The organism is Paraburkholderia sp. MM5482-R2 (genome assembly GCF_050436125.1).
GTDB classification, from domain to species: Bacteria; Pseudomonadota; Gammaproteobacteria; order Burkholderiales; family Burkholderiaceae; genus Paraburkholderia; species Paraburkholderia tuberum.
Map to the genome: position 1 here is coordinate 2,871,322 of NZ_JBNDLP010000003.1, position 209,142 is coordinate 3,080,463.

The window sequence follows — 209,142 nt, forward strand, 5'->3', positions numbered from 1 at the left end:
GCCATCGCACCCGTTTCGGCCGCGCCGATCTCGATGAACTCGGCCGTGCGCGCGTCCATGCGCTCGGCGGCGGCGAGCAGGCGTCTGCGTCGCTCGGTAGGCGTGAGCGCTGCCCATGCCGGGAACGCGCGCGCCGCCGCGGCGACGGCCGCATCGGCATCCTCGACGGTGGCCGCCGCGGCGCGGGTGGCAACCGCCCCCGTCGCGGGATTGATGCGCTCGAAGGTCTTGCCGTTCGACGCGGCACGTTTCGCGCCGCCAATCAACAGGTTCGTTTGATGCATGTGTTCGTCTCCTCGGTCGTCCTGCTGAAGTGCGCCGCTTAGCGCTTGTAGGTCTGCAAGCCCGGCTTGATGCTCTTGTCGTCGAGGAACTGCTTGAGGCCCTGTTCGCGGCCGCCTTCCGGATCGCGATAGTTCGCCTGGTCGAGCTTCGCGTACAGGTAGTCTTCGTTCTGCTCCCACGTGAGTTCGCGCGAACGCTTGAAGCCATGCTTCGCGTTGCGCAGCACGACCGGGTTCTTGTTCAGCAGCTTCGCCGCGAGAGCGATCGTTTCGTCGCGCAGTTGCGCAAGCGGCACGCTTTTGTTCACCAGACCCATCTTCGCGGCTTGCGGACCCGTGAAGGTGTCGCCCGTCATGATGTAGTACAGCGCTTCACGATGACCGACGGTATCGGCCATCGCCTTGCTCACGAGGTTGCCCGGCGGAATACCCCAGTTGATTTCGGACAGGCCGAACACGGCTTCGTCCGCGGCGATCGCGAGATCGCAGGCGACGAGCGGAGAGAAGCCGCCGCCGAAGCACCAGCCGTTGACCATGGCGATCGTCGGCTTCGAGTACATGCGCAGCAATTGCCATTGCCAGCGGCTCGCGTCGCGGCGAATCCGCTCCTGCAGCACGTCCGGGCCCGCGTCCACTTCGCGGAAATATTCCTTCAGGTCCATGCCGGCCGTCCATGCACTGCCTGCGCCGGTCAACACGAGAACCTGGGCTTCGGCGTCGAGTTCGAGCGTCTCGAGAACGTCGATCATTTCCTTGTTCAGCGTCGGGCTCATCGCGTTGCGCTTATCCGGACGATTGAACGTGACCCAGGCGATTCCGCCTTCGACCGCGACCTTGACCGTTTTCCAGCGTCCTTCGTAACTCATCTGCTTCTCCGTATCAATGCCGCCCTCGCGGCCTGAACTCAATTTAATATCAGGTGACCTGATAAGTAAAGTATAATATCGAAGTCTTGGTACAAACCCCTAACCGCCTATGCCGACGATCACGAGAAAGCCGTCAGGGTCTGAATCGACACCGCGCGCCACGGCGCGGCGCAACCTGCGCAACCTGCGCGATCGAAGGCACGCTGCCGCTCCGGTGCGTCTCAGCTACCTGGCCGGGCAGCTCGACAAGATTCTCACGCGGCAGCTTTCCGAAGCACTTGCCTCGCATGGTCTGACGTTGCCGCAATACACCGCGCTGTCGGTGCTGCGGGCTCGCGCACGTTCGTCGAACGCACAGCTCGCGCAGCGCTCGTTGATCACGCCGCAAGCGGCCAGCGCGGTCGTCAAATCGATGGAAGCGAATGGATGGGTGACGCGCGTGGCCGGTCCGCTCAACCGTCGCGTCGGGCTGCTGTCGCTGACGAAGGCCGGCGAAACATTGCTGTCTCAGTGCGACGGTGCCGCTGACAGGGTCGAGCAATCGATGCTCGGCGAAATCGATGAACACGATTCACAGATGCTGAAAAACCTGCTGTCGACGTGCGTGCGCAATCTTCGCGCAGCCTGACGCATCAGCTTTGATTACACATAGGAGACACCATTGAACATTGATCAACTGAAGGCCATCGACACCCACGTGCATGCCGAGGTGTCGTGCTGCCAACCACCGGACCTGTTTGCAAAAGAATTCGACGAAGCCGCCGACAAATACTTCGGCACCGTGCTCAAACAGGGGCGCCGCCCGACCATTCCCGAAACGATCGAGCACTATCGGGAGCGCAATATCGGCTTCGTGATGTTTACCGTCGACTGCGAAGCGAACATCGGGCGCCGTCGCATTTCGAACGAAGAGGTCGCGGAGTTCGCGCAGAACAACCGCGACATCATGATCGCGTTCGCCAGCATCGATCCGCACAAAGGCAAGTTCGGCGCGCGCGAAGCGCGGCGGCTCATCGAGGAGCACGGCGTGCGCGGTTTCAAGTTTCACCCCACGATGCAGGGTTTTTTCGCCAACGACCGCATGGCATACCCGCTCTACGAAGTGATTGCCGAGTACCAGCTGCCGGCGGTTTTTCACAGTGGACACTCGGGCATGGGCTCGGGCATGCGCGGCGGCGGCGGTTTGCGCCTCAAGTATTCGGAGCCGATCTACCTCGACGATGTCGCCGCCGACTTCCCCGACATGAAGATCGTGATCGCGCATCCCTCCTGGCCATGGCAGGAGCAGGCGCTGTCGATCGCGCTGCACAAGCCGAACGTGTATATCGATCTGTCGGGCTGGTCGCCGAAGTACTTTTCGCCCGAGCTGGTCAAATATGCGAACACGCTGTTGCGCAACAAGGTGCTGTTCGCATCCGACTTCCCACTGATCCGCCCGGACCGCTGGCTCGAAGACTTCGATACGCTCGACATCAAGCCCGAAGTAAAGCCGCTCGTTCTGAAGGAGAACGCCGTCAGATTGCTTGATCTGCGGGCCCGAGGCACGACGAATCACGAATGACACATGAAAAATGGCCCGGCGCGAAAACGCCGGGCCAGTTGGGTCCATCAACGAAGAGTTAGCGTTTCGCGGCGTTGGAGCGAATGACGAGCAATGCTGTAATCGCCGCGACGATCGTCACCGGCACGCTCGCGCCGATGACGAGCGCCGAGCTCTTTCCCATCGCAAGCAATTGCCCGGCGGCTACGGGGCCGACAATCGAGCCGACGCGTCCCACCGCCACCGCGGCGCCGACTCCCGTACCCCGCACGCTGGTCGGATAGCTGGCGGCGGACAGCGAATACAGCATCGACTGCGCACCGACGACGCCCATTCCGGCAAACAGCACGGCGACGGACAGTGTCTCGATGCTGGCGACTTGCGAAAGCGCGACCAATGCACCGACGATGCACGCGTAGATTGCCATGACTGACAGGCCTTGTCTGAAGCGGTCCATCAGCAGACCGATGCCGAGTACGCCGATCACACTGCCGACGTTGAAAAAGATCTGGGCAATCCCGGCCTGCGAACGGCTCATGCCGCGCCCCACGGTCAACGAAGGCAGCCAGTTCAGCAGGAAGTAAAGAACGATCAGCGTGCAGAAGAAGCTGATCCAGATACCGATCGTCGCGGCGGCACGCCCCTCGCCGAACAGGACTTCACGCGTCGAAAGGAGCGGCTTGTCCGCCGTCGTGAATTCCCGCGATTCGGTGGCGAATTCGCGCGACTCAGGCAGCAATGCCATCAGCAGCGGAATGATGATCAGCGGTCCGACTCCGCCCACGTAGAAGATATGACGCCACGCAGTAGCACCCGCGCTCAGTACGGCGATCAATGCGGCAAGCGCGCCGCCGAGCGGCATACCGCAATACATGACGCTAACCGCGGTGTTGCGGTGACGCGCATCGACCGCCTCGGACGACAACGCGATCAGGTTCGGCATCGCGCCGCCGAGCCCGATTCCCGTCAGCACGCGAGCAATCAGCAGACTTTCGAAACTCCAGACTTGCGCGGTCGCAATCGAGAAGATGCCGAAAATCGCCATCGAGATCATCAGAACGCGCTTGCGGCCGATCCGGTCGGCGAGTCTGCCACCGATCATCGCGCCCGGCAAAAGCCCCAACATGCCGGCGCTAAAAGCGAGCCCCAACTGGCTGACCGACAAGCCGAACTCGTGCGCCATTCGAGGCGCCGCAACGCCAGTGGACTGCAGGTCGATACCCTCCAGCACCGCGACGAGAAAGCACAATGCCAACGTTAGTGCAGTACTGGAGCCCACCGCACTCGACCGATTAGCAACACTTGACATGACGTCTCCTTCATCTTTGATTGAATTGCCAGAGACGAGCCACGCTTCGTTCTTCGACGAAGCGGCCATGGGAAGGAGAAGATTTCTGACAATGATCTCGCGCCACTTATCAGAATCCTTCCCACAGCGTCCCCGGAATTGATGATGAGTCTAGTATCAGGAGACCTGATATTGAAAGTAGAATATGATATGCCTGGTAGAAACACCTAAGGCAACCTGATAATGATCAAGACAATGGAGAAGCGGCGAACGCCCCTTGCCAAACAGGCCGGTTCAACGAAAACCGGTGCGCCACCTTCCCGCGTTTCCTATGTGGTCGGCCAACTCGACCGCCTGCTCAAACGCAGTTTGATCGATGTACTGGGTGAATTCGGGCTGACCTTGCCTCAGTTCACCGCGCTCTCCGTCATCAGCGCCAGCGGCGCGATGACCAATGCGAAACTCGCCGAACGCTCGTTCATTACGCCGCAGTCGGCCAACGAAGTTGTCAAGACGATGGAAGCCAACGGTTGGGTCGGACGCGTGGGGCATCCTACCCACGGTCGACTGATTCATCTGTTTCTGACCGACGAAGGGCGTCGGGTACTGCAGGAATGCGATTCGGCGATCGACGCGCTCGAAGCGTCCATGCTGGACGGAGTAACGGAAATCCCGGTCGATACGCTGCGCAAGGTGCTGCAGCGATGTGTGTCGAATCTGCGCGGTTGAATGGACGTTCCCAATGATAAAAGAGTCGCACTCGAATGGAGCGCGACTCTTTTTCTTTGCTCCACCTACCGCGATCGTCTGCCGCATTCGGGCTGAATTCCGTTCAGCTCAGTGAAATCCCTGGTCGGCATTTAGCCGCGTATTACCTGGCCCACTGCGTCGATCGCTATATTGCTTCTCAACGGCCGCCGCCTTCACACCGCGATAGCGCGTCCGCCTCGCCATTTCCCACCCCATTCGAGAGGAGACGAAGCATGTCAAAGCGAATTCTTATCATCGCCGGCGATTTCGTCGAAGATTATGAGCTGATGGTGCCGTTTCAGGCACTGGCGGCAGTCGGGCATTCGGTGGACGTCGTCGCGCCCGACAAGCGCGCGGGCGACGCGATTCGCACCGCAATCCACGACTTCGAAGGCGATCAGACCTACACCGAAAAGCGTGGCCATAACTTCACGCTGAACGCCGATTTCGCGTCGGTGAACCCCGCGCAATATGACGCGCTGCTCGTGCCCGGCGGCCGCGCCCCCGAATATCTGCGGCTCAACGACGAGGTGATCGGCTGGGTGCGCCAATTCGCCGAAGCGAAGAAGCCGATTGCCGCGGTCTGCCACGGCGCGCAACTGCTGGCTGCGGCAGGTGTGATCGAAGGCCGGCGCATCTCGGCGTATCCGGCCTGCGCGCCCGAAGTGAAGCTCGCGGGCGCGCAGTACGTGGCGCTCGACTGGCCTGATGCGATCACGGACGAGAACTTCGTCACCGCGCCCGCATGGACCTCGCACGTGAACTGGCTTGCGCAGTTCCTTGCGCTGCTGGGCACGCGCATCGCGCATTGAAGGAGCGCGCCTCGACCGAGGCGCGGCATCGCGGGCGACCAACCGTGTTACGCTCGATCACGACGGCATGAGCGCCCGCGCCGCGCGCTTCGCGTCCTGCGACGTCATCATTCGCGAGAAAGGCTGAACGTATGTGCAACGTCTATGTCAACGCTGATCCGATCCTCTACGAGTCGCGTACGCGCGCGCTGCGCATTCATGGCGTCGTGACCACGGTGAGGCTCGAAAATCTCTTCTGGGACGTGCTTCGGGAAATCGCCAACCGCGAGAACGTGACGACGACCCAGTTCGTCGTGAAGCTTCACGACGAACTGGTCGCCTTGCGCGGCGAAGAGCCGTTGAATTTCGCGTCTTTTTTGCGCGTGTGCTGTTTGCGCTATCTATCGACGAGCGCCGCCCGCAACGAGGCCGCTGGCGACGTGCCGCTCAACGCCCCGTTTCAACCCAGAGTCGTGAAGACGGCTGTTTGACGGATTCGGTCGCCTGGCGGTCGCCACAGTTGGCTAGCGCGGTGCGGTCCAGTCACGCGACGTACTGTCTCGACGCGTCAGTCAACCGACGCATCGCAGGCGCAATCAAGGGAAGCCGCCGTGGCCGGTCGTTCCAGTACAGCAAGCCGTTGCAGTGCCACGAGGCCCAGTAGCGCGAGTCCAAGTCCCAGCGTGAAGTCAGCGTGAACGCCCGCACGGTCGACAATGGTGCCCCCCACTGCCGAGCCCACCGCAATCGCCACCTGGATGATGCTAACGAACATGGCCGACCCCGCTTCGGGCAGGTCTGTCGTGCCGCGCTGAATCCACACGCTGAAGCAAAGCGGAAGCGCTCCGAACGCGATTCCCCACAGCAGCATCCCCGCGGTCTCGCCGATCGGCGAATGTTCGAGCAGCAACATCGACGACAACGCGCCCAATAGCAGCAGAACCATCGCGGCGACGGATTTCTTTAGATGGTCCGAAATCACCATCGATGTCAACGCATTGGAGAAGAAGCCGATCAGACCGAATCCGAACAGCAACAGCGTGATGGCGCTCAACGAGAAGTCGTGTTCGAGCAGCGGCGCAATATACGTGTAGGTCGAGAAATGCGCGCCGAAGACGAGCGCGACCATCACCATGCTCAACCTCGTATGAGGCCGGCCAAGCAGGGTTTTGAAATCTGCGATCCGCAACGCCGATGCCGACGGCAACGAAGGCACGAGGAACGCCTGCGCCAGTAAGGCGAGCGACACGAGGCCCGCGGTGGCGGCAAACGCCATGCGCCACGATGCAAACGATGCGATGAACGTCCCGAGCGGCACGCCGATCACGGTTGCGCAGGTCACGCCGGTCAGAATGGTCGCGGTCGCTTTGGCGGCATCCTTTGCTTGCACGAGTCGAGGAGCCGCCGCCGTCGCCAGAGTCCAGAAGCCACCCAGCGCGCCGCCAAGCAGAGCCCGTCCTACGAGCATGATCGCGAGGTTCGGTGCGATGGCACACACGACGTTCGCGATCAACAGTACCGCAGTGAGGAGCAGGAAAACGTACCGGCGGTCCATGCGGCCCGCGCTGACTATCAGCGTAGGCGCCGATATCGCGGCCATCACGCCGGGCGTGGTGACCATGAGGCCAGCGACACCGGTCGACACGCCGAGGTCGTGTGCGATTTGTGGCAACAGCCCGACAGGCAAAAACTCGGCCGTGACGAAGGCGAATGCGCTTACCGCTACCGCTATGACGGAGAGCCATTGACCCGCGGAGGTTGAATGTCCTTCCAACGATGCCGGGATTGCAGGTGTATCGATTTGCATGACGACCTTGATGCCAGATTGAAGTCTCGTACTTTAGGCTGGGCCTCGTGTGGGAAAAAGAGTCGTCCGATGAAAAGACTAGAAGGTGTGGCTGAACAATGCCTCTGCGGCGATATCTCGCTATGAGTCAGCTAGTCTCGCGAAACGACCCGTACGGCTCTTCCATATACGTCGGCACGGAAGCGTTCGCCATCAGCAAGGTGATGCGCATTGGCCAAACCATCGACTTCCAGTCCCCTGATTATCAGCGCGCCCTCCATGCGCTAGAAAAATCATATTTCGGGAAAGAGAACCGCCCCAATATGCCGATTGCATCTATAGGCGCCTCGTTGGGCGCGGAATTGCTCATCGAGTTCGATACGGTGGATGTCGTGACGGATCTACTCTGAACAGCAAGGGTGAGCGTCTTGTCGGGCCGCCGCCTTTCGCTAAACGGATAAAACACAGATTAATGAACGCGTCACACGCCAATTAATAAAGACCGCTCATCTCCCGCCAGGAAATTGCAAATTTCAGGCGTTCCCGTCCGAAATCGTCTTGTCTTGCAATCTGCGCTCAGTAACATATGCTCTTTTTCAGAGCGCTTTCCGGGTCCTTTTTCCGGGACCACGGTACGAAGGGTTGCGCACGGGTGCGAGGCGGCCCGGCAAACGCAAACAGTGCCGTCGGAGCGCGCCTGACGTTTCTCCATTCATCCCGGTCGAGGCTGCGCGGGCGCACACGGGCGACGTGCGCGACCTTGTTGGGTTTCCCGAGTTTTTGTCACCGACGCTTTTGTAACGTGCGCCGCTCACAAGTGGGTGAGCGGCAATGGTGCCGACCGCACGTGTGAATGTCGCGCCCATGCGGCTCGAGTCGGGCCACCTGAGGCGAGCGTCAATGTACAAGGAGTCCTGGCGATGAAAGCTCCTCAGCGTCCTCAGCGCATCGGGTTGATGGCGCCACTGTCGGGCGTACTGGTTCCTCTCGAGAGCGTGCCCGATCCGGTCTTCGCCCAGAAGATGGTCGGCGATGGCGTGTCGATCGATCCGACCTCGGATGAACTGCTGTCGCCGCTTACCGGCAAGGTCACGCAACTCCATAGCTCTGGCCACGCCACGACGATCACCGCCGACAACGGTCTGCAAGTGCTGCTGCACATCGGGCTCGACACCGTGCTGCTGCGCGGCGAGGGCTTCATGCCGTTGGTCAAGGAAGGCGACGCCGTCGCGACGGGCACGCCGCTGATCCGCTTCGACCCAATCGCGGTCGGCGCAAAAGCAACCAGCCTGCTCACGCAAATGGTGATCGCCAATGGCGATCTCGTCACGCGCTACGTTGCCGCGAAAGGGCTCGTCGTCGCCGGCACCGACGTCGCGCTGTACGTCGAGCTGGTCGGCAGCATGGAGGACAAGGACACGGCCAGCGCCACCGGCGCGATCTTCTCCGACGAGATCACGCTGCCGAATCCAGCGGGCCTGCATGCACGGCCCGCCGCGGTCGTCGCGGTCGAGGCGAAGAAATTCAAGTCCGAGATCCGGCAGCTGCGCGGCGATGCCAGCGCAAATGCCAAGTCCGTCGTCGCGATCATGGGGCTCGCAACGAAGTTCGGCGACAAGCTGCGCGTCGAGGCCCGCGGTCCCGACGCGGCGGAGGCGGCCAGCACCGTCGCGCGTCTGCTTGGCGAGGGATCGGGCGAAAAGCCCGGCGATGCGCCCACACCCGCGGCGGCTGTGAAAGTCGGCGTCATGATCGAAGTCCCCGCGGCCGCGCTGATCGCCGAGCCGCTCGCACGCGAAGTCGACTTCTTCTCGATCGGCACGAACGATCTCACGCAATACACGCTCGTGATGGACCGCGGCCATCCGCAACTCGCGAAGCAGGCCGACGCGCTGCACCCGGCGGTGTTGCGTCTGATCGGCATGACGGTCGACGGTGCGCACAAGCATGGCAAATGGGTCGGCATTTGCGGCGGTTGCGTGTCGAGCTATCGGACGCGTCGCGCATCGACGCGGCCGCATTGAAAGCGGCGGGCGTGGTCGCGACGCAAGCGTTGAAGAACGGCGCACTCGATCTGATCGTGGGCCTCGGCTCGGGCAACCTCGCAGGCGCAACGCGATAGCAGCAACGAGTATCGTCAGCAACTGCCGCGCGTCGAACGCGAGGCCAGCCGGTGGAAGCGCTCAGTCGCGTTGCTTTGTCCACCTATAGGAGGCGGCATGGAAGCAGCCAGAACTTTCCTCGAAACTCAGCCGCTGTTCGCGCTTTTTCTGACCATCGCGCTCGGCTACCTGGTCGGCGAAATCACTATCAAGGGCGTGGCTCTAGGCTCGGGGGCCGTGCTGTTCGTTGGACTGGCGCTCGGCGCGTTCGCGCCGAAATCCGCGCCGCCGGCGTTGCTGGGCACGCTCGGTCTGCTGCTGTTTCTGTATGGCATCGGCATTCAGTACGGCGCGCAGTTCTTCCGCGGACTCACGAGCCGGGAAGGCATGAAGGCCAACGCGGCCGCATGTCTGGGCGTGATCGTTTCGGGTCTGGTGGCGTGCGCCTTCATCCATTTCGGCATCACGCTCGCCGATGCGCTCGGCATGTTCGCCGGCAGCGGCACCAGCACGGCGAGCCTGCAGGTTGCCATCGCATCGATGAAAAGCAGCGATGCCGCCGTGGCTTATAGCGTCACCTATCCGTTCGGCGTGGCCGGGCCGATCCTATTCCTCTATGTGCTGAACTCGGTCCTGAAAGCCAAAATACCGAAACCGCCCGCGAAGTTGCTGGAGACCGCGGAAATCGCGCTGCGCAATGCCAGTCTGTTCGGTCTCAAGCTGTCGGAGCTCTCGACTCGCCTGCCTGCCGGCGTGGTGATCGCGGCCGTGCGGCGCGCGCATCACAATCAGCTGCCCAGCGACGACTTCACGCTGCGCGCCGACGACGTCCTCCTTGCCACCGCCACCGAGCGCCGCCCGCTCGACGAAGCAACGGCGCTCTGCGGCGAGCTACAGCCCGGGCGTATCTCGAGTCATCGGGAAGACCTGGACTATATGCGCGTGTTCGCGTCGAGTCCGTCGGTCGTCGGCACGGCGCTCGGCAATCTGCGCTTTCCGGATGGCGTGAACTGCGCGGTCGCGCACGTGCGGCGCGGCGACGCCGATCTACTGTCGACGCCAGAGCTCATTCTCGAAGCTGGCGACCGCGTCGGCCTGCTCGTCAGTAGCGCGCATCGCGCGAGGGTCCGCGCGTTTTTCGGCGATTCGATCAAGGGCACGGCCGACCTCAGTTTCATCTGTCTGGGCATCGGCGCGGCAGCGGGGCTGCTGGTCGGCGCGATCCCGCTGCGCGCGCCCGGTCTCGGCGTGTTCAGCCTGGGTCTCGCGGCGTTGCTACTGGTCGCGCTGTGCCTCGGCAAGGCGCGCCGCAGCGGACCGTTCGTGTGGGTGATGCCGCTCTCTGCAAATCTCGTGCTGCGCAATCTCGGGCTGACGATTTTTCTCGCGCAGGTGGGCCTGTCTTGCGGACCGAAGTTCGTCGCGACCGTCGGCACCGCCGGACCGCTGCTGCTGCTTTATGGCGTGATCACGCTGCTGGTGCTCGTCGGCGTCACGGCTGTGTGCTGCCTGTGGGTCTTCAGACTGTCTTTCGATACATCGGTCGGCGTGATCTGCGGGGCCACCGGCAATCCCGCGATTCTCGCCTTCGCCAACCGCATCGCGCCGACGGATCAGCCCGACGTCATGTACGCGATGATTTTTCCGTCGATGACCATCGTCAAGGTGCTTTTCGTGCAGATCGCCATCGCGATCGCAGCCGGCTAGGCGAGACCGTTATCGCGACCTGCCGCTGTTCGACCCTAAAGCTTCCGTCATCGTAGACAGCGGCGAACCGCGGAGCGGCGGACAGCCGCAGACTTCCGCGAATATCAGGAACGCCGCTTGCGCCACCTGGAGCCGCGCGACGTAGTCTGGGACCATGATGCGGACGGCTCGGCGATGGAGGCTAGATGAAAGGACGGGTGGCGAGTGCAGGCGTGGCCGTTGTTCTGGTTGCCCTCATGGCCGCATACGGCGGACCCACCGCGCATGCTGGGGAGCCCGCGCCGGTTGCCGTGACCGCGCCCTTCGCGGCCGGCAGCGATACCGCGGCCGCGGCGCGCGGCGCGAAGCTCGCGGCCGTTGGCAATTGCGTCGCGTGCCACACCGCGACGGGCGGCCTGCCGCTCGCGGGCGGACTGCCACTGCGAACACCCTTCGGCATCATTTACTCGACCAACATCACCCCGGACAACGAGACGGGTATCGGGGGCTGGTCGCTCGACGCGTTCGCGCGCGCGATGCGGCGCGGCGTGTCCAGCGACGGCCATCTGCTCTATCCCGCGTTCCCCTATCCGCACTTCACGCACATCAGCGATGCCGATATGGGCTCGCTGTATGCGTGGCTGATGAGCCGCGCTCCCGTCAAGGCGCCTGCGCCGCACAACGAGCTGATCTTCCCGCTCGGCTTCAGGCCCCTCATCGCCGTGTGGAATCTTTTTTACCTGCATACCGGTACCGAAGCAGCGCCGGCCCCGCCCGAAGCGCCGGACGTCGCACGCGGACGATACCTGGTCGAAAGCCTCGGTCATTGCGGTGCGTGCCACACGCCGCTCGACCGCCTCGGTGCCGAGCGCCGCGACCGCGCGCTGCAAGGCGGCACGATCGACGGATGGGATGCACCCGCGCTGACGGACCTCGCTTCACGCCCCACGCCCTGGACGCAGGCACAGCTCGTCAGCTATCTGCGCACGGGCCTCGCGAGCGCCCATGGGGCGGCGGCGGGTCCGATGCGCCCCGTCACGCGCATGCTCGCCGACGCGTCCGCCTCCGACGTAGAGGCGATTGCCGCGTATCTGCTGGCGTTGCCGTCCGGGGGCCCAGGCATGCCGGAGCATCCGGTCGCCTCGCCCTCCGCTTCCGCCGCGCCCGTGTCCACCGCGCCCGGCGGCGGCGCGAATCTATTCTCCGCGGCCTGCGCATCGTGCCATGCCGAAGGCGCGCCGATGTCGAGCGGGGGCGCTCGACCGTCGCTGTCCCTTTCCACGGCCGTCAACGCCGACAGCCCACGCAACATGGTCCGTATCATCCTCGATGGAATCGACTGGCACGAAAGCGATAGCGCGCCCTTCATGCCATCATTCGCCAACACATTCACGGATGCCCAGATAGCGGAGCTCGCCAACTACACGCGCGAACGCTTCACCGCACGCGACGCGTGGCCCTCGCTCGACGCCGGCGCGGTCGCGCATTTTCGCAAGGACGGCCTGCCACGATGATCACGCTCAACGTCAACGGAGTCAGTCATACGGTCGATGTCGACCCGTCAACGCCGCTGCTCTACGTGCTGCGCAACCAGTTGCAGCTCGATGGCGCGAAGTTCGGCTGCGGTCTCGGTCAATGCGGCGCATGCACGGTCAGCATCGGCGGCGAGCCGGTGTTCTCGTGCCTCATGCCGGTCGTGGCCGTTGGCGACCGGCCAGTGCGAACCGTCGAAGGACTTGGCAGCGCGGAACATCCGGGACCACTTCAGCAAGCCTTCATTGACGAGCAAGCCGCGCAATGCGGCTATTGCATCGCCGGTATGATCATGCGCGCGCACACGCTGCTGGAGCGAATCCCGCACCCAGGCGATGAACAGATCCGCCGCTACATGCAGCCGAACCTGTGCCGCTGCGGCACGCACATGCGCATTCTCGCGGCGATCCGGCAAGTCGCGACGGGTTCGCCGCGAACGGACGAGGGAGCGCAGTCGTGAGCGACGGCCGCCCGTCCTCCGTCGCTCACGGCAGCGGCCCCGATGACCCCGCACGGCGCCGCTTCCTCGTTGGCGGCTCGCTGATGGTGAGCTTCGCGATCGTGCCCGGCATGGCCGCGCTTGCGCAAACCACCACCGAAGCAGGCACCTTCAACGCGAGCGCCCCGAAGCTGCCGGGCAGTCTCAAGAGCACGCCGTTGCTCGATGCGTGGATCAAGGTCGCCCCTGACGGCCACGTGAGCGTATTCACGGGCAAGGCGGAGCTTGGCACGGGCATTCGCACCGCGCTGCTGCAGGTCGCCGCGGAAGAGCTGGATCTCGCGCCTCATGCGATCGAGCTGATCACCGCCGACACCGCCGCAACGCCGAACGAAGGCTACACCGCAGGCAGTCACACGATGGCGGACAGCGGCACCGCGATCCTCAACGCCGCCGCTCAGGTACGCGCGCTGCTGGTCGCGAGCGCGGCGTCGCAGTTGGGCGTCGACGCAGCGGTCCTGACGACGCGCGACGGCGCCGTCATTGCCGCCGACGGAAGACGCATGAGCTACGGCGAAGCCGTGCAATACGCGGACCTCCATCAGAACGCGCAGCCCGACGCGCCGAAAAAGCCGCCATCGGCCTACGCGCTGATTGGCCATATGCTGCCGCGCGTGGATATCCCGGGCAAGGTGACGGGCGGCGCGAGCTACGTCCAGGACCTGCGGCCGCACGGCATGCTGCATGCCCGCGTGGTGCGGCCGCCGTCTTATGGCGCGAGCCTCGTCGCAGTCGATAGCGGGCGCGTCGAAGCGCTGCCCGGCGTCATCAAGGTCGTGCGCAACGGCAACTACCTCGCGGTGGTCGCCGACGACGAATGGCGCGCGATCCTCGCGATGCGTGAGCTTGCGCTTGCCGCGCAATGGCAGGCCGGGCCGCCGCTGCCCGATCCGGCGAACGTTCACGCGCTGCTGATGAGTCTGCCTTCACAGGAAATCGCGGTGGCCGATCAGGGCGCAGCGACGGGCGCGGCCGCGCCTGTGGCAACGCTGCGGGCGCGCTATTCGAGGCCGTATCTGACGCATGGCTCGATTGGGCCATCGTGCGCTGTCGCGCAGCTCGACAACGATGTGATGACCGTGTGGACGCACACGCAAGGCGTCTATCCGCTGCGTGCGGGCATCGCCGAAATGCTCGCGATGCCACCCGACAAGGTGCGCTGCGTGCATGTGGAAGGTTCGGGCTGCTACGGACACAACGGCGCGGACGATGTCGCGGCCGACGCCGCCCTCGTTGCACGCGAGCTGCCTGGCCGCCCGGTGCGCGTGCAATTGATGCGCGAACAGGAACACATGTGGGAGCCGTTCGGCCCTGCCATGACAGTCGAGGCGAATGCAACGCTCGATTCGGCAGGCACGCTTGCCGACTGGCGTTACGAGCTATGGAGCAACACGCATAACAACCGCATCGAGAATGCGGGCCGCCTGTTGCCCGCGCAGCTCCTTGCGCAACCGTTCACCCCCGCGCCGCCGAAGCCGATTCCGATGCCGGAAGGCGGAGGCGACCGCAACAGCATTCCGCTTTACCGCGTGCCCAGCCTGCACGTACAGCATCATTTCGTGCCGACGATGCCGATACGCGTCTCTGCCATGCGCTCGCTCGGCGCGCACATGAACGTGTTCGCGATCGAGAGCTTCATCGACGAGCTCGCCAGAGCCGCGCACGCCGACCCCGTGGCGTTTCGCCTCAAACATCTCGATGATCCGCGCGCGCATGGCGTCATTAGCGCCGTAGTCGATCAATTCGGCTGGCGAGCCCGCAGCGCGCGAACGGGCGACTCGAGCCCGCGCTCGCACGGTACCGGCTTTGCGTTTGCCCAATACAAGAACCTGATGGCCTACCTTGCCGTCGCGATGGACGTGACGGTCATGCGCGATACCGGCGAGCTCAGCATCGAGCGTGTCGTAGCAGCCGTCGATTGCGGACAGATCGTCAATCCGGACGGCGTGCGCAATCAGATCGAAGGCGGCATTTTGCAAACCACGAGTTGGACGCTCTATGAAGAAACGCATTTCGACCCGCAACGCATCACGAGCTATGACTGGAGCACTTATCCGATCATGCGTTTCTCGTCCGTACCCAAACGCGTGGACGTGCTGTTGATCGACCGGCCGGGCCTGCCATTCCTCGGGGTCGGAGAAGCGGCGCAAGGCCCGGCCGCCGCGGCGCTCGCGAATGCGATCGACGACGCGACCGGTGTGCGGATCCGCGACTTGCCGTTGCTCGGGACGAAGGGGAAGAACGTGCTCAAGGCATGAGGCTTTCGTTCCGCAAAAGTACAGATACTGGCGTGTAAAAGCCAAATAAGCCTATGGCTGGGTCAAACGAACGCGACGCGCGCGACCTTCGGCGCGGCGTCGGGACCGCGCTCAGTGGGTGGACGGAAACGCGAACGTCGCACGCGCGCTGCCATTGCCGCGGACGTTCACGGTCTCCCTTCTGGTCACGCTGCCGTAAGTGGCGTTGACCGTATAGCGCCCTTGAGGCAGCCGCACGAGCATGTACGGCCCCTTCGACGTGGCCTCGAACACGGCCGCGCCGCCAGCCTTGGCAATCTTCACCTGGACGTCGGCCACATAGCTCGCCCCGGGACCGGTGAACTGCAGAGACAACGGCCACTGCCTTCGTGCCTGCCGCAGCGCAGTCGACTCGTCGCGACCGACTCCGCCGGTCACGAACGATATGTCGCCCTGCTGCTGCGTCTCTGGCATGCCGGTCCTATGCATCTCGCTGGCGCTCTGCGGAGCAGCCGTCTGCGACACCGCGACGCCTGCCTGAGCCAGTGTGAACGCCGCGGTGAGCATCATGGACGCGATCCGGGGAGCGTTTCGTTGCATTTTCATCTTGACTGCTCCTTACAGTATTGCCGACGGTTCGTCGGACGGAAGAACGCTTGCAATAGGTTGGAAACACATCGCGCGCCGGGTATCGGCCACGAGCGAGGGTGCCTGACGACTCGAGTAAGAATACCCGTCAATTCTGTTTGGCGTCTTCATGGACCGGAGTTGGGGGGCCGCCTGCCGTTGAGGTCCCGGCTTGGGCTGGAGGGACGCGTGGCATGCGGATACCCGCGTAGGCGATCGCCACCGTCAGCAGCGGACTTACCATGCAAAATACGGCATAGGGCGCATAGCTGAGCGTCGGCACGCCAAGGGTCACTGCCATAAACGCGCCGCAACTGTTCCAGGGGATCAGCGCGCCTGTGGTCGTGGCCGAATCACCAACGGAACGCGATAACACGATGGGCGCGTAGCCGCGTGCCGCGAATGCATTTCTGAACATCCGGGCCGGCAGCACGGCTGCGATGAACTGGTCTGCCGTAACGATGTTCGTCGCGATGGTCGCCAGGACCAGGGAGCCGACCAGCGCCCCACCGCTCCTGGCCCAACCGACTACCGGAGCAATGAGGCGTTCTATCGCACCGCACTTCTCGACCACCCCTCCGAATGCCAGTGCCGTGATGATCAGCCAGATAGTATTCAACATGCTGTCCATACCGCCGCGAGTGAGGAGCGTATCAAGCACTGGATTTCCAGTCGTGGACCTGTAGCCGCTCCCAAGCGCAAGCCATACGCCTTTGAGCATCGCAATCGGGATCGGCACGCCCTCTCGCGCGGCGGCAAATGCGAGGACTCGCGCTGGCTCGACGAAAACGGCAACCACGCTACCCGCCAATGCGCCAAGAAAGATGGTGGTAAATGGCGGAAGCCGGAACAGCGTCAGCACGACGACAAGAATGAGCGGCAGGAACAGCACGGGCGATATGTAGAATGCGCTCTGCATTGCAGCAACCTCCGCGCTCGCATCGAAGGCGCCCGGGCGGCGAAGCAGATAAAACACGGCCAGCGTGATGACAATCGCGACGAGTGATGTCAGCAGCGTCTCGCGCACGTGTTGATACAGATTGGCACCCGCGGCAGCGGCCGCAAGATTCGCGGTGTCCGAGAGCGGCGAAGATTTGTCGCCGAAATAAGCGCCGGAAATCACCGCACCGGCCGTTATGGCGGGGCTCAGGCCCATGCTCTGCGCAATGCCCATCAGGCCGATTCCGATCGTACCCGCGACAGTCCACGAGGTCCCAATGGCGAACGAGATCACCGCGCAGATTCCAGCCGCCGTGACGTAAAAGTAGTCCGGGCTCAGCAATTTCAGCCCGTAATAGACCATCGCGACGATCGTGCCGCTGAGCGCCCACGTGCCGATCAGCGCGCCGACTGCGAACAGGATGAGAATCGCGCCAATACCGGAACTGACACTGGCATTCGCGGCCTCGCCCAGCGAAGCGAGCGAATGACCGCGACGCCAACCGACAAATACGGCCAGCATGGTCGCCACGACGAGTGCCACCTGGTTCGGCCCGTTCGCACCACCATCGCCGAACAGGTAGAAGGACAGACTGACGAGAAAGACGAGGCCAGCGATCGGTATCAGTGCTTCGAGCATCGTGACCGGCTGGGGTGACTCGCTCCGCTTCATCGCCACGCTCCGTTCGTTTGCCGGGTAGCCCAAACGTTGCCATCCAGACCGCCCGGTAGCCGGTGAATCATCGAAACATGCGCGAACGGCTGCTTTGTTGATTCGATGTCACGGTGCAGACGTGCGGCCCCCCGGTCCTGCGACTCGGCAATGGCAGCTCCGGCGGGCTCGCCGTTGCTTAAATCATAGGAAAGAATCGTTGCCGCGTGAAGAATCGCAGGATTCGTGCCGAACATCCCAGTTGAGCGAAGCCCGTGCCGGGAGCCAGCGTCGCGGCGCTGGCAAGCAACGAAACTGTCAATGCAGTGTGTTTCGGACAGAATGGACAAGACCTCATGGGACACCCATATTTCGTTTGCGCAACCAAGGGTGAATAGCCTCGTATTCCAGGTCGAAAATTTCAATCCGGCACTGCGATCTCATTCAGATCGAATATCGAACCGATCACGCGATACTGTACAAACGTAGTTCCCTGCATTTACGTGCAAGGCCGGAGCGAATTCTTTTGCCGCAGAGTCGTGACCGGCCGCAGACATAAACGGTATTGCGGACTCCCTTCCGACTGCAAGTCCAAGGCTTGCCACCGCTACACAACCCAGCCGAGGTTTCAACTTTTCATAACCGATCGTGGTTATTCATGCCTTGCAAGGATTATGGTTTTTCGTTAATTAACTGTGCGATGATTGTGTGGGTCTACCTCGCGTAGACAGAACAACGACGGAAGAATCCGACACTAATTCGAGAAAAAACGACCGTTTTTTCACCAGGCAGAAGTGAATATCCATCGGGTAACCGCAAAATTCTAGGTCAGTGAAATCCCATTTTCAATGATCCGCGGCGGCAGAAAAACTCGAACTCGCCAATCGTTCCGACCAGTAACAACTGGCCGGTTTCAATGGCACGATTCATTTGGCATAAAGCGGCCTGATCGGGTTAATCGGCCGTCCCGCGAATTTTGTCGGCGGCGCATCCGCGTTCGCAGCGAGGAACTCCTGTGATCGCTGACATGACCCAAGCCGTCACCAAAACACCAAATCGATTAACTTTCAGACGGAAGTTTTATGATTATCCGGTTCAAGTCGATGACTCTCACCGGTCGACGTATCCAATATAGTCAACGGGGTGCGGCGGACTTGCGCTACTGCTTTGGTAAGAGCAAAGCGGGCGAGCGCAATGCCGCAACCATGTCGCCCGACCGCCCACGTGTTGGACGGAGACTGTAGTCGAACAGGCAGCGAGCGCTGCTAGGTATGCCGCTTGCGAGACCCAGTAGGATCCTTCCACCATGTCGTGTCATGTCCACCGTACTGCTCATCGACGATGACCTTGAAAACCGATGCGCGCTGCAACTGGCATTGGAGAGTCGCGGACACCGTGTTGTGCTCGCGGAGAACGGTTGGGACGCACTGCAGAAGGCCCACACGGATTTTCCGGAACTCGTTATCACCGATTTGGAGATGCCGGAAATGGACGGCAAGGAGCTTTGCCGGCGTCTGAAGTGTCAGGCGGTGTTTTCCGGCTTACCGGTGGTGCTGCTGTCGGCTATGCCGGAACCTACGGGAGAGTTTCGCTGCTGGACAGCGTTCCTGCGAAAGCCGGCCTCGATAGCGGCGTTGCTTGACACCGTCGACAGGTTCATTGCAGCGCGCCTGACCTATGCGCGGGCGCCACGCGACTCCGAGTACCCCGCCGCGGCGCGCTGGCGAGCCATCGATTCGCGATGCTGGCCCTAAGCCCAAGCTGTCGGCATGCCAAGCCACAGGTTACACACGCAGCCAGGCGGTGTTTGCTGGACGGCCGGTCCCGTTCTTAGCGGATGGCCTGCAAAGCGGCGAGATTGCTCAAACCCGGGTTGGGCCATCCACCTGGGTTTTCAGATTTGACTGGAATGATGCAACGGTCGTGACCCATCACATCGTCAGCAATGAGCCCGTACGGGAACCGTCGCTACAGAGCAGCGCCTACACGCTGACACAAGGTAAAAGATGGCAAGAGATTTCGATCCCCTTCTCGCGGGCGGCAACAGCGCACGCTTATTGTTCGCCACTTCCTCCGGGCATGCGTCATGCTGCACGCAGGTCAGAGATGGAAAAGCAGGTCCGAACGGGAGACGATCATGAAGTTGATAATGGCAGGAATCAGCGCAATTTCCATCATCGCTAGCGCTTGCGCATTTGCGCAGACCAACACCGGCAACGCTGCGCCAGCACACCGCGATACTCAAAACGCGCAGCCGGGTGCCGCTGGCCAGAGCATGGGCCGTGCTGCGGACGCCGGCAACAGCAAGCCCGCCAGTGGCACATTGATGCAGAAGCGTGAGCAGGCGATGTCGCCTCAAGGCGCGTCAAACTCGAACGCAACTGGCGCGATGAAACAATGATGGCGACGCGAGACCCCCATGGCGGCGACTGACACCTTGGTTCTTCCCGCTTCAGCCGTTGCGATCCTTGCTGCGCGGTCGGGCACTTCCAGGCCGAATGCCGTGAGCCGGAGTTCGTCCGCGCAACTCCATCCTGGTCTGATATGACGGCGAAGCGTGCACGCGCGCGTTTTCTCGATGAGATCTGACCGGGTTCTAATGATCGAGGCTGATCGCGCGCATGGAGCAGCACGAACCGAATAGGTAATCGGGGCGCGCACCCTTGCTATTGCCACGATGCCGCGGATTTGCTTCATGCAGTCGTGGTCGGTCTGTGAGGACCGGCGGTGGAATAGGCGCGTCTCGGCAGGTGTAAAACCACCAGCAGATCCCCCGCCCACATAATTCGTGGCATGCCCGTTACCAAGCCTGGCTCGCCTGCTACGCCCGGCGCGGCAGACGTACGGCGAATGCGGTCTCTTCTTTATCTGAGCGCGCCTCGATCGCGCCGTGATGCGCCTTGGCGATTTCGCTCGCGATATACAGCCCGAGCCCAAGGCTGCCTTGCGCGTCCTCGTTGATTTTTCGCTCGGGACCTCGCTGAAGAGGATCAAAGATGCGCTCCAGCAACAGTCCCTCGATGGCTGGTCCGCTATTGCAGACTTCGAAGCGCACCTCGGCCTCGTCGCCAGTCACCACGACGCGCACGGGCGCGTCTCGCGCGCCATATCTGAGCGCATTCAGAACGAGATTGCCGACCAGTTGCTGCAGACGCGGACCGTCCCAGACACCCTGAACGTCACCGTGCACCTCGAGCTCGATCTGCCGGTCTGGATGGACTGCGCGCAACTGGTCCAGCTCATCAGTGAACACGTTCGTCAGATCAACGGGAGCAGGTATGACGTTAATACCTAGCCCGAGCCTTGTTCGGTTGAAATCGCACAGATCATCCAGAAGTGCCTGCATCCGGGCGCCGCTGCGCACCAGACGGGCTGCAGCTTCTGAAACGCGCTCCCCCGCATTGAGCGCGGACAGATAGGAAGCTGTCACCTGGATCGTCTGCAGCGGGCTCCGCATGTCGTGTCCGAGCATCCCAAGCAACAGATTGCGAGCCTGATCGACTTGTGTGCTGAAAAACCCGAGTGATTCGGCCAGCGCCTGATCGATGGCCTCGTTGAAGCGGATGATGTCATCCAGATGAGGCGCATCGGGCTGACACTCATCCATCCACAAACGCAGCACGCTTGCACGCAAAGCGCGGTATTCCGCGGCCAGCTGGTTGATGTTGAAACCGCCTCGAGCGCGCAGGACCGCATGGGATTGCGCAGCTGTCTCCGGCGCATCCGTCAGCCGGGGTGCCCTCCCCAAGGATTTTTCGTGCTGCGCTTCCCTGCTCTGCGAAGTCTGCAAATCCGTCGCTACTGCTTCCAGAATCTGCTGCGCGTGGTCGCGCAACGCGAGGGTGCCCATGTTGCCAGCGGCTGGCAGCAGCGTGGCGGCAAACGCCTCCCACTGCGCCAGAATGGGCTCCATTTCCTGCACGATAAAATCGGACAGTCGCATGCCTACTCCGGCGAAGAAATTGAGGAGATTTTTAGCCGAACCGATATTACGCGTCAGTTCGTCGCGGGATCCATCGGGTTTACACCGTCTTGGACTACCTGGAGGTAGTCCATGAACTCGTAATGAACCGCCTGGATTTTCTGGACAGTGGTGAGCGTTCGTGTCCGGCCTTTCATGAAACGCCACAACGATTCGCCGCACGCCCCTGAGCGGGGAGAACTGGAGCGGCAGGTCGAATCGCTTCGACGCGATATCCGCCAATTGCAGCTTGAACACGACATCCTGGAGAAGACCAATCAATTGCTAAAAGAGACCTGGGCGTCAACCTGCAACTCCTGACCAACCGGGAGAAGGCGTCGCTGGCCGGGGTGGCTCTCACGTATGCGCGACGCGAAGCTGATTCGGTCGATGTCGCGCAAAGGGTGCTCGCCCGACAATGCTGCCCACGCAGTCTCCGACGGCTCTTTCTCTTTAGACCTGACGCTCAGGTGATCCGATGTCCGTATGGCCCCTGCTTTTCGAGTTCTACTCTCTAGGGTACTGTGGCCGTCAAGCGGAGGCACCGGTTTACCAGAACCGACGGGCAAGCGATTGGATCGAAACGCGTGACCAACATCCCGCTGCATCTTCCTCTGATCGCGAATGGCCGGTCTGCACGCCAATCCCTCTCTCGTTGCTTCCGTAGGTGAGACGTCTGTCACCCGAAGCGCGCGTGCAGCCAGTCCTGCGCCCAGTTCTTCGCATAGGCGATCGCGTCTTCGCGTGCGTCGAAGCCTGCCAGATCGCCACTCGAATGAATCTCGTACCCGGTGCCGTCGGCACGGCTGCCGCTGATGCGTGCGTGGGCCATGTACTCGCCGTCGGCCCGCCGGGGGGTCGGGTCGATAACGATCAGGGTGGAATTGAAGCGCATGGTATTCCTTTGGGGTTATCGCTCGATTGCGACTGTCGCAGAGGGGCGTCGAAAAGCGCGATCTAGGTGCTCAGCATGGCCATGATTTGTCCGGCCTCGCGATCCGAATCGCAGCTTTCCATGCCGCGTTCGCATAGAAGCGCACGAATCGACATGAACATCAGAAACGCGCCCGCATCGATCTCGTGACGGCGGTCATGGATGAGGCTATCCAGTTCGCCCTGCGCGCCGGGCGGCAGAAACCGATCGACGATGTCACCACCATCGCACCGAATCCATTTCAGCAGGTCGTTTCTTTCCATACCAAACTCCAATGATTGCAACGGCTCTGAGTCAACCACCAGCGGATGAAGTTCGAGCCCGCGGTAGAGACGGGGAACCGGTTGTGATCGGTACCTTTGAGGCCGTCTCATCGTGTAGCGGAAAAGACGGAGCGTAGCGACGTGGCCACTGCGTCCGCTCCCGTTCAGGAGGTCGGCCACGTTTCGGTTTTGGGTGAAAGCGGATCTCCGGTTCCGTCGGGTAAGCAGCTTGGCGACGCGAGGCCCGGTCGCAGGTCGAGTGACCATTTCATGCTACGCCCATTGATGGATTTGTACAGAAAAACCCGTGCTCCAGGCGCCGTCAGAGAAGCACAGGGAACATGCAAGTCAACCCGGCACTTACGTACCGCAGCGCCGGTAGGCGGCGGCGATCCGAAGATCCACATCGGGCTGCCTCTCTTCTCAGGCTCATCATGGGGCGACGCAAAATGCGCCTCTGACATGCGCGGCAAGCAGTCTCGACGTCAACAATTCAACCACGGTGAAACGAAGCGCGCGAAACTGCATTGCAGCCCCGTTCGCCCTTTTTGGCGGAAATCGATTCACCCTTTCGTCAGGTAATAAGGAGTTCCAGCGTTACCCGACCGCCTGCGAGGAGACCAATGCGGTGTTTGCGCCTCTGGCACGACGCGGACGCATCCGCGACCACGCGATTGCCGAGCGTGACATGCAACGGCTATCCGGACCGGCTTCATTTCGGGGGTACGTGTTCGTCGCGGAACAGTTGGGAACGCGTTGCCCGATTGGGCGACGAGACGGCGTGAGCCAGCGACGCCAATTGCTGCTCGACTTGCAGGTCTGCGGTAGGTTTTTGCAGCCGGCCACATCGAATCTTCGGGGAAGGCAACATCGCGAATCGTTCGGGAGGATGATCGCCGGCGAGCGTCCCGAGCAGCACGTCGATCGCAGCCCTGTCCCGCTATTGCGGCAGCCGCCTTTTATGTGGGAGCGACGATCAGATCGGCCATCAGGCACACAGCAATTCGTCGCACGATCGAGCACATCGACGGATGCTGTCCGTCAGCAGCGTTTTCATATGTCGACGACCGAAGCGCCGCTCACCTTTCCGTCGACGATGTCCTTTCCCTGCTGCCGGGCGGCTCGCCTTGCCGTACCGAAGTCAGAGAATGTATGCGTTTGGTTCAGCCTGAAGACCCGGCTTGCGGAGGGAATTGCTGTCGCCGCCGGACGACATATCCGTACTGCAATTTCGTAACCTTCCGCGTAACGGGAATGTCCGTCAAAGCGACTGAATGTGCGGGGAAAGACAAGGGGATGAAGTTCGTACCCCTTGTAGAGAAGAATCGGGTGTGTCGACATGTTGGTCACTCCACAGGGTATGGCTCACTATACGCTGGAACGGGTTACATCGGGCGGCGCAGACGCTGAGACTGTTACCAGAATTGTATTGACCGATAGTACTCTCGCGCGTACCTTGAAACGTGGGGTCGGCAAAGCGGGGCACTGCCCGGATTGTCATAGCGTTGGCTTAGATGGCCGGCGACGGCTGTCTGCCCGGTTCCACCTCTGCGCTTACGTTGCAAACTCTTCAAGAACACCACGATCAACAGCGTCTGCTTGCCACGCGCGATGAGGCTGGCCAAGGATACGGGAGCGACCCACTTCGTGAGTTCGGGACAGTGTGGTGCCCGATCGGACAAACGTGAGCGGAATGCCGGGTGAGGGAACGCTTGCGGATGTTAAGCACGAAGCTCGGGTATCCGCGTACCGGACAGCTAGCCAGGAAACTTCGTTCCGGTCGCCTCGTCGGTGTGGCTTGGGGGGCGTATCTCCTTCGGCCAAACCTGCACAACGATCAAAAACGTGCTGCTTGCTGCGGCCAAAAGGAGTGACCTGATGACAACCATTCGCCATTATCGCGGTCTCGATATTTCCCTACTCGTGTATCCGCATCGCACGACTCAACCAGGATATGGTCACAATTACGAGGAAGGATTCGATGCGTCGATTCGCATCAGCGACCCGGATTCCATGACGGACAACCCGCGAAGTCGCTTATTCCGTGTGCCCGGCAAGAGGCCCTTCGTGAATGCCGGCGACGCAAGGCGAGCGTCGGTGGCCTACGCCGAAATGCTGATTGATACTGACGGCTTTGATCGCACCATTCTGGAATCCCCTGAGCGCTAGAGCCAGAACCCGAGTCTATGCAGAAGGTACCCGTGTTCGCGCGCGCCAGCGGCACGCCATCAACAATGTGTGTGATAAAGAAGTTGACCTTCTGATCGTCAGTCGCCACATGCTCGGCAGGTTATGCCAGTGCGACCGCATTGCTGCCAGTTCCGGTCATCGCCTCCTCAGGCGTCGACCACGAAGTAGATACCTTCAAGCCCGAAGGGAAGCCATGTCCATTCCATCTCGGCCGCATAGTGACCGATGGGTGATTGCCGTCCGCCCGCGCCTGCGTTCACACTTCGACCCATTCTGAAAGCTCAAGAGCGTCGTCGACTTCCATGCCGTGCGTAGCATGCCGAAGACGTCGATAGAGAAACTCCAGAAGTTCGCACTGAGCGCGGCTCAAACCGAAAGGTAACCGATCGATCGCGCGCGCCTTATTGCATGCGTCCTGATGCCTGAGATGCGTTGAGCGTGCAGATCTGGGGCATCGCCGTTAACCGCGCGTGTCGACCCAGTTGCGTGCCCAGCGTGTCGAGTGCTGCAACGCCTGCTCCTCACTCGTGAAGTAATCGAGCGAATAGAACTGGTAGCGGCCGTCCGCGCGCTCGCTATCGGCGCGTTCTAGCAGCAGGTTGGAGGAAAAACTGCCGTCGGGCAAACGATGCGCCGAGGGCTGTACGGCATAGCCGTTGTATTGTTGAGTTTGTTTGTTCTGCATTTTAGTTTTAATAATGTCGAGTGCGCGCGTGCCTTGCGAAATGTGCACAGGTACGCCGATTCAAAGGCATCTCAGGCCGAATCTGAAGCAGTCGGAAAGCGAAGACGTGGCGCTAATGCCAGAGGGGAAAATGAGCGCAATGAGACGTATGGCGCTTGGCAAGCTGCCGGCGAAACCGATGCAGCCAGGAGCGAACACGCCACTTCAGGAAACAACGCTCCGTAAGGATGTCCCTGCAACCCGGCGTCCGTTGCGGAACGCCGGGCTCTTCAAACTTTACAGCGGCTTGATGTTAGCTGCCTGCAGACCCTTCGGGCCTTGCTTCGTTTCGAAGCTCACCTTCTGATTTTCAGCCAGCGTCTTGAAGCCGTCGCCGCTGATTTCGGAGAAGTGAGCGAAAAGGTCGTCACCGCCCTTGTCCGGGGTGATGAAGCCAAAACCTTTGCTATCGTTGAACCACTTAACGGTACCGGTATCCATGAAGAATCCTTGAGAAAAAACGGGAAAATGTGCTCCGTTGAAGAGCGTATGAAGCGTCAAGGAGGGAGAGGACAACGAATACCGCTGAGGAGCGAGCAATTGATGAACAGCAATCGAACTTCTTGAACTTCATGCGGCACCTTAACCGCCGAGTGGTACCAGCGTCAATACTTATCTTGTAACTGTTTCACGGGGCGGGGCCGTTTTGCAGACGAAGCGATCCAAAGACCGGGTGCGCTGCACGAAGCTGCGAACCGGCACGCCTCGATCGATTTACGGATTGGCATACGATTTCGCTGTGCCTAAATCTGCGAACGTCCCAAGCTGGACACAACGCATACACCTTCTGAATTTTTGAATTCGCGCAGTCACAGCTGCTACTGCGCCATCTGCAGATCCACGATCGCCGCGGCGAGAAACCGAGCTGCTTCGCCGCCCGTGACGACCCGATGGTCGAACGTCAGACTAAGCGGCAAGATCCGATGCACGGCCGGAACGCCACTTACCGCCACGACCTGCTCGTGAATGCGCCCCGCTCCGAGGATCGCGACAGTGGGCGGCACGACCACGGGAGCTGCGTATTTGCCGGCGATCATGCCGAAGTTCGACAACGTGATCGTATTGCCGCGCAGTTCCTCCGGTGGAATCTTGCGTGCCCGGATGTCGACACGCATCCGGTCGAGGCCGCCGCGCAGATCCGCTGCGTTGCGGTGCGCAACGTCGCGCAATACCGGTACAAAGAGGCCATCCGGTAGATCGACGGCGATGCCGAGGTCGATCTTTTCCAGTACGTGGCGCCGTCCCGCATGTCCGTCGAACCATGCGTTGAGCCCGGGTTCGGCGCTGCATCCTGCTACCAGCGCACGGATCAGGCGGATCGTCACATCGGTATGTGGCGGCCACTCATGAATGTCGGCGTCGTCGATGACGGTCGCGGCCGCCACTTCGCTCTGCGCGCGCGCCATGTTCTGCGCCATCGCGCGCCGCACGCCGCGCAGCACTTCGGGCGGACCGAGCTGAGCGAGTATCTTCGCGACGCGCTGCACGTCAGCCGCCGTGATGACACCCTCCGCCCCCGACGGTGTCACCATCGCAAGATCGACATCAAGCTTGCGCGCGAGCGCCCGCACCGCCGGGATCGCCTTGATTGTGCCGACACCCGTGCCCGGGCTGCCGCCGAGCGCCGCCGGTGCTTCGTGCACCACATGCTGGCCGACCTCCATATGACCGACCACGGTACCGGCATCGGCTTCGTCGGCCGCTCCTTCGAATGCGACGAGCGGCGCCCCCAGATGCACGATATCGCCGGGCTGGCCGAACAGCTTCGCGACTCGGCCGGATTGAGGCGACGGAATATCGACGATCGCCTTCGCCGTTTCCACCGACAGCAGCCGTTGATCCGCGCGAATGTCTTCGCCGCTCTTGACGTGCCACTCGACGATCTCCGCTTCCTGCAAACCTTCGCCGAGATCGGGCAGTTTGAAGATTTTCATGGCATCCCTACGCTTCCAGCGCCTGCCTGACCGCGCCAACGATGCGCTCAGTGCCTGGCATGTATTGATTCTCGAGTCTGTACAGCGGGCACCACCACGTCATAACCGGTGACGCGCTGCACCGGTGCGAGCAGCGAGTACAGTCCGCGCTCTGCGATGTTGGCGGCGATCTCCGCGCCGACCCCTCCGGCATGCGAGCCCTCGTGCACGATCACGCAGCGTCCGGTTTTCGCCACCGACGCGAGAATGGTGTTCATGTCGAGCGGCTTGAGCGTTGCCACGTCGATCACCTCGGCCATTACGCCTTCCTGCGCGAGCAGATCGGCCGCGGCCTGCACGTCTTGCAACGCGCCTCCCCAACTCACCAGTGTGACGTCTGCCCCATCGCGCAACGTAAAGCAACTGTCGAGTGGCAGCGCTTCGCCGTCATCCTCCACCGGCTGCCTGAAGAGCCGGTACAGCCGCGTCGGCTCGAAGAAGATCACCGGGTCCGGGTCCCGGATCGCCGCCAGCAGCAAGCCGTACGCGCGTGCTGGCGACGACGGCGTCACGACGCGCAGCCCTGGTATGTGGGTGAACAGCGCTTCAGGGCTTTCGGAATGGTGCTCCGGTGCGTGAATGCCTGCGCCGCATGGCGCACGGATCACCAGCGGACACGTCAGTCGTCCGCGCGTTCGATGCCGCAGACGCGACGCGTGATTCAGGATGTGATCGATGGTCGGGTAGACAAACCCGGCGAACTGGATCTCCACAACGGGCTTAACGCCCATCGCCGCCATGCCGATCGCGCAGCCGGCGAGGGCGGTTTCGGCCAGCGGCGTGTCGATCACCCGCTGAGCGCCAAAGCGCGTCTGCAACCCGACGGTCGCGCGAAATACGCCGCCGTTCACGCCAATGTCCTCTCCGAGCAGCACAACGGTAGGGTCGTGCGCCAGTTCATATGCGAGCGCCTGATTGAGGGCCTCGACCATGTTGAGGTCAGCCATCGCCGTGCCCCTTAGCCGGCGCGAAACGTTGCGCCATCGCCAGTTGCTCACGCATCGCTGCGGGCAACGCCTCATACAGGTGATCGAACATCGCGGATGGGCCCGCAGGCGGTGTCGCCAGGTACGCGTCGACGGCCTGCTCGACCTGCGCACGGCACGCCTTACCGAGTTCCTCGTCCTGCGCCTTGGTCCAGACGTTCACGTGCATCAGGTAGGTGCGCAAACGAAGCAGCGGTTCGTATTCCCATTGCTTGCCGATGACCTCGGCGTCGCGATAGCGCGTCGCGTCATCGGCCGTCGTGTGATCACCAAGGCGATAGCTGAGCGCCTCGATCAGCGTCGGGCCATCGCCGCGGCGAGCCTTGGCGAGCGCCGCGTGGACAACCTGATGCACGGCGATCACGTCGTTGCCGTCGACCTGCAGCCCCTCTATTCCTGCAGCGATCGCTTTTTGCGCGAGCGTTTGCGCAGCGCTCTGGTGGCTGCGTGGTACCGAAATGGCCCACTGGTTGTTATTGACGACGAGCACAAGCGGCGCCTGCCAGACACCGGCCATGTTCATCGCCTCGTAGAAATCGCCCTTGGATGTGCCGCCGTCGCCGAAGATCGTCACCGCAACGCGCGGCTCGTGACGCAGCAGGAACGCGTAGGCTGCGCCGGCCGCATGGCACACCTGTGTGCCGATCGGCACACAGTTCGGAAAATCGTTACGGGGCACGCTGAAATCGCTGCCGCGCTCGTCGCCGCCCCAATACAGGAGACTTTCCGTCATCGTGACGCCGCGCAGCAATTGCGCGGCGTGATCGCGATACGAAGGGAACAGCACGTCGTCGGGCTGCATCGCGCTGGCGACACCGACACCGATCGCCTCCTGGCCGACCGACGACGCAAAGGTGCCGAGCTTGCCGGTACGCTGCAGCGCGACCGCCTTCGTGTCGAACGCCCGTGTCAGCACCATCGCGCGATAGAGCGCAATCAGCGCCGCCGGGTCACGTGCGAAGGCTGGCAATGACTGGACAGGCTCGCCATCGGGGCCAAGGTATTGCGTATAGCCGATATGAAAGCTGACAGCCGTCGTCATGTCCGCCCCCCATGTTCTTTCAGATTTCAAATACGTGCCGGAGTTCGCGCGCGAGCGCTACCGCGTTTGTGCCGTCAAAGTTCGGCGCGTACCAACTTGAGTTTAGGCAAGGGAAACACGTACAGGGGGCCAATTCCTCGCCGCCTCAACCACACGCGGCACGGCAACCAGGAATACGAACGCCCGATTGTCGCAATGCAGCAGCGGGTGGCCGGTTGCGCGGCCCCGGAAGCAGACGGGAATTGGGCCGGCATCCCGCCGGCCGCGGCCGCTCCAGGCGAATATCGGCCGGGCAGAATCGGACGAAGACCGGAACGCGCTCGCTCAGAGCACCTTGCATCCAGCGAGGAAGATGCGGACCGCCTCACGCGCGATTCTGTTGCGCTCCGATGCGCCGGGGCGCCTCCTGGTGGCGCCAAGCAGCAGCCGCGCGCGGACTCCGCCGAGTACCAGGTGTAGAAACTGCTCGGTAGCCAGCGCAACGTCATCGAGTTGCAATGCGCCATCGGCGACTGCCGAACGAAGATAGTCCGAAAGCGGCTCCATGCCGCGTAGTTCACCCGCCTTGTTGTAATACCCGCTGATGAGTTCGGGAAAACGATAGGCCTCGGTCAGAAGCAGGCGATGCAATGCGATCATGTCAGGCCGCGTGCACACATCCAGCAGATGGAGCGCGACCTTCTCGAGGACATTTTCCGGACGGCGCGCATCGAGCACGATATCGCCGAGCTGCGTGATCCATGAACGACGCAGCGTCTCGACGATTGCGCTGAACAGGCCCGCCTTGCTGCCGAATCGATCGTACAGCGTTTTTTTTGCAATACCCGCCTCTCGCGCGATGCCTTCAAGGCTGGTCTCGCGATATCCAGCGGCAAGAAAATGGCGCTGCGCAACATCGAGCAGACGCTGCAGACGAATTTCGGACTCTCGCAGCGTAGGACGCCCGCCTGATCGGATAGGTTGAGTCTGTGTTTCGCGCGTCACGATCCAGGCCTATTGACAATGTCTACCGACGGCGGAAACTATACCGGCGCGTTTCCGTCAAGCTACCTGGGACTCGGGGCGAGGTCAATGGTCGATTTCTTTATCGAGCGTCCGATCTTCGCATCGTCGATCGCCATCATCATGGTGCTCGCGGGGCTCATCGCCTGGTTCAACCTGCCGGTGGAGCGGTTTCCGCAGATCACGCCGCCACAGGTTCTGGTCAAGTCGACCTATACGGGTGCGAGCGCGCAGGTCGTGGCGGACACCGTCACCGCGCCGCTCGAAGAGCAGATCAACGGCGTGCCGGGTATGAGCTACCTGTCGTCGGTGAGTGCCAACGATGGCACGTCCACGATCACCGTCACGTTCAACGTCGGCTACAACATCGACATCGGCGCGGTCGACGTGCAGAACCGCATCTCGCAGGCGACGGCGCAGCTTCCCAGCATCGTCAATCAGGCCGGCATCACCATCCAGAAGCAGAACCCGAACTTTGTTCTGGCGGTGAATCTCTATTCGCCAGACGGCTCGATCGATCCTGTCACCCTCAGCAACTACGCTTATCTCCAACTCGTCGACTCGCTCAAGCGCCTGCCCGGCGTGAGCGATGTCACGATCTTCGGCGAACGCCGCTACTCGATGCGCATCTGGCTCGACCCCAACAAGCTCGCCGCGCTCGGCATGACCGCCAGCGATGTCCAGCATGCGATCGCCGAACAGAATGTGCAGGTCGCCGCAGGCAAGTTCGGCGAGGCGCCAGCGCCGGCGGGCACGACGTTTCAATACCAGATCAACACCCACGGCCAGTTGGCGGACGCGCAGCAATTCGGCAATATCGTGCTGCGCGCCGGCACGGCGAGCGACGCAACTGTGTATCTGCGCGACGTGGCGCGCATCGATCTGGGCGCACTTCAGTACACCTCTAGCGCCTCCGTGAACGAACACCCGGCGGCGCTGCTCGCCGTCTTCCAGTTGCCGAGCGCTAATGCGCTCGACCTCGACCAGCGTGTCAAGGCCACGATGCAGACGCTTGCAAAGCGCTTCCCGAAAGGGATGGCGTGGGGCATCACCTACGACACCACCATGTTCGTGTCCGCCTCGATGGTCGAGGTGATGAAGACGCTTAGCTTTGCGCTGCTGCTGGTGCTGGGCGTCGTGTTCCTGTTCCTGCAGAGCTGGCGGACCACGTTCATTCCGATGATCGCCATTCCAGTGGCGCTCATCGGCACCCTCGCGATCATGCTGGTGCTCGGCTTTTCGCTGAACACGGTCAGCCTGCTCGGCATGGTCCTCGCTATCGGCCTCGTCGTCGACGATGCGATCGTCGTGGTCGAGAATGTCGAACGCCAACTCGAGAGCGGGCTTACGCCCATGGCTGCGGCCAAGGCGGCGATGCGGGAAGTGACGGGGCCGATCGTTGCCACCTCGGCAGTGCTCGGCGCCGTGTTCGTGCCGATCGCCTTCCTGCCGGGCGTGACGGGCCGTCTCTACAATCAGTTTGCGTTGACCATCGCCATTTCGGTGGCGCTCTCGGCGTTCAATTCCCTGACGCTCAGTCCGGCGCTCTGCGCGTTGCTGTTGCGACGGGACAGGCCGCCACGGTTCATCCTGTTTCGCAAGTTCAATCAAGGCTTTAACTGGGCGCGCAGCCACTACGCGAATTCGCTGCGCGGCTTGATCCGGCTGCGCTGGCTCGCGCTGGCGGTCTTCGCGTGTGGCCTGGGTGTGACCTGGCTGCTCCATTCGACGATCCCTTCCGCCTTTTTGCCGGTTGAAGATCCCGGCTATTTCTATGTGATTACGCGACTCCCGTATGGCGCTTCGCTGCAACGCACCGAGGCCGTAATGGAGCAGACCCGCGCGATCCTGAGGGCGACGCCCGGCGTGGCGAACGTGCTGTCCATCAGCGGTCTGAATTTCATCACTCGCAGCACGACGTCGAACAGTGCGGCCCAGTTTGTGATCCTGAAGCCGTGGGACGAGCGAGGTGCGAAGCAGAGCGTCGCCAACCTCATCGCCACGGTACAGCCGAAGCTCAATCAGATTCCGGAGGCGGTGGCGCTTGCACTGATTCCACCGACTATTGCCGGCCTCGGCACCTTCGGCGGCTTCGATTTCGAAATCGAGGACCTGAGCGGCCGGGGCAGTGCCGCACTCGGCGAGGCGACCCAGGCCTTTCTCGCCCAGGCGCGGCAACAGCCTGAACTCGAGCGGCGCACCCTGCTCACCAGCTACAACACGTCGACGCCGCAATACGATTTCAATCTCGACCGCGTGAAGGCGAAGCTGCTCGGGCTCAACCTGAGCGATGTGTTCAATACGATGCAGATCTATCTCGGCTCGCTGTACGTGAACAATGTGACGCTGTTCGGCCGCACCTTCGAGGTGTTGCTCGAGGCCGACGACAACGCCCGCGGGAACCGCAGCGACCTGTCGCGGCTCTACGTGCGCAACGCCGCGGGAAGCATGGTGCCGCTGGGCACGCTCGGCCGGCTCGAACCGACGGTGGGGCCGGACACGGTGCCTCATTACAACCTCTACGGTGCCGCGGAGATCACCGGCAGTGCGGCGCCGGGCTACAGTTCGGGCCAGGCGATCGCGGCGATGGAGCGCGCGGCGCGCGTTTTGCCGGCGGATTTCGGCTATGACTGGACGGGCATTACCTATCAGGAGCTGCAGGCCGGCTCGGTCGCGGGCCTGGTCTTCGCGCTCGCGCTGTCCTTCGTGTTCCTGTTCCTCGCCGCGCAATACGAGAGCTGGACGTTGCCGTTCACCATCATCCTCACGGTGCCGCTAGCCCTGTTCGGCGCACTGGGGCTGCTGTGGCTGCGCCACATGCAGGTCGACATCTATGCGCAGATTGGTTTCGTCCTGCTGATCGGGCTGGCGGCGAAGAACGCGATCCTGATCGTCGAATTTGCCAAGCGGCGCCGCGAAGCCGGCCTCGATATCGTCGCGGCGGTGACCGAGGCGGCGCGCCTGCGGCTGCGCCCGATCCTCATGACCGCGTTCGCGTTCATCTTTGGCGCCGTCCCATTGATGATCGCCTCCGGCGCGGGCGCCGCGAGCCGCCGGTCGATCGGGACGACGGTGGTCGGCGGCATGCTCGCCGCCACCCTGCTCAGCCTCGGATTCGTGCCGATCTTCTACACGGTGATCGAGCACTTGCGTGAGGCCGTGCTCAAACGTATCGGTCGCGCGCCTCGCGATGGCGGCGAGGCGGCGTCCGGGGATTGATCGGGGAGCAACGGCGCAATGAGAGTCGGCAAACTTCGCGTTGTAGCCACAGGCCTGGCGATCGCCGTAGTCGTCTGCGTCCTGTCGTTCACAGGTGGAGGAGCGCGACAGGCTACCGGCAGCCCGCCCGCGCCGGACCCAGCCGCCCCCACCGAGGTGCCCATAACCCAGGTGGTCGAGCAGACCGTGCCGGTTTACCTCGAATATGTCGGGACCACGGACGCGATCCGCACCGTCACGCTTCAGGCGCAGGTGACCGGCTACCTGGCGAAGCAGGGGGTGTCCGATGGCTCGGACGTGAGCAAGGGCACACTCCTGTATGAGATCGATCCGCGCAGCTATCAGGCGGCGCTCGATCAGGCGAGGGCTCAGGCGGCAAAAGATGCGGCGGCGCTCGAATATGCCATCGCCAGCCATCGCCGCAATACGCTGATGAGCGAGACGGGCGACGTGTCGATCGATACGCTGCAGCAGTCCGCGAGCACCGAGCATCAGGACCTGGCCGCGCTCGCGGCGGATCGTGCGCTGATCGAGACGGCGCTGCTCAATCTCGACTTTACGAAGATCCGCGCGCCGTTCTCCGGGCGTCTCAGCCTGAGTCAGGCGCATGAAGGTGCGCTCATCAGCAGCACGGGGACCCAGCTCAACACCCTCGTGCAGCTCGACCCGATCTATGCCACCTTCAATCCGCCGGACACCGATCTCGCCACTATCCAGCAGGATCAGGCGAAGGGGACCATCGCGGCCGAGGTCATCGTCGGTCAGGGCGCGAGCCCGCAGTACCGTGGCAGGCTCACGTTTCTCGACAACAACGTGGGGCGCAGCAGCGGCACCATCACCGCGCGCGCGACCGTCGAGAACCCGGATCACACGTTGCTGCCGGGGCAATTCATCCGCGTGCGCCTGCACGTCGCGGACGCACCCAACACGCTGCTGGTGCCACAAGTGGCCGTCGGCTCCAACCAGCTTGGCAAATACGTCTACGTCGTCGGCGCAGACAAGCGGGTCGAGCAGCGCTACGTGACCCTCGGCCCGGACTACGGGCCACTTGTTGCGGTCAGGAAGGGCGTCGTTCGGGACGATTCGGTCGTGGTCGGCAATCTCCTCAAGCTCAGCCCCGGCATGGCCGTGAAACCGGTTGCGGCGAAGCCTTCGTAAACGGCCCGTAACATGAGGAGCGCGCAGCAATGACATCGAACCCCGGCTTTGCGCGTCACCCCCGGGCAGCATGTTGCCGCAGCGCCGCCTGCGCGGCGCTTTCGGCGGCGACGCTGCTTGGCGGCTGCGAAGTCGGACCTGACTTCGCGCCACCCGGGCCGCCGCAGGTCAGCGGCTATACGCGGGAGCCGCTGCCGGAGCGAACCGTCGCGTCGGACGTCCACGGCGGCGAGGCGCAGCGCTTCGTGCAAGCTCTCGACATTCCGGGACAATGGTGGACGCTATTCCACTCGGCTGCGCTGAACGCACTCGTAGAACGTGCGCTTGAGGCCAACCCGAGCCTGCAGGCCGCGCAGGCCACCCTTCGCGAGGCCAACGAAGCGCTTTACGCAGCACAAGGGGCGCTGTTCCCGACGGTGAGTGCGGACATCTCGACTGCTCGCGAGAAGATTTCGGGCTCGCCGTTCGGGATCTCGACCGCGGTGCCGGTCTTCAGGCTCAACAACGCCTCGGTGAGCGTCACCTACCTGCTCGACATCTGGGGCGGTACGCGCCGGCAGATCGAATCGCTCGCCGCGCAAGCCGAGTACGAACGCTTCGAACTCGAGGCGAGCTATCTGAGCTTGACGTCGAACGTCGCCACGGCCGCCGTACAGGAGGCTTCGTTGCGGGCGCAGATTGCAGCCACAGAGGAGATCGTCGCCATCGAGACGCAGCAACTCGCGGGATTGAAACGACAATTCGCGATCGGCGCCGTCGCCAATGCGGCGGTACTCGCGCAGGCGGCCACGCTGGCGCAAACACGCGCGCAGTTGCCGCCGCTGCAAAAGCAACTGGCGCTGACCCGCAATCAGCTCACGGCCTATCTTGGCCGCTTCCCGAGTGACGAGCTGGTCGAGACGTTTGATCTCGCGTCGCTGCAGTTGCCCGACACGTTGCCGGTCAGCCTGCCGTCGACACTCGTCGAGCAGCGTCCGGACATTCGCGCGTCGAAAGCGCAACTGCACGCCGCAAGCGCAGAGATCGGCGTCGCCACCGCCAATATGTTGCCGCAACTCACGCTCAGCGCCGCCTATGGCAGCGAGACCAACGATGCGCTGTTTTCGCCGGGAAGCGCGATCTGGAACCTGGGAGCGGGACTCACGCAGCCCCTCTTCGAAGGTGGAACGTTGCTGCACCGGCGCCGCGCCGCAATTGACGCTTTCGATGCAGCAGCGGCGCAGTATCGCAACACCGTCATCTCGGCGTTTCAGAACGTGGCTGATGCGTTGCGAGCGCTGCAATCAGATGCGGACGCAGTGGTGGCCGAGGCAGCAGCCGAGCGGGCGGCGGCGGACAGCCTCGCTGTGTCCCAGCGCGAGTTCCACGTTGGCGCGATCAGCTATCTTGCGCTGCTCGACGCGCAGCGGACGTACCAGCAGGCCCGCATCAGCCTCGTCCAGACTCAGGCCACCCGGTATTCCGATACCGTCGCACTCTTTCAGGCTGTCGGCGGCGGATGGTGGAACCGCAGCGATGTGGTGCGTGAGCGCGGCTAATGATCCTCATCGCGGGCATGCCCTCCCGTCGCCCGGAACCATGCGGCACAGTCATGGTCCTGGCAAGCCATTCCGGACCGCTCGGATTGACATCCTGTCGGCCACGCAATGAGACCGTGGCAAATCTGGTTCGAGTGGTTCAGCGTGGCCGTAAGTGGCGGGTCGACCTTCTCTATAGCGGCCGTTCGCTGCCACGCAAGCCTGACGTTCTGCAACGGGGCGCCGGGTGCTTTCCAAGGCAGCGCCACCTCTCGGAAGACTGGACGCATCACCGCCGACAAAACGCAAATTGTGGCGCCCAGTGAAAGCCGAATCAGGAACGCCGTGCTCACCGCACGGCGATCCGGGAATCAACCCTCAATCGGCGTTTGTGCCATCAAACTCCACGAGTTCAACCCAGTTCGCGCCCTTGCCGACCGGATACTGTCCGATCGCACTCAGCTTGCCAGTCTTACGATCGATGCTGTAAACGCTAAGGCTCGTCGATAATTGCCCGACAGCCAGCAAGTACTTGCCGGACGGATCGATATTGAATCCACGCGGTTGCTTTTCGGTCTGGTATGTACCGATACGCGTCAGCTTGCCAGAGGCAGCGTTCACCTTGTACGCCGCGAGCGTGCTCGATGTGCGCTCCGATGCAAACAGGAATCGCCCGTCCGGGGTCAGGTGGAGATCGGCCCCCCATGGCTTGTCGCCGGAGAAATCGGGCGGCAGGATCGAGACTGTTTCGACCGGCTTGACGGTGTCGCGGGTGCTATCGAAGGCGAGTACGTGCAGCTTGCCGTCGAGTTCATCGATCAGGTACGTGAAGCGATGATCCGGCGAGAATACGAAGTGACGTGGTCCCGATTTCGGCGGCAACGAATAGGCGGGCGCGGCGTCCTCGGTCAACTGCCCATTCGAGGCGTCGAACTTGAGACGAAGCCAGGCATCCGCGCCGAGAACCGACGCGAATACGAAACGGTTGTCCGGAGCGTTGCGGATCGCATGAGCCATCGGGCCGGTCTTGACGGTCTGCTGTACGTTGCCGACCACACCATCCGCGCCGATCTGGTTCACCGCCAGAAGGTTGCCGCCATATGACGCGGAAAAGAGATAACGGCCGTTTGCGTCCGTCGAGATATACGCCATGCTATCCGCAAGCGGCGCCCTGCCGAGTTCGATCAGCCGGCCATCGAGCGGATTGACCGCAAAGCTCACCACGCGATAAGGCTTCGAGCGCAGTCCTGCGTAGAGCCGAAGGTGATCCGGCGAAAACGCCATCGGCATCACCGTTGCACCGACGGACACAGTCTCCACGGGCGCAAGCGAGCCGTTCGACTTGTCGAGACTGAAAACCGAGATATCCTGACTATCTGCATTCGATACATATGCATACGTCGCGGCCTGTGACACGCAGGAGAGGGAAGCACCGGCAATCAGAATTGCGGTGGCGCCCAGCACGCCTTTAACGTTCATGTTCATACCCCAGTTAGAAATGGTTTAGATTGTCTGAATCGACCAGCGCTTTGCGTCGGTCAATCGGAGCTTCTATTGCGCGGCGAGGCGGAATGCCGAGACTGCATTCGTCATTGACTGCGCCTGCTGTTCGAGCGCGCTCGCGGCAGCGGCGGCTTCTTCGACGAGTGCCGCATTCTGTTGAGTCACCTGGTCCATCTGCGTAACCGCCTGGCCGACCTGCTCGATGCCCGTGCTCTGCTCGATCGTTGCTGCCTTGATTTCATTCATGATGGTGGCCACGCCGCGCACGGCGCTAACAATCTCCTTCATCGACTGACCCGCCTGCGCGACCAGGTTATTGCCGTTAGCTACGTCCTCGACCGAGGCGCCGATCAAGGCCTTGATCTCTCGGGCGGCGTCCGCGCTGCGCAGAGCTAGACTGCGAACTTCGCTTGCGACCACGGCGAAGCCGCGTCCCTGCTCACCGGCCCGTGCCGATTCGACCGCCGCATTCAGCGCAAGGATATTGGTCTGAAACGCGATGCTGTCGATCATCCCGGTGATCTCGGCGATCCTACGCGAACTCTGGCTGATTGAATTCATTGTCTCGATGGCGCGCTCGACCACTTCGCCGCCCTGCTCGGCGACATCGGCTGCGCTCGAAGCCTGTGCACTTGCCTGCTGCGCGTTATCCGCGTTCTGTTTGACGGTGGACGTCAATTGCTCCATGCTGGCCGCGGTTTCTTCCAGTGCCGCTGATTGCTGCTCTGTGCGGCTCGACAGATCCACATTGCCCGCGGCAATCTCGCGCGCGCCGCCGTAAATGGCCTCGCAACTGTTGCGCACGTTCGCCACTGTCTGAGCCAAACCACGCTGCATCCGCTGCATCGCCGCGAATAGCTGACCGATCTCGTTGCCGCTCGCCTCGGGGATGCGCGCTGTCAGATCATTCGCCGCGATTCGATCGAGCAGATTGGCGGCGTCGTTCAGCGGAGTCGTCACGATGCGCCGCAGCGCGAAATGCGCAGCGACGATCAGGACCAGCGCCGCGCTCACTCCGAAAATGACCAGGCTGACGACCCACGTATATTCGCGATCGAGCTGCGCGATGGCATCGTTCGACAACGTGTTAGCGATGCTCTGGAATTTCTCGACATTCACCGAATACGCCACACCGGTTGACGTAATGTCGTGATCGTTGATAGCGGCGTAGGCGTTCGTATCGCCGGCACGCAGAGCATCGGAGGCTTTCTTCAGAATCGCGGCGAGGTTGACTGACGATTCGATCAACTGCTGCTTCAACCCGTCGTCCTGCCCACGAAAAACGGCGGCGCTTCGAAACGACTCGGTTTCCGCAGCCGCCCGGTTCATCGTCGTTTCGGCGCTCTTCAATGCCGAGTCTCGCGTCGTCTCGTCGTTGCGCTCCTTTAGAGCTGAGTAGGCTCGTGTCAACGCGGCTCGAGTGCGTGTGGAGTCCTTGTATGCGTCGTTGACGAGAATTTCCTGCGTCGCAATCTGATGAATGCGGTTGAGATTGGCATTCGCGCGGCTGAGCGTGGTGACACCGATCACGCCGCCCAGCAAAATCATCGCCGCAAAAATCAGGAAGACAGTCAGGAGACTATTTCGAACCGATACGTTTCTCATGCCGCTTTTCAACCCGGTGTTGTACGATGACCTCTTTATCGGCAGATTCCGCGATCTCTTTAGAAAATGGGCATGCAGATAGGCTTTATGCCGGGACATCAGACTTCTGGCGGGGCGCTTCAAGGGTCTTCGTTGCCCCCGTGCGGCGCTTTGACCAGCGGACCGATGACAGTGCGGCCCTCCGCGTGACACCTTGAAACCCGCTCGCCCGGGTATTGGGAGGATTGACAGGCTCAGACATGGGAAAACTTCTTCAGATACCGTCTTCGGCTAACGTATGCAGTTCGTGGGAAACTGCAATGGCGATAGTCAGATACTCGTTCTCTCGTACCTGCGCAATTGCTACGCCTGATTCGCCTCGCCAAATCGACGCGAAGGGTTGCCCTGCCAATACAGGTAGCTCGTAAGCCGAGATGCGCCGTATCCCTTCGCCACTCGGCCCGCTTTTCAGCCCACCATTTAGCGCTTATCGAATCAGGATTTCATAGCCGACATGCGAAACGCGCCATACATCAAAAGCCGATTGCTGATCGTCGCGGCGTTCGCATTGCCAGCGTTCGTGTTCACCAGCGGCTGTAAGTCCACGGTGACGCCGCCGTTGACAGCGCCGGGGAAGATCGCCGCTGACGACGCTGCGCTCGCCGCCCGGGTGAAGCAGGCGCTCGTCGCGAACCCGGAACTGAGATCCTTGCCGATGAGCGTCGCGACGTATCGAGGCGTCGTGCAGTTGTCAGGATACGTGGATTCGGAGGCACAGATTCAGAAAGCGCTTGCCGTGACGCGCGGCGTGCCGGGGGTGCAATCCGTGAGCAACGATCTGCACCTCAGGCCGCAATGACGCGCGTTTGCCGGAAAACAGACGAACCAGGCGCGGACGACCTGGACGAACATCGACAGATCGTTCGGATCGAGCGCGATATTTATCCAGGAAAGCTCAAACTTCCAGGTTATCGATCAGTCGCGTGTTTCCGAGGCCCGCAGCCGCGACGACAACGAGCTTGCCCGCATCCACCTCCTGTGCGGCTGGAGACCGCAAGTTGACCTGCTTGCGCCCCGCTCCCGTAGCCGACAGCGGGGAGTATACATAAATGAATGTCGTATACCAATATGAACGCGCAGGGACCAACAATGGCACGGCGCCTACGGGCGAAGCGCCCGCCCCGCTTCGTCTCAGAGCGGCGCTCCCCTCGACACGTCGAGAAATCCCGCGGTCTGGAGTTTCTCGAAGATCACCTCTACGGCCATTTCGGGAGAAACGGTCAGAGTGTTGATGTGGATCTCAGGATTCTGCGGCATCTCGTAGGGCGAATCGATGCCTGTGAAGTTCTTCAACTCGCCGCTACGCGCTTTCTTGTAAAGTCCTTTCGGATCGCGCTCCTCGGCCACTTCGAGTGGCGTGTCGATGAAGACCTCGATAAATTCACCCTCCTCCATCAGTTCGCGTGCCAGGGCGCGCTCCGCGCGAAACGGCGAAATGAATGCGGTAATGACGATCACGCCCGCATCTGCCATCAATTTCGCCACCTCGGCAATGCGTCGGATATTTTCCACCCGGTCTTCGGCCGTGAATCCGAGATCCTTGTTCAACCCGTGACGAACATTGTCTCCGTCGAGCAGATAGGTTCGCTTGCCCATCGCGTGCAAACGCTTCTCGAGCAGATTTGCAATTGTCGATTTTCCCGCACCTGAAAGCCCTGTCAGCCATACAACGCCGCTCTGGTGCCCGTTCAGCACCCGCCGCGCGCGTTTGTCGACCTCCAGCGTCTGCCAGCGAATATTGTTCGCACGGCGCAATGCGAAGCGCAGCATACCGGCACCGACCGTGCTGTTGGTCATACGGTCAATGACTATGAAACCGCCCGTCTCGTGGTTTTGCTCGTACGGATCGAAAGCAATCGCGCGATCAAACTCCAGTTCCGCGACACCGATCTCGTTCAAGGCGAGAGTCTCACTCGCCACGCGGTCAAGCGTATCGACATTCAGCTTGTATTTGAGCGGTAATATCGTTGCCGTGACGGTCCGGGTGCCAATTTTCAGCAAGTAACTGCGCCCCCGGAGCATGGGTTGGTCGCTCATCCACACGAGCGTTGCTTCGAACTGGTCGGCAACCTGCGCGGGCGAATCGGCCGTTGAAATCAGATCGCCACGACAGACATCCACTTCGTCGGCGAGCAGCAGCGTCACGGACTGTTCCGCGAAGGCCTCGTCAAGATCGCCGTCCGCCGTCACGATTCTTGCGACAGTGCTTTCCCGTCCTGATGGCTGTACCTGTATACGCTGCCCGACACGCACCACACCGGATGCAATAGTGCCTGCAAACCCACGGAAATCAAGATTGGGGCGGTTGACCCACTGCACTGGGAAACGGAACGGCTGCGCCTGCAAATGCGTTTCGTCGATCTCGACAGTCTCGAGGTGACGCATCAAGGACGGCCCTTCGTACCACGACGTCTTCGTGCTCCTTTCAACAACGTTGTCGCCATTTACGCCCGAAATCGGCATTGCAGTCACACCAGGGATGCCAATCTTTCTGGCGAATTCGCAATACTCACGAGAAATTTCGTCGAATCGTTCACGCGAGTACTCGACCAAGTCCATCTTATTGACCGCGAGAACAACGTTGCGAATGCCGATCAACGACACCAGATAGCTGTGCCGCCGCGTTTGCTGCAAAATGCCCTTGCGAGCATCGACCAGAATGATGGCAAGATCGGCCGTAGAAGCACCCGTTATCATGTTGCGGGTGTATTGCTCGTGCCCGGGCGTATCAGCAACGATGAACTTGCGCCGGTCGGTCGAGAAAAACCGGTAGGCGACGTCGATGGTGATGCCCTGCTCGCGCTCCGCAGCGAGACCGTCCAGCAGCAGCGCGTAGTCTATTTCCCCGCCACGCGTACCGACCTTTTTCGAATCGGCTTCGAGCGCGGCAAGCTGGTCCTCGAACAGCATTCTGGATTCGTAGAGTAATCGGCCGATCAACGTGCTTTTGCCGTCATCCACGCTCCCGCATGTAATGAAACGCAGAAGACTCTTTCTTTCGTGCTGCTTCAGGTACCGTTCAATATCGGTCCCGATCAGCTCAGAGACGTGTGCCATCAGAAGTACCCCTCCTGTTTCTTCCTCTCCATGGACGCGGCGCCGTCATGATCGATCACGCGCCCCTGCCGCTCGGAGGTCGTCGTCAAGAGCATTTCCTGGATGATTTGCGGCAATGTCGTTGCGTTCGACTCGACTGCACCGGTAAGCGGATAGCAACCAAGCGTGCGAAAGCGCACCATTTTCTCCTCTACTTTCTCGTGCGGCTTGAGTGGCATGCGCTCGTCATCCACCATCACCAGGATGCCGTCCCGATTCACCACGGGCCGCCTCGCCGCGAAATAGAGTGGCACGATGGAGATATTCTCGAGGTAGATGTACTGCCAGATGTCCAGCTCGGTCCAGTTAGAGAGGGGAAACACGCGGATCGACTCGCCGTTGTTCTTTCGCGCGCTATATAGGCGCCACAGTTCGGGTCGCTGATTTTTGGGGTCCCACTGGTGGGTTGCCGTACGGAATGAAAAGATTCGCTCTTTCGCACGCGATTTCTCTTCGTCTCTGCGAGCGCCCCCGAAAGCGGCATCGAAGCCGTACTTGTCGAGCGCCTGCTTCAGGCCCTGGGTCTTCCACATGTCGGTGTGAACCTGCGAACCATGATCGAACGGGTTGATGCCCAGTTCTTTCGCTTCCGGATTCTGGTGAACGATCAGCTCCATTCCGGTCTCGCGAGCCATCCGGTCCCGCATCGCGTACATGTCGCGGAACTTCCAGGTGGTATCCACATGCAGAAGCGGAAACGGAGGGGGCGCCGGGTAAAAGGCCTTTTTTGCCAGGTGGAGCATGCAGGCGCTGTCCTTGCCGATCGAGTAAAGCATCACTGGGCGATTTGCCTCAGCGACGATTTCCCGCATGATATGAATGCTCTCGGCTTCAAGTCGCCGCAAATGAGTCAACGTCGGCATGGCACATCCTTTACAAAGCAGAGTCACAGCGCGGCCGCGATGGCGGCCAGCATCGATTCGGCGATCTCACGTCGACATATGAGTAAATCGGGCATCCAGACGTCTACTCCGTTATAGATGCACGGGTTCCCGTCTATGCGGCTGGCGTGAAGGCCAGCCGCGAGCGCGACGCCTACTGGAGCGCACGAATCCCACTCGTATTGACCGCCTGCGTGCAGATACGCGTGAGCCTCGCCACGCAGTACCGCCATTGCCTTTGCGCCTGCCGAGCCCATGGGGACAAGTTCAGCATTCAGTCGCTGGGCGACCCTCAGCGCCAGTTCCGGAGCGCGGGAACGGCTCACCAGAATTTTCAGGCGCCCTTCGGGCGCTGGGGGCAACTCCGGCGGCGATAACGTTCCGAATGTGACCCCACGAGCCGGAAGTGCCACAGCGCAAGCGCGGGGTTCGCCGCAAACCGTCAGTGCCACATGGACCGCCCAGTCCTCGCGCCCCTCGTGTCGTTCGCCATACTCGCGCGTGCCATCGAGCGGGTCGATGATCCATACACGATCGAGAGCTAGCCGCTTTGGATCCGGCGCCGATTCTTCCGACAGAAAGCCGTCATCTGGTCGGGTGCGAGCGAGAATGTCTGCAATCAGCTCGTTCGCCGTGGCATCGCCGACTGCGCCCAACGGTTTGCCCGCAAGCACGGCCGACGCGCGCATCGCGTTCAAGGCGCCGCCGGCCGCCGTAGCGATGTGCACTGCGAGACAGTGATCATCGTCAACCGGAAGCGCCGTGCTGACAGCGTTCATTGGACCGCTCCATTGCGAGGCACCTGTTCCATCGCAGCGAGACCGGCAGGGGTGTACCAGATATGCTCGATATAGTGTCCGAGCGTCCCCCGGTGATCCGTATAGAAGTACCGGGCGGAACCACGGGACTGGCCGTCGATGACGATGGGCACGCCCGCGGCAGCCATTTGCTCACGCTGTGTTTCGAATGCCGCTTCGCTCTCGATCAGCTGCGCTATGTGATGATGGCGAATCGCGAAGCCGTCTCGCGGCAGGGCATCGCGATACACGCGGTCGTCGCCGCACAGCGGCTCGATCAGTTCCAGCTGAAGCGACCCGACGAACGCGAGCGCGATGTTCAGCTTGCAGCGACGTCCCGCGATGGACTCTATTTCAATACCCGGCAAGCGCGCCCACGTCGGCACCTTCTGTTCTCTGCGAAAGCGCTCAATTGCCTCGTCCACATCGGTGGTGACGTACGCGATCTGCAGAAAGCCGGAAAACGGGGAAAGCGACGGCGTTTTCATCAGTGCAGTCCATAGGTGGTCATATAGCGGGAGAAGCGCTCCCTGATCGCTGCCGGTGCAAGGCCGAATTCGTCCTGCGCATATCGATGCGCGCCATAAGCGCGTTCGGGACTCTGCTTGACGCGTCGGCGCATCGCTTCCATCGTTTCGGCGGTCAGTCCGAAGCCGAAGTGGCCGTAGATACGCGTCATGGTGCCAATCGGATCGGCGTGGAAGTCGGCCTGCCTGATATCGAGGAACTGCCGGTTCGGCAAGGACGCGCGCGCCGCAATTGCCGCTTCGCTGGCGCGCGCCCAGTTATCCAGTTCGCGCCTGCCGATCTCGTGCCTGTCGACCTGCTCGCCCTCAGAAATCCGACGCGCCATCGCCAGCACGCTCGCGAGCGAAGGCAGCGCCGCCACCGGATCTCGATGTGTCTGTACCACGCATGCATCGGGAAAGACCTCGAACAGCGCGGGTAACTGCATCAGGTGTCCGGGATTCTTCAGGAGCCACGTCTTTTCGCTGTCGCGCGCACCGATGAGACTGATCGTCTTTGCCAGGTAACGATATGCAGGCAATTCGCTCTGTTCACGCCACCAGCGATCGTATTGAGGTACACGGAACGACGAGCCCCACAGATTGCTGCAAAAGCCCTGCTTGAGTATTTCGAGGCATTCATCTACCTCGTCAGCCACGATATTGTGTGCCGCGCGCATCTCTGGCGCTGACCTGAAAAAGGCCTCGAGCCCGGCCGCGGTCGCCTGGAACTGAACATGGCTGGTCCACGTATCGCGCGGAGGCCGCGGCTGCGGAAAGACGGTCAGCCATTTTTCCAAACCCTGAAATTGTGGATCAACCGAAAGCAGCTTGTGCAGCGCGGTCGTACCGGTTCTCGGTATGCCGGTGATGACGAGTGGGCGCCGCGGCGTCCGCGACAACACGTCGGCATGCTTGCGCAGCCCCTCTACCAGCGTCAGGCGCGAAACCAAAGCACCGACAACAGCATTCCACGCAAATTCCCGTCCGCCCGGCGCGAAGCGTGGACCATCTTCGTCGAGCGCGTTCAAAAGCTGTGTCAGGCCCGGCCTGTACTCAGCGCTGGAGCCGAAATCCGTCAGGCCAGCGGCAGCACTCGCGCTCGCGTGAAGTTCGTCCTCCGCACCCGTGAATCGTTTCGATACTGACATCTGTTGTCTCCCGAAATCCATTCTTGTCGCTACCACCGCCGTCTCAACTGCGCACCTATGCGTCTCTCGCGCAGAAGTCTGCCGCGCTCGCTCGCGTCTATGAAGCGAGTTCCTGCCGGCAAGTGATTGCGCAACTCGCAAAGCCGCACACGTTTGAGTGTCGGAACTGGTTCCGAGCTGCACCCATACCATCTGCCTATCGCAGTCCCACGATTGACGCCGCATGTATCCAGCCAGTTCAGGACACCGGGATCGCGATGAGCAATCACCGCGCGAAAATGGCCGTCGTCGTCGACGTGTGCCTGATGCCCATTGAGGCTGCTTTGGTGATCGATATAGTCAAGCGCGTTGAACAGTGTGTCGTTCAATTGCACGTTCCAGTAGCGGCGCGTCTGCGGCAGCGCGGTTTCGAGAATGAGCGCTTCGTCATCACCGAAATCGAAAATGGCCTGCCAGTACGCCTGCTTCGCGAGCCCACCGCCGAAAGCGAAAAACTCGAACTCGTTCACCTTGATTCGCGTGCGCAGTTGCTGCATATGGGTGAGCCAGCGACGTGACAAACGCTCCGCGTAGTCCATCAACTCGCCGGTACGCCTCGCGATCTCCTCGTGGCCCATCGACGGCTTCAACAGCGGGGCATCGAGGCACTCGATAGCGATTCGCGCGTCGCGTTCCCTTCCCCATGCATACGAGCGCTGGCGCAGCATGGCGAAGTCAGCCTCGCGATGCAGCTCGATCCAGTTGCCGTCGTACCCGGCAGGACGCCGCGCGCTCAACAAAATTTCGAAGCTGCCGTCATCGCCAATTTCTACGTCGTCGAGGTCGAACTGACCGAGCGGCGGTTGGGCTTCATCGGTAGTGCCCATGATCCCGCGGCCGAAGTCGAGCGTCAGCAAATGCACGCTGCCGCGCTCTCCGACTATCCGGTATCGCAGGTCTCCTCGCAACGGTGCGACGAAATAGGTATCGTCGGGATTCGGCTGCAGCATGAAGACTGAGTTAAGGAAGGGCAGCCAGTCAGGATGAAACGGATCGGATTGGAAGTAGATGAAGTAGGCCAGCGAAAGATTCATCTGAAACTGCCGATACAGCTCCGCGCGTGTTTGAGGATCGCCGGGTGTTTCAGTCAATTCGAGCAGACTGTCCGCGGTTGCCAACTGGGAGAGATAGTCGCGCCAGGATTTCAGCTCAGCCATGGATTCACCATTACCTTGCATTGCGTCGAGCGATTGCGCAGAGCCTCAAACATCTCGGGTAACGCGTCGAGAGAGACGCGATCCGTGATCATCGTGCGCGGTTCGACACAGCCCGCGTCGAACACGTTAGCGACATGAGTGAACTCTTGCATACTGTAGGTGACAGCGAACTGAATTCGCACTTCCTTCCACACCGCTACTGCCGGGATAAATTGATCTGGCACCGTGCAGAAGCCGAGCACTACGACGTCACCCCGCGGCTTGACGCAATGAATCGCCTTCGCAATCAGATCCTTTTGCCCTGCGCATTCGAAAACGACGTCTGGTGAACCCTTAAGAGCTTCGCCAGCCAGCGCCGCCAGATCCTGCCCCTCCTCCGGAACTATGAACTCGTCCGCACCCATGTGCCGCGCAAGCGCTTCGCGCCGCAGTGAGGAAGCGGTGACGACGATGCGTCCGGCGCCGAGGCGGCGGGCCCAGAACGTCGCCGCGAGCCCGACGGGACCCGCACCAATCACGAGCGCTTTCGCACCCGGCGTGAGTTTTGCCAACGCAACGCCGTGCAAGCCAACCGCCATTGGTTCGATCAGTGCGCCGTCCTCCATGCTCAACGTCTTCGGGAGCCTGGTCGTTACGCGCTCGGTCACGACTGCATACTGAGCGAACCCGGCGGCGGCGCCCTTGAAATGCGCGCAAAAGTTGGGCTTGCCGGATAGACAAGTCGCGCAGTGCCCGCATCCGACGAACGGCAGCGCGGTAACTGGGTCGCCAACCTTCAGCTTCTCTACACCCTTTCCCAGGGCAATCACCTCGCCAGCGAATTCGTGTCCAAGTGTTGAATTTTCTGGAAGCGTGAAATGCGGAGCGTGCCCATCCGTCATGTGAAGATCCGATCCGCAAATACCGCAGCGGTGAATCTTTAGCACGACTTCTCCGGCTGCTGGACTGGGATCGGCAACACTCCTAACTTCCAGCGGCAAACCTACCCTCGTGAAATACGCGGCTCTCATCGCTCGGATCTCCGTTTGGCGTGAATGTCCTGCTCGTCACCAACATCTGTAAATCTACTTTACTGGGAAAGTATCTCGGTTAATCCAGGTGTTTGTACCGAGCGAGCACGAGAAGACAGCGCTCCAATGCGTTGCCGCGGAGCTATCGCTCGGCAAGATACCGTTGTGGGGGAGTGGTGATTGCCACCGGATGCGTCGGAGGCAACAAAAGACGCAGAAGAAGGCCCGCTAAGAACGCTGGCCTGTGACTGGTCTTGCGTCTTGCGCGCTTGTTGCCAGCCGAGATGGCGATGAGTTAGGCGTTGCTATCGAGACGGTGAGCACCGCAACTATGTCAGGCGCGCTCGGCACTCCGACGTGCAGCCTCTGCGTCTGCGAACAGATGCAGTTCCCGCAACAAAATCGACAGTGCCGCTCGCCGCTCAGGCGTCATATGACTGGATGCCACCCAGTCGGTGCCATACGTCCCCTCATGGAGAATGTTCGTTAAAACCTTGCGCGCCCGTGACTTCATTCGCACGAGAATTCCACGCCCATCCGCCGGATCCGGCAAGCGCTCCACCAAGCCGATCTGCTCAAGTCTGCTGACGCACTTGGTGATGCCGCCGAGCGTCATCGCCAGCGGTTTTTGCAGCTGCGTTGGAGACTGGGTATAAGGCGGCCCTGAAACCAGCAGCGCGTCCAATAGCAATAGTTCGGCTGCCAGCAGGCCCTGACTCGCAGCGGCTTCCTTGAGCGCCCGGTCGATGTGCGCAGATAGCCGTAGAAGTCGTTGCCCGATCAGATAGATGTTCGCGTCCTCCGCTGGCCACTCGCGCGCCCACACTGCGGCCTGTTGGTCCAACGCATCGCCATCTTCGGGGCATGCTGACTTCTGCAACGCTACGCATTCCGTCAGGAATTGTGCTTCAGCCTGAGAACGTCTCGAATAGAACGCCTCGCCATTGTTATCGACAGCAACGTCGATCCAGCCGGCCTCGTCAAGCGCATTCAGGTGACGCGTCACCCCCGCACGTGACATGTTCAGTTCACGCGCCAATGCGGCTGCGCTTTGCGCCCCCTTGCTCAGCAGCGCCAACAGTTGTCGTCTGGAAGCGTCCGCTAATGCGGCAAAAAGCGAATCTGCGGCCTTGCGAGCAGTCATGCCATCATCGATCGGTGAAGACCCTCGCCTCTCGGATCGCAAAAACGCGTGCCGAGCAAAGGGGCGATTGGCATGAACCGCAATTCGACGGCCATGCCAATGCCAGACAGGTGCCGTTTCCTGTAACGCGGGTCAAATTCGGCCCCGCTAAGTTACCAGAAAGCCAGGAAAGCACAGCGAAAAGTGACGCTTTGCTGCCCGACGTACCCCGCCCGATACGGTGGCTATTGCTGGACCAGATCGTACGCCGCAAGCGCCGCAATCTGCGTCACGCCACCGTCCACGGGTAAGCACGTGCCAGTAATGAATCGCGATTCGTCGCTGGCGAGAAACAGCGCGGCGGCCGCGACGTCCCATGCATCTCCCTCCAATGGGAGGGGCGCGATCTTGCGGCGACGTTCGCGAGCCTTATCGTCAAGCATGCTTTCCACCATTGGCGTAAAAATATGCCCCGGAGCAATCGCGTTGGCACGAACCTGATCGCGGCCGTACATCACCGCGAGTTCACGCGTAAAGCCGACCATTCCCGCCTTTGACGAGCCATACGCGGCCGACCCGTGGCTGCGGATGCCTGCGACCGAACCGATGTTGACGATGGCCCCGCCCCCCCGCGCCACGATCTTCGGCACCGCACTTCGGCTCATCAAGAACGCACTTTTCAGATTGACGTCGATCACACGGTCCCAGGACGCTTCGTCGACGTCCTGCAATCTCCCCGGCGCGCCTGAGATACCGACGTTGTTGATGAGAATGTCCAGACCTCCATACCGCTGAACGGTCTCTTCGACAATGCGCGCACAGACAGCGCCGTCCGTGACATCGCCGGTCGATACGAACGCTCGGCCGCCCGCTTCCGTGATCAGCGCGAGCGTTTCCGCCGCCCGCTCGTACTGCTGATCGACGAGACAGACGGACGCGCCCTCCGCCGCAAAAAGGCAGGCAATGGCCTTACCCGTGCCAAAACCCCGACCGAGCGATCCTGCGCCGGTCACGATCGCGATCTTGCCGCTTAAACGTTGATGAAAGATTTTCGGAACAGGCATGCTGTAATCGGTCGATGAAAGTCGATTGTCATCTTGAACGTTCGAGCGAGCACTTGCACGTTCAAGCCATAACTCGCCAGGAGGCTGCCGATGGTCGAGCTTAGTCTCGCCAGGCCAATAATGCAACATACGGTTGCATTATTGGCCTGGATCATGTCGATTCGCGCACCGTGCCGTGATCCAACAATGCCGCGCCAAAGCGTGCCGCATACGCTGTGTTCACTGCTTCGGTCTGGAAGCGGGTTTCGTTAATCGCAAAGATGAAGTATCCATACGCGAGATCGCGTCGATAGTCGTTCCACGCTTCGTCGAAATCGGGCGCCTCGACCCCGCCAATCGCCAGTTGCGAAAGATAGTGTTCGAGCAGCGACCGCTCCCATGAGCGACGGTCCTCGATATCGAGTGCGCACCCTATGTGATAGGCAACCTCGAGGCTCCAAGGCGCCCGACTGACCTGGGCATCGAAAAAACCTGGCGTCCCGTCAGCTTCGACGTACAGATTTCCCAGATGCGTATCGCCGTGAATAAGGCATACCGGTTTGCTCTTATGTTCGCGCGCAATGCGCGCGAGAGATGCCATCATCCAGTCCCGATCGTGCAGATACCGGCTTACTGCCGCTCCTCTCGGCAGCGAGATGTAGTGGGCCCAGACGTCCGGTTCGAGGTATCGGTTCTGGTATTCCAGCGACCAGTCCGAAAAGCGCTCCCCCACCCATTCGAGCCGACCGCCCTTGTCGAACTCCCGGCTGTTCCATGTTTGCGCGTGATAGCGTGCCATCGCACTCAACCGTAGGGCGACTTGTTCGTAGCCCTGCGATTGCTGGGCACGGCAAAACTGAACGTTACGCTCGCTCAGGTCCTCCATCACGACGACCGATTGCCAGGCGTCAGGATCCGTGCCTGCAAAAAAGCATCTAGGCGCGTTCATGTTGATGAACGGTAGAACGTCGCGATAAAAACGCATTTCGTTGCGATACATGTCTCTCATCGAAGGACTGTGATCCTCGAAACCGCCCTTTACGATCATGCGCGCCGGCAGCGCCATTGCCTGTCCCGCGTCGTTGTACTCGAGTGCGACGCGTACCTTGGTCGACGTACCCGCCAATACCGCCACGTGCCTGCACGAAGTTACTTCGGCGCCGGGAAAGCGGAACGCGATCGCGGAGCTTAGCCACTTTGCGGTCACTTCCCCAACTGCGACAGGCAACGCCATGTCACTTACCACATCAGATTCCGACAAGGTTCCTCCCGAAGATTGCAAACAAAAAGACGCGTGCGCATCGTCGCGCATACCTGCTCCCCATCGCAACATGGGGAAAACCACACCTCGCCTATCGTTGCATATTTTGAATGCCGTGCATATAGTTGCTTGCAAATGCAGCTACTTTTTTGGCAGGAAATCGATGAATCTATCCGACTCCGTCACGCTCGAGCGAGAACCGGCTGGCGCCGAACTCGCACAGAGAATTGCGCCAGAGGAATACCGTACTGAAGATAGTGTCGCGTTCAAGATGAACCTGGTTCATCTTCTGCTTGGCGCGGAAATCGACGCAAAGCTCGCTGCGAGCGAGCTTTCAGCAATACAGTGGGGAATCCTGAAAGCACTGTACGACGGACGTGCTCGCACACCTACTGCCTTGTGCCGGGTGCTGCTCGCTGACAGCAGCATCATGACCCGCAAGCTCGATTCGCTTGAAAAAAGAGGATTGATCGAACGAATTCGCAGCACTTCCGACCGACGCTGTGTCGAGCTCACACTGACTGAAAACGGCCGCCAGTTGTTGCGCGGAACCCTGCCGCACATCGTCGATGCAAGCAATCGGCAGCTTCGCGGCTTCACGGTCGAAGAAGTCCGAACCGTCAAACATTTACTCGATCGGATGATCGTCAATCTGAGCTGACTAGCGATAGCAAGCTCGGAATGGACCAGCGTCTGCGCCGCAAATTAACGCGTATCGATATTTGAAAAGGAGCTTTTATGGAGCACCCCGAAACAACGGAAAGGCAACGCGGGAACCCGGCGCAGGAGCCCAGCCTCGTGCCGCTGCCGGTTCCTCACGTATACCGCGGTCGCACTGTCACCGGAAGCGCCATCAGGCACGTATCGCGTGATCTTGGCCAAGGTTTCTGCACGCCCAGGATCGACCTTGACGACCTCGTGTGGCCGCGAGCTGAGTCAGGCCCCGCCTTCGATATGCCGATTGCGAAGGTTATCGACTTTCTTGTCGAGCTGGGGCCGCGTTTGCATCTGGACGTCAATCCGCTGATGCAGGCCGCGCTCGAGTCAATGATCAAAGTGAGTCCGCTCGGGCGACGGATTCTCGAAAACTGCTATCGCGACATTCCCAACCTTTTCGCACGCGAGGTGATCGAGGACGAGTTGCGCGTAAGTCTTGGCGACGCGCGCCTCGTCGACGGTTGGGTGGCACGCACGCTGCGCGGGCGCCCGAGTCGTCTGCGCGCGTTTCCACCACGCCTCGTACATGTGCTCGCAGGCAACTCGCCGATGGTGGCAGCCATGACGGTCATGCGCGCGGCGCTGACGAAAGGCGTCCACCTGCTCAAGCTGCCTTCGAACGATCTTTTCACGGCCACTGCAATTCTGCGCACGATGGCCGACATCGACCCGGATCATCCCGTCACCCAGTCGTTTTCGGCTGCGTATTGGCGCGGTGGAGACGAAAATGTCGAGTCGATTCTTTATCGTCCGCAGTACTTCGACAAGATTGTCGTATGGGGCGGCGACAGCGCGGTTCGGCACGTGATGCGCTACGCTGGCCCCGGGCTCGAGCTGGTCGCGTTCGATCCGAAGGTATCTATCTCGCTGGTCGGCCGTGAAGCCTTTGCATCCGACGAGGTGCTGCGCGACGTCGCGCGTGCCGGCGCAGCCGATGTGCTGTCGTTCAACCAGGACGCGTGCAATGCGAGCCGGTATCAATTCATCGAAGGCGACGAAGACGACGCCGACCGCTATGCCGAGCAACTGGCGCTGGCACTCGGCCAGGACTTTCGCTATGGCGACGGCCAGGGCCCGCTGGTGCCCAGCGACATTCGCGAAGCGGTTGATGTGCTGCGTGAGATGGAGCCGCTCTACCGGGTGTTCGGCGGATACGACGGCAAGGGGCTCGTCATTCGCTCGGAAGAAATGGTCGATTTTCATCCCATTTGCAAGACCGTCAACGTCGTTCCCGTGGCAAGCCTGCGCGACGGTGCGCGCTATGCGACCGTCGCCACGCAAACGGTCGGCATCTATCCGCCGCACCGGGTCACAGAGGTGCGCGACGCGCTCGCGTGCGCTGGCGTGCAACGCATCGTGGCGCTGGGCGAGTCTATTTCAGATGGGGTTGGCGGCTATCCGCATGACGGCATGTTCCCGATCCATCGATTCATGAAATGGGTCTCGGAGGAATCGGGCCCGAATCCGGAGGAGACCCAATAATGCAAGCCCTTTCCACGCTGCTTCAACTCACGGATCTTCAAGACCCCTTCCGCAACGCGCCGGAAAGCCTCCATGCCGCGCAACTGCAAGCCGTGCGCGAGCGCTTCGCGCAGCGCCGGCAGCAGATTCGCATTCTCGACAAGCGAGCCAGCGAAGCCGGGGTGACGGAAGTGAAGAGCATGAGCGACGCCGTGCCATTGCTTTTTGCCGACTCCGTCTACAAGAGCTATCCCGATTCGTTCATCGAGCAGGGAAAATGGCGCCACCTCACGGCGTGGCTTCAAACGCTCACAACCCGCAAGATCGACGGACTCGACTACGGCACGATCGCCGATCTCGACGACTGGATCCATGCGCTGCGTCGAAACGGCCACTACGTGATGAGCTCGAGCGGGACCTCGGGCAAGCAGTCCTTTATTTACCAGAGCGAAGCCGACCGCGATCTCGGCTGGCGCCTCCTCTCCCAAGGCATTCGCTGGGCGGCGAGCGGCATGCGCGATCCGTCGCGTCGCTATCCCGTGTTCCTTCTGACGCCCTCCTCCGGCTCTTACACCGGAACGGAGCGCATGGCGAAATTCGCCGAATCGATTGCGATGCCGGGCGACCTTCATTACATGTCGGATGTGCCGCAAAGCGCCGCGCACACCACGCGCATGGCGCGCATGCGGCGGGCCATCGCGGACGGCACCGCGCTCCCGAGTCAAATCGAAGCCTTCCAGAACGAAAGTCGAGAACGCAGCGAACGCGTACAAGCCGATTTCCGGCAGTTCATCGACCAACTGCTCGAACGGCGTCACGAGCCCATGTTCATCATGGGCATGATGGGCATGCTTTATCAGATCGTCGCCACGGCGCGCCAGCGTGGCATTCCCGACGCCGACTTTCACCCCGACACGATCATTAGTATCGGCGGCGGCAAGAAAGGTGCGAACCTGCCAGAAGATTTCCAGCAGCAGTGCGAGCGCTTCTTCAACTTCAACGCGACCAACTTCAACGACGGCTACGGCATGGGCGAAGTATCGGGCTTTTGCCCGTGGTTTCACGAAGCGAAGGCGTGGACGGTCCCGCCCTGGCTCGTCCCGCTGGTGCTCGACTCGACCGGCGAACAACTGCTTAATCCTGCGGACGGGAAAGGCATCGTCGAGGGACGGCTCGCCATGATCGACCTGCTCGCGGATGGGCGCTGGGGCGGCGTGATCAGCGGCGACAAGGTCACCGTGGAGTTCGGTCACGGCATCGACGGCGTGCGCACGCCCATCATTCGCGACGTGGTGCGCTACAAGGATTTGCCCGGCGGCGACGACAAGCTGTCCTGCGCGGGAACGATCGACGCCTACGTCCGCGGAGAGATCGCCGACATGACCGAGGCCCGGACCGCCAACTAAATCGATGTTTGCTACTCATCTGAAGGCCAATCGACAATGACTGAAACACAGACAAGCCCAGCCGTGTGGCTCATTACCGGAGTTTCGTCCGGCTTCGGCCGCTCGCTTGCGGAAGCGGTCCTCGCTCGCGGCGACAAAGTGGTCGGGACCGTTCGGAATGACGCACAGATCACGCCGTTCGAAAATCTCGCACCCGGACGCGCGCACGGTGTGCTGCTTGACGTGACCGACGCGGCAGCCGTGCCTCGCGGCGTCGAGCAGGCCATCGAGCGCGCGGGACCGATCGACGTACTCGTCAACAATGCGGGCTACGGTCTGTTCGGCGCATTTGAAGAGGTCTCCGACGCGGAAGCACGTCAGCTGTTCGATACCAACGTGTTTGGAACGGTCAACGTGATACGCGCCGTACTGCCTCATTTTCGCGAGCGCGGCCGCGGTCATATCGTGAACTTCTCGTCGGTCGCGGGCGTGATCGGCATCGCGGGCTGCAGTTTCTATTGCGCTTCGAAGCATGCGATCGAAGGGCTTTCGGAATCGCTCGCTCGTGAACTGAGCCCGTTCGGGATTCGTGTGACCGTGGTCGAGCCGGGCGGCTTCCGCACCAATTTCGCGGGCGGATCGCTGAAGTGGAGCGAGGTCGAATCACCCGTCTATACGGAGACCGTGGGCAAGATGCGTCGTTACATGAGCAGCTATCACGGTACGCAAACGGGCGATCCGGCGAAGGCTGCCGACGCCATCGTGCGCGCGGTTTCCGCAGACGTGCCACCGCTGCGGCTACCGCTAGGTCCGGACGCCGTCGACCTCGTTCGGAAGAAACTTTCGTCCGTGCAACACGACCTCGAAGCCTGGCTCGACGTGTCGAGTTCCACCGACTTCGACCACTGACGCCTGGCAACTCATAGCCCTGGAGACGACATGTCCGCTTTGGACCCGTTCTACGCAATGCTGCGCGGTGAAAGCGACCCGTTTCGCAAGCACCCCGAGAACCTTCGCGAGCTTCAGCTCGCTGCCATGAAAGAGCGCTTCGCCGAGCGCCGCGAACAGATCAGGCTACTGCGTCGCAGAGCGGAAGATGTCGGCGTCAACGAGGTGACCCGCCATGAAGATATGGTGCCCCTTCTGTTCGCGCATCAGATCTACAAGAGCTACCCCGAGTCATTCATCGACAACGGCCGCTGGAAGCATCTTTCGGCATGGCTGCAAACGCTATCGAGCAAACGGGTGGCCGAAGTCGATCTGGACGGCTTGGACAACGTCGACGCATGGATGGACCGTCTGCGCACAGCGGGACACCATGTTTTCAGCTCGAGCGGCACATCCGGAAAGTGCAGCTTCATCAGTCAGACGCAAGCCGATCTCGACAATGTCACCGAGTCGTGCGTGAAGCTGGGCGTCTACGGCAACGCAATGATCCGAAGAGATTTCGGCAAGCGCCCGGCTTTCCTCATGATGCCGCCTGCCGGCGCGCATCGGCATATCGAACCGGTACTGAACGCAGCGCAACGGCTCGGCGCGGAAACCACGCTGATGTTCGACGAACCGGTGCTCGCCTCCGCAACGATTTCGATGGGCCGCATGCGCCGCGCAATCGCCGACGGCTCCGCGAAACCAAGCGAGGTCGCGGCGTTTCAGGAGCAGGCGGTGGCGCGCCAACGTCATACCGGCAAGATGATCGACCGGTTTCTCGACAAGCTAACCGCGCAGCGCGAAGTTCCGGTGCTCGTCCAGGGCAACTGGTCGTTGCACTGGACGCTCGTCGAGCGCGCCCGTCAGCGCGGCAGCGCCGACGGCATCTGCCATCCGGAAACGGTAATCACCACCGGTGGCGGCTTGAAGGGCACCTCGGCCCCCGCCGACTATCGGGAGCAAATCATCCGCTTCTACGGTATTCGTGCCGAGAACATCCAGAACAGTTATGGCATGTCCGAGATGATCGGAACCGGCCCCTGGTCGGAAGTTGCGCAGGGCTATGCAATCTGCCCGTGGATCGTCCCGTTCGTCCTCGACAAGGCGGGAGAGCAACTGCTGAATCCTGCGGATGGACTGGGCGTCGTTGAGGGGCGCTTCGCGTTTTTCGATCTGCTGGCCGAAGGATACTGGGGTGGTTTCATCACTGGCGACAAGGTCGTGGTCGACTTTTCACCGGCGGGGAACACCGACGGCCTTCAGGGGCCGCTGGTCCGTCAAGTCGGCCGCTATGCCGATCTCGAGGAAGGCGAAGACAAGCTCTCGTGCGCAGGCACGATGGAGTCGTATGTACGTGGCATGATCAACGTTTGAGCCCTGCTGCGCGCGGTCCGAGCCCAAGGGGGCGCCATTACTGGCGCCCCCTTGGGCTCGTGAGTATACTGATGTCCTGATTCCGACATCAAACACTCCCCGATGTACAAACCTATGTCAGTTCAGGCTCCCAACGGAGCCTCGCGGCTCGCTGCAGCGGACAAACCTCGAACGGCTGGCCGGCCCACCCACGACGATGCGGTTCAGTTGCGCGAGCGTCTGCTCGAAGCCGCCAAATCCGTGTTCATCAGAGAAGGTTTCGGCGCCGCCAGGGTCGAGGAAATCGCATCGCTGGCTGGCGTCAGCAAAACGACCGTGTATCGCCAGTTCGGCACGAAGGAAGAGCTTTTTCGCTCCATCGTCTGGCGCGGGATGGCCGATCTGCGGGGCAAGATCTCGGAGCACCTGGAACCGGGCCGCGATTTTTCGACGAACATGGCATCCCTTATCGATGCGCTCGTCGAACACATGGCAATACCGGACAGCATGCACACTTCACGCATGGTCATTGGCGAGGCGATTCGCTTTCCCGATGTCGCAAAGCAGTTTCTGCAGTTCGTGGTGACGATGCTGGAGCCGCTAACCGGCGTTCTGGAAGCCGCCGCGCTCAGCGGCGTGATCGCCATCGACGATCCCTCGAACGCGGCGCGCGATCTTCTCACACTGGTCACAGGCGCGCCCGAAGTGCACCTCGCGGTTCAGACCACTCGTTCCGAACGGAAACGCCGGGCTGAGCGGATTCATCGGCTTCTGTTGACCGCGTGGAGGTACCGTGCGGCACTGGATAAGGTTCGAGCCCGGTCAATGCCGTAACGTTCGCGCGGCCATCCAGGTCTCGCCGACGCACTAGCTGTCAATTTCACCCATCACCTGGAATTGCCCCGACGCCTGGGCGATGCATTTCGCATTCGCCCAGATCCGGCAGTCGGAGAAAATCACGCGCTTTCCCGAACGTAGAACGTCGACGTGTGCTTCCACCCAGTCGCCCGGCTCCGCGTTCCCCATGAAATTGACCGTCAAGCCCGTCGTCAACACCCTCACGGCCGGTTGACGCGAATACTTGCTCGCCCACGTGATGGCGGTGTCTGCCAGCATGCAAACAGCGCCCCCGTGCATCATCTGGCCAAGGTTGCGATGCGCTTCGCGAACGTACATGCCGACGACGTGTCCGCGTTCGCTCTTGCGAAAGTAGGTAGGTCCGAACATCCGATGGAAGGGACCGAACTCCGGCATCAACGCAAAGCCCTCCGGGATGAGCTTTGCGCCGCTCTCTTCGAGCGCGTCTACCGCCAATGAGTCTGCTTGCTCCAATGCAATCCTCCTGTTCAACGCCGCCTGCGAGACGGCGCCAATATCTGCTTTTTCATCGATAGAACATAGCGTATCATTATCCGCACACAAGTCAACTATGTGAATGACCCAATGGATACCAATTCGCTCTTTTCGCCCCTCGCCGTGCGCGGGGTCACGCTTGCCAACCGTATCGTCATGTCACCCATGACTCGCGGCTTTTCGCCGAACGGATTGCCCGGTAGTGACGTCGCCGCCTACTACAAGCGGCGTGCGCAGGGCGAGACAGGCCTGATCATCACGGAAGGCGTTGGCGTCGATCACCCGGCGGCGCTCGGCGAAGCCGGACTCGGAGAAAATTCGATTCCCGTGCTCGCCGGAGAGGAATCAGTTGCCGCGTGGCGACGCGTGACGGACGAAGTTCACGCTAGCGGCGGAATCATCTTTCCTCAGTTGTGGCATATGGGACCCATGAAAGAGGCGAATACGGGCCCCTTCCCGGCCGCCTCGCCACTGCGCCCATCGGGACTGTGGGGACCGGAAGGACGAATGACATCGCTCAACGCAGGTTACATGGAGCGCGTCATGCCGCCAACTCGCCCGATGACCGACGCCGAGATCGCGGACGTCATTGCAGCCTATGGTCGAAGCGCGCGCTTAGCGACGGCCGCCGGCTTCGATGGCATCGCGATTCACGGAGCTCACGGCTATCTGATCGACGCTTTTTTGTGGGCGGAAACCAATCAACGCACGGATCGATGGGGCAAGGATCTCACGGCGCGCAGCCGCTTTGCCGCCGAAGTTGTCCGCGCAATCCGCGAAGCGATCGGCGCGACGATGCCGATCACGTTCCGCTTCTCCCAGTGGAAGCAGCAGGATTTCCGCGCGCGTCTCGCCAACGACCCGCACGAACTCGAGCACATTCTCGCGCCGCTCGCGGATGCTGGCGTCGACATCTTCGAGGCGAGCACCCGCTATTTCAACCGGGCGGAATTCGCGGGCTCAGAGATGAATCTCGCCGGTTGGGTGAAGAAGGTAACCGGCAAGCTTTCGATGACTGTTGGTGGGATCGGCATTAACAAGGGCTACTACGATTCAATGGCCGGGGCCGCGACAGCGGCGCAGCCCGACCTCACTGCCCTCCTCGATCGCTTCTCACGCGGCGAGTTCGATCTTGTCGGCGTGGGACGCTCGCTTCTGCATGATCCGAACTGGGCGCGGCGCGTACGGCTTGGCGAGCCGTTCCTCGGGTTCAGCAACGACTCGCTCGCACACCTCACCTGAAACGCGATTTGCAGTCGGCGCCGTTGACTCCGGCGTCAACTGCTATTTCCGGTTCGGGATCTTTACGTACGCCCGGTGACAGGAATCAACGCACCGGTCACCCCCGACGCGGCGCCAGACGCGAGAAAGAGAATCACCTCGGCAATTTCTTCAGGCCGTACCCAGCGGGAAAAGTCAGCGTCGGGCATATCCTTGCGGTTCTGTGGCGTATCGATGATGCCTGGCAAGATAGCGTTGACGGTAATGGAACGGCCTTTGAGTTCTTCGGCCAGCGCCTCAGTCAAACGCATCACCCCCGACTTCGAGGCCGCATACGCTCCCATGCCCGCGCCCGCCTTCAGCGCAGCGCCGGCTCCAATATTGATGATGCGTCCGCCCTCCGCGCTGTCGGCAATATGGTCGAGTGCCGCTTTCGACGCAGTCGCCGCCGTGCGCACGTTCGTCCGGTACATCAGATCCCAGGTGTCGAGACTGCCGTCCGCCAGCGTTTCCCAGCGAAAGCCTCCCGCTACATTGACCATTGCATCGAGCCTGCCAAGCTGCTCGACGACCGCGGAGAGCGCCGAGCGCGCCGCATCGAGATCAGTCAGCTCGACGCCTCCTCGCCACCAGGAAGCGTGCAGCTGCTCCGCGCTCGCGTTCTCCGGCACGAGCGCCTTGTCGATCAGCGCGACCTTCCAGCCATTCTCGGCAAACACGCGACCAACCGTGCGCCCAAGCGTGCCGAATCCACCCGTTATCGCCACTACCCGTTGCATGTGCATCTCTCCCTCGCCGCGCCCGGCGCCGCCTGTACCGCTGGCGTCGGACACTGTAAAGCTCAACGTCCCTTGAACACCGGCTCGCGTTTCTCGCGAAACGCGTTGACCGCCTCTTGATGGTCTTCCGTCAGGTTCGACAGCGCCTCGTATGCAATCGACGCGTCGAGAATGGCATGCGCAAGTTGCTTCAGGCCGATGTTGATCGACGCCTTGGTCCACTGGATGGCGCGCGAAGCGCCGGTTGCGAGACGCTTCGCCATCGCGTCGACCACGGCATCCAGCTGGTCGGCCGGTACGGCATGATTGATGAGACCCAGTCGTGCCGCCTCTTCCGCGGTGACGAGATCCCCCGTCAACAGGTATTCCTTGGCCTTCGCATAGCCCACGAGCTGCGGCCAGATCACCGCGCCGCCATCGCCCGCCACGAAGCCGACTTTCACGTGCGGATCGCCAATCTTTGCATGATTGGCCGCGTAGCTCAGATCCGAGAACAGCGCGATCGTCGCGCCGAGACCAATTGCATGACCGTTGATCTTGGCGATGACCGGCTTCGGACAATCCAGCATCGAGAAGACAATTTTCTTTGCACGCTGCATGCCTTCGAGGAACAGCGTGGGGTTGTCGATGACCTGCTGCATATGCTCGATATCGCCGCCCGCGCTAAATGCCCGCCCTGCGCCCGTCAACACCACGACACGGGTCTCGACGTCCTCGGCGACATCGAGAAAAAGCCGCGACATCTCGATGTCCATTTGCTCGTCGAACGCGTTCAACGTTTCCGGGCGGTTGAGCGTAACGGTCAAGACGCCGCCTTCGCGTTCGAGCAATAGCGCCTGATAGTCCGAAATATTCATGGCTAACCTGTTCACAATGAAGAAATCGCGCGGGACGGACAGACCGTCTGCCGCCGTCGACCGGTGCAAGGCCGATCACACGTGCAGCGGAATGAACCGGCGGCCGTTGTCGTACATGATCTTGCGCGTGTCTTCTTCCGAGAGCTCATTGCATGCTTCCGACGCGAAGTCCTTCGGTTCGGGTACGCCTTCCGCGTGCGGATAGTCGGAGCCCATCAACAGGAAGTCCGACGATCCCGTTTGAGCGATGATCTGGGCGATGTCGTCCTCCGGATACGCGACCACGAAGACATTTTCCTTGAAGATCTGGCTCGGGCGTTTCTTCAGCTGACCGCACGGCCAGTAGCCATTCTTCGCCATCCCCCGGCACTTGTCCATTTTGACGAGCAGCGAAGGCACCCATTCGGCACCGTTTTCGGCGCTGCACAGCTTGACCCGCGGGAAACGCTCGAAGAAGTTGTAGAAGATGAACGACGACAGCGTTTCCATGACCGGCCGCTCGCCGTAACCGTGCATCCAGACAAAGGCGGTCTGACGCTGGCGCGACTGCTGCACGGGCTCGCCCCACACCGCCATATGATCCTTCATGTAGATCGCTTCCGACACATGGAAGGTGACGCGCACGCCCGCTTCGTTGAGGACCGACCAGAACGGATCGAAGTATGGATCCGCAGGTGCACGGCCATTGAACGGCCCCATCGGCATCAGGATCACCCGCACACCGTTCGCAACCAGCCACCTGGCCTCGGCGACAGCCGCATCGAGAGCGTCGAGCGTGACGACCGGCGTCGTGTAGATGCGGTCTTTGTAGTTGAAGCCCCAGTCGTCGAGCATCCACTGGTTATACGCATGCAACACCGCATTTGCCGCAACGGGCTCGTTGAGGTAGGAAATACACGCGACCATTTCGCCGATGTACATCGTGCAGGCTTCAACACCAAAATCGTCCATCTTCTTCAGGCGCGCGTCGCGGTTGAACATGTCCGGCGTCGGCGAAACCCGCATATCGACGTTATCCTTGCCATCCTTCATCGCGCGCAGCCATTCATGCAGCTTGCCCGGCGGCGGAACGTGCCCCTCGGCCGATGTGTAGCCCTCGCTGATTTCCACCTTCCGGTCGCCCACATACATGCAGCGGTTGCCGTCTGCCGTGACACGGCTGGTAAAAGACCAGTCCTTCCTGAACTTCTCGGGCAAATGACGGTTGAACGCGTCCTCGACTTCGTAGAAGTGCGTGTCGGCGTCGTAGATCTTCCCTTGATACGTTTGCATGGTCTCGCTCCTGATTGTGGGGAGCGCTTCAGAACGTGCGCCCTTGAGAGAAGTATCGGGTCAAGCCATCGACCTAAAAACTCTCATATCGAACTCGAAAACGTCGATATCGATTTGATATCGGCGGTGGCCTCGCGATCCTTGCGGTCGGCATCGAACTCTCCAAAAACATCAATACGAACGCCGTTCGTATATAAGTATAATCGAAACGAAGACACACAACCGGAGACGTTTATGCAAGCCGAAGTACTCTCCCAGCCGGCACACCGAGCGCAACCCGTGGTGGGTCCACCGCGCGGGTTCACGATGGCGATCCTGCTTGCCGCGGTAGCGGCCTCGTCCGGCATCACCGTCATCTACACCGTGCTGGTCACGCTCTACAAGGCTTTTCCTGCGTCGAACACCGTGAGCTGGACCGTCACCGCGTACTGGCTCGGCTCGGCCGTCTTTGCCGCGGTGAGCGGGCGACTCGGCGACCTGTTGGGCTACCGCCGCATCCTGCTCGTGGTGATATCGATCGCTGCGGCGGGCGCAGTCGTGGCCGCATGCGCGACCGATGTCGGCATGCTCGTCGCGGGGTGTGCGATGCAATCAATCGCGGCAGGCATTACGCCACTCTCCATCGGTCTGGTTCGTGAGAATCTGCCACCCGCCAGGCTGCCTGCCGCGGTGGGGTTGATCAGCGCGGCAGGCATGGTGTCGGCGGGGCTGATCTACATCTGCGCGGGCGTTGTCGTGGATCACTACTCGTGGCAGGGCGGCTTCTGGTTCAAAGTCGCGCTTTGCGTCGTGGCCGTCGCGGCGGTACGCGCGTGGGCACCGCCGTCGCCACCGAATCCCGGCGTACGGATCGACTACGTTCGAGGTCTCGCGTTCGCTCCGGCGCTTTGCGCCATCCTCTTCGCGGTGCAGCAAATCCGCACGTGGGGGCTCGGCGATCCGCGGCTGTGGGGCTTGATCGCTGGCGGGATGATCGTGCTCGGACTCTGGGCACGCCATCAACACGGGGCGCGTCATCCGCTCATCAATGTGCGTCTGCTGAAGAGGCGCGAAGTCATGTTGGCCAATGCATGCATGGCATTCCTCGCGGCAGGCGCCATGCAACTAGGACAGGTCTTCTCGCTGCTCGCCCAGCAACCTGCCGGCACGCACGCCGGATTCGGGTTGAGCGCGACGGCAGCCGGATTACTGATGTTCAGCGTCAACATCGTCGCGCTGGTCGCGAGCCCATGGAGCGGCCGGGTTGCGGCCCGCTACAAGGCCCGGCCCGCTGCCTTGATTGGCATGCTCATACTGGCCTTGGGCTGGGCCTCGCTGATCGTGCTTCATCGCAGCCTGCTGCTCTTCGTTCCGGGTGCGGTGCTGTGCTCGTTCGGCCTCGCCTTCGCAAGCACGGCGCTGTACAACCAGATCGTGGAAGCGACGCCTGCACATCAGACAGGCGAGGCAACGGGCATGCTCTACGTTTTCTTCTCGTGTTTCTTCGCGGTAGGTGCCCAGGCGGTATTTGCGCTGCTGCGCAGCGCGACGGCGGGACACGACGGTGCATCGTTTCCGGCCGATAGTGGCTATGTTTCGGTATTCGTCTACATCGCCTGCAGTTCGATCGCCGGACTGCTGGTCGCCTCCATGCTGCCGAAGCGTCGTACACACTGACGGTCGTTGCGACCGATCCGTTGCGCGCGGGTACGACGCTTCTTCGACCGCACCGCGACCGCGGCGCATTGAAGCACCCGCTTCACTGCGCCGCCGATCGACTGGCGAGTCACTCCTCTTCTGCCTCACCCAACGCAGACGCCCGCTGGGCGACTCTGATCATGTTCTCTTCGAGCCGGTGACGTTCGCGGTCGAAGCGTTCGAGCGGCGCACCAATTGCCATCGCCGCGATGACATTGCCATTCGGTCCGAAGATCGGCGACGACACGCCGGCCGAATCCGGCAGTAGTTCACCGCGACTCACCGACAGGCCGCTTTCGAGGATGTGGTCGAGTTCGTCACGCAACGCCTTCTTCGTTGCGATCGTTTGCGGGGTGCGGCGCTCGAATTTGACCGTCTTCATGTAGTCGTTAAGGAAAGCGTCCGGTGCATGGGCGAGCAGCACGCGGCCCGCAGCCGTGCAATAGAGCGGGCGACGCAAACCGATGTGCATTGAATAGCGCACCGATTGCTCGCTCTCGATCACGTCGACATAGGTGATCTCTTTGTGTTCGACGTCAAGGACGCCGACATACACGGTTTCATTGGTGCTCTTCGAGAGATCCACCAGGAACGGGCGCAGTATCTTCGAAAAATTCCACGCGGCCATCACGCCTGCCGACAACCGGAAGATCGACGGTCCCAGGCGATAGCGGCCTACGTCGTGCATCAAGTACCCTTCCGCCACCAGAGGTCGCAGCAGATTGAGCAGGCTGCTCTTAGGTGACTCGAGAGCGACATTCAGTTCTGCTAGCGACATCCCGTCCGGAGACTTCGCCAGCACATCGAAAATTCCGAGGAGTCGGGTCAGCGAGCGCGGCCCGCTGACGTCCCGGTCCGCCGGCGCTGAGGTCTCTTTCAACATGATTTTCCCCATGAATTGACTGTATAGATTATACGGGAACTATTCACATAGTTTTACATCGATCACAATCTGGCACACTTTTACACCACCCGAATGCGGGAATACGCCAGGGCGCTCCCTCACACCGCTTGAGATATATTTGAACATCGTTCGAAAAACTGAAATGTGGAAGCATCATCTTCCAGACCATTTACGCAATACGCTCGGGCGTCGAACAGCAACATCAACCTTCACTTCTGGATTCACTCATGTACACGAAAAAACTGGCAGAAAAGGTCGCCATCGTGACCGGAGGCGGCCAAGGCGTTGGACTCGGCATCGCCCTTGCGCTTGCCACCGAGGGGGCGAGTCTGGTCCTCACTGGTCGCACGGAGGCCAAACTCACGCGGGCTGCTGAGGAATTGAGCGCCCTCGGTTCGCAAGTGCTGGTCGTGCCCGGCGATACGCGCAATCGCGCCGACGCCGTGCGGACGGTCGAACTTGCCGTCGAGCGATTCGGACGTGTGGACGCACTCATCAACAATGCCCAAAGCAGCAGCCCGGGGGTGCCGCTCGAGTCCGTTACCGACGATGACTGGAGCAACACGCTCGAATCGGGCTTGTACGGCACGCTGTATTTCATGCAGGCCGCATTGCCGCGGATGAAGTCGCAGGGCCGCGGCGCCATCATCAACTTCGGCTCGCGCACCGGTATCGAAGGCCTCAAGGGATTCGGCGCGTACGCCGCAACCAAGGAGGGCATTCGTGGGCTCTCGCGTGTTGCCGCGCGCGAATGGGGCGTCTACGGCATTACCGTCAACGTCATTTGCCCGGCAGCGCTCACGCCTGCCGCCGAAGCCTACCTCGAAGCCAATCCTCAGGAACGCACTCGCTATCTCTCTGAAATTGCGCTTGGCCGCTTCGGCGATCCTCAGCGCGATATTGGACGAACAGTTGCATTTCTATGTAGTGACGACGCTAATTTCATAACCGGGCAGACTATCAGTGTGGACGGCGGACAGTCAATGCTCTAGTGCGTCTTTTTGAACACGGTGCAATATATGAAACGTCCAGTTGCATTATCGCGAGCCTCGATCCGAGCAGTGAGCTTCCCGCCGGGCGCGTACCACGAAGCTTGAAGAGCGATCAGTTGTTTCTCCTCTCACACACTTCGCGAGAGCGTGTGGAGTTTGGCCTTGGCTGCGGGACACGGAGCCAAGGCGTTTTTTCGCCGTTACCTTTGGGACTCGATCGCGTCGGTTGAGAAATTTCTTAAAACCATTCCGACGTGAAGAACGGCAAGTGCACGTCCATCCAGTCGAACTCGCTGCGGCAGTTCGCCCAAGCCCAATGAGGGGACTTTCCGCCGCGCACGGGAGGGTCCGAACGTTGATGCGGACGCGAGATATTCGGGGCGTCCCTACCGGAGTGGATACACCCGACTTCTACGTGGTCTGTACATACGATACGGCTGTTGCTTCTCTCAGTCGTCATGACTCCCCCTTAGCTGCAACTTTTCACCATCTCCTCGATCACCTTCTTCGCGTCGCCGAACACGAGCACCACGTTGATCTTGCCGAACTCGCCGTTGATGTCCTTTCTATAGAATTTTCTTTTCGCGCAGGATATCGATATCCGACTGCGACATACTCAGCACATCACGCAGCACGTCGTCCGTATGTTGTCCGAGCATCGGCGGCGCCCCGTACGAATCGATAGGCGTGCCCGACATCTTGACCGGGTTGGCGACCATCCGAACCGCCTTATCCGTGAGCGGGTGCGCAACTTCGACGCACATCGCGCGTGCCTGCACATGCGGATCTGCGAACACCTGCTCCAGATTGTTGATCGGTCCGGCCGGCACCCCGGCGGCGTCGAGTGCTGCGAGCAGTTCATCGCTTTGCCATTGAAGGATCAGCGGCTCGAACACTTCGCCCAGCGCGCGACGATTCTTCACGCGCAGCGCAATCTCGCTGAATCGTGGATCGCTGACTAGCTCGGGGTGCCCCAGAACGTTACACATCCGCGCGTATTGCTCGTTGTTGCCCGCCACGATCATGATGTCGCGATCGGCGCAGCGGAACATGCGGGACGGCATACCACCGTTGCCCTCGGTACCGCGCCGAATGGGAATCTGGCCGGAAACGAGATACTGGCTTGCATAGTGCGATGTGGCAGCAATCATCGCGTCCAGCAACGCCAGGTCGATGTACTGCCCCTGCCCGGTACCGCCTTGCGCCGCGTCGCGATGATAAAGCGCTGCGATGATCGCCGAAGCGGCGTACTGACCACACAGGATGTCCGCAAGACTGGGCCCGGTTTTCATTGGCCCGCCGCCCGGCACGTCGTCGCCGTTTCCGGTCACGCTCATCAGGCCACCCATCGCCTGGAAAATCGAGTCGTAGCCGGGGCGCGGGCTATACGGTCCGGTCTGACCGAATCCGGTTATCGAACAGTAGATCAGGCGCGGATTGACCAGCTTGAGGCTGTCGTAGTCGAGCCCGTAACGCTTGAGGTCGCCAACCTTATAGTTCTCGATCAACACGTCGCAGTGCGCCGCCAACGAGCGGATCAGCGCCTGGCCTTCGGCCGTGGAGATATCGCACGTGATCGACTTCTTGCCTCGGTTCGCGCTGATAAAAAACGTCGACTCGCGCGTGACCTTTCCCTCCCGATCCATCAGGAACGGGGGGCCGAATTGCCGCGAATCGTCGCCCTTGCCCGGACGCTCGACCTTGATGACCTCCGCGCCGAAATCCGCCAGCATCTGAGCCCCCCAAGGCCCCGCGAGAATGCGGCTCAGGTCGAGTACGCGAACACCCGCCAATGCGCCTTTTGTCATAGCAAACGGTCCCCTTGAATTCACACCGGCTGCGCCGGAAGCCTTGCATCAGCGTCCGACGAACTTCGCCGTACGTTTTTCGATGAAGGACTGAACGCCTTCCTTCGCGTCTTCAGTGTTGTAGAGAAACTGCTGGGTCGACTGAATCGTCGCGTAAGCATCCTGCCAGCCTTGTCCCAGCGAAACGCGCGCGTTCTGCATCGTGGTCTGCACGGCTAGCGGTGCCTGTGCCGCGATTCGCTCGGCGATCGCGAGCGCCCGGTCGAACTCCTGCCCCACAGGCACGACATCCTGCACGAAGTTCATGTGCCGTGCCTCGTCTGCGGTGAATTCGTCGCCGGTAAGCAGTACCTTCATTGCGTTGCCCCAGCCGGCTCGCTGCACCATGCGAAACGTCGCACCACAACCTGCCATGATCCCCCGCTTGACTTCAAGCTGGGAGAAACGGCAGTTGTCGGCCGCAACAGCCACTTCCGATGCAAGCATCAATTCGACCGCGACCGTGAAGCAGATTCCCTTCAGCGCAATGACGACCGGCTTGGTACGCAGCGGCGCGCGCAAGTTGAACGGATCGACCTCGCCTTCAGGAAGCAGCGGTTTCCCTTCGCGGCGCAACGGCGCGACCTTTGGCATGTCGAGCCCTGCCGTAAAGTGATCGCCTTCGGCGTATACCAGCCCGCAAAAAATATCGCCGCTCTTCTCGAGCTGCGTGTAAGCCATCGCAAGCTCGGTGAACATTTTCGGCGTGAAACCATTGCGCTTTTCCGGCCGGTCAATGCCCATCAAGAGCAGGTTCCCACGCTGCTCAACGCGAATCTGTCCGTCCTCGTGACGAGTGGTCATGCAGTGTCTCCTCGCGGTGTTTTCCGTTAGCAATTCTGACCTCGCGCTCAATTGACAAAGCTGGGTCGCACATTCAGAATCATAAACGTCGTTCACAAAATTGGCAACGCACGATACGCTCGGACGCTGCCGTGCGGCGCACCACAGACACGCAAATCATCGGCGAGCAGGCCCCATCCGGGTCTAGGTGTTCACCCTCATTCGTTCAAGGAAGAACCATGGCCTACGAGACGATCATCGTCGAAACGCACGGGAAAACCGGCTTGATCAGGTTGAACCGTCCGCAAGCCTACAACGCACTGAACAACCAGCTGATGGATGAGCTGACGGCGGCACTCGACGACCTCGAAACCGACCCCGCCATCGGCGCCATCGTGATGACCGGTAGCGAAAAGGCGTTCGCCGCCGGCGCCGACATCAAGATGATGAACGAATGGACGTACATGGACGTGTACAAGAATCAGTTCATCACGTCGAACTGGGAACGCACGTCGCGTTGCCGCAAGCCGGTCATCGCCGCGGTCGCGGGTCTTGCGTTAGGCGGAGGCTGCGAACTGGCCATGATGTGCGACTTCATTCTCGCCGCCGACAACGCCCGTTTCGCCCTGCCCGAAATCACGCTCGCGACCATTCCCGGCGCCGGCGGCACGCAGCGCCTGACGCGCGCGCTCGGCAAATCGAAGGCGATGGAAATGATCCTCACCGGCCGCAGGATGGACGCCATTGAAGCCGAACGATGCGGCCTCGTGAGCCGCATCGTGCCCGCCGACACGCTCGTCGAGGAAGCGCTGAAAACGGCCGACGAGATCGCGCGATACTCGCAACCCGTCGTAGCGATGGCCAAGGAGTGCGTCAATCGCGCCTACGAATCGAGCCTGGCAGAAGGCATCCTGTTCGAGCGGCGTATGGCGTATTCGACCTTCGCCACAGAAGATCGAAAGGAAGGCATGGCAGCCTTCGCCGAAAAGCGCAAACCCCAGTTTCGCGATTGTTGAATTGCTAAAAAGCGCCACGCTGTCGTGGCGAACAGAGCCTGCCAGGTCACGCGCGTCACGCGCATTTCTCTGGCACCGATACTTCCTATCCAGGCTACAGGCGCGCGATGAAACCGTATGTCAATCGCATTACTGAATTACTCGGCATTCAATATCCCATCATTCAAGGCGGCATGCGCTGGGTGGCGCGGGCCGAACTGGCGGCGGCCGTGGCCAATGCGGGCGGTCTAGGCTTCATCTCCGCGCACACCCATGCAAGCGCCGATGCACTCGGGCGCGAAATCGACAGGGTGCGTTCGCTCACCGACAAGCCCTTTGGAGTCAACCTGACCGTTCTCGGCGCCAATGTCGGTCTCGACTATGACGCGTATGTGCGCACGATCGTGTCTCAAGGCGTCCAGGTCGTCGAGACAGCAGGCAGCAATCCGGCGAAATACATCGCCGAGTTCAAGGCGCAGGGCGTCAAGGTCGTGCACAAGTGCGTGACGGTTCGCCACGCGGTGAAGGCCGAATCGCTCGGCGCGGACGCCGTCAGCATCGACGGGTTCGAATGCGCGGGGCACCCTGGCGAAGACGACATCCCTGGACTGATCCTGATTCCCGCTGCCGCCGACAAGCTGAAGGTGCCGATTCTCGCGTCCGGCGGCTTTGCCGATGGCCGCGGGCTGATGGCGGCTCTCGCGCTCGGCGCGGACGGCATCAACATGGGAACCCGATTCATGCTCACGCAGGAGTCCCCCGTCCACCCTGCGATCAAGCAACGGCTGCTGGAAGCGAGCGAGCGCGATACGGTGCTGGTTGGCCGCTCGATCGGCGATTCAAGCCGGGTGGCCAGGAACAGCGTGAGTCTCGCCGCGCTCGAACTCGAGCGCGCCGGCAACGTGACGCGCTCGGACCTCTACGCGCTGACCGGAGCACAGCGCTGGATGGACGCATTCGTGACAGGAGAAGTGGAAGGCGGCGCCTTCCCCGCCGGTATCGTGACCGGCCTCATTCACGACTTGCCGACCTGTGCGGAATTGATCGGTCGCATCGTGAAGGAAGCCGCCGCGATTGCGCAACGCCAGCTTGGCTTCAGCGCTGCTCTGGCATGAAACTGACCGGCCTTCGCGTCGTGGACCTGTCGCAATTCATGCCGGGTCCGTTCCTCGCCGCCAACCTCGCCGATCACGGCGCGCACGTCGTCAAGATCGAACCGGTCACCGGCGACCCCACCCGCGGCGCACCCGGCACCGACGGCGCGTTCTTCGCCGCGATCAACCGCGGCAAGCGCAGTATCGCGCTCGATCTGAAACATCCGGACGCACGCGAGGTCGCGCTCAAGCTGATGAACGAGGCCGATGTCGTGATCGAATCGTCGAGGCCGGGCGTGGCCGCTCGGCTTGGCATCGACTACGACACGATCAGCCGGACGAACCCGGGAGTCGTTTATTGTGCGATTACCGCATTCGGCCAAACCGGCCCGCTCTCTCAATTGCCCGCACACGATCCGGTAGTTCAATCGCTTGCAGGCACGCTGCCGCGCGATGGCCGGGGAATCCCAATTGCCACGGGGCCGTCGCTCGCTGCGCTGGCCGGTTCATTGACGGCGTTGTCCGCCGTGTTGATGGCGCTGCTGCGCGCGCGGGAAACGGGGCGCGGCGACTACATCGACATGGCGCTTTTCGATGCGGCGCTCACCTCGCAGCCGTATCTGAGCGGCCGCTTGCTCAACGCGCCGGACAGCCAATTGCGAGGGCCGACTGAAGGCGACAGCGGGCTCGCGTTGCTCGACACCTACGAGACCGCCGATTCGAAGTGGCTCTGCCTTGGCGGCCGGGAACACAGCTTCGCAACCAACCTGCTTACACCACTCGGCCGTCCGGATCTCGTCGCCGACGCGATCGGCCCAGCCGGTGAAGGCCAGATACGCGTCCGGGCGTTCCTGATGCAAATCTTCCTGACTCGCACACTCGATGAATGGCTCTGCTGGTTCGAAGGCCGAAACATCGGTGTGGCGCCGGTGCTCTCGCTCGCCGAAGCGCTCGACCATCCGCATGCGCACGAGCGCGGGATGGTCCAGAGGGATCCGTCCGGACGCAACCACGTTGCAAACCCGATTCACTTCCGTTTGGAGCCTGGGTCGCCACCGCTCGCCGTTCCATACCTTGGCGAGCACACAGAACTCGTGCTGCGGAGCATCGGCTACAGCGACGAACGGATTGCGGAACTCGTCGCGACAGGCGCAGTACGTGGGCAGCACGACGAAGCCCAGGCCCTTGCGCAACCCGCCACCTGACGCAAACAACACCATGCCCTTACAGCTAGAGGCGGACGCCGTCGATTTCGCGTCCATCATCCGCCCCGGCGATACCGTCGCATGGGGCCAATCGAACGCAGAGCCCCTTGCGCTCACGCGCACTCTACTTCAGCAGCGGCACAGCATCGGCGCGTTCCGGGTCTTTCTCGGCGCCGGCAACTACGACACGTGCCGGCCTGAGCACGCGGACTGCATCGATTTCGTTTCGTACTGCGGGAGCGGCTCCAACCGCGCACTGGCCAAGGCTGGCGCGCTTGATATCCTGCCCTGCCATTATTCGCAGTTGCCAGAGATGATGGAGTCGGGTCAGCTATCGATCGACGTCCTGCTACTGCAGTTGGCGCCACCCGACGCGCACGGCCGCTACAGCTTGTCCGTCGCGCATGAGTATCTGATCCCGGCGCTCGAGCGCGCGCGCGTCATCATTGCGGAAGTCAACGAACAGGCACCCTGGACTTACGGCGAGCGATATCTTCGCGACGACGACCTCGACTTCATGGTCCCGACGTCGCGCGCTTTGCCCGACAGTTCGTCCAGCGCCGTCAGCCCGACGGAGCTGGCGATTGCACGGCACACGGCCGGTTTGATCGAAGACGGCGCCACCATTCAACTCGGCCTCGGCGCGATTCCAGAAGCGATCCTCGCTTGCCTCGGCGACCGGCGAGACCTTGGCATCCATTCCGGCACGATCGGGGACAAAGTCGCCGATCTGATGGAAAGCGGCGTGATCAACAATGCGCGCAAGACCATCGACACGGGCCAGACCATTGCTGGCGTGATGATGGGGGGGCGCCGCATACACGAGTTCGCGCATCGAAACGACGCCGTGCAGTTTCGTTCGACCCGCTACACGCACGATCCGAACGTGCTCGCAAGCATCGACCGGTTCGTCGCCATCAACTCGGCGGTCGAGGTCGATCTGAGTGGCCAGATCAACGCCGAAATTGCCGGTGGCGTGTATGTGGGCGCGGTGGGGGGCGCACTGGATTTCCTGCGCGGCGCGCGGCGCTCGCGTGGCGGCGTTCCTGTCATCGCATTACCGTCCACAGCGGGCAAAGGCGCGACCCGCATCGTCGCGTCGTTGAACGGACCGGTCAGCACGCCGCGCAGCGACGCCGCCATCGTGGTGACCGAATACGGCGTGGCCGATCTGCGCGGCCTGACGCTGCGCGAAAGGCGCGAACGCATGCTGGCAATCGCCCATCCGGATCATCGCAGCGCTCTCGATCAGATGGCGGGCGTCCCGCCTTCCAATCGCTTAAGAAGCGCGACGCTCGTCGGCTGATTGCAACCGCACCCGAATCAGAACTTCAAACTTTGCAAGGAAACGTCCGATGAAACGCGCGGCAATTGTCTCCCCTGTACGAACGCCCGTCGGCACCTTTGGCGGTAGCCTGCGCGGCGTTTGCGTCGAAGATCTCGGCGCGCTCGTTGCGAATGAAACGATCCGGCGCGCAGGACTCGATCCCGCTCGCATCGACGACGTCGTCTTCGCGCAAGCGTACGCGAACAGCGAAACACCTTGCGTGGGCCGCTGGATTGCGCTGCAGGCGGGCCTGCCCGTGGAGGTGCCGGGCATGCAGCTTGACCGACGTTGCGGCGGCGGCCTGCAGGCGCTCGTCACCGCCGCGATGATGGTGCAGACCGGCGCCGCCGACGTGGTGTTGGCCGGCGGCGTGGAAAGTATGAGCAATATCGAGTACTACAGCACGGACATGCGCTGGGGCGCACGGTCGGGCTCCGTCCAGTTTCACGACCGGCTCGCGCGGGGCCGCGAGCGCTCACAGCCGGAATCGCGCTTCGGCTTTATCTCCGGCATGATCGAGACCGCGGAAAATCTGGCCACCGACTATGGCATCAGCCGCGAGGCCGCCGACGAGTTCGCGCTGCGCAGCCATCAGCGCGCGGCCGCCGCATGGGAGTCCGGCCATATGGCCGAAGAGGTCGTGGCGGTCAGCGTTCCTCAGAAAAAAGGCCAGCCGCTTCTGTTTTCCAAAGATGAAGGATTCCGCGCCGACGCCAGCATGGAAAGCCTCGGCAAGCTTCGCGCGTTGATGCCGGGCGGCACAGTCACCGCAGGCAACTCCAGCCAGCAAAACGATGCCGCTGCCGCTTGCCTCGTCGTCGCGGAAGACCGCCTCGAAGCGCTCGGACTCGAACCCATGGCCTGGCTGACCGGCTGGGCCGCAGCCGGATGCGAGCCATCACGCATGGGCATTGGGCCCGTGCCCGCAGTGCAGAAGCTGATGACGCGCATCGGGCTTACGCTCGAGCAGATGGATCTTGTCGAAGTAAACGAAGCATTCGCGTGTCAGGTGCTGGCAGTCCTCAAAGGCTGGAATTGGCACGATACCGACCGGCTCAACGTGAACGGCTCTGGCATATCGCTGGGCCATCCGATTGGCGCAACGGGCGTGCGCATCATGACAACGCTGTTGCACGAGTTGACGCGCCGGAAAGGACGTTATGCACTCGAGACCATGTGCATCGGCGGTGGCCAGGGTATTGCCGCCGTGTTCGAGCGCGCCTGATCCTGAGCGATGAAGCGCACGGCCTTGCGCCGTGCGCGCGCCCGCGCTCAGGCCTCCACTTCGAACATCACGAAGTCGGCCTTGGTCGCACCGCACTCGGGGCATGCCCAGTCATCCGGGATGTCTTCCCAGCGAGTGCCAGGCGCGATGCCCTCCGCGGGAAGTCCCGCTGCTTCGTCGTAGTAAAAACCGCAAAAAATGCATTGCCACTTTTTCATGATCGTCGATGAGTCGTTGAGGGTGGGGATACTTCAGGGCGCTACGTCCCAGACGAGCGGCAGATAGAGCATGCCGTTGACGGAGCCCGAGCCGCATCGGGGCTTGTCGCCCTCGCGAATGCGAAAATCGGGAATGCGTTTGAGCCACTCCTGGAGGAAAACCTTGATCTCCGTACGCGCAAGGAACGACCCCGGGCAGCGATGCGGGCCGTTGCCGAACGCGGCGTGCAGCACCGGCTTGCGCGTCAGATCGACGGCGAGCGGATCGCTGAACTTGCGCTCGTCGAGGCCAAACAGGGAGTTCGGCAATTGAATCTGGTCACCCTTTTTGAACTGGATGCCCTTGTATTCCATGTCCTGCGTGATGAGCCGCGCGGTGTTCGCCACGCCAAAGCGACGAATCATCTCATCGACCGACGACACCATCAGATCGGGATTCTCGATCAGTTGCCTCCGGTGCGCCGGATTCTCCGCCAGAAAGCGCGCGATGAAACCCATCATCGACGCGACGGTATCGAGGCCACCGAACAGCACGACGATAAACATCCCGAACATCCGCTCGGGGCTGATCGGCTTGCCGTCGATCTGCGCGTTGGCGATGAGGCTGACGAGATCGCCGCCCGCCTCTGCCTTGCGCTTCTCCACCCAGGTGGAGATATAGCCAATCAGCCGGTGCTGGGATTCGTTGCGCTGCTCGACGTTGCCGCGCACGGCCCATTCCGCCCATTCGAGCAATTGTCCTCGATCGCTCAACGGAAGATCGGCAAGACGCAGGAAAATCACGATCGGCAGGATCTTCGCGAACTCCGAGACGAACTCGCATTCGCCGCGTGGAGCGATTTCTTCCATCAGCTCGATTGCGAGGCTGCGCACGTCGCTTTCCAGCGAGGAGATAGCTTGCGGCAGGAAAGCGGGCGTGATCAGGTTGCGGTACGCGGTATGTTCGGGCGGATCAAGCTCGAGCGGCACGAGCTGCGTCTCGTTGAGCGGCGGGATGTTGACACTGCGATGCGAAAAATGGGTGTGGTCCTTCTGCATCGCCTCGATGTCTTCGCCGCGCGTGGCGATCCAGTGGCCGCCATGGTACGGGGACCAGACGATATCGGGCCCGGTGTGCAGCGTCTTCCACGCCATATGAACATCGTCTTGCACGCCTGGCGGATTCATATAGTCGAAATCGACCACGAGTTCTCGCGGAACATGGTCCGGCACGGTCCAGTCTTTCGTAGGGTTCATCTCGCGTCTCCTATCAGTTGGTCGTCTTCGAATGGATGAGTCGTCACACTTTGCATCAACGTGCCAGCGTTCATATTATGCAACGCCGTTCAGTTTTGATATTATACCGAAGCGAGCTTTTTTACATCAACGCCTATCGAACGGAGACAAGAGTGAGCGATTTCGTCAAGGACAAGGTGGTAGTGGTAACGGGTGCGGGTGCCGGCATCGGGCGCGATTTTGCGTTGCAATTCGCGGCGAACGGCGCAAAGGTCATCGTCAACGACCTGGGTCGCAACGCCGAATCCGGCCAGTTCGCCGCAGAGCGCGTCGTCGAAGAAATCAAGGAGGCCGGCGGGCAAGCGCTTGCCTCGACGGATAGCGTCGCCGAATGGGATTGCGCGCAGAAGATCGTGCAGGCCGCGCTGGACACGTTCGGCCGCGTCGACTGTGTGGTCAACAACGCCGGCATCGTGCGTGACCGCATGTTCTTCAACATGAGCCTCGACGAGTGGAAGGCCGTAGTCGACGTGCATCTGAACGGGTCGTTTTTCGTGGCACGCGCGGCGGCTCCGCATTTCAAGGCACAAAACGGCGGCAGCTTCGTTCACATGACCTCCACCTCTGGTCTGATCGGCAACATCGGACAGGCCAACTACTCCGCCGCCAAAATGGGGGTCGTCGGTCTGTCGAAGTCGATTGCCCTCGACATGGCGAAATTCAACGTGCGCTCGAACTGCATCGCACCATGGGCATGGACCGCGATGACGGCCTCGATCCCCTCGGAGACGCCTGAGCAAAAAGCACGCGTCGAAATTCTCAAGCGCATGGAATCGCGCAAGATCGCGCCGCTCGCGGTCTACCTTGCGTCCGACCAGGCCGCAAAGGTTTCGGGTCAGATCTTCGGCGTGCGCGCCAACGAGATCTACTTCTTCAACCAGATCCGCATGATCCGTTCGCTGCATCGCGACGGCGGCTGGACGCCTGAAGCGATTGCCGAGCAGGTCATGCCGGCGTTCGAATCGAGCTTCTTCCCGAACGTGCCGTCCATGGCGCTCACGCCCTGGGATCCGGTGTAAGCGATACCGCGTCACGCCCGCGCCACATGATGCGGTGGTGGCGCGGGCGGTGCGGCGCTCACCCGCCACGTCACTTACCCTTCGTCTGAACCTCGCACGCTTTCAGACAAGCCAACGATACGTCTCGCCTTGAGCAATACCGGCAAGTCCACCATCCGTCCATCTACGGACACCGCCCCGCCTTCCGCCCGCTCATACGCGTCGACGATTCGCCGCGCCTTGGCAATTTCATTCGCACTCGGGCTGAACGCCGCATTGACCGCTGCAACCTGGCGCGGATGAATACACAGCTTCCCGCCAAAGCCCAGCGATCGCGCCTTCGACGAGTCGTGCGCGAGTTGTCGTTCGTCATCGATTGCCACGCTAACGCCATCCACGGGAGACTGAATGCCCGCTACGCGGGAGGCCAGCACAATACGCGAACGCGCGAGCAGCAACGCGTCCCATGAACCGTCACAATCCAGATCGAGTTCGAAGTCAACCGAGCCGAATATGAGTCGCTCGACGCCGGGCATGCGCGCCACGTCCAGTGCGTTCCAGACGCCCTCGGCAGATTCGATGGTCGGCAATATGGGTTTCGCCGTTGCCGCCGCGACAGCGGTCAGAGCAGCCGGATTCTCAGCCTTTGGCAACACCACGCCATCGATACCATCGAACGCTGCGAGCGAAAGGTCCTGCTGGAACCACTGCGTACCCGCTCCATTGATGCGCAACAGTACGCGAACCGCCGATGCCGAAAATGTTCGTACCGCACCGGCAACACGTGCACGCGCCGACGTTTTGTCCGCATCTGCGACAGCGTCCTCCAGGTCCACGATCACCGCATCGGCGCCTGCCGCGAGCGCCTTGGCGAATCGTTCAGGCTTGCTGCCCGGCACAAAAAGAAACGAACGCATAAAGTCTCCCATTCAGCGTCCGGTCCGGCTATGGCGACCCCGCCAGCGGACCGGCTCGACGATCAGATCAGAACAGCCGTGGCTTCCATGCGCAACGATCCGTCGCTGCCGGCGATCCACAAGCTCACCTTGCGTTGGTCCGATTCGTGTTGCTTTCCGCAAACATAGAAAGGCGAAGTGTCCACCACCGGTTTGATCGCGCGGAACGAAAATGCTCCGACGCGCGCGCCCGGCAACTCCGATCCGAGCGAGTCCATCAGTAGCGTGGCGAGCAGCGGGCCATGCACGACGAGTCCCTCGTATCCCTCTGCGCCGATCGCGTAAGGCCGATCGTAGTGAATGCGATGACCATTCAACGTAAGCGCCGAGTAGCGAAACAGCAGCACCGGATCGGGATTGATCTCGCGTGCCCATTGAGCGCCCATCGGCGCGGCCTGTAATGCTGCGGGCTTTTCGCTGGCGGCCGGATGATCGCGATACACGATATCCTGGCGTTCGACGATGGCAAGGCCAGCAGCGTCGCTGACCTCGTGCTTGACCTTCACGAACACGAGATCGCCGGTACGTCCATGCTTGTGCGCAACACTCTCGATGCATGAAAGACGCGTGATCGCGCTACCCGCTTTCAGCGGCCGTAGAAACTCGAGTTGACTGCCCGCCCACATGCGGCGAGGCAAATCGACCGGCGGCAGAAAGCCGCCGCGTTTCGGATGACCGTCCGCCCCCACCATCGACTGGCGATGAACCGGCAGAAAATAAAGCCAGTGCCACAACGGCGGCAAGTCATCGCCACGTGCTGAAAGCGCGTCATCGTGGTCAAGCATGGCGCTGAGGGCCGCCATCGGCGTGCAGGTGAGCTGGTCCCGCACTTCCTCAGTGCGCCCAGTCCATTGCTGCAAATACTCGATATCCATGCGCATCGTGCCAATCACTTCAGATCCAGTGCGTCGCGAATCGCCGCAGCGATCGGAAGCAGCGGATCTTCTTCCGGCGTGGCCGGGTTGAAGAGCTTGTTATGGCAGATCGCGACGGCGAGCCCGGTATCCGGGTCCGCCCAGCCGATCGAATTGCCCTGCCCCGGATGGCACAAAGCGCGCGGTGAACGTGCCGCCGTCACCGGCGGATGGTTGCCGCCGAACCAGAAGCCACCGATCGTGATTGGAATCGGAAAGCCGAACATCACCGGGTCGGGCTCCTCGCTATTGGCGCGTGGCGTGTTCAGCGTGGCGACGAGCTCCTTCGAGAGTATCCTCACGCCGTCCAACTCGCCGCCGCATGCCAGCATTGCCCAGAAGCGCGCCTCGCTGCGCGCGTTGAAGATCCCGCCAACGCCCGCCACTTCCGCGCGCCGCACGTCCGGGCGCTCGAACACTGGCGGCGCCAATGCGACCTGTTGCGGCATCGAGCGCAGGAACAGCGGCGGCAGGTATTCCGCGGGAACCGGCACCATTGCATCGGTGAGACGTGCGATGCGCGGTTCGACTTCGTCGGGAATGCCGATCCACAGATCGTCGATGCCGAGTGGCATCGCAATCTCCTCCCGGACAAAACGGCCCAGCGAGCGCTTCTTCGGATCGGCGCGCCGCACCAGTTCGCCAACGATCCAGCCGAACGTCATCGAGAGGTACAGCGTCTTCGTCCCCGGCTCCGCAAGCGGCTCAAGGTTGGCGATGGCGCTGGTCATCCACTGCCAGTCACACATCAGCTCCGGTGTGACGCCTTCGGGCATTTGCGGCACACACGCGCGATGAGTCAGCACATCGCGCACCGTCGTTTTCTGCTTGCCGTGGGCACCGTACTCCGGCCAGTAGCGCGTCACCGGCGCGTCGTATTCGATGAGCCCGCGGTCGGCCAGGATATGCAACGCAGTTGCTGCAACCGCCTTCGTCACCGAATACACATTGAACAGCGTTTCGCCGTCGACCAGACGGCCGGTGGACGGATCGGCCACGCCGCTCCATGCGTCGATCATGAGCTTGCCGTTCAGATAGGCCGCCACCTGCACGCCGATCTCACCGCCTTCCCGCGTGGCGCGGTCGAGCGCCTGCTGAACGATCGCGTTGCGCTCCATTGATGCTTGCACTACCAAGGTCATATCGTGTCTCCCATTCGTGAACATTCGCGTTGACGGGCTACCTCTTGCCGGACTGCGCGGCAATACCGGCGAGCCCTTCGAGCGCGAGCCCGTAGCCCAGTTCGTCAACCATGCGGCGCTTGAACGGCTGCGTGAAGACCGCGCGCGTGTATCGCAGCGTTTCGATCGGCTTCGCCGCGAGTTCGTGCGCCATTTGCCACGCACGTTCGAGCAAGGTGTCGTGCGCGACGACTTCGCCGACGACGCCAAGCTCCCACGCGCGCTGCGCCGTGATGCGCTCGCCGCTGAGAAGAAAGTAGCGGGCGCGGTTGTGGCCAATCAGCATCGGCCAGACGATCTGCACGCCGTCCGCCGGCACGACGCCGTGAACGAAGTGCGCCTGGTCCGAGATTTCGGCGCGACTGGAGGCCAGCACGATATCCGACAGCACGAGCAACTCGGCATGAATGAGTGCCGGCCCGTTGATCGCGCCGATCACCGGAACCGGAATGTCCAGCAGTTGCATCAGCAGGTCCTGCCCCTCGCGCTGCAGGCGCGGCCAGACTTGCACAAGCGGCTCCGCCGGCAACTCGGCGTCATTCATCGCGTCGCAGAACGAATCGCCGGTGCCGGTCAGGATGACTACGCGATTGTCGAGGTCGCGTGCGATCTGGTAGAACGCCTCGCCTAGCTGGCTGTGAATGCTGCGATCGAGCGCGCCCCACTTGAGCGGGCTGCCATCGGTATGCAGGCGCACTTGCAAAACACCGTCGCGTCGCTCGAAGTCGATGTTCGTAAAGCGCCCGCTGTAGTCTTCAAGGCGGCTCATCGCGCGTCCTCCAGGATCAGGCCGGCGGCGCGCCATGCCATCGCCATCATGGGGCCATTCGTGTTGCCGGAGATCATCGTGGGTGTTATGGAGAGATCCATCACGCGCAGGCGTTCGACACCGCGCACGCGCAGCCGCGAATCGAGCACGGCAAGCGTGTCCGATCCCATCTTGCAGGTACCGCAAGCGTGATAGCCGGATTGGCCTTCACGCCGGTAGAGGTCGAGAATCTCGTCATCGGTCTGGACGGCGGGGCCTGGGCGTGTCTCCCCTGCCAGCAGGCTGGCAAGCGGCTCGGCGGCCAGCACGCTGCGCATGAACCGGAATGCGTTGACAGCCATCTGCCGGTCGTACGAATCGGCAAGGTAGTTCGCGACGACTTCGGGCGGCACGCGGGGGTCCGCGGACTGGATCCTGACGTGCCCTTCGCTGCGCGGGCGCAGCGGGTAGCTGAAGAGCTGCATGCCTGGGAACGACTCGAACGCGTAACCGGCCGCGCCGAAATCCATCGAGTACGGCGCCATCATCAGTTGAACATCGGGACGCATCGCATCCGCCGCGGTCTTGACGAAGCCGCCCACCTGGTACGAGCCGAGCGACATCACGCCACGGCGGAACAGCAGATACTGCATCGCGTTGCGCCATAAGCGCATGCCGCTGAACTGTCGGTTCTGCGAATCACGCCAGTGCCGCAAACGGGCCTGCAGCATATATAGATAGTGCTCGCGCAGGTTCCGTCCGACCCCCGGACTCGCCGCCACGACAGGAATGCCAAGCGACTGCAGATGGCCGGGATCGCCCACGCCCGACAACTGCAAAAGCCGCGGCGACTCGATCGCGCCCGCCGAGAGCACGACCTCGCGACGCGCACGGTAAGCGATCTGCTGCCCCGCGCTTTCGCACTGCACGCCGACGGCGCGTGTGCCGTCAAACACGATTCGCGCGGCTTGCGTGCCGGTAGCGACTGTGAGGTTCTTGCGCGCCCTCGCAGGCTTCAGAAAGGCTTCGGCCGAGCTTTGCCGACGACCGTTGCGTATCGTATAGATCAGATAGGCCACCCCCTCATGATCGAGCCTGTTGATATCTTCCACGCGCCGCACGCCGAGCGACCGGCACGCTTCGAGTACGGCCTCGCCAATTCGATTGCGCTGCGCGTACGGTGACAGTTTCAGCGGGCCGCCCTCTCCACGCAGCTCATCGGCGCCGAGCGCGTGATCTTCGATGCGCCGGAAGCAAGGCGCCAGGTTCTGCCAGCTCCAGCCCTCGACACCCAGTTCGGCCCATCCGTCGTAGTCCTTGGGATGACCTCGCATATACACCATGCCGTTGATGCTGCTGGAACCGCCGAGCATCTTGCCGCGAAGCCAGATTTCGTTGCGATGCCCGTTGCCGTGATCGGGCTGCACCGGAATGAACCAGGCATGAGCTGGGTCGCCCAGCAGCTTGCCAAAGCCCTTTGGCATCCGGATCAACGGATTGCGATCTTCCGGACCTGCCTCGATGAGTAGCACGGTATGGTGCCCGCTCTCCGAAAGACGATTGGCTAGCACGCAACCCGCCGCACCCGCGCCAATCACGATAAAGTCAAACTCGGTCATCTATGCGTTCTCCACCGTCCGTGCCTTGTCGGCCAGCCCCATAGCACGCGAGGCCGGCGTGGTTCCTGTTAGCCAAAGATGACGGGAATCGAATGCGGAACCCGCATCATGATCCCGTTGATCGGTGGAGCTGGCGCGGCCGGATCGAGCCGAAGATTGGGCAGGCGGTCGAGAATCGCGTTGAGCGCGCGCGTCATTTCCACGCGCGCCAGGTGCTGGCCGATGCACACGTGCGGGCCATAGGCGAATGCAAAGTGCCGGTGAGCCGCCTTGCGATAGATGTCGAACCTGTCCGGATCGGCGAAACGGCTGGGGTCGCGATTGGCGCTGCCCGCCACCACGTCGAGAAATGCGCCGGCAGGAATCTCGACACCGCCGAGCGTGACATCACGCGTCGCCATACGCGACTGCATCAGCACGGGGCCGTCCCAGCGCAGAGCCTCTTCGATCGCCGCCGCGACCAGCGTGCGATCCTGGCGCACCGCTTCGAGCTGTACCGGATCGCGCAGCAACGCAAGCAACAGTACGCTGGTCGCGCGATAGGTCGTGTCGCCGCCCGCATTCACCAGCTGGCGAAGAAACGAAATGACAACCTCGTCCGGTAGCCGCTCGCCGTCCACCTCCGCGGTGGCCAGCGAGCTCACCAGATCGTCGCCGGGATTACTGCGGCGCTCGTCGACGAGCCGCGCGAAATAGGTGCCCAGCTTCGTCGATGCCTCCACGCCATGCTCGACATCGATCGAAACCAGCGTCTGTGCGATGGCGAGCTTGTGAAAGATCTTCACGTCTTCCGGCGGCAATGCCAGTTGCCGATAGATGATGTTGAACGGGTAGTGAAGCGTGAACTCGTTGACGAGATCCGCCTGTCCGCGATCCATGAACTTCGACATCAGCTCGCTCACCACTGGGTCGACCAGCGTATCGCCCCATGCCGCGACGGTGTGCGGCAAAAAGGCCTTCTGGAAGATGCGGCGGTAGCGCGAGTGCTCGGGCGCATCCATCGTCGAGATACTGCGCCCGAAGCTGATGCCGAGATTGCGCTCGTAAGACTTGTTTGAAAACGTTGCCGGGTCGCCAAGCACCTTCGAGACTTCGTCGTATCCGAATACGGAATAGTGCGCGACATCGGACATGGTCAGGTCCGCCGCGCCGCCCATCAGCACACGGTAGTCGCCTTCCTGAACCGCCGCCTTTTCCCGCAGTTCCGCAATGCGTGGATAAGGGTCCGCATCGGCACCGTAAGCGAGTGAATCCTCGAAAAAGGGGTTGAACTCAGGATCGTCGAAGTCCTCAAGTCGCAGCGCGCCGGCCATGGTTCCCGTCTCCATCAATCGTTTGTTTGCAGGCACCTCTGCTTTTGCGCGAGGTACCAATAGTTGAACTATGTTCTATTTTGCACAAGTGTGCAAGATCGATTTATCATTCACGGAAGGGGATGTTGCGCGCTTTCTGGCTCGCGCCCGCCATCAAAGGGAAACCATGCCGTCCAGCACCACGCACGCCGCCAGCAGACGGGCAACTGCCATCAATGAGCCGCGTGCCACGGCGCGCAGCACGACGCCAGAGCGCATTCTCGATACGGCCGAGCGGCTGTTCGCGATGCACGGCTACTTCGGCACGTCGATTCGCGACATCATGCAGAGCTGCGGCATGGAGCTGAGCCTCGCGCGGTACCACTTCGGCAGCAAAGACGCGCTGTTTCAGCAAGCGATCGGCCGTCGCGCCGCGGTGATCAGCCGGCAGGTCATCGAATCGCTCGAGGCCGAACTGGCACCCCTGCAAGACAAGCGCCCCGGCGTCGAAGCAATCGTGACCGCACTTTCCGCACCGGCCTTCGCGCATCTGAAGAGCGGCGATCCGGGGTGGCGAAATTACTTGCGCCTGCTAACCCAGATTGGCTGTCTTCTGGAGCGCCCCGATCTCACGGCGCCGTTTTATGACCAATACGCGCCTGCGGCCGCGCGCTACCGCGACGCCTTCGCCAAGGCACTTCCCCGCGTCACGCGGGAGACCGTCGAACTGGTGCAGCATTTCGTCGAGTCCGTGTTTCATCTCGTGCTCAACGAGCTTTACGCGCAGGAAGCGCGCTCCGGAGCCAAGGCACTTACGACAGCACATATCGAGCGCATGCGCACCTATCTGATTCGTTTCGCGGTTGGCGGCATCGAGGCGATGGTCAGCTCCGCCTCGGCCCAACGGGGTTCATGAGCATTGACAGTCGCAGCGACCGTCGTTCACAATTTAGAACATTATTCAGACTTACTGTGGCCGCAGCGAGCCTGCGGCCGTGCGAGATGGAGTTAGCCTCATGACAGCTGGAGACGCAGAGAACATCGCACTGATCGTCGGGGCGGGTCATGCAGCAGGAGAATGCGCGACCGCGATCCGCGAACAGGGATGGACGGGACGCATCGTGATGGTGGGAGAGGAACCGCATTTGCCCTACCAACGGCCGCCGCTCTCCAAGGCATTCCTGTCGGGCGAATCGACCGCCGAGCAGTTGTACCTGAAACCGCTGTCGACGTACGACAAAGCGCGTGTCGAGTTCATCCCGAACACGCGCGCGCAGCACATCGACCGTGACGCGAAACGGGTCACGCTGTCCAACGGCAGCGAAATCAGCTATACGAAACTGGTTCTGGCCACCGGCGGCCGCGCGCGGCGCCTCGCGTTGCCGGGTATCGAAGCGACCGAGAAGCTGCAGAATTTTCACTACCTTCGCACGCTCGATCACGTCGCGCGGATTCGAAACCAGTTTCATGCCGGCTCGCGCCTCGTGATCATCGGCGGTGGATATATCGGGCTGGAAGTGGCCGCGGTAGCCGTGAAGCGCGGCTTGCGCGTCACCGTGCTCGAAGCGTTGCCGCGCGTCCTCGCGCGCGTCACGGCTCCCGAGCTTTCCAGGTTCTACGAGGAAGTTCACCGCGAAGCCGGAGTCGACATCCGTACCAACGCGATCGTGAGTGGGTTCGAACTCGACGCATCCGGCGACGCCGTTGCCGCCGTGTGCTGCGCGGACGGCACGCGCGTCGCCGCGGATCTCGTCATCGTCGGCGTGGGACTGGAGCCCGCCACCGAACTCGCGCAAGCGGCCGGCCTTGCTGTCGACAACGGCATCATGGTCGACGAACACACGCGCACGTCCGACCCCGACATTTTTGCGGTCGGGGATTGCACCAACCACCCCAACCCTTCCCTTGGACGCCGCCTGCGTCTCGAGTCGGTCCCTAACGCGCTGGAGCAGGCCCGCACCGCCGCTGCGTCGTTGTGCGGCAAGGAGCGTGTCTACAACAGCGTGCCGTGGTTCTGGTCCGACCAATACGATCTGAAGCTCAAGATGGTCGGCTTGTCCCTCGGCTACGACGAGTTTGTCCTGCGCGGCGATCCCAAAGCCCGCTCTTTCTCGGCGTTTTATCTCAAGGACGGCGTCATGCTCGCGGCCGATACGGTCAGCCGTATACCCGAATTCGTGCTGGCCAAGCGTTTCGTTGCCGAGAAAATTCCGGTCCGCGCCGCCGATCTCGCCAACGAATCGATCCCGTTGAAAAGTCTGCTTCCCTAGTCCAATTCATTTTTCAGAGGTTCACAAGCCATGCCGCTCATTCGATTCATCCAGCCGGACGGCAGCGAGGCCGCCGTAAGCGCCAACGTTGGCGATTCAGTCATGCAAACAGCGGTGAACAATCAGATCCCAGGCATTCTCGGCGATTGCGGCGGCAGCTGCAGCTGCGCAACCTGTCACGCGTATGTCGACGACGCCTGGAGCAGCCACATGCCAGCGGCGGAATCCTATGAAGTCGACATGCTCACCTGCGCGATGGACGTGCGCGAAAACAGCCGTCTGACATGCCAGATCTTCATGACGCCGGAACTGGACGGCCTGGTGGTGCGTCTGCCCGATCTGACGGCGTAAGCGCGAGGAGCACGAAGGCCTGTCGCACGACGCCGATCCCACGATGCGGAAGTTTGCGCGGACCTCACTCCTTGCATTCCTCGCCAGTCCCACGAATGGCTACGTGGCGGGCCAGGAGCCGAAGACGAGACCGCGCTTACGGCGCTTTCGTCAACGCGTCGATCGCGGGCTGTTCGCTGTTGCTCCAGAACGCCGCCCACGTCGGAAATCCTTGCGGAAGACGCGGCTGATACCGATCGCCTTCATACTTGCCGGGCCAGTTCTGCAAGCGCGGCGCACCGGGCCGAGCGAGCCAGTCCGTCGAATACCAATGCTGTTCGTCGCGACGCTCGAAGCACCATTGCCCGTCGCGCCGCACGTAGTGATCGAAGTAGCAGATCGCCATCACCACCCACGCTCCGTTGTCCTCGTGCTCCGCGCGACAATAGACGCTTCCCGTCGCATGGTCGGCATCGATGAAATCGACGACGTGGCCGCAGATCTGGTGAATGCTGCGATAAAAGCCGCGCAGAATATGCTCGGACCCGTAGAACGTTTTCAATGCCGCGCGCCCGACGCCCCATCGGCCGCAATCGACGTCTTCGGCGAACAGTTGCACCAGGCTGTCCAGATCGCGCGAATCGACCGCGAGCGCGTATCGGACGGGCAACTGCTGGATGGCGAGCTGCGCCTCGATGCGCTCGATACGCGCGAGCAGCGCTGAATCCGTCGTCATGCCTTCCCCTTCGTAGCGTTGGCCATCGCGGCCGGGCGCGCGCGGATTTCGTCGGCATAGTAAGGCTGGTGTGAAAGAAGTCCGCCATCGACGTTGAACACCTGGCCCGTGACGAACGCCGCCTCATCCGAAGCGAGGTACACCACCGCGTGTGCAATGTCTTCGGGCTGCCCGAGGCGAGGCGTGAGATGGTGGCTCAGCATCATCTCTCCGGTCTCCCCCGCGTAGTACGCCTGGGTCACCGGTGTGACGATCAGGCCGGGAGCGATCGCGTTGCAGCGTATCCCCTCCTTGCCGTGCTGCGCGGCGACGTAGCGCGTCAGCGCCTCGATACCGGCCTTGCAGACACCGTACGCGCTGTACCCCAGCGCGCCCGCCTGAGCGGCACCGGAAGAGGTATTGATAATCGAACCGCCGCCTCGTGCGCGCATCAGCGGCAGCGCGCACCGCGAGGCCAGCATGGTGCCGCGAAGATTGATGCGCATCGTGTCGTCCCAGACTCCGACGTCGAGTGCCTCGACTGCCGCATCGACCGTACTGGAAAGCGATGTGGCCGCGGCGTTGTTATGCAGGATATCGAGCCCGCCCCAAGTCTTGAGCGTCAGATCGAACAATGCATCGATCGAACTTTCGTCGCCGATATCGACCTGTGCCGGGACCGCGTGGCCCCCCGCTTCGTTAATACGACGAACCTGTTCCTGCGCGCCTTCGAGATTCAGGTCCGCCACGACGATCAAGGCGCCCTCCTGCGCGAGCCTGGCGGCACAGGCAGCGCCGATACCGGATGCGGCCCCGGTCACGATGGCAATCTTTTGCTTCACGCGTTGCATGATGTGCTCCCTGTCTTACGCCGTTATCGGTGTCCGGCCGCCTGCTGCAACGCGGTCGAGATGAAAGTCGATATCGCCGAACATCTTCTCCATCATCGTCATCTTGCGGAAGTAGTGCCCTACCGGATATTCCTCGGTGAGCCCCATGCCACCGTGCAACTGGATGCCCTGCGCGCAAACGAAGCGATTGGCGCGCGCGGCAACGGCTTTGGCCGCCGAGATGACGCGGCTGTGTTCGGCCGCCGGGCCGTTCAGGTGCGCGATCCCGCAGTACAGCATCGAGCGCGCTTCCTGCGTGGCAACGAACATCTCAGCCATGCGATGCTGCAACGCCTGGAACTTGCCGATCGGCTGGCCGAACTGCGAGCGTCCCTTGATGTACTCCGAGGTGATCGCCATCACGGCTTCCATCATGCCAAGGCTCTCGGCCACGCTCGCGAGACTGGCGAGTTCCGTTGCCTGCGTGAGCACCTGCAGCGAGCGTTCAGGTCCGACGATCAATGCATCTTCACTGAGCTCGACGTTATGCAGGTCGATATCCGCGGCACGCGATCCATCGAGCAAGCGGTACGACCGGCACGTTACGCCCGCGGCCCGGCGATCGACAAGAAAAACGCCCACGCCTTGCGACGCGCCTTCGACTCGCGCGGTCACGAGCAGCTGGTCCGCCGACGCGCCGGCGATCACCAGCGTCTTCGCGCCGCTGATCAGGTAACCCGAGGCGCTCTTGAGCGCGTGCGTTTGCGCGTGGCATCCCAGCTTGTACCGGCTGCCCGCTTCGCTGTCCGCGAGCGACAGCAGCAGCGTGCCGTCGATGACGGCGGGCAGCAGCGTCTCACGCCGGCGCGGCGCATCGCCTCGTTCGACGATCGTGGCGCAAAGCAGCGCTGTCTGCACGACCGGCTCGAGCGCCATACCGCGGCCGAGCGCCTCCATCACGATCGCCGTTTCGACGAACGAGCACCCGAGACCGCCGACGTCTTCCGGCATCGTCAGCCCGAGCCAGCCAAGTTCGGCATAGGCGCGCCAATGTTCGCGGCTGAAACCCTCTTGCCCCGATGCGATGCGCGTGCGCGCCTCGAATCCATACTCCTGCTGAACGTAGCGCTCCGCGCCGTCCTTCAGCATCGATTGTTCTTCGGAGAAGTTGAAGTCCATGGCTACAGTCCAAAAGCCAGCTTGGCAATGATGTTCTTCTGCACTTCGCGCGCGCCGCCATAGATCGTGGAGGCGCGAGCGATCAGATAGCCCGACGTGCGGCCCCCCATGTAATCCGGCCAGTTTTCGTCGACCGCCAGATCACCCTGCGGCTCGCCGTGGTCGTCGAAACGCATCGCGCGGGGACCGAGTGCGTCCATTTGCAGTTGCGTCACGCGCTGTTGCATCTCCGACCCGCTGATCTTCAGCGCAGAGACGACCGCATCGAGATTGCGCTCGCTCTTCTCTTCCGCAAGGATGCGGAGCACCGACCATTCGAGCGCCATGAGGTCCGCTTCGACCTCCGCGACCTTGCGCGCGAACCCGGGTGTATCGATGAGCCGCACGCCGTCCTCCCGCTCCTGCCCCGCGATGTCTTTCGCGCGTTGCAGCTCGCGTTTATTGAAGTACAGGAACGCGCTCGCCGTGCGCTCCTTCTCGAGGAGGTACTTCGCATAGGTCCATCCCATGCCGGCCTCGCCCACGAGATGCGACTTCGGCACACGCACGTTTTCGAGGAACACTTCATTCAGGCCCTTGCCGCCCTCGATCGAAACGATCGGACGCACCGTGATGCCCGGCGTGTCCATGTTGACCAGCAGGAAGGAAATGCCTCGTTGCGGCTTGACGCTCGTATCGGTCTTGACGAGGAAGAAGCCCCAATCGGCAATCGTTGCGTCGCTGGTCCAGATCTTCTGGCCGTTGATCACGTACTCGTCACCGTCGAGCACGGCCGTGGTCTTCAGTCCAGCCAGATCCGAGCCCGCGTTCGGCTCCGAAAAGCCCTGGCACCAGAACTCGTCGCCGCGCAGAATAGGCCCGAGAAAACGCTCCCTCTGCCAGTCCGAACCGAACGCGATGATGACGGGCGCCACCATCTGCGTCGACTGCCACCCATAGTCCATGGCATCGGCGTTGTACAGCTCTTCCATGAAGATATGCTTGCGAAGCGCGCTCCAGCCGGTGCCGCCATGTTCGACGGGCCAATGGGGCGCACCCCAGCCGCGCTCGTACAGAATGCGCTGCCATCTGCGGATGTCATCGCGCGCAGGCGGATGCACGCCAACACGCCAGCGGCGTGAAATGTCGGCCGGCGCATGCTCACTGAAAAACGTTCTGACTTCCCGACGAAATGTTTCGTCTTCCTCGCTATAGCCGAAATGCATGCCTGACTCCTGAATCTCTTGCGCCCTCGTTGTCTGCTCTGTCGCGCCACTGCGCCGCGCTTGTGCGGGTGCTCCGCCTAGCGGCCTCTGAAAGCCGGGGCGCGTTTTTCTCTCGCGGCGAGCCGGCCCTCCGCGGCGTCCTCGGAGTTCACCGCGAGCGCCACCGCGTTCAGTTCCTGCGCAAGAAACTCTTCCATGCCACCGGGGTTCAACCTGAACAACTGCTTGGTCAGCCCGAGCGAGAAAGTCGGGCCAGCCGCCAGCTCGCCAGCCAGCTTTTCGGCGGCCGGGTCAAGCTCGCCGTCCTCGACGAGATGGCTGGCAAGACCCATATCGAGTGCTTCCTTGCCACTCAGCCGGCGATTCAGATACATGATTTCCTTGGCGCGAAACTCGCCGCAATGACGCGCAAGCAGATACACCATGCCGCCTTCAGGTAAGGTGGCGCGCATCAGGAAGGCGGGAATGAACTGCGCCGTATCGGAAACGATGAGCTGGTCCGCGCACAGCGCAAAGCTCCAGGCAATTCCCACGGCAACGCCTCGTACCGCCGCGACCACTGGCTTGTTCAGGTTGTACAACCGAAGCGCGATCTTCTGATACACCGCCATCGATGCGCGCGCGTGCGCCACACTCATCTGCGGTGGCGCGGCGCCGCTGCCCTTGATGTCGGCACCGGCGCAAAATGCGCGGCCTGCGCCAGTGAGAATCACCGCGCGAATCTCCGGATCCTTTTCGATGCGATCGAGGTGGCCGAGAATCAAATCGAGCATTTCCGGCGTCAGCGCGTTGAGCTTCTCGGGGCGGTTCAGACACAGCGTCGCAACCGCGCCGTTCAAAGTGAGTTCAACATCCATGATGTTCGGCTCTTCGTCTGAGTTTGGTTCGTCCGTTCGACGGTCTGGTCAACTGCCGCGAGCATGCAGGCGGATCATCCCGTCGCCGAACGGCTCGTCGCGGCGCTTCAGCGCTTCCTTCAGGCCAACCGCTTCCATGTCCGCCTTGAACTGCGCGCGGCGCGGCCCCAGGCTCTGGTGAGCCCGTGAGTCGTTTTCCACCGCGAGCCGCTGAAGCGTGCGCGAACCGGCCAGCTCCAGCCCGATGTTGACAATGCGCTTGTTGGCCGCAAGCAGATCGGCATCGACAAACGAAAGACGGCGTGCCAACTCGCCCACCTCCGCTTCGAGCTGCTCTGCCGGCACCGCATCCATGACGAGCCCGATCTTCGCGGCGTCGCGGCCCGTCAGCGAGTCGCCAGACAGCAGCAGGCGCTTCGCCCACTGCGGGCCGACGTGATAGAACCACATATGCGCAGGCGGCGAGCCGTTCGCGCGCGTGGCGGGAAAGCCGATCCTTGCGTTGTCGGCGGCGATCACCATGTCGCACGCCAGCGCGAGATCCGTGCCGCCCGCAAGACAGTTGCCATGCACCTGCGCGATGATCGGCTTGTGGATATCCGCCATCAGATTGACCGTCTCCGACTGCCGCTCCATCGACCAGCAGTCGTCGTCGAAGCTGCGAATCGTTCCACGATAGTCACCCGGATCAGCGGCGTCCGCGGCCCGATCCGAATACGTCGTCACCAGATCGTAGCCTGCGCAGAAGTCGCGGCCAGCTCCCGACAGTACGATCACGTTCACCGATTTGAGGTCGTCGGCTTCGAGCAACGCCGCCTTGAGTTCCTGCAGAAGCGGATTGTTGATGGCGTTGCGCTTGTCCGGACGACTCAGCGTGATGCGCGCAACGCGTTGCGCCACTTCAAACTTCACGCACTCCGATGTTTTCAGCCATTTGGCCATGGTCGATTCCCTCCAATTGAGGCGATTGCCGTTCACCGGGCAAACTGCGCGCGCAGACTTACCTTGCTGATCTTGCCCGTCGGCAGCCTCGGCAATTCGTCGATGAATGCAATGGCTTTCGGACATTTGTAGCTCGCGATCAAGCCGCGACAGAACTCGATCAATTCGGCTTCGCCCGCTTGCTCGCCACGGCGCAACACGACGATCGCCTTGACGCACTCTCCCCACTTCTCGTGCGGCACGCCGATCACCGCCACGTCGATGACTGCCGGATGCTGGAGCAGCGCATCTTCGACTTCACGGCTGTAGATGTTCTCGCCGCCGGAAATGATCATGTCCTTCTTGCGGTCGACGAGGAAAATGTAGCCGTCCTCGTCCTGGTAGCCCATGTCGCCCGAGCGATACCAGCCATCGCGCAGTGCTTCCACCGTCGCCACGCTGTTGTTCCAGTAGCCACTCAACTGCGTCTGCGAGCGCAGCCAGACCTCGCCGGTCTGGCCTTGCGGCAGATCGTTGCCTTGATCGTCGACGATGCGCAGGTCGATGCCGGGGCACGGGCGCCCTACCGATGCGAGACGCCGTACCTGTTCAGGGGACCCTTTGGGCTTGACCTCGTGCGCAGGCAACCAGCAGGCGTTGCTCTCGGTCATGCCGTACTGGACCGAAAACACCGGGCCGAGCACCTGAATGCCGCGCGACAGCAGCGGTGCAGGCACCGGGGCTGCCGCCGTGACGATGTTTTCGATGCTGGACACGTCATAGCTCGACAGTTCGGGCACATCGAGGACCGCCTGAAGCATCGCGGCAACCATGAACGTGAAGGTGATGCGTTCTTCGGCGATCGTCTCGAGCATTTGCTTCGGCTCGAAGACGCGATGCACGACCGTCGTGCCGCCCATCCAGGCCACCGAATTAACGAAGCCAATTCCACCGACGTGGAACGCCGGCGTCGTCTGTAGCACGCGGGTATTGCCCGAAAACTCCGTCACCAGCGCGCAGCTTTCGGCGGTGACGCACATGGCATGGTGCGTGCGCACGACGCCCTTGGGACGCCCCGTGGTGCCGCTCGTGTACATCAGGTACGCGTAGTCTTCCGGTTTCGAACGGATCGGCGGCCCTTCCACTGGGCCGGCTTCCATCACCGCCTCGAATGAAACGGCCCATTCCGGCGCGTCGCCAATGCAGATGTACTGCTCGATTTCGGGCAGTTGCGAACGCAGTCCGTTCACGACATCGGCATACTGAGCCTCGAATACGAGCGCCTTTGAGGCCGCGTCCTTAAGAATATAAAGAATCTCCGCGGGGGCCAGTCTGAAATTGACGGTTGCCAGAATGAAGCCGGCCCACTCGCATGCACGGTAGCTCTCGTAGTACTCCGCGCAATTCATCGCGAGGATCGCAACCCGGTCCTGACGCCGCAGGCCGCGCTCATATAGCGCTCCCGACAAGCGGCGTGCACGCTCCGCCAACTGACTGTGCGTCAGACGCCGGTCGGCGTACACGAGCGCCGTGTGGTCGGCATGCAAGCGAGCGTTTCGCTCGATCATCTCGCCAAGGGTTCTCATCTCAATCCCGTCGTTGTTTTGTCAGATCGACTGTTAGCCAGCGAGCGTCTGCGGATCGGCCAACACGGTTCCAATGAATGCGGCGAACCGCGCTGCGTCGGCTCCGTTGATCACTCGATGATCGTAGCTGAGCGACAGGGGCAGCATCTTGCGCCAGCTGACGCCGCCGTCGTCCGCCGGCGCGGCTGCCAGCCGGGTTTTAGTCACACCGAGAATCGCCACCTCCGGCGCATTGACGATAGGCGTAAAACCAGTCCCGCCAAAGCCGCCGAGCGAACTGATCGAAAAGCAACCGCCCGACATCTCTGCCATCGATAAACCCTTTTCGCGAGCCTTCTGCGAAATTGCCGCAAGTTCCACCGAGAGTTCTTCGACGCTCTTCCTGTCGCAATCGCGCAGCACCGGCACCAGCAATCCGAAGCGCGTGTCCACGGCGACCCCGATGTGGAAGTACTTCTTCAGAACGATGTTTTTGCCGTCACCGTCGAGCGACGCGTTGAATTGCGGGAACTCCTGCAAAGCCCGCACTACGGCTTTGATAAGGAAGACGAGCGGCGTCAGCTTAACCGCCGTGCTCGCCTCGTTACGGGCCTTGCGATAACTTTCGAGCGACGTAATATCAGCGTCGTCGTGGTGGGTCACATGCGGGATCGTCAGCCAGTTGCGCGACAGGAAGGCTCCTGTGAGCTTCTGGATGCGCGACACCGGCTTGACTTCCACCTCGCCGAATTCGGCGAAATCGACCTGCGGCCAAGGCGGCAGATTCGCGCCGAAAGCGGGGACTGCAGCCTCGCCGGGGCCGGTATTCACATCGGACTGCGGTCGCGTAGCAACGGATTCGACACTCATCGCGGATGCCTCTTCGAACGACTGTTGGACAGCGTGACGGCCTACGGCCAATCAGACGATTTCCGCCAGCACCGTGCCGACGGGATACACTTCGCCAACCTGAGCAACGATGCGCAGCGTGCCCGACGCGGGCGACTCGACCTCCTGAATCGATTTGTCGCTTTCGAGCGCGTAGAGAATCTGCCCTTCGCTCACGGTTGCGCCGTCGTCCGCCAGCCATTCGGCTAGCGTGCCTTCGTTCATGGAAAAGCCCAGTTTGGGAAGCAGCACTTGTGTGGTCATGACCTTGCTCTATTGATGATGGAATTCCGGGTGTTCGTGCTGGTCATTTCAGCGTCGCGCGAACCGCCGATTCGATTTCGGCCACGCCCGGTACGAACGCGTCTTCGAGCGGCTTCGAGAACGGCACGGGGCAGAATTGCGCGCCTACGCGCTGCACGGGCGCCTTGAGCTCGCGAAAGAGGGCTTCGTAGATACGGGATGCGATTTCCGCACCCACGCCGAACGGTTTGACGGCTTCGTGCACGACAACGGCGCGCCCGGTTTTTGCAACCGAAGTCAGGATAGTTTCGGTATCCAACGGAGAGACGGTGCGCAAATCGATCACTTCGCAGGCGACACCATCTTTGGCCAGCGCTTCGGCAGCAGCCATGGCTTCCTGCACGCGGCGGCTGTAGCTGATCACTGTCACGTCGGTACCCGCGCGAATCACGTTGGCTTTGCCAAGCGGAATCGCCACGCCGCGCTCCGGCGCACTGCCCGGATTCCAGTAGGTCGGCATGTTCTCGATGAAAAGGCAAGGGTCGTCATCACGGATGCAGGACAGCATCAGGCCATACGCATCGGCAGGATTCGACGGTGTGACGACCTTGATGCCGGCAACGTGCGCAAACCAGGCCTCGAGGTAGTCGGCGTGCTGACCACCCGTGCCGAAGCCCGCACCCGTCATGGTGCGGATGACGATCGGCACATGGGTCTGTCCGCCCGACATGAACCGCAGCTTCGCGGCGTGATTCACGATCATGTCCATCGCGACGGTCGTGAAGTTCATCAGCATGATTTCCGCCACAGGACGCATCCCGACCATCGAAGCGCCGATTGCCGCACCGATGATGGCCTGCTCAGAAATCGGCGTCGAACGCACCCGCGACGTGCCGTATTTCGACGACAGTCCCTTCGTTACGCCGACAATGCCGCCCTCCTGGCCGTCGGCAACGTCTTCACCCAGCACGATTACGTTGGCGTCGGCGGCCATCGCGTCGTCGAGCGCGAAGTTGACCGCCTGGATGGTGTTGATGTTGGTTGGCTGCTGGCTCATGCAAGCACCTCGTCCTTGAAGATGTCGCGCCGAAGCTCCGCGACATCGGGATATTCGCTCGACAGCGTGAATTCGACCGCGGCGTCGATCTGCGCCTCGTGTTCGGCTTCCATCGCAACCAGTTGCTCCTCGGTCGCATGCTTCGCATCGATGAGCCACTGACGGAACAGCGGCACCGGATCCTTCGCGAGCCAGGCGGCCTTTTCGTGCTTGTCCATATAGGCGTCCGGGTCGCCGAACACGTGCCCCTGAAAGCGGAACGTGTTCGCTTCGATCAGCGTCGGGCCGCCGCCATTGCGCGCGCGTTCGACCGCTTCGTGCGCCGCCTTGTGCATCTGAATCGGATCGTTGCCGTTCACCGTGATGCCCGGCATCTGGTACGCGACGGCGCGCTGGGCGATGTTCGGCGCGGACGTGCCATACGCGTATTTGGTGTGCTCGGCATAGCCGTTGTTCTGGCAGACGAAAATCACCGGCAACTTCCACACGGACGCCATGTTCAGCGACTCGTGGAAGGCGCCAATGTTTGATGCGCCGTCACCGAAGTAGGCCACGGCCACGCGCGATTCACCACGAATCTGCGCGGCGAGCGCAAGCCCATTTGCGATCGGCATCGAACTGCCGACAATGCCGGTCGTCACCATGACGCCCGACGCGGGATGCGTGACGTGCATCGGGCCGCCCTTGCCTTTGCACGTCCCCGTCACTCGTCCTCCGAGCTCGGCCCAGAGTTCCTTGAGCGGCACACCTTTGGCGATCATGTCATGGACGCCGCGGTAGATCGTGCAGATGTAGTCGTCGTCGGTGAGACACACCGACATCGCCGACGGAATCACTTCCTGGCCGCGCGGCGAGTAGTACGGCATCACCAGCTTGCCGGCCTTGATAACGGCACGAAAGCGCTCATCGTTCTGCTTGATGAGAGCCATGCGCCTGTAGATGTCGACCAGGATTTCGCTGCTGGGCGGCTGATAGGCATTCATTCGTCACTCTCCTGTGTCACCAGATCTTTTGCGCGCCGCTCGCATGCAGCGCCGCGATGTAACCGAACACGAACGATGCGCCGATGCTGCTGCCGGCGCCCGGATAACACCGGCCAACCACGGATGCCGTGCAGTTGCCGGTGGCGTACAGCCCAGGGATTTTCGAACCATCGTCCTTCAGCACGCGCCCGTATTCGTCGGTCACGAGACCGCCTGCCGTGCCCACATCCCCTGGATACATGCGCACGGCGTAGAACGGCCCCTCCTCGATCGGCCCGAGATTGGGGTTCGGTTTGATGGTCGGGTCTCCATGACAGCGATCGAATGCGCGCGAGCCGCGACCGTAATCTTCGTCGACGCCCGTTTCGCAGAAGCCGTTGAAGCGCTTGACGGTCCCGAGCAGCCCAGCACGGTCGATACTGCATTTCGCGGCCAGTTCTTCGAGCGTGTCAGCCTTGATCATGTATCCACTGTCGAGCCACTTCTGCGGAATCTGGCCCGGCATCGCCGTGCCCCACGGGTAGTACTTACGCTGCCGGCTGTCCATGACGACCCACGCGGGAACGGCCTTACCCGTCTGCTTGTGGCGCTGGTACATGCGTTGACCGATTTCCATGTACGCTCCCGCTTCGTCGCAAAAGCGCTCGCCGTCCTGATCGACCATGATCGAAAACGGCAGCGACAGGTCGAGGTGATGCATGAACGGCAGCGGCGAGCCATCCGGTGCGCGTGCACCTTCGGGCAGTTCCTCGTTGGGACCGAGCGACGTCACGACCCACCACGCTTCCTCCATGCAGTCCACTGCGCCGCCGAGCGCAATCGCGGCTTGCAGGATTTCACCGGTATCGCCCGGATTCGCATTGGTCCAGTCCGCGGACGACGGCTGCGGCTGGTACCTGCGGCGCATTTCCGCGTTGTGTGAAAAGCCGCCGGTATTCAGCAGGACGCCTTCGCGAGCACGCACGCGCAACTCGCGGCCGCTGCGCACCGCGACGATGCCTGTCACGCGTCCGTCCTCGACGATAAACTCGCGCACCGGCGCGTCCGTCCAGATCGGCACGTTCGCGCGCAGCGCCATCTGCAGCATGCGCCCCTGAATCGCCGCGCCGTTGGCCACGAGCTCCTTGCCGGTGATCTTCTGGTAGAGCATCCGGCCACCCAGTTGCATCGCCTTGCGCTTGCCGCCCCACGTCCGCTTCATCAGAAACAGTTGCGGATACTCGTCCGAGTTGGCCGGCATCGACGGCCCCTTGTAGCGCGACAGACGCGGCGCCCATTCGCCCAGTTCCTTCACGTCGAACAACCTGGCCAGCAGCGACCGGCCACGCGGCTCGCCGCCGGGCAGCGTGTCGTAGTAATCGGACCAGCCGTCCGCGTACACGAACTGCATCCCCTGCTGCTCGAGAAACTCGGCCATCTTCGGGCCGGTGCGCAGGTAAGCCTCGCGTCGCGCGTCAGAAGTCCCCGGCCCTTGATAAGTAACCGCCGCATCGAAGTACTGGCGCGCGCGTTCATAGGAATCGCTGACGCCGTGACGCTTCATCACATGATTGTTCGGAAGCCACCAGACCCCGCCCGAATATCCGGTCGAGCCGCCGACCTTCGCCTGCTTCTCGATGATCAGTGCTTCTTTGCCCACCGACTTGCAGGCAAGCGCCGCACACATCGAACCCCCGCCGCTGCCGACCACCACGAAGTCGTAGGTTGCGTCCCAGTTCGTCGACATCACTCATCCCGCGCGATGAATTCGCGCAGCGCGCGATGGAAGTTCGAAACCGACGATTCCTGCAGCGGATTGGTGCGCAAACCCTTGAAGCCGCGCGACTTCATGCCCTGCTGAACGTTGGTCATGTTCTGGAAGTCCTGCCACAGGATCAGGCCGAAGTTCTCCTGCGCGTTCTCCTTCCAGTCGTCCACGCCGTAATAGAACTCGCGCTTCAACGGCGGCTCAGCCCCAGGCGCGAAGCGCTGCAGCGACCAGATGTCGTAGATACACGAATCCGGATTGTCGCCATCCGGCCGCGCGCGATAGAACAACGCGCCGTCCGGGTACGGCAGGAACACCAGATTCGGAAAGACGTGCCAGTCCGCTCCCGCGCGACCCAGTTGCTCGAAAGAGATCTCGGGCCAGCCCGCACCCTCGGCGATGGCCGCCTCGCGCTGAAATTCCATCGCCTTCCCAAGGACTTCGAACTGGTTACCCGACGGCGACATTTCGGTCATCAGGCGCTTCGCGGCTTCGTAATCGCGCGCGGTATTGATCGCCTTCAGAGTCTCTTCCATGACCCGGAAAAAGTTCACGAGCCCCTGGCGTACGTCTTCCGGCATCGGCTTGCCGGTCCGCGGCGAGGGCGCGCCGATCATCCGCGTCGACGTCGAATAACCAAACATCCCATGGCGGCCATAGGAGAAACTGCGCGTCACGTCATCGCCGGCGACGTCGAGCAGTTGCGGATGGGTTGCCGCTACGTGATAACCCTCGTTGAACGCTTCGAGTGCAACCTTCCAGTTGCACGGCAGACGAATCGACTTGTACCAGCGGTAGCGCATCTTTTCGAACTCGAAGCAGTTCGTGATCTCCGGCACCGGGTCGAGAAATTTCGCGAGCGGCTCTGCGTCCGGATCCATATTGATGAACACGAACCCGCCCCACGTATCGACCAGCACGTCCGTGAGACGAAGGTCCCCGTCAGCCATGTCCGGGCAACCTTCCCAATCTTGCCTGTCGAGCACACGCGCAAGACTGCCATCCAGATTCCACTGCCAGCCGTGATAGGCGCAGTGAAATTTCGCGGCCTTGCCACAGCCATTAGTCAGGCGCCGGCCACGGTGCTGGCAGACGTTGAAGAAGGCCTTGATCTGATCTCCCGTGGTTCGTACCACGATGATCGATTCGCCGGCCACGTCGAAGGTCACGAAGTCGCCCACGTTGGGAATCTCTTCCAGACGGCAGGCGACCTGCCAGACTCGCGGCCAGAGGCGCTCTTTCTCGCGCTCGAGAAACTGCTTCGACAGGTAACTGTCCTTCGGGACAAAATCGAGGCGGACAGTGTGCTCACCCGAATCGGGACTGGTGTTACCCATTGTTATCTCCTTCGTCATATGGCCGGCGTAGGCACCGGTTCCGCCTTTTTATGTGGGGGCCGCGCAGTCGACGGCCATATTGCAACTAGCTGTTCAATTATCTTGAACAGCGTTCCGCTCGGTGTCAATCCGGGCGAACGTCAATCGAGCGCCGCGGTCAGTGCCGGGACAGCGTCGAAAAGGTCGGCGCTCAGACCGTAGTCGGCCACCTGAAAGATCGGCGCCTCGCTGTCCTTGTTGATCGCGACGATGACTTTCGAGTCCTTCATACCGGCGAGATGCTGAATCGCGCCCGAGATACCCACCGCGATATACAACTGAGGCGCGACGATCTTGCCGGTCTGGCCGACCTGATAGTCGTTCGGCACGAAGCCGGCGTCGACCGCGGCGCGCGACGCGCCGACCGCGGCGCCAAGCTTGTCCGCGAGCGCGTCGAGCAGTTTGAAGTTGTCGCCGTTCTGCATGCCTCGGCCTCCCGACACCACGATGTTGGCTGCCGCAAGCTCCGGCCGGCTCGATTTCGTCAGTTCCTGGCCGACGAAACGTGCCTTGTCGAAAGCCGTTGCGGATGCGACTGCGCGCGACGGCGCGGCGGCCGAACCGGTAGCGGCCGCATCGAAAGCAGTCGGACGAATCGTGACGACCTTGATTGCGTCGGACGATTGGACCGTGGCGAGTGCATTGCCGGCGTAGATCGGACGCACGAACACATCGGGGGCCTTGAAAGCGATCACGTCGGAAATCTGCGCGCTGTCGAGCAGCGCGGCTACCCGCGGCATGAAGTTCTTGCCCACGGCCGTGGAGGCCGCGATCACGTGCGTATAACCGCTAGCCAGCGAAACGACGAGTGCGGCCAGATTTTCCGGCAGCCCATGCGCGTATTCGGGTGCATCCGCGACGAGCACTTCGGCGACGCCGGCAACGTTCGCGGCCTGCTCTACCACCGCCGACGCGCCGTGGCCTGCGACCAGTACATGAATGTCGCCGCCCGCAGCGCCTGCCGCCGTGACGGCGTTGAGCGTGGCGCGCTTGAGGCTTGCGTTGTCGTGTTCGGCGATAACGAGAATAGTCATGATCAGATCACCTTCGCTTCGTTACGAAGCTTTTCAATCAGCGCTGCAACATCGGGAACCATCACGCCGCCCTTACGCGCCGGCGGCTCGGTCACTTCGAGAACCTTCAGACGAGGTGCAACGTCGACCCCCAGCGCGTCGGGGCTCAGCGTCTCCAGCGGCTTCTTCTTCGCTTTCATGATGTTGGGCAGCGTCACGTAGCGCGGACTATTCAGACGCAAGTCCGTCGTGACCACCGCCGGCAGATCGAGCGCGACACGTTCGAGTCCGCCATCGATCTCACGCGTGACGAGTAGCTGTTGACCGTCCACTTCCGTCTTGAACGCGAACGTGGCTTGCGGCCAGCCGAGCAACGCGGCGAGCTTCTGGCCGGTTTGTCCCGCGTCGTTGTCGATGGCCTGCTTGCCGAGCAGCACCAGTTGCGGAGTTTCCCGCGCGGCCACGGCGGCCAGCAGCTTGGCGACCGCGAGCGGCTGCAGATCCGCATCGCTTTCCACCAGCACCGCGCGATCCGCCCCCATCGCGAGCGCCGTGCGCAGCACCTCCTGCGATTGCGTGGTTCCCGCCGACACCACGACGACTTCACTCGCCACGCCCGCTTCCTTGAGGCGCACCGCCTCCTCCACCGCGATCTCATCGAATGGGTTCATGGCCATTTTCACGTTGGCCAGATCGACTCCCGAACCATCGGACTTCACCCGGGGTTTCACGTTGTAGTCGATCACGCGCTTCACCGCGACCAGTATTTTCAATTTGACGCTCCGAACGCTTTGTTGAACAATGTTCTATATTCTGAACTCATCTTTTTGTAGCTGTCAACGAGAAGAATGAGGAGAACGTCGCTTGTCGCTCAATTCGACGCCCTCGTTCGACACCATGGAGACGACCAATGAAGCTCTATCGATGTGAACGGTTTGAAGGTATTGCGGGTCTGGCACTACGCGAGGAACCCGATCCGGCGCCGCCCGGCGCTCATCAGGTCCTGGTACAGGTCAATGCGAGTTCGTTGAATTTCCGCGAGTTGCTGCTGATCAACGGTGCGTATCGCGACTGGATGGCGCCCAACTTCATTCCGGCCTCGGACGGCGCGGGCGTCGTGCTTGCCGTCGGCCCAGGCGTGCGGCGCTTCCGACCCGGCGACCGGGTGATGGCCAATTTCGCGCAGAACTGGCACGGCGGCAGCCGCCCGCAACACGCGGATACGCTGGGCCGCGGCGCTATCGTCGAAGGCATGCTGCGCGACAAGGCGGTGCTGAGCGAGGAAGAACTGGTTAGCGTTCCGGATCATCTTTCCGACGAGGAGGCCGCAACGCTGCCTTGCGCCGCGCTCACCGCATGGAACGCGCTGTGCCAGCATGCGCCGCTGCTGCCGGGCCAAACCGTGCTCGTACAGGGCTCTGGCGGGGTATCGCTGTTCGCTCTGCAGCTCGCCCGTCTGTTCGGCGCGCGCGTGATCGCGACTTCGTCGAGCGAAGCGAAGCTCAAACGGCTTGCCGAACTCGGCGCCGACGCCACGATCAACTACCGCGACACGCCGAATTGGGATGACGCCGTGCTGCGCCTGACCGATGGCTTTGGGGTCGATCTGGTCGTCGAGGTGGGCGGCGCCCAAACCTTCGGCAAGTCCATTGCCGCCACTCGCGACAGCGGGCGCATCAGCGTGGTCGGACTGCTGACCGGCGCCCCTTCTCCCGGCGAAGGATTCTTCACGCGCGGGCTGTCGATCGCGCCGATCCGCGTCGGCTCCCGTCAGGATTTCGAAGCGATGAACCGCGCGATCGGACTGCACAAGCTCAAGCCCGTCATCGACTCGGTTTATGACTTTGCGCGCGTACCGGATGCGCTGCGGCACCTCGAAAGCCAGCAGCATTTCGGCAAGATCGTCATTCGCCACCGGTAACCAGCCTTCGCATGATCCACGGAGTCAGACTATGAAACTCTTTTCACTGGAAGGACAGATTGCGCTCGTCACCGGCGCGTCGCGCGGCCTCGGTTTCGCCATGGCTAACGCGCTGGCGGCAGCGGGTGCGACGGTGATACTGTGCGCGCGTTCGCGCGCGAGCCTCGAAACCGCTGCGGAATCGATTCGTAAAGCGGGCGGCGACGTCGATATCGAACCGTTCGACCTCACCGATCAGGGCGCAATCAGAAACGGCGTTCGCAACGTCCTTGCACGCCACGGACGCATCGACGTCCTGCTCAACAATGCCGGCATTTGCGAGTGGAGTGATTTTCTGCAGTCGAACCTCGACATGTGGCAAAGAACGATGGATACCAACGTCACGGCCGCCTACGTGCTCGCGCAGGAAGTTGCGCGCCCGATGATCGAACGCGGACACGGACGCATCATCAACGTCGGGTCTTATGTGTCGGTGCTCGGTCGCGAGAAGCTGCAGGCATACGTGGCCAGCAAGCACGCGATCGCCGGGCTGACGAAATCGCTCGGCGCGGAACTGGGCCGACACGGCATTCGTTGCAACGGCATCTGCCCCGGCTACTTTCTCACCGAAATGGCCGAGCCCGTCACGTCCAACCCGCAGATGAAGGAAATCGTGCGTTCGCATATCTCGGTGGGACGCTGGGGGAACCCCGAGGAACTCGGCGGCGTCGCGGTTTTTCTCGCCTCCGAAGCGAGCTCCTACATGAATGGGCAAATGCTGATGGTCGACGGCGGGGTCTCGGAGATCCTGAGCTTCCCGATGTCCGTGGTGTAGCGCAACGAGTGGCTCGCCCCAACGCGCCGCGTGACCTGCAGGCAACCCGGCCCGCTATCTCCACAGATAGCGGGCCAATTCTTTTGTCCTGCCAGGGTGCCGCGCGAAGAGCGGCACCCGTTCCGCAGTCACGACCGCAGCGTTGCCTCACCGCTACAGGCCTCGACCTTCGTGGAACCGGCGGCGCCGCCCTTCGCCACTGCTTTACGCGAAATGCCTTGCAGCAGGAAATGCGACAGCGCCGGAATGAGGATCAGCGCGCCGATCATGTTCCACAGGAACATGAACGTGAGCAGGATGCCCATATCGGCCTGGAACTTGATCGGCGAGAACGCCCACGTTATGACGCCGGCAGCCAACGTCACGCCGACCAGCGCCACGACCTTCCCGGTGAACTGCACCGCGTGCCGATAGGCCACACGCAGCGGCTGCCCAGCGCGCTGATACGCGAGCTGCACACTCAGCAGATAGAGCGCATAGTCGACGCCGATGCCCACGCCCAGCGCGATCACCGGCAGCGTTGCCACCTTCACGCCGATGCCGAGCTTGACCATCAGCGCCTCGCACAGCACCGACGTGATCCCGAGCGGCACGACCGCCACCACGACCGCGCGCCAGCTGCGGAACGTGATGAAGCACAGCAGGATCACCGCTGCATACACCATCAACAGCATCGTGCGGTTCGCCTTGGCGACAACGACGTTCGTCACCGCGTCGATGCCCGCCGACCCGGCCACCATCAGGAACTGATGATCGGCGTCGCTATGGGTTTTCGCGAATGCCTCTGCAGCCTCCATCACGCGCGACAGCGTCGCCGCTTTGTGATCGGTCAGATAGGCGATGACCGGTGCGGTGCCGCAGGTCTGGCTCAGCAGATCAGGATGATCGAGCAGGATCTGCCACACCGTCTTGTTCACGATCGAAGGCACGCGGTCGATCGTGTACCACTTCGGGTAGCCCTCGTAGAACCCGGACGTCATCCAGCGCGCGAGACCGCCGACCGAGGTGGTGGTCTGCACCCCCGGCACGCCCCGCAGTGCGGTTTCGAGCCGGTCGGCCTCGAGCACCAGCGGGAAGTTGTTGGCGTCGCAGGTGCCGTGCGACGACTTGCCGATCACGACGAACAGGTCGCTCGACAGACCGTAGTGCGCGTTGGTGTACGCGTTATCGAGGTTATAACGCGACTCCGGCCTGAGTTCCGGCGCGCCCGAATCGAGGTCGCCGATCTGCAGGTGCTGACTGATCGACCAGCCGAACACCGTGAGCGCCGCCGCACAAACGATCGCACCGACAGCCCAGCGGCGCTCGGTGAAGCGATCGAGCAGATTCCACAACGCGCCCGCCGACGAGGTGCCGCGCGCGTCGTTCTGCTCGCCACGCACGCTGCGTCGTGCAGCCGACGGACTCACACCAATGTATGACAGTAGTACCGGCAGCAGCAGCAGGTTGGTGAAGACCAGCACGCCCACGCCAACGCTCGCGGTAAATGCCAGATCCTTGATTACCGGAATGTCGATCACCATCAGCACGGCGAAGCCAACCACGTCCGCGAGCAACGCCGTGAGACCGGCGAGGAAAAGCCGCCGGAACGTGTAGCGCGCCGCCACGTAGCGATGCGTGCCACGCCCGATGTCCTGCGTGATCCCGTTCATCTTCTGCGCGCCGTGCGAGACGCCGATCGCGAAAACGAGAAACGGTACGAGCACCGAGTACGGGTCCAGCACATAGCCGAGCGTGCGAATGATGCCGAGCTGCCAGACCACCGCAATCAGCGAACACCCCACCACCAGCAGCGTGCTGCGATAGCAGCGCGTATAGAGAAAGATCACGACGAGGGCGATCCCCGCGGCCACGCCGAAGTACATCGCTACCAGCTTGAGTCCGTCGATCAGGTCGCCGATCAGTTTCGCGAAGCCCACCACGTGAACCCGGACCTCGCCGCGGCCCTCCGCTTTGATGACCTCGTCGATCCGGTGCGAGAGCTTCGCGTAGTCGAGCGGCTTGCCGGTATCGGCGTAATGATCGAGCAGCGGCAGCTGGATCATGCTCGAATGCAGATCGTTCGACACGAGGCTGCCCGCGATGTTGGCGCGGGCAACGTTGGTGCGCAGCTGTTCGACTGCCTGCGCGGACCCGTCGAAGCCGTCCGGCATCACCGGTCCCCCTGCGAAGCCGCGCTCCGTGACCACGTTCCAGCGCACGATCGGCATCCAGAGCGACTTCACGCCAGGCCGGTCGACGCCCGGAATCAGGAACAACGCGTCGTTGATACGCCGCAGCGCCGCGAGATATTTCGGATCGTAGATGTCACCCGACGGATTCTCGACGACGATCCGCAGCGAATTGCCGAGTCCTTTCAGATCCGCCTTGTTGGCGAGGTAGTTTTTGATGTACGGATGCGACAGCGGAATCATCTTCTCGAAGCTCGCATTCACATCGAGCCGCAGCGCCTGAAATCCAAGCACCGCCGTGATGATCGCGCAGATGATGATGAGCCACGGACGCCGGTTGAAGATCAACCGCTCGAGCGCGTTACCCGAGCGCGTATCGAAGCTGGCAAGATCCGCCACCACGGGCATCTTGTCGAATTGGGCATTGTTGCCGCCAGCCATGTCTGCTCCCCCTAGTGCAACTTCGACAATGCGATCCGCGACAGGCCGGCCGCACCGGCCAGCACCGCGGTGTCGCCGCGCAGCGCCATGGCGAAGATGCCGCCCGGCTGGCTCGCGCCGAGTGTATGAAACGTTGCCCCCTGGTCGACGCTCTCGAGCAGCTCGCCCGCCTGGGTCGCGAGAATAAGGTGACCGTTCGGCAGTTCAGCCGAAGCGAGAATGCTCGCGCCGGTCGGCAGCGTGATCTTGTCCCACGTCGCGCCGCCGTCGGTGGAGCGATACGCGTTGCCGAGCAGACCGTAGACGATCATCGCGTTGTGCGTGGAAGCGAGACCGAAGAAGCTACCCTTCGACGGCGTAGGCACCGCGACGAAACGCTGCTTGTCGGGATCGAGCTTGAGCAGCAGCCCCTGTTCGCCCGCGATATAAAGCGTGCCGTTGATACGGCGCATCGCATGCAGGTTCAATGCGTTGGGATTGTCGACGCGGTCGAACCAGGGCACCCAGCTCTTGCCGCCGTCGTCGGTATGAAAAATGATGTTGAACGAACCGATGACCCAGCCGGAACGCTCGTCATCGAACCAGACGTCGAGAAACGGACGGCCTCCCTGGTCTGCTTCAAAGCGCTCGGCCTCTTCGCGCGATGCCTTGAGATCAGGTGAATCGCCCGGTTGCTTCGCGTAGTACTCGCTCATCAGCCTGGCCGCCTGCTGGCCGTCGAGCTGTCGCGTCCAGCTATTGCCACCGTCGGTGGTATGGAGCACCTCGCCGTCGTGTCCGACCGCCCAGCCCAGCGCGGCCGACTTGAACGTAACGGCCACCAGATCGGAACTCACCGGCACCTGTACCTGGCGCCAGTGCACGGCTGCGTCGTCCGATACGAGAATTGCTCCGCGCGGACCTACCGCGACCAGGCGCTGTCCGGCCTGCGCCAGCGCCATCAGCGGTTCATGCGCGGCCTGCGGGTTGATGACGGCGGGCGAGCGCATCGGGTCGGCGAATTCGGCGTAGACCGACCCGCTCGCGGCGCATGCCGCGGCGACGATTGCCAGCCAACGAAACAGGGTCTTGCGCATTGTGTCTCCTTCACAGTAACTGGCGATCGATCACGCGAACAGTTCTGAGCTTTTTATGAAAACTTCTTTGTGCGCCATGCCATAGCCGGCACGGCGCACGTGCTGCGCCCTTCCTTGTGCCCGCCAGGCAAGCCGGGCAGGACGCATCACTCAATACCTCATCCTCAACTCGGCGCGCAATTAGCGCACACCCGCGGATTGCATACGCTCCGGCGTGAAGTAGTCATTTGGGAAATTCACGTTGAAGAAAATCCCGGGCGAGTCCGCCGGATGGCTACCGAAGATATAAATGCCGCTGTTGAAGTCGTAGAACCAGTTACCGAGCGAATACGGCACCTTGTAGTCGTACGCTGGAACCGTGGTCTCAAAGCCGGCCCGATAGAGCTTGCCGGACTGGTCGTAGGCATCCATCATTCCCCCGCCGCCATCCTCGTCGAAGTACAGCGTCTTCTTGCTGTAGATGTGACGCGCGCCCGGCTTGAGCGTCAGCTCCACGACCCATACGCGGTGCAGCTCCCACCGGACATAATCGGGATTCACGAAATGCGGCGTGGTGATCTTGCTGGCCGGCGTGTCGTACTGCTGCTTGTAGTCGTTGTACGGAATGTACATTTCCTTCTTGCCGACCAGCTTCGCGTTCCAGCGATCGATCTTGCCGTAGAACAACTGGATGTCGTCCATCGTGATCGCGCCCGAATAGCCGGGGTTCGGCGTGTCGTAGGCGAGATCGGGCGCCACGCGCACGCGGCGTTGGCCCGGGTTGTATTCCCACGATTGCTGATCGTGATCGGCCGAATCCGTGAAGTACCAGAAGAGCGTCGTGTCGCCAATCAGGCGGGCCGGTGACGCGTAGTCGTTATATACCTGATACCAGATCGCGAGGGGGCCCTTCTTGCGAAACTCCGCTTCGTCCTTCGGCTCGAAATACGGATAGAGCAGCGAACTCTTGAACTGCGCAGCAAGAATCGGCGTGCCGCTCGAATCGACGAGCCACGTCTTCACGTTGTTTTTCTGGGCCGTTCCGACGTAGCGTAATTCCCAGTCCCACAGCGCCTCCTGACCGTTTTTCGGCACCGGGAACGGCTTGCCGCCGAACGCCCCATCGATATAAAGGCCGTTTTTTTCGAGCTTGGCACTTTCCGCGTCCTTTTCCGAGTTCTGGAGATACCAGTCCGGATACGAAACCGAGCGGTGCGTCGGGTAAACGTCCATCCGGTAAGTCGGATAGCGCTTGAACAGCTCGATCGAGGCGGCGCTCAGTTTGTCGGCGTATTGCTGATAGTTCTGAGCCGTGATTTGCAGAACCGGCTTTTCACCGGGAAACGGGTCGGCCCATTTTCCGGAGTCGGCCTTGAACCCGGTCGGAAAGTCCTTGATGCCCCCCGTGTAGGCCGGAATCGTGCCGTCCTTGTTGCCGGCAATTTCCGCGCCGAACGGCGTGATCCCACTCTCGATCGCCAGCGTATACGGTGAGGCCCAAACCGCGGCGAGTATCGCCAGCGCCTTAAGAAGCTTTGGGAAACTTTTCACACGTGCCTCCATCATCAAAACGTTGTCTGATAGGTGATGCCGATCCACGACTTGTCGCTGTACGGTGCACCGAGCGCCGTCGCGGCTCCCGCCGTTGAGTACCCCTTCTTGTTCATGTAGTAGGTGTAGGTAATGTCCACCTCATGCTTGTTGTAGATCGTGAAATCAAGCCCGACCACGAAGGTGTTCTGCCCCTGTGCTTCGGCCGCTGGCGCGATGACAGATGAGTAGCCCTTCAGATTCAGATTAACGAACAGCGGCATCGTCAAATCAACCCCAGGGAATACCTGATACCACTGCGGGCTCGCACCAATGCCGATCCCGGCCCAGAAGCGCGTCGAGCAGTTGTTAAACGCGGAGTTGCCCGATGCCGAACATTGGCCCGTGGTGTCATAGCTGGAATTGGCAAAGTTCCGCGCATTCGATTGCACGCTTAGCAGCTGGTTGAACGCGAATTCCGCCTGCAGGAACATGTTGTCCCACATGGGCGTCTTGCCGAACGACTGCGTGACGTTCAGCAGACCGTGCAGCGTGCGACCCGTCGGCGCATCGTTGACCGTCGTCGTGTTGACGGCATTGAGTGGCATGTTCCAGCGATACGACAGCTCGCCTGCCACTGCCGCGCTGCCGATCGCACTGTTGAAGCCAGCGCCGATCAGGTTCACGTCGTTGCCGTACTTCGCCGTAACACCGGGAAGGTTGGTGCCCGGGAAGAGTTCGGGTCCGGCACCCGGGAGTAGCACCGCCGCCCACGGCATCTTCATGGCGAAGTGGCGGTACGTAAATTCATAGGTCGTTGCGATCGAATCGACACGCCACTTGCCGTCGATGCCGATATCGCCGATCTGGCCTTTCGTCGGCGCGATGCGCGGAATCGCGAATGTGCCCAGCCCCGGAATGTTTTGGTAGCTGGCGATCGGAGGGCCGTAAAGAATAGGATCGGCACCGCCGAAATATGTGCCGCCTTCAGGCAGCCGATCGTGATTCCATTCGAACGTGTACTGCGCGCCGAGAGAGAACGTGTCGGTAATGCTCGTCGTCACGTTGGCCTGAGCCGTCGGCAACACGATTTCCTTGAGCGAAGCGCTCGGGCTCTGCGTCAGTTTCATCAGGTCGAGCGGCTGCTGACCGATGGCCACCGAGTTCGCGCCACCCAGCGTAGCAAACGCCGACTGCCCCCAGGTGACTGCCGTCCGGCCGAGCTTGACGTTGACAGAGTGACCACCGAGGTCAAAAGTGTGGAACACGAACGCATCACGCAGCTCGGCGCTCGGCCCCTGGTAGTACTTCTTGATGTAGCTGGTGTACTCGTTGTTCGGATAGTTCGGAGGAAATGCAGGATTGCTCGTATTGTGATTCTTGAACGTCGGGTCGTACCACGCGTCCATACTGATGCGGAAGCCGGACGTGTCCTTGTACTTGAAATCGAATTCGCTGTAGAGGTTCAGCATCGACTGGATCGTGCTGAACTTCGGCGTCGATAGATCGCCTTCGTCGTAGGTCGGGCTGTTCGTGTAGAAGTGGCTCGGGTTCTGAAGCCGGATGCCGTAGTCCGCACGCACCGTGTTGTCCCATTCCATGTCGATGTCCGGGTTCGGCACATCGAAGTGGAAGGCGTTGGCGTTTGCGCTCCACAACCCGCACGCTGCAGCGATGCAGGTCGCGTGCACGCCAAGGCTGATCGCACTTGGCTTTAGACTCTTCTGTTTCATGCGTCTCCTCTTGTCTTTGTCGCGCTGCCGCAGAAAAGGCCCAGGCCTTTGGACTGCCGCAGACTTTTGCAATGAAGCGAAACCGGCCTCCCTACCTCGTCAGCATCGCGCCTCGGATACCTCCCACAGCGTCACCAGAATGCGAATGCTGTTCGGAAAGATAAACGCTCGAAACTCGACTGTCAACGCTCGCTCACCCCTAAGTGATGCAATTTTCCGAACGACGTTCAAAATGCGGGGTAAACGTGGATTTGAGTTTGGTGATGAACTCGAAGCGGTCCGCGCATGGCCGCGTGACGCGGATGAGACAGTGGCGACGCTTGCATTTGCGAGGTGTCCGATTCGACTGCGCAGATTGACGATGCAAACCATGGATGGCTTTCGGAAAACCGTCCGAGCCGATGATGAATCAATAGCTTGTGCGATCGGATCAGTTTCCTCTGCAGTCCTTTTGTATAGGCTGGTCATGGACCGCGATCAGACGAATCGCTTATCCCGTTCCTGCGTAGAAGTGCCTTTCTGGTTTGCGGGGAGGAGGCGGGAACACGCGCCATGCCCCGTCGTCGTGCCGAAAGAAGAATATCGCGAGGGAGTTCTCAGCGGCGGACGACCGCGCAAGTACACACCTCGTCTGGCCTGAATTTGCGAAAGTACATCGGGTGATGTGCACCGAGGTGGTTGCAGTGGGCGCAATCCACTTGTCGATCAGCCAACGCAAAGAACCTTCCCCAACCTTCATGTCCAGCTCCTTCTACGGCCTGTGCGCGCTGCTGACATCACAACCACGAACGCAAATTGGCGACTCTAACCGGCCAACCCCAAACCCTGCGAATCCGCTGCTTCGGCTTGCGACACAGCGGGAATGGTCGGGTTCCGGCGTAATGTGTCGATTGACTAAATAGTAGTAGTCAGCCGACCCATTATCAAGCCCAGATGACACTAGGGGAAATGCTGGTATGGACAAACCTCCCCTTTATTCGGGTAGGATATGTGATGTCGCGAGCGACTGGATCAGACTCTATCTAAAGGCTAATTAGTCGTCGGACACATATTAATTCGTCATTCGACTATCATCAGATTAATGCCGGCGCTGCCCGATCCGGATCGAACGGCGCTCGTATCAGGCGGGGTATAGCCCGCAGATACACGTCCCGGACTGGCAACAAGCGAGAGGACAGCAGACGCCAAGGAGAGCACAACAGATGAAAGACCTGACCATCTCATCGGCAGACCTCGGCAACACGGCAGCAGACGGGCCCAAACGGCGCGGGAACAGAACGACCCGCGTGCCCGCCATCATCGAAGTGGCGATCGAGGTCTTCGCATCCGAAGGTAACGCAGGTTTCACTCAACGCCGAATTGCCAGCGAGGCAGGGATTCGATTGAGGACCTTGCAGCACTACTTCAGCACCCGCGAAGAACTATTGCGGGCCACGATCGAGGCATACACGGATCGCTATTTCGAGCACTATCGGACGATCGCCCAGGACAAATCCCGGCCACCGGAAGCGCGACTGGATGTCATCGTCGACGAGGCGTTCTCCGTACTGACGGCGAGCGGCGGAAACCGCGTTAGCGCCTTTGTGCTGGAATGCTGGAGCCTCGCAGAGCATGAGCCCTTTCTGCATGCCCTGATGGCGAAATCTACTGCGGATTTTCAGGGTCTCCTGGCGGAACTGATCGCGCAGATCAACCCAACCTTGCCCTCGGGAGAATGCACGTTGCGCGGCGCCCTACTCCTTTCACATCTGCACGGTCTGGTCGTCTTTCTTCGCCGGTCAGGCGCGGACACATTTAATGCAGACTCGTTCCGTCACGCCATGAAGGTCGTCTGGCGAGCGTTGAGCAAGGCATCTCCATAAAACTGCAAGGCAGTTGCTTGTGCCAGAATCGCGCCCGGATGGAGCGGTCGGCGCGCCATGTGACGGGCACACCGAGCCGCAGCTCCCCTTCTACAGACGCACATGATCACAATGGCCAGCTCAGGCCATTGTGACCGATCCTCAGCGGACCACGTCCCAGACAAGAGGCAAGTGGTATAGCGTGCCGTTCACACCTCCGTGGACACCCGCTTTCTCGCCAGGCTTGATCTGGAAATCGGGAATCCGCTTAAGCCATTCCTGAAGGAAAACCTTCAACTCCACGCGCGCAAGGAACGAGCCGGGACAACGATGCGCGCCATTGCCGAACGTCGAATGAATCGGCGTGGGCCGAGTGAAATCGACGCTCAGCGGATCGTCGAACTTCCTCTCGTCCAGACCGTGCAGTGTGGTCGGCATGATGATCATGTCACCCGCCTTCATCTGCACGCCCTTGTACTCGAAATCGTGTGTGATCCGCCGCCCTTGATTGACCACCGGGAAGCGCCGCAGAAGCTCGTCCACGGCCTTCTGCGTCAGTTCGGGGTTGTCGATGAGCTGCTTGCGGTGGGCCGGGCTCCCGGCGAGGAATCGCGCGATAAAGCCCATTGCCGAGGCAACCGTGTCGAGGCCGCCAATCAGCACGAGACCACAGAGCCCCTGCGCTTCTTCGTCGGTGAGCGCGCGCCCGTCGATCTTCGAATGGACGATCTTGCTGATGAGATCGTCACCCGGGTTCGCGCGGCGTTCCGCAATCTTCACCCCCAGGTACTGAAAAATCGCACCGAGCGCCTTGAGCTTCTCGTTGGCATCGACCGGGCGGACCATCTTGTCAGCGAGGCCGAGCAAGTACTCGCGATCCTCGGCGGGCAGCGCCACCATGTTCATGAAAATGCCGATCGGAAGATGTTGCGCAAACCCCGATACGAATTCCACCTCGCCCTTAGGATAAAAGCCTTCGATCAGTTCGATCGCCATTTCGCGCGCCTTCTCCTCGAGCTTGCCGATTGCCTGCGGCATGAACGCGGGCGCGATCAGCGCGCGATAGGCGGTGTGCTGCGGAGGATCGAAGAAGATCGGCGGCAACGGTTGATGCTCGACGAGCGGCACTGTCAGCTGCTTCGACGAGAAATTCTCGTAGTCCTTGAGGATGTGATAGATGTCATCGCCGCGCGTCGCGATCCAGTGTCCGCCGTTGCGGGGTGTCCAGAGAATGTCGGGAATGCCTTCGGCGTGCAACTGCTTGAGCGAGAGATGGTAGTCGTCTTCGGCACCCGGCGGATTGTAGATATCGATGTCGAACACTCGTTCAGGCAATACGTGCGCGGGAATTGGCGCCAGATCCGGAGTCCCGCCATGAGCAGCTACTGACATTAGTTGTCTCCTTTCGAATCGACCGGTATGAGCGGTCAGGACCATTCTTCATCTGATTAACCGCAATTACAGGAACGCGCCGTACAGCTCGATATGGTGTTCGGTGTTTCCCCAAGTCATGTCGATGCAGGTGAGCCGCTTCACGTACCACCCCACCGCCAGTTCGTCCGTCATGCCCATCCCTCCGTGCAGTTGTACCGCTTGCTGTGCCACGAAGCGTGCACTACGGCCAATGAGCGCCTTTGCGGCTGTAACAGCACGATGGGCTTCCAGGTCATCGTCCTCGCCAAGTTTCGCGGCAGCAAAGAAGACCATCGATTTCGCCTGCTCTACCGCGGTCAAAATATCGGCGGCGCGATGCTGCAGCGCCTGGAACTTGCCGATCGGCGAGCCAAACTGCTTTCGCGTGCGCAGGTATTCAAAGGTCAGATCGCTCAGCCGCGACATCGCGCCGACCGCTTCCGCGCACAGCGCAAAAATGCCTTGATCGACGACCCACTCGAGCAACGGGTAGCCCTGATCGACGGCGCCGATGACAGCCGTTACACCGACGTGTACGTCGTCCAGCACTACCTCGGCGACACGCTGGCCATCGAGTGCCGGAAATCCTTTGACGCTCACACCTTGCGTTCGCGCATCGACGGCGAAGAGTGTGATGCCGTGCCTGTCGGTCTGCTCGCCTGCGCTACGCGCCGAAACCAGCAGAATGTCCGCGCTGTCGCCGTGCAGTACAACGCCTTTGCGTCCATTCAGGATGAACCCGTCACGCGTTGGCTCGGCCCTCGTCGCAACGTTCCACAAATCGAAACGCGCACCAGGTTCGAGTGTCGCGAGCGCGGTCTTCAGGCTGCCGTCGGCGATACCGGCCAGCAGCTCGGCCTTGCGCGCCTCGTGTCCCGCGCGCCCGATCAGCTTCGCGCCGATCACGGCCGTCGAAACAAACGGCTCCAGTACGAGTCCACGGCCGAAGGCCTCCATCACGAGCATGGTCTCGACCGGCCCCGTGCCAAGGCCGCCATGATCCTGCGGCACGTTCAGCGCCAGCACGCCCATTTCGGCCAGCGTCGTCCAGTGCGCAGCCGACCAGCCCTCAGGCGTAGCGGCGAGACGGCGCCTCGCCTCGAAGTCGTATTCCTTTTCGACGAAACGGCCGACCACGTCGGCCAGCATCTGTTCCTCTTCAACCAGCGTGAAGTCCATGGCGTGTCCTCAGATGCCGAGCGCCTGCTTGGCGATGATGTTTTTCTGCACTTCAGTCGAACCGCCGTAGATCGAAATCTTGCGCCAGTCCAGGTAGTGCGCGGCCAGCGCGTTGAGCAGCTCGCCGTTCGCGGTTTCGCCGCGCCAGTGCGCCTCCAGCGCTTCGCTTACAAAAGGCACCGCATAGGGGCCTGCGCATTCCATGATCAGCTCCGTAAGCTCCTGCTGAATCTCCGAACCGCGGATTTTCAGCACCGAAGCCTCCGGTCCGATGGGACGTCCTGCAGTTTCGGCTGAGACGACGCGCAGCAGCGACCATTCGTGCGCGATCAAATCGATTTCCACCCTGGCGATGCGATCGCGAAAGCGAACGTCCTCGATGAGAGGCTTGCCGTGCTTACGCTCGGTGCTGGCAATCTCCTTCAGACGTCGCATGAAACGCTTGCAGTTGCCGAGGCCGGCGATATTGGTCCGCTCGTGGCCGAGCAGGTACTTGGCGATCGACCAGCCGCGATGCTCCTCACCGACGAGATTGCTCACTGGCACTGCCACATTGTCGAAGAACACTTCGTTGACGTCGTGGCCGCCGTCAAGCGTGCGGATGGGTCTGACCGTAATGCCGGGCGTGGACATATCGATCAGCAGGAACGAGATGCCTTCCTGTGGGCGGCCGCTGCCATCCGTGCGGACCAGGCAGAAAATCCAGTTCGCCCATTGGGCAAACGAGGTCCAGATCTTCTGGCCGTTGACGACGTAGAACGGTTGACCGTCGCGCTCGACACGGTCCGCACGCGTCTTGAGCGACGCCAGATCGGAACCCGCACCCGGCTCGGAGTAACCCTGACACCACCAGTCCTCCATCGAGATGATGCGCGGCAGGAACCGTTCGCGCTGCGCGTCGGTGCCGAACTTCTGGATTACAGGTCCAACCATCGAAAGGCCAAACGGCATCTGGCGCGGCGCGCCGGCGGTAAAGCATTCCTCGTCGAAAATGTTGCGCTGCGCGGCATTCCAGGCGGCGCCGCCGAATTGCGCGGGCCATGCAGGTGCGCCCCATCCCTTCCCGGCCAGAATGCGTTGCCAGCGCACGTAGTCTTCGCGCGGCACATGGCGGAAGTTCAGCACCCGTTCACGAATGTCGTCGGGCAAATGAGTCGCTACGAATTCGCGCACCGTGGTGCGAAATTCCTTGTCGGCGGGACTCTCTTTCAGGTCCATTTCAGCCTCCCGCCGGGCCGCCCCCAAGGGAGGCTGAAGCCCCCCGGGGGGCCGCGAACAACAGTGAGCATGGGGGTCGTTTCATTTCAGGCTCCAGTCGCGGCCCGGCAAAGCTCGTTGGCGCTGCCGGGCGCGGTTTCAGGCAATTTCCACGATTCCGTTGTTCAGCACCACCACATCGCGTGCGTCGACGCGCGCCCGCAGATGCAGACGCGTGTCACTGTCCCGCCAGAACTGGAAGCGCACTTCTTCGCCGGGGTACACCGGCGCGGTCAGGCGCAAGGCGAGTCGCTTCAGACGCTTGGCATCGTTGCCCGCGAAGGTGCGAATCGCGGCGTAACCCGCCATGCCATAGGTCGCGAGGCCGTGAAGAATGGGCCGCTTGAATCCGGCTTTCGACGCCACCTCCGGGTCCGCGTGCAGGGGGTTGGCGTCGCCCGAAAGGCGGTAGATCAACGCTGCATGCGCGCCGGTCGAAAACACGTATTCCGCGTCCGGCGCGCGCTCCGGCACAGCCGGAAGCGCTTCGGGCGGCGCGTCGCTCGCGCCCGACCCGGCGCTGAACCCTCCGTCGCCGCGCAGAAAGGACACCTGCCGGACTTCGGCAAGTTGTTCGCCCGTCGAGGCGTCGATGATGTCACGCTTGAGCTCGACGATCGCGCCCTTGCCCGCGCCCTTGTCCGAGATGCGGCTCACCCGCGTCTTGCTGACGATGGTCGCTGCAACCGGCATCGGGCGCATGAAGCGAACGTCCTGCTCACCGTGCACGAGCTTCAGGTAGTCGATGCCCGTACGCGAATCGCGCATCCACGATTTCGGCCACGCGAACGCGGCCGCGCAAGTCGGCATCGCTTGCAGGTCCTTTTCATATACGTAGCGCAGCTGTTCTGCGTCCAGCGGGTCTGCGCCCAACCCGAGACCCAGCGAATACAGCATCACGTCGCGCTCGCTATATGTCTGCGTGACATCTTCGATCGGCCAGTTCTTGACGACTTCGTAGTTCAGCATCAGGTGGTAGTCCTATGGGTGCTCAGTAGTCCGTGAAGTTGGGCTTGCGCTTCTCGAGAAAGCTCGCCATGCCTTCCTTGTAGTCATCGCACTGGTTGGCGATCGGCATGTCCAACCCGGCGTGTATCACCGCCTCGTGGGGCGTCTGGAACGGCACCTCCCAGACCTGCTCCTTCATGATGCGCATCGAGCGCGGCGAGCAGTACTCCGCCATTTCACGCGCGTACGCATAGGTCTCCTCGACCAGCTTGTCCGCCGGAATTGCCCGATTCACGAGTCCCATACGTTCGGCTTCGCGCCCCTTGATCTTGCGTCCCGACAGCAGCAGGTCGAGCGCATGTGCCTGGCCGACGTGACGCGCGAGTATCCAGGCCATTCCGTATTCCGCGCTCAGGCCGCGGCGCGCGAATGCCGTCGTGATGGTCGCGTCTTCGGACGCAAAGCGGATGTCGCAGAAAAGGGCGTGGATCAGGCCAATGCCGACAGTGGCGCCGTTGAGCATCGCGATCACCGGCTTCGGAATGGCCGGGTAGTAAGAGCAGCGCGTTTGCCAGTCGGCGCGCTTGCGCATATCGAACGGACGCGGGAGCTTCGTCATGAGCGCGGCGGGATCACCGCCGAAGCTGTGAATATCGCCGCCCGCGCAAAACGCCTTGCCCGCGCCGGTGAAAACGATCACGCGCACGCCATGGTCCGCGCCCGCCGCCTGCATCGCCTCGTACACTTCGGTCGCCACCTGGTCGTTCCAGGTGTTCATATGTTCCGGGCGGTTCAGCGTGATCGTCGCTACCCGGTCCTTGACGTCGTACAGAATGGTCTCGAAGCGCATCAGATCCCTCCAAAGCTCAGAATGAACGCGGCAGGTCGAGCACGTGCTCGGCGACGTAGGACAGAATCAGGTTCGTCGAAATCGGCGCCACCTGATAGAGCCGGGTTTCGCGAAACTTGCGCTCGACATCGTATTCGCAAGCGAAACCGAAGCCGCCATGGGTCTGCAGACAGGCATTGGCGGCTTTCCACGAAGCCGTGGCCGCGAGATGCTTGGCCATGTTCGCTTCCGCGCCGCACGGTTGATGGTTGTCGAACAGTTCGCAGGCCTTGTAGCGCATCAGATCCGCCGCGCGCACGTCGATGTAGGCCTCGGCGATCGGGAACTGGATGCCCTGGTTCATACCGATGGGCCGGTCGAACACGATACGCTCGCTGGCGTACTTCGACGCGCGCTCGACGAACCAGTAGCCGTCGCCGATGCACTCGGCCGCGATCAGTGCGCGCTCGGCGTTGAGTCCGTCGAGGATGTACTTGAAGCCCTTGCCTTCCTCGCCAATCAGGTTCTCTTCAGGAATCTCCAGATTGTCGAAGAACAGCTCGTTCGTCTCGTGATTGACCATGTTCGGAATCGGCCGCACGGTCAGGCCATTGCCGATAGCCTGGTGCAGGTCCACGAGAAAGCACGACAGCCCATCCGACTTCTTCTTCACGTCCGACAACGGCGTGGTGCGTGCGAGCAGGATCATCATGTCCGAATGCTGCACGCGTGATATCCATACCTTCTGGCCGCTCACCACGTACCGGTCGTCTCTTTTTACAGCAGTGGTCTTCAGCTTCGTCGTGTCCGTTCCGGTGGTCGGTTCGGTCACAGCCATCGATTGCAGACGCAATTCTCCGCTCGCGATCTTCGGCAGGTATTTGCGCTTTTGCGCCTCCGAGCCGTTTCTGAGCAGCGTATTCATGTTGTACATCTGGCCATGACAAAAGCCAGAGTTGCCGCCGTTGCGGTTGATCTCCTCCATGATCACGGACGCCTCGGTCAACCCGAGACCTGAACCGCCATACTCCTGAGGGATCAGCGCGGCCATCCAGCCGGCCTTCGTCAGCGCGTCCACAAACGCCTCGGGATAGACGCGCTCGTGATCGATGCGGCGCCAGTACTCGTCGGGGTACGCCTTCGAGAGGTCGCGCAAGGCGTCGCGCAGTTCCTGATATTGATCGGGTGGGGAAATTCGGCTCATGAATGGTTTCCGTTTGCTTGGCTGGACGCGCGGCTCACGCTGCTGCATCGATCAGTCCGCCTGCATTGGCGAGCTGGGTCAGATGATGTTCGGTCGAACCGAACTGGATATCGATCACGCTCAGGCGTCTCAGGTAGTGACCGATCTTGCACTCCTCGGTCATCCCGATGCCGCCGTGCAATTGCACGCCTTGTTGACCGACGAAGCGGCCCGAGCGCCCGATCTGCACTTTCGCCGCCGACATACTGCGATCGCGTTCCGCCGCGTCCGGCTCCTCGCTCATCATGGTCGCGAAAAGCGCCATGCTGCGCGCCTGCTCCACCATGACGAGCATGTCGACTGCACGATGCTGGAGCGCCTGGAATGATCCGATAGGCACCCCGAACTGCTTGCGGACCTTCAGGTACTCCACGGTTTCTTCGTGCGCAGCTGCCATTGCACCTACGGCTTCCGCGCTCACTGCCGCGATCGCGTGCGCAACGACCCTTTCTATCAGCGGCAACGCGGCGCCCGCGGTGCCCAGAACGTCGCTATCTGGAACGCGCACCCGCGACAACTCGACGTCGGCCGCACGCAGCCGGTCTTGCGTCGGATACGGGTGGCGCGTCACGCCCTGCGCGTCGGCCCTGACCACGAACAGCCCGATGCCGTCACGCTCGCGCCTACCACCGGACACGCGCGCCGACACCACGAGAACGTCGGCGCTGCCGCCGTGGAGCACGACGCGCTTGGCGCCGTCGAGCACCCAGCCGGCGGCTTCGCGTCGTGCGGTGGTCGCAACGTCCGCGAGGTCGTACCGCGCCTGCGCCTCGCTGTGTGCGAACGCCATCTGCAACTCACCCTGCGCAATCTGCGGCAGAATCGCCGCGCGTTGCGCCGCGTTGCCGCCAAGCCGCACCAAGCCGCCGCCCAGCACGACCGTCGCGAGATACGGTTCGACCGCGAGAGCGCGGCCCAACGCCTCCATCACGATCATCGTTTCGACAGGGCCGCAGTTGCTGCCGCCGTATTCCTCGTCAAACGAAAGGCCCAACAGACCCATGTCGGCGTAACGCGCCCAAAGCTCGCGGCTGAAACCGTCCGGCTCAGCGAGATACTTCGCGCGCTGCTCGAACCCGTACCCGTCTTTGACGAGCCGGTCGACGCTGTCCTTGAGCATGCGTTGCTCATCGGTGAAATCAAAGTCCATATCTGATGCTTCTCCGCAGTTCGCCCGTCGCTCAAAGTCCGAGTACGGACTTGGCGAGAATGTTCTTCTGAATCTCGTTGGAGCCGCCCACGATCGAAACGTGGCGCGCGAAGTAGTGATTCGGCGCAACGGTGAGCGCCCATTCGGGTTCGCGAACCGGATCGGCAAGCCCACGCAGGAAGTCGAGGTCGAGCGGTAGAGCATCCGGCCCTGCCACCTCGAGGAGCAATTCAGCTGCGAGTTGCTGCAGCTCCGAACCCTTGATCTTCAGGATCGAAGTCTTCGGGTCGGGCACGTGGCTCTGCTGCGCGCTGCTCTCGGCGATCACGCGCATCTGCGTCATCTCCAAGGCCTTCAGTTCCACCTCGACAGCCGCGACACGTTCACGAAAACGCGAGTCGTCCCACAGCACACCGTCGCCGCAGGGCACGCGCTTCGCAAGATCCTTCGCGTGACGCACGCGCATCTTCGAAACGCCCACGCGCGCAATGCCGCTGCGTTCGTTGCCAAGGAGATACTTCGCGTAGTCCCAACCCTTGTTCTCCTCGCCAATTCGGTTCGCAACCGGCACGCGCACGTTGTCGAAGAACACCTCGTTGGTTTCATGGTGGCCGTCGATCGTGACGATCGGGCGGACGGTCAGGCCCGGTGTCTTCATGTCGATCAGCAGGTATGTGATGCCCTGCTGCTTCTTGCCGCTCGAATCCGTGCGTACGAGACAGAACATCCAGTCCGCGTGATGCGCCGTCGAAGTCCAGAGCTTCTGGCCGTTGATCACGTAGTGGTCCCCGTCGCGCACCGCCTGGGTTCGCAGCGCGGCCAGGTCCGAACCGGCTCCGGGCTCGGAGAATCCCTGGCAGAACCAGTATTCGAGGCTCGCGATGCGAGGCAGGAAATGGCGCTTCTGCTCTTCGCTGCCGAACGCGATCAACACCGGACCGATCATGTTCACGTTGAATGACAGCGTCTCGGGCGCCGGGGCCATGTGCAGCTCTTCCTTGAAGATGTATTGCTGCACCACGCTCCAGCCCGTCCCGCCCCACGCCTTGTCCCACGCTGGCGTCGCCCAGCCGCGCTCGTAGAGCATACGTTGCCAGCGACGCAGGTCGGCCGCCGAATAGCGCTGCCCCAAGGTAGCTTTGCGTCGGATGTCGGCCGGCAGCGCTTCCTTGAAGAAGGCTCTGACCTCATTGCGGAACGCCAGCTCTTCGTCGGTATATCGCAGATCCATGAGTGTCTCGTTTCGTCTTTATGGGTCGCCTGTCGGGTGCGGCTCAGGCCAGCGTTCCCGCTTCTTTCAACTCGCCAATGCGGCCCGGTTCGAGCCATGCCGCCAGCGCGGTGTCGATCGTGGTCGCGTCGGGCGCCTCGGGCGCCGTCGGCTTCGCGGGCACCGTGGCGGAGAAGCGCGGCGCCGGCGCGGGCTGCACGATGCCGTCCACTTCGATGAACGTGCCGCGCGCCTTCAGATGCGCATGCTCGGGTGCCTCGGTCCACGACAGAACCGGTGCGAAGCACGCGTCCGTGTGTTCGAGCAAGGTGGTCCATTGCTCGCGTGTGCGTCGCTTGAATTTCAGCGCGAACAGTGCGCGCGCGGCGGGCCAGTTGCTTGCGTCGAGCTGCGTACCCAGCGTTTGCGGATCGATGTCGAGCAGGCGGAGGAGTTCGAGATAGAACTTGTCCTCGATGGGACCGACCGTAATCCACTTGCCGTCCGCGCATTCATAAACGTCGTAGAAGTGCGATCCCGAATCCGTGATATTCGTCCCGCGCCCGTCGCGCCAGATGCCGGCAGCCTGCATGCCGAAGAACGTGGTAGCAAGGTTGGCCGTGCCGTCGACGATCGCGGCATCCACGATCTGTCCCGCGCCGCCGTTGCGCGCATGCAGGATCGCCGCCAGGAGCCCCATTGCAAGGTACAGCGAACCGCCCGCATAGTCGCCGATCAGATTCAGGGGTATCGACGGCGGCTGATCGCGGCGGCCAATTGCGTTGAGGACGCCGGTGATCGCGATGTAGTTCAGGTCATGCCCGGCGTACTGCGCGAGCGGACCTTGCTGGCCCCATCCCGTGATGCGTCCGTAAGCGAGCTTCGGATTGCGTTCGAGGCAGGCCTGCGGACCCAGCCCGAGTCGCTCGGTCACGCCGGGTCGGAAACCTTCTATCAGGGCATCGGCGCGCTCCACCAGCGTGAGCACGAGTTCGACGGCCTCCGGGTCTTTCAGGTCGAGCGCAATCGTCTTCCGGTTGCGCAGCAACAGGTTGTAGCGCAGCGGACGCTCGATACCGAGCTTGACCGGCTGGCGACGTTCGATGCGCAACACCGTCGCACCCAGATCGGCGAGCAGCATCGCCGCCATGGGCCCCGGGCCGATGCCGGCCAGCTCGATGATTCGAACTCCTGCAAGCGGACCCATGGTTCAACCCTTGCGAGCGTGGGCGCGCATGGCGTCCCATTGCTCGTCGGTCCAGTCCTGCATCGCACGGAAGGTCGGGCCGCCAACACCCTGCATCCAGCGGCCGCCGTCGATCACGATCATGTCGCCGGTGATGTAGCCGGAGCCATTGGACGCCAGATAAGCGTAGAGATTGGCAAGTTCCGCGTGATCGCCGAAGCGCCGCAGCGGCACCGAGCGCTCCTGCGGCTCGACCTGCGAGCCCGGCGGGTACAACTGCTCCCATGCGCCCGGCGTCGGGAACAGTCCGGGCGCCACCGCGTTCAGGCGAATGCCCTTCGGGCCCCACTCGACCGCAAGGCTGCGGGTCATGGCGAGAATACCCGCCTTCGCGGCCGCGGACGGCACGGTAAAGGCCGAGCCGGTCATCGTGGGCGTCGATACGGTACTGATCACGTTGCCCGGGTGACCCGCGTCGATCCAGCGCTTGCCCGCCGCGATCGTGCAATAGAAGCTGCCGTGCAGCACGATGTCGAGCACCGCATCCACCGCGCGCGCCGACAGGCTTTCCGTGCGCGCGATGAAGTTGGCCGCCGCGTTGTTCAGCAATACGTCGAGCGGACCATCCCGCCAGATGGTCTCCATCATCGACTCGACGGACTCGGCGCTGCGCACGTCCGCCTGCACCGTCGTGACACGCGCGCCAGGCACGACGCCGCGAAACTCGTCGGCCGTCGCGTCCAGCACTTCCTTGCGGCGACCGCAGATGACGAGATCGGCGCCCAGTTCGAGGTAGCGCAGGCCGATACTCTTACCAAGGCCGGTGCCTCCTCCGGTGATGAGGATTCTTTTGTTCTTCAGCAGGTCAGGCGTAAACATATGCGTTGAACTTCCAGTAGGGACAGCAACGGAGAATGGCGGCGTCAGGCACCCGTGAAAACCGGCTTGCGTTTTTCCATGAAGGCCGTCACCGCCTCCGCGTGGTCGCTCGTTTGACGGGTCAGCGGATTGAGGTCAGTTTCGAGGCGGCATGCGTCTTCGATCGAATTGCCCGCATTGACGAGGCTCGCCTTCAGGAGCGCCAGCGTCACTGGCGGATAGCTCGCGAAGCGCGCCGCGGCCTCGATCGCCGCATCGAGCGCGCCGCCGCTCGCGACCACCTCGCTGACCAGGCCGATGCGGCGCGCCGTGGCCGCGTCGATGACATCGCCTTTCAGCATCAACTCACGCGCCTTGCTGCCGCCGACCTTTTGCGGCAGCGTCCATAGAATTCCCGTGTCGGGAAGCAGTCCGACCTTGCCGAACGCACATGAGTACTTCGCGGTATCGGCACCGACCACGACATCGCATGCAGCCGCCAGCGACAGCCCCGCTCCATAGCACGTGCCCTCCACCGCCGCGACGACCGGCTTCGTGCCCGTATAAATCAGCTTGAACAGACGCACGCCCACCGCGATACGCTCACGAAGCGCCAGCAACTGTAGAGTGGTCGCGTGCATTTCGGACAGGTCGCCGCCCGCGCAAAAATGGCCGCCCGCGCCTGTCAGCACAATGGCGCGCGTTTGCGGATCGTCGTGCATCAGCCGGTGCAAGACCTCGGTCAGCGCAACGCGCATCCTCATGGAGAATGCGTTGCGGCGCTCGGGATAGTTCATCGTGACAATGGTCACGTCGCCTTGACGGCGCACCTGCACGATCTCGTCGGTGCCCGCGGCTTTTTCCTTCTGCTCGATACTCATCGCATTGCTCCCCGCGCTCACTCACCCGTGAAGATCGGTTTGGTCTTTTCCATAAACGCCTTGCAGGCAGCCTGATGGTCTTTCGACTGACGCAGGATGGGCTGATAGTCGATCTCGGCTCGCAGCGCGCCTTCCATGGTCGTCGCCGCGTTGGTCAGCGCGTCCTTCAGCAGCGCCACGCCGAGCGGCGGCAAGTCGGCAAGACCGCGCGCAACTTCGATTGCCTTTGCGCGCGCAGTACCCGGCCCGACGACTTCGTTGGCAAGGTGAATCGTGCCGGCCTTGTCGCCGTCGATTTCAGTGGCGAGCGAGAGCATCTCCCTCGCGCGAGCCATGCCGATGCGCTTCGGAAGCGTCCACAGAATACCGGTGTCCGGAATCAGGCCGACGCGCAGAAACGCCGCGCAAAAGCGTGCATTCGACGCAGCCACGACATAGTCGGTCGCGACCGCGAGCGACAGCCCGGCGCCGAAGGCTACGCCTTCCACGGCAGCCACGACCGGCTTCGGTCCCGCCTGCATTTCACGCACTACCACGCACGACTCCGCCAGAATCTCGCGGCTTTGCAGGATCGTGCGCTGCGTCATCTCGGAGATGTCGGCGCCGGCGCAAAAGTGCTCGCCCGCGCCCGTCAGGACGATTGCCCGCGAGTCCGGATCGTCCACCATCAGCCGATGCATCGTGTCGCGCAACAACTGACGCATCTGACGTCCCATCGCGTTGCGGCGTCGGGGATTGTTTAGCGTCACGATCGCGACCGGTCCCTCGCGGGTCACCTCGATCAGCGACGTCGTATCGTTTTCTGCCGTTTCTTTTTCGCTCATGGTGGCTTCCTTCAGTCGGCCACGAACACCGGCTTGCGCTTTTCCATGAAGGCGCGCACGGCCTCCTGGTGTTCGCGGCTGCGGCGCAGGATGGGCTGCAGGTTGACTTCCGCTTCGATGGCGTCGTCGAGCGTACGGATGCCCGTCGCGAGCGCGGCCTTCAGGTGCGCGGTGGCCACCGAGGGCAGTTCCGCGTACTGTTGCGCCACCTTCGAGGCCGCGTTCAGCGCCTCCCCAGGCTCGACGACCTGATTGGCAAAACCGGTCTCGCCCGCTTCGACGCCGTTGAACTCCCGGGCACTCAGCATGAGCTCGCGTGCAAGGCCGCCGCCCACGCGCTGCGACAACGACCAATAGAGCCCCGTATCGGGCAGCAGCCCGACCTTGACGAACGCGCTCGCATAGCGCGCGGCCGATGACGTGACGACATGATCGCAAGCAGCGGCGAGCGACAGACCAGCGCCAAACGCAAACCCTTCGACGGCGGCGACGATCGCTTTCGGGCCTTCCACCATCAGTCTGAAGATATCGAGCGGCAGTTCATTGCGCTGTCGATATTCGAGCACCTTGCGCGTCTGCATCTCCGAGATGTCCCCACCCGCGCAAAACGTATTGCCCGCGCCGGTCAGTACGATCGCACGGCAGGCTTCCTCGTGATGCATCAGGCGATAAAGCCGCGCGTACAACGTCTCGCGCATCTTTAGCGAAAACGCGTTTCGCCGTTGGGGATAGTTCAATGTGACGATCGCGATTGCACCGTCTTGCCGGACCTGTACGATCTCTGCTGCATCGCTGCTGGTCTCTTCGCTCATCTGTCCGTCTCCTGTCGATCGGGGTTAGCGCTTTAGCGCTTACTCCGATCCCATGCAAAGCTGTTGACAGTGACCCTGGCGGGCGGCGTGTCTTACAGCGTGTCTTTACAGGGTTTCCTGCGTCCCGAGAATCACCGTGGCCTGGCTCGAGAGCACACCACCGTTACCGTGCGCGATCGCCAGTTTCGCACCGGGTATCTGGCGCTCACCAGCGCGGCCCGTCAATTGCCGCATCGATTCTTCCATCAGGAACAGCCCATACATGCCGGGGTGAACGCAGGACAAACCGCCGCCGTTCGTATTGACCGCGAGCCGGCCGCCCGGCGCGATGCCGCCGTCTGAAACGAAGTGGCCGCCTTCGCCTTTAGGGCAAAAGCCGAGGTCTTCGAGAAACAGGATGGTGTTGATCGTGAAGGCGTCGTACAGCATCGCGACATCGATATCGTTCGCCTTCACGCCCGCCATTTGACACGCACGCCTGCCCGATTCCGCTGCGGCAGTCACCGTGAGATCCGGCATGCTCGCGATTTCGCGGTGCGAAGTGGCCGAAGCCGCGCCGAGCAGATACACCGGCTTGTCGGTGAGATCACGCGCTCGATCGGCGCGCACCATGACGATCGCTGCCGCGCCATCCGTCACGAGGCAGCAATCGCGCACGGAAAGCGGATCCGACACGAGGCGCGCGCCCATCACATCGTCGATCGACATGGGCGTACGCATATACGCATCCGGATTCAGTTGCGCCCACTTGCGCGCGGCGACGGCCACCTCGGCCAGATGCTCACGCTTCGTGCCGTACTGATGCATATGACGCGCCGCCGCAAGCGCATACGACGACACCGGATTCATCGGCTTATACGGGCTCTCCCACGGCGAAGGACGCGACGACTGCACGAGCTTGCCCGCCGCGCTGCGCTGATTGCTGCCATATGCAATCAAGGCAACATCGATCTGTCCCGTACACAACGCCATGGCCGCCGTGTGCGCGTAGATTTCGAACGCCGATCCGCCGCTTCGGTTGTTGTCGGTGAACTTCGGGTTAATACCGAGGTATTCGGCAAACGTGAGACCCGACAGCATGTCGTCCGGCGTGCACACGAAAAGGCCGTCTACATCGCCAGGCGTAAGTCCCACCTGGGCGAGCGCGTCAACGGACGCACGCGCAGCAAGGTCCAGCGACGACAAGCCAGGTGCTTCCCCCATCCCATAGGTGGCGCCTGCCACCAGTGCGGTACGCCCGCGCAAGTTGAATTCCATTCGATCTACCTTTCATCGGTGTGACCGGCTGTTCACGGCCGGCTGCGGGTTAGCGGGCGTCAGGCTGGTTCGAACACAAGCAATGCCGCTTCCCCTCGGTACACGATCTTCGCCTGCACCGGCATGCCAATGCGCACGGCCTCCGGCTCGATGCCCTCCACACAACTCAGCATGCGCACACCTTCTTCCAGATCGATCACTGCGACGTTGTAGCTGGGCGTGGGCGATTTCTGGCGCACCACAGTAGTGGAATAAACCGTCCCCTTCCCGCAGGCTTCGACCCACTCCAGATCGCGCATCCCGGTAACCGGCTCAGCCACCCGCGGGTAGAAGACATAGCGGCCGCTGCCGCGGCTGCGCTGGATCATCAAGCGGCCCTCGGCCAGGAATTTCTGATAATCGACTTCAGGACAAAGAGAGTCCATTCCCCGCTCCTCCAAATTGTTTTGCCATGGGCTCGCGCCGAATCGAGCCGTTCTGTCGGGCCAAAATGGAACAAATAACCGAACACTGTTCCAAATCTTAAACGCACTGGGAGCGCGCTGTCAACGGCGGGAAAGCCCTGCCGTGCCCCGCCGCGCAAGGCTGAAACTACATCCCGACCAAATTCCCGACGCACCTCGGACAAACCCGCGGGAGCCGGTTTCAGCGCTTGACGATCACCCGGCCCTTCGTTTAATTTATCGAACATCGTTCATAAAAGTGAAGACTTCGAATGTGATCAGGAAGTGGTCGGCGGGGGCGACGTATCCCCACTCCGGAGACGAATCCGCGGGGCCGGCCCGAAAAAACCGTTAGCAAGAGAGCTCGAAGTGACATACGAACTAACAGACGACCAGCTTCAGATCCGCGACCTCATCCGTCGCGTCGCAAGGGAGCGCGTGGCGCCGCGGGCCGACGAGATCGACCGTACGGCCGGGTATCCGCACGACATGTACGCACTGCTCAAGGAGCTTGGCCTCTTCACGTTGCCGTTTCCTGAAGCGTATGGCGGCGCCGGCAGCGTGATGTCGGCCTGCATCGCGGTCGAGGAGTTCGGGCGGGTTTGCTACAACACGGGCTATCTGCTGGTCGTGCAATGGACACCGTTCGGAGCGATTCTCGAAGGCGGCACCGAAGAGCAGAAGGCTCGCCTGCTGCCGGGTCTCGCCTCCGGTGAGTTGCGCGGTGCGCTGTCCATTACCGAGGCTCAAAGCGGCTCCGACGTTTCGGGCATTCGCACGACAGCGCGCCGCAAGAACGGCGGCTATGTGCTCAACGGCTCAAAGATCTGGTGCACGAATTCGCATATCGCCGACTTCATTCTCGTCGCCGCCAAGACGCTCGACGAGGAAGGACAGGCGCTCGGGATCAATCTTTTCATCGTCGATCGCAACACGCCGGGCCTGACGATCGGCAACGAAGAAGACAAGATGGGCGCGCGCGGCGTGGCGTCGTGCCCCCTTTACTTCGACGATGCCTTCATCCGCGCGGAAGACCGTCTCGGGCCGGAAGGCGGCCAGGGGTTCAAGGTGGCCATGGAGGCGCTCAACACGAGCCGTCCCATCGTGGCCGCGCGCGCGGTTGGCATCGCGCAGGGCGCGATCGATCACACCGTCAAATTCATTCAGGACCGCGTTGCATTCGGCCAGAGCATCAGCAACTTTCAGGGTGTGCGCTGGATGATCGCTGACATGGTCACCCAGACCGAGGCCGCGCGCCAACTCGTCTATCGCACGGCGTCGCTCGTCGATGCGGGCGTTAGCGGCCGTGAACTCGCCCCAATGGCGGCGATGGCGAAGATGTTCGCGTCGGATGTCGCCATGAAGGTCGCGACCGATGCCGTGCAGCTATTCGGCGCCGCAGGCATCTCCAACGAGTACCCGATCAACCGTTATTTCCGCGACGCGAAGGTGGTGCAGATCATCGAAGGCACCAACCAGATCCAACGCAACATCGTCGCGGACAGCGTGCTAGGCCGCATCAAGAAGAACTGACAACGACAGCTCAGCTAACAGCCGAGCCGACAACGACAGAGGACAGGCAATGGAAGAAATCGAAACGGTTGGTCTGGGAATTCACTGGGAGGACCTGCCCGTTGGACGCAAGTTCAAGACCGTGGGCCGCACGGTGACCGAAACGGATGTCGTGAATTTTGTTTCGGTGACAGGCATGCTGGAAGTTCTGTTCACCAACACCGAGTTTCTTCGCGAGCAGTCGGCCATCAAGGGGCGCGTCGCGCCGGGCGCGCTGGTCTTCACGCTGATGGAAGGGCTGCTCACGCAGGCCACCATGCAGGGCGTCGGCTTCGCGTTCCTCAACATGGAACTCGACATCAAAGGCCCGACCTATGTGGGCGACACGATTCACGTGGAATGCGAGGTGATCGAATGCAGGCCTAGCAAGGGGCGCCCCGGACTTGGGCTGGTGCGCACCCGTAACCGCGTGATCAGGCAGGACGGCACGGAAGTGATGGTGTACACGCCGCTCAGACTCGTTAAAGGCAAGGAATACAAGGCCTGAGCATGGAAAATCCCCAACAACCCCTCGAACCGGCGACCGGCCCGTTAGCCGGTGTCCGCGTGATCGACCTGACCATCAACGTGCTCGGTCCGGTCGCCACGCAGCTACTCGGCGACATGGGCGCGGACGTCATCAAGATCGAACCGCCCGAAGGCGACCAGAACCGCAAGAACGGCCCTGGCCGCAATCCCGACATGGCAGTGTTCTATACGATCATGAACCGCAACAAGCGCAGCGTGATCCTGAACCTGAAGCAGGCCGAATGCCGCGAAGCGCTGCTCAAGCTCGTCGAGACCGCCGACGTCATCGTGCACAGCATGCGCCCGAGTGCCGCCGAGCGCCTCGGCATCGACTATGAAACCGTGCGGGCGCGCAACCCACGCATCGTGTACGCGTCGGGTGCCGGCTATCGAATCGACGGACCCTACAAGGACCGCCCCGCTTTCGACGACGTGATTCAGGGTGAAACCGGCATTGCCGCGATGAACCGCGACGCGGACGGCTCGCCGCGATACTTCCCCACCGTGATCGTCGACAAGTTCTGCGGCTACGTGCTGGCGTCGTCAATCGGCATGGCGCTCTATCACCGCGAGCGGACCGGTGTCGGCCAACTCGTCCACGTGCCGATGTTCGAAACGATGCTGCAATTCAATCTTTTCGAGCATCTTTGGGAAGGTGCGCTGGGCTCCAATGACGGAACCGGCCTGGGCTATCCGCGCATGTTCTCGCCGCACCGCCGGCCCTACGCGACAAAAGACGGGCATATCTGCCTGCTCGCCGTGAATAACGAGCAATGGCGCCGCGTGCTGTGCGCAATCGATGCAGCGCATCTGCTCGACGACCCGCGCTTCCACCACATGGCCGAGCGTATGCGCAACATCAGCGAGCTGTATCGCATCGTCGGCGACGCCATCCGCAACAAGACGACTGCGGAATGGAATGCGATCTTCGCCTTGGCGGACGTGCCGCACGGTCCCGTGCGCGACCTGAAAGACCTGATGCACGACGCGTACATCAAGGAGACCGGGTTCTTCCAGCGCTTCGAGCACCCGACCGAAGGCGACATGGTCATGACCTCGATACCGGTGCACTTCTCCGAGTCGCCCGGCAACGTTCGCTATCTGCCGCCGAATCTCGGCGAGCACAGCGTCCAGGTTCTGGTCGAAGCGGGATATAGCGCGGACGAAGCGAGCGCGCTCCTCGCCCTGGCCACAGGAAGGGGCGAAGCCGTATCGGAAGCGCTGAGCAAGGATTAACTGGCGCGACAGCGCCTCGCACATCACGGAGGGAATCAATGAAGGGGCTCAAGGAGAAGGTCGTCGTCGTCACTGGCGCGGCAGGTGGGATCGGTTCCGCCATCAGCAGACGATTCGGCGACGAAGGTTCGACCGTCGCGCTGTTCGACCTGAACGAAGAAGGCGCCGTGCGTGTCGCGGCGGAAATCGAGGCGGCGGGCGGCAAGGCGCGAGCCTACCGCGTCGACATCACGGATCACGAAGGTGTGCATGCTGCGGTGGCGAGAGTCGAGGAAGAACTAGGACCGATCGAGGTTCTCGTGAACAACGCCGGCTGGGACATGGGTGCGTTCTTCCTGCAAACCGAGAAACCGTTCTGGGACAAAGTGGTGGCGATCAATCTGTACGGACCGCTGAACATGCACCATGCCGTGCTGCGACGGATGGCCGAACGTGGCCGTGGCCGCGTCGTCAACATCTCGTCGGATGCGGGACGCGTGGGCTCCTCGATGGAAGCGGTGTACTCGTTCTGCAAAGGCGGCCTCATCGCCTTCACGAAGACGATGGCACGCGAAATGGCCCGCCAGATGATTCCCGTCAACGTCGTTTGCCCCGGCCCGACCGCGACCCCGCTTCTCGACAACCTCGCGCAGGGCGAGAAAGGCGAGCGCATCAAGGCCGCCCTGGTGAAGGCCGTGCCGTTCGGCCGCATGGGCGAACCTGGCGACATCCCGGGCGTGGTGGCCTTTCTCGCGAGTGACGACGCCGCGTTCATCAGCGGTCAGGTCATCAGCGTGTCGGGCGGTCTGACGATGGCTGGATAAACGGCAGCGCGAACGCAATCAATCAACAACATTGGAATACGACATGGAATTCAAGGACATCGGCTATCAGGAGGCGGACGGGGTCGCGACGATCACCATCAATCGCCCGAAGGTGTACAACGCATTCAGCGCCAACACCGTCGAGGAGCTCATCAAGGCCTTCGGCCTCGCGGGATGGAACAAGGATATCGGCGTCGTGGTGCTCACGGGCGCCGGCGACAAGGCGTTCTGCACGGGCGGCGACCAGTCCGGCGACGGCTACAACGGGCGCGGCACCGTCGGTCTGCCGATCGAGGAACTGCAAAGCATCATCCGCGACATTCCGAAGCCCGTGATCGCACGCGTGAACGGCTATGCAATCGGCGGCGGCAACGTGCTGGTGACGCTCTGCGATCTCGCCATCGCTGCCGAGACCGCGGTCTTCGGTCAGGTCGGCCCGAAGGTCGGGTCGGTCGATCCGGGCTTCGGCACCGCCTACCTCGCGCGCATCGTCGGCGAGAAGCGCGCGCGGGAAATCTGGTACCTGTGCCGCAAATACAGCGCGAAACAGGCGCTCGACTGGGGTCTCATCAACGCCGTCGTGCCCGCGGAACAACTCGACGCCGAAACGAAGAAGTGGTGCGACGAGATTCTGCAGATGAGCCCTACCGCTATTGCGCTCGCCAAGCGCTCGTTCAATATCGATACCGAGAACATCCGCGGCATCGGCGCGTTCGCGATGCAGGCGCTTGCGATGTACTACGACACCGACGAATCGAAGGAAGGCGGCAATGCGTTCCGCGAAAAGCGCAAGCCGGAGTTTCGCAAGTACGTGAAGTGACCGGCGCAAATGCCGGCAGGGCGACGCTCGGCTTCGGCGTCGCCCTTTGCGCATACGCGCGCCGAAGTTCAGTATTTGCGGAAGTTCACGCCGACACGCGTGCCAAGCCCCGGGAGCCGGTTGATGGGGCGGCTGCCATGCTCCGGGGCGGCTTCGCCCCATGCGAACCACACGTCAGGCTCGCGCGCATCGCCCACGCGCCGCCAGCGGCCGTCCACCTGCGGATTCCTGAGCGTCCCGAGACCGACCAGACGCCCGCGCGGATCGGGCATGAATTCCCACTCTTCGCCGAACGCTGAGTAACGGATGCCTTCCTGCCAATACCCATTCGCGCCGAAATCGATGGTGCCCGTCACGTCATAGGTAAAGCGCACCTCGCCTTTCTCGTTGCCGAGAATCGCGAAGCCGAACATGTCGTTACCTAGCGTGAAGTGCCCGAAGTCGATGCTGCCATCCTTATAACGCGTCGCCCACGTGTACCAGACGAGTTCCAGCTTCTCCTGCACCAGCGCATCTTTCGTCTTGTAGATCTCGCCGCCCTCGTACATATGGATCGGATCGAAGCCGATCATGCCGCGCACCTTCTTTCCGAGTATCGTCCCTTCCATCTCGAAGATGTTCGCGACGTAGTACATGCCCGCGTCGCGGCCCGGCAGATACCAGTGCATGCCGGGCTTGACGAGCTTGCCCTCGATATCCATGCCGTTCTCTTCGTACCAGCTGCAATCCTCGGGCGTCCAGGTGACGTGAAAGCGATTGCCGGGCGCCTGCGGGTGGCTTCGCCAGTGGATGCGCTCCTCTTCGAGCGTTCTTGCGAATCCATCGTTCGGCACCGATTCCTTGCCTACCGGATGCATATGCATGCCGTCGTCGTGGCCGAGCGTAGTGCACAGGTAGAAACGCCGCCGCGTGTCCTTCGCGTCGGTCCGCAGGCCAGCGGGAATCCGCCGCATCGGGCAATAGATCTCGCCATCCTCGTCGCGCAGCGTTCCCCACAGGTAGAGCGCTTCGGGCGGCATGCCGAAGTAGGCGCGGTTGGACAGCATATCCTCGATGGTGGGCTCGAAGGCGCTGACAAGAGGCTGCCAGCCAAAGTCGCCGCGGCGCGGCATGGATAGTTTGGTGTCGCTCATGGTCGTTACACCCGTCACGATGGTGAAGTGGTTGGAGCGGCTCACTATAGGTATCCTCGCGCGTGGCCGAAAACCGGTCGATCCGCTCGTCTGGCCACGAGCACGCCCGGCGCGCGATCAGCACAGGGGCACAGGAGCTAACGTATTGATTTACCGGCTTTCTCTGCGGTCCGGAAACGCGCGCTGCCTGCGCGCACGAAAGCTTCGTTACACGTAACGATCATGTGCGATATATTGAACGACGTTCGCATTTAATACTAATCCCGGACATGCCAAAATCGTCTGCCGAACGCGTCGCCGCTTATCGCACCCGCAAGAAGGCCGAAGGCATGGTGAGCCTGACACTGGTCGTCCCGGCAGCCGACGTCGCCCTCTTCAGCCAGTTCGCCGCGCAACGCCGCGAAAAGCTGCGCGACAACATGCATCCTGGCCAAGCCCCGCGCCAGCAGTGGCTCTCGATGCTGGCCGCGATGACGCCTGCGCTGCCCCAAACTGCCGAGTCGCGCCGCAAGCGCAATGCGATCGGCGCACCGATCACGCGCGCGCAGACGCTCTTCATGGCGCTGCTGAAACACATCATCGATCTGGGATGGCCGGCAGGACTACCGCTCGGCTCCGAGCAGGAATTGATGAAGGTCCATGGAGTAAGTCGCGCTGCGTTGCGCGGAGCGATCCGCTTGCTCGAGCACCACTCCATCGTGAGGGTGCAGCGCGGCACCGCAGGCGCCGTGATCGTCGCCCAGCCGGACCTGAGCGCGACGATGCAGGCAGTCAGCGTCTATCTGGAGTATGCGGGCATCGCGCCGCGCGATATCCTCGCGACGCGCCGCACGCTCGAACTGGCCGTCCTGGATCTCGTCATCGAACGGCTCGACCATGAAGGTGAGCGACGCGTGCTCGACCAGGTTCAGGCCGAGGCGCCACTCGACGGCCGTGCCGGCGCCGATGAGTTGCTGCGATTTCATTTCCTGCTCGCTGAACTTTGCGGCGATCCCGCACTGCGTCTCTTCGACGGCATCGTCCTGCAACTTGCCGATGCGCATTCCACGTTTCATCGGCGCAGCCGAACGGACCGCGACCGCGTCGTGGCGAGGATCAAGGAATACCATCGCGAGATCGCGCGCGCGATCATTGCCCGCGATAAAGAGCAGGCTCGCCGGCAAATGGCCGACTACATCGCGGGGATCAGGACGTGGCTGGAGTAGCGGCCGCGCTGCACTTGCCTGTCCGCCTCAACGATCACCGATCCCGATCCGTCGCCGTGCTAGCCATCTACAGCGTCAGCGTGCTCAGCCGGTTCGACGCCGCCACCGCGTCGTCGATCATCTCGTCGAAAATTGCCTCGACCTTCCTGACCGCGTCGGCAAACACCGCGGCATGCCCATAGTCGATCATGCCCTTGCGCGTGTCGCCGGTCACGTAAGCCTGGTGCGCGAGTGCGCCCATCACGTGAGGGCGGAACCGCTCGAACTCGCTCACCTGCGCGCGATCCAGTTCCATGACCGTCTCGGCGCTCTCGTTGCGCAGCACACGGTGATGATCGCGAATCGCAGACTTGACCACGACGCTTTCGCTGCCGTCGCCCGCCACCACCTTCGCCTTGACTTCAGGATGAATCCACAGCTCCTCGGCGACCATCATGCGCGTGCCCATGATGACCGCGTCGGCGCCCATCGCCAGCACGCCCGCAAGCTGCCGCCCGGTGCCGATGCCGCCGCCGATCACAACCGGCAAGCCAATCTCCCGCGGCGCCTGCGCGGCCTGCACGATGCTACCGATCTGGTAGATGCCTGGATGGCCGCCGCACTCATTGCCGACGACGATCACACCGTCGACGCCCATCCGCACCGCCGTATGTGCATAGCGCACAGCGGGCACCTTGTGCAAAACCTTGATGCCGGCCTCCTCGAGCAACGGCACGACCGCTTCGGGGCTCGCACCGGCGGTCTCCACGCAGGCAACGTTCTCTTCGATCAGAATGCGGATCTGTTGCTTGACGCGCTCCACTCCGCCCGCTTGCCGCGATATGTAGAGATTGACGCCGAAATTCTTTGCACCGGTGAGTTCACGACAGGTGCGCAACTCGTTGCGGAATTCGTCGGAATCAGGAAAGCCCGCGCCGACGATAAAGCCCATGCCGCCTGCGTTGACGACGGCCGCGACATACCGTGCGTCGGACACGCGCGGCCCAAGACCGCCGCAAAGTATCGGGTGACGAATGCCGAGCAGATCGGTGATTCGCGTCCTGAACATCTGGGGGCGCACGATGTCCTTCCCTCCTGCAGGTCAGCGAAACGAGATCGTGTGGCCGCCATCCACCGCGATCGTCTGGCCGTTGATATAGCCGCCCGAACGCGATGCGAGCATCACGGCTAGCCCGGCGATCTCGTCGACCTCGCCGAAGCGCTGTGATGGATTGCGACCCCGGTACCATTCGACCATCGCCTCGTCCTCCCATTGCGATCGCGCCATCTCGGTCTTGAAGGTGCCAGGCGCGATGCAATTGGCAGTGACGCCCTTTGCGGCGAATTCCATCGCGAGGTTTCTCACGAGCTGCATGTCGGCGGCTTTGGTGAGCCCGTAGGTTCCCGTCACGGCATCGCCGAACAGTCCAACCACGGATGCCACCGAAATAAAGCGCCCATAGCCACGCTCGATCATGCCGGGCACGGTCATCTGCGCGAGCCAGGTATTGCTCTGGACGTTGACCTGCATGAACTTGTTGAACGTTTCGTCTTGCAGATCGAGTGCCGAGCCTATCCACGGGTGAATCGCGGCATTGGCCATCACGATATCGACCCTGCCCCACTCGCCGTTCGCCGCAGCCACGAGACCTTGCAATTCCGCTTTTCGGCCGATGTTGCAGGCGAACGGCAAGGCCACCCGAGTTCCGACCTTTTCGTTGATGGCTTGCGCGGCGGTTTCGCAGGCGTCGGCGTTACGGCCTGAAACGACGACTTTGGCGCCGTGTTCCGCCATGCCGAGCGCACTGGCATAGCCGATGCCGCGACTCGATCCGGTGACGATTGCGACCTTGTCCGTGAGGTCAAAAAGCGATGAGGGCATACGTACTCCACAAAAATGGAGGCTTGTCGATGAAAGCAAGGTTCACCGGGCAGGATCAGGCTTGCTTGCGTTTCTGCTGGGCGATGAACGCCGACGCGATCTCGTGATGCTCATCGCTGAGCGTCGCCTCCAGTTGGCGTGCGAGGGTCGTGTCGAGCATCTGGGCCGCACTGCGATGGAGATGCAGGTTCATCAGCTTCTTGGTTTCGCGCAGTGCGTGGCGCGGTTGCTTGAGCAGCTTTTGCGCAAGAGTCGTAGCCTCTTCCATCAGCTTGTCGGGTTCGACAACGCGATTGGCCAGACCGAAATCAACGGCTTGCTGCGCTGTGATGCGATCTCCAGTAAAGATCAGTTCTTTCGCCCGCAGCAGACTGGTATAGAGCGGCCACGACACGGAGATCCCATCTCCGACGACGAGACCAATGTTGATATGCGGCTCGGCGAGAAAAGACTTCTCCGACATCAGAACGATATCGCACAGCGTAGCCATCGTCGCGCCCCAACCGACGGCTGGCCCGTTGACGGCGGCAATCAGAGGAATCGGCACGTCGATGAAACCGTGGATCGTTTGCCGCGCGTTCTCCTGCACGTTGCGCGCAAAATCGGGGTCGTCGAGCGTCTTGACGAAGTGATTCATGTCTCCGCCGGCGCTGAACGCCCTTCCCGCACCGGTGAGAATCCCGACGCGCGCCTCGGGATCCGAGGCTAGCGCAGCAAACAGCTTGGGGTAATTGAAGAGCATCTCGGTGGTCGACGCGTTCAGATCGTCTGGTCGATTGAGCGTAATGATCCGCAGGCCGCCGTCGGCCGTCACCTGAATGTCGTCTGGAAGATCGTAGAGATTTGCCATGCGAGTTCCCTCAGGGCGAAATTGTTGATTGAGCCAGCGTCACGGCCCTCGCGTCGCGCGCTTCGCTCAGGCAAGCGATTATTTCCCCACCTGCCACGCCATGCCGCCGCTTTGCTTTCTTTGCGCCAATGCCGCCTTCTCGATCCGCAACGCCTCTTCCAGCGAAGCTAGCGCACCCTGATCGATCACCCGCTTGACCGTCGCGACGAGGTCGGGGCGGCGGCTCGCAATCGTCTTCGCTAGTGACGCTGCCCGCTCCATCAGTTGCTCGTGGCTGACCACCTCGTTCACGAGGCCGATGCGCAACGCGGTGGCCGCGTCAATCGGATCGCTCGTCAAGCTGAACTGCTTCGCCCACCGCGGACCCACGATATACGGCAACCTCGCGGTCATGCCGCCCCCCGCGAGCGCGCCGATTTTCGTGTGCGTGTCGGCAAAGCGCGCACGCTCGGACGCGATGATGAAATCGCACCCCATTGCAAGTTCCAGCCCGCCTGTAACGGCAGCGCCGTTGACCGCCGCGATTACCGGCTTGGTGATGCGTGGCCACATATCGATCATGTCCGCGACCCGCGTGCGCGGCGCATCGGGCGCGGAAAAATCATTCAGGTCGAGCCCAGCACAAAAGGCCGGATCGGCGCCCGTCACGATAAGGACGCGCAGACTTTGGTCCGCTTCGAAACGATGCAATGCGTCGACCAGCGCTTCGGTCAATGCGAGGTTCAGTGCGTTGCGGGCCGCGGGCCGGTTCAGTGTCAACGTGAGGACCGTTCCGTCACTCTGCACGCCGAGCAGATCGGTTGCTTTTGCGTTCATGGCAATGCCTCGAAAGGGTTCACGCCGCCGCGACCATTGCCTCGTGCTGAATCTGGCGTGCGTAGCGATTCAGGTGATAGTCCGCGTTGCCGAACAATGCGTCGAGCACCAGATGACGGCGATAGTGATGGCCCACCTTGTATTCATCCGTGATGCCGTAGCCACCGTGCAACTGGATACCCTGTTGCGTGACGAACTTCGCGCTACGAGTGGTCTGTGCCTTGCAGCCCGAGATTTCGACGCTCCGGTTCTCCCTGTCCTCGCTGATGGAGAGCAACGCACGGTGCAGTGTTGCGCGCGCCTGCATCGCTTCGATCGCCATGTCGGCCATCCGGTGTTGCAGCGCCTGGAAGCTGCCAATCGCCACGCCGAACTGCTTGCGCGTTTTCAGGTATTCCGACGCGAGCTCGATAGCGTCTTCCATATCGCCCACCAGTTCGGCACAGATCGCAACGACCGCTTCGTCAACGGCGGCCTGCAGTCCTTCGAACGCTCGCCCAGCCTCACCCAGAACATTCGATTCTGCGACGATCACACCATCGAGCAGCAAGTCGGCAGATGGCGTGCCGTCGAGCAGCGCGCAAGTCTTCAGCGTCACGCCTGCCTGCTTCGGATCGACGACGAAAACCCCGATGCCGTCCGTGGCATCGGCTGCACCCGCCGCGCGAGCGACGACGAGCAGACGGTCTGCAACGGGCGCTCCAACCACGAGCGTCTTATAGCCGTCCAGCCGCCACGACCCGTCGTCTGTCTTCTTCGCGGCGGCCGTCACGTAATGCACCTGACCCCGCGCTTCACGTTCACTGTGCGCGACTGCATAGACAGTCTCGCCCGAAACGATCTCGCCAAGTATCGCCTCGCGCTGCCCGCCTCGCCCGCAGCGCGTGACAAGCGACGCAGGAAACACCCCACACATCACGTATGGTTCCAGCACCAGCGCGCGCCCGATCTGCTCGGCCACGATGGCGCTTTCGACTGACGAGAAACCGAGCCCGCCCAATTCATCCGGCACCGCGACACCGAGCCAACCCATTTCGCCGAACCTACGCCACGTCTCGCGCGAAAATCCGCCTCCTTGCGAAGCAAGATTGCGACGATGTTCGAACGTATAACTCTTTTGCAAGAAGCGTTGCGCGCTTTCCTGCAACATCCGCTGTTCGTCGCTCAACTCGAAGTCCATGCTGCACCCTTTATGCCGGCAATTGATGCGATCCCACGTCTCGGGGATCGAAGACCGTTCGTGACTCGATATGGCGTCAAAGATCGAACAGTGCTTTGGCGATGATGTTTCGCTGAATTTCGGCCGTCCCGCCATAGATCGAGCAAGCCCGCCGATAGAAGACCTCTGCCGCCAGGCCTGGCGCATATTCAGGTCCGATGAACTGGGCCTCGCGCAGCTCTCGCTCTTCATTCGGATCGGGATAGAACACGGCGCCGTAATCGCCGATCACCTCCAGCAGCATCTCCGTGAGCTTCTGATGGAGTTCGGATCCGCGCACTTTGAGCATGGATCCGATCGCCATACCGCCACTGCGCTCGTCTATCCCTTGATGCAGGATTTTCTGCACCGCCATGTCGATCGCGCGAACCTCCAATTCGTGCTGCGCGAAACGCGCCGCAAACGTCGGATCCTGGATCAATGGCTTGCCGGCCATCCGTTCGCGCGAGGCGTAGTGCCGGATCTTGCGCAGATAGCGCTTGAGGGCAGGCGCTTCAGCGCCAAGAAACGCCCGCTCGTTAAAGAGCAGAAACTTGGTGTATCCCCACCCCTTGTTGACCTCGCCGATAAGGTTTTCAGCAGGCACACGCACGTTGTCGTAGAAGACTTCCGCCAGGTGATGGCAGCCATCGAGCGACGCGATCGGCCGCACGGTAACGCCCGGCGACGACATGTCGAGCAGCAGGAAGGAAATGCCCTTTTGTGGCTTCGCTTCGCTATCCGTGCGGACCAGCACGAAATTCCATTGACCGTAGGCGCCGAAGCTGGTCCAGATCTTCTGTCCATTGACGATGTAGTGGTCTCCATCGAGAACCGCCGTCGTACGTAGCGATGCAAGATCGGAACCCGAGCCCGGCTCTGAAAAACCCTGTACCCAGAACACTTCACCACGTTGGATAGGAGGAAGAAAGCGGCGCTTCTGCTCTTCGTTGCCAAACTCGCAAATCACGGGTCCGACGAGCGACACGCCCGCCTGATTCTGTATCGGTGCGCCTGCCAGATAGCATTCTTCCTCGAAGATGTAACGCTGCATCGCGGTCCACCCCGTGCCGCCGTCAGCAACCGGCCAATGCGGCACTGACCAGCCGTGCGTTTCGTGCAAGATGCGAGTCCAGCGCTGTGAATCGTCGTCACCTGCCAGAAAGCCCTGCTGCCCGCGAAAGGCCAGGTCGGCCGGCAAATGCTCGTTGAGGAACGCACGAACTTCTTTGCGGAACGCGATGTCCGCGGGATCTACGCGAAAATCCATGGTTTAGCTTCCAGCGTTTTCAGTACGTTGAACCGCGGCGCGCGCCTTGATCTGCGCCCGCTGCTGCGCCAGCGTTGCCGACCAATGTGCGCGGCGTGGGCGGCACGCAATAAAGCTCGTCCACGACACCGCGCCGTCGCTCGAGCACATTGCGTTGGCTGATTGCGCTCTTTGCACTCAATTCGCCGTTATCGAGCGTCGGCTGCTCGCTTTCGAGCACGATGCGCGCAATGCGCGTAGAGCTGCCGCCAGGACGCGCGGCGAGCTGGTCGAGTCCGGTCTGGAAGAACGCGCGCACGCCGCGGCTGTTGACAATCTGGTCGGCGCCCGGCATCGGATCGTGAAGGTCGTCGCAAAGCGCACGGCACGCTTCGATGTCAGGGAAGACGAGCGCGCTCAGGTAGTCGCGGTCGTGCCCGGCAATCACGATATCCCGCGCATACGGGCCCCACACGTTCAGCGCGTACAGTCGCAACTCGGCGACGTTGACCCAGGTGCCCGAGGACAGCTTGAAATTTTCCGCAATGCGTCCGTCGAAGCGCAGTCCCAGTTCGAGGCGCTGCGGGTCGATGAACGTTGCTGCGTCACCGGAGCGGAAATAGCCTTCCTCGTCGAACGCGGCGGCGGTGCGCTCGGGATCTTTCCAATAGCCGGGCGTCACACAGTCGCCGAGGAAACGGATTTCCAGCTTCGCGCCGACCGGCGCCACCTTCACTTTGACGCCGGGCACGGGCAACCCCGCAATCGCTTCGCGTCGCGGATCCCAGGCCGCCGATAGCGGCGTTGGGCCTGCTTCCGTGCTGCCGATGCCCGACATGATGAGCACACGCTGGCCGATGGTACGCACCGCGAGCTCGTCGAGTTGAGCCCAGATGTATTTCGGCAGACTTGCGCCGCCGTAGTAGATGAGCGCGAGTTTGCTAAAGAATTTCTCGCGCAGTGCCTTGTCCGCCTGCAGATGCGGAATGAGCGAGGCCAACCCTTGCGGCGTATTGAGGTAGACCGCCGGCGCGATTTCACGCAATGCGTGCACCGTTGGGCCAATTTCCTCCGGCGTTGGCTTGCCTGGGTCCAGGTAGTAAGTCCCCCCGCCGTACAGCACCATGCCGAAGTTATGCGTGCCGCCAAAAGTGTGATGCCAAGGCAGCCAGTCGACGAGATCCGATGGCCCGTCCTGAAGAAACGCGAACACCTGGGCGACTTGCTGTCGATTGCTGCACAACATGCGCTGCGGGTAGATCACGCCTTTCGGTGCGCCTGTCGTTCCCGAAGTAAACATGATCTTGCCCACCGTATCCGGGCCGACTGCCTTGAACGCCTTGTCGACGTCGGCTGTAACCGGCGTCTTCAGCCACTGCGCGACGCGCGAACCGCCACGACCCTCCGGCAACGGACCGACGACGACACATTCCACGTCGCCGAACACCTCACGCAATGCGCGGCCATACTGCGCGCCGTCCTCCGCGAAGACGAGGCCGGGCGTGCATACGGCCGCGAGTTGCCTGAGCTTCGAAAAGTCCTGCGATAACAGCGAATACGCGGGTGTCACCGGGATATAGGGAATCCCGACGTGCAATGCGGCGAGCGCGAAGAGCGCGTGTTCAAAGCTTCGATCGGAAAGAATCATCAACGGACGAGACGGCGACAATCCTCGATCGAGCAGCGCCTGCCCCAGCGCACGCGCACCGTCGAACGCCTGGCGGTAGGTCAGAGACTCCCATGACTTGCCCTCCGGCGTCCGCCGCGCAAGCAACGCGCGCTCGGGCGTGACGCTCGCCCAGTGTTCGAGCCGCTCCGTCAAGCGGACGGGATACGCCTGGAGCGGTTCCTTCAGTTCATACACCACGCTTCCGTCTGGCCTTCGCTCGACGATGGCATCCATGCTGCCGACGCGAATCGGGCGAAACGGCACATCCATCAGCGCATCGTGCGAAGCCGTACCTGCATCCATCTGAGTCGTCCTGTTGTTATCTGGCAAGTCATGTCCCGCGAGCGCTCGCATCGCCTTCCGATACCTGGAAATGTTGCGGGCCAAGTTCAACCAATAATTGAACGTCGATCATCTAGTTGAACCAGAATAACGCGAAATCCCAGCCACGTCTATCCGTCGTCACCCACGAGGAAGCCTGATAGCACACACGCAATCTGGCGCGAATGACGCGCGCAATGTCCGGCACGATCGCAGCTTTGCGCATCGCACAACAACGTGGACAGAAAACAAAAATTGCGCTAATTTCTGAACGTCATTCTCATTGTTAAACACGACACCGGGATTGCTCGATGGCGATTTGCTGACACTTGCGCATGACGGCGAGACGCATCGATTGCTGGGCGTCTCGACAGCGGGGCACGCAAGCAACCACGTGTGCCTGGTCCTTCTGGAAGACGGACTGCTATTCAGCGGCGATCACATTCTGAATGGCAGCACGACCATCATCGATCCTCCCGACGGCAACATGACGGCGTACCTTACGTCACTCGACCGGTTGAACGCGATTTGCACCGAACGTGAGATCGACTTTATTCTGCCCGCCCATGGGTACGTGCTGGACCGACCGCATGACCAGATCGCCCGCCTCAAGGCACACCGTCTCGCCCGGGAAGCAAAGATCGCCGGCGCGGTAAAGGCACTGCCGACCGGTTCGATCGACGACTGGCTGCGTCTTGCTTATACCGATGTTCCCGAAAGGCTCTGGCCAGCGGCATCCCGGTCGCTGCTGGCGCATCTCGAACGACTCGACGAACAAGGTCGTCCGACTTCGCAGGCCTGATTGCGATCGTAATACATGCATCGGCTGCCACGCCCGCTAAAACCGGGGGCACGGGCAGCCTTGTTCGACGGCCGTCTTGTTGCGGACTCAGCTCGCTTCTACAAGCGCGGCCAGCCGGCCATGAATGAGTGCGCGCGCCTCGGCGACCATCCGACTCACGAGTTCCGCGCAGGTGGGAATGTCCTCGATAAGCCCGATTGCGAGGCCAGCCGGAAACGTTCCGTCTTCGGTGTCACCCGTCTCGTACACTCGCTTACCGCGCTCACCGCTCACCAGCGGCTTGAGATCCGCAAACGTCACACCCTCTTTTTGCTCGAGTTCCAACACTTGCTCTGCTACCGAATTCCTGAAGATACGCGACGTGTTCTTCAGCGTGCGGAAGATCAACGCCGTATTGCGCTCGTCATGCTCTACGAGCCTGCGCTTGACGTTCTCGTGAATCGGCGCCTCCCGCGTTGCCATGAAGCGCGTACCCATATTGATCCCATCCGCGCCGAGCGCGAGCGCGGCGACCATGCCGCGCGCATCGGCAATGCCGCCTGACGCAAGCATCGGAATTTGCAGTTTCGCGGCCGCGGCCGGCAACAGGATCAGATTGGGCACGTCGTCCTCGCCCGGATGTCCGGCGCACTCGAATCCGTCCACGCTCACGGCGTCGCAGCCCAACGCCTCCGCTTTCAGCGCGTGACGCACCGACGTGCACTTGTGAATGACCTTGATTCCCGCAGCCTTGAATGCGGGCATATATGGCTCGGGATTGCGTCCCGCCGTCTCGACGATCTTCACACCGTTCTCCACGACCGCTTGCACGTACTCGTCGTACGGCACTGGCTTGATCGTCGGCAGAATGGTCAGGTTGACGGCGAACGGCTGATCCGTCATTGAGCGAACCCGAGCGATCTCGTTGCGCAGCGCCTCGGGCGTGGGCTGCGTCAGAGCAGTGATGGTGCCGAGCGCACCGGCGTTCGAGACGGCGGCGGCAAGTTCAGCTCGACCCACCCACATCATGCCCCCTTGAACAATGGGGTATCGAATCCCAAGCAGCTCTGTAATGCGCGTTTTCATGTGCTGATCCCTGTGTAAGTGCAACCTGATTTTTCGACCCGCAATGGTCGAACGCCGCGTGCAAGATGCGCCGGTAGTTTGTATTTACGAACACCGTGCAATTATATACACTTCCTCCACATCGCCGACACTCGTGTGCCGCACTCGCGGACGCCGATGCGATTGCACGAGGCATGAATGATCAGGAGAGTTGATGAACAAACGAGACAATCAGATTGGCGCTGAGGAAGTGTCGATTCGCCCCACGCCGGACGAGGCGGAACAAGCCGTGCGCACGCTGATCCGATGGGCCGGTGACGATCCCGAAAGGGAAGGTCTCATTCAAACACCTGCACGGGTCGCGCGCGCATACCGCGAGTTCTTCTCGGGCTATGACTCCGATCCGATGCAGATTCTCGCCACCACATTTTCCGAAGTGGATGGCTACGACGAGATGGTGGTGCTAAAGGACATCCGTTTCGAGAGCTACTGCGAACACCATATGGTGCCCATCATCGGACGTGCGCACGTTGCCTACTTGCCCGAGCATCGCGTGGTCGGCATCTCCAAACTCGCGCGCCTCGTCGATGTCTATGCCAAGCGCCTACAGATTCAGGAGAAGATGACCGTTCAGATCGCCGATGCGCTGAACACCGTGCTTCAACCGAAGGGAGTCGCTGTCATTCTCGAAGCCGCGCATCAGTGCATGAGTACGCGAGGCGTGCACAAGCCCGGCGCATCGCTGGTGACGAGCCGAATGCTGGGCGCATTCCGTGACGATCCTTCCACCCGCCGCGAGTTTCTGTCGATTGTCGGTCACAGCACGATTGCGCCATTACCCAATAGCTGAAAGCCAACGTCGGCTTGCTGCCGACGTTGGCTTTCATGGCAAATCGATGCTGGGATCCGTGGCAAGCGTCGTTGCCGGCTTGCGTCTGGCCTTAAACCTCGCTGGGTTGGCGCGTCTTTAAAGGCCGTTCGTAAGAGACGTCTTCACGATTTCGTGCACTGACGCCATTGCCCATCAGGATTTCACGCCACGCAGTAGGCACTTCCGCAGGGGTCAGTTCGTTGATCGCTTCGGAGATGCAGACGCGGGCGGCAATCGCCCACACGCCATCACGCTTTTCGAAGCGGTCGATATAGCGCCCCACCGCTAGCGTGTCTGGCTTGACGCGATTTTCTCCGAAGAAAAGCCAGTACGTCTCCCCGTGCGCCTCGTCGCCCTGCAATTCGACGCTGTGATTGAACACCATATGGTGGTGCGACAACTGATGCTCGGTATGGTACGCAAAGGCCCAGTCAACGAATTCCTCTGCATCCCCGACGAATGCGCCGTGGTCGTCGATTGCGTCCGGATGGTACGCCGACAGCGTCAACTTCCGGTCCATGCGATCGACCCCGCGGCAATAGCGGTGTACGCATTCGCGTATGTCCTGCTTATCCAACAGTGCTTCGACGCGCGCGCTCAGTTCTTCATTCATGGCTTCTACCGTTAGATAGTCATGGCGACAAAAAAGACGACCGCACCGATCACGGCGCCAATGAAGCAACAACCCTCGCCTGTCGACAAATCGGCTTCCTGCGCTCGCGCACGGCTCGCAATCGCACATCCGATGATGCCCGCCAATGCCGTCGCCCCGAGCACCGCAAACATCATCACGACGTCGAAGAGTGCGGACCGGCCTAGCTCTTCCATGCGCACATCGCGTTGCAGCAGCCAGACCGCCGCCGCCGAAATCGACAGGAGAATGAGTGGGAGCCATACTCTACGCGCCTCCCGAGCGCTCTCGCGAGTCAGCGTTTTCATCGCGCCCGGCCCTCCGTCCGCAGCTTGCCCAGAGCACGAGGCGCCACCGCGCCCAACACGCGCGCCGCCCAATTCGATTGTTTTGCGCGAGCCGATTCGTCCGACGACGGAGCGCCCTTTTCAGCGCGCTGGCGACGATAGTCGTACGTATAGTCTGCAAGAGGACCACGTAAATCGCTGTCGAGAAAGTACATCGCATGTCTCCGATCAGGCTTATGCTCTCGGGCGCTTGCATGGCGCCTCTTGATGGACATCCTATGCCATGGAATATGGTTATGCAACACGTCGTTCAATTAATGGCGTCGGTGTTTTCACTACCCGACAAGGCTCAGACCGACGCGCATGCGCGAGCGCCCGCTGCACACACATGGACGTGTGTGCGAACGGGTCGGCAATCAATCGGGGAAAGGCAATTGCAGCGCCAAGCCGCGTGCTCGACGCAGCTTGGCGATTCGAAAATGACACGCAGACGAGTGATCAGGAGACCTGGAAGCCGCCGTCGACAGCGAGAAGCTGACCGGTGACGTAGTCCGATGCCGGCGACGCGAAAAACAACACTGCCCTGGCGATATCGGAGGCGACGCCGATGCGGCCCAGCGGCATGCGACCAGGTTGGGTGATCGGCCCGTGAGCCTGATGAACCTTCGTCGATGCGGCCGCGCCCTCGGTTGCCACGCCGCCGGGCAGCACTGCGTTCACGCGAATTCCGTCTGCTGCGAATTCGAGCGCTGCCACCTTGGTGAGGTTGTTCACGCCCGCCTTCGACGCGCCGTAGTCACCGTTGTCGAAAATCACCGGCTGCAGCGAAGCCACCGACGAAATATTGATAATGGAACCGCCGTTTTTGGCACCTTGCATTCGCTTGATCGCTTCTCGCATGCAGAGGAAGGTGCCGCGCAAGTTGATGCCGAGCACCTTGTCCCACTTTTCTACCGACGTCTCGACGAATTTCGTCTTCGGATAAATGCCCGCGTTGTTCACGAGAATGTCGAGGCGCCCAAGCTTCGCCTGCACCGTTTCGTACATCGCAAGAATCGACGATTCATCGCCGATGTCCACTTTGATCGCGATAGCCTTGCCAGACGCACTTTCGATTTGGCTGGCCGTCTGCTGCGCCGCTTCCTCATTCAGGTCCGCCGCGACCACCGCCGCGCCGGCCGACGCCAGCAGCAAAGCCGTCTCGCGGCCGATGCCTGAGCCTGCCCCTGTTACCACCGCCACTTTCTGATCGAGATTGAAAAGACTCGCCACATTCGTACTCATTGCTCCTCCTTTGGCTCGCCACGCGAGCGGGTTATTTTCTGAACGTCATTCGCAAAGATAAACACGCCACTTTGGCGTGTCAAGATGAACGAGAAGCGGATGACGAAAGGAGCAGCATGGACGAAGCTGTCGAGCAGTGCGATTGCGCGTATCACCCCGCCGCCGGCGACGCGATATCGCGCATGATGTCGAGCATCGAACGGTGGTAGGGCTTGTGAGGTCTATCGGCCCACACCAGCGACACCTCGGTTTCGCCTGAAGCCGGAACATCCTCGATGTCGACGAAGGCGACACCCTCCACGGGCAGGTATCGCGCCGAGTCCAGCATCAGACCGATGCCCAGTTCATGAGACACGAGGTTGAGCATCGTGTATGGATGGCGCGCTTGCTGGGTCACCCGCGGCGACAGCCCCGCCTCGCGGCGCGCTGTCTCGAACGCAGCGAACAGCGGCTGCGACATCTGCTGAGGGAACATGATGAGCGGGTATCGCGCGAGATCCGCGATACGAATTGAAGGCTGCGCCGCCACGGGCCACTTCGCCGGAACCGCGGCCACCATACGCAGACGCTCGATGACCACGCTTTCCAAACCGGAGACGTCCGCCGAACTGGTGACTACCACGCCCAGGTCGATGCTGCCGTTTTTCACGCTGGCGACGGTCAAAGCACTGCCGCGCTCGATCAACCGGACGTCAACGCCCGGCCATTGCTTGCGAAGCCCCTGAATGGCTAGCGGCATGATTCGCAGCGCACACATCGGCACGAACGCTACGCTCAGGCTCGCGAGTTCGTCGGCGGCTTGCCGCACGCGCCGCTCGGCCAGCTCCGCTTGCGCGATCAGTGGCTTCGCTTCCGCGAGCAACGCGGCTCCGGCGGCTGTGAGCGAAACGCCTCGCGGTGTACGTTCGAGCAGCTTGATACCGAGCTGCTCCTCCAGCCGCATGATCGACTGGCTGAGCGGCGGCTGCGCCATGCCCAGGCGCGCAGCCGCACGGCCAAAGTGCTGGGTCTCCGCAACCGCAACGAAGTGTCTGAGATGCCGCAATTCCATGACGTGATATGGCTTTGATATCGGGTGTCCTCAGCATATCGCCTTTGTCCCGTTGCGGTGCACTACGGACGAACCCTGGTCATATCGGGTGCGCACTATCTTGACGTCCAGCACCGTTCAACATACATTTTAGAATGTCGTTCTACAATGCGAACCATGACCAAGGCGGCTCGGGTGAGTCGCATCCGCTATCAATAGCCGCGCCGCCGCGGTTAAACAGGAGACACAAGTGAAGAGCCTCGAAGAAAAACTTGCCTATGGTTTGAAGGTATTCGGCGAAATCATGGGTGAAGACAAGGCAGCCGGCTTACGGGCCGCAAGCGAGTCCACCGGCTTCGGATCCGACATTTCACGCCTTGCCATCAACTACGCGTTCGCGGATGTCTGGGGCGACGACAAACTCGAGCGCAAGCAGCGCAGCCTCGTCACGCTGGGCATTCTCATCGCCAGCCGGCAGACGCTCGAACTGAAGAACCACGTCCGCATTGCCGTGCGCAACGGTCTGAGCGCACGGGAACTCGAAGGGGTGCTGATTCAGGCGCTTCCGTATGCCGGGTTCCCCGCCGTCGCCTCCGCGACCACGGCCGTTCTGGAGACACTGCGGGAACTTGGCATCGACACCACGACCCGCACTTCGGAAGAACGCGGATTGCTGTGAGCCGACATCAGAGCGCCCCCCGCGACCAAAGGAGACAATTTATGAGCACACCAGGCGTGGATATCGTGCCGACGATGCGCGAATTCAACGTTTCCAATGACCTGCTCGGCAATCACGCCGAGTTGCAAGAACGCTGGAACGAAGACGGCTACCTGTTCTTTCGCGACGTTCTCTACCACGAGCCGCTGGAGCGCATGCGCGGTCTGCTTGTTGATCACCTCGACAGCAACGGCTTCGTGGACCGCAACGACCGAGACGTGCGATGGACTGGCAAAGACCGCGAAAATTTCAGCTTTTTTCCCGTGAAGGCGATGAACGAGCAGCGCGCGGCACGCACCGTGATGGAAGACCCCGCGGTTCGTGCATTCTTTCAGCGGCTCTTCGGCGTACCGCTTTATTGGGTACCTTTCACCGAATACCGCACCTCGCCGCCCGCTATCGACAAAAGCCGCACACGGTTCGACTTCATTCATGAAGATGCTATCTACAGCGACCGCCTCGATTTCATCATCTGCTGGATTCCGCTCAGCGATATCGATGCGCGAGTCGGCGGACTGGCCGTCGCGGAAGGATTGCATAAGCTCGCGTGCCTGCACAGGAAGGACGGCGACAAGATCATTCCTATCGATCTCGCGAGCGTGCCAGAAGACGCATGGCGCCGCACGAACTACCGCTTGGGCGACGTCCTGTTGATGAGCCGACGCACGCCGCACTCTGGTCTCAGCAATCATTCGGACCGTTTTCGTCTGTCACTCGACACACGCATCCTGCCGCACGGCGGAAGTTTCCCGTTTGAGCCCCGCCTGCCCTATGTGGGCACGCTGACGTCGATCGCATCGGACCAGATCGTCGTGCGCGACGCGCATGGTGAACATGTGTTGCGACTCGACGATACGAGTTATCTGCGCGGCCTCCAGGGCAACCGCCTGCGCGGAGACGAAATTGCCGGCGTTTATCAGCCGGGATCCGAGGTGATCGTTGCACATGAAGGCGACCTCGTTCAAACGCTGCGCCCGCAGCACTGATCGCCGTGTCAGGCGCAAAGACGAAGCTTCGTCTTTGCGCCTCGCGCCATTCGCCTTGCTCTCTGGCCGGGCAATTCCGAAGCATCGATCACTGGCAGCCTTTGCTCGCGGATTTATGAATGTCGTGCTAATATCGGAACGGTTGCTTGTGAACAACCAGGCCGCGAGCCTGCAATGGCTGTCACAGGGTTAGCGGCATCGCGCGCAAGCCGCCCAGGCGTGACACGCCTGGCCAACGTCTAACGTTCGACCTCGGGACAAGTCATGATCGATTCATCCGCCGCGGTACTCGTCATCGGCGCCACTGGCGCACAAGGAGGCGCCGCGGCTCGCCATCTTCTTGCGGCTGGACGCAAGGTACGGTTCCTGACACGAAATCCAGACTCGCCGGCTGCGCGGGCACTCGTCGAAATGGATGCGCAGGCGCTACGGGCAGATCTGGACGACCGCGACTTGCTCGCAAAAGCGATGGAGGACGTCGTTTCCGTCTTCTCCGTTCTCCTGCCTGATTTTGATCGCAGCGACAGGGAACGCCGCCAGGGTTTTGCGCTCGTCAACGCAGCGCGCAACGCGGAGGTCCCGCAGTTCGTTCACACCTCCGTGGCGCAGGCCGGCAATCATGAGACGTTTCCTGGCTGGAGCGAGAAACGTTGGAACCGAAAATACTGGACGGACAAATGGGAAGTGGAAGAGGCCGTTCGCGCCGCGGGTTTCGAATCGTGGACGGTCTTGCAACCGGCATTCATGATGGACAATCTCGCTGAACCGAAAGCGGGCGCGATGTTTCCGCACCTGCGCGAAGGCTTGTTGCTCAGCGCGTTGCTACCCGACGCACGACTCGACTGGATTGCCGCCGACGACGTGGGCGCGCTCGCGGCCAGCGCGCTAAACGATCCACAACGCTGGCACGGTGAGACCGTGCCGCTGGCGTCGGAAAGGCTCACGATGTCTGAAGTTGCGAATCGCCTCGGCAACGTTCTGGGCGCACAGATCAACGTTTTGCACGTGTCACCGGATGAAGCCCGGGCAAAGGGTCTCGCACCCGGATGGGTGAATGCACAAGAATGGATCAACGCGGTCGGGTACCGCGTCGATATCGATTCGCTTTCCAAACGTGGTGTCCAGCTCACCCCGATGGTGGACTGGATCGATGCGAATCGACAGCACATCGTACTCGCATAGGTGGTCGCTGGACCGCTTGTGCAAGCCTCAGGTAATGGAAAATCCGCAATGAATGATCGTGTCCCCTCATGGTTCGACCACGCCATGGCCCAGCCGCGTCGATCTCACTTCACCGAAGGCGGCGGGGTGACTGTCCATTATGTCTCGTGGAACGCCGCAGACACCGGTAAGCCGCCACTTGTCTTCGCACACGGTTTTCTCGGGCACACGCACTGGTGGGACTTCATTGCGCCCTTCTTCACCGATCGCTTTCGCGTCTTTGCTCTGGATTTCCGCGGCATGGGCGACAGCGCCTACAGGCAGGAATACAGCGCCGACGTTTTCGTGCGCGACCTCGTCGCTGTCGTGGATGCAATCGGCTCTGGACCGTGCGTCGCGGTGGGCCACAGTTTCGGCGGATCGCGTCTGCTCCAGGCGTGCGCGACCTTTCCCGATCGTCTCTCGCATGCGGTCGTGCTGGATTCGTATTTCATGCTACGCGGCGAAACCTTGCCTGCAGTGGAACGACGCCCGCCGCCCCGTCCCTATGCGGACTGGCATACTGCACTCAGTCGCTTTCGACTCATCCCGGAACAAGATTGCGAGCCGTGGCTGCTCGAGCATCTCGCGCGGACATCACTTCGTCAAACCGCCGACGGCTGGGTATGGCGCTTCGACCCGAAGTTGCGGAATCTCCAGCCGGTCGAAGGCGAAGAAGAGCTGCTGACCCGCATCGCGGTTCCCGTCAGCTACGTGCACGCCGAGTGCAGCAGCGTGGTCAGCGCCGATCGCGCGCGCCGCATCGTAGCTGCGATTCCCGGCGCGAAGGGTCCCATCACGATGCCACGCGCGGGCCATCACATGATGCTTGACCAGCCACTCGCGCTGGTGAGTCTCTTGCGAGCCTTGCTAGCATGAATTCCAATCTGCGCGAATCGAAAACTGCGCCGTGGTCGAGCGGTTTGCCTCTTGCGGCCCTGATTGCGCGCGCCGTCGCAAAGCACGGCGCGACGCCACTCCATTTTCATACCCAGGCCGGTGCCTACACTTGCACCACCGAGTCCCTGCTGCACGACGCGAAAGAGATTGGCAAGGCACTCACAGCCATCGGTCTGCGTCGAGGCGATGTGATCGCGATACAGCTTCCCACACAGCGCGAGACTGCGCTTCTGTATCTGGCTGCACTGGAGATCGGTGCGGTACTCGTGCCGATCGTACACATCTACGGTCCCGCCGAAGTCGGCTTCATCCTTCGACAATCCCGCGCCCGCGTTCTGTGCGTGCCCGATGTCTGGTCCCGAACCGACTACCTGGAACGTGTCGCCGCGCTCGGCGACACGCCCGACCTCGAGCGCGTGATCGTCGTTGGCGATCGGGCGCCCTCGAACGGCATCACGTTTGACGCGCTGCAACGACTCGCCGCGACAACGCATGAACAACGCCCTGCTGACCCGCCAACGTCGGAAGACATCTGCCTGCTGCTGTACACGTCGGGAACGGCGGCTTCGCCCAAAGGCGTGCAGCACTCTCATCGCACAGTAGGCGCAGAGTGGCAGATTCCGTTCATCGACGGGCCTGGGCCGTATCTCACGCCGTTCCCTGCTGGCCATATTGCAGGCTTCAATTTCCTGTTGCGTCCATTCATTACAGGCACCGAGATGGTGTTCATGGACCGATGGGACGCCTCGCTTGCCGCGCGACTGGTCGACGAGTATCGCGTGCGCCTCTCGGGTGGCACGCCGTTTCATCTCCAGGGGCTCCTCGAAGCCGCCCGCCGCGACGGGCGCAGCCTGGCGTCCCTCGCTTCTTACGGTCTGGGCGGCACGGGTGTCACGCCGGAGCACGTCGCCATGGCCGATCGGGCCGGATTCGCGGGAACCCGCGCGTACGGGCTGACCGAGCATTCGACAGTGAGTGTCGGCTGGGCCGATTCGCCTTTTGATATCCGGGCCTGCACGGACGGTCGCATTCAACCCGGCTCGCAGGTGCGCGTTGTCGACGAGTTGGACACCGACCTGCCTGCCGGACGCGACGGCGAGATTCTGATCAAAGGACCGGAGCTGTTCATCGGCTACACCGACCCGGCGCTCAATGCGGCCGCGTTCACTCACGACGGATGGTTCCGGACCGGCGATATCGGCCGTCTCGACGAAAACGGTTGCCTGACCATCACGGACCGAAAGAAGGACATCGTGATTCGCGGAGGAGAAAATATATCGTCGCTCGAAGTAGAGCGAGTACTTGCCACTCACCCGGCCGTGCGCGATGTCGCCGTCGTGGCGCAGCCAGACGCACGATATGGAGAAAGAGTCTGTGCGGTCGTCGTCTTGCACGAACGCACGTCGCTCGACCTGATCGCAGTCCAGACCCACTTTGCCGGCGCCGGGGTGGCGAAGCAAAAGACGCCCGAGCAACTTTGCATCGTTGCAGAGCTGCCGCGCACGCCTTCGGGAAAGGTGCGAAAAGGCGATCTGCGCAAGCAACTTTCCGCGTAGTAGCAAATCAGCTGGCGCTTATCGAGCGGAGCCGTCCCGGCGCGACTTGAAAAACCGATCTCGTTGCATTGACACCTGATCGGACGAAACGAGCCGATCGTAGATCGCACGCGCTGCGGCCATGCCGGCATCGAAATCGGGCGACTCGGCCGCGGCGGCGATGGCATCCAGACACTGCCTTTCTATTGCATCGCTACAGCTGAGGCGTGAGCGCGCTTCAGCGACAATGGAAACCGGATCGCCACCAGGCAATGGTAACCGGCGAATCAATGGCAACGATGTACCGCCTATCTTCTCACGCGCAAGCTCGAGCGCAAGGCGCGACATTTCATGCTCATCGCCATCGACGATCCGGTCAAATAACGCGCTGCCCCGGAAGGTTCCCGCGCGCACGATTTGAGCACCAAGAATGAATTCGATCGACTTCGCGAAGCCCAGCACACGCGGCAAGCGCTGCGTGCCGGACAAAGGGATCACGCCGAGCTTGCACTCGGGCAGACCGATCTGCGCATTGTCCGCGACCACACGGTAGTGGCACACCAACGCGGTTTCCAGACCACCGCCAATGGCAAACCCGTGGATAGCGGCTACAACCGGCTTGTCGCTCGCCTCGATCACCGGATGAACGTGCAGCGACAATGCTGGCCAAGCTGTGGCAGCGGAAGTGCCGAACTCGCGAATATCACCTCCCGCGGAAAAGCCGCGTCCACTGCCATTGAGTACGATCGCGCGAACCCGCGCGTCGCACCGGGCCGCTTCAAACGCGGCAACGAGTCCGCGACGCATTCCCAGACCTAATCCGTTGACTGGCGGATGGCTCATCGTGACGATAGCGATTTCGTCTTCTACACGATACTCGACGTCGGCGAAGCGATGCGGCTTGCAATGCGTCATCGGTTATCCGCTGTGGCGTTTGACGATGGCGGGCACTGTGCGCCTAACGGTTGTTAGCAAGCCAGCTCGGCATATCCGCCGGCCACGGAGCGGCATACAGCGCGTGCACACCCATCGCGCTCGTGTAGGCCAGATTCAGTATGTTGCAAAACGCGATGAAAGCCAGCACCCGAAGCGCCGTGCGCACCGCTGGATGGCAACCGACACGATCGACACCTCGCTCGATGGCCGTATATCCGTCTTCGTCGACGTTCAGCAGAAGGAAGGCCGACGCCACGAAAGCAGACGGAAACAGCGTAGGTGCGGATTTGTGCAAAAGCGAAAAGCGCACCGAGCCCTGCCCACGCATACACGCTGGGCCAGGTTGTGCTGCGTCGAGCGACCATTTCCGACATGCTTCGCCTCCTTCATTATTCCCGTCATTCACATTTTTGAATATCGATCGTAAAAATGTACTCCCGCGGAAGTGGCGACGTCAAGTGCGTGTCGCTCAACGCCTGGTGGGTTATCGGCCCATGAGGTCATGAATCTCGTGATCGAGTGCCGCCATCGCGAACCGAGGCGCAACTGCACAATTGTTGACTTCGACCTGCCACTCCACCGGATTCACGAGCCAGAAGAACAGCCCATAGACGATGTGGCGCCGGTAGGCATCTAGCGCGCTTTCAAATGACGGCGGGTTGTTGACGCCGTGAAAGGCGAGCCGCTCAAGATAGTATTCGAGCAACGCGCGCTCCCATCTCGGCCGATCCGCGATATCCAGAGCCGATATCAGGAAGTACGTGACGTCATGAGCCCACGGTCCGCGTCGATATGACTGCCAGTCGAGAAAGCCGGGCGTGCCGTCGCGGTCGAAATACAGGTTTCCGAGGTGAACATCGCCATGGAGAAACGTCATCGGCCCGATGCGGTCGAAAGCGCGCAGATCGAGGAGCGCCCGCTCCATCCAGTCACGATCGTGAAACCGCTTTGGCACGGCGGCCCCGCGCGGCAACTGTGTATAGCGGGCGAACACCTCGGGTTTCAACTGGCCCCAGTGATAGGTGCCGGACTCGCCATCGGGCAGCGGGTCTTGCGACGCGAGCCACGCCAGTTCGCCATCGCTTTCGAGCGCAGGCGATTGCCAGAACTGCGCGTGCCACCGCGCTTGCGCGTCCAGGTTTGCCGCCGCCTGCGCAAACGTCAGCGTCCGCTGCACACGACAGAACTCCACTTCCCGTGAACGTAGATCCTCGAGGATCACGATCGACTGCCCGCTTCGACTTTCGGTCTCTGAATAGAAGCAGGCAGGCACATTTGCACGCAAGCAGGGATGGACTTCCTTGAAGAACTTCGCCTCGTATTCGTATATGTAGGCGTTCAGGTTCCGGTACTCGGGAACGAAACCGCCCTTGACGATCAGAGACTCCGGCAAGCGAAGCTCGCGCCCTGTTGCGTTGTAAGCAAGACGCACCCTGACTTTGGTAGCCGTGCCGTACATCACCTCGTCGATGGCCAGTGATTCGACGGCTACCCCTTCATGGCTGCGCGCGAGCGCCGACGTCAGCCACGAAGAGGTGATGTCCTCAACCTGCAAAGGAAGCGTGCCGGTATCTGGCTGCGGTCGGTGCGATTCCGTCTGGGCGGGGCTTCTTTTCGCAACATTCATCTTGGCGCCTCCTGTGAGGTTGTATGTGCGTTGGTGCCGACGTCATCATTGCCGGAGCGACGTTCTCCACGCGCATGTTGCGCGGCACGCCTGAAGACCCGCAACGAGGGAAATCCCGGCTGGTATTATCGTTGCATTTTTAGAACGATGTGCGTATTTTCGCTCATCGTTTCGACGAGGCCCGCTAGCACCGCGCTGAGTCGCTTCATTCCTGCCGTTCGTTAGAGCGCGGGATTAGTGAAACCAGCTCACTCTAATTGTTCCCCACGGTAACCATTGCGCGTCGGACGTCGTCGCTAGAATTCGTAAAAAACGACACACAGCCCCCTGGAGATAACTCGATGACCACATCCTTGCTTGAGCGGCTATTCGGCATCAGCGGAAAAATCGCTGTCGTGACTGACAAGGGATGCAATTCCAGCATCGATATCGCCCCTGTACTGGCCGAGGCTGGCGCACGGGTCGTAGTCGCCGATCACAGCGCAGCGCACATGCAATCGGTCGTCGACAAGATCGTTTCGGCGGGCGGCGAAGCAATCGCTATCGAGGCAGACGTGGAACGTGAAGCCTCCGTGATTGCGTTGTTCAATCAGGTCAGCGCAGCCTGGGGTAGCCCGGACATCGTGGTCAATTGCGCGGCCATGACCAATAACGGGCCGCTTACGGAGTTCTCCGAAGCCGCCTGGGACGAAGTGATGGCGCTCGACCTGAAGTCTGTGTTCTTTTGCATGCGAGAAGCGATCAAGCACATGCTCGCCGCAGGCCGGGGTGGACGCATCGTGAACGTGACTACCATGGGAGCCACGCATGCCGTACTGAATGGCAATGGCGCCTACGGTGCCGCGCGAGCGGGCGTAGCGGGTTTAGTGCGCTCCGCAGCGCTGGACTATGCCCGCGACCAGATTCTCGTCAACTGCGTGCTTCCCGGTGCAGTGCCCGGCAAGGTTCAGTTTCATCCGGATATGCAGGCTCGCCTGAAAACAGGAAAGCTCACGGGACCCGGTACGGATGTGGAGCGACGTCTGCCGCTTGGATGGGGCGATCCCGCCGATATTGCCGCCGCGGTGCTGTACCTCGCAGGGCCGTCAGGCCGCTACATGACGGGCCAATCGATTACGCTCGACGGCGGATTTCTGATTAGCTGAAGACGTCCGCACCCAATCATCTTCACTGTCTGGTGAATTCCGATGAACTACAAACGATTGGGCCAGAGCGGCAAGACTGAAGCGAACCGAACAGCGCGACCATCATCGACACTCAAAACGGAGCATTCCATGTTTAGTGAAACACAGATCGGCGCGCACCTCGCGCAGAGGTTCAATCTCACGGGCAAGACCGCCGTTGTTACCGGCTCTGCGCAAGGTCTCGGTCGCGAGACTGCGCGACTGCTCGCCGAGGCCGGCGCCAAGGTCGTGATTGCCGACTTGAACCCCGATGCGGCGTCTGCAACAGCGTCGGATATCAATGCGGACGGCGGCATTGCGATGCCATGCCAAGTCGACGTGGCCGACGAAGCATCCGTCAAGGCACTATTCGCAGCCGTCGATACGAAGTTTGGCGGTGTCGACATTCTGATCAACAACGCGGCGCACCGATCGAAGGCCGAATTCTTTGAAATGTCCGTCGAACAATGGGACCAGATGCAAGACGTCACGCTGCGGGGGACGTTCCTGTGTTGCCGAGAGGCTATCACGCGCATGAAGGCGAACGGCGGCGGCTCGATCGTCAACATCTCCTCCGTTGGCGCGCTTCGACCCACGCTGTGGGGCGTCAACGCCCATTACGACGCCGCGAAGGCCGGCGTGGACAGCATCACGCGATCACTGGCCAGCGAGTTCGCGGCCGACGGAATCCGCGTCAATTCAATCCTTCCAGGCGGCATGGCCAGCGAGGGCGGCAAGAACATCAGCGCGACGTTCAAGATTCGAGGGCCGATCGTAGGCACGGGACGGATTCCGATGGGACGAATGGCCGCCCCGATCGAGGTTGCACAGAGCGTATTCTTTCTCGCAAGCCCTGCCGCAAGCTATGTCACCGGGCAGATCATCGCAGCGGACGGCGGCTTCACGGTCAGCTAGGCGGACTCCACGACCATGTTCGCTCGCGATGATCATCACCGATATCCTTGCGCGGACCGCGCCGATTCGCGCGCCACCCACGCCCCGGGGCGTGACATGAAGACAACTGTTCCTGAACGTGCGACCCGATGGCAACGCGGCCCACGAGCGCACGTTTGCGCCTGTCACCTTGCGCAGACTCACACACATCTGCTTCGTCTGCCCGATTGCGCGACTGCACCTAAAAGGTACCGGAACACCCGGGAAGCCATGACTGGCGGAAGGCAGCCGGAGTCGAACCGACCCGAGAGCGTCTGACGCCCCCAACTGGGTTTGAAGCCCAGCCGCACCACCGGATACGAATGCCTTCCTACGGTGATTGAATGACGCGAGCCCGATAGAAACAGACCGCCAGCCAGATCAAGGCAGATCGAGCCAGCGGCTATCCGTGCGCACGAGGTGCAGGCCACGGTGGAAGCGAGTATACCCAACCCGGTCGAAGAACTCCAAAAGCTGGATCGCGCGTTTTCGGCCGAGCCCGGTCGCGTCGCGAAACGGCGCGGCCGCCACGGTGCCGCCGTTCTTGTGCGCCTCCGCCGCCGCGATCGACGCAAGTTCGCGAATCACCTGCTGGTGGTAGAACAGGTCATGCACGACCTGGAACAGTTCGCCCTGACGCGCGAGCTTGCGCAGCAACTGACGCACGCGCTCCTCCGGCACACCGTGCGCGTTCGCGAGCTCGCGCACCCACGGCGGATCGAAACGCCCCGCCTCGATCTCGGGCAGCAGCGTCGCGGCAAGCGCCTGATCGGCGGCGTCGAGCGTCACGGCGTGGCCGGGCAAATGCAGCCACGGTCCGAGTCTGACGAGCTCGCCACGCGCCGCCGCATCGTCGACCAGCGCGCGCCACAGGGCGTCGTCGACCAGTGGCGCCGCGATGCGCCGCAAGCGCGAAACGTCCGGGCCGAGTTCGTCGGGCGAGCGCTCGTGGTATTGCGCGAGCGCGCTCGTCAGGCGCCCCTCGAGCGTGTGCCATGTCGCGTCCGCGACCAGCAGCGCGTCATGGCCCGGCAGTTCGATCGTGCGTGTCGCGGCGGGCAACGCGAGCGCCGCCGCCGGCATCCCCGTGAGGCGCTCCAGCAACGCCCGCGACAAACCGTGCGGCGCGCGAGCGAACAGCGCGTCGAGTGAGCCGGTGTCGAGCAGCGTCTGCATCGCGTCGAGCCAGCCGAAGCGCTCCGGCGAGCGCCGCTTGCGCGCCGGAGCGAACGCATCGAGCACGTGCCCGCCGCCCACCGTGCGATTGGCCTGAGCGTTACGCACGACGAAGCGATCGCCCGGCACCGTGCACAGCGGCAGCTCGAACACGAGTTGCACGCGCGCGCGCTGACCGGGCGCGAGCGTGTCGCCTTCGAGCAGCGCGACATGCGCAACCTGATGCTGCGTGCCGAGATGCACGTGCAGCGGCTCCCAATGTTCGAGCGCGTGCGGCGCGTCGGCGAGCAGCGTCAATGCGACGTCGATGCGCTCGCTCGCTTGCGACAGTCGCGGATCGACGATCCAGTCGCCGCGCTCGATCGCACTCTTCTCGATGCCCGCCAGATTCAGCGCGCAACGCTGGCCGGCGCGACCGGTTTCGGCGGGGCGATTCTGCGCGTGGATGCTGCGCACGCGCACCGATTCGTTTTTCGGCGCGAGCAGCATCGTGTCGCCGACGCTCACGCTGCCCGCCACCACGGTCCCGGTGACGATCGTGCCCTGCCCCGCGAGCGTAAACACGCGATCGACGGCGAGGCGGAACAGGCCGTCGTCGCGCTTCATGCGCCATGCGGCGGCCTGCTCGTGCAGATGCGCGTTCAGCGCGGCGACGCCCGCATCGCCCGCGCGCGTCGCGCAGGTATCGAATACCGGCGCGTCGCGCAGCACGCTGCCAGCGACGAACACACTCACTTCATCGCGCACTTCGCGCAGGCGCTCGTCGTCGACGCGATCCACTTTCGTCAACGCGATTGCGCCGCGCCGGATGCCGAGCAGTTCGACGATCGCCAGATGTTCGCGCGTTTGCGGCATCACGCCGTCATCGGCGGCGATTACGAGCAGCGCGAAGTCGATGCCGCTCGCGCCCGCGGTCATCGTATGCACGAGCTTTTCGTGGCCCGGCACGTCGATCAGACCGAGCACGTCGCCATTGTCGAGCGGCACGTACGCGTAGCCGAGCTCGATCGAAATGCCGCGCGCTTTTTCTTCCTTGAGCCGGTCCGTGTCGACGCCGGTGAGTGCCTTCACGAGGCTCGTTTTACCGTGGTCGATATGCCCAGCAGTACCGACGATCATGCGTGCCCGTCCTTCAGTTGCTTTTCGATTGCGCGATCAGCTGTGCGATCAATTGCGCTTCGTCGGCGGCTTCGAGGCAGCGCAGATCGAGCCGCAACGCGTCGTCCGCGATCCGGCCGAGCACCGGCCGCGTCATCTCGCGCAACTGCTTTTCGAGCGCGAGCAGATGACGGCCGCCGCGCTTGCCGTCGGTCATCCTGATGACGAGGCCATAGCTCGGCAGCACGTCGACGGGCAATGCGCCGCTGCCGATCTGGCTGAACATCGGCTCCGCGGCCACGCTGTAGCGCGCGTCGATCGCCTGCTGTAGCGCCGGTAACACGCGCTGCGCGGCGCCGTGAATATCTTCGGCTGGCCGCGTGAGGAGCCGTAGCGTGGTCAGCCGCTCCGTCAACTTCTCCGGCGCGCGATACAGCTGGAGCACAGGCTCCAACGCCGCGAGTGTCAGCTTGCCGACCCGCAGTGCGCGCTTCAGCGGATGCTTCTTGATCTTCGCGATCAGATCGCGCCGCCCGACGATCAACCCGGCCTGTGGGCCGCCGAGCAGCTTGTCGCCGCTGAACGTGACCAGATCGGCGCCGGCCGCGACGGTCTCGCGCACCGTCGGCTCGCGCGGCAAGCCCCATTCGGCGAGATCGACGAGCGTGCCGCTGCCGAGATCGACGGCGACCGCAAGCCCGCGCGCGTGCGCGAGCGGCGCGATCTCTTCGATGCCGACTTCCTTCGTGAAGCCACTGATCGCATAGTTGCTCGCGTGGACTTTCATCAGCAGCGCGGTACTCGCGTTGATCGCCTGTTCATAGTCCTTCAGATGGGTGCGGTTCGTCGTGCCGACTTCGCGCAGCTTCGCGCCCGCGCGGCTCATGATGTCGGGAATGCGAAACGCGCCGCCGATTTCGACGAGTTCGCCGCGCGACACCACCACTTCCTTCTTCGCCGCGAGCGCGGACAGCGTGAGCAGCACCGCGGCGGCGTTGTTATTGACGATGGTCGCCGCTTCGGCGCCGGTCAGCTCGCAGATCAGATCGTCGATCAGATCGTCGCGGTCGCCGCGCGTGCCGGTGGCAAGATCGAACTCGAGGTTGGCCGGTTGCGTGAGCGCGCTCATCACCGCGCGTACCGACTCATCGGGCAGCAGCGCGCGGCCGAGGTTCGTGTGCAACACGGTGCCGGTCAGATTGAACACGCTGCGCAGCCGCGACGCGTTACGCGCGAGCAGCGCCGCGGCGACCGTCGCATGCAGCTGCGCGGTATCGAGCGCGCTCACCGCCGGGTTGGCCGCCGCATCGCCCGATTGCGCGCTGATGCGCCACGCATCGAGCGCGTCGCGCAGCGCGTTGAGTACCTGGGTGCGGCCGTATGCGCCGATGAGCGGCACGAACTCTTCCGACGCCAACACCTTGTCCACCGACGGCACGCGCGCCATCAGCGCGCGCAATGCCGAGCTGCTCACATCGCTCACGAGCAATCCTTATGTCGTTTTGAACTTGGCTCCGGTCAGGTCGCCGTCAGGCCGACTCGTCGCCCTCCGTTTCGGCCGCGCCGGCCGTCTGCTCCGGCCACAGCCATGGATGCGGCGACGCGCGCCGGTAACCTTCCGCGCCCATCAGCAGATCGAGCGTGAGGCTCGCGAGGTCGTCCGCGAATGGATCGAACTCGTAGTCCTTCGCCTGGATGCCGATCTTGCGGTAAGTATGGCATTCGTCGCACGACTCCGCCTTCAGCGCGGCGTTTTTCGATTCGGCCTCGCGCGCGGCTGCGTCGGCGTCGGGCGAGCCGGCTACCTGGTACGCGATGCCCTTCGTCGAATCGCAGTTCGAGCATTTGCTACGGACCATATGCCATTCGGTCGCGCACAATCCGCATTGCAGATAGCGATAGTTGTCGTACGCGCCGCCGATGCGCAGCGTGCTCGCCACCGGATGCGAGCCGCACACCGGGCACAGGCCCGGTGTGTCGAGGTACGGTACGGCGCGCTTGTCGATGTCGGCGGCGAGGTCGGTCCATACGACCTGCAGCGCGGCCATGATGAACGGCGCGCTCGCCGGCTCGACGTCGGCGAAGCGCTGCGCGAAGATCGCGTCGGCCTGCGCTTCGAGCGCGGCGACGTCGAGCGAGCGCAGGTGCGCGAACAACGCCACGAGCGGCGGCGTCAACGGGGGACCCGCCGCTTCGATCCTGTCGAGCAGTTGTAGCAGCACGTCGCGCCACGCCGGATCGCGCGCGCCGGACAGCGCCGGAATCAGCGGCATCGAATACTGCTGCGCGCTCGCGATCAGCTCGGGGCTCGGTGGCTGGGCCTTGAAGTGCGCGAGCACCGCCTGCTGCGCATCGGCAAGCGCCGCCATCAGCCGCAGGTAGCCGGCGATCGGATTGCCGCGCGAGGCGAGCTGACGCAGGCGCGCGGCGCGCGGCGCGAACACCGCGAGCCGCTCGGGCATGCGGATGCGGGGTATTGCCGAGGGATCGAGCGACTCGATGTCGGCGGCTTCGAGAATGCGTTGAGTCAAGATATCGACCTCTGAAAACTGAAGGGCCGCCGCCCGTCATCGACGAGGCGCGGCGGCCCGGTGCGAGGGGCGCTGCGTGCGGCGCATTGAAACATGCGCTGGGGCGGCGCCGATTGAGCATACTTTACTTGCCGATGATTTCCCTGAACCAGTTTGGATGATGCTTGCGCGCCCAGCCATAGGTAACGGTGCCGCGCGTCATCGCACCTATGGAGCCCTTGACCCACAGCGCCGCATAGATATGCACGATGATGCCGACGATCAGCAGGAATGCCGTCACGGCATGCACGAGCGCCGAGAGCCGGATCACACCAATCGGGAAATAGAACGAAAAGTAGCGCCGCCAGATCACGATGCCGCTCAGCAACAGCAGCAGCATACAGATCACCATCACGAAGAACAGCAGCTTCTGCCCGGCGTTGTACCTGCCGATTGCGGGCAGGCGTTCCTCGCGATTGTTCAGCACGTCGCCGATCTGCTTCATCCACTGGATATCCGCCTGGTCCAGATAGTTGTGATGCCAGAAGCGCAACGCAAGAATCAGGAACGAGACGAACATCACGCAGCCGATGAACGGGTGCAGAATCCGCGTCCACTGCCCGCCGCCGAGTACCACGTACAGAAACGCCATCGACGGATGGAACAGCGCGAGACCGGACAGCGCAAGCAGGATGAAACAGATCGCGGTGATCCAATGATTCGTGCGCTCGTTCGGCGTATAGCGCACGATCAGGCGGTTGCCCTTTACGTCCGTGAAGTCGGTGTGCTCAGAGTGGTTCATTGCCTACCCTCCCGCGAACGTCGTGCTTCTTCGGCTTCCTTGACGGCTGCGGCTTCGTCGGCCTCGGACACCTCGTTCGGGCCGACGCGCGTGTAGTGGAAGAAGCCCGCGAGCGCGGCGATCCCCATAATGGCGAGCCCAATCGGCTTGGCGATGCCCTTCCACAAGGAGACCAGCGGACTGATGCGCGGATCGTCCGGCAGGCCGTGATACAGCGACGGCCGGTCGGCGTGGTGCAACACGTACATCACATGCGTGCCGCCGACCTTGTCCGGGTTATACAGGCCAGCGTTCTGAAAACCGCGCTCCTTCAGATCGACGATGCGGTCCTCGGCCTGCTGCTTCATGTCCTCCTTGGTGCCGAACATGATCGCGCCGGTCGGGCAGGTCTTCACGCACGCCGGCTCCTGGCCGACCGCCACACGATCCGAACACAGCGTGCACTTGTATACGCGGTGATCCTTCTTCGACATACGCGGGATGTCGAACGGGCAGCCGGCGATGCAGAAGCCGCAGCCGATGCAGTTCTCCTGGTGGAAATCCACGATGCCGTTCGTGTACTGCACGATCGCGCCCGGCGCCGGACAGGCCTTCAGACAGCCCGGGTCGTCGCAGTGCATGCAGCCGTCCTTGCGGATCAGCCATTCGATATCGCCGGCGGAATTCTCGTACTCGGCAAACCGCATGACGGTCCACGAATGCTCGGTGAGATCGGGCGGGTTGTCGTAGACGCCCACGTTCACGCCGATCTCGTCGCGCAGATCGTTCCACTCCATGCAAGCCGTCTGACACGCCTTGCAGCCGATGCACTTCGACACGTCGATGAGCTTCGCGACCGTGCCCGTGGCCGGCTCGCGAATCACCGGCGGCTGCGTGGTGGTGGCCGAAACGCGTCTGATGTCCAGTGATTGCAGTGCCATCTCTTTTCCTTATGCCCTTTCGACCTTGACGAGGAACGACTTGAATTCCGGTGTCTGCGAATTCCCGTCGCCCACCGGGGGCGTCAGCGTATTGATGAGATAGCCCGGCCTCGCGAGCCCTTTGAAGCCCCAATGGAGCGGCAGCCCGACGGTCTGCACCTTCTTGCCTTCGATCATCAGCGGTTTGATCCGCTTCGTCACGACCGCGACGGCAACCAGGTGCCCGCGGTTCGAGCTCACCTTGACCCGGTCGCCGGCTACCACGCCGATCTCCTTCGCGAGGTCTTCGCCAATCTCGACGAACTGCTCGGGCTGGATGATCGCGTTCAGACGCGCGTGTTTGGTCCAGTAGTGGAAATGCTCGGTCAGACGATAGGTGGTCGCCGTATGCGGGAAGTTCTCGTGCGTGCCGAACGTGGCCATGTCGTCCGGGAACACGCGCGCCGCAGGATTGCTGACGACCAACTTGTTGTCCGGATGCAGCGGGTTGTAGCCGAGCGGCGTTTCGAACGGCTCGTAGTGCTCGGGGAATGGCCCTTCCACCATAGCTTCGCGCGCGAAGAAGCAAGCCACGCCTTCCGGATTCATGATGAACGGATTCATGCCGTCTTCGGGCGGCTCGTCGACCTTGAAGTCCGGAATGTCGGCGCCCGACCACGTGCTGCCGTTCCACGCGATCAGCTTGCGCGTCGGATCGAACGGCTTGCCGCTGAGATCGCACGACGCGCGGTTGTACAGAACCCGCCGGTTCACCGGCCATGCCCAGGCCCAGTTCAGCGTGTTGCCGATGCCGGTCGGGTCCGAGTTGTCGCGGCGGCCCATCTGGTTGCCCGCCTGGGTCCACGCGCCGCAGAAGATCCAGCAGCCGCTCGAGGTCGAGCCGTCGTCGCGCAGCAGCGCGAAACTCGCGAGCTGCTCGCCCTTCTTCGCGAGCACCTTGGTCGTGTCCTTCGGATCGGTGACGTCCGCGAGCGCCTTGCCGTTGTACTCCATCGCGAGTTCTTCGGGCGTCGGGCTTTCCGGGTTCGCATACGGCCAGCTCATGTTCAGGATCGGATCGGGATACTTGCCGCCGTCCTTGCGATAAGCGTCGCGAATACGCAGCCACAGCCCCGCCATGATATCGAGGTCGCTCTTCGCTTCGCCGGGACCGTCCGCGCCCTGCCAATGCCACTGCAGCACCCGGCTCGAACTAACGAGCGAGCCGCGTTCCTCGGCGAAGCAGGTGGTCGGTAGACGAAACACCTCGGTCTGGATCGAGCCGCTGTCGACGTCGTTGAACGGGCCGTGGTTCTTCCAGAACTCCGACGTTTCGGTCGCGAGCGGATCCATGATCACGAGCCACTTCAGCTTGGCCAGCGCCGCGCCGTTCTTCGCCTTGAACGGCGCGGCGGCAAGCGGGTTGAAGCCCTGCGCGAGGTAGCCGGTCATTTTGCCCTGATTCATCAGCTCGAAGACCTGCAGCAGGTCGTAGGACTTGTCGAGCTTCGGCAGATAGTCGAAAGCGAAGTTGTTGTCGGCGGTCGCCTTGTCGCCCCACCACGATTTCATGAAGCTCACGTGGAACGCGCGATAGTTGCGCCAGTAGCTCAGCTGATTCGGCCGCAGCGGCTGTTTGGCGCGCGTCGCGATGTAGGCGTCGAAGTCCTGCTCCGCTTCCATGGGCAGCGTCATGTAGCCCGGCAGCAGGTTCGACATCAGGCCGAGATCCGTCAGGCCCTGGATGTTCGAATGGCCGCGCAGCGCGTTCATGCCGCCGCCCGCGATGCCGATGTTGCCGAGCAGCAGTTGCACCATCGCGCCGGTGCGGATGATCTGCGAGCCGACCGAGTGATGCGTCCAGCCGAGCGCGTACATGATCGTGGCCGCGCGCCCAGGCACCGACGTCGACGCGAGCATCTCGCACACGTGCTGGAACTTCTCCTTCGGCACGCCGCAGATTTTCTCGACCTGCTCGGGCGTGTAGCGCGAGTAGTGCTGCTTCATCAGCTGATAGACGCAGCGCGGGTCCTGCAGCGTCGGGTCGACCTTGGCGAAGCCGTCGTCGCCGCGCTCGTAGTCCCACGAGGTCTTGTCGTAGCTGCGCGTGTCGGCGTGGTAGCCGGAAAACAGGCCGTCCTTGAACGCGAAATCCTCGCGCACGATGAACGGCACGTCCGTGTAGTTCTTCACGTACTCGTGCTGGATCTTGTCGTTCGTCAGCAGGTAGTTGATCACCCCGCCGAGGAACGCAATGTCCGTACCGGTGCGGATCTGCACGAAGTAGTCCGCGACCGACGCCGTGCGCGTAAAGCGCGGGTCGACCACGATCAGACGCGCCTTGCGGTGCGCCTTGGCTTCGGTGACCCATTTGAAACCGCATGGGTGTGCCTCGGCCGCATTGCCGCCCATCACGAGAATCACGTCCGCGTTTCTGATGTCGACCCAATGGTTCGTCATCGCTCCACGGCCAAACGTCGGGGCAAGACCTGCCACCGTCGGGCCATGTCAGACACGCGCCTGATTGTCGAATCCGAGCATGCCAAGACTGCGAACAGTCTTGTGCGTCAGATAACCCACCTCGTTGCTGCCGGCCGATGCCGCGAGCATGCCGGTAGTCAGCCAGCGGTTGACCTTCTTGCCGTCCGCGTTCGTCTCGACGAAGTTCGCGTCGCGGTCTTCCTTCATCAGCTTCGCGATGCGGTCTAGCGCGTCTTCCCACGAGATGCGCTTCCACTCGTTCGCCCCGGCCGCGCGGTACTCGGGATAGCGCAGACGGCTCGAGCTATGGATGAAGTCGATCAGGCTCGCGCCCTTCGGGCACAGCGTGCCGCGATTGACCGGATGGTCGGGGTCGCCCTCGATGTGGAAGATGCTCGTCTTCACATTCTTGGCCTCGTCGCCAAGACCGTACATCAGGATGCCGCAGCCCACCGAACAGTACGGGCAGGTGTTGCGGGTTTCAGTCGCACGCGACAATTTGTACTGACGGACTTCGGCCAGCGCGGGTGTCGGCGAGAAGCCCATCAGGGCCAGGCTCGATCCGGCAAGTGTCGTGGCAGAGACCTTCAGGAATTGTCGCCGAGTCATTTGCGTCATTGCATGGCCTCGGCTCTTTTGGGGACAAAATTGATTATAGATGCCGTTTCGCGACATGCAGCGTAGTGCATTCGCCACCCCGGTAGATGGGACATGCGAAAGTCATTTGAAAGGACGGCACCCTGCTGGCACGATTTATTTCCGGTGCTGGGCACCGTTCATGCTGCATCCGCGAATAGTGACTCCCTCGACCTCATCGGCGGACTATTGCGCTCCTACGAACTACCCGGGCGCCGCGGAATTGCGTTGTAGCGTAAAGAATTCGTTTCATCGCGCGTACGTGCCGCTTGCTCGGCAAAACGGGGTTCGAAACGGGTTCGGCATAGAGCCGGTTTGCGCCCGTGCCGACGCTGCACAGTGTGAAAACAACCCTCATAATGCGGTCATTCGACGAACCCCAACTCTCGCCCCCATGACCCAAGTCCAAGCAAGCCAGTCGCCCCGCCTGACGAGCCTGTCGCACGGCGGCGGCTGCGGCTGCAAGATCGCGCCCGGCCTGCTCGCCGATCTGCTCAAGCGCAGCGCGCCGCTGCCATTCTTCCCCGACCTGCTGGTCGGCAACGACACCGCCGACGACGCCGCCGTCTACAAGCTCAACGAAGACCAGGCGATCGTCGCGACCACCGATTTCTTCATGCCGATCGTCGACGATCCATTCGACTTCGGCCGCATCGCCGCGACCAACGCGATCTCCGACGTCTACGCGATGGGCGGCAAGCCGATCATGGCACTCGCGATCGTCGGCATGCCGATCAACGTGCTGCCGCACGACGTGATCGCGGCCGTGCTGAAAGGCGGCGAATCGGTCTGCGCGGAAGCAGGCATCCCGCTCGCGGGCGGCCATTCGATCGATTCCGTCGAGCCGATTTACGGCCTCGTCGCGCTGGGCATCGTCGATCCGAAGCGCGTCAAACGCAACGCGGGCGGCCAGGCCGGCGACGTGCTGATCCTCGGCAAGCCGCTCGGCGTCGGGATTCTGTCCGCGGCACTGAAGAAAGACCGGCTCGACGAGGCCGGCTACGCGGCAATGATCGGCGCGACCACCAAGCTGAACCGGCCGGGCGCCGAGCTGGCGCGGCTCGACGGCGTGCATGCGCTGACCGACATCACCGGCTTCGGCCTGCTCGGCCACACGCTGGAACTCGCACGCGGCTCGAAGCTGACCGCGCGCGTGCGCTACGCGGACCTGCCGTGGCTGCCGAACGTCGCGAGCCTCGCGCAAGCAGGCATTTTCACCGGCGCATCGGGCCGCAACTGGGATGCCTACGGCCACGACGTGGTGCTGCCCGCCACCTTGCCGTCCGCCGGCCGCGCGTTGTTGACCGATCCGCAGACGTCGGGCGGGCTGCTGGTGTCGTGCTCGCCCGAAGCGGTAGACGAAGTGCTCGCGCTGTTCCGCGCCGATGGCTTTGCCGACGCACGGGTGATCGGCGAGCTGGTGAGCGGGCAAGCGCGGGTCGAAGTCATCTGAGGTAGGCGGCCGAAGGACGTCACTGGAGAACCCCGGGAAGGACGCATATAACCGGCCCGAACGAGCCGCCCATGCGATAATTTCGGTCTTCCCGCGGTCCGTTTTATCCCTACTCCCTTGAAAAGTCTTCTAGTCAGCCTCGACAAAGCCGGCGATTTCGATGAAATCGTCGACGTTCGCACTCCGCTCGAGTTCGAGGAAGACCATATTCCGGGCGCGACCAACGCGCCAGTGCTGAGCAACGAGGAACGCGTGCTGGTCGGCACGACCTACACGCAGGTGTCGCCGTTCGAGGGCACGCGGCTCGGCGCGGCGTTGGTCGCGCGCAACATCGCGCATCATCTGGAAACCACGTTCGCCGACCGGCCGCGCAACTGGCGCCCGCTGATCTACTGCTGGCGCGGCGGCAAGCGTTCGGGCTCGGTCACGACGCTGTTCAACATGATCGGCTGGTCGGCGCGGCAACTCGACGGCGGCTACAAGAGCTACCGGCGCGCCACGCTGGAGAGGCTCGAAACCCTGCCGCGCCGTTTCAGCTATATCGCGCTCGTCGGCCCGACCGGCAGCGGCAAGACGCGGCTGCTGTCGGCGCTGCATGAGGCCGGCGCGCAGACGCTCGACCTCGAGGCGCTCGCCGCGCATCGCGGCTCGCTGCTCGGCGCGTATACGGGCGTGGCGCAGCCGTCGCAAAAGCGTTTCGACACGCTGCTCGTCACCGCGCTGCGCGACTTCGACGTGAATCGGCCGGTGTTCGTCGAGGCGGAAAGCCGGCGCATCGGCTCCGTCACGCTGCCGCTTGCGCTGCTCGAAACGTTTCATCGCGGCGCGTGCGTCGAGGTGCGCTCGAGCAGCGAGGACCGCGCGGCGTTTCTGTTGCAGGATTACGCGCATCTGTTCGAGCATCCCGATTACTTCAAGGGACAGCTGGAACGGTTGATCGGTCTGCACAGCCGCGAGCGGGTCACGGGCTGGCTGCGGCTCGTCGACGAGAACCGGCGCGCCGAGCTCGCGCGCGAACTGATCGAACGGCACTACGATCCCGCATACGCGCGCAGCAGCGGCCAGCATTTCGAGCAGTTGCCGGGCGCGCTGCAACTCGATTTCCGCCCGAACGACGCCGACATCGTCGAGCAGGCGAAAATGCTGCTCGCGCAGCTCGATACCCGCACGCTAGTCGTCGGTTGATCCACAACGACATTCAACAACCATCATGCAATCAACCCTTCGGCAACCCCGCGTCACGCTTGGCTGGATCGTGTTCCTGCTGATCGCCGTCGTCGGCCTCTTCTATGTGAAGTGGTCTCCGTACTACAACCGCGCGTTCGTCGCCGCGAGCCAGCATTCGATCGGCAAGTCGATCCTGATGGGCACGTCCGCGAGCGCGCCGGCGGCCTCATGGCAGGCCGCGATCGACTTCGCGCTCGCTTACGGCAAGGCAATCTGGCAGGCGATGGTGCTCGGCCTGCTGCTCGGCTCCGCGGTACAGGCGCTGATTCCACCGCAATGGGTCGCGCGCACGCTCGGCCGTGCCGACTTCAACAGCGTCGTCAAAGGCGGCCTGATGTCGTTGCCGGGCATGATGTGCACCTGCTGCGCGGCGCCGGTCGTCGCGGGCCTGCGCGCGCGTGAAGCGGCGCCGGGCGCGGCGATTGCTTTTTGGCTCGGTAATACCGCGCTGAATCCCGCTACGCTGATCTTCATGGGCTTCGTGCTCGGCTGGCAGTGGATGGGCCTGCGCCTCGCGCTCGGCATCGTGATGGTGCTCGGCCTTGGCTACGTCGTGAACCGCATGGTCACGCCGCAGGAAGCGCAAGCGTCGCGAGAGGCCGTCGCGCAACTGGTCAGCGCCGACGATCCAGGCACCGCGTTCTCGCGCTGGATCACGATTCTGGGGCGCATGACGCTGCGGCTCGTGCCGGAATACATCGCGCTCGTGCTGATTCTCGGCGCGGCGCGCGCATGGCTGTTTCCGCACATCGGCCCGGACGTCGACAACAGCCTGCTGTGGATCATCGCGCTGTCGATCGCCGGCACGCTGTTCGTGATTCCGACCGCGGGTGAAGTGCCGATCATTCAGGCGATGCTGTCGTTCGGCATGGCCGCCGGCCCCGCCGGCGCGCTGCTGATGACGCTGCCGCTCGTCAGCGTGCCGTCGCTCGCAATGCTCGCGCGGTCGTTTCCGCGGCGCGTGCTGACGGTGGTGACCTGTGCAGTGGTGGTGGGCGGTGTCGTCAGTGGACTGCTGGCCGTTACGCTGGGCTTCTGAGTCGGTTTTTGAGTTCGAGTCGTAGAAGAAGGAAGCATGAAACGTATTGCCGCATTCGCTGTCACGTGTTGGTCCGCTGCCGGGCTGCTGTACCTTGGACAGCACTCGGTGGCGCTGATCGCACTGAGCGGCGTCGTGGCGTTCGCGGGATTCGATCTGCTGCGGCCGTGACGGCGGCATAGTTTTTCCCTGCTGCGAAAGTGCGCTCGTCCCTTGCGTTCGCCGTATCGTTCGCGTGCGCCTGCGCCTAACCGGGAAGCGCGTCGCGAATCGCCGTGAGCCACAACGCGACCGCATGCGCGCCCGGGTCCATATGACCGAGCGCGCGCTCGCCGACATAGCTCGAACGCCCGCGCCGCGGATGCATCGATGCGGTACGAGACGTGCCGTCGCATGCCGCAGCGACGGTGGCCTGCAATGCGGCATCCGTCGACGCTCCCTGAGCGAGTGCGTCGTGCAGCGCGTCGGCAGCGGGCCTCAGCGCATCGACCATCGTCCGATCGCCCGGCCGCGCGCCCCCCAGTTCCATCAACCCATCGACACCGGCGTTGAACGCCGTCGCCCATTGCCGTGCGGTGGTCCCGCCCGACTGTTCGAGCGCGGCCGCCGCACGCAGCAGCATCACCGCGTACAGCGGACCCGACGTGCCGCCCACCACGCGCCGCAGCGTCGCCGACATGCCGCGCAATACCGCGCCCGGGGTGGTTGCGCACGCGTAGGAATCGAGCTCGAGCTGCACCGCGCGTGCGCCGCGCGCGAGGCTGATGCCGAGGTCGCCGTCGCCGACGCGCTGGTCCATTTCGGTCAATGTCGGCTCGGCTGCCAGCAGGCACTCGCAGACCGCTTCGAGCGCGCGCCGCAGCGTCGCGTCACGCGCGAGCGTCGCGCCGCTCGCGCTTTGCGGCGCGGGTGGCGCCGCACGCACCGCGACCTGCGCGACGCGGCCGCTCAGCGCAGGCCATGCGCTCGTCTGTGAGGCGGCGTCGAGCAGGCTCAGCCGTTCGTCATCGATACGCAGCAGCGTCAGCGAGACGCCGGCCATTTCGAGCGCGCTCAGGAACGTGCCGGCCCACGCGCGCGCGACTTCGATGCCGCGCCCGGCAAGCTCGCGCAGCGCGGCACCAGCCACCACGTTGAGTTCGCTCGGCGGCGTGCCACCCAGATTGTTGACGAGCAGCGCGACGCGCTCGCCCGCCTGCAACGCGAGATCGTCGACGATCTTTGCAAGCAGCTTGCCGACGATCGCGTCGGCCGGCTCCAGCGCGCCGCGCGCCACGCCGGGTTCGCCATGAATGCCGAGGCCCCATTCGATTTCGCCATCGCCCAGCGCGAAGCCCGGCTTGCCCGCAGCCGGCACCGTGCACGGCGTCAGCGCGACGCCCATCGTGCCGAGCGACGCGGCCGCTTCCCGAGCGAGCCGCGCGACCTCGGCCAACGGCAAACCGCGCGCGGCCGCCGCGCCCGCGATCTTGTGAACCAACACTGTGCCCGCGAGTCCGCGACGGCCCGCATGATCGCCGCTCGCGCTCAGCGCGACGTCGTCGGCGACGATCATCATCTCAACGAGGATGCCCTCGGCGCGCGCGATTTCGGCCGCGAGGCCGAAGTTGAAGCGGTCGCCCGTGTAGTTCTTGACGATCAGCAACGCGCCAGCGGGGCCGGCCACCGCGCGTATCGCGTCGAGCACGGCGTCGGTGGAGGGCGAGGTGAAGACCTCGCCGGCCACCGCCGCGCTCAGCATGCCGTGGCCCACATAGCCGCCGTGCGCGGGCTCGTGGCCCGAGCCGCCGCCCGAGATCAGCGCGACCTCGCCGCGCGCGGCCATGGCCTGGGCATCGGCGCGCAAGACGATCGTGCCGCCTTGCAACAGCGAGAGTTGGGGATTGAGCGCGATGAGCCCGTCGAGCATCTCGGGGACCACGGTGGACACATCGTTGATGAGCTTCTTCATTGCGTCAGCTCCGTTGGATGCTGCCGGCATCGCATGATCGAAGATGCAATGGGAACGGCAGTCGGGTCGGCGGCGAAAGCGGAAGGTCTAACTGTACCGCGCATTGTCGAACGACGACGCAACGGCGAGAGCGCGCGCGTGAACGTGCACGAGCTTCGGGCCACGAGCGGACAACAACAACGAAGGGGACGTGATGCCGAACGGCGAAACTGAGGAAACGACTGGATCGATTTGACAGGACCGTAGACGAAAGCGGAACCGCTTTCGTCTACGTCACAGATGCGTTGGTAGGCTCGATTGGATTCGAACCAACGACCCCCACCATGTCAAGGTGGTGCTCTAACCAACTGAGCTACGAGCCTTTAGAGGCGCGAATTATAGAGACTCAATGCGGACTGCACAAGCCCTTGCCGCGACTTATCGAAACGCATGCATGTTGATCAGTTCGTCGCGGTCCATTCGGTGTGAGGGTCCAATGGATAAACCGGCCGCTTCACGTGCTCGAAGCTGAACAGACCATAGTCCGAACTCGTGACGCCGCGGCTATCGCATTCGACGAGTGCCTCCGCGATCGGCACGAAAACCGGCCGGCAATACATGCGTGATTTGAGCAGCAGAAAACGCGCGCGGCGCGGATCGATGCCGACGCTCTCGAACACGCCGAGATCCCACGGCTCATGCGTTCGTTCGGTCACGACGAGTTTCACCGTGCCGGTGTCGAGCACTGCCGCGCGCCCCATGTACGCGCGCTGGCCGGTGTAGGTCGGGCCGCTGATCAAGTATTCGCCGTCGGTCAGCGCGCGCACGACGCCGGTCAGGGCAAGCGGCGAACGCGAGGGCAATGCATCGTTTGTGAGCTTGTTGCCGATCGCGAGCGTGACCGTGCTACCGACACCCGAGGCCGCCAGGGCCGCGACCGCCTGCGGATCGCACAACGGCCCGCTGACGATGCCTTCGAGGCCCTGCCTCAACGCTTCCTCGAGCAAATCCATCGTGTCGCACGTGCCGCCCGACATGCAGTTGTCGCCGTGATCGAGCATTAGCACCGGTTTATCGGCGGCGCGTGCCAGCGACGCCGCCCGCGCGACCGATTCGGCAAGCGGCGCGCTGCGATAGACGAAATCGTCGCGCTCGTCCCAGATCTGCCGCGCGATGCGCTCGGCGACCGCCTCCGCATCCGCGCGCTCGCCATTGCCCACGACGACGACGCTAATGCATGGCGCTTCGATATCGGCGAGCGAGAAGCCGGCCAGCACCGACACCGCGAGCATGCCGTCGGCCTCGGCGGCGCGCGCGGCATCGAGCGCGCGTTTCATCGCGCCGTCAACGCTCGCGCTGCGCAGCGTGTGCGTGAGCAGCGGCGGCTGACGCCACGCGATCACCGGTTTCGCGTGGCCCTCGATCATGTCGAACAGCAAGCGCGCTGCATGTGCGCCAGTCTCGTACATGTCGACGTGCGGATAGGTCTTGAAGCTGACGATGACGTCGGCGTTGTCGATCATTTTTTGCGTGACGTTGCCATGCAGATCGAGCGCGACCGCGATCGGCGCGTGCGGCAGCGACGCACGCACGCGCCCGAGCAGATCGCCTTCACCGTCGGTCGAGTTCTCGGCGACCATCGCGCCGTGCAGATCGAGCATCACCGCGTCGCAGCCCGTCGCGGCTGCCACGATCGCGTCGCAGATCGTATCGTAGGCGGCGGCGTCGACCGGCCCGCTCGGATTCGCCATGGCGGAGATCGGCGTCACGATTTCGGCATGCACGCGCTCGGCGGCGTCGATGAACCCGGCCATCGCGGTTTGCATGCCCTTGTTTTCGTCGAACGCGGCGCGGCCGTAGCTCGGACCGTTGCGGCCGAATGCGACCAGCGGGGTCTCTACTGGCGAGAACGTGTTGGTCTCGTGGTTCATTCGTGCGATCAGGACCTTCATGCGCGCATGCTCCCGGTTCTCGACGCCGCGCTCGGCATCACCTGCAGCAGCATATTGCAGCCGGCTTCCAGATGATCGGCGCGCGCGTCCTCGATTTCGTTGTGGCTAATGCCGTCCTTGCAGGGAACGAAGATCATCGCGCTGGGTGCGCCGCGCGCGAGATAGGCGGCGTCGTGGCCCGCGCCGCTGATCACGTCCATCGACGACACACCGAGCCGCTCCGCGCTCTGCCTGACCTCGGCGATCCATTGCGCGGCGAATCGCTGCGGCGGGAAGTAGACGACCTGCTCGATGTCGATAGTGATGGGGGCGTCCAAGCTGCTGCTCGCGCGGGTGGCGGCGGCGTTGATGGCGGCGTTGCCCCCATTGCTGCCCGCCTGCGCGCACGCTGCACGCCATGCGAGGTCCATCGCAGTGAGCGATGCGTCATCGGCTGCACGCAGGTCGACGCTGAATTTCACGCGGCCCGCAATGACGTTGCGCGAGTTTGAATGCACTTCGAGCCAGCCGACCGTGCTACGGCCATGCGGCGCGTGATCGAGTGCGATACGGTTCACCGCATGGATCGGATCCGCGGCGACGAGCAGCGCGTCGCCGCGCAGCGCCATCGGCCCCGCGTGCGCTTCCATACGGTGCACGGTCAGGTCGTACCAGCGCTGCCCGAGCGCGCCCTGCACGACGCCGATGACCTTGTCGTGCGCTTCGAGCACGGACCGCTGTTCGATATGCACCTCGAAATATGCGCCGACAGCGTGCGACTTGCGATGCTCGCCAGCATAGCCGATCGCCGCTAGCGCGTGGCGCACCGCTACGCCGTCGCGATCGCGTTGCGCTAGCGCGTGCTCGAGCGTGAATGCGCCGGCGAACACGCCGGAGCCCATCATCACCGGCAAGAATCGCGAGCCCTCCTCGTTGGTCCACATGGCAACCTCGAGCGGCGCGATGGTCTGCACGTTGGCCTCGGCCAGCGGGCGCAGCACCTCCAGCCCTGCCAGCACACCATAATTGCCGTCGAATTTGCCGCCGGTCGGCTGCGTGTCGAGATGGCTGCCCGTCATTATGGGCGGCAGATCGTCACACAGCCCCGTCTTCCGCGCGAAAATATTGCCGATCGCGTCGACCGACACCGTGCGGCCGATCTCCTTCGTCCACGCGATGAACTGATCACGTGCCTCACGGTCGAGTTCGGTCAGTGCTGGACGGCAGACACCGCGTTTGTCGGTCGCGCCGATCCGCGCGAGCTGCATGAGACAGTCCCACAGCCGCGCGCCGTCGATCCGCAAATCGGCGGGCGTCGAGACAACGTTGGATGAATGAGTCTGCATCGATGCATCTCGGGTCGAAGACAGCTGGATGGCGCTTGCCGGCGGGACTTGCTCCGTTCCGGCTTGCTGGCCGAGGTTGTTCCAATCGTCATGATAGAGGGGTTTCGCCGAGGTAGATGGCCGGACGCGCGCGAGGTGGCAATGCGGCGCGACGCCTTTCCGTGGGCAAGCATAGGCCGCTGGATTCGTGGGGAGTGAACGGCGCATCGCGGGCGATGTAGGTGCCAATTCGCTCGGCGACGGACGCCGCGACGTGCCGGCAATCTGCGCGCAAGTGGCCGCCAGCAAACGTTTTCGTCGAAGGAAGCGGCTAAAACGCAATGAAGGCTCAACCTTTTGCGAAGCGCGCCGTTATTGCATGTGCTCAAGCAAACCCCTCGGATTTCCATGGCACAACCAATTCCTTTCCGCAACACTGGCGCCGCCCGCGCGCGGCATGCCAAAGCCATGCTGTTGCCCATCGCGCGCCAGATCGCCGACGATCTCGCGTTGCGAGTTCATCTGTCGCTCGACGCACTGCGCCGCGGCCTCGGTACGAAGAGCGATGCGCAGACGGTCACGCAGATCATGCTGTTGACCAGCTACCTCGCTGATGCCGGCTTTGGCTCGATGAGCCACGAAGAGCTCCACGCCGCGGACCGCGCCTCGGCGATGATGTTCGACGCAGGTCGGGAACGCAACGAATGGAAACTTGACGAAGCGGGATTCGCGCTCTTTGCATCCATCGCAACGAGCTACGATCGGCAGCTGCATCGCGCTCCGCTTTGGGCGATTACGGAGGCCAGCGAAAGACTCGACCGCTTTATCGCAGGGGGATCCGATCGAGCGCCGGCGCGTAAGCGGGCTTAGCGTGTTTGGAGGAGGTGCTGACCGGCTGAGCCAGAAGGACACGGATTTTGGACGACCGCGTCGGAAGTCGCCGGGTTACGCGGATGCGTTGCGGATCGGAAAGTAGTGAAGCGCGCAGTATCCGTCAGCATAACCCGTCAGAAGTTGGAATTTAGTACGAGACCAACAACGCTGCGAGAGATCAGGACGAGGTGAGCGAGATCCGCTGCGGCAGTGCGACGGCTCGCGGGATGTCAGAACGCGTAACCTTGCGCTGACGGATACAGCGCGCAAAGTCGGCCGCGTAAACGCAAAAACCCCACCGCGGCGGGTGGGGTTTCTGACTGGGGGGGAGCCTGACGATTACCTACTTTCACACGGGCAATCCGCACTATCATCGGCGTGGAGTCGTTTCACGGTCCTGTTCGGGATGGGAAGGGGTGGGGCCGACTCGCTATGGTCATCAGGCATGACGGGTTGCTGCGTCGCAGGGTTGGAGTCAACCGGTTGCGCCACAGCCAATCGGGAAGAAGCGTAAAGGATTCGGGTGTGTGGGGGTTGTGTTGTTTCTGGCACAACACTGAATCCCAACCGTGCGTTTCTGTGAGCTCCCGCGGGAGTTCACACCAATCCCCTTCGGGGATCGGACCCGCGTAAGTGCTGAAGCACTACCGCGGGTCGAGACACACCTGTTATAGGATCAAGCCTTACGGGCAATTAGTATCAGTTAGCTCAGTACATTACTGTACGTGCACACCTGACCTATCAACGTCCTGGTCTTGAACGACCCTTCAAGGGGCTCGAAGCCCCGGGGATATCTCATCTTAAGGCGAGTTTCCCGCTTAGATGCTTTCAGCGGTTATCTCTTCCGAACATAGCTACCCGGCGATGCCACTGGCGTGACAACCGGTACACCAGAGGTTCGTCCACTCCGGTCCTCTCGTACTAGGAGCAGCCCCCTTCAAATATCCAGCGCCCACGGCAGATAGGGACCAAACTGTCTCACGACGTTTTAAACCCAGCTCACGTACCTCTTTAAATGGCGAACAGCCATACCCTTGGGACCGGCTACAGCCCCAGGATGAGATGAGCCGACATCGAGGTGCCAAACACCGCCGTCGATATGAACTCTTGGGCGGTATCAGCCTGTTATCCCCAGAGTACCTTTTATCCGTTGAGCGATGGCCCTTCCATACAGAACCACCGGATCACTATGACCTGCTTTCGCACCTGTTCGACTTGTCAGTCTCACAGTCAAGCACGCTTATGCCATTGCACTATCAGCACGATTTCCGACCGTACCTAGCGTACCTTCGTACTCCTCCGTTACACTTTGGGAGGAGACCGCCCCAGTCAAACTGCCTACCATGCACTGTCCCCGACCCGGATCACGGGCCAAGGTTAGAACCTCAAACAGATCAGGGTGGTATTTCAAGGACGGCTCCATTGAGACTGGCGTCCCAACTTCATAGCCTCCCACCTATCCTACACAGACCGGTTCAAAGTCCAATGCAAAGCTGCAGTAAAGGTTCATGGGGTCTTTCCGTCTAGCCGCGGGGAGATTGCATCATCACAAACACTTCAACTTCGCTGAGTCTCGGGAGGAGACAGTGTGGCCATCGTTACGCCATTCGTGCAGGTCGGAACTTACCCGACAAGGAATTTCGCTACCTTAGGACCGTTATAGTTACGGCCGCCGTTTACCGGGACTTCAATCAGGAGCTTGCACCCCATCATTTAATCTTCCGGCACCGGGCAGGCGTCACACCCTATACGTCCACTTTCGTGTTTGCAGAGTGCTGTGTTTTTATTAAACAGTCGCAGCCACCAGTTTATTGCAACCCTTTCACCCTTCTGGCGCAGGCCAGTCAGGCTATGAGGGCGTACCTTATCCCGAAGTTACGGTACCAATTTGCCGAGTTCCTTCTCCCGAGTTCTCTCAAGCGCCTTAGAATACTCATCTCGCCCACCTGTGTCGGTTTGCGGTACGGTCACTGTGAAACTGAAGCTTAGAGGCTTTTCCTGGAACCCCTTCCAGTTGCTTCGCCACCGAAGTGGCTCGCCTCGCACCCTTGAATTCTGCGCCCGGATTTGCCAAAGCGCCTTCTCCAATGCAAGGACCGGGACTTCCAACACCCGGACAACCTTCCGCGATCCGTCCCCCCATCGCATTTCACAATGGTGCAGAAATATTAATCTGCTTCCCATCAGCTACGCATTTCTGCCTCGCCTTAGGGGCCGACTCACCCTACGCCGATGAACGTTGCGTAGGAAACCTTGGGCTTACGGCGAGGGGGCCTTTCACCCCCTTTATCGCTACTCATGTCAGCATTCGCACTTCCGATACCTCCAGCACACTTTCCAGTGCACCTTCGCAGGCTTACGGAACGCTCTCCTACCATGCACATTACTGTGCATCCGCAGCTTCGGTATATGGCTTAGCCCCGTTACATCTTCCGCGCAGGACGACTCGATCAGTGAGCTATTACGCTTTCTTTAAAGGGTGGCTGCTTCTAAGCCAACCTCCTGACTGTTTTAGCCTTCCCACTTCGTTTCCCACTTAGCCATATTTGGGGACCTTAGCTGGCGGTCTGGGTTGTTTCCCTCTTGACACCGGACGTTAGCACCCGATGTCTGTCTCCCGTGATTGCACTCTTCGGTATTCGGAGTTTGCTATGGCGTAGTAATCCGCAATGGACCCCACAACCATGACAGTGCTCTACCCCCGAAGGTGAGACACGAGGCACTACCTAAATAGTTTTCGGAGAGAACCAGCTATTTCCAGGTTTGTTTAGCCTTTCACCCCTATCCACAGCTCATCCCCTAACTTTTCAACGTTAGTGGGTTCGGTCCTCCAGCACGTGTTACCGTGCCTTCAACCTGGCCATGGATAGATCACCTGGTTTCGGGTCTACACCCAGCGACTGGACGCCCTGTTCGGACTCGCTTTCGCTACGCCTGCCCTAATCGGTTAAGCTCGCCACTGAATGTAAGTCGCTGACCCATTATACAAAAGGTACGCCGTCACCCCTTCGCAGAGGCTCCGACTGTTTGTATGCATGCGGTTTCAGGATCTGTTTCACTCCCCTCCCGGGGTTCTTTTCGCCTTTCCCTCACGGTACTGGTTCACTATCGGTCGATCACGAGTATTTAGCCTTGGAGGATGGTCCCCCCATCTTCAGACAGGATTTCACGTGTCCCGCCCTACTTCTCGTACACCCAGTTCTTCCATGCTGTTTTCGTCTACAGGGCTATCACCTGCTATGGCCGCACTTTCCAGAGCGTTCGACTAACAATACAGATAACGTGTACCGGCTGATCCCATTTCGCTCGCCACTACTCTGGGAATCTCGGTTGATTTCTTTTCCTGCGGTTACTTAGATGTTTCAGTTCACCGCGTTCGCCTCACGCAGCCTATGGATTCAGCTACGGATACTCCATTAGGAGTGGGTTTCCCCATTCGGACATCTCCGGATCAATGCTCGTTTGCCAGCTCCCCGGAGCTTTTCGCAGGCTACCGCGTCCTTCATCGCCTGTGATCGCCAAGGCATCCACCACATGCACTTGTTCGCTTGACCCTATAACGGGTGTGTCTCTGTGTCGACCCACGTTAGCGCTTTAGCGCTTACGTGGGTCCCATCCCCGGAGGGGATAGACGCACTCGCTACAGGTTGAGTATTCGTGTTGCGCCGTATTCCAAAGCAATCTTTCGATCACCTTTAAAATACATCGATACAATCACAACCCTGATTCACCTACTCACACACCCATCTCCAGGTATGCTTTCGTGAATCTCTTTACTACTTCTTCCTGATTGTTAAAGAACGGCAGCCGGTATGAAGCCTGTGCCTCATACCGCTCTGACTGGCTCAATCGCCAATGCGCAACGCTCTGCCTTCATGCAGAACCCTGCGCATTGAGGATTGGTGGAGGATGACGGGATCGAACCGACGACCCCCTGCTTGCAAAGCAGGTGCTCTCCCAGCTGAGCTAATCCCCCAGTCCCACAGATAGTCCAGCGGCCCCAGCCCTTCAGCTCACCAGACAAGACCGTGGTGGGTCTGGATGGATTCGAACCATCGACCCCCGCCTTATCAAGACGGTGCTCTAACCGGCTGAGCTACAGACCCTGAGCCTGTCTGCGTTGCTTCTAACCACAGCCGATAAGCGTGAGCACTTGAGTGCAGGGAATGCACAGCTCTGGAAAGGAGGTGATCCAGCCGCACCTTCCGATACGGCTACCTTGTTACGACTTCACCCCAGTCATGAATCCTACCGTGGTGACCGTCCTCCTTGCGGTTAGACTAGCCACTTCTGGTAAAACCCACTCCCATGGTGTGACGGGCGGTGTGTACAAGACCCGGGAACGTATTCACCGCGGCATGCTGATCCGCGATTACTAGCGATTCCAGCTTCACGCACCCGAGTTGCAGAGTGCGATCCGGACTACGATCGGTTTTCTGGGATTGGCTCCACCTCGCGGCTTGGCAACCCTCTGTTCCGACCATTGTATGACGTGTGAAGCCCTACCCATAAGGGCCATGAGGACTTGACGTCATCCCCACCTTCCTCCGGTTTGTCACCGGCAGTCTCCCTGGAGTGCTCTTGCGTAGCAACTAGGGACAAGGGTTGCGCTCGTTGCGGGACTTAACCCAACATCTCACGACACGAGCTGACGACAGCCATGCAGCACCTGTGTTATGGCTCCCTTTCGGGCACTCCCGCCTCTCGGCAGGATTCCATACATGTCAAGGGTAGGTAAGGTTTTTCGCGTTGCATCGAATTAATCCACATCATCCACCGCTTGTGCGGGTCCCCGTCAATTCCTTTGAGTTTTAATCTTGCGACCGTACTCCCCAGGCGGTCAACTTCACGCGTTAGCTACGTTACCAAGCCAATGAAGGCCCGACAACCAGTTGACATCGTTTAGGGCGTGGACTACCAGGGTATCTAATCCTGTTTGCTCCCCACGCTTTCGTGCATGAGCGTCAGTATTGGCCCAGGGGGCTGCCTTCGCCATCGGTGTTCCTCCACATCTCTACGCATTTCACTGCTACACGTGGAATTCCACCCCCCTCTGCCATACTCCAGCGCTGCAGTCACCAATGCAGTTCCCAGGTTAAGCCCGGGGATTTCACATCGGTCTTACAGCACCGCCTGCGCACGCTTTACGCCCAGTAATTCCGATTAACGCTCGCACCCTACGTATTACCGCGGCTGCTGGCACGTAGTTAGCCGGTGCTTATTCTTCCGGTACCGTCATCCCTCACGGATATTAGCCACGAGGTTTTCTTTCCGGACAAAAGTGCTTTACAACCCGAAGGCCTTCTTCACACACGCGGCATTGCTGGATCAGGCTTGCGCCCATTGTCCAAAATTCCCCACTGCTGCCTCCCGTAGGAGTCTGGGCCGTGTCTCAGTCCCAGTGTGGCTGGTCGTCCTCTCAGACCAGCTACAGATCGTCGGCTTGGTAGGCCTTTACCCCACCAACTACCTAATCTGCCATCGGCCGCCCCTTGAGCGCGAGGTCCCGAAAGATCCCCCGCTTTCCTCTCCCGAGCGTATGCGGTATTAATCCGGCTTTCGCCGGGCTATCCCCCACTCCAGGACACGTTCCGATGTATTACTCACCCGTTCGCCACTCGCCACCAGACCGGAGTCCGTGCTGCCGTTCGACTTGCATGTGTAAGGCATGCCGCCAGCGTTCAATCTGAGCCAGGATCAAACTCTTCAGTTCAAACCTGTTACTGTGTTCGGGCTCTCTCGAACCCGGTCGCTCACTCAACGTACTGACGATGATTGATCCGTCTTTCGACAGACAAACCTTCCTCCAATACTGTGTGAGGCTTCTGATACTTCTGCCTGACAGCAGACTCCGGAGAATCCGCCGCCGCATTCCGCATCAAGCGCCCACACTTATCGACTGTTAGTTTTTAAAGATCGGTCCGCCAAACCCGCCGCGCCTGAACCACCACTACCCGGCACCGCTTCGTTTGCGTCGCTGCGTCTGCAGCAGAGAAGCGGGATTATGGAGAGTGGTCGACAACACGTCAATACCCTTCTGCGAATTTCTTTTGGGGACAGCATGCGAGGATACGACTCCATATACAGGAAAACGACATCGAGCCCCCTTGCGCAAGGAGCAACTCGCCCCTATCTAGGTTAGGCCGCGCGCATGGCCACGGACTATGCACCTGCGTAGCCTCACGCAATGCCTGCGACAACAGCGACGATGATTTGATGTGCACCCATGAGCGCGAACCCCCAAGCTCGTATATAATGCGAGCCGCGCAAAATTTCGCATGTCCATCGGCCCGCTTCGAGCGGGCTCATCTTTTTTGCTCCCCAGAGCACAGCCCAACAACCGCGTTGAGTCACATCAGGTGATGCTGAGCCCTGCTCGAAACGCCTGACGGTAGCGTCTTGCGTCTCATAGCGAAGCCTCTAGAGGAAATTACGTGAACCCTTTCGATCGCGAAGATTCGCAACACGACACCGCCTTCACTGCCAAAGTTCCGTCCGGCCGTTCGGCCAAAGGCAAGGGCGCCGGCAAAGCGATTCCCGTGGCAGCCGAGCTGCTGCCGCAACAAGCCGAAGAACGCCAGCGCCTGATGCGCGCACTGATCCAGCTGGGTAAAGAGCAAGGCTACCTGACCCACGCGCAGATCAACGACCACCTGCCCGACAACTTCACCGCAACCGCCGCGATCGACAGCATCGTCAGCGCGTTCAGCGACATGGGCGTGCAGGTCTACGAGCAGGCCCCGGACGCGGAAACGCTGCTGCTCAACTCGAATTCCCCCGCCGTGGTGTCGGACGACCAGGCGGACGAGGAAACCGAAGTCGCGCTGTCGACCGTCGACTCCGAGTTCGGCCGCACCACCGACCCCGTGCGTATGTACATGCGCGAAATGGGCGCGACCGAGCTGCTCACCCGCGCAGGCGAAATCGCGATTGCGAAGCGCATCGAAGACGGCCTGCACGAAATGGTGCAGGCGATCGCCGCGTGCCCGCTCGCGATCTCCGCGATCCTCGCGAGCGCGCAGCAGGTTGTCGACGGCGAGCTGCGCATCGACGAACTCGTCGACGGCCTGAATGAAGAGACGGCCGCCGCGGAAGAAGTCGCGAGCGCCGACACGGATGCCGATGAAGACAGCGACGCCGACGGAGACAGCGAAGACGAAGAAGACGACGACGTCGGTCCGGAAGATTCGTCGGCGGCGGACGAAGCTCGCCTGAAGCAGCTCACGAGCGACTGCCTCGAAATCTTCGCCCAGGTCGGCATTCTGTACGACCAGATGAACGCGTCGCACGCGCGCGGCGACGTCACGTCGAAGGCCTATCTGCGCGCACGCGAAGACATTCAGCAGCACCTCGCGAAGATCCGCTTCACCGCACGCACGATCGACCGTCTGTGCGGCGACGTGCAGCGCCAGGTCGCGCAAGTGCGCGCGATCGAGCGCAACATTTTGCAGATCGTCGTCTCGAAGGCCGGCATGCCGCGCGAGAAGTTCATCGAAACGTTCGCGGGTAGCGAGGCCGACCTCGGCTGGACCGAGCGTGCCGCGCGCACCGGCGCGTCGACCTATGGTGCGGCGCTCGAGCGTCACCTGCCGGCCATCCAGTCCGAACAGCAGAAGCTGATCGACATCGAAGCGACGGTATCGCTGCCGCTCAAGCATCTGAAAGAAATCAACCGCCAGATGGTCGCGGCCGAATCGAAGATGCGCAAGGCCAAGAGCGAGATGATCGAGGCGAACCTGCGTCTCGTGATCTCGATCGCGAAGAAGTACGTGAACCGCGGCATGCTGTTCCTCGACCTGATCCAGGAAGGCAACATCGGTCTGATGAAGGCCGTGGACAAGTTCGAATACCGTCGTGGCTGGAAGTTTTCGACGTACGCGACGTGGTGGGTCCGTCAGGCCGTCACTCGTTCGCTCGCCGATCAGGCGCGCACGATCCGCGTGCCGGTGCACATGATCGAAACGATCAACAAGCTGAACCGCATTTCGCGCGAGATCCTGCAGCAGACCGGCCAGGAAGCGCATCCTGCGGTGCTCGCGGAACGCATGGAACTGTCGGAAGAGAAGGTGCGCGGCATTCTGAAGATCGCGAAGCAACCCGTATCGCTCGAAACGCCGGTCGGCGACGACGGCGATGCGACGCTGGGCGACATGATCGAAGACGCTGGCGTATCGTCGCCGGCGGATGCCGCGATGCAGGCCGACCTGCGTGCCGCGATCGACGACGCGCTCGACTCGCTGTCCCCGCGCGAAGCGAAGGTGCTGCGCATGCGCTACGGCATCAACACGAAGTCGGATCACACGCTTGAAGAAGTGGGCAAGCAGTTCGACGTGACCCGCGAGCGGATCCGCCAGATCGAGAGCAAGGCGATGCGCAAGCTCATGCATCCGAGCCGCGCGGACCGTCTGAAGTCGTTCCTCGACCGATAAGCGTTTGCCACGCTTGCCGTGCGCGCTGCACGGCAAGCCGCCCACATCGTCATACACAAGCAGCGGGATGAACCGGTCGACGGTGAGTCCCGCTGTTTGCTTTTGTGCCGTACCTTTCCACAATTTTTCAGGCGCGAATTCTCCGCTTCGCTTCCCCCCTGTTGTCCACAGATTTTGGGAACAAGCTTGTGGACAACCTGCGCATGACTGCGCTAACTCATTGAGCGTACTGCGTTTCGCGCTCGCGCCTGAGATGAGTCGCGTGTCCCATTACTTGCCGCACATCGTGCGCCCCCCGCCCATTGCCGCGCTCTCAACGCGAGTCCAATCTCAGAAGGCGCCACCATGATCGAGCAGATTCAGCATGCCCTCGCCAGTCAGCGGCGCCGCCACGGTGCTTTGCCCCAGCATATGCGGATCGAGGTAGCCGGAAACCTGCAGCGTGTCGACGGCAAACCGCATCAGCCGATGCAGCACGATTGGCGCCCCAAGGCCGAGCGTAAACACGATGATCGCAAGGTTGCCGCACTGCAAACTGAGCAGACGCGCCACGCTGACGTTACTGCCGAAATGCAATTGCGAGCCGAGCGACGTATTGCCCATCACGTGGCGCGTCAGCGCGGCGACATAGAAGCCGCGGATCAGCATCGTGCCGATGGAGAACAGCGCATAAAACAAAAACAGCGATCCGAGCGCGGCCCGCGACGGCGCCGTACTCGCCCCCGGCACCTGGCCGACATGCATCGATGCGAGAGCGCCCTTCAGAAACACCATGAACAGCACCGCGAACAACACGACCACGCCGACGAACGTAACGAGGAACAGACCGTAGACGACCCACGCGCGCCCCTTGAAGCGAAACGCCAGGCTACCGAAGCTGCTCGCGTTGATGCGGCACTCCATTAGACGCATTGATGTCCACGGCGTCATCTGGCCAAGCGTGACAACGCACAACAGCGCGTACAGCAACGCGCGCACGCCGAAGCCGAGCGCCGAGCCGGTCATGCCGCCGCGAATACCGCACCACTGCGTCCGGCTCAGCCGATAGCGCTGCGCGCCGAAAAAGGCACCCGCCGCGAGCACGACGATCAGCAGATACAACGCGATGACAGGCAGCCAACCGAGTGCCGCGCTTTTCGTCAGCATGCGCAAGACCACGCTTAGCGCGCCAGCCGCGACCACCGCGCTGAACACGACCACGGTCGCGAACAGAAAGCCCTTGAATAGCTCGCCCCCGGTGCCCGTGTACTCGAAGCGCTCGTCCTGAAACCGCATGCGCGACCAGACATATCGGCGGTTGTTCGTGGTCGCCCAGAAGCGGTAAATACCGAGCGTCACGATTTGCAGCACAAGGTTTCTGAAAAAGATGCCGTAGAGGTCGCCGAGCGTGCCGTCGTAGATCAGCAGCGGCCGCTTCTCGTCGAGTGAATTCATTGCGTTGCCCCCTTTTCCTCATTTAACGTTTTTGTGGCCTACTCACGCATTCTCGTGCGGCACTCATATGCGGCATGCATGGGCGAACGCGACGGGCGACGATGCTCTCCCGTGCGAAAGCCGACTCGTGTGGCGCGAACCCGTGTAAAACCTGTCTTTCAGACATTCCGGGAATCACGCAAAACGGAAGCCGGCCGGCAAGCACGATAATTACACGGTTTCTTATCTTTATAAATGGTATTTCTGCATATAAATCGACAACTTCCATTACAAGATTTGGCAACGCCCGAATTTATTCGAATTGCATAATCTTGAAATTAAGGCGTGCAATAACGATTTCATTGGGGGCAATCATTTGAGGGTCCACTCGCGCGTATGCGCCGTTCGACGTGGCAATCCCGGGCGGCCTCATCTGCGGCTTGCCACGGTCGCTCTCATAGAAGGCACGCGCGGACGAAAACGATTGCGTATTCGAACTCAACGCGATTCGCGATTAATAAGGAATGCGGTGAATTCTGTTAAATCGCCACAATTGTTGGCATTTGGATAAACAAACCCGGCTGCACATTAGATGCTCGCCGGGTAATCTGCCGCATTCCACTGATTGTGTTGATGCAATCAGGATTTTATTGCTCGTCGCAGTACTGCTCGAGCGCGCGGTTCATTCGGTGCACGCCGGTTTCAATCTCCTCCACACCCGGCGCGGCAAACGACAGGCGCAGCGCAGCTCTATCGGCCGCGTCCTTGTAAAACGCGAAACCCGGCACGAACATCACGTTCTGTTCGATGCACACGCGCAGATAGTCGGACGCATCGCGTGCCGCGTTCAGACGCGCCCACACGAACATGCCGCCGGCCGGACGATGAAATGCGATGTGCCGCGCGAGATGCGTGTCGAGCGCATTACATAGCGCGCGGCATTTGACGGAATACGCATCGACAATGCGGGGCAGATGCCGCTCCAACCCGCCGCTCGCGAGGTACTCGGCGGCAATCGCCTGGGTCCAGGGCGCGCTGCATAGATCGACGGTCTGCTTGGCGACCACGCATCGAGCCATATAAGGCGCTACACCACGTTCTTTTCGATGATCGGCCGGTTTTCGAGCACGCGCGTAAAGCTTAGTGAACTGAGATCGAGCGTCGCATAGCGGCCATGCAGAATCAATTCGCTGATGCCGCGTCCGGTTGCCGGCCCTTGCTGCAAACCGTGGCCGCTGAAGCCGTTCGCGAAAATGCAGTTATCGATATCCGGGTGATGGCCAATGATCGCGTTCTGATCGAGCACGTTGTATTCGTAATAGCCGGACCAGCAGTTCTGCACGCGCAGCGCCTCGAATTGCGGCACGCGATTGGCGAGCGTCGGCCAGATCACGTCGTCGAATAGCACGTGATCGACTTCATCGAGCGGTAGATCGTCGGGATCGTTATCGGCCGACGGCGACGTGCCGCAGATATACGAATTGCCTTCAGGCCGGAAGTACACGCCGCTCGGATCGATCAGCAGCGGACAGCGTTCAAGCTTTGCCGGCGACGTGACGTTGAAGATACTGCGCCGCCGCGCATAGACGGGCAGATCGATGCCGACCATCTGTGCGACCTTGCGCGACCATGCGCCGGCCGCGTTGACGACGACGTCGCAAGCATAGGTCTCACCGTCCGCGGTTTGTACCTGCGTGACGCGATTGCCCTCGCGATGCAGCGCGGTGACGTCTGCCGCGACATAGCGCGCGCCGAGCGCCTGCGCTTTCTTGCGCAGCGCCTGTACTAAACCGTAGCCGTCGAACCAGCCCTCGCCGCTTTCGCCATAAGCGCCGGCAACGAGGTCGTCGGTATTGAGCCAAGGGAAGCGCGTTTGCAAGCCATGCGTGTCGAGCAGGCTGATATCTGCGCCGAGGCTTTTTTGCAGCGCGTGATTCTCGCGCAGCGTCGCTTCACCGGCAGGTGTCGCGAGAAACAGGTAGCCGCCTTCGTGCAGATCGATCGAGGGCCGGGTACCGTCGACTTCGAGCCGCTCGCCAATCGAGCGAAGAAACTCGATGCCGAACAGCGACATCTGAATGGAAAGCGGCGTAGAAAACTGCTGCCGGATCGACGCCGCCGACAAGGCCGACGACGAACGCGCATAGGTCGGATCGCGCTCGATTACCGTGACGCCGACTGTCGGATCGGACAGCCGCAAGAAATACGCAATCGAACTGCCGATCACCCCACCGCCGACGATCACGACTTTCGAACTCACGTCTTACTCCACGAGTAACGTGGCCGCTCCAGAACGCCGGGCGGCGCAAACGGATTGCTATCTGGAACGCGCGGCTGTGGCGCGCCGGACGCCGACGGCGGCGCACCGGCATCAACGCGATGCGCCGCCAACGTTTACGACGTCACACTTGCGCGCTCAGTCGAGATTGAAGTCGATACCCTGCGCAAGCGGCAACGCCGACGAGTAGTTCACGGTATTGGTCGCGCGACGCATATACGCCTTCCATGCATCCGAACCCGACTCGCGCCCGCCGCCCGTTTCCTTTTCGCCGCCAAACGCACCGCCGATCTCCGCGCCGCTCGGTCCGATGTTGACGTTCGCGATGCCGCAGTCGCTGCCCGACGCGGACAGGAAGCGTTCCGCTTCGCGCAGGTCGCTCGTGAACACGCACGACGACAAGCCGTGATGCGCTGCGTTGTTCGCCTCGACCGCATCGGCGAAATCGGCATAGCGCAGCACGTACAGAATTGGCGCGAACGTTTCCTTCAGCACGACCGGCGTTTGCGACGGCATCTCGACGATGGCCGGACGCACGTAGTAGCCGCCCTCATAACCCTTCACTTCGACTCGCTCGCCGCCGAACACGTTGCCGCCCTCGGCCTTCGCCTGCTGCAGCGCTTCCTGCATGCGGTCGAACGATTGACGGTCGATCAGCGGCCCCATCAGCGTGCCCTTGTCGAGCGGATTGCCGATCGGCACGCGGCTATACAGCTGCTTCAGACGCTCGACCGTCTTCTCGTACACGCTGTCGTGCACGAACAGACGCCGCAGCGACGTGCAGCGCTGACCGGCCGTACCGACCGCCGAGAACAGGATGCCGCGCATCGCGAGTTCATGGTCGGCCGTCTGCGTGACGATGCCGGCGTTGTTGCCACCGAGTTCGAGCAGCGAGCGGCCGAAGCGCTTCGCCACTTCGACGCCAACCTTGCGACCCATTTCCGTGCTGCCCGTCGCGCTGACGATCGACGCGCGCGGATCGGCCACGAGCTTTTCGCCCACGTCGCGCCCGCCGTTGATCAACGCGGCCAGGCCGGCTGGCGCGTCGCCGAATTCCTTCAGCGCGTCTTCGAGAATCCTGTTCACGGCCAGCGCCGAGAGCGGTGTCTTTTCCGACGGCTTCCAGATCACCGCGTTGCCACACACCAGCGCGAGCGCCGCATTCCATGACCAGACCGCCACCGGGAAATTGAACGCCGAGATCACGACGCAGGTGCCGAGCGGATGCCACGACTCCGCCATCCGATGACCCGGGCGCTCGGACGCGATCGTCAAACCGTACAGCTGACGCGACAGACCGACCGCGAAATCGCAGATGTCGATCATTTCCTGCACTTCGCCCATGCCTTCCTGCAGGATCTTGCCCGTCTCCAGCGAGACGAGGCTGCCGAGCGCCTGCTTCTGTTCGCGCAGCCGATTGCCGAGCAGCCGCACCAGCTCGCCGCGGCGCGGCGCCGGCACGTTACGCCACACGGCAAACGCGTCTTTGGCCCGGGCGAGCGCCGCGTCGACCTCGACCGCCGTCTGGCTGGCCACACGGCCGATGAGCTCGCCGGTGATCGGCGAATGAACGGCGATATCGCCGGCTTGCGCGGCTTGGGCAATGCCGAGATCGGCGAGGATAGTGGACGCGTCCATGTGAACCCCTTTAATTTCCGATACGAAACAAGAGTAAGTTCGGAAACTATACACGCGGGTTTTTGTGACGGCAAGAAGATGGTCGGGAATGAAATACCGGTTGACAAAAGGGGGCGATGTTTCCAGAAGGAAACTTCGTCAGACTTCGGGCGGGTGTCACGCCCGCGCGTCAAGCCGCGTCAAGCATCTGACCCGCCATCCTCCTCCAGCACCGCCATCAACCGGTCGACCAACACACGCGCGAACGGCGGCAAGTCCTTCAGACTGCGCACGCAGATCTTCAGCTTGCGCACGGCCCACGGATCGTTCAGGCCGACGATCGCGATCTGCATCGTCTTTCTGTGCCGCAGCGCGACCGACTCCGGCACGATGCCGATTCCGACACCCGCCTCGATCATCCGGCACGCGGCCTCGAAGTTGCCGACCTGGATGCGAAGTTTGAGACGCGCGCCGAGCGCATCGGCGGCACTCGTGATGAACGCGTGAATCGCGCTCGACGTCGGCAGGCTCACGAAGTTCGCGTTCAGCACCTGCGAAAAATCGACCGACGCTTGTCTCGCGAACGGATGCTCGCACGACGTAACCAGCACGAGCCGATCGTCGCGATATGGCAGCATCTGCAGATGCTCGGCATGCACATTGCCCGCGACGATCCCGATATCGGTCGCGCTGTCGGCGACGCCCTTGACGATCTCGCCGCTCAGCACTTCGCGCAGATCGATGTTCACGTCCGGGTGATCGCGCAGGAAACGGCTCAGCACGGCCGGCAGAAACTCGCTGATCGCGGTCGTGTTGGCCCAGATGCGCACGTGGCCCTTGATGCCCTCGCCATACTCCTGCATGTCGCCGGCCAGATGCTCGACGCGTTCGAGCACGAGCCGCGCGTGATGCACGAAGGCTTCGCCCGCGGGTGTCGGCGTCACGCCCTGGCTGGTTCGATAGAGCAGCTTGATGCCGAGCTGCTCCTCGAGATTCTTGACCCGGTTGCTGGCGGCCGGCGCCGACAGGTGCGAACGCTCCGCCGCACGCGCGAGGTTGCGCGTGTCGGCGATATGCAGGAGCAGGCGTAAATCGACGAAATCGAAGTGCATGATGAAAGCTGCTAGCGAAGCATGCGCAAAGCAAACTTTCATCTTAACCGGGTGAAGTGAAAATTTAGCCGGGGAAAGATCCGAATCGACAGATCACCTTGATGCGCCACGGCTTAAGCCGACTCTCGCATCATCTCCGCTTGCGGTATCAGCTCGGCATCGGGCGAAATCTCTTCGAGCGTCTGCTGACTCGTTTCGATGCGCAGCGCGAGAATCGCGATACTCAGCAACAACAGCACGCCACCGACCATCGTCAGCACACCCGTCACGCCGAACTCCGTGTAGAGCAGCAGCGCGACGTAGGGTGTCGACATCGACGCCGCGCGGCCGCACGTGCCGGCCACGCCGGTGCCGCGCAAGCGATGCGCGGTCGGAAACAGCTCGGGGATATAGCCGAACAGGCCGAGCGTGCAGACCGTGTAGATCGTCGTGACGAGCGCGAAACCGACGACCGCGATCGGCACTGGCGCGCGCATCTGCACGTAGACGAAGCCGAGCACGATCGTTGCAAGCGAGAACAGCACGATGCCGTTGCGTCGCCCCAGGCGGTCCGTCACGAGATAAGCGACGACAGCGCCGGCCGGCGCACCGAACGACATCAGCAGCACGAAGCCGAGCGACTGCACGATGGTCAGGCCTTCCTTGACGAAGAACGTCGGCAGCCACGCGACGAAACCGTACAGCGACATGTTGATCGCCATGCAGGTCAGCGCGGCGACCAGCGTGCGGCCGATCATGCCGCGCGCGAACAGCGCCGAGAACGGCGCGGCCGGCACCTCGTGACTGACCACGCGCGAAACCGGCGGCAGCTTGCCGACACGCGCCTCGACCTGTCGCTCGATTGCCGAGACGGTGGCCTCCGCCTCTTCGAGCCGGCCGACCGTTTCGAGCCAGCGCGGCGACTCCGGCATCCGATGCCGCAGGAACCACACGACCATCGCGCCAACCCCCGCGATCGCGAACATGTAGCGCCAGCCGAGATGTGGAATTACCCAATAGCCGACTGCGGTCGCGCCGAGCAGACCGGAGTTGACGATCAGCGCGAGCAGCGCGGTCCAGCGGCCGCGTGTGGCGGGTGGCACGAACTCACACAGCGTGCCGGCCGCGACCACGAGTTCGGCGCCAAGGCCAATGCCCATGACGAAGCGCAGCAGGATCAGCCAGTAGATGTTCGGCGCGAAGCAGGCGGCGAGCGATGCGATGCCGAAGATCGCGAGATTGGCCTGATACGAATAGCGTCGACCGAAGCGGTCGCCGAGATAGCCTGCCAGCCCCGCGCCGATCATCATGCCCATGAAGGTCGCGGAGATGAAGAACGAGCCGAGGCGGAGATCGGTGAAGCCGGTTTTGACCATCGCCGCGAGCACGCCGTTGGCGAGATAGATGTCGAAGGCGTCGAGGAAAGCACCCGCGCCGATCAGGCCGAGGATGTTCCAGTGGAAGCGGGTGATCGGCAGGCGGTCGAGGCGTGCGCCTGAGTTGATGAGGGCTGGCAAATTGTGTCTCCTGTCTTTTTAGGCTGCGCGCGGGCGAGAGGCGCGAGCGCGGAACAGTTCTGCGCGACCGCCTTCGTTCTTCGATGCGGCGGCTCGGGGCAGAGCGCTGAACGGCCGTTGTCGGATCGTGCAGGGCCGTTGGCTTCAAGAGTGCGACAGGTGACGTGGGCTGGGAATTGGGCTTTTTGGAGGTGAGTGTTCCGGTTTGATTAAGGGAATGGCAAAAAAGCGATTTGCATACCCGAAAGGCGGCAGCGCCGAACCGCAGCGCGAGGTCAAAGCCCTCGAGAACGAGATCGTCGAAATGGTCGCGCGCGATGAACTCGATTTCGAGTTCAGGATGCGCATCCATGAACTGATCGAGTCGTTGCCCAAAGCCGGTGACTGAGCCGGAATTATCGCCGGCTCAAGCCCCGTCGCGCCGTTTATCCCGCTGTCCGGTTCTGCACGGGCACTTCTGCGCCGGCGCTCCGCGTGACAGAGTCGCTGAGGTCCGTCCTCGTATTGATGAACCAGGCGGAAACCGAAGCCAACAAGAAGCAGCCGACGAAGAGGTGGAATACGACATTGAAGTCGTCATTCGTCCTGGTCAGGATGTAACCGACGATCAGCGGGGAAAGAAATCCTGCCAGCTGACCCGCCGCATTGACAAAACCGATTGCCGACCCGACGACCTTGTTCGGCAGCGCGACGTTCGGGATGGTGTAGAGCGAACAGCCGGCCATGGTTGAGAAGAAGTAGCCGATCGTCTGAAAGAACACCGCCGTTTCCACGGTCTCCGCATGGGCCGTCAGATAGGCAAAGATGGCGGCCACGACGCAGCCGAGGACGACAAGCAATTCGCGACGATTGCGGAAGAACTTGTCGGAAAGAAAGCCCGTGATGCAATAGGCAATCGTGCCGACGAGAAATGGCACCGACGCCATAATGCCCATTCTGGCCGTCGAAAGGCCGCGCGCTTTCAGCAGATACGTCGGGAACCAGCTCATGATGCCCCACGAGGCGATGCTGAAAACGAACAAGGTGACGAAGCACCACCAGACCAGCGGCGTTTTCACCAAACCAGCAAAATCCGCTTTGCCGGCAGAGGCAGACAAAGACTTTTCGCTGGTACCGATTTCCTCCAATTCGATCTTCGAAGCGTGCTTGCTGTCTTTCGGGCTGTTTCTGATATAGATCCAGCCGAATACGGCCATCGCGACACCGGGTATGAACAGACTCGTGAAAATCGCGCGCCATCCCCACGCGGCCATCACGGCCGCCACGAACAGCGGCGCCAATGCGGGTCCCAGCGCATTAGTGGTCATCATGAGCCCGGTTGCCCGTCCCACTTCGCGCTTTGGGAACCAAGCCGACAGTGTCTTGAACGCGGCGGGAGGAAAGAGCGCTTCGCCGATGCCGAACGCGACCCGCACCACCAGCATCAAGCCGAGCGAATTGCACAGCCCGGTAAGCGCGGTGAAAATCGTCCACCAGGTGATGCCGATCGTCGTCATCAGCCGCGGACCGAATCTGTCTGCAAGCAGGCCAGCCGGGATCTGACATAGCGCGTAGCTAAAGAAGAACGCGCTCAGGATTCCACCCATTTCCATCGCGGACAGATGAAACTCGGACGCAATGAATGGAATAGCCGCTGCCATGATCATTCTGTCCATGTAACAGAGCAGATAGATTGCGAACAAAATAAGCAGCACGAGGTAGCGATGTCTCCAACGAAAGCGCATGAGATCTTCCTTATTATTAAATGACAGCGATGACACGAAATCCGAGCTTTAGCCGATCAGTTGGCGGTACGAGAACGACTTGAAATCGGCAGGCTCGCGAAAGCCAAGCATGTCGTTGACGGTGATACCCGCGAATGCCCCCGTGAAGCCGATGGGGGTTGCATATTCATCGCTGAGTTTCGTGAAATCCTTTTCCAGTTCAAGGTCATTCCAGTCACCGTGCGTCAAGCGATAGAAGAAGCGCAGTTTCGCGTCCACGACGCGAATCCGCAGGTCGATCCCGGTGGCCTCGGGCAGCGTCGCCAGTCGATTGCTGTAGGCGAAGCTGCCGGCATCCATTTCCATGTAGGACAGGATTTTTGTGCCGTCGTCGTCGCGCGTGACGAACAGATAGTAGAAGGTGTTCTCGTCGTAACGCGCCATGAGCCCAGCCATGTGCAGATATGACTTGGGTGAAAATTCCAGCGCGGTTTCGACTTCGAACTGCCAGTCACGGATGCGACAGGCCAACAAGCTTTGATGGAACCGCGAAGTCGGCGACTCTTGCCCCCTTATCCGCAGATAGCCCGGACGTTCGTGAAGATTGCACCAGTCGTCGCCGATGGGGATGCGCAGACTCTGCAGTTCCAGGGGCAGCGCGGCATGTTGTCCGAAATCGATCGTCCAACTGCTGTCGAGCCTTTGCTCGATATCCGAGCCGATCGCGAAAGATTCGGCGGGAACCACTCCGCCACTGGCGAGGCGGGGCCAGTCGGCATGCCATTCGATAGGTGCGACACAGGTTTCACGGCCTAGCGGCGAGCGCTTCGTGTGCGCATCGATCGGTCTCGATCCGAGGTACGTCATGTACCACTGGCCGTTGGGGCCCTCGACCAGGTTGCCGTGGCCGGTCCGCTGAATCCGTCCATTCGCGTCGCGCGACGTGAGCATCGGCGTATCAGGATGAAGCTCGTATGGACCGAAAATGTCGGGGGACCTGGATACACACGTTGCATGTGTATAGCCTGTGCCCCCCTCCGCTGTGATCAGGTAGTACCAGTCTCCCTTCTTCAGCAAATGCGGAGCCTCGTAGATCTGACATTTCATGAAGTAATCGGTCTTGAGGTTGGCGCCTTTATAGATGACGTGCTCTTCGCCGATCAGCTTTTCCTCCTGCACCGAGTATTCCCGCAGAACGATTCCGACGAACGGGTCTTCGTAGATACCTCTGAAATCGCGCCGGATATAGGCGAGCCACTTTTTGCCAGATTCGTCGTGGAACAGGGATGGATCGTATCCACCGGACACGAGATGCACGGGCTCCGACCAGGGTCCGGTGATGTCCGGGGCGGTGACGAGGTAGTTGTGCATGTCACGAAGCGGGGAGATCTTCTGCTCGCCTTTCCATGCCTTGGTGTCGGTATAGACGAGCCAATAAAGACCGTCGTGATAGGAGAGGGCTGGCGCCCATATGCCTCCGGACGGCTGCTCTCCGATCAGGTTCAATTGCGATAGCCTGTCGAGAGGCGTGGCCTTGAGTTCCCAGTTGACGAAATCTTTTGATTCGTAAATGAGAACGCCCGGATACCATTCAAACGTTGAAACCGCGATATACCACGCATCTTTGCCACGGCACACGCAAGGATCCGGGTTGAAGCCGCGCAGAACTGGATTTTGAATAGTACTCATCGGGAGGGTATTTTTTGACGTGCTGAGAGGAACAGATCTTCTTTATCGACAACGTCGCGACACCGAAACTTTCTGTCGAAATGTGTTACCGATAACAATTTAATCTAGCATGTGACCTGCTAACTATTCAAGTGCGACGATGGGGGGTAGGGGCGACGGAAAACCGCATTGTCAGAAGCTTTCGGAATCGCCCACAACCCTCCGCGCCCGCAGAATCACCGGCATATCGACCATCCTCCCATCCACGGCAACCGCGGCGCCATGGCTCGCCTCGACAGCCGCAAGCACCCGTTGCGCCCACTCCACGTCGGCGTCACTCCATGCATACGCGCGATGCACCGGCTCGATCTGCTTCGGATGAATGCAAAGCTTGCCGCCGAAACCGAACCGCCGGCCGCGCCGCGCATCAGCTTGCACCGCGTCAGCATCGGTAATGGTCGTCGACACGCCATCCACCGGCGCACCAATGCCAGCCAGCCTCGACGCAAGCACGATCTGCGAGCGAAACAGATGCAACTCCTCGCCATCCCCATCGATGCCGAGATCGATCTGAAAATCCAGCGTACCGAAGACGATACGCAGCACGCGCGGCGCGCTGCATAACTCCGCAAGATTCGCGAACCCGCGCGCAGTCTCGACAATCGGCAGCACGCTCAACGCCGGATGCGCGTTGGCCAGCACCGCGCCGATCTGTTCGCGCGTCTGAGCCTTCGGCAGCACGATTCCGGCCACGCCGGTCTGCCCAACGAGCGCCGCAACGTCATCTGGAAACCATGGCGTATCCGAGCCATTGATACGCACCCAGGCGGCCCGCGATGCGTTAGCCGACACCGCGGCCACAACCGCCGCACGCGCCGGCACCTTCTGATCCGGCTGCACCGCGTCTTCCAGATCGAGAATCACCGCATCCGCGCCGGCCGCATAGGCCTTGTCAAACCGCTCAGGCCGATTCCCAGGCACGAACAGATACGACCGGGGCAACGCGCTCATGCCGCCACCATCGTGCGCGAAGTTGCATCGAATACCGAGCCAATCTGCTTCTCTTCGGCAATATGCCATGCGCGGCGAAGCAGTTGCGCCGCCTCCTCTCCGCTAGCCGCACCCGAAAACGCCGCCAGCCGATGCAGCTTCGTCGCAATCTCGTCGCGCGACAAGGTATTGCCTGGATCGCCCTTCGGCTCATCGACACGCCCATCGAACACGCGGCCGTCGGCCGTCGTCACCGTGACCTTGCCGATCCAGCGTGCGGGATAGGCGGCGTCGACTTCAGCGTCGAGCGCCATTGTGACCTTGTCGCGAAACGCGGCGATCTCGCTCGCGTCGAAACCCTGCTCGAATTCGGTCACGCCGGCATAGCCGTGATGCGCGACCAGCCCGAGCACTGTGCCCATGTTGAACTTCGCCTGATGTACGCTGCGCGGCGCGACCACGGGACCGAGCACATCGATCGCGCCTTGATGCACGTGCGCGACGACCTTCGCGATGTCGCGCGGCGCGAAACGATGCGTCTGCACGACGGCGAGCAGCGCATCGGCGGCCGGATGCGTATGGCGGCACGCCGCGTGATACTTGAACGACGTCTCCGCGGTCGCCCAGCGGCTGCCAAGCCGATCGACGAGGCGCGCCGGATCGGCGTCGCTCGACATGCCGGCGGCCATGCCCTGGGTGCCTTCGAGAATGTGCGTCGCGCCCTTGAAGCCGTCGGCGGCGAGTTGCGCGGCCATCAGGCCGTTCGCGGCGGCCATCGCGGTGTGCAGTTGCTTCGAGTCGGCGGCGTCGCGCAGAAATTCCCATAGGCCGCTCGCCTGCGTGCCCGCCGAGCCGAACGCATCGAGCATTTGGGACGGCAACAAACCCAGCAAGCGTCCTGCCGTTGCCGCGGCCGCGACCGTGCCGACCGTGCCCGTGGTGTGAAACACCTTGTAGTGCGAGCGCCCGAGAAATTCGCCGATGCGAATGCCGACCTCGTATCCCGTCACCGCCGCCGCGATGAAGTCGCGCCCCGACGCTCGCTTTGCCTGTGCCAACGCGAGCGCAACCGGAAACACCACGGTCGCCGGATGAAACACCGAGCCATTGTGCACATCGTCCTGTTCGGCGAAATGCGATGCCGCGCCGTTGATCATCGCGGCGAAATACGGCGTGGTGCGACCGCGGTCGATCAGCACCTCGCAGAGGCCCTCGTTCGTCGCCCCGGCTGCCGCGCGTGCGAACCGCGCGATCGTCTCGACCGGGCGCGCACCCTTGCCGGCCAGCGCCGAGCCGAGCCAATCGACGTACAGGTTGACGGTACGCTCGACGACCTCGTGCGGGATGCGGTCGAAGTCGAGTTGCGCGGCGAAAGTGGCAAGCGTGAGACTGGGATGGTCGTTCATGGGGTCGTTACCGAATCAGATCGTGCCCGCCGCGCGCAGCGCGTCGATACGCCCATTGTCGTAGCCAAGCTCACGCAGAATTGCTTCCGTATGTTGACCAAGCGTGGGCACAGGGTCCATTCGCGGCTCGAGGTCGGAAGGCAGACCGGGCGGCCGCAATGCGGGTATCGTCCCCGTTGCCGTGCCGACTGCCTGCCAGCGCTCGCGCGCCTTCAGTTGCGGATGCGCCCAGACGTCGGCGAGCGTATTCATCTGCGCGTTCGCGATGCCCGCCTCATCGAGTCGATCGATCACGTGCGCCGCGCTCTGCTTCGCGAACGCCGCGACGATCACCTCGCGCAAGGCGTCGCGCGCCGCAGTGCGTTTCGAGTTCGATGCGAAGCGTTCGTCGGTTGCCAGTTCAGGCTGTTCGAGCACGCGCTCGCAGAACAGCTTCCATTCGCGTTCGTTCTGCAGGCCAAGCATGACCGTCTTGCCGTCGCCAGCGGGAAACGGGCCATAAGGATAGATCGTTGCATGCGCGGCGCCCGCAAGCGCGGGCTGCGACTGACCGTCGATCGCGTAGTAGAGCGGATAACCCATCCACTCGACCATGCTCTCGAGCATCGATACATCGATGCGGCAACCGCGCCCTGTGCGCCCACGCTGCAACAGCGCGCTCAGGATGTTCGAATACGCGTACATGCCCGCCGCGATATCGGCGATCGAACAGCCCGCTTTCGCTGGCGCGCCGGGCGAACCGGTGATCGACAGGAAGCCGGACTCGCTTTGAATCAGCAGGTCGTACGCCTTCTTGTCGCGATACGGACCGTCCGCGCCGTAGCCGGAAATATCGCAGACGATCAACTTCGGATACTTGTGGCTCAATGTGTCGTAGCCGAGGCCAAGCCGGGCGGCCGCGCCTGGCGCGAGGTTCTGCACGAGCACGTCGGCATCGGCAACCAACGCATCGAGAATCCCGGCCGCCGCGGGCTGCTTCAGGTCGAGCGAAAGACTCTCCTTCGAGCGATTGGTCCACACGAAGTGCGACGACAGCCCATGCACACGTTCGTCATAGCCGCGCGCGAAATCGCCGACGCCGGGCCGTTCGATCTTGATCACGCGCGCCCCGAGATCGGCCAGTTGACGCGTGCAGAACGGCGCGGCAATCGCGTGTTCGAGCGTGATGACCTTGATACCGTCGAGTGGTCTCATGATGTCCGTCAGCGGGTCAGAACGAACGCGGCAGCCCGAGGATATGCTCGGCCACGTACGAGAGAATCAGATTGGTCGATATCGGCGCGACTTGATACAGACGCGTTTCACGAAACTTGCGCTCGACGTCGTACTCGCACGCGAAGCCGAAGCCGCCGTGAAATTGCAGGCACGCATTGGCCGCTTCCCACGACGCATCCGCCGCGAGCAGCTTCGCCATATTCGCCTGCGCACCGCACGGTTGACGTGCGTCGAAACGACGTGCCGCTTCGAAGCGCATCAGGCTCGCCGCCTCGACGTTGATGAACGAGCGCGCGATCGGAAACTGCACGCCCTGGTTCTGTCCGATCGGCCGGCCGAACACGACGCGCTCCTTCGCGTATTCGGTGACTTTATCGACAAACCAGTAACCGTCGCCGATGCATTCCGCGGCGATCAGCGTGCGCTCCGCGTTCAGGCCATCGAGAATGTATTTGAAGCCTTGCCCTTCCTCGCCGATCAGATTCTCGGCCGGAATTTCGAGGTTGTCGAAAAAGAGCTCGTTGGTCTCGTGATTGACCATGTTCAGAATCGGCTGCACGGTCAGGCCATGACCGATCGCCTCGCGCAGATCGACGATGAAGATCGACATGCCCTCTGATTTCCTCTTCACGTCCGCGAGCGAAGTGGTGCGTGCGAGCAGAATCATCAGGTCCGAGTGTTGCACGCGCGAGATCCATACCTTCTGACCGTTGATCACGTAACGGTCACCGCGCCGCTCTGCGGTCGTCTTGATCTTCGTCGTATCGGTGCCGGTGGTCGGCTCGGTCACGCCCATCGATTGCAAACGCAGGTCGCCGTTCGCGATCTTCGGCAGATACTTGCGCTTCTGTTCTTCCGAACCGTGCCGCAGCAGCGTGCCCATGTTGTACATCTGCCCGTGGCACGCGCCCGAGTTGCCGCCCGCGCGATTGATCTCCTCCATGATCACCGACGCTTCCGTGAGCCCGAGCCCCGAGCCGCCGAAGTCCTGCGGAATCAGCGCGGCGAGCCAGCCGGCCTTCGTCAGCGCGTCGACGAACTCTTCCGGATAGCCGCGCGCCTCGTCGATCTTGCGAAAGTACTCGCCGGAAAACTGCTGACACAGATCGCGCACGGCCTCGCGAATGTCCTGGAACGAATCGTGTTGCGTGGTTTGCATAGTCGAGTCTCGCGGAATTCAGGCGAGCGCGGCGGTCGCGCGCATGGTCAGATAACCTTCGTGGTCCTTCGCCCACAGGTCGATGGTCTTGCCGTCGGCGGCGGGCTTGCCGCATACCGTGAACGGCTGGTCCGCGAACGTGGGGCGAAGCGCGCGAAACGCGAAGCTTTGCAGCGTCGCTTGCGGCAGTTCTCGGCGCACGAGATCGACCAGCAGCGTCGCGATCAGCGGGCCATGCACGACGAGGCCCGGATAGCCTTCGACCTGCGTGACATAAGGATGGTCGTAGTGAATGCGATGGCCGTTGAAAGTCAGCGCCGAGTAGCGCAACAGCATCACGGCATCGGCGTCGATCGTGCGGCGCCATGTTTCGTCTTCGGGCGCGGGCGCCGGCTGTTGCGGCCGCGCGCCCTCCTGCGGCGCGTCGCGATAGACGATGTCGTGCTCCTCTTCGAGCTTCAACTCGCCATCGACTTCGATCGTATGTTGCACGGTGACGAACACGAGGCGGCCCGAGCGGCCGGTCTTGTCCTCGATATTGGCGATCGTCGACGTGCGCCGCGCATGCTCGCCGATCTTCAGCGGCGCATGAAACGTGAGCCGGCCGCCAGCCCACATGCGGCGCGGCAGTGGCACGGGAGGCAGAAAACCGCCACGCTTCGGATGTCCGTCGGGACCGACTTCGGATAGCGGCGTGACCGGCAGAAAGTACAGCCAGTGCCACAACGGCGGCACGGTGTTACCGCTTTCCTCGCGATCGAGCGTGGCGGCAAGCGCCTTCAATCGAAACGCGGTGATGTCGTCTTCGGCCACCGCCTGCTTGTTGAGCCAATCGTCGAGTTTCTCTGGGGCAGCGGACATGACGGAGTCTCCAGATTCAGTGTGTTGGTCCTCGTTAGGGCCCACTATGACCGACGCGCTGCGTTCCGCGAAGTTCGATTTTCCGAAGCGGGCCTTTGTTTTTCGTTAAGACATTGAGCCCAGCGAGCGGCGCTGACGATCTGTTGTCGGCGCGATCGGCGGTTCGATGTGGCTTGACCTTCGTGCCGGGCCGCGACGGCACCCCTGCGCCTGTTCGCTCATTTGAGCCCGAGCCGTTTAGCCAGCCGATTCAGATTCGCCCGGTCCAGCCCCAGCTCGCGCGCGACCGCCGCCCAGTTCTGCCTGTTGCGGATCAGCGCTTCGAGAACGAGATTGCGTTCGAACTCGGTGACCGCGCTGCGAAAGTCTTTCGTCTCGCTTTCCTCGCTCTGCGTGGCGATTTGATTGGCTTCATGATCTTGTGCGTCCGACAACGCGAAGTCCGCGGCCGTCAACGTCAGAATACGGCGGCGCTCACGATTGGCCGCCAACGCCTTCAGCGCACTGCGTCCGATCAGATGCTCCAGTTCGCGCACATTGCCGGGCCATGAGTAGTGCAGCAATGCGGCCTGCGCGTCAGCCGCAAGACGCAGGCTCAGCAAACCGAGCCGGGAGCGATTGTCTTCGAGGAAGAAGCCCGCCAGCAGTAGCACGTCGCGGCCACGCTCGCGCAACGGCGGCACGCGCAGCGGATACACGCTGAGGCGATGATAGAGGTCGACGCGAAAGCGGCCCGCGCGCACTTCTTCGGCGAGGTCGCGATTGGTTGCGGCGATGAGCCGCACGTCGACTCTGTGTTCGTGGTCCGAGCCGATGCGCTGCAACTGGCCGTTCTGCAGCACGCGCAACAGCTTTGCCTGCACCGCGAGGGGCAACTCACCGACTTCGTCGAGGAAAATGGTGCCGCCGTCCGCGAGTTCGAACTTGCCGCGTCGATCCGCCGAGGCTCCCGAAAACGCGCCGCGCACGTGCCCGAACAGTTCGCTCTCGACGAGCGTATCGGGCAACGCCGCGCAGTTCAGGCTGATCAGCGGCTTGTTCGCGCGCGGCGACAGCGCGTGGATCGCATTGGCGACAAGTTCCTTGCCGACGCCGGTCTCGCCGGTGACGAGCACGGTCAGATCGCTGGCGGCCACCACCTCGATCTCCTTGATCATGCAGCGATGCGCGTCGCTGCTGCCGATCAGCTCGCGCCGGCTCTCGCTGCTCGCCAGCCGATACGCTTCCGCGCGGCGCTGCGCCTCCTCGCCATTGCGCGCCAACGCGTCGATGCGTTCGACGACGCTCACGGTCGCGGCCGCGAGGCCGACAAACGCCTGCAGCGAGGCCATGTCGAGTGTGTCGAAGCGCGCCGGGTCGAGTGCGTCGAGCGTGAGCAAGCCCCAAGGCTCGCCGCGGATGAACAGCGGGCACCCCAGACAGTCGTGCACTTCGAGGTGCCCGGGCGCCATGCCTTGCACGAGGCCATCGTAGGGATCGGGCAGATCGGAGTCGGCGGCGAAGCGCGTCGGCCCTGGCTGGGCCAGCAGCTCCTGAAAGCGCGGATGCTCGGCGACGCGAAAACGCCGCCCGAGCGTATCGCTGCTCAAGCCGTCGATGGCGAGCGGCACCAGCGTATCGCCTTCGAGGCGTAGCAGAGCGGCCGCGTCGCCCGGAAATAGCGAGCGCAGCGCGCTGAGCAGCCGCCGATAACGCTCGCGCTCGGACAGCTCGCGCGACAGGTCGAGAATCAGCGGGGTGAGAACATCGAGGACCGCCCCTGTAGTCAGATCGACTGCGGATTGAGTCTTTTCGACTAGGGTCGAATGAACCATCTTAATTGCCAGATCGTTGATCTAAATGCATTTTATACCTGGCACGAATCGTGGATAGCAGAGGCAGTCTGCCGAAACCGGCTGTGACATTCGCTGATAGACAGACGCTCACCCAGACTCTCACCAGGACTTAAAAACATGCTATCCGCCGAACACCGCGCCATCATCAAAGCAACCGTGCCGCTCCTGGAAAGCGGCGGCGAGGCGCTCACCACGCACTTCTACAATCTGATGCTCAGCGAGCATCCGGAAGTGCGCCCGATGTTCAATCAAGCCAATCAGGCAAGCGGCGCGCAACCGCGCGCGTTGGCCAACGGCGTGCTGATGTATGCGCGCCATATCGATCAGCTCGAGCAGTTGGGCGGGCTCGTCGCGCAGATCATCAACAAGCATGTGTCGCTGAACGTGCAGCCTGAGCACTATCCGATCGTCGGCAAGTGTCTGCTGCGCGCGATTCGCGAAGTACTCGGCGCGGACGTCGCAACCGACGCCGTGATCGAAGCGTGGGCCGCCGCGTATCAACAACTCGCCGATCTGCTGATCGGCCTCGAAGGGAAGATCTACGCCGAAAGCGCAGCGGCACCCGGCGGCTGGCGCGGCACGCGGTGGTTCCGCGTCGCGCGCAAAATGCGTGAAAGCGACGAGATCACGTCGTTCTATCTGCGTCCCGATGACGGCGGCGAATTGCTCGCGTTTCAGCCGGGTCAGTACATTGGCGTGCGTCTGATGATCGACGGCGAAGAAGTGCGTCGCAACTATTCGCTGTCCGCAATGAGCGATGGCCGCGAATATCGCATCAGCGTGAAGCGTGAACCGAATGGCACCGTGTCGAAGTATCTGCACGAGCAGATCAAGGAAAACGACTCGCTCGATCTGTTCGCGCCGTCCGGCGAATTTACGCTGCAACCTGGCGACAAGCCGTTGGTGCTGATCAGCGGCGGTGTTGGCATTACGCCGACGATGGCGATGCTGCAGGCCGCGCTGAAGACCAATCGTACGGTGCATTTCATTCACGCGGCCCGTCATGGTGGCGTGCATGCATTCCGCGGCGCAATCGATACATTGGCCGCACGCCATCCGCAACTGAAGCGCTTCTATTGCTACGAGGAGCGTCGTGATGGCGATGCCGAAGCGCACGCGGTCGGTTACGTCGACGAAGCGAATCTGAAGAAGTGGTTGCCGGAAACGTGCGATGTCGACGTGTATTTCCTCGGGCCCGTCGCGTTCATGAAGGCGATCAAGAAAGGGCTGAAGGCGATCGGCGTGCCGGAATCGCAGAGCCGTTATGAGTTCTTTGGTCCGGCTGCCGCGCTCGAATAACGCACTCGAGTAATCGACGGGTACTTGCCCTCTTTGAATCGCTGCGAAGCGTATTCGAAGACGGGCATGTTCGGGCTTCGATCACGCCGGCGGCGTTTGGCCTCGTAAAAAGCGGGCCAAATCTGCCGCGCCTTCTAGCGCTCCCTCCTGCGGCGAAACGCCCACCAGCCCGTCAGCCCGGTAAAGCCGGCGACCAGCACCACCATCAGCCAGAAGCCATGCTTGTTCTCGGCGAGCGGAATGCCGCCAACGTTCATGCCGAAGAAACCGGCGACGATATTGATCGGCATCACCAGCACCGTGACTAGCGTCAGCGTAAATAGCGTCCGGTTGTTCTGCTCCTCGAGGCGCGAGGTGATTTCTTCCTGCAACAATCTGACCCGCTCGATCAATCCCGCTACGTCCGAAATCACGACCGAGAACTCCTCCGTCGATTCACGCAGATCTTGCACGTCTTCCGCATGAAGCCAGCGAGGCGGCCTCGCCAGCAAGCGGAAAATCGCGCCCGGTTCGGGTGCCAGCATGCGTTGCAGGCGTGTCAGCGTGCGACGCATCGCGCCGAGGTCCAGGCGGTTTTGCGTCGGCCGTTGCGACAGAAAGCGATCCTCGATTCGATCGACGTCGGCACTGGTTCGGCGGACGATCTGCACGAGCAGGTCGGCCTGGTCGCGCATCAGATGAACTAGCAGTTCGGCAGGTGACCTGAACATTTCACCTTCGCGCACCGACGCGCGCAAACGGTCGACCGAGCGCAGCGGCTTCAGCCGCGCCGTCACGATGAGCCGCTTATGTGCGTAGATCCACAGCGTCGCGATTTCTGACGGGATGAATTCGAGGTTGAACATGACGTCGTTGACGACCGCGCGCAGTGCGCCGTCCGCATGCTCGATCCGCGTCGAATGCGAGCCTTCGCGCAAGGCGTCGAAAAAGGTTTCGGGCAGATCGAGTTGTGACCGCATCCAGCGCTCGCTCGCGCTATGCGCGAGATTGAAGTGAAGCCATAGAAACTCGCCAGCGTCCGTCGCGCTAGTGCTGGCATCGTCCTCGCGCTCGCGGTACCAGTCGATGACTTCGTCCGCGTCGATCGGCCGCCCGGCGAGCGTCGGCGAAAACCGGAAACCGCAGACCATACCCGACGAATCCGCGCCGTAGGTTTGCATTGCCAGATCTGATTTCATAGCTCGTTCGATGCCAGCGCTTCCGAAAGGAATACGTGAGCATAGCGCGAACAATTGAAAGAGAGTTGACGCGCGCACTTTCCGGCGTCGTATTGTCGAATTGTGGCGGCTGGATTGTCTCCGAAACGTCATCTCTGCCGATGACGGCCGCGTAAACGCAGAAACCCCACCGCGGCGGGTGGGGTTTCTGACTGGAGGGGAGCCTGACGATTACCTACTTTCACACGGGCAATCCGCACTATCATCGGCGTGGAGTCGTTTCACGGTCCTGTTCGGGATGGGAAGGGGTGGGGCCGACTCGCTATGGTCATCAGGCATGACGGGTTGCTGCGTCGCAGGGTTGGAGTCAACCGGTTGCGCCACAGCCAATCGGGAAGAAGCGTAAAGGATTCGAGTGGGGAGG

The 209,142-nt window shown here is 62.0% G+C and carries 175 protein-coding genes, 4 tRNA genes, 4 rRNA genes and 5 pseudogenes (1 of these 188 only partly in view); 62 read left to right on the forward strand and 126 right to left on the reverse strand.

All coding sequences use genetic code 11. The features are described from left to right. Together OKW37_RS35125 and OKW37_RS35130 are read right to left on the reverse strand one after the other, a co-directional pair. Positions 1-284: the start of an aldehyde dehydrogenase gene (locus OKW37_RS35125; RefSeq protein ID WP_184052133.1), read on the reverse strand. The gene continues 1,168 nt to the left of window position 1, outside the view; the window shows 284 of its 1,452 coding nt (coding positions 1-284); its start codon is at positions 282-284; the stop codon falls past the left edge of the window. A gap of 38 nt (positions 285-322) precedes the next feature. After that, positions 323-1,150, reverse strand: coding sequence for a p-hydroxycinnamoyl CoA hydratase/lyase (locus tag OKW37_RS35130; protein ID WP_429403680.1), 828 nt, complete (start codon positions 1,148-1,150; stop codon positions 323-325). A gap of 214 nt (positions 1,151-1,364) precedes the next feature. On the opposite strand from OKW37_RS35130, the gene OKW37_RS35135 reads away from it, so the two are divergent. Continuing rightward, positions 1,365-1,778, forward strand: a complete 414-nt coding sequence (locus OKW37_RS35135) for a MarR family winged helix-turn-helix transcriptional regulator (RefSeq protein WP_311734808.1) — start codon at positions 1,365-1,367, stop codon at positions 1,776-1,778. 33 nt (positions 1,779-1,811) lie between these two features. Further along, positions 1,812-2,711 (forward strand): amidohydrolase family protein, encoded by a 900-nt coding sequence (locus tag OKW37_RS35140; protein WP_187630513.1) that lies wholly within the window; start codon positions 1,812-1,814, stop codon positions 2,709-2,711. A gap of 58 nt (positions 2,712-2,769) precedes the next feature. On the opposite strand, the gene mhpT is transcribed toward OKW37_RS35140, so the two are convergent. Further along, complete coding sequence (mhpT, locus tag OKW37_RS35145; protein ID WP_429403681.1) at positions 2,770-3,999, reverse strand: 3-(3-hydroxy-phenyl)propionate transporter MhpT; 1,230 nt, start codon at positions 3,997-3,999, stop codon at positions 2,770-2,772. A gap of 222 nt (positions 4,000-4,221) precedes the next feature. Between mhpT and OKW37_RS35150 the strand changes: the two genes are divergently transcribed. From OKW37_RS35150 to OKW37_RS35160, 3 genes are all read left to right on the forward strand, one after another. Then, entirely contained in the window at positions 4,222-4,707 is a 486-nt protein-coding gene (locus OKW37_RS35150) for a MarR family winged helix-turn-helix transcriptional regulator (RefSeq protein WP_090808939.1), read from the forward strand. 254 nt (positions 4,708-4,961) lie between these two features. Next, on the forward strand, positions 4,962-5,540 hold the full coding sequence (locus tag OKW37_RS35155; protein ID WP_184032364.1) for a DJ-1/PfpI family protein: 579 nt from the start codon (positions 4,962-4,964) through the stop codon (positions 5,538-5,540). Positions 5,541-5,671: 131 nt separating this feature from the next. Then, positions 5,672-6,010, forward strand: a complete 339-nt coding sequence (locus tag OKW37_RS35160; RefSeq protein WP_018424506.1) for a ribbon-helix-helix domain-containing protein — start codon at positions 5,672-5,674, stop codon at positions 6,008-6,010. Between the two features lie 77 nt (positions 6,011-6,087). On the opposite strand, the gene OKW37_RS35165 is transcribed toward OKW37_RS35160, so the two are convergent. Then, the gene (locus tag OKW37_RS35165; RefSeq protein ID WP_184061888.1) at positions 6,088-7,326 is read right to left on the reverse strand and encodes an MFS transporter; all 1,239 of its coding nucleotides are present in this window, start codon (positions 7,324-7,326) and stop codon (positions 6,088-6,090) included. Between the two features lie 122 nt (positions 7,327-7,448). Between OKW37_RS35165 and OKW37_RS35170 the strand changes: the two genes are divergently transcribed. The 6 genes from OKW37_RS35170 to OKW37_RS35195 all read left to right on the forward strand — a co-directional run bounded on the left by OKW37_RS35170 (position 7,449) and on the right by OKW37_RS35195 (position 15,383). Continuing rightward, entirely contained in the window at positions 7,449-7,715 is a 267-nt protein-coding gene (locus OKW37_RS35170) for a hypothetical protein (RefSeq protein WP_429403682.1), read from the forward strand. Positions 7,716-8,225: 510 nt separating this feature from the next. Next, the gene (locus OKW37_RS35175) at positions 8,226-9,329 is read left to right on the forward strand and encodes a glucose PTS transporter subunit IIA (RefSeq protein WP_429403683.1); all 1,104 of its coding nucleotides are present in this window, start codon (positions 8,226-8,228) and stop codon (positions 9,327-9,329) included. 195 nt (positions 9,330-9,524) lie between these two features. Beyond that, positions 9,525-11,114, forward strand: coding sequence for an aspartate:alanine exchanger family transporter (locus OKW37_RS35180; RefSeq protein ID WP_429403684.1), 1,590 nt, complete (start codon positions 9,525-9,527; stop codon positions 11,112-11,114). A gap of 185 nt (positions 11,115-11,299) precedes the next feature. Beyond that, positions 11,300-12,607, forward strand: a complete 1,308-nt coding sequence (locus OKW37_RS35185; protein ID WP_429403685.1) for a c-type cytochrome — start codon at positions 11,300-11,302, stop codon at positions 12,605-12,607. Beyond that, positions 12,604-13,086: a (2Fe-2S)-binding protein gene (locus OKW37_RS35190; RefSeq protein ID WP_429403686.1), complete on the forward strand. Its 483-nt coding sequence runs from the start codon at positions 12,604-12,606 to the stop codon at positions 13,084-13,086. The genes OKW37_RS35185 and OKW37_RS35190 overlap by 4 nt, the downstream gene beginning before the upstream one ends. Continuing rightward, positions 13,083-15,383, forward strand: a complete 2,301-nt coding sequence (locus tag OKW37_RS35195; protein ID WP_429403687.1) for a molybdopterin cofactor-binding domain-containing protein — start codon at positions 13,083-13,085, stop codon at positions 15,381-15,383. The genes OKW37_RS35190 and OKW37_RS35195 overlap by 4 nt, the downstream gene beginning before the upstream one ends. A gap of 111 nt (positions 15,384-15,494) precedes the next feature. Here the strand turns inward: OKW37_RS35195 and OKW37_RS35200 are convergent, their stop codons facing one another. Both OKW37_RS35200 and OKW37_RS35205 read right to left on the reverse strand, forming a co-directional pair. Then, the gene (locus tag OKW37_RS35200; RefSeq protein WP_429403688.1) at positions 15,495-15,968 is read right to left on the reverse strand and encodes a carboxypeptidase regulatory-like domain-containing protein; all 474 of its coding nucleotides are present in this window, start codon (positions 15,966-15,968) and stop codon (positions 15,495-15,497) included. Positions 15,969-16,098: 130 nt separating this feature from the next. After that, entirely contained in the window at positions 16,099-17,601 is a 1,503-nt protein-coding gene (locus OKW37_RS35205; protein WP_429403689.1) for a Na+/H+ antiporter NhaC family protein, read from the reverse strand. Positions 17,602-18,896: 1,295 nt separating this feature from the next. On the opposite strand from OKW37_RS35205, the gene OKW37_RS35210 reads away from it, so the two are divergent. Beyond that, positions 18,897-19,334 carry a response regulator gene (locus OKW37_RS35210; RefSeq protein ID WP_429352458.1) on the forward strand — a complete coding sequence of 146 codons (438 nt, stop codon included), beginning with the start codon at positions 18,897-18,899 and terminating at the stop codon, positions 19,332-19,334. 395 nt (positions 19,335-19,729) lie between these two features. Continuing rightward, positions 19,730-19,981: a hypothetical protein gene (locus OKW37_RS35215; RefSeq protein ID WP_429403691.1), complete on the forward strand. Its 252-nt coding sequence runs from the start codon at positions 19,730-19,732 to the stop codon at positions 19,979-19,981. A gap of 420 nt (positions 19,982-20,401) precedes the next feature. Here OKW37_RS35215 and OKW37_RS35220 read toward each other — a convergent pair whose 3' ends face one another. Beyond that, positions 20,402-21,523, reverse strand: coding sequence for an ATP-binding protein (locus tag OKW37_RS35220; RefSeq protein ID WP_429403692.1), 1,122 nt, complete (start codon positions 21,521-21,523; stop codon positions 20,402-20,404). A 174-nt stretch (positions 21,524-21,697) separates the two neighbouring features. Here OKW37_RS35220 and OKW37_RS35225 point away from each other — a divergent pair. Next, a pseudogene (locus OKW37_RS35225) lies at positions 21,698-21,885 on the forward strand (IS3 family transposase); the annotation flags it as partial. Positions 21,886-22,220: 335 nt separating this feature from the next. Here the strand turns inward: OKW37_RS35225 and OKW37_RS35230 are convergent. The 3 genes from OKW37_RS35230 to OKW37_RS35240 all read right to left on the reverse strand — a co-directional run bounded on the left by OKW37_RS35230 (position 22,221) and on the right by OKW37_RS35240 (position 24,079). After that, positions 22,221-22,436: a hypothetical protein gene (locus tag OKW37_RS35230; RefSeq protein WP_018424494.1), complete on the reverse strand. Its 216-nt coding sequence runs from the start codon at positions 22,434-22,436 to the stop codon at positions 22,221-22,223. Between the two features lie 62 nt (positions 22,437-22,498). Next, positions 22,499-22,759, reverse strand: coding sequence for a hypothetical protein (locus tag OKW37_RS35235; RefSeq protein ID WP_429510053.1), 261 nt, complete (start codon positions 22,757-22,759; stop codon positions 22,499-22,501). Between the two features lie 1,032 nt (positions 22,760-23,791). Beyond that, positions 23,792-24,079 carry a hypothetical protein gene (locus OKW37_RS35240; RefSeq protein ID WP_260321258.1) on the reverse strand — a complete coding sequence of 96 codons (288 nt, stop codon included), beginning with the start codon at positions 24,077-24,079 and terminating at the stop codon, positions 23,792-23,794. Between the two features lie 537 nt (positions 24,080-24,616). Between OKW37_RS35240 and OKW37_RS35245 the strand changes: the two genes are divergently transcribed. Beyond that, a complete protein-coding gene (locus OKW37_RS35245) occupies positions 24,617-24,907 on the forward strand; it encodes a hypothetical protein (protein WP_429352461.1) in 291 nt (96 codons plus the stop codon). Positions 24,908-25,388: 481 nt separating this feature from the next. On the opposite strand, the gene OKW37_RS35250 is transcribed toward OKW37_RS35245, so the two are convergent. The 6 genes and pseudogenes from OKW37_RS35250 to OKW37_RS35275 all read right to left on the reverse strand — a co-directional run bounded on the left by OKW37_RS35250 (position 25,389) and on the right by OKW37_RS35275 (position 30,637). Beyond that, the gene (locus tag OKW37_RS35250; protein ID WP_090808905.1) at positions 25,389-25,613 is read right to left on the reverse strand and encodes a hypothetical protein; all 225 of its coding nucleotides are present in this window, start codon (positions 25,611-25,613) and stop codon (positions 25,389-25,391) included. A 276-nt stretch (positions 25,614-25,889) separates the two neighbouring features. Further along, positions 25,890-26,093, reverse strand: a complete 204-nt coding sequence (locus OKW37_RS35255) for a cold-shock protein (RefSeq protein ID WP_012428559.1) — start codon at positions 26,091-26,093, stop codon at positions 25,890-25,892. Positions 26,094-26,470: 377 nt separating this feature from the next. Continuing rightward, the gene (locus OKW37_RS35260; protein ID WP_187611658.1) at positions 26,471-27,586 is read right to left on the reverse strand and encodes a dihydrolipoamide acetyltransferase family protein; all 1,116 of its coding nucleotides are present in this window, start codon (positions 27,584-27,586) and stop codon (positions 26,471-26,473) included. A gap of 7 nt (positions 27,587-27,593) precedes the next feature. After that, positions 27,594-28,572, reverse strand: a pseudogene (locus OKW37_RS35265) (alpha-ketoacid dehydrogenase subunit beta). Then, on the reverse strand, positions 28,565-29,653 hold the full coding sequence (gene pdhA, locus OKW37_RS35270; protein ID WP_429403695.1) for a pyruvate dehydrogenase (acetyl-transferring) E1 component subunit alpha: 1,089 nt from the start codon (positions 29,651-29,653) through the stop codon (positions 28,565-28,567). Before pdhA ends, OKW37_RS35265 begins: the two are co-directional and overlap by 8 nt. A gap of 324 nt (positions 29,654-29,977) precedes the next feature. Next, positions 29,978-30,637, reverse strand: coding sequence for a TetR/AcrR family transcriptional regulator (locus OKW37_RS35275; protein WP_429403696.1), 660 nt, complete (start codon positions 30,635-30,637; stop codon positions 29,978-29,980). 87 nt (positions 30,638-30,724) lie between these two features. Between OKW37_RS35275 and OKW37_RS35280 the strand changes: the two genes are divergently transcribed. From OKW37_RS35280 to OKW37_RS35290, 3 genes are read left to right on the forward strand one after another with little or no spacing between them, the layout of a single operon-like run. Continuing rightward, on the forward strand, positions 30,725-33,874 hold the full coding sequence (locus tag OKW37_RS35280; RefSeq protein WP_429403697.1) for an efflux RND transporter permease subunit: 3,150 nt from the start codon (positions 30,725-30,727) through the stop codon (positions 33,872-33,874). An 18-nt stretch (positions 33,875-33,892) separates the two neighbouring features. Continuing rightward, a complete protein-coding gene (locus OKW37_RS35285) occupies positions 33,893-35,032 on the forward strand; it encodes an efflux RND transporter periplasmic adaptor subunit (protein WP_429403698.1) in 1,140 nt (379 codons plus the stop codon). A gap of 29 nt (positions 35,033-35,061) precedes the next feature. Next, positions 35,062-36,570 carry an efflux transporter outer membrane subunit gene (locus OKW37_RS35290; protein WP_184061907.1) on the forward strand — a complete coding sequence of 503 codons (1,509 nt, stop codon included), beginning with the start codon at positions 35,062-35,064 and terminating at the stop codon, positions 36,568-36,570. 357 nt (positions 36,571-36,927) lie between these two features. On the opposite strand, the gene OKW37_RS35295 is transcribed toward OKW37_RS35290, so the two are convergent. Beyond that, the gene (locus tag OKW37_RS35295; RefSeq protein ID WP_429403699.1) at positions 36,928-38,034 is read right to left on the reverse strand and encodes a lactonase family protein; all 1,107 of its coding nucleotides are present in this window, start codon (positions 38,032-38,034) and stop codon (positions 36,928-36,930) included. Between the two features lie 66 nt (positions 38,035-38,100). Further along, a complete protein-coding gene (locus OKW37_RS35300) occupies positions 38,101-39,657 on the reverse strand; it encodes a methyl-accepting chemotaxis protein (protein ID WP_429404375.1) in 1,557 nt (518 codons plus the stop codon). A 493-nt stretch (positions 39,658-40,150) separates the two neighbouring features. Here OKW37_RS35300 and OKW37_RS35305 point away from each other — a divergent pair, with 493 nt between their 5' ends. Then, entirely contained in the window at positions 40,151-40,495 is a 345-nt protein-coding gene (locus OKW37_RS35305; protein ID WP_090808886.1) for a BON domain-containing protein, read from the forward strand. Between the two features lie 332 nt (positions 40,496-40,827). On the opposite strand, the gene cysN is transcribed toward OKW37_RS35305, so the two are convergent. The 10 genes from cysN to OKW37_RS35355 form a co-directional block, all read right to left on the reverse strand. Beyond that, on the reverse strand, positions 40,828-42,753 hold the full coding sequence (cysN, locus tag OKW37_RS35310) for a sulfate adenylyltransferase subunit CysN (protein WP_184061909.1): 1,926 nt from the start codon (positions 42,751-42,753) through the stop codon (positions 40,828-40,830). Next, on the reverse strand, positions 42,753-43,655 hold the full coding sequence (cysD, locus tag OKW37_RS35315; protein ID WP_429403700.1) for a sulfate adenylyltransferase subunit CysD: 903 nt from the start codon (positions 43,653-43,655) through the stop codon (positions 42,753-42,755). Before cysD ends, cysN begins: the two co-directional genes overlap by 1 nt. 23 nt (positions 43,656-43,678) lie before the next feature. Then, complete coding sequence (locus tag OKW37_RS35320) at positions 43,679-44,452, reverse strand: 3'(2'),5'-bisphosphate nucleotidase CysQ (RefSeq protein ID WP_429403701.1); 774 nt, start codon at positions 44,450-44,452, stop codon at positions 43,679-43,681. Then, entirely contained in the window at positions 44,449-44,958 is a 510-nt protein-coding gene (locus OKW37_RS35325) for a VOC family protein (RefSeq protein ID WP_184050336.1), read from the reverse strand. Before OKW37_RS35325 ends, OKW37_RS35320 begins: the two co-directional genes overlap by 4 nt. Next, complete coding sequence (locus OKW37_RS35330) at positions 44,958-46,148, reverse strand: sulfotransferase family protein (RefSeq protein ID WP_429403702.1); 1,191 nt, start codon at positions 46,146-46,148, stop codon at positions 44,958-44,960. Before OKW37_RS35330 ends, OKW37_RS35325 begins: the two co-directional genes overlap by 1 nt. An 8-nt stretch (positions 46,149-46,156) precedes the next feature. Further along, entirely contained in the window at positions 46,157-47,323 is a 1,167-nt protein-coding gene (locus tag OKW37_RS35335) for a DUF1214 domain-containing protein (protein WP_429403703.1), read from the reverse strand. Continuing rightward, entirely contained in the window at positions 47,311-48,249 is a 939-nt protein-coding gene (locus tag OKW37_RS35340; RefSeq protein ID WP_429403704.1) for an alcohol dehydrogenase catalytic domain-containing protein, read from the reverse strand. Before OKW37_RS35340 ends, OKW37_RS35335 begins: the two co-directional genes overlap by 13 nt. 418 nt (positions 48,250-48,667) lie before the next feature. Next, positions 48,668-49,477, reverse strand: coding sequence for an ArsR family transcriptional regulator (locus OKW37_RS35345; RefSeq protein WP_018425452.1), 810 nt, complete (start codon positions 49,475-49,477; stop codon positions 48,668-48,670). Positions 49,478-49,701: 224 nt separating this feature from the next. Then, entirely contained in the window at positions 49,702-50,649 is a 948-nt protein-coding gene (locus OKW37_RS35350; protein ID WP_260321260.1) for an SDR family NAD(P)-dependent oxidoreductase, read from the reverse strand. 22 nt (positions 50,650-50,671) lie between these two features. Beyond that, positions 50,672-51,811, reverse strand: a complete 1,140-nt coding sequence (locus OKW37_RS35355; RefSeq protein WP_429403705.1) for a phosphotransferase — start codon at positions 51,809-51,811, stop codon at positions 50,672-50,674. Between the two features lie 112 nt (positions 51,812-51,923). Here OKW37_RS35355 and OKW37_RS35360 point away from each other — a divergent pair, with 112 nt between their 5' ends. The 6 genes from OKW37_RS35360 (at position 51,924) to OKW37_RS35385 (ending at position 58,440) form a co-directional block, all read left to right on the forward strand. Then, the gene (locus tag OKW37_RS35360; RefSeq protein WP_184061915.1) at positions 51,924-52,421 is read left to right on the forward strand and encodes a MarR family winged helix-turn-helix transcriptional regulator; all 498 of its coding nucleotides are present in this window, start codon (positions 51,924-51,926) and stop codon (positions 52,419-52,421) included. A gap of 293 nt (positions 52,422-52,714) precedes the next feature. Further along, positions 52,715-53,959: an acyl-CoA reductase gene (locus tag OKW37_RS35365; RefSeq protein ID WP_429334412.1), complete on the forward strand. Its 1,245-nt coding sequence runs from the start codon at positions 52,715-52,717 to the stop codon at positions 53,957-53,959. Further along, a complete protein-coding gene (locus tag OKW37_RS35370) occupies positions 53,959-55,344 on the forward strand; it encodes a hypothetical protein (RefSeq protein ID WP_429403706.1) in 1,386 nt (461 codons plus the stop codon). The genes OKW37_RS35365 and OKW37_RS35370 overlap by 1 nt, the downstream gene beginning before the upstream one ends. A gap of 36 nt (positions 55,345-55,380) precedes the next feature. Beyond that, on the forward strand, positions 55,381-56,232 hold the full coding sequence (locus tag OKW37_RS35375; protein WP_429403707.1) for an oxidoreductase: 852 nt from the start codon (positions 55,381-55,383) through the stop codon (positions 56,230-56,232). A 30-nt stretch (positions 56,233-56,262) separates the two neighbouring features. Next, the gene (locus OKW37_RS35380; protein WP_429403708.1) at positions 56,263-57,627 is read left to right on the forward strand and encodes a hypothetical protein; all 1,365 of its coding nucleotides are present in this window, start codon (positions 56,263-56,265) and stop codon (positions 57,625-57,627) included. Between the two features lie 207 nt (positions 57,628-57,834). Further along, on the forward strand, positions 57,835-58,440 hold the full coding sequence (locus OKW37_RS35385) for a TetR/AcrR family transcriptional regulator (protein WP_429403709.1): 606 nt from the start codon (positions 57,835-57,837) through the stop codon (positions 58,438-58,440). A gap of 33 nt (positions 58,441-58,473) precedes the next feature. On the opposite strand, the gene OKW37_RS35390 is transcribed toward OKW37_RS35385, so the two are convergent. After that, on the reverse strand, positions 58,474-58,938 hold the full coding sequence (locus OKW37_RS35390) for a PaaI family thioesterase (protein ID WP_090810388.1): 465 nt from the start codon (positions 58,936-58,938) through the stop codon (positions 58,474-58,476). 111 nt (positions 58,939-59,049) lie between these two features. Here OKW37_RS35390 and OKW37_RS35395 point away from each other — a divergent pair, with 111 nt between their 5' ends. Continuing rightward, positions 59,050-60,201, forward strand: coding sequence for an NADH:flavin oxidoreductase (locus OKW37_RS35395; protein ID WP_429403710.1), 1,152 nt, complete (start codon positions 59,050-59,052; stop codon positions 60,199-60,201). A 62-nt stretch (positions 60,202-60,263) separates the two neighbouring features. On the opposite strand, the gene OKW37_RS35400 is transcribed toward OKW37_RS35395, so the two are convergent. The 3 genes from OKW37_RS35400 to OKW37_RS35410 form a co-directional block, all read right to left on the reverse strand. After that, positions 60,264-60,959, reverse strand: a complete 696-nt coding sequence (locus tag OKW37_RS35400) for an SDR family NAD(P)-dependent oxidoreductase (protein ID WP_429403711.1) — start codon at positions 60,957-60,959, stop codon at positions 60,264-60,266. A 62-nt stretch (positions 60,960-61,021) separates the two neighbouring features. After that, positions 61,022-61,816, reverse strand: a complete 795-nt coding sequence (locus OKW37_RS35405; RefSeq protein ID WP_429403712.1) for an enoyl-CoA hydratase/isomerase family protein — start codon at positions 61,814-61,816, stop codon at positions 61,022-61,024. 75 nt (positions 61,817-61,891) lie between these two features. Continuing rightward, a complete protein-coding gene (locus tag OKW37_RS35410) occupies positions 61,892-63,088 on the reverse strand; it encodes an amidohydrolase family protein (protein WP_429403713.1) in 1,197 nt (398 codons plus the stop codon). A 234-nt stretch (positions 63,089-63,322) separates the two neighbouring features. Here OKW37_RS35410 and OKW37_RS35415 point away from each other — a divergent pair, with 234 nt between their 5' ends. Next, positions 63,323-64,744, forward strand: a complete 1,422-nt coding sequence (locus OKW37_RS35415; RefSeq protein ID WP_429403714.1) for an MFS transporter — start codon at positions 63,323-63,325, stop codon at positions 64,742-64,744. 109 nt (positions 64,745-64,853) lie between these two features. Here OKW37_RS35415 and OKW37_RS35420 read toward each other — a convergent pair whose 3' ends face one another. Continuing rightward, the gene (locus tag OKW37_RS35420; protein ID WP_184061923.1) at positions 64,854-65,648 is read right to left on the reverse strand and encodes an IclR family transcriptional regulator; all 795 of its coding nucleotides are present in this window, start codon (positions 65,646-65,648) and stop codon (positions 64,854-64,856) included. Positions 65,649-65,896: 248 nt separating this feature from the next. On the opposite strand from OKW37_RS35420, the gene OKW37_RS35425 reads away from it, so the two are divergent. Further along, positions 65,897-66,661, forward strand: coding sequence for an SDR family NAD(P)-dependent oxidoreductase (locus tag OKW37_RS35425; protein WP_018425469.1), 765 nt, complete (start codon positions 65,897-65,899; stop codon positions 66,659-66,661). A 566-nt stretch (positions 66,662-67,227) separates the two neighbouring features. Here OKW37_RS35425 and OKW37_RS35430 read toward each other — a convergent pair. Together OKW37_RS35430 and OKW37_RS35435 are read right to left on the reverse strand one after the other, a co-directional pair. After that, the gene (locus tag OKW37_RS35430) at positions 67,228-68,469 is read right to left on the reverse strand and encodes a CaiB/BaiF CoA transferase family protein (protein WP_090808861.1); all 1,242 of its coding nucleotides are present in this window, start codon (positions 68,467-68,469) and stop codon (positions 67,228-67,230) included. 48 nt (positions 68,470-68,517) lie between these two features. Then, complete coding sequence (locus tag OKW37_RS35435) at positions 68,518-69,312, reverse strand: crotonase/enoyl-CoA hydratase family protein (RefSeq protein WP_429404377.1); 795 nt, start codon at positions 69,310-69,312, stop codon at positions 68,518-68,520. Positions 69,313-69,530: 218 nt separating this feature from the next. On the opposite strand from OKW37_RS35435, the gene OKW37_RS35440 reads away from it, so the two are divergent. From OKW37_RS35440 to OKW37_RS35460, 5 genes are all read left to right on the forward strand, one after another. Continuing rightward, complete coding sequence (locus OKW37_RS35440; RefSeq protein ID WP_184050304.1) at positions 69,531-70,307, forward strand: enoyl-CoA hydratase; 777 nt, start codon at positions 69,531-69,533, stop codon at positions 70,305-70,307. A gap of 107 nt (positions 70,308-70,414) precedes the next feature. Beyond that, entirely contained in the window at positions 70,415-71,401 is a 987-nt protein-coding gene (locus OKW37_RS35445; RefSeq protein WP_429403715.1) for an NAD(P)H-dependent flavin oxidoreductase, read from the forward strand. Then, complete coding sequence (locus OKW37_RS35450) at positions 71,398-72,585, forward strand: CaiB/BaiF CoA transferase family protein (RefSeq protein WP_429403716.1); 1,188 nt, start codon at positions 71,398-71,400, stop codon at positions 72,583-72,585. The genes OKW37_RS35445 and OKW37_RS35450 overlap by 4 nt, the downstream gene beginning before the upstream one ends. Before the next feature lie 13 nt (positions 72,586-72,598). Further along, positions 72,599-73,891, forward strand: a complete 1,293-nt coding sequence (locus OKW37_RS35455; protein WP_429403717.1) for an acetyl-CoA hydrolase/transferase family protein — start codon at positions 72,599-72,601, stop codon at positions 73,889-73,891. A gap of 49 nt (positions 73,892-73,940) precedes the next feature. Further along, on the forward strand, positions 73,941-75,137 hold the full coding sequence (locus OKW37_RS35460; protein ID WP_429403718.1) for an acetyl-CoA C-acetyltransferase: 1,197 nt from the start codon (positions 73,941-73,943) through the stop codon (positions 75,135-75,137). A 47-nt stretch (positions 75,138-75,184) separates the two neighbouring features. On the opposite strand, the gene OKW37_RS35465 is transcribed toward OKW37_RS35460, so the two are convergent. Continuing rightward, positions 75,185-75,355, reverse strand: coding sequence for a rubredoxin (locus OKW37_RS35465; RefSeq protein WP_090808851.1), 171 nt, complete (start codon positions 75,353-75,355; stop codon positions 75,185-75,187). A 33-nt stretch (positions 75,356-75,388) separates the two neighbouring features. Beyond that, entirely contained in the window at positions 75,389-76,591 is a 1,203-nt protein-coding gene (locus tag OKW37_RS35470) for a cytochrome P450 (protein WP_429403719.1), read from the reverse strand. Positions 76,592-76,743: 152 nt separating this feature from the next. Here OKW37_RS35470 and OKW37_RS35475 point away from each other — a divergent pair, with 152 nt between their 5' ends. Beyond that, complete coding sequence (locus OKW37_RS35475; RefSeq protein ID WP_187611676.1) at positions 76,744-77,649, forward strand: SDR family NAD(P)-dependent oxidoreductase; 906 nt, start codon at positions 76,744-76,746, stop codon at positions 77,647-77,649. A gap of 74 nt (positions 77,650-77,723) precedes the next feature. On the opposite strand, the gene OKW37_RS35480 is transcribed toward OKW37_RS35475, so the two are convergent. From OKW37_RS35480 to OKW37_RS35505, 6 genes are all read right to left on the reverse strand, one after another. Beyond that, positions 77,724-78,545: an HpcH/HpaI aldolase/citrate lyase family protein gene (locus OKW37_RS35480; RefSeq protein ID WP_429403720.1), complete on the reverse strand. Its 822-nt coding sequence runs from the start codon at positions 78,543-78,545 to the stop codon at positions 77,724-77,726. A gap of 62 nt (positions 78,546-78,607) precedes the next feature. Continuing rightward, positions 78,608-79,465, reverse strand: a complete 858-nt coding sequence (locus OKW37_RS35485) for an FAS1-like dehydratase domain-containing protein (RefSeq protein ID WP_429404379.1) — start codon at positions 79,463-79,465, stop codon at positions 78,608-78,610. 8 nt (positions 79,466-79,473) lie between these two features. Continuing rightward, the gene (locus OKW37_RS35490) at positions 79,474-80,640 is read right to left on the reverse strand and encodes a serine hydrolase domain-containing protein (RefSeq protein ID WP_429403721.1); all 1,167 of its coding nucleotides are present in this window, start codon (positions 80,638-80,640) and stop codon (positions 79,474-79,476) included. 37 nt (positions 80,641-80,677) lie between these two features. Beyond that, on the reverse strand, positions 80,678-81,448 hold the full coding sequence (locus OKW37_RS35495) for an enoyl-CoA hydratase/isomerase family protein (RefSeq protein WP_429403722.1): 771 nt from the start codon (positions 81,446-81,448) through the stop codon (positions 80,678-80,680). Further along, positions 81,445-83,046: a GMC family oxidoreductase gene (locus tag OKW37_RS35500; RefSeq protein ID WP_429403723.1), complete on the reverse strand. Its 1,602-nt coding sequence runs from the start codon at positions 83,044-83,046 to the stop codon at positions 81,445-81,447. The genes OKW37_RS35495 and OKW37_RS35500 overlap by 4 nt, the downstream gene beginning before the upstream one ends. A 68-nt stretch (positions 83,047-83,114) precedes the next feature. Then, complete coding sequence (locus OKW37_RS35505; protein ID WP_429403724.1) at positions 83,115-84,359, reverse strand: cytochrome P450; 1,245 nt, start codon at positions 84,357-84,359, stop codon at positions 83,115-83,117. Between the two features lie 70 nt (positions 84,360-84,429). Between OKW37_RS35505 and OKW37_RS35510 the strand changes: the two genes are divergently transcribed. From OKW37_RS35510 to OKW37_RS35520, 3 genes are all read left to right on the forward strand, one after another. Then, positions 84,430-85,254 (forward strand): TetR/AcrR family transcriptional regulator, encoded by an 825-nt coding sequence (locus tag OKW37_RS35510; protein WP_429403725.1) that lies wholly within the window; start codon positions 84,430-84,432, stop codon positions 85,252-85,254. A gap of 100 nt (positions 85,255-85,354) precedes the next feature. Beyond that, positions 85,355-86,608 (forward strand): NAD(P)/FAD-dependent oxidoreductase, encoded by a 1,254-nt coding sequence (locus tag OKW37_RS35515; RefSeq protein WP_184061935.1) that lies wholly within the window; start codon positions 85,355-85,357, stop codon positions 86,606-86,608. 30 nt (positions 86,609-86,638) lie between these two features. Continuing rightward, on the forward strand, positions 86,639-86,959 hold the full coding sequence (locus OKW37_RS35520) for a 2Fe-2S iron-sulfur cluster-binding protein (protein WP_184050275.1): 321 nt from the start codon (positions 86,639-86,641) through the stop codon (positions 86,957-86,959). Positions 86,960-87,095: 136 nt separating this feature from the next. On the opposite strand, the gene OKW37_RS35525 is transcribed toward OKW37_RS35520, so the two are convergent. The 15 genes from OKW37_RS35525 to OKW37_RS35595 form a co-directional block, all read right to left on the reverse strand. Then, complete coding sequence (locus OKW37_RS35525) at positions 87,096-87,674, reverse strand: nuclear transport factor 2 family protein (protein ID WP_429352501.1); 579 nt, start codon at positions 87,672-87,674, stop codon at positions 87,096-87,098. Then, the gene (locus OKW37_RS35530; protein ID WP_429403726.1) at positions 87,671-88,504 is read right to left on the reverse strand and encodes an SDR family oxidoreductase; all 834 of its coding nucleotides are present in this window, start codon (positions 88,502-88,504) and stop codon (positions 87,671-87,673) included. Before OKW37_RS35530 ends, OKW37_RS35525 begins: the two co-directional genes overlap by 4 nt. Before the next feature lie 15 nt (positions 88,505-88,519). Then, positions 88,520-89,662 (reverse strand): acyl-CoA dehydrogenase family protein, encoded by a 1,143-nt coding sequence (locus OKW37_RS35535; RefSeq protein ID WP_429403727.1) that lies wholly within the window; start codon positions 89,660-89,662, stop codon positions 88,520-88,522. Positions 89,663-89,664: 2 nt separating this feature from the next. Continuing rightward, complete coding sequence (locus OKW37_RS35540; protein WP_184061939.1) at positions 89,665-90,867, reverse strand: acyl-CoA dehydrogenase family protein; 1,203 nt, start codon at positions 90,865-90,867, stop codon at positions 89,665-89,667. 77 nt (positions 90,868-90,944) lie between these two features. Then, entirely contained in the window at positions 90,945-91,724 is a 780-nt protein-coding gene (locus OKW37_RS35545; RefSeq protein WP_184050265.1) for an enoyl-CoA hydratase/isomerase family protein, read from the reverse strand. Between the two features lie 48 nt (positions 91,725-91,772). Next, positions 91,773-92,666: a crotonase/enoyl-CoA hydratase family protein gene (locus OKW37_RS35550; RefSeq protein WP_090808822.1), complete on the reverse strand. Its 894-nt coding sequence runs from the start codon at positions 92,664-92,666 to the stop codon at positions 91,773-91,775. Positions 92,667-92,698: 32 nt separating this feature from the next. Further along, a complete protein-coding gene (locus OKW37_RS35555) occupies positions 92,699-94,231 on the reverse strand; it encodes a class I adenylate-forming enzyme family protein (RefSeq protein ID WP_429403730.1) in 1,533 nt (510 codons plus the stop codon). Between the two features lie 33 nt (positions 94,232-94,264). Continuing rightward, positions 94,265-95,080 carry a 2-oxo acid dehydrogenase subunit E2 gene (locus tag OKW37_RS35560; protein ID WP_429352508.1) on the reverse strand — a complete coding sequence of 272 codons (816 nt, stop codon included), beginning with the start codon at positions 95,078-95,080 and terminating at the stop codon, positions 94,265-94,267. Between the two features lie 51 nt (positions 95,081-95,131). Next, entirely contained in the window at positions 95,132-95,362 is a 231-nt protein-coding gene (locus OKW37_RS35565; protein WP_018425497.1) for a biotin/lipoyl-containing protein, read from the reverse strand. A 43-nt stretch (positions 95,363-95,405) separates the two neighbouring features. After that, positions 95,406-96,398, reverse strand: coding sequence for an alpha-ketoacid dehydrogenase subunit beta (locus tag OKW37_RS35570; protein ID WP_184061943.1), 993 nt, complete (start codon positions 96,396-96,398; stop codon positions 95,406-95,408). Beyond that, on the reverse strand, positions 96,395-97,381 hold the full coding sequence (locus tag OKW37_RS35575) for a thiamine pyrophosphate-dependent dehydrogenase E1 component subunit alpha (RefSeq protein ID WP_429352509.1): 987 nt from the start codon (positions 97,379-97,381) through the stop codon (positions 96,395-96,397). Before OKW37_RS35575 ends, OKW37_RS35570 begins: the two co-directional genes overlap by 4 nt. A gap of 16 nt (positions 97,382-97,397) precedes the next feature. Further along, positions 97,398-99,107: an FAD-binding protein gene (locus tag OKW37_RS35580; RefSeq protein ID WP_429403731.1), complete on the reverse strand. Its 1,710-nt coding sequence runs from the start codon at positions 99,105-99,107 to the stop codon at positions 97,398-97,400. Continuing rightward, a complete protein-coding gene (locus OKW37_RS35585; protein ID WP_429403732.1) occupies positions 99,107-100,465 on the reverse strand; it encodes an aromatic ring-hydroxylating oxygenase subunit alpha in 1,359 nt (452 codons plus the stop codon). The genes OKW37_RS35580 and OKW37_RS35585 overlap by 1 nt, the downstream gene beginning before the upstream one ends. Before the next feature lie 140 nt (positions 100,466-100,605). Further along, positions 100,606-101,538: an electron transfer flavoprotein subunit alpha/FixB family protein gene (locus tag OKW37_RS35590; RefSeq protein ID WP_429403733.1), complete on the reverse strand. Its 933-nt coding sequence runs from the start codon at positions 101,536-101,538 to the stop codon at positions 100,606-100,608. 2 nt (positions 101,539-101,540) lie between these two features. Beyond that, positions 101,541-102,290: an electron transfer flavoprotein subunit beta/FixA family protein gene (locus tag OKW37_RS35595; protein ID WP_018425503.1), complete on the reverse strand. Its 750-nt coding sequence runs from the start codon at positions 102,288-102,290 to the stop codon at positions 101,541-101,543. A gap of 137 nt (positions 102,291-102,427) precedes the next feature. On the opposite strand from OKW37_RS35595, the gene OKW37_RS35600 reads away from it, so the two are divergent. Together OKW37_RS35600 and OKW37_RS35605 are read left to right on the forward strand one after the other, a co-directional pair. Beyond that, positions 102,428-103,438 carry a zinc-dependent alcohol dehydrogenase family protein gene (locus OKW37_RS35600; protein ID WP_429403734.1) on the forward strand — a complete coding sequence of 337 codons (1,011 nt, stop codon included), beginning with the start codon at positions 102,428-102,430 and terminating at the stop codon, positions 103,436-103,438. 31 nt (positions 103,439-103,469) lie between these two features. Beyond that, the gene (locus tag OKW37_RS35605) at positions 103,470-104,252 is read left to right on the forward strand and encodes an SDR family oxidoreductase (RefSeq protein ID WP_429403735.1); all 783 of its coding nucleotides are present in this window, start codon (positions 103,470-103,472) and stop codon (positions 104,250-104,252) included. 128 nt (positions 104,253-104,380) lie between these two features. On the opposite strand, the gene OKW37_RS35610 is transcribed toward OKW37_RS35605, so the two are convergent. The 4 genes from OKW37_RS35610 to OKW37_RS35625 all read right to left on the reverse strand — a co-directional run bounded on the left by OKW37_RS35610 (position 104,381) and on the right by OKW37_RS35625 (position 111,182). Beyond that, positions 104,381-106,864: an efflux RND transporter permease subunit gene (locus OKW37_RS35610; RefSeq protein WP_429403736.1), complete on the reverse strand. Its 2,484-nt coding sequence runs from the start codon at positions 106,862-106,864 to the stop codon at positions 104,381-104,383. An 11-nt stretch (positions 106,865-106,875) separates the two neighbouring features. Then, positions 106,876-107,940, reverse strand: coding sequence for a WD40/YVTN/BNR-like repeat-containing protein (locus OKW37_RS35615; protein WP_184061951.1), 1,065 nt, complete (start codon positions 107,938-107,940; stop codon positions 106,876-106,878). Positions 107,941-108,120: 180 nt separating this feature from the next. Then, positions 108,121-109,470: a DUF1329 domain-containing protein gene (locus tag OKW37_RS35620; RefSeq protein ID WP_311734815.1), complete on the reverse strand. Its 1,350-nt coding sequence runs from the start codon at positions 109,468-109,470 to the stop codon at positions 108,121-108,123. Between the two features lie 14 nt (positions 109,471-109,484). Further along, on the reverse strand, positions 109,485-111,182 hold the full coding sequence (locus OKW37_RS35625; protein ID WP_260321267.1) for a DUF1302 domain-containing protein: 1,698 nt from the start codon (positions 111,180-111,182) through the stop codon (positions 109,485-109,487). A 1,202-nt stretch (positions 111,183-112,384) separates the two neighbouring features. Between OKW37_RS35625 and OKW37_RS35630 the strand changes: the two genes are divergently transcribed. Beyond that, positions 112,385-113,044 (forward strand): TetR/AcrR family transcriptional regulator, encoded by a 660-nt coding sequence (locus OKW37_RS35630; protein ID WP_184061953.1) that lies wholly within the window; start codon positions 112,385-112,387, stop codon positions 113,042-113,044. Positions 113,045-113,185: 141 nt separating this feature from the next. On the opposite strand, the gene OKW37_RS35635 is transcribed toward OKW37_RS35630, so the two are convergent. The 15 genes from OKW37_RS35635 to OKW37_RS35705 all read right to left on the reverse strand — a co-directional run bounded on the left by OKW37_RS35635 (position 113,186) and on the right by OKW37_RS35705 (position 128,495). Then, positions 113,186-114,415 carry a cytochrome P450 gene (locus OKW37_RS35635; protein WP_429403737.1) on the reverse strand — a complete coding sequence of 410 codons (1,230 nt, stop codon included), beginning with the start codon at positions 114,413-114,415 and terminating at the stop codon, positions 113,186-113,188. Positions 114,416-114,481: 66 nt separating this feature from the next. Then, positions 114,482-115,615 carry an acyl-CoA dehydrogenase family protein gene (locus OKW37_RS35640; protein WP_429403738.1) on the reverse strand — a complete coding sequence of 378 codons (1,134 nt, stop codon included), beginning with the start codon at positions 115,613-115,615 and terminating at the stop codon, positions 114,482-114,484. A 9-nt stretch (positions 115,616-115,624) separates the two neighbouring features. After that, positions 115,625-116,833, reverse strand: a complete 1,209-nt coding sequence (locus OKW37_RS35645; protein ID WP_429404381.1) for an acyl-CoA dehydrogenase family protein — start codon at positions 116,831-116,833, stop codon at positions 115,625-115,627. A gap of 138 nt (positions 116,834-116,971) precedes the next feature. Beyond that, positions 116,972-117,841: a MaoC/PaaZ C-terminal domain-containing protein gene (locus OKW37_RS35650; protein ID WP_429403739.1), complete on the reverse strand. Its 870-nt coding sequence runs from the start codon at positions 117,839-117,841 to the stop codon at positions 116,972-116,974. Between the two features lie 22 nt (positions 117,842-117,863). Continuing rightward, positions 117,864-118,670: an enoyl-CoA hydratase gene (locus OKW37_RS35655; protein ID WP_090808781.1), complete on the reverse strand. Its 807-nt coding sequence runs from the start codon at positions 118,668-118,670 to the stop codon at positions 117,864-117,866. Positions 118,671-118,686: 16 nt separating this feature from the next. Continuing rightward, positions 118,687-119,853 (reverse strand): acyl-CoA dehydrogenase family protein, encoded by a 1,167-nt coding sequence (locus OKW37_RS35660; RefSeq protein WP_429403740.1) that lies wholly within the window; start codon positions 119,851-119,853, stop codon positions 118,687-118,689. A 34-nt stretch (positions 119,854-119,887) separates the two neighbouring features. Then, positions 119,888-121,042, reverse strand: coding sequence for an acyl-CoA dehydrogenase family protein (locus tag OKW37_RS35665; protein ID WP_429403741.1), 1,155 nt, complete (start codon positions 121,040-121,042; stop codon positions 119,888-119,890). A gap of 31 nt (positions 121,043-121,073) precedes the next feature. Then, positions 121,074-122,273 carry an acyl-CoA dehydrogenase family protein gene (locus OKW37_RS35670; RefSeq protein WP_429403742.1) on the reverse strand — a complete coding sequence of 400 codons (1,200 nt, stop codon included), beginning with the start codon at positions 122,271-122,273 and terminating at the stop codon, positions 121,074-121,076. Positions 122,274-122,316: 43 nt separating this feature from the next. Next, entirely contained in the window at positions 122,317-123,459 is a 1,143-nt protein-coding gene (locus tag OKW37_RS35675; protein WP_429403743.1) for a CaiB/BaiF CoA transferase family protein, read from the reverse strand. Positions 123,460-123,462: 3 nt separating this feature from the next. Continuing rightward, positions 123,463-124,317 carry an SDR family oxidoreductase gene (locus OKW37_RS35680; RefSeq protein WP_184061961.1) on the reverse strand — a complete coding sequence of 285 codons (855 nt, stop codon included), beginning with the start codon at positions 124,315-124,317 and terminating at the stop codon, positions 123,463-123,465. A 44-nt stretch (positions 124,318-124,361) separates the two neighbouring features. Next, on the reverse strand, positions 124,362-125,177 hold the full coding sequence (locus OKW37_RS35685; RefSeq protein ID WP_429403744.1) for an enoyl-CoA hydratase/isomerase family protein: 816 nt from the start codon (positions 125,175-125,177) through the stop codon (positions 124,362-124,364). Positions 125,178-125,194: 17 nt separating this feature from the next. Then, the gene (locus OKW37_RS35690; RefSeq protein WP_429403745.1) at positions 125,195-126,001 is read right to left on the reverse strand and encodes an enoyl-CoA hydratase/isomerase family protein; all 807 of its coding nucleotides are present in this window, start codon (positions 125,999-126,001) and stop codon (positions 125,195-125,197) included. A gap of 11 nt (positions 126,002-126,012) precedes the next feature. After that, positions 126,013-126,813, reverse strand: coding sequence for an enoyl-CoA hydratase/isomerase family protein (locus OKW37_RS35695; protein ID WP_429403746.1), 801 nt, complete (start codon positions 126,811-126,813; stop codon positions 126,013-126,015). A 105-nt stretch (positions 126,814-126,918) separates the two neighbouring features. Next, entirely contained in the window at positions 126,919-128,070 is a 1,152-nt protein-coding gene (locus OKW37_RS35700) for a thiolase (protein WP_429403747.1), read from the reverse strand. A gap of 59 nt (positions 128,071-128,129) precedes the next feature. Then, positions 128,130-128,495, reverse strand: a complete 366-nt coding sequence (locus OKW37_RS35705; RefSeq protein WP_184061966.1) for a Zn-ribbon domain-containing OB-fold protein — start codon at positions 128,493-128,495, stop codon at positions 128,130-128,132. 387 nt (positions 128,496-128,882) lie between these two features. On the opposite strand from OKW37_RS35705, the gene OKW37_RS35710 reads away from it, so the two are divergent. From OKW37_RS35710 to OKW37_RS35730, 5 genes are read left to right on the forward strand one after another with little or no spacing between them, the layout of a single operon-like run. Further along, entirely contained in the window at positions 128,883-130,046 is a 1,164-nt protein-coding gene (locus tag OKW37_RS35710) for an acyl-CoA dehydrogenase family protein (RefSeq protein ID WP_429403748.1), read from the forward strand. A gap of 49 nt (positions 130,047-130,095) precedes the next feature. Further along, a complete protein-coding gene (locus OKW37_RS35715) occupies positions 130,096-130,572 on the forward strand; it encodes a MaoC family dehydratase (RefSeq protein WP_090808761.1) in 477 nt (158 codons plus the stop codon). Positions 130,573-130,574: 2 nt separating this feature from the next. After that, a complete protein-coding gene (locus tag OKW37_RS35720) occupies positions 130,575-131,828 on the forward strand; it encodes a CaiB/BaiF CoA transferase family protein (RefSeq protein ID WP_429403749.1) in 1,254 nt (417 codons plus the stop codon). Between the two features lie 38 nt (positions 131,829-131,866). Then, positions 131,867-132,631 carry a glucose 1-dehydrogenase gene (locus OKW37_RS35725; protein ID WP_184061969.1) on the forward strand — a complete coding sequence of 255 codons (765 nt, stop codon included), beginning with the start codon at positions 131,867-131,869 and terminating at the stop codon, positions 132,629-132,631. 43 nt (positions 132,632-132,674) lie between these two features. Next, a complete protein-coding gene (locus OKW37_RS35730; RefSeq protein WP_184032198.1) occupies positions 132,675-133,451 on the forward strand; it encodes an enoyl-CoA hydratase-related protein in 777 nt (258 codons plus the stop codon). A 68-nt stretch (positions 133,452-133,519) separates the two neighbouring features. Here the strand turns inward: OKW37_RS35730 and OKW37_RS35735 are convergent, their stop codons facing one another. After that, positions 133,520-134,629: a hypothetical protein gene (locus OKW37_RS35735; RefSeq protein WP_429403750.1), complete on the reverse strand. Its 1,110-nt coding sequence runs from the start codon at positions 134,627-134,629 to the stop codon at positions 133,520-133,522. Positions 134,630-134,853: 224 nt separating this feature from the next. On the opposite strand from OKW37_RS35735, the gene OKW37_RS35740 reads away from it, so the two are divergent. Continuing rightward, the gene (locus tag OKW37_RS35740; RefSeq protein WP_429403751.1) at positions 134,854-135,789 is read left to right on the forward strand and encodes a FadR/GntR family transcriptional regulator; all 936 of its coding nucleotides are present in this window, start codon (positions 134,854-134,856) and stop codon (positions 135,787-135,789) included. Positions 135,790-135,856: 67 nt separating this feature from the next. On the opposite strand, the gene OKW37_RS35745 is transcribed toward OKW37_RS35740, so the two are convergent. The 7 genes from OKW37_RS35745 to OKW37_RS35775 form a co-directional block, all read right to left on the reverse strand. Then, the gene (locus OKW37_RS35745) at positions 135,857-136,849 is read right to left on the reverse strand and encodes an NAD(P)H-dependent flavin oxidoreductase (RefSeq protein ID WP_429403752.1); all 993 of its coding nucleotides are present in this window, start codon (positions 136,847-136,849) and stop codon (positions 135,857-135,859) included. A 21-nt stretch (positions 136,850-136,870) separates the two neighbouring features. After that, positions 136,871-137,650 carry an SDR family NAD(P)-dependent oxidoreductase gene (locus tag OKW37_RS35750; RefSeq protein WP_429403753.1) on the reverse strand — a complete coding sequence of 260 codons (780 nt, stop codon included), beginning with the start codon at positions 137,648-137,650 and terminating at the stop codon, positions 136,871-136,873. A 55-nt stretch (positions 137,651-137,705) separates the two neighbouring features. Continuing rightward, positions 137,706-138,464 carry an enoyl-CoA hydratase/isomerase family protein gene (locus tag OKW37_RS35755; RefSeq protein WP_429403754.1) on the reverse strand — a complete coding sequence of 253 codons (759 nt, stop codon included), beginning with the start codon at positions 138,462-138,464 and terminating at the stop codon, positions 137,706-137,708. Between the two features lie 114 nt (positions 138,465-138,578). Then, on the reverse strand, positions 138,579-139,316 hold the full coding sequence (locus OKW37_RS35760; protein ID WP_429403755.1) for an enoyl-CoA hydratase: 738 nt from the start codon (positions 139,314-139,316) through the stop codon (positions 138,579-138,581). A gap of 19 nt (positions 139,317-139,335) precedes the next feature. Continuing rightward, positions 139,336-140,496, reverse strand: a complete 1,161-nt coding sequence (locus OKW37_RS35765) for an acyl-CoA dehydrogenase family protein (protein WP_429403756.1) — start codon at positions 140,494-140,496, stop codon at positions 139,336-139,338. 76 nt (positions 140,497-140,572) lie between these two features. Then, entirely contained in the window at positions 140,573-141,784 is a 1,212-nt protein-coding gene (locus OKW37_RS35770; RefSeq protein ID WP_184061978.1) for an acyl-CoA dehydrogenase family protein, read from the reverse strand. A gap of 19 nt (positions 141,785-141,803) precedes the next feature. Further along, entirely contained in the window at positions 141,804-143,735 is a 1,932-nt protein-coding gene (locus OKW37_RS35775) for an AMP-binding protein (protein ID WP_429403757.1), read from the reverse strand. A gap of 322 nt (positions 143,736-144,057) precedes the next feature. Here OKW37_RS35775 and OKW37_RS35780 point away from each other — a divergent pair. Continuing rightward, positions 144,058-144,555 (forward strand): annotated as a pseudogene (locus tag OKW37_RS35780) (MBL fold metallo-hydrolase); the annotation flags it as partial. A gap of 87 nt (positions 144,556-144,642) precedes the next feature. Here OKW37_RS35780 and OKW37_RS35785 read toward each other — a convergent pair. After that, positions 144,643-145,620: an NAD(P)H-dependent flavin oxidoreductase gene (locus OKW37_RS35785; RefSeq protein ID WP_429403758.1), complete on the reverse strand. Its 978-nt coding sequence runs from the start codon at positions 145,618-145,620 to the stop codon at positions 144,643-144,645. 193 nt (positions 145,621-145,813) lie between these two features. On the opposite strand from OKW37_RS35785, the gene folE reads away from it, so the two are divergent. Next, positions 145,814-146,449 (forward strand): GTP cyclohydrolase I FolE, encoded by a 636-nt coding sequence (gene folE / locus OKW37_RS35790; RefSeq protein WP_187611726.1) that lies wholly within the window; start codon positions 145,814-145,816, stop codon positions 146,447-146,449. 91 nt (positions 146,450-146,540) lie between these two features. Here folE and OKW37_RS35795 read toward each other — a convergent pair whose 3' ends face one another. The 4 genes from OKW37_RS35795 to OKW37_RS35810 all read right to left on the reverse strand — a co-directional run bounded on the left by OKW37_RS35795 (position 146,541) and on the right by OKW37_RS35810 (position 149,723). After that, the gene (locus tag OKW37_RS35795) at positions 146,541-147,083 is read right to left on the reverse strand and encodes a nuclear transport factor 2 family protein (RefSeq protein ID WP_429403759.1); all 543 of its coding nucleotides are present in this window, start codon (positions 147,081-147,083) and stop codon (positions 146,541-146,543) included. 11 nt (positions 147,084-147,094) lie between these two features. After that, positions 147,095-147,409, reverse strand: a complete 315-nt coding sequence (locus OKW37_RS35800) for a hypothetical protein (protein ID WP_187611727.1) — start codon at positions 147,407-147,409, stop codon at positions 147,095-147,097. A 477-nt stretch (positions 147,410-147,886) separates the two neighbouring features. After that, positions 147,887-148,672 (reverse strand): SDR family NAD(P)-dependent oxidoreductase, encoded by a 786-nt coding sequence (locus tag OKW37_RS35805; protein ID WP_429403760.1) that lies wholly within the window; start codon positions 148,670-148,672, stop codon positions 147,887-147,889. Between the two features lie 151 nt (positions 148,673-148,823). Then, complete coding sequence (locus OKW37_RS35810; protein ID WP_429403761.1) at positions 148,824-149,723, reverse strand: LysR family transcriptional regulator; 900 nt, start codon at positions 149,721-149,723, stop codon at positions 148,824-148,826. 229 nt (positions 149,724-149,952) lie between these two features. On the opposite strand from OKW37_RS35810, the gene OKW37_RS35815 reads away from it, so the two are divergent. The 5 genes from OKW37_RS35815 to OKW37_RS35835 all read left to right on the forward strand — a co-directional run bounded on the left by OKW37_RS35815 (position 149,953) and on the right by OKW37_RS35835 (position 155,062). Continuing rightward, positions 149,953-150,381, forward strand: a complete 429-nt coding sequence (locus tag OKW37_RS35815) for a carboxymuconolactone decarboxylase family protein (RefSeq protein WP_008917662.1) — start codon at positions 149,953-149,955, stop codon at positions 150,379-150,381. Positions 150,382-150,422: 41 nt separating this feature from the next. Then, positions 150,423-151,406: a phytanoyl-CoA dioxygenase family protein gene (locus OKW37_RS35820; RefSeq protein WP_429403762.1), complete on the forward strand. Its 984-nt coding sequence runs from the start codon at positions 150,423-150,425 to the stop codon at positions 151,404-151,406. A gap of 264 nt (positions 151,407-151,670) precedes the next feature. Next, a complete protein-coding gene (locus OKW37_RS35825; protein ID WP_184050168.1) occupies positions 151,671-152,588 on the forward strand; it encodes an NmrA family NAD(P)-binding protein in 918 nt (305 codons plus the stop codon). Between the two features lie 48 nt (positions 152,589-152,636). After that, positions 152,637-153,485, forward strand: a complete 849-nt coding sequence (locus OKW37_RS35830; protein ID WP_429403763.1) for an alpha/beta fold hydrolase — start codon at positions 152,637-152,639, stop codon at positions 153,483-153,485. Next, the gene (locus OKW37_RS35835; protein WP_184050164.1) at positions 153,482-155,062 is read left to right on the forward strand and encodes an AMP-binding protein; all 1,581 of its coding nucleotides are present in this window, start codon (positions 153,482-153,484) and stop codon (positions 155,060-155,062) included. The genes OKW37_RS35830 and OKW37_RS35835 overlap by 4 nt, the downstream gene beginning before the upstream one ends. Before the next feature lie 18 nt (positions 155,063-155,080). On the opposite strand, the gene OKW37_RS35840 is transcribed toward OKW37_RS35835, so the two are convergent. The 3 genes from OKW37_RS35840 to OKW37_RS35850 form a co-directional block, all read right to left on the reverse strand. Next, the gene (locus tag OKW37_RS35840; RefSeq protein ID WP_429403764.1) at positions 155,081-155,956 is read right to left on the reverse strand and encodes an enoyl-CoA hydratase/isomerase family protein; all 876 of its coding nucleotides are present in this window, start codon (positions 155,954-155,956) and stop codon (positions 155,081-155,083) included. A gap of 43 nt (positions 155,957-155,999) precedes the next feature. Next, positions 156,000-156,305, reverse strand: a complete 306-nt coding sequence (locus OKW37_RS35845; RefSeq protein ID WP_429403765.1) for a hypothetical protein — start codon at positions 156,303-156,305, stop codon at positions 156,000-156,002. Between the two features lie 156 nt (positions 156,306-156,461). Beyond that, positions 156,462-157,604, reverse strand: coding sequence for a phosphotransferase (locus OKW37_RS35850; RefSeq protein ID WP_429403766.1), 1,143 nt, complete (start codon positions 157,602-157,604; stop codon positions 156,462-156,464). 341 nt (positions 157,605-157,945) lie between these two features. Between OKW37_RS35850 and OKW37_RS35855 the strand changes: the two genes are divergently transcribed. Both OKW37_RS35855 and OKW37_RS35860 read left to right on the forward strand, forming a co-directional pair. Beyond that, positions 157,946-158,749 (forward strand): SDR family NAD(P)-dependent oxidoreductase, encoded by an 804-nt coding sequence (locus OKW37_RS35855; RefSeq protein WP_429403767.1) that lies wholly within the window; start codon positions 157,946-157,948, stop codon positions 158,747-158,749. A 57-nt stretch (positions 158,750-158,806) separates the two neighbouring features. Next, positions 158,807-159,682 (forward strand): SDR family NAD(P)-dependent oxidoreductase, encoded by an 876-nt coding sequence (locus OKW37_RS35860; protein WP_429403768.1) that lies wholly within the window; start codon positions 158,807-158,809, stop codon positions 159,680-159,682. 254 nt (positions 159,683-159,936) lie between these two features. On the opposite strand, the gene OKW37_RS35865 is transcribed toward OKW37_RS35860, so the two are convergent. The 7 genes from OKW37_RS35865 to fdnG all read right to left on the reverse strand — a co-directional run bounded on the left by OKW37_RS35865 (position 159,937) and on the right by fdnG (position 169,284). Continuing rightward, positions 159,937-160,032 (reverse strand) — tRNA-Sec (locus OKW37_RS35865). Positions 160,033-160,081: 49 nt separating this feature from the next. Further along, entirely contained in the window at positions 160,082-161,995 is a 1,914-nt protein-coding gene (gene selB / locus OKW37_RS35870; protein ID WP_429403769.1) for a selenocysteine-specific translation elongation factor, read from the reverse strand. Positions 161,996-162,008: 13 nt separating this feature from the next. Next, complete coding sequence (gene selA, locus OKW37_RS35875; protein WP_429403770.1) at positions 162,009-163,457, reverse strand: L-seryl-tRNA(Sec) selenium transferase; 1,449 nt, start codon at positions 163,455-163,457, stop codon at positions 162,009-162,011. A 46-nt stretch (positions 163,458-163,503) separates the two neighbouring features. After that, positions 163,504-164,505, reverse strand: coding sequence for a formate dehydrogenase accessory protein FdhE (gene fdhE / locus OKW37_RS35880; RefSeq protein WP_429403771.1), 1,002 nt, complete (start codon positions 164,503-164,505; stop codon positions 163,504-163,506). Positions 164,506-164,629: 124 nt separating this feature from the next. After that, positions 164,630-165,286, reverse strand: a complete 657-nt coding sequence (locus OKW37_RS35885; RefSeq protein WP_429333003.1) for a formate dehydrogenase subunit gamma — start codon at positions 165,284-165,286, stop codon at positions 164,630-164,632. Then, positions 165,283-166,206 carry a formate dehydrogenase subunit beta gene (gene fdxH, locus OKW37_RS35890; protein WP_429403772.1) on the reverse strand — a complete coding sequence of 308 codons (924 nt, stop codon included), beginning with the start codon at positions 166,204-166,206 and terminating at the stop codon, positions 165,283-165,285. Before fdxH ends, OKW37_RS35885 begins: the two co-directional genes overlap by 4 nt. Positions 166,207-166,215: 9 nt before the next feature. Continuing rightward, a complete protein-coding gene (fdnG, locus tag OKW37_RS35895; protein WP_429403773.1) occupies positions 166,216-169,284 on the reverse strand; it encodes a formate dehydrogenase-N subunit alpha in 3,069 nt (1,022 codons plus the stop codon). A 412-nt stretch (positions 169,285-169,696) separates the two neighbouring features. On the opposite strand from fdnG, the gene selD reads away from it, so the two are divergent. The 4 genes from selD to OKW37_RS35915 all read left to right on the forward strand — a co-directional run bounded on the left by selD (position 169,697) and on the right by OKW37_RS35915 (position 173,192). Beyond that, entirely contained in the window at positions 169,697-170,755 is a 1,059-nt protein-coding gene (selD, locus tag OKW37_RS35900; protein WP_090808542.1) for a selenide, water dikinase SelD, read from the forward strand. Positions 170,756-170,872: 117 nt separating this feature from the next. Next, complete coding sequence (gene mnmH, locus OKW37_RS35905) at positions 170,873-171,940, forward strand: tRNA 2-selenouridine(34) synthase MnmH (RefSeq protein WP_429403774.1); 1,068 nt, start codon at positions 170,873-170,875, stop codon at positions 171,938-171,940. A gap of 25 nt (positions 171,941-171,965) precedes the next feature. After that, the gene (locus OKW37_RS35910) at positions 171,966-173,021 is read left to right on the forward strand and encodes a permease (protein ID WP_429403775.1); all 1,056 of its coding nucleotides are present in this window, start codon (positions 171,966-171,968) and stop codon (positions 173,019-173,021) included. A 36-nt stretch (positions 173,022-173,057) separates the two neighbouring features. Next, complete coding sequence (locus OKW37_RS35915) at positions 173,058-173,192, forward strand: hypothetical protein (RefSeq protein ID WP_143037237.1); 135 nt, start codon at positions 173,058-173,060, stop codon at positions 173,190-173,192. 76 nt (positions 173,193-173,268) lie between these two features. Here OKW37_RS35915 and dhaK read toward each other — a convergent pair whose 3' ends face one another. The 4 genes from dhaK to OKW37_RS35935 form a co-directional block, all read right to left on the reverse strand. Next, the gene (gene dhaK / locus OKW37_RS35920; protein WP_429403776.1) at positions 173,269-174,972 is read right to left on the reverse strand and encodes a dihydroxyacetone kinase subunit DhaK; all 1,704 of its coding nucleotides are present in this window, start codon (positions 174,970-174,972) and stop codon (positions 173,269-173,271) included. A 285-nt stretch (positions 174,973-175,257) separates the two neighbouring features. Beyond that, positions 175,258-175,334, reverse strand: a tRNA-Val gene (locus OKW37_RS35925). Between the two features lie 78 nt (positions 175,335-175,412). After that, positions 175,413-176,903, reverse strand: a complete 1,491-nt coding sequence (locus OKW37_RS35930; protein WP_429403777.1) for a M81 family metallopeptidase — start codon at positions 176,901-176,903, stop codon at positions 175,413-175,415. Next, positions 176,900-178,228, reverse strand: a complete 1,329-nt coding sequence (locus OKW37_RS35935) for a Zn-dependent hydrolase (RefSeq protein ID WP_429403778.1) — start codon at positions 178,226-178,228, stop codon at positions 176,900-176,902. The genes OKW37_RS35930 and OKW37_RS35935 overlap by 4 nt, the downstream gene beginning before the upstream one ends. A 387-nt stretch (positions 178,229-178,615) precedes the next feature. On the opposite strand from OKW37_RS35935, the gene OKW37_RS35940 reads away from it, so the two are divergent. Beyond that, positions 178,616-179,077, forward strand: coding sequence for a hypothetical protein (locus OKW37_RS35940; protein ID WP_184062015.1), 462 nt, complete (start codon positions 178,616-178,618; stop codon positions 179,075-179,077). A gap of 333 nt (positions 179,078-179,410) precedes the next feature. Here the strand turns inward: OKW37_RS35940 and rrf (OKW37_RS35945) are convergent. The 5 genes from rrf (OKW37_RS35945) to OKW37_RS35965 all read right to left on the reverse strand — a co-directional run bounded on the left by rrf (OKW37_RS35945) (position 179,411) and on the right by OKW37_RS35965 (position 184,793). After that, a 5S ribosomal RNA gene (gene rrf / locus OKW37_RS35945) occupies positions 179,411-179,524 on the reverse strand. Between the two features lie 228 nt (positions 179,525-179,752). After that, positions 179,753-182,634: ribosomal RNA gene (locus OKW37_RS35950) — 23S ribosomal RNA — on the reverse strand. A 346-nt stretch (positions 182,635-182,980) separates the two neighbouring features. Continuing rightward, positions 182,981-183,056 (reverse strand) — tRNA-Ala (locus tag OKW37_RS35955). A 53-nt stretch (positions 183,057-183,109) separates the two neighbouring features. Then, positions 183,110-183,186 (reverse strand) — tRNA-Ile (locus OKW37_RS35960). Positions 183,187-183,260: 74 nt separating this feature from the next. Further along, a 16S ribosomal RNA gene (locus tag OKW37_RS35965) occupies positions 183,261-184,793 on the reverse strand. Together the 16S, 23S and 5S rRNA genes with 2 tRNA genes alongside form the textbook arrangement of a ribosomal RNA operon. 721 nt (positions 184,794-185,514) lie before the next feature. Here OKW37_RS35965 and rpoD point away from each other — a divergent pair. After that, positions 185,515-187,509, forward strand: coding sequence for an RNA polymerase sigma factor RpoD (gene rpoD, locus OKW37_RS35970; RefSeq protein WP_184068954.1), 1,995 nt, complete (start codon positions 185,515-185,517; stop codon positions 187,507-187,509). A gap of 330 nt (positions 187,510-187,839) precedes the next feature. On the opposite strand, the gene OKW37_RS35975 is transcribed toward rpoD, so the two are convergent. From OKW37_RS35975 to norR, 15 genes and pseudogenes are all read right to left on the reverse strand, one after another. Then, a complete protein-coding gene (locus OKW37_RS35975; RefSeq protein ID WP_429403779.1) occupies positions 187,840-188,943 on the reverse strand; it encodes a YjgN family protein in 1,104 nt (367 codons plus the stop codon). A 626-nt stretch (positions 188,944-189,569) separates the two neighbouring features. Continuing rightward, positions 189,570-190,010 (reverse strand): annotated as a pseudogene (locus OKW37_RS35980) (aminotransferase class I/II-fold pyridoxal phosphate-dependent enzyme); the annotation flags it as partial. Continuing rightward, positions 190,010-191,182: an NAD(P)/FAD-dependent oxidoreductase gene (locus OKW37_RS35985; protein ID WP_184068948.1), complete on the reverse strand. Its 1,173-nt coding sequence runs from the start codon at positions 191,180-191,182 to the stop codon at positions 190,010-190,012. The pseudogene OKW37_RS35980 and the gene OKW37_RS35985, both read right to left, overlap by 1 nt. Before the next feature lie 156 nt (positions 191,183-191,338). Then, positions 191,339-192,838, reverse strand: a complete 1,500-nt coding sequence (gene amaB, locus OKW37_RS35990) for an L-piperidine-6-carboxylate dehydrogenase (protein WP_429352601.1) — start codon at positions 192,836-192,838, stop codon at positions 191,339-191,341. Positions 192,839-193,017: 179 nt separating this feature from the next. Then, positions 193,018-193,929 carry a LysR family transcriptional regulator gene (locus tag OKW37_RS35995; RefSeq protein ID WP_090808514.1) on the reverse strand — a complete coding sequence of 304 codons (912 nt, stop codon included), beginning with the start codon at positions 193,927-193,929 and terminating at the stop codon, positions 193,018-193,020. 113 nt (positions 193,930-194,042) lie between these two features. Continuing rightward, a complete protein-coding gene (locus tag OKW37_RS36000; RefSeq protein WP_429403780.1) occupies positions 194,043-195,425 on the reverse strand; it encodes an MFS transporter in 1,383 nt (460 codons plus the stop codon). Between the two features lie 252 nt (positions 195,426-195,677). Continuing rightward, positions 195,678-195,798 (reverse strand): annotated as a pseudogene (locus OKW37_RS36005) (LysR family transcriptional regulator); the annotation flags it as partial. Positions 195,799-195,850: 52 nt separating this feature from the next. Then, complete coding sequence (locus tag OKW37_RS36010) at positions 195,851-197,149, reverse strand: MFS transporter (RefSeq protein ID WP_184068936.1); 1,299 nt, start codon at positions 197,147-197,149, stop codon at positions 195,851-195,853. A gap of 48 nt (positions 197,150-197,197) precedes the next feature. Next, positions 197,198-198,817: a glycoside hydrolase family 43 protein gene (locus OKW37_RS36015; RefSeq protein ID WP_429403781.1), complete on the reverse strand. Its 1,620-nt coding sequence runs from the start codon at positions 198,815-198,817 to the stop codon at positions 197,198-197,200. A 171-nt stretch (positions 198,818-198,988) separates the two neighbouring features. After that, positions 198,989-199,807: an HpcH/HpaI aldolase/citrate lyase family protein gene (locus OKW37_RS36020; protein ID WP_429403782.1), complete on the reverse strand. Its 819-nt coding sequence runs from the start codon at positions 199,805-199,807 to the stop codon at positions 198,989-198,991. Then, a complete protein-coding gene (locus OKW37_RS36025) occupies positions 199,804-201,192 on the reverse strand; it encodes an MmgE/PrpD family protein (RefSeq protein WP_429403783.1) in 1,389 nt (462 codons plus the stop codon). Before OKW37_RS36025 ends, OKW37_RS36020 begins: the two co-directional genes overlap by 4 nt. Positions 201,193-201,207: 15 nt before the next feature. Next, positions 201,208-202,386 (reverse strand): CaiB/BaiF CoA transferase family protein, encoded by a 1,179-nt coding sequence (locus OKW37_RS36030; RefSeq protein ID WP_429403784.1) that lies wholly within the window; start codon positions 202,384-202,386, stop codon positions 201,208-201,210. Positions 202,387-202,402: 16 nt separating this feature from the next. Further along, the gene (locus tag OKW37_RS36035) at positions 202,403-203,566 is read right to left on the reverse strand and encodes an acyl-CoA dehydrogenase family protein (RefSeq protein WP_429403785.1); all 1,164 of its coding nucleotides are present in this window, start codon (positions 203,564-203,566) and stop codon (positions 202,403-202,405) included. An 18-nt stretch (positions 203,567-203,584) separates the two neighbouring features. Continuing rightward, positions 203,585-204,427, reverse strand: coding sequence for an FAS1-like dehydratase domain-containing protein (locus OKW37_RS36040; RefSeq protein ID WP_429403786.1), 843 nt, complete (start codon positions 204,425-204,427; stop codon positions 203,585-203,587). 218 nt (positions 204,428-204,645) lie between these two features. Next, positions 204,646-206,241, reverse strand: coding sequence for a nitric oxide reductase transcriptional regulator NorR (gene norR, locus OKW37_RS36045; RefSeq protein WP_429403787.1), 1,596 nt, complete (start codon positions 206,239-206,241; stop codon positions 204,646-204,648). A gap of 138 nt (positions 206,242-206,379) precedes the next feature. On the opposite strand from norR, the gene hmpA reads away from it, so the two are divergent. Next, positions 206,380-207,561 (forward strand): NO-inducible flavohemoprotein, encoded by a 1,182-nt coding sequence (gene hmpA, locus OKW37_RS36050; protein ID WP_429403788.1) that lies wholly within the window; start codon positions 206,380-206,382, stop codon positions 207,559-207,561. Between the two features lie 134 nt (positions 207,562-207,695). Here hmpA and OKW37_RS36055 read toward each other — a convergent pair whose 3' ends face one another. Further along, entirely contained in the window at positions 207,696-208,739 is a 1,044-nt protein-coding gene (locus OKW37_RS36055; protein WP_429403789.1) for a transporter, read from the reverse strand. Positions 208,740-208,940: 201 nt separating this feature from the next. Further along, positions 208,941-209,054, reverse strand: a 5S ribosomal RNA gene (gene rrf, locus OKW37_RS36060). Positions 209,055-209,142: the final 88 nt, after the last annotated feature.

Excerpts from the sequence above, each read along its gene's own strand:
- OKW37_RS35130 (WP_429403680.1), bottom strand. The coding sequence starts at position 1,150 with ATGAGTTACGAAGGACGCTGGAAAACGGTCAAGGTCGCGGTCGAAGGC.
- mhpT (WP_429403681.1), bottom strand. The coding sequence starts at position 3,999 with ATGTCAAGTGTTGCTAATCGGTCGAGTGCGGTGGGCTCCAGTACTGCA.
- OKW37_RS35150 (WP_090808939.1), top strand. The coding sequence starts at position 4,222 with ATGATCAAGACAATGGAGAAGCGGCGAACGCCCCTTGCCAAACAGGCC.
- OKW37_RS35155 (WP_184032364.1), top strand. The coding sequence starts at position 4,962 with ATGTCAAAGCGAATTCTTATCATCGCCGGCGATTTCGTCGAAGATTAT.
- OKW37_RS35160 (WP_018424506.1), top strand. The coding sequence starts at position 5,672 with ATGTGCAACGTCTATGTCAACGCTGATCCGATCCTCTACGAGTCGCGT.
- OKW37_RS35165 (WP_184061888.1), bottom strand. The coding sequence starts at position 7,326 with ATGCAAATCGATACACCTGCAATCCCGGCATCGTTGGAAGGACATTCA.
- OKW37_RS35170 (WP_429403682.1), top strand. The coding sequence starts at position 7,449 with ATGAGTCAGCTAGTCTCGCGAAACGACCCGTACGGCTCTTCCATATAC.
- OKW37_RS35175 (WP_429403683.1), top strand. The coding sequence starts at position 8,226 with ATGAAAGCTCCTCAGCGTCCTCAGCGCATCGGGTTGATGGCGCCACTG.
- OKW37_RS35180 (WP_429403684.1), top strand. The coding sequence starts at position 9,525 with ATGGAAGCAGCCAGAACTTTCCTCGAAACTCAGCCGCTGTTCGCGCTT.
- OKW37_RS35185 (WP_429403685.1), top strand. The coding sequence starts at position 11,300 with ATGAAAGGACGGGTGGCGAGTGCAGGCGTGGCCGTTGTTCTGGTTGCC.
- OKW37_RS35190 (WP_429403686.1), top strand. The coding sequence starts at position 12,604 with ATGATCACGCTCAACGTCAACGGAGTCAGTCATACGGTCGATGTCGAC.
- OKW37_RS35200 (WP_429403688.1), bottom strand. The coding sequence starts at position 15,968 with ATGAAAATGCAACGAAACGCTCCCCGGATCGCGTCCATGATGCTCACC.
- OKW37_RS35205 (WP_429403689.1), bottom strand. The coding sequence starts at position 17,601 with ATGAAGCGGAGCGAGTCACCCCAGCCGGTCACGATGCTCGAAGCACTG.
- OKW37_RS35210 (WP_429352458.1), top strand. The coding sequence starts at position 18,897 with ATGTCCACCGTACTGCTCATCGACGATGACCTTGAAAACCGATGCGCG.
- OKW37_RS35215 (WP_429403691.1), top strand. The coding sequence starts at position 19,730 with ATGGCAGGAATCAGCGCAATTTCCATCATCGCTAGCGCTTGCGCATTT.
- OKW37_RS35220 (WP_429403692.1), bottom strand. The coding sequence starts at position 21,523 with ATGCGACTGTCCGATTTTATCGTGCAGGAAATGGAGCCCATTCTGGCG.
- OKW37_RS35230 (WP_018424494.1), bottom strand. The coding sequence starts at position 22,436 with ATGCGCTTCAATTCCACCCTGATCGTTATCGACCCGACCCCCCGGCGG.
- OKW37_RS35240 (WP_260321258.1), bottom strand. The coding sequence starts at position 24,079 with ATGTCGACACACCCGATTCTTCTCTACAAGGGGTACGAACTTCATCCC.
- OKW37_RS35245 (WP_429352461.1), top strand. The coding sequence starts at position 24,617 with ATGACAACCATTCGCCATTATCGCGGTCTCGATATTTCCCTACTCGTG.
- OKW37_RS35250 (WP_090808905.1), bottom strand. The coding sequence starts at position 25,613 with ATGCAGAACAAACAAACTCAACAATACAACGGCTATGCCGTACAGCCC.
- OKW37_RS35255 (WP_012428559.1), bottom strand. The coding sequence starts at position 26,093 with ATGGATACCGGTACCGTTAAGTGGTTCAACGATAGCAAAGGTTTTGGC.
- OKW37_RS35260 (WP_187611658.1), bottom strand. The coding sequence starts at position 27,586 with ATGAAAATCTTCAAACTGCCCGATCTCGGCGAAGGTTTGCAGGAAGCG.
- pdhA (WP_429403695.1), bottom strand. The coding sequence starts at position 29,653 with ATGACGACGGCTGTCAGCTTTCATATCGGCTATACGCAATACCTTGGC.
- OKW37_RS35280 (WP_429403697.1), top strand. The coding sequence starts at position 30,725 with ATGGTCGATTTCTTTATCGAGCGTCCGATCTTCGCATCGTCGATCGCC.
- OKW37_RS35285 (WP_429403698.1), top strand. The coding sequence starts at position 33,893 with ATGAGAGTCGGCAAACTTCGCGTTGTAGCCACAGGCCTGGCGATCGCC.
- OKW37_RS35290 (WP_184061907.1), top strand. The coding sequence starts at position 35,062 with ATGACATCGAACCCCGGCTTTGCGCGTCACCCCCGGGCAGCATGTTGC.
- OKW37_RS35295 (WP_429403699.1), bottom strand. The coding sequence starts at position 38,034 with ATGAACATGAACGTTAAAGGCGTGCTGGGCGCCACCGCAATTCTGATT.
- OKW37_RS35300 (WP_429404375.1), bottom strand. The coding sequence starts at position 39,657 with ATGAGAAACGTATCGGTTCGAAATAGTCTCCTGACTGTCTTCCTGATT.
- OKW37_RS35305 (WP_090808886.1), top strand. The coding sequence starts at position 40,151 with ATGCGAAACGCGCCATACATCAAAAGCCGATTGCTGATCGTCGCGGCG.
- cysN (WP_184061909.1), bottom strand. The coding sequence starts at position 42,753 with ATGGCACACGTCTCTGAGCTGATCGGGACCGATATTGAACGGTACCTG.
- cysD (WP_429403700.1), bottom strand. The coding sequence starts at position 43,655 with ATGCCGACGTTGACTCATTTGCGGCGACTTGAAGCCGAGAGCATTCAT.
- OKW37_RS35320 (WP_429403701.1), bottom strand. The coding sequence starts at position 44,452 with ATGAACGCTGTCAGCACGGCGCTTCCGGTTGACGATGATCACTGTCTC.
- OKW37_RS35325 (WP_184050336.1), bottom strand. The coding sequence starts at position 44,958 with ATGAAAACGCCGTCGCTTTCCCCGTTTTCCGGCTTTCTGCAGATCGCG.
- OKW37_RS35330 (WP_429403702.1), bottom strand. The coding sequence starts at position 46,148 with ATGGATTTCGGGAGACAACAGATGTCAGTATCGAAACGATTCACGGGT.
- OKW37_RS35335 (WP_429403703.1), bottom strand. The coding sequence starts at position 47,323 with ATGGCTGAGCTGAAATCCTGGCGCGACTATCTCTCCCAGTTGGCAACC.
- OKW37_RS35345 (WP_018425452.1), bottom strand. The coding sequence starts at position 49,477 with ATGACTGCTCGCAAGGCCGCAGATTCGCTTTTTGCCGCATTAGCGGAC.
- OKW37_RS35350 (WP_260321260.1), bottom strand. The coding sequence starts at position 50,649 with ATGTTGCATTATTGGCCTGGCGAGACTAAGCTCGACCATCGGCAGCCT.
- OKW37_RS35355 (WP_429403705.1), bottom strand. The coding sequence starts at position 51,811 with ATGCGCGACGATGCGCACGCGTCTTTTTGTTTGCAATCTTCGGGAGGA.
- OKW37_RS35360 (WP_184061915.1), top strand. The coding sequence starts at position 51,924 with ATGAATCTATCCGACTCCGTCACGCTCGAGCGAGAACCGGCTGGCGCC.
- OKW37_RS35365 (WP_429334412.1), top strand. The coding sequence starts at position 52,715 with ATGCCGATTGCGAAGGTTATCGACTTTCTTGTCGAGCTGGGGCCGCGT.
- OKW37_RS35370 (WP_429403706.1), top strand. The coding sequence starts at position 53,959 with ATGCAAGCCCTTTCCACGCTGCTTCAACTCACGGATCTTCAAGACCCC.
- OKW37_RS35375 (WP_429403707.1), top strand. The coding sequence starts at position 55,381 with ATGACTGAAACACAGACAAGCCCAGCCGTGTGGCTCATTACCGGAGTT.
- OKW37_RS35380 (WP_429403708.1), top strand. The coding sequence starts at position 56,263 with ATGTCCGCTTTGGACCCGTTCTACGCAATGCTGCGCGGTGAAAGCGAC.
- OKW37_RS35395 (WP_429403710.1), top strand. The coding sequence starts at position 59,050 with ATGGATACCAATTCGCTCTTTTCGCCCCTCGCCGTGCGCGGGGTCACG.
- OKW37_RS35400 (WP_429403711.1), bottom strand. The coding sequence starts at position 60,959 with ATGCAACGGGTAGTGGCGATAACGGGTGGATTCGGCACGCTTGGGCGC.
- OKW37_RS35405 (WP_429403712.1), bottom strand. The coding sequence starts at position 61,816 with ATGAATATTTCGGACTATCAGGCGCTATTGCTCGAACGCGAAGGCGGC.
- OKW37_RS35410 (WP_429403713.1), bottom strand. The coding sequence starts at position 63,088 with ATGCAAACGTATCAAGGGAAGATCTACGACGCCGACACGCACTTCTAC.
- OKW37_RS35415 (WP_429403714.1), top strand. The coding sequence starts at position 63,323 with ATGCAAGCCGAAGTACTCTCCCAGCCGGCACACCGAGCGCAACCCGTG.
- OKW37_RS35420 (WP_184061923.1), bottom strand. The coding sequence starts at position 65,648 with ATGTTGAAAGAGACCTCAGCGCCGGCGGACCGGGACGTCAGCGGGCCG.
- OKW37_RS35425 (WP_018425469.1), top strand. The coding sequence starts at position 65,897 with ATGTACACGAAAAAACTGGCAGAAAAGGTCGCCATCGTGACCGGAGGC.
- OKW37_RS35430 (WP_090808861.1), bottom strand. The coding sequence starts at position 68,469 with ATGACAAAAGGCGCATTGGCGGGTGTTCGCGTACTCGACCTGAGCCGC.
- OKW37_RS35435 (WP_429404377.1), bottom strand. The coding sequence starts at position 69,312 with ATGACCACTCGTCACGAGGACGGACAGATTCGCGTTGAGCAGCGTGGG.
- OKW37_RS35440 (WP_184050304.1), top strand. The coding sequence starts at position 69,531 with ATGGCCTACGAGACGATCATCGTCGAAACGCACGGGAAAACCGGCTTG.
- OKW37_RS35445 (WP_429403715.1), top strand. The coding sequence starts at position 70,415 with ATGAAACCGTATGTCAATCGCATTACTGAATTACTCGGCATTCAATAT.
- OKW37_RS35450 (WP_429403716.1), top strand. The coding sequence starts at position 71,398 with ATGAAACTGACCGGCCTTCGCGTCGTGGACCTGTCGCAATTCATGCCG.
- OKW37_RS35455 (WP_429403717.1), top strand. The coding sequence starts at position 72,599 with ATGCCCTTACAGCTAGAGGCGGACGCCGTCGATTTCGCGTCCATCATC.
- OKW37_RS35460 (WP_429403718.1), top strand. The coding sequence starts at position 73,941 with ATGAAACGCGCGGCAATTGTCTCCCCTGTACGAACGCCCGTCGGCACC.
- OKW37_RS35465 (WP_090808851.1), bottom strand. The coding sequence starts at position 75,355 with ATGAAAAAGTGGCAATGCATTTTTTGCGGTTTTTACTACGACGAAGCA.
- OKW37_RS35470 (WP_429403719.1), bottom strand. The coding sequence starts at position 76,591 with ATGAACCCTACGAAAGACTGGACCGTGCCGGACCATGTTCCGCGAGAA.
- OKW37_RS35480 (WP_429403720.1), bottom strand. The coding sequence starts at position 78,545 with ATGCGTTCGTTTCTTTTTGTGCCGGGCAGCAAGCCTGAACGATTCGCC.
- OKW37_RS35485 (WP_429404379.1), bottom strand. The coding sequence starts at position 79,465 with ATGCGCATGGATATCGAGTATTTGCAGCAATGGACTGGGCGCACTGAG.
- OKW37_RS35490 (WP_429403721.1), bottom strand. The coding sequence starts at position 80,640 with ATGACCTTGGTAGTGCAAGCATCAATGGAGCGCAACGCGATCGTTCAG.
- OKW37_RS35495 (WP_429403722.1), bottom strand. The coding sequence starts at position 81,448 with ATGAGCCGCCTTGAAGACTACAGCGGGCGCTTTACGAACATCGACTTC.
- OKW37_RS35500 (WP_429403723.1), bottom strand. The coding sequence starts at position 83,046 with ATGACCGAGTTTGACTTTATCGTGATTGGCGCGGGTGCGGCGGGTTGC.
- OKW37_RS35505 (WP_429403724.1), bottom strand. The coding sequence starts at position 84,359 with ATGGCCGGCGCGCTGCGACTTGAGGACTTCGACGATCCTGAGTTCAAC.
- OKW37_RS35510 (WP_429403725.1), top strand. The coding sequence starts at position 84,430 with ATGTTCTATTTTGCACAAGTGTGCAAGATCGATTTATCATTCACGGAA.
- OKW37_RS35515 (WP_184061935.1), top strand. The coding sequence starts at position 85,355 with ATGACAGCTGGAGACGCAGAGAACATCGCACTGATCGTCGGGGCGGGT.
- OKW37_RS35520 (WP_184050275.1), top strand. The coding sequence starts at position 86,639 with ATGCCGCTCATTCGATTCATCCAGCCGGACGGCAGCGAGGCCGCCGTA.
- OKW37_RS35525 (WP_429352501.1), bottom strand. The coding sequence starts at position 87,674 with ATGACGACGGATTCAGCGCTGCTCGCGCGTATCGAGCGCATCGAGGCG.
- OKW37_RS35530 (WP_429403726.1), bottom strand. The coding sequence starts at position 88,504 with ATGCAACGCGTGAAGCAAAAGATTGCCATCGTGACCGGGGCCGCATCC.
- OKW37_RS35535 (WP_429403727.1), bottom strand. The coding sequence starts at position 89,662 with ATGGACTTCAACTTCTCCGAAGAACAATCGATGCTGAAGGACGGCGCG.
- OKW37_RS35540 (WP_184061939.1), bottom strand. The coding sequence starts at position 90,867 with ATGCATTTCGGCTATAGCGAGGAAGACGAAACATTTCGTCGGGAAGTC.
- OKW37_RS35545 (WP_184050265.1), bottom strand. The coding sequence starts at position 91,724 with ATGGATGTTGAACTCACTTTGAACGGCGCGGTTGCGACGCTGTGTCTG.
- OKW37_RS35550 (WP_090808822.1), bottom strand. The coding sequence starts at position 92,666 with ATGGCCAAATGGCTGAAAACATCGGAGTGCGTGAAGTTTGAAGTGGCG.
- OKW37_RS35555 (WP_429403730.1), bottom strand. The coding sequence starts at position 94,231 with ATGAGAACCCTTGGCGAGATGATCGAGCGAAACGCTCGCTTGCATGCC.
- OKW37_RS35560 (WP_429352508.1), bottom strand. The coding sequence starts at position 95,080 with ATGAGTGTCGAATCCGTTGCTACGCGACCGCAGTCCGATGTGAATACC.
- OKW37_RS35565 (WP_018425497.1), bottom strand. The coding sequence starts at position 95,362 with ATGACCACACAAGTGCTGCTTCCCAAACTGGGCTTTTCCATGAACGAA.
- OKW37_RS35570 (WP_184061943.1), bottom strand. The coding sequence starts at position 96,398 with ATGAGCCAGCAGCCAACCAACATCAACACCATCCAGGCGGTCAACTTC.
- OKW37_RS35575 (WP_429352509.1), bottom strand. The coding sequence starts at position 97,381 with ATGAATGCCTATCAGCCGCCCAGCAGCGAAATCCTGGTCGACATCTAC.
- OKW37_RS35580 (WP_429403731.1), bottom strand. The coding sequence starts at position 99,107 with ATGTCGACGAACTGGGACGCAACCTACGACTTCGTGGTGGTCGGCAGC.
- OKW37_RS35585 (WP_429403732.1), bottom strand. The coding sequence starts at position 100,465 with ATGGGTAACACCAGTCCCGATTCGGGTGAGCACACTGTCCGCCTCGAT.
- OKW37_RS35590 (WP_429403733.1), bottom strand. The coding sequence starts at position 101,538 with ATGACTATTCTCGTTATCGCCGAACACGACAACGCAAGCCTCAAGCGC.
- OKW37_RS35600 (WP_429403734.1), top strand. The coding sequence starts at position 102,428 with ATGAAGCTCTATCGATGTGAACGGTTTGAAGGTATTGCGGGTCTGGCA.
- OKW37_RS35605 (WP_429403735.1), top strand. The coding sequence starts at position 103,470 with ATGAAACTCTTTTCACTGGAAGGACAGATTGCGCTCGTCACCGGCGCG.
- OKW37_RS35610 (WP_429403736.1), bottom strand. The coding sequence starts at position 106,864 with ATGGCTGGCGGCAACAATGCCCAATTCGACAAGATGCCCGTGGTGGCG.
- OKW37_RS35615 (WP_184061951.1), bottom strand. The coding sequence starts at position 107,940 with ATGCGCAAGACCCTGTTTCGTTGGCTGGCAATCGTCGCCGCGGCATGC.
- OKW37_RS35625 (WP_260321267.1), bottom strand. The coding sequence starts at position 111,182 with ATGAAACAGAAGAGTCTAAAGCCAAGTGCGATCAGCCTTGGCGTGCAC.
- OKW37_RS35630 (WP_184061953.1), top strand. The coding sequence starts at position 112,385 with ATGAAAGACCTGACCATCTCATCGGCAGACCTCGGCAACACGGCAGCA.
- OKW37_RS35635 (WP_429403737.1), bottom strand. The coding sequence starts at position 114,415 with ATGTCAGTAGCTGCTCATGGCGGGACTCCGGATCTGGCGCCAATTCCC.
- OKW37_RS35640 (WP_429403738.1), bottom strand. The coding sequence starts at position 115,615 with ATGGACTTCACGCTGGTTGAAGAGGAACAGATGCTGGCCGACGTGGTC.
- OKW37_RS35645 (WP_429404381.1), bottom strand. The coding sequence starts at position 116,833 with ATGGACCTGAAAGAGAGTCCCGCCGACAAGGAATTTCGCACCACGGTG.
- OKW37_RS35650 (WP_429403739.1), bottom strand. The coding sequence starts at position 117,841 with ATGCTGAACTACGAAGTCGTCAAGAACTGGCCGATCGAAGATGTCACG.
- OKW37_RS35655 (WP_090808781.1), bottom strand. The coding sequence starts at position 118,670 with ATGCGCTTCGAGACCATTCTGTACGACGTCAAGGACCGGGTAGCGACG.
- OKW37_RS35660 (WP_429403740.1), bottom strand. The coding sequence starts at position 119,853 with ATGAGCCGAATTTCCCCACCCGATCAATATCAGGAACTGCGCGACGCC.
- OKW37_RS35665 (WP_429403741.1), bottom strand. The coding sequence starts at position 121,042 with ATGGACTTTGATTTCACCGATGAGCAACGCATGCTCAAGGACAGCGTC.
- OKW37_RS35670 (WP_429403742.1), bottom strand. The coding sequence starts at position 122,273 with ATGGATCTGCGATATACCGACGAAGAGCTGGCGTTCCGCAATGAGGTC.
- OKW37_RS35675 (WP_429403743.1), bottom strand. The coding sequence starts at position 123,459 with ATGGGTCCGCTTGCAGGAGTTCGAATCATCGAGCTGGCCGGCATCGGC.
- OKW37_RS35680 (WP_184061961.1), bottom strand. The coding sequence starts at position 124,317 with ATGTTTACGCCTGACCTGCTGAAGAACAAAAGAATCCTCATCACCGGA.
- OKW37_RS35685 (WP_429403744.1), bottom strand. The coding sequence starts at position 125,177 with ATGAGTATCGAGCAGAAGGAAAAAGCCGCGGGCACCGACGAGATCGTG.
- OKW37_RS35690 (WP_429403745.1), bottom strand. The coding sequence starts at position 126,001 with ATGAGCGAAAAAGAAACGGCAGAAAACGATACGACGTCGCTGATCGAG.
- OKW37_RS35695 (WP_429403746.1), bottom strand. The coding sequence starts at position 126,813 with ATGAGCGAAGAGACCAGCAGCGATGCAGCAGAGATCGTACAGGTCCGG.
- OKW37_RS35700 (WP_429403747.1), bottom strand. The coding sequence starts at position 128,070 with ATGGAATTCAACTTGCGCGGGCGTACCGCACTGGTGGCAGGCGCCACC.
- OKW37_RS35705 (WP_184061966.1), bottom strand. The coding sequence starts at position 128,495 with ATGGACTCTCTTTGTCCTGAAGTCGATTATCAGAAATTCCTGGCCGAG.
- OKW37_RS35715 (WP_090808761.1), top strand. The coding sequence starts at position 130,096 with ATGGAAGAAATCGAAACGGTTGGTCTGGGAATTCACTGGGAGGACCTG.
- OKW37_RS35720 (WP_429403749.1), top strand. The coding sequence starts at position 130,575 with ATGGAAAATCCCCAACAACCCCTCGAACCGGCGACCGGCCCGTTAGCC.
- OKW37_RS35725 (WP_184061969.1), top strand. The coding sequence starts at position 131,867 with ATGAAGGGGCTCAAGGAGAAGGTCGTCGTCGTCACTGGCGCGGCAGGT.
- OKW37_RS35730 (WP_184032198.1), top strand. The coding sequence starts at position 132,675 with ATGGAATTCAAGGACATCGGCTATCAGGAGGCGGACGGGGTCGCGACG.
- OKW37_RS35740 (WP_429403751.1), top strand. The coding sequence starts at position 134,854 with ATGCCAAAATCGTCTGCCGAACGCGTCGCCGCTTATCGCACCCGCAAG.
- OKW37_RS35750 (WP_429403753.1), bottom strand. The coding sequence starts at position 137,650 with ATGCCCTCATCGCTTTTTGACCTCACGGACAAGGTCGCAATCGTCACC.
- OKW37_RS35760 (WP_429403755.1), bottom strand. The coding sequence starts at position 139,316 with ATGAACGCAAAAGCAACCGATCTGCTCGGCGTGCAGAGTGACGGAACG.
- OKW37_RS35765 (WP_429403756.1), bottom strand. The coding sequence starts at position 140,496 with ATGGACTTCGAGTTGAGCGACGAACAGCGGATGTTGCAGGAAAGCGCG.
- OKW37_RS35770 (WP_184061978.1), bottom strand. The coding sequence starts at position 141,784 with ATGGATTTTCGCGTAGATCCCGCGGACATCGCGTTCCGCAAAGAAGTT.
- OKW37_RS35775 (WP_429403757.1), bottom strand. The coding sequence starts at position 143,735 with ATGGATGCAGGTACGGCTTCGCACGATGCGCTGATGGATGTGCCGTTT.
- OKW37_RS35785 (WP_429403758.1), bottom strand. The coding sequence starts at position 145,620 with ATGAAAACGCGCATTACAGAGCTGCTTGGGATTCGATACCCCATTGTT.
- folE (WP_187611726.1), top strand. The coding sequence starts at position 145,814 with ATGAACAAACGAGACAATCAGATTGGCGCTGAGGAAGTGTCGATTCGC.
- OKW37_RS35795 (WP_429403759.1), bottom strand. The coding sequence starts at position 147,083 with ATGAATGAAGAACTGAGCGCGCGCGTCGAAGCACTGTTGGATAAGCAG.
- OKW37_RS35800 (WP_187611727.1), bottom strand. The coding sequence starts at position 147,409 with ATGAAAACGCTGACTCGCGAGAGCGCTCGGGAGGCGCGTAGAGTATGG.
- OKW37_RS35805 (WP_429403760.1), bottom strand. The coding sequence starts at position 148,672 with ATGAGTACGAATGTGGCGAGTCTTTTCAATCTCGATCAGAAAGTGGCG.
- OKW37_RS35810 (WP_429403761.1), bottom strand. The coding sequence starts at position 149,723 with ATGGAATTGCGGCATCTCAGACACTTCGTTGCGGTTGCGGAGACCCAG.
- OKW37_RS35820 (WP_429403762.1), top strand. The coding sequence starts at position 150,423 with ATGAGCACACCAGGCGTGGATATCGTGCCGACGATGCGCGAATTCAAC.
- OKW37_RS35825 (WP_184050168.1), top strand. The coding sequence starts at position 151,671 with ATGATCGATTCATCCGCCGCGGTACTCGTCATCGGCGCCACTGGCGCA.
- OKW37_RS35830 (WP_429403763.1), top strand. The coding sequence starts at position 152,637 with ATGAATGATCGTGTCCCCTCATGGTTCGACCACGCCATGGCCCAGCCG.
- OKW37_RS35835 (WP_184050164.1), top strand. The coding sequence starts at position 153,482 with ATGAATTCCAATCTGCGCGAATCGAAAACTGCGCCGTGGTCGAGCGGT.
- OKW37_RS35840 (WP_429403764.1), bottom strand. The coding sequence starts at position 155,956 with ATGACGCATTGCAAGCCGCATCGCTTCGCCGACGTCGAGTATCGTGTA.
- OKW37_RS35845 (WP_429403765.1), bottom strand. The coding sequence starts at position 156,305 with ATGCGTGGGCAGGGCTCGGTGCGCTTTTCGCTTTTGCACAAATCCGCA.
- OKW37_RS35850 (WP_429403766.1), bottom strand. The coding sequence starts at position 157,604 with ATGAATGTTGCGAAAAGAAGCCCCGCCCAGACGGAATCGCACCGACCG.
- OKW37_RS35855 (WP_429403767.1), top strand. The coding sequence starts at position 157,946 with ATGACCACATCCTTGCTTGAGCGGCTATTCGGCATCAGCGGAAAAATC.
- selB (WP_429403769.1), bottom strand. The coding sequence starts at position 161,995 with ATGATCGTCGGTACTGCTGGGCATATCGACCACGGTAAAACGAGCCTC.
- OKW37_RS35885 (WP_429333003.1), bottom strand. The coding sequence starts at position 165,286 with ATGAACCACTCTGAGCACACCGACTTCACGGACGTAAAGGGCAACCGC.
- fdxH (WP_429403772.1), bottom strand. The coding sequence starts at position 166,206 with ATGGCACTGCAATCACTGGACATCAGACGCGTTTCGGCCACCACCACG.
- selD (WP_090808542.1), top strand. The coding sequence starts at position 169,697 with ATGACCCAAGTCCAAGCAAGCCAGTCGCCCCGCCTGACGAGCCTGTCG.
- OKW37_RS35910 (WP_429403775.1), top strand. The coding sequence starts at position 171,966 with ATGCAATCAACCCTTCGGCAACCCCGCGTCACGCTTGGCTGGATCGTG.
- OKW37_RS35915 (WP_143037237.1), top strand. The coding sequence starts at position 173,058 with ATGAAACGTATTGCCGCATTCGCTGTCACGTGTTGGTCCGCTGCCGGG.
- dhaK (WP_429403776.1), bottom strand. The coding sequence starts at position 174,972 with ATGAAGAAGCTCATCAACGATGTGTCCACCGTGGTCCCCGAGATGCTC.
- OKW37_RS35930 (WP_429403777.1), bottom strand. The coding sequence starts at position 176,903 with ATGAAGGTCCTGATCGCACGAATGAACCACGAGACCAACACGTTCTCG.
- OKW37_RS35935 (WP_429403778.1), bottom strand. The coding sequence starts at position 178,228 with ATGCAGACTCATTCATCCAACGTTGTCTCGACGCCCGCCGATTTGCGG.
- OKW37_RS35940 (WP_184062015.1), top strand. The coding sequence starts at position 178,616 with ATGGCACAACCAATTCCTTTCCGCAACACTGGCGCCGCCCGCGCGCGG.
- OKW37_RS35975 (WP_429403779.1), bottom strand. The coding sequence starts at position 188,943 with ATGAATTCACTCGACGAGAAGCGGCCGCTGCTGATCTACGACGGCACG.
- amaB (WP_429352601.1), bottom strand. The coding sequence starts at position 192,838 with ATGGACGCGTCCACTATCCTCGCCGATCTCGGCATTGCCCAAGCCGCG.
- OKW37_RS35995 (WP_090808514.1), bottom strand. The coding sequence starts at position 193,929 with ATGCACTTCGATTTCGTCGATTTACGCCTGCTCCTGCATATCGCCGAC.
- OKW37_RS36010 (WP_184068936.1), bottom strand. The coding sequence starts at position 197,149 with ATGCGCTTTCGTTGGAGACATCGCTACCTCGTGCTGCTTATTTTGTTC.
- OKW37_RS36015 (WP_429403781.1), bottom strand. The coding sequence starts at position 198,817 with ATGAGTACTATTCAAAATCCAGTTCTGCGCGGCTTCAACCCGGATCCT.
- OKW37_RS36020 (WP_429403782.1), bottom strand. The coding sequence starts at position 199,807 with ATGAGCGCGTTGCCCCGGTCGTATCTGTTCGTGCCTGGGAATCGGCCT.
- OKW37_RS36025 (WP_429403783.1), bottom strand. The coding sequence starts at position 201,192 with ATGAACGACCATCCCAGTCTCACGCTTGCCACTTTCGCCGCGCAACTC.
- OKW37_RS36030 (WP_429403784.1), bottom strand. The coding sequence starts at position 202,386 with ATGAGACCACTCGACGGTATCAAGGTCATCACGCTCGAACACGCGATT.
- OKW37_RS36035 (WP_429403785.1), bottom strand. The coding sequence starts at position 203,566 with ATGCAAACCACGCAACACGATTCGTTCCAGGACATTCGCGAGGCCGTG.
- OKW37_RS36040 (WP_429403786.1), bottom strand. The coding sequence starts at position 204,427 with ATGTCCGCTGCCCCAGAGAAACTCGACGATTGGCTCAACAAGCAGGCG.
- norR (WP_429403787.1), bottom strand. The coding sequence starts at position 206,241 with ATGGTTCATTCGACCCTAGTCGAAAAGACTCAATCCGCAGTCGATCTG.
- hmpA (WP_429403788.1), top strand. The coding sequence starts at position 206,380 with ATGCTATCCGCCGAACACCGCGCCATCATCAAAGCAACCGTGCCGCTC.
- OKW37_RS36055 (WP_429403789.1), bottom strand. The coding sequence starts at position 208,739 with ATGAAATCAGATCTGGCAATGCAAACCTACGGCGCGGATTCGTCGGGT.